The organism is Mucisphaera sp., assembly GCF_965279675.1.
Taxonomy (GTDB): Bacteria; Planctomycetota; Phycisphaerae; order Phycisphaerales; family Phycisphaeraceae; genus Mucisphaera.
The window spans coordinates 284,200-514,308 of record NZ_CBDIIJ010000002.1; the positions used below are offsets into that span (position 1 = coordinate 284,200).

A 230,109-nucleotide genomic window follows, 5' to 3' on the forward strand; every position below is an offset into this window, starting at 1 on the left:
AGGTCTTTTTGAGAAAAAATGTCAAACGGGGCAATCTAGGGCTTGCTTAACATGCCCAGACCCACTAGATTTGCGAATGCAAGTTCAGGTTTGACTAATTTATCAATTCAGCTTTCTCCCCTCCGCCCCGTTGCTGCTTTTGCGGCGACGGGGTTTTTCGTTGCGATGAGGGCGGTTTGGGAGAGTGAAAAGTCTGGTGAACAGGCTCTGGATTCGGGCTTAGCTGTTTAGCGGCTCGAGTCGGATCCAGACTTTGCGGTTTCGGGGGCCGTCGAACTCGCAGAACCAGATGCCCTGCCAGGTGCCGAGGCAGAGGCGGCCGTCTTCGACGAGGACGCGGGTGCTGGTGCCCATCATGGAGGCTTTGACGTGGGAGGCCGAGTTGCCTTCGGCGTGTCGGTAGAAGGGCTGGGACCAGGGGACCATCTGGTCGAGTTGTTTGAGGAAGTCGTGGACGACGTCGGGGTCGGCGTTTTCGTTGATGGTGATGCCGGCGGTGGTGTGGGGGACGTAGACGGTGACGGCACCGTTCTGGAGGCCGGCCTGGGTCACGACGTCCTGCACGTCGCGGGTGAGTTCGACCATGGCGTCGCGTTGCTGGGTTTTGACGTTGAGGGTGATCATGCCCGGAGGTTAGCGGGGGTGGCTGTTTACTGTCCGGCGCCGGGTCGATCGATGGCGATTTTCATCATGGTGGGGAGGAGGTAGTTGGCGCCGCGGTAGGTGAAGACCTGGCCGGAGACGATGAAGCTGATCTCGTTGCCGCGTTCGGCGAGGTAGTCTTCCATGTCTTCACGGAGCGCGCAGGGCTGGACGATCATGGGGAGCGTGGGGTTGTCGGCAGCCTGGGCTTCGAAGACGAAGAGCAGGTGGGCTGCGTCGCTGGAGCGGCGTAGGTGGCCGCGTCGTCCGATGATGAAGGAGCCGTCGCGCATGAGGGGCGGTGCGGCTTCGCCGGGGGCGAGGCCGAGGACGGATCGATCGATATCGACGGCGGTGAGTGGCATGGCGACGGGGCTGGCGTTTTCGTTGTCGTTGCGGCCGGTGGGTGCGATGCGGGGTGAGGCTTCGCGGCGCTCGAGCATGCGTTCGACAACGGTGCTGGCGGGCACGGAGTCGGACTGGGCGTTGGCGGGTTGGGGGTCGGTCTGGGCGACGCCCGTTGCGACGGCTAAGCCGGCGGCGAGGAGGATGGCGGCGAATGACCCGCGGATCCATCGTGGCATGGTGTGGTTTGTTCTTGATCTCATCGCGAGGTTCCTGTGGAGGTGGTCTTCCGTGACGGTCTCTTATTCTACGGTGACACTCTTGGCGAGATTTCGGGGTTTATCGACGTCGTGGCCGCGTAGGACGGCGGCGTGGTAGGCGATGAGTTGGAGGGGGATGACGGTGACGAGCGGCTGGAGGGGCTCGGGGACGTCGGGGACTTCGACGACGAAGTCGGCGTATTTGTGGATGTTGTGATCGCCCTGGCTTGCGACGGCGAGGATGCGGCCGCCTCGGGCGCGGACTTCTTCGATGTTGGAGACGACCTTGTCGTACTGGGAGCCACGGGTGGCGATGAAGACGACGGGCATGCCTTCATCGATGAGGGCGATGGGTCCGTGTTTCATTTCGGCGGCGGGCATGCCTTCGGCGTGGATGTAGGAGATTTCCTTGAGTTTGAGGGCGCCTTCGAGGGCGACGGGGTAGTTGAAGCCGCGGCCGAGGAAGAGCCAGTTGTCGCGGTCGACGACCTTCTCGACGATGGTCCTGATGGCGTCGGCCTGCTGGGTGATGGCGGCGATGTGGTCGGGGATCTGTTCGAGGGCTTCGAGGTAGTGGGCGACATCGGCTTCGGAGAGGTAGCGTCGTCGGCCGAGGTAGAGGCTGATGAGGCTGAGGACGGCGACCTGCCCGAGGAAGGCTTTGGTGGAGGCGACGCCTATTTCGGGACCGACGTGGAGGTAGACGCCTGCGTCGGTTTCGCGGCTGATGGTGGAGCCGACGGCGTTGACGACGCCGATGGCGGTGGCTCCGCGGTCGCGGGCTTCGCGGAGGGCGGCGAGGGTGTCGGCGGTTTCGCCTGACTGGCTGATGGGGATGACGATGGAGCCTTCTTCGATGATGGGGTTTCGGTAGCGGAACTCGGAGGCGTACTGGGCTCGGGCGGGGATTTTGGCGAGGGATTCCATGAGGTATTCGCCGATGAGTCCGGCGTTGTGGGCGGTTCCCTGTCCGACGAGCATGACGCGATGGGCGGCGACGAGGGTTCGTGCGTGGTCGGCGAGGCCGCCTAGGACGACGCGGCCTTCGCGGTGGTCGATGCGTCCGCGGAGGCAGGTGCGTAGGGTTTCGGGTTGCTCCATGATCTCTTTGATCATGTAGTGGGGGTAGGGTCCGAGTTCGATCTGTTCGAGGTCCATCTCGAGCTCGGTGACCTTGGCGGAGACGGGGACGTTGTCGATGGTGGTGGTGCGGAAGTCGACGGCCCAGGGTCCGAAGGCGGGGTCCTGTTTGTCGTTGGGTCCGGCGCAGAGGCGGACGACCTGGTAGTCGTCGAGGGTGACGACCTGGGTGGTGTGGGCGACGATGGCGGAGGCGTCGGAGGCGAGGACGTAGCTGCGATCGGCGACGCCAACGATGAGGGGTGAGCCTTTGCGTGCGCCGACGAGGGTGTGAGGTTCGGCGGAGCAGATGACGGCGATGGCGTAGGCTCCGGTGACTTCGCGGAGGGCGGACTGGACGGCCTGTTCGAGGTTGTCTTCGTAGACCTCGGCGATGAGTTTGGCGAGGACTTCGGTGTCGGTCTGGCTGGTGAAGGTGTGGCCTTTGCCTTCGAGGTAGGTGCGGAGGGTTCGGTAGTTTTCGATGATACCGTTGTGGACGACGGCGATGGTGTGGCCGTCGGCGGTCTGTCCGGTGTGGGGGTGGGCGTTGGGTTCGATGGGTTCGCCGTGGGTGGCCCAGCGGGTGTGTGCGATGCCGATGGTGCCGTGGAGGCCGCCAGCTTTTTCGAGTGCGTCTTCGAGGACGGCGACGCGGCCGACGCTGCGGACGACGTTGATGCCATCGGAGGTGCCGATGGCGAGTCCGGCGGAGTCGTAGCCGCGGTATTCGAGTCGTTTGAGGCCTTCAACGAGCAGGGACGAGGCTTGCTGAGAGCCTACGTAGGCAACGATTCCACACATCGACAGCTCCTGGTACAGACGGCTTGCAGACACCTGTCTTATCGGTGACTGCGGGGCGTGGCTGGCGTTGGGGTGGGGTTTGTTGCCAGCGGGAAGCGCGTAGGGAGCTGTACGTTGTGCGGGTTGTGCGGGATCGTCGGATTAGGGGAATCGGACTCCGTGCTCAGGAGGGTGAGCGGAAGCGTTCGGTGGAGACGGGGACCTGCCGGGGGCCGGGCTTTTCGGGGAAGACGACGGCGGTGAGCATCATTTCGCCGTAGCGCTGCCAGAGCTCGTCGTCGGAGAGGTCGGTGTCGGACTTATAGAATTCCATGGTGATGGTTGGGATCTGGCGGTCGACGCCCAGCCAGGAGCCGAGGGATCCGGGTCGGCTGCCGAGTTTCTTGACGGGGAGCCCCGAGGTTTCGGCGAGGGCTTCGGCAAGGGGGAGGGTGGTTTCTTCGGGTCCGTCGTAGTCGACGCATTCGAGGGGCTGGTGGAGGGTGATGACGCGGGCGGGTCGAGGGAGGGACTGGAAGAGGTTGTAGAGGGCGCGGCTTTCGGGTTCGGAGAGGGGTCGGCGGCCGTGGCGGTCGCGTTCGGTGGTGTGGTTGCGTGCGGGGAAGTTTCGGTTGAGGTCGATGTCGCGGTTGTTGAAGCGTCGGTTGAGGGCGAGTCCATCGGGGTTGGCGTTGCCGACGATGACGACGCGTCGTCCTTCGAGGAGTTCGGGGTTGGCTTTGAGGACGGCGCCGAGCTGGCGGACGAGGGGGACGCCGGCGGGTTCGTTGCCGTGGATGCCGGCGACGAAGACGATGAGCTCTTCGCCGTCGCCGAGTTCGTGGCACTCGATGCCGCGGCCGTCGAGTGAGCGTCCGATGATGGTGTAGCGTTCGAAGACGCCTTGGGGTTCTTCGGGGTCGATGAGGGGGACGGTGTTGCAGCCGGTGGTGAGCAGGGTGGCGAGGATGAGGAGGGCGAACAGGTAGGGCATGGTAGACCTCGGTTGGAACGACTCAACTTAGAGGGGCGCACGCCTCCTCGGCGGTGGTATTGTCGATCTGGTTCTCGGCTTCTGCAACCACGCCTGGTCCGTCGGTGTCGTAGAAGCGGTCGAGGACGGCGTGCCAGTCGGCGAGGGAGCTGACGGCGATGAAGCTTTGTTTGATGGCGTCGGCCTCGGGGTGGTGTCGGGAGAACTTGATGCCGAACTTGCGCATCATTTTTGAGGCGGGGATTTCGCCATGGAGTTCGAGGCTGAGCTTGAAGTGGCGGAGGAGAACGGCGCGCTGCTCGTGGATGGTGGGAGGTCGGTTGGCTTCTTCGGGGTCGTTGTTCATAAGGGCTCTGGCCTGTCGGAAGAGCCAGGGGTTGCCGATGCATCCGCGGGCGACGCTGACCCAGTCGACGGCGGTGGCTTCGATCATGCGAAAGATGTCTCTGGCGTTCCAGATATCGCCTGACCCGCCTAGGGAGAAGGTGCCGAGTCGGTTGGCGGGTTTGGGGTAGCGTTTGGTGAGGTCGGCGAGGAAGGCCCAGTTGGCGGGTCCGAGGTATTTCTGTTCGACGGTGCGGCCGTGGACGGTGGCCCCGGCATAGTCGTTCTCGATGGCGGCTTCGTAGATTTTGTAGAAGCGTTCGGCGGATCCGGGTTCATCGTCGGATCCGCGGCGTAGTTTGACGGTGATGGGGGTGGTGTCGGGGGTGGCCTGGCGGACGGCTTTGAGGATGTCGATGGCGGTGTCGGTGTCGGAGAGGAGGTGTCCGCCTCGGGCTTTCTTTTTGATCTTTTTGACGGGGCATGCGAGATTCACGTCTATGGCGTCGTAGCCGAGGTCGACGAGGATCTTCGCTCCCTGGGCGATATCCTGTGGGTGCGAGCCCATGAGCTGCCCGGTGATGGGGTGGTCGTCGTCGCGGAGTTCGGCGGCTTTGAGTCCTCGTCCTCCTGTGATGAGGAAGTGATCGAGCATGGCCTCGGTCACGCAGTGGGGGCAGCCGTGTTCGCGTGCGACGATGCGCATGGCGGCGTCTGAGTAGCCTGCCAGGCCGGCTTGGTAGAAGGGTGCATCGATCTGGAGTCCGCTGAGGCGCATCATGGATATGGATTATAGACCGACGTGTGTGACCGCCCTTCCGCGTGCCAGAAGGCGATGGGTGCCTGATTCTGCTGGCGTGGGGATGCTGTTGGTGCTGGCTCTGGTTCTGGTGGGCTGTCGTGGCGCGGGGGACCTGTTGGCGGAGACGCAGGCTCGGGATGTGGCGACGCTGGCTTATCCCGAGGAGGCGCAGGTGGGTCCCGATCTGCCGGTGCACGTGGTGCGGGACGGGCGTCAGATCGAGGTGATCAATCTGTCGTCACGGTCCTATCGCCGGGTCGAGCTGTGGCTGAATCAGGCGTATGCGCGGCCGGTGGATCGGCTGGAGATCGGGAAGAACTGGCTGTCGCTGCGTCGTTTTGTGAATGACTTTGGGGAGACGTACCCGACGGGGACGCTGCTGTCGCCTGACAAGAACGAGCCGGTGGTGCTTGCGGAGTTGTATGACCCATCGACGCGGGTGAAGCATCGGCTGGTGGTTCGTCCGAGCGGTGATGAGCGGGAGACGGGTTCGCTGCAGACGAGTGTGCCTTGATGACGCGAGGTGGCGGGGTTGGTTATGGTTGGGTTTGTGGGCTGCATGGACCGTGTGTGGTTGATGCGGCGTGAGGATCGACAAGGACTGTCCAACACCGGTTGATAGCAGGAGTCTGGCGTGCCATTCATTGATGACAAGACTGCGTTGTATCGCTTTTACAAGAAGCATCTGTGCAAGGCTCGTGGGACGGGGATCTCGCTGGATGTTTCGCGGATGGCGTTTCCTGCGACGCTTTGGACGGATATGTCGGCTGAGATGCGCGGGGCTTATGAGGCGATGGATCGTTTGGAGGCGGGAGCGATCGCGAATCCGGATGAGGATCGGATGGTGGGGCATTACTGGTTGAGGGCCCCGCATCTGGCGCCGGAGCAGGCGCTCTCGGATGCGATTCAGACGACGATCAACGATGTGATTGCGTTTGCGGAGGCGGTGCATCAGAAGGAGCTGGTGCCGGCGACGTATGGGCGGTTTACGGATGTGCTGGTGATCGGGATTGGCGGGTCGGCGCTGGGCCCACAGCTGGTGGCGGATGCGCTGGCGGGTCGGCGGAACAAGCTGAACCCGCATTTTCTGGATAACACGGATCCGGATGGGATCGAGCGGGTGTTGATGGGTTTGAAGTCGAAGCTGAAGTCGACGCTGGCGGTGGTGATTTCAAAATCGGGTGGGACGCCTGAGACGCGGAACGGGATGCTGCTGGCGAAGGCTGCTTATGAGGCTCAGGGGTTGGACTTTGCGCCGCATGCGGTGGCGATCACGGGCGAGGGGTCGAAGCTGGATCAGGTAGCGGTGAAGGAGGGGTGGCTCAAGCGTTTCCCGATGTGGGACTGGGTAGGCGGCCGGACGAGCCTGATGTCGGCGGTGGGGTTGGTGCCGATGGCGCTGCAGGGGATCAACATCCGTCAGTTTCTTGAGGGTGCTGCTGCGATGGATGGGGTGACGCGGGTGCATGACACGGCGAAGAACCCGGCGGCGCGGCTGGCGCTGATGTGGCATTTTGCGACGGGCGGGAAGGGTGAGCGTCAGATGGTGATGCTGCCCTACAAGGATCGGCTGGTGCTGATGTCGAAGTATCTGCAGCAGCTGGTGATGGAGTCGCTGGGCAAGGCGGAGACGCTGGATGGCGAGCCGACGAAGCAGGGGATTACAGTGCTGGGGAACAAGGGTTCGACGGACCAGCATGCGTATGTGCAGCAGCTGCGTGACGGGCTGGATGATTTCTTCGCGACGTTCATTCTGGTGATGCAGGATTATGCGACGCCTGGCAAGCGTGAGTCGCTGGAGGTGGAGCCGGGGATCACGGCGGGCGATTATTTGCGTGGTTTTTATATGGGTACGCGTACGGCGTTGTATGAGTCGGGTCGTCCGTCGATGACGATCGTGATGGACAAGCTGGATGCGAAGTCGGTGGGTGCGCTGATTGCCTTGTATGAGCGGGCGGTGGGTTTTTACGCGACGCTGGTGAACATCAATGCGTATCACCAGCCTGGCGTGGAGGCTGGTAAGAAGGCGGCGGGTGTGGTGCTGGACCTGCAGAAGGCGGCGGTGGATCACCTGAAGCGGTCGGGTGGTGAGGGGATGAGCGTGGAGGCGCTGGCGGAGGCGATCGGGCAGCCGGATGCGATCGAGGATCTGAGTCTGATTCTGGATCATCTGGCGGCGAACAAGCGGCAGGTGAAGCGTGTGCGGACGAGCACGTATGCAGCGCTAACGTGATTTTGATGGATGCAATCCTCAGCGGAGTGTGTGATGCCTGGTTACATGGCTTTGGCGTTGTTGGTGGTGGTGATGGTGGTTTCGACGCCTGTGTTGTTGGCGGAGGAGCGGGCGGCTGGGGAGGGCATGACGATCAGGGTGCTGCGGCATGAGGTTTGGAGTGACCGGCCGCCGGCGGGTGTGGAGGCGCATGGGATCCGTCGGAATCTGGCGATCGGTGACACGGTTGATTTTGAAGGGTTGAGTCTGTCGGTGCTCGATACGGCGGCGGTGGGCGAGGCGATGGAGGAGGGGCAGGAAGAAGCGGAGGGGGCGGCGGATGTGGATCGGGTGAAGCTGCTGCTTGAGGATGCGGCGGGGAAGGCGATCGTGACGGCAGCGGAGGGTCAGGCGATGGTACGGGGCGAGCTGCGGATCGCGGTCGTGGCGATCTACACGCAGGAGGGTGAGTTGGGTCGGGGGCTCACGGTGATTGAGGTTGCGACGGTGGATTCGCTGCCTGCGTATCTACGTGATTCGGCGGACGCGGGTGGAGCGGAGCAGCGGCTTCGGATTCGTCATGCGATTGATCGGTTGACGCTTCACCACAGCGCAACGGCTCATGGTCCTGAGGATGATCTGGGGAGGAAGCTGGCGGCGATGCAGAGCTGGGGGGCGTCGCAGCGGAACTGGTGGGATGTGCCGTATCACTACATCGTGGATCTGGACGGGACGGTGTATCAGGGGCGTGACGATCGTTACCTTGGGGATACGAACACGCGTTACGACACGGCGGGTCACTTCCTGATTAATTGTTATGGCAACTACAACGATCAGACGCCTAATGAGGTGCAGGTGGAGACGATCGCGCGGCTGATGGCGTGGGCGGTGGCCGAGTATGAGATCGAGCCGATCGAGATTTTTGGGCATCGTGATCTGGCGAGCACGTCTTGTCCGGGCGACCATCTGCAGGCGCTGATTGAGGATGGGACGCTTGAGCGGCGGGTTCGGGAGATTTTGGAAGAGGGGGTGCCTCGGCTGGTTTGGGTGGAGGGGGAGTGAGGGGTTGGGTTATTCTGTGGTGAGTTGCCCTCGTAGCTCAGCTGGATAGAGCAGCGCTTTCCTAAAGCGCAGGTCAGAGGTTCGAATCCTCTCGGGGGCATTGGTTTACTGATTATTTCGGGGAATGGGAGCGGCAGGATTCGAACCCGCGACCGAGCGATTATGAGTCGCCTGCTCTAACCACTGAGCTACGCTCCCGGCGGAGGCAGTATAGTCGAGGGGAACCCTGTTACGGAGTTGTGCGATGGCTCGATGGCTGCTTGGGCTGGTGGTGCTGGTGCTGGCGGGTTGTGGTCCGACGACGGTGGTGGTGGGGATTGGGCCTGGGGATCGGTCGCTGACGGAGACGGTGGTGGTGGATGAGTCGGCGCGGCGGGTGAAGGTGGCGATGATCGATGTGACGGGGGTGATCGTGAATGCTCGGCGGGATGGGCTGCTGCAGCAGGGAAGCAATCCAGTGGCGGAGTTGCATGAACAGCTGGCGCGGGCGGCGACGGATGATCGGGTGAAGGGGGTGGTGCTGCGGATCAATTCGCCTGGCGGGTCGGTCACGGCGAGTCGGATGATGCATGACGAGGTGCGGCTGTTCCGGGAGCGGACGGGCAAGCCGGTGGTGGTGGTGATGATGGATGTGGCGGCGAGCGGGGGGTATTACGTGGCGTGTGCGGCGGATCGGATTGTGGCATATCCGTCGACGATCACGGGGAGTATCGGGGTGATCATGCAGACGGTGAGTTTGAAGCCGGCGCTGGATCGGTGGGGGATTACAGCGACGACGATTCGGAGTGGGGAAATCAAGGGGGCGGGTTCGCCTTTGGATACGTTGACGGCGGAGCAGCGTGAGGTTTTTGAGGGGATGATCGAGGCGTTCCACGAGCAGTTTGTGGCGGCGGTGGATGCGGGGCGGGCTGGGTTGGATCGAGAGACGATCAACAGGCTGGCGGATGGGCGGGTGTACACGGGGGGTCAGGCGGCGGAGCTGGGGCTGGTGGATGAGACGGGGGATTTGTATCTGGCTTTTGAGCGAGCGAAGGGTTTGGCGGGGGTCGAGTCAGCGGATCTGGTGCTTTATCACCGGCCGTTGGATTATGTGGCGGCGCCTTATGCGGGGGCGTCGGAGGCGTCGGGTGGTGGTGGGACGACGGTGAATCTGTTGTCGGTGGATCTGGGTGAGTCGATGGGTGGGGTGGGAGCGCCGGTGATGTTTGGTTATCTGTGGTCGGTGGATGGTTTTGAGTGATCGACGGCGAAGAGTGAGCCGTTGTCGCTGATCATGACGAGTCGTTCATCGGGTTGGGGTTCGACGTTGAGGCAGCCGGTGAAGTCGCCGAAGGCGGGGAGGATGAGGCGGGTTCGTCGGAGCCAGAAGCAGGCACTGCGGATGCGAGTTCGGCCACGGCCGTAGAGGCTGGCGGCGGGGTGGAGGTGTCCGGCGAGTGCGGGGTGGGGTGAGGGGTCGGCGGGGTCGTGGAGTGCGGCGATGCCGGGGAGGATCTCGGTGCCGGCGGGGATGGGGTTGAGGTTGAGGGTGGTGGGGATGCCGCCTGCGGAGCGGTCGTGGTTGCCAGCGACGACGTTGACGGGGAGGGGGTTTTGCTGATGCCAGTGGCGATAGGCTTGGATGAGTTCGTCGGTGACGCCGGTGCGGGTGTGGAGGAGGTCGCCGAGGATGGTGAGGGTTTGGGGTTGGTGGGTGGTGATGAGTTGGGTGAGTCGGGCGAGGGTTGATTGGGTGGTTCCGGCGGGGACGGCGATGCCTGCGGCGCGGAAGCCGGCGGCCTTGCCGAGGTGGAGGTCGGCGACGAAGAGGTGCTGGGATTCGAGGTGGAGGAGGGCGCGGTCGCCCAGGAAGCGCCAGCGGTGGTTGGCCCAGTCGAGGTCGAGGGTGGTTGTTGCGGTTGTGTGGGTGAGGGTCACTTCCTTGATTTTCGTTGAGATCGGGGCTTGTTGCCAGTGGCGGTTTGGCGGCTGTGGCGGTCTTCCATGTCCTGGACGATGCGGGCCATTTTGTCGGTCCAGCTTTCGGTGGAGACGTGGGTTTCGCGGATGCGGTCGGCGAAGAGGGGGAAGGCGAGGGGCGAGAGGGAGTCGGTGGGTTGGATGATGATTTGCTGGTTGCTGATGCCGCTGAGGGTTTGGGTGATGCGGGTTTGTTCGAGTTCCTGTTCGAGGACTTCGCGGTGGGCCTGGTGGAGGAGGTGGTGGTCGGGGTCGAACTGCTCGAAGACGTCGAAGAAGAGTTCGGAGGAGGCCTGGAGGTGGCGGGTGGGTTTGCGCTGGCCGGGGTAGCCCTGCTGGATGAGACCTGCGATCTGGGCGATCTGACGGAAACGTCGGCGGGCGAGTTTGGTGGCGTGGACGCAGGCGATGAGGTCTTCGTCGAGGTTGTTTGTGCTCAGGACTTCAGACCAATCATCGGTGGTGAGGTTGATGGGGTCGGGGGCGAGGAGTTCGAGGCCGTAGTCGTTGGCCATGGCGGTGATGGAGAGGGGCTGGCGTTTGCTGAGTCGGTGGGCGAGGAGGCTGGAGAGGCCTTCGTGGGCGAGGCGGCCGGCAAAGGCGAAGAGGAAGACATGGTGGCCGAGTCGGGTCTGTGCGGTTTCGATCAGGAGTTGGTTCGGCTTTGGAATGATGGAGAGTTGTTGTTGGAGGTTGAGGATGTCGCGGAGGGCCTTGGTTTCGGGGTCGTGGTAGATGCCCTGGCGGGCTTCGTCGAGGAGTTGGCGAACGACTTCGGCGAGTTGGGTGGAAAGGGGTGAGCGGCCGCCTTGCCAGCGGGGGATGGCTCGGCTGGGTCGGGTGGCTTTGCGGACGAGTGCGGTGGTGCCGTCGAGTCGGACAAGTTCGAGGACGCGGCCGCTGAAGATGAAGCGTTGTCCGCGTTCGAGTTTGGCGATGAAGGATTCTTCGATGGTGCCGAGTCGTTTGCCGGAGACGAAGCGGACTTCGATGGCGGTGTCGGCGGTGATGGTGCCGATGCCGAGGCGGTGGGTGCGGGCGAGTTTTTGCTCGCGAACGGTGTAGCGGCCGTCTTTCTCGATGACGCGGGCGAACTCGGGGTAGGCGCGGAGGGTCTGGCCGCCTCGGACGACGAAGTCGAGGACCCAGGACCACTGGGCGTCGGTGATGTTGGCGAAGGTGTGGGTGTTGCGTACCTGTTGGAGGGCTTCGTCAGAAGTGAAGCCGGGTCCGGTGGCGAGGGTGACGAGGTGTTGGGCGAGGACGTCGAGGGCCATGCCGGGTGGTGGGCGGTTTTCGATCATGCCTTGTTTGACGGCTCGGCGGGCGGCGGCGAATTCGATGAGTTCGAAGGCGTGGGTGGGGACGCCTGTGACGCGGCTGGGTGCTCCGGGTCGGTGACCGCTGCGGCCGGCGCGTTGGATGAGTCGTGCGACGCCTTTGGGTGAGCCGACCTGGAAGACGCGGTCGACGGGCGAGAAGTCGACACCCAGGTCGAGGCTGGAGGTGCAGACGACGCAGCGGAGTGAGCCTTCGCGGAGGCGTTGTTCGACTTCTTCGCGGACGTCGCGGTCGATGCTGCCGTGGTGCATGGCGACCTCGCCGGTCCAATCGGGTCTGGCGTTGATGATGGCCTGGAACCAGGCTTCGGTCTGGGAGCGGGTGTTGGTGAAGATGAGCGAGGTGGAGCCGTCGGTGAGTTGGTTGGTGACGTCGTCGACGAGGCGGGGTCCGAGGTGGCCGGACCAAGGGAAGCGTTCGATGGCTTCGGGGATCAGGCAGTCGACGGCGATCTGTTTCTGTTTGCGCCCGCGGATGAGCTGGCCGTCGTGGCTGGGGCCGACGAGGGACTGCATGGCCTGGTCGAGGTTGGCGAGCGTGGCGGAGAGTCCCCAGATGCGGAGATTGGGGTTGTGGGCCTGGAGGTAGCTGAGGCAGAGCTGGGTTTGGATGCCTCGTTTTGAGGCGATGAGTTCGTGCCATTCGTCGACGATGACGGCGCGGACGCTTCGGAGTTGCTCGGCGGTGTCGGCGAAGCTGAGGAGGAGGCTGAGGCTTTCGGGGGTGGTGACGAGGGCGGTGGGGAGGCGTTTTCGTTGTTTGGCTTTGAGGTTGGAGGACGTGTCGCTGGTTCTTTTTTCGACAGTCCAGTTGAGACCGAGGTCGTGGATGGGCTCGGCGAGGGCGTCGGTGGTGTCGTTGGCGAGGGCGCGGAGGGGTGTGATCCAGAGGGCGCGGACGGTGTCGGCCATGTTTCGCTTTTTGGCGGTGGGTGGTTCGACGGGGCCGGTGCGGTCGGCTTCGGCGAGGGCTTCGATGAGTGGGCCGAACCAGACGGCGTAGGTTTTGCCGGTGCCGGTGGGTGCGTGGACGAGGCCGGACTGGCCTTGCTCGTAGGCTTTCCAGACCTGCTTCTGATAAGGGGCGGGTTGCCAGCCGCGTAAGGTGAACCAGTCGCGGGCTTTGGCGTGGGCGCGTTTCCAGGCGGCCTTGGTGGGCGGGGCTGGCGGGTTGTTGGTTTCAGGAGCTGCTTTGGGCATCGAGCAGTTTCTTGAGGGTGGCGAGGCGGTCGGCGTCTTCGGGCTGTTTATCGGTGCGCCAGCGGAGCATGCGCGGGAAGCGCAGGGCGACGCCGGAGCGGTGGCGGGCGGAGGCCTGGATGCCTTCGAAGGCGATCTCGAAGACGTGTTGGGGGTTGACGCGGTGGATGGGTCCGCGGCGGTCGAGGGTGTTCTTGCGGACCCAGCGGCTGACCTTGTCGATCTCTTCGTTGGTGAGTCCGGAGTAGGCCTTGGTGACGGGGACGAGTTCGTTGTTGTCGTCCCAGACGGCGAAGGTGTAGTCGCTGAAGACGCCGGCGCGTTCGCCGTGCCCGCGTTGGGCGTAGATCATGACGGCGTCGACGGTGTGGGGGGCGACTTTCCATTTCCACCAGAGGCCGGTTTTGCGGCCGGTGCCATAGGGCGAGTCGAGGCGTTTGAGCATGAGGCCTTCGACGGCGCGGTCGCGGGATTGTTCGCGGAGGGTGGTGAGGTCGGACCAGTCGGTGAAGGGGATGGTGGGTGAGAGTGTGAGGAGTGAGGGGTTGATATTGTCGTCGTTGATGATGGCTTCGAGCTTTGTTCGTCGTTCGGTGAGAGGCTGTGGCCGGAGATCCTGGCCTTCGTGTTCGAGGAGGTCGTAGGCGCGGAAGACGACGGGGATTTCGGGGCCGAAGAGGGTGGGTCGGACGTCGATGCGGTTGAGGCGTTTCTGGAGGGCGTTGAAGGATTGGGGTTTGTGGTTGTCGTGATCCCATGCGAGGATTTCGCCGTCGAGGACGGTGCCGTCGGGGAGTTGTCGGGCGGCGTCGGCGAGTTCAGGGAAGGCTTGTTGGATAGCTGCGTCGCCTCGCGACCAGAGGCCGACCTGGTTTTGGCGGTGGATGAGTTGTCCGCGGATGCCGTCCCATTTCCATTCGGCCTGGAAGTCGGCGGGGTCACCGAGGGTTTCGGGAGTGCCTTCGTGCGGGGTAGCGAGGCAGAAGGGATAGGGGCGGAGGGCGTCGAGTTGGGTGTCGCCTTCGACGATCCTGCGGTAGGTCTCGGGGGTGGGGTCCCAGTGGCCGGTGAGTCGGTAGGCGATGTCTTCGGGTTGGGCGTTGACGGCGGCGGCGAAGCCGCGGATGACGAGTCGTTCGGCGACGCCGACGCGGAGGGCGCCGCTAAGGAGTTTGTGGAAGACGAAGCGCTGCCAGGGGTCGAGCCGGTCCCAGGCCGCATTCAGGAGCTTGCGTTTCTGTTGGTCATAGCTGATGGGCAGGGGCAGGAGCAAGTCTTCGACCAGTTCGTGGAGGCTGGGCGGGTCGGTGTCGTTCGGTGTGTGGGGCAGGAGGAGGGAGATGGTTTCGCTGAGGTCGCCGACCATTTGCCGGCACTGGCTGACGAGCCAGGGTGGGTACCCGCTTCGTGTGGCGGCTTCGTCCTGGAGGAGTTTGTAGGGCAGGGCGCGTTTGATGCGGCGGCCGGTGAGGAAGTGGAGGGCCCAGATGGCGTCTTCGGGGGGTACTTCGGTGAAGTAGGCTTCAAGCGCGGCGAGTTTCTCGCTGGTGCGGGTGGTGCGGTCGAGCTGCTGGTAGAGGTGGGCGAAGCGCTTCATGTGAGGCTGCCCTGCGGATCGGTTTCGGCTTCGTCGGTGGTGGCTTCATCGGCGCCTTCGCCGACGTAGCTTGTGTCGATGGAGTAGGCGTCGAGGCCTTCGACTTCGATGAGGTAGCGTTGGAGGGCTTCGGTTGCGCCGTGGGTGAGGCCGATGCGTTTGGCGCCGGTTTCCTTAAAGGTCCGGATGAGGGCGGGCCAGTCGGCGTGGTCGGAGAGGACGAAGCCGCGGTCGAGGGCTTCGCGGCGTCGGCGGCCACGGACGCGCATCCATCCGGAGGCGGAGGCTGCAGAGACGGGAGCCAGTTGCTTGGGCCAGGGGGTGCCGAGGGCGGAGGGCGGAGCAATGACGAGGGCCTGGCCTTTGAGCTGTTTGGCGTTGGTGCGGTCGACCTTGACCCATTCGGGGAGGTGGATGCCGGCGTCGCGGTAGACCTGGCAGAGGGGAGCGATGGCGCCGTGGAGGCCGATGGGGCCGATGGTTGCATCGATCGAGGCGAGGAGGCGTTGGGCTTTGCCGAGGGAGTAGGCGGTGAGGATGGCGGTGCGGTTGTTGGTTTGGCAGTGCCGCCACCAGTCGTTGATGTCGTTGATGACCTCGGCGGGGTCGGGCCATTGGTAGATGGGGAGGCCGAAGGTGCACTCGGAGATGAGGACGTCGCAGGGGACGACTTCGAAGGGGTCGCAGGTGGGGTCGGGGGCGCGTTTGTAGTCGCCTGTGACGACCCAGACCTGGCCTTCGTGCTCGACGCGGACCTGTGCGGAGCCCAGGAGGTGGCCGGCGGGGTGGAGGGAGACCTGCATGCCGTTGAGGGTGAAGGTTTCGCCGTAGGGGACCTCTCGGAGGTTGATGTCTTTGCCGAGGCGGTGGCGGAGGATGGGTGCGGATTGGGGGGTGGCGATGTAGAGGGAGGAACCGCGTCGGGCGTGGTCGCTGTGGCCGTGGGTGATGACGGCGTTTTTGACGGGTCGCCAGGGATCGATGTGGAACCCCCCCACCCCTCCTGCCCCCAGCCCTCCCCGCGCCCCCCCTGCCGCACAGGCGAGGCCATTGGCATCGCGTTGGATCAGGTTCTGGGTGGGGTTGGTGGGCACAAGGGGATGCTAGCGGGGAGACGTTGGCGGGGGTTGTGGTTACAAAATGCGGATGAATCAGACGAGCATCAACGGAACTGGGACGGGTTTGCTGCACGCGCGGGCGCTTTCCCGGCTGGCACCTGACAATCTGCTGGATCAGTCGGGGTTGGATGGGTGGTCGTTTTCGGAGGGGCCGGTGTGGGCGCATTTCGATCGGCGGTCGGATCAGACCCGGCGGTGGCTGGCGGAGAGGAGCGGGCTGGATGCGACGGTGCTTGATGCGATGCTGGCCGAGGACACGCGGCCTCGGTTGCTGACGCGGGGTGAGGGGGCGGTGGTGATTCTGCGGGGCGTGAATCTGAATCCGGGTGCGGAGCCGGACGACATGATTTCGCTTCGGATGTGGGTGGATGGGGATCGGCTGATCAGCATGCGTTTTCCGAAGTTGGCGGCGGTGAACGATGTCAAGAACCAGGTGGATGAGCGTCGGGTGCCGACGACGCCTGGGCGTTTGCTGGCGGAGCTGGCTTTGGCGTTGGCGGATCGGATGGCGCCGGTGATCGGGAACATCCGGGAGTTGCTGGATGATTTTGAAGATCGGGCGCTGGATGGGGATGTGGACTCGGTGCAGTCGGAGCTGGGGCCGATACGGCGGCAGATCATCACGATTCGGCGGTATCTGGCCCCGCAGCACGAGGTGCTGTATCGGTCGGCGGAGCTGGATGCGCGGTGGCTTGGTGATGAAGCGCGGGTGATGCTGAATGAGGCGGCGGATCGGACGCGTCGGTTTACGGAGGATCTGGATGCGCTGCGGGATCGGGCGGTGTTTATTCAGGAGGAGCTGATGGCTCGGCAGTCGCAGCAGATGAACAAGACGATGTATCTGTTGTCGATGGTGGCGACGGTGTTTTTGCCGCTTGGGTTTGTGACGGGTTTGTTGGGCATCAATGTGGCGGGGATGCCCGGGACGGACTGGTCGCTGGCTTTCTGGGTGGTAGTGGGGTTGCTGGTGGTGCTGACAGGGGTGGAGTTGTGGCTGATTCGGCGGTGGGGGTTGCTGAATTCGGGGCGGGGGTCGTCGTGAGTCAGGTTCTTTTGTTGCGGTGGAGGGTGGGGTCGATGGCGGCGGTCATGGCGGCGGTGTCGAGGGGGTGATCGGGGCGGAGCGGCTGGAGGAAGTCGGCGATCTGTCGGGCGGGTGTGTCCGGGTTGGTCAGGAGGTCGGTGTGGTGGACTTCCAGGAGGGACATCTCCGGGCGTGCGGCGATGGCGGCGAGAGTTTTGTCGAGTTGGGACTGGTAGACGGTTTTGAGGCGGTCGGGTTGGAGGGCGGCGCCGGTCTTGCCGGAGCGTTCGAGCATTTTGGCCTGGGAGGCGAGGACTTCGTCGAGGTCGCGGTGGATGAAGACGATGCGGTAGTGGTGGTTGGTTGGGAGGGCTTCGAGGAGGAGGTGGATGACCTTGACGACGCGGCCGGGGGCATTGCTTAGCCAGGTGCGGTCGGCGTTGGGGGAACGGAGGGCCTTGACGGCTTCGAGTTCGTAATAGCCGCGGGGGTTGTCCTCGTCCTGGGTGCGTTGGTTGTCGGTGAGGGGTGGGATGCCGGCGGCGGCGATCATCTGCATGAGCATGGAGGTGCCGGAGCGGGGGAGGCCGGAGACGATGGCTATGTCGTTGGATAAGTCGGTCATGTGTGGGTTATCGGCTGAATTGGCGGGTGGGGCGAGATGGGCTGTTGGCTGTTGTCAGGGGCCGACGAAGCGGTAATCGCCTTTGTTTTCATCGGCGATAATTCTGAGGATGGTTTCGCCGGATCGGTTTCGGAAGGCGAGGGTGTTGATGTGGACGCGTCGGTTGGGGTTGAGGCGGGTGATGGTGTCGGTGACGGCGACGTTGAAGCTGCCATCGGAGAGGAGCCAGATGGTGTCGGGGCGGAGTTGGGTGAGTGCGAGCCGGAGTGCGTCGGTGGGGTCGGTGCCGCCTCCGGTGCTGACCTCGCGGATCCAGCGGATGTAGCGCTCGACGTTCTGGGGTGTGGCGCGGACGGGTGCTCTGGCGGGCATGGGTTCGGCGTCGTTGTCGTAGAAGATGACGTAGAAGGTTTCGTGGGGGCGGAGTGATCGGAGGGTGCGGATGAGTTCGAAGCGGGCGTCTTCGAAGGCTTCGCCGGCCATGCTGCCTGACTTGTCGATGAGGAAGACGAAGCGCGAGCCGTGGCCGGGCTGGTCGAAGAAGCTGGTGAGGCCGTCGCTTGGTTCTGAGCCGGCTGATGCCTGTCCCTGGGGGCCCGAAGGTGTCGTTGTTTGGCTTGGGGGGGTGGTTGTCGTGGTGATGGGTGTGGGGTCTGGAAGGACGGCGTTGAGGTCGGTGGCGAAGCCGATCTCCTGCGAGGCGTTTGCCTGTTGGGCTGGGATGGGTTCGGTTGTGGGCGTGTTGGTGTCGGGGCTGGTTGCAGGGGTTTCCTGATGAAGCGACTGGGTGGCGACGTTGGGTGGTTGCGCGTTGGTGTCGTCGCCGGCTGTTTGGTTGGCGGTGGCTTGCGGGCCGTCGCCGGGTTGCTGTGTGGTGGCTGCCTGGTTGCCTGTTTGTGTGCTGTCGCCCAGGCCTGCGCCGCGGCCGTCCTGGCCGTTGCCGGGTGCGGAGGATGTTTGAAGTGGCAGCCAGAAGAGCAGTGAGGCGCAGGCGATCAGGAAGAGGATGAGGGCGAGAGCAGGCGGTTTCCAGTGATCGCTTCGGACGTGTGGACCGGGCCTGCTGGTGGGGTTGTGGGGTGGGTCGGTGTTATCGGCTTCCGACGAATCGGCGTTCAAATGCTTGACTGAGGCATCTGCTTCCGTCATCTTACCGATAGCTTAACGTGGTTAAACAGTCGTGCCACGTTGCCCCCTCCCATGACGAACGGGCACATGCTCCGGAGCGTCCATGGCGACCGAGCCTCTTCAAGTTGATGTTTCTGGGTCGGGTAACGACAAGACCTGGCAGGATTTGTCTCCGCCGGAACTGACGCAGACACAGCTGTTTGACTACACGGAACCGCTTCGTCGGGATGAGTTGATCGTGCAGTCGGCCGAGTGGGATGGTCGGACGATTCGGCGGACGGTCTGCCCGCACTGCTGGGCGCGGATACATCTGGGTGATCTACTGTGGGTGGCGGCACATCCGAGTCTTCGGGGCGATCCTGTGGCGGGTGAGGATGTGATGCGTCGTTTTCTGCCGAGCCAGTACGACGTGCATGGCAACGCGATCGATGCGCGTGGTTCGGTGTGTCATGATCTGGCGTGCCCGGCTTGTCGGCTGCTGATTCCGCGGGCACTCTTACAGTCGCGGCAGTTGTATTTTTCGCTGGTGGGTGTGCCAGCGAGCGGGAAGACGTATCTGACGGCGGCGATGACCTGGCGTCTGCGTTCGCTGCTGCCGGATCGTTTTGGTTGGGGGTATCAGGATGTGGATCCGGTGGGTAATGCCTCGCTGATCGAGAATGAGCAGACGCTGTTTCTGCGATCGCGGCCGGATGACCCGATCAGTCTGGACAAGACCGAGATGCAGGGAGCGCATTACGACTTTGTGCGCTTTGGGCAGCATCAGGTGAGTCTGGCGCGTCCGTTCCAGTTTCTGCTGACGGCCCCGAAGGGGCATCGGAAGGCTGATGGTTCTTCGTCGGGCGAGAACTATGGCCACGTGCTCAATTTCTACGACAACGCGGGCGAGCATTTCATCCCGGGGAACGATACGACGTTGACGCCCGGCACTCAGCACGTGGCGCATGCCAATGTGCTGATGTTTCTCTTCGATCCGATGCAGGATGCTCGTTGTCGCGCGGTGATGAAGAAGGCGAGTCGCGATCCTCAGTTGGGTGAGGGTTTTGCGCATGAGGTGCGTCAGGACACGATTCTCAATGAGATGGCGCGGCGGGTGAGGCGTTACAGCCATCTGAGTGAGTCGCAGCGGCTTGAGCAGCCTTTGATGATTCTGGTGAGCAAGGCGGATGCCTGGCGGGAGTTGGCGGGTGTTGCATGGGGTGATGCGGATGAGCCTGTGTTTCGGGAGGGTGACGGCTCGTGGGCGGTCGACACGAGGCTGATCGATCGGGCGTCGCAGAAGACCCGTGCGTGGATGAAGTCGGTCGTGCCAGAGTTTGTATCGCTGGCGGAATCGATGCATCGGCATGTGGTTTATGTGCCTGTCTCGGCACTGGGTGGTCCGCCGGAGTCGGTTGGTCAGGAGGCCCGGCTGATGATTCGTCCGACGCAGATCGCGCCGAAGTGGGTGACGGCGCCGGTGCTGTATTCGCTGGCCAAGTGGTCGCGGCAGATGCTTCCCGGGGATCCGGATCAGGCGGCACCGGGTGAGAGAGAGCGTGGCTGATGGCGTGGGAGCTGGTCTATACCTCGGCTCCTCGCGGGCTCAGCTCGGGCTCGACCGGGTTCTGCACGGTTGCTCACAGCCAGGGTCTGCCGGTGTCGCTGCAGTCGAGGCTTGAGGCGCTAAGTGGATATCGGCCGGCCGGCGGGCTGGCGGCGACGGAGGCGGGCTCGCCTGTGCGCTTCAGCCATGTGCTGCTGAATCATGCGGGGCAGACGCTGTCGGTGCTGTCTCGGGTGGCGTCTTCGGGTGTGGATCACAGTGGGCGCGTGAATAAGCTTGCCGATCATCGGGTGGTGCTGCCGGGCGAGCGTGCGGACGCGGGGCCGGCGTGGATGGCTGGTCGGTCGGGGTTCTTTCGCGAGGCGTGGACGGGTTCGCCGAGGCTGCTGGAGAAGGAGATCGCGGTTGCTTCGGGAAAGGAGGAGCCTGGTGTCTGCTCGGCCTGGGCTGAGGCGACGGGGGATGCGGGTTGGGCGGGTTTTCTGGTGGATCGTTTCCTGATCGATCCCGCGCAGGCGATCTATGTGGTGCATGACCCGGCGAGGCATGACCCGCTGCGGCTGATTCGGGAGGCGATCCGTTTGCTGCCGGCCTCGCGGCGGTGGGACGTGACGTTTTCGACGTATCACACGGATCCGCTGGCCGATCATCACGTGGCCTGGCGTTTCGTGGTGGCGGGTACGGCGGCGGCGAAGTCGGCCTTGATGTCGAGAGACTCGGCGCACTGCCTGGACCTGACGGCGTCGCTGGGTGTACCGGCGGAGAGTGCTTATGTGCTTGCGGCGCAGCGGGGGGAGGCGGTGCGGGTGTCGAGCGTCGAAGCGGCAACGACGGCGAGAGCTGTTGGTGATGAGGCTGAGGCTACGCCCGTGATTGCTGAGCGGGCTGTGCGTGGGGAGGATCGGTTGGAAGCCCGGGCGGTGGGTGTGGCGGGTTCGGCTTCGAGGGTTATCGGGGAAGATCTGCGTCCGGCGGAAGCGGGTGTGGATGGGCGTGTGGTGGGTGCCTTTCATCTGGGTGTGGTGGTGAGTGTGATCGTCCTTGGTGGCTGGCTGCTGATGACTGACCGTGGCGAGCTGGTTGTCGCTGAGGGTGAATCGTCTGCGGATGAGCGATCAGAGGTTGCGCTGCTTGAGGATCGGCTGGCTGCTTCGCAGACGCGGGTGGTGGAGCTTGAGGCTCGGCTTGCAGAGGTGGAAGAGGCGGCCCGCAGTGGTGAGGCTGCGCTATCGAGCGGTGCGGCGTCGATGCCCGTCGATCCGGTTACTCGGGTTGAAGCAAGTGTTGAGGGCGAGAGGGATTCGCCAGCGTCGGTAGCTGCGATGGTGTCCGACGACCTGGTTGCTGCTGAGGCACTCGAGCTGGTGGTTGATCTTCCGGCTGTTGAGACGGTGTCGACGGGTTCGGCTGGTATCGGGACGGGTTCGCGGGTGTTGGCCCGGTCGGTTTGGCTTTGGCGACCCGGGTCGCTGTTGTCGGATGAGGCGCGGCTGTCCGTGCGAGCGGCGTGGGAGATGTCTGGGTCTGATCTGTTCTGGCAGGTGGAGGGTCGTCGGGCTGAGCTGGTCTGTCGTTCTCGCGATTCACTCGGTCTGCCGGTCGAGGTGCGTTTGGGTCGGGTTGATCTCACGGTGGAAGGGGTCATGTGGTCGTGGCTGGATGCGGACTTGCCTGAGGCGTGGGCGCTATCGCAGGACCTGTTGTGGTGGCATGCAGCGGTCTCGCTTATCGAGGTTGTTGATGACACTCGTGGTCGGATGGCGTCGATGTGTGGGGTTCGTCCGGCTGAGGTCACGGGGCTGATTCATCGAGGTGGCGTGGGTGTGCCGTGGGGTGGATCGGGGGTGTCTGCCTCGTTGCGGACGGTGTGGCTGCCGGCTTCCTGGCGGGAAGCGTTGGCGGATGGGGATCGAGCCCTGGTGTATCAGGGACCGGAGGGTTCGCGGCTGCGGCTTGGGGTTTCGATGAGCGCTTCGTTGGTGGATGTCCAGGCGCGTTGGGAGGTGCAGGCTCTTGAGCTTGAGCGCGAGCGTGCGGAGGCGCGGAGACGGGCGGATGGCCTTGCCGAATGGCTGAAGGCGAGGAGGGGTTTGGAGGCGAAGTTGGATCGGGTGGTTGCGGTGCTTCCGAAGCGGGAGGATGGTTCGATTGATGAGGGTAAGCGTCAAGCCTTCGCGCATCTTCAAGACTTCGCGGCGTTTGATCGGGTGGTGGACGAGATGGCGGTCCACGAGGAGCAGCTGATTGGCGTAGCGGTGGATGAGGTGGGGTTGACGGTGACAGATCTTGAGATGCGTGTGGCTGCGATCGATCGTCAACTGGAGGAGATGCGGGTGTTTCCGGGCGTGCGTGTGGCGGTGGTTGCGGCGAGAAGTGGTGTGGCCGTGCAAGAGATACGGTGGGTTGTTGAGGAGACCCCGTGATGAGGTTGTTTGGAGCTTCGGGCCGATGGTGTTTGGCGAGTCTCGCCGGGCTGATCTGGCTGGCGGCGACGGGCTTGTCGGTGCGGGCTCAGGATGATGCGCTGGATGATTTCGAGGCGCGTTATCTGGAGGCGGTGAAGCGTATCGAGGCTCAGTTGATTCAGGCGGGGCAGCAGATCGAGGCGGAGCAGCAGGCGTTGCTGGACAAGCTCGGGAAGACGCATGACGAGTTACAGGCTGAGCGGGAGCGTGCCGATCGCCTGGCGTCACGGCTTCGGGCGTTGTCGGGTGAGGCATCTGTGGCGGTGGATGTCGCGGAGCCGGTATCGATGGAAGCGGTGGTGGGTGATGATGAGCTGCGGTTTCTGGATCATCCGGAGCGCGAGGTGGATGCATTGGGGATGATTAGGGCGAACAAGCAGGTGATCGGGACGGTGCCGGCAGGGACCGAGTCGATGGTGCTGATTTGGCCGGATGGGCTGGAGGCCGGGGAAGGCCTGCTCAGGCCCGATGTGCGGAACGAGGGCGGCCGGGGCCATCTGGAGATTCGGCGGCCGATGGGTTCGCCTCTTTTGCTGGCGCAGTGGTGGGTGGAGGGCACGGATTTTGTTTGGTCGTGGCGGGCTCACTCGCCGATTCAGTCGGCGGAGGCGCTGGCGTATCTGGATCGATTGCTGCCACGTTCGCGATTTGAGGCGCGGCGGGCGGGGATCACGCTGGCCGGGTACCAGTTCCGACCGGTGGAATTAGACATGGATTCTGCGGATGGTGCGTCGGCTGCGGGGGTGGTGTTGCGGCCGGGCCTTGGGCCGATCAGGCTCGGTGCGGAGCCGGCGGGGTATGGCTGGCTGTTGGTTTCGGAGGATGCGACGCACATCGAGTGGGTGTCGCTGGAGCGGTCCTGGCAGGTGACTTTGGGGCGGGATGGTCGGTCGGTGCGGGTGCGGGAGAGTTCGGGCATTGAGCGACGGATTCAGGAGCTCGAACGGCAGAAGGATCGCTGGCAGCGGGACGCTGCGAATGGTGGCGGGACTGGCGGCATGGCCAACCGGGTGCGGGCGGAGATCGAGCGCATCGACGAGCAACTGCAACGGCTCGAGGCGGTGAGAGATCGTTTGTCCGAGAATAGGATGGGAGAAGCGGCGATACCAGTGGTGCGGCTGATGAGCCAGGATGAGAAGACCGTTCTGGGTCGATTGCCCCTTGCAGAGGGGACGCCTTAAGCATGGAGGAAACGCGGCGACTGGCACAGCGTATTGATGAGCTTCTTGAGCGTGAGGGGTTGCCTGATCTCGAGGAGGCGGCGGCGCTGGCCTCGCAGTATCAGCAGCAGTCGCTTCAGGCTCAGAAGCGGTTGACGCGTTGCCAGTTTCTGCTGTCGGCGAATCTCAGGACCGAGGCGGTTCAGGAGGCGGATGCTGAGCCGGGTCTGCTCTTGCTGATACGTGCGCTGGAGCTGCGTGACTTTTCGGGCTGGCTGGCGTTCTGCGAGCAGCACGATCTGCCTCGGCCGTGCGTATTCAGAGACGATGTGATTTCGGAGATCAACCGGGCTTACGCGGCGGAGCAGCGGGTCTCGCCATTGCTGCGCGAGTATCGTTTTTTGTGTGCCGTGCGCGCGCCACTGACGGCCCGGATTGCTGCGCTTCGGGCGCTGGATCAGCACGACAGCGATCATCCGGGCTGGTCGAAGTCGCTGGTGGATCTGGAGAAGCACCGGCTGGCTGAGATCGTCGATGGTTTTGCATCCATGCGTGATGACCCTGAGACGGTTGAGGCGGTGCACCGGGAGTTGGCGGATGAGCGTCGGAAGGTGCCGGCTCCGCAGCACTTGCTGGCGTCGGTGGCTGAAGCGCTCAGAGCGAACCGGGTCAGACAGGTTCATGAGTGGCTGGAAGCGATGCTGCCTGAGCTTGGTGAGGCTTACAGCGCTATGGACTACGAAGCGTGTCTGGGGCTTTTGAGTCCCTGGCAGCAGTCACTGACCGCGGTTGGGCATGGTCTGGCGGATCTGCCTGAGCCCCTGCGAGAGGCCGTCGGGCCGGTGTCTGCGTGGGTTGAAGCTGAGGCGTCGCGGCGGGCTGTTGAAGCTGCGCACAGAGAGGCCTGCCAGTCGCTAGCTCGTGCGATCGAGGCCGATGGCGGTGTGGCGGAGCTGCATCAGGCGATGCTGGCGGTGGAGCGTTTCGAGCTGCCGTTGCCGGATTCTCTGGGGAACGATGCGCGGGCGGAGTTGGCCAGGCGGGTGGGTCTGCAGCAACGTCAGAAGCGGATGTGGCAGCGGTCGGCGGCGCTGGTGGCTGTGGGGATCGTGGTGGTTATTGGCTGGGTGATTGTTCGCGAGCAGACCGAGCGTGAGGTTGAGCGCCGGCTTGATGCGATTGAGCGTGCGGTGCTGGCGAATGAGCCGGAGGAGGCGCGGGCACAGTGGGAGGCTTTTGCGGCTGGGTACGGCAGGCATCTGGATTCGCTGCGGGCCGGTGAGGTTCGCGTGCGGTTGGATGAGGCACTGGAGGCGGAGCGTGAGCGGGCGGAGGCTTTTGTTCGTGAAGCCGATCTGCTTGAGGGATCGCCTGATGATTCTCTGACGTCGGAGCGGCTGGAGGCCTTATCGAGCCTTGCGCGCCTGGCAGAGGAGCGGGCGCGTTACGAGCAGCTTCGTGGTCGGTTTGAGGCTCATCGGCTGCGGGTGGAGCAGGCGAATGATGCGCGGACGCTTCGTGAGGCGTCGGCGTTGCGGGCAGAGCTCGAAGCGGCTGGCGGTCTTGATCGGGAGGCGTCAGCGGAGCGGGTCTTCGAGGTGGCGGAGGGTGCACTGGATCAACTGGATGCGTGGCAACTTCGTCCGGGATTGACGGTCACGACGGAGCGGGTGCTTGGTTCGCTGCGTGTGGATGCGATGAGGCTTCGTGATCTGTCTCAAGCGGTTCTGGATGCGAGCGCGCTTGAGCGGGAGCGGGCTTCGATGGAGGCGGGTTTGGCGCGGTACACGTATCGGCCGGCGGTGTTGGCGGGTCAGCTGACCCGGTATGCCGCGACCTTCCCCGATTCACCGTTGAGCCCTGGCTTCACCGAGGCGGCGATGGAGGCAGAGGGCTGGTCGGCGGTGGAGGCCTGGCTGGTGCTCAGGCGGCAGTGGCAGGGTGGGAGTGATCCGGGATCGTTGCAGATGGTGGCGGAGCGCATCCGGGAGATTGTTGCTTACTTGGAGGCTTATCCGAGTTCCCCGATGCGTGCCGATCTGGAGGCGTATCGCGGGTACTGGGGGGCAGCGGTGCTGGCGATGTCGGAGGATGGGCCCTGGCTGGGTCAGTTGCCGGCGCTGCTGCGGGCTCCGGTGTTTCGGGACCTCAACATGGTGGAGACCCGAGAGGGCAAGCGGTTTTACGTGGTGGGCGATGGTGGACGGCGGGATGATTCGGCGGGTACGCGGATCAATGTGATTCTGTCGCCTGACACGACCCAGACCACGGCGAAGGCGTTTGCGCCGGGCGTGCTGGGGCCTGTCGTCACGGCCCCGCAGTCTGAGCTTGCGTCCGAGCTGTTGCTGCTGGTTTCAAGGCTTGATCTGGGTCGGTGGCATACCTTCCCGGTGTCGGTGATCGAGACGGTGCTTGATGCGGATCATGTTGATCCGGTGCTGCGTGGCGTGCTGATCGAGGTGCTGCTGAACAATCTCGAAGACGGGACGGGGCGTTTGCATCCGTTTCTTGCCGAGCTTCGTGACCGGATCGCGATTCAGGGTGATCACGCGGGCAACTGGCTCAATCCGGACAACGTGGCGGCGCAGACCAGTCGGCGGTTTATGGAGAAGGTTTTTGAGGAGCCGCGGGACGTTGATCGATGGAAGGCCGAAATGGATGCTGAGCGGGTGCTGCTGCATCGGCGCATCAGCCCGGATGTGGCTCATCGAGCGGTGCTGATGAGGGATGAGACGGCGGCGCCTACGGCGCTGATGACCCTCGTGCCTGCTTCTGGCCCGTTCGACGTCTGGGCGGTGGTTGCGGAAACGGAGACGGGTCGGGGATCGCGATTGACGAGGGTGGGTCGTTTCGAGGATCAGCGGCTGGAGCTGAGGGCTTCCATGGCGTCGCGGCTGCCGGTTGGATCGATGTTGTGGCTGACCCGGCCGGCTGCGGTGGCCGATGAGCGGTTAACAGATCGGCGTGGTTCGGCGTCTGCGCCCTCGGTTCGCGTCGGCGGAGGGGGTTCATGACGGGCGGATCGCTGGCTCAGCAGGGTCGGGATGTTGCATCGGATTCGACCGACGGGGTTGGGGGCTGGTGGGTTCGGCTTGGGGTGGATGAGCAGGGGCCGATGTCGGCCACCCGGGTGCGGCAGCGGCTGGAAGCCGGTTTGTATTCGCGTTGGCACGAGGTGTCGCGAGATCGGCGGACGTGGCGGTCGATCCGGGAGATCATGCAGGCGGCTGAAGAGGTCGATGCGGGTACCGCGGGACCGACCAGGCATCCGAAGGCGGGTGGGGTTGCCTCTGGGGATGCGGCCTGGCTGGTTCTGCTCGGGGAGGCGGTCACGGACGATGCAGCGGGGGTGGATGCGGAGCGTGAGACGAAGCTGCGGGTGGCTCAGGCTTCTTTTGGCGGGTTGTTGTTTGGGCTCGGGCTGTTGCCGGTGGCGGTTGTCGGGGGAGACGCTGTGAGCTGGTGGGGGTGGCGGGATGAAGCTGGTGACTGGGGGGTGGCGTGGCTGCTTGGCATCTGGACGGTGCTGGGGGTGACTTCGTTCGGGCTCGCGATGGTTCTTCGGCTTCGGTGGCTCTCGAAGGATGCCGCTTTGTGGGGTCTGTCGGGACTCGTCTGGTGCTCGGGATGGCTGGGGGTGTTTGGCGGGATCGGGCTGGCGGTGGTTGGACCCGTCTGGCTCCTAGGGGTGGCGATGCTGTTTGTTCGGTTACGAATGACGCGAACAGAGCATGTATCGGTGCGGCCGCTGGCCGTCGTGATCCTGCTGTTGTGGGTTGCCAGCCTGCTGACGGGTTATGGAGCGGTGTGGGTGGTTGCAGCCAGCGATCCGGTGCGGGCGGGCGGTGAGTTGGTGAGGTGTGTTATTTTTGCCTCGGGGATGACGGGGCTGGCGTGTCTGGTTTGCTGGCAGCACTATCTGCTGAAGCTGTCGGCGTTGGCCGGGCAGGATGACCAAGCAACCCCTTCGACTGAGACCACTACGGAGTCATCACTTTGAGTTCATCGCCGATGCAGGAATCGAAGGATGTCTCCCGTTCGCTGACACCCGGCGGTGAGCCTTTGGTGTTAAGAGATGAACGACCCAGGCTGCATTGGCGGAGCCGTGATCTTGAGTTCCGTCTGGGGCTGCCTGGTGGGAAGAATACCTCGGTGGCATCGGGTGTCTGGCTGGTTGCGGCGATGGCCGTGACGGTGGCTTTTTACCTCGTGCTCTCGGCCCTTCCTGATTCGTGGTGGGTGGACCTGTTCACGCAGCGGGGTCCGGTGCCTTACGCGATCGTGGTCTTCACGGTCTGGTCGCTGCTGATGCTGCTGGTGAAGTTGCACAAGGTTCGTCATCAGGCTGAATCGCTGGGTGAGCTGGACATCGTGCCGTCGGATCCTGATTTTGTGCTGTCTCCCGGCACGGTATCGCGTGTGATGGATCGTCTGCATGCGCGGTGCGTAGACCCGGGTCATTTCATTCTCTTTCGTCGCCTAGAGTTTGCGTTGTCGAACCTCCGCAACATCGGCCGGGTGAGTGATGTCGATGAGGTGCTGAACTCGAGTGCCGATGCCGATGCGGATGCGGCGGAGTCGAGCTACACGCTGCTGCGTGGGCTGGTTTGGGCGATTCCTGTGCTGGGCTTTATCGGCACGGTTCAGGGGCTGTCGGCCTCTCTCGGTTCGTTCGGGGCCGTGTTTCAGGATGCGAGTACGTTCGAGCAGCTCAAGCCGGCGCTTCAGGAGGTCACGGCGGGTCTGGCCACGGCGTTCGATACGACCCTGTTGGGGCTGCTGGCGGCGTTGGGTGTTCAGATGCTGCTGACTGCGGTGCGCAAGCGTGAGGATGACCTGCTGGATGCGTTTAGTGATTACTGCCGGAAGCACGTTGTTAGTCGGCTGCGGCTCAGCCCTTTTGAGGCCGGTCAGTGAGACATCGTCGGCGTCGATCTCGCGGGGGGCCGTTTTCGCTGTTTGCCTTCCAGGACATCATCGCGGCGGTGACCGGTGTCATGATCATCACGACGTTGCTGCTGGCTCTTGATCTGGTCACAAGGACGGTCGGGGCGGAGCCAACGGTCGCTGAGCTGGAGAGCACCTACGACGCGACCGAGGCGCAACGGCTCCAGCAAGTACGGGACGAGCTGCGCAGCGAATTGGCGTTGCTGCTTGAGCGAGAGACAGCGGCAGTGCAACCAGCGTCGACGATCGAAGCGCTGATGGAGCGGTTAAAGCGGGCGCAGGCGGAGCGGTATGAGATCATGGCGGCCCAGCAGGTGCAGGATCGCGCCGCTACGGATCTGCGCCGGCGAGTGCGTGACGTGGAGGCTCGGTCGCAGCGGCTGTCCGAGGCCTTGGCTGAGTTGGAAACACAGCGGGAGCAGGCGGCGGTACGCCAGCCGATCACACGGCTGGTTGGGGATTCGCCAAATCAGCGAACGTGGTGGGTCCGTCTGACGGAGGGTCCGACGTTGGTTGGCGAGGTCACCACGACTGTATCGGACACCCCTGCTGAGGCTTCGTCTGGTGTTGTAGAGCTAGGTCGGTCGACCGATGAGATTCTGGCGTGGGTCGGTGATAGGCAGGCGGGCAGCGATGCCCTGGTGCTGGTGGTGGAGCCGGGTGGCGTCAGACGGTTTCATGCGTTGCGGGCCGAGCTGGAGGCCAGGGGCTTTGACGTGGGCTGGAACCTGGCGCTGTCGGATGAGAGTGGGGGTCGGCCATGAGGAGGCGGCGAGCGGCGCAGCATGCCAGTGACGCGCTGGAGTTGTTTCTGGATGCGATCAGCAATGTGTTTGGCGGGATTGTGCTGATTGCGCTGACCGTCATCATACTGCTGCAGTTTTCGTCGGTGGAGCCGACTGAGCTTTCGTCTGCCGGTTCTCAAACTACGAGCCAGTTGACTGAGGAGATCCAGAGTCTGGAAGTGTTGTTGGTTCAGATGGAGCCGCGTGATTCTCTGATCCACAGGCAGTATGCGTTGCTGCTGACCGAAGTGGAGCTGGCGGAGGTTGAGCTTACCGAGTTGCAGCGTTCACTCGAACGGAGGCAGGCGGCGGTGCGCGAGGCGAGGGCTGATCTGGATTCGGCTGAGGCGCGGATGTCGCAACTGGCTCAACAGCTTCAGGAGGCTGAAGAACGTGAAAAGACCATTGATCCTGTGGAGCCGGATCGGCGGCGGGTGGGACGGTTCCGGCCCACGGATAAGCGTGAGATTCCGATCATGCTCAGAGCCGGTCGTATGGTGGAGGTGCTGGCCTTGCCTGGTGGCGGCGGGCAGCCGGTGGCCAATACCCGGGACCTTGAGATCGACGCTGTAGCCAATCGTGCCAGCCCGAAGCGCGGTGCAGGGCTGCTGATCGGCCAAGGGGATTCAGCGGATCGGCGCTTGGTCCAGTGGCTGGCTGGCCGTGACCCGTCGCGGGAGTATCTGTCGGTGGCCGTGTGGCCAGATGCTTTCCCCGAGGCCATCCGGATGCGTGGTCATGCGATGGATATGGGCTTCGAGTTCAGCTTCACGCCGATCGAGGAGGGGCAGGGGGTGCCGTTCCGTGCACGGTCCGGGGTGCAGTGAGCAGTGAACAGACGAGGGGGCAGACTGACTATTCTGGTTCCGGCACTTGACCGTCGCTGGCGCGAGGTCAGCGTTGGTGCTCCGGGCTGTGGAAGCCTGCCTGGCAGCCGGCATCCCAGGCGTCGGGCAGGTTGCCGTGAGCGGGGATGCCGCCGGCATCTTTGATCATGCGTGCCAGGTGCAGGCAGTTCCAGACGAGGAAAGTGGTATTGCGGTTGGTGAAGTCGTTCTCGGGTCCGCCTGAGCCGGGGTCCATGTAGGAAGGCCCGGGGCCGGCTTCGCCCATCCAGCCGGCGTCGGCCTGGGGCGGAACGGTGTAGCCGATGTGCGAGAGGGAGAAGAGGATGTTCATGGCGCAGTGCTTGACGCCATCCTCGTTGCCGGTGATCAGGCAGGCACCGACCTTGCCGTAGTCGCGGTATTGGCCCTTGTCGTTGAACTGATGGGTATAGCCGTACATGCGTTCGAGGGTGCTTGAGCAGACCGAGCTCTTCTCGCCAAGCCAGACGCTGGTGCCGATGATGAGGATGTCGCAGGCGTCGATTTCTTTCTGGATCTGTGGCCAGTCGTCACGATCCCATTCATCGGTTTGGGACATGTCGAGCCCAAGGCCGGCGGGGATGACGTAGTCGACCGGTCTGATGATCTTGGTCTGGTTGACGCCTGCCCGCTGGAAGATCCCCTCTGCGACCTTGATCAGCCCTTCGGTGTGGGACATAATCGGGTTGCGGCTAAGCGTACAGTTTAGGAACAGGACGCTGAGATCGTCGTATTTCGCGGGCGGCAGGCTGCACGCCTGCTCGGTGATTTTCTGTAGTTGATCGCTCATGGGGGCTTTCTGGTTCTGGTGTGTTCGCTAAGCGGGCTTGCACGATGGCTTGGCTGGATCAGCCACGGTCGTAGTAGAAGCGTTCGTGGACGATCTTGCCGTCCTTCCACTGCGCGACGACCACCTGCTCGACGTGGATTTCGTTGCCGTTGACGTCGATCCAGTCCATCACGTTCTCGTAAATCGAGAAGTCGTCGCCGACCGCGACACGATCCGCAGTGAAGTTCTTGAATTCCTTGACGGAATCCACGAACTTCTGTTCCCGCTCGATGTTGGCCTGCAGGCCGATCGTTTTGCCATAGGCGGGCTCTTCCATCACGGTGTCGTCGGCGTAGAACTCGGGCATTGCCTCCATGATCCTGCCATTGCGGACGTAATCGAGCAGTTCGTTGATGCGGACGTTGTTTGGCATGGTGGTTTATCCTGGGTTGATGGTTGCGGTGGCGACTGTTGCGACAAACAAGCTACCCAAGAGTTTAGGTCGGGGTGCGCAAGAAACCTGCCAAGAGCAACCAAGTCGCGTTACACGCGCTCTGGCAGGATGGTTGGAATTGGACGACACATGGAGACGCTTTAAGACGACTGAAGCTTGACATCTTGCGCAGAGATCAACACCGAACGAGTGGTAACGTCCTGATGATGAATAACACGCGTGGGGTGGTAAGGCAGGCCGTGGCTTGCCAAAGAAGTCTTGCTTCTTGAGGCGGACGTGTCGTTTGCAGGTGTCGTGTTGCATTCGAAATGGAGCCGGGGGGATTCGAACCCCCGTGCTATTGAAGAAATCCCAGTGTTTTTCGATGATTTTGATGAGCGCGCAGCGCCATGCGCACCTCACGACGCAGAACTGCAGCAGCTTGTTGAGGTCTGGCATGATCTGCCGCTCGAACTTAAGGCTGCGGTCAGAGCGATTGTTCAAAATTGGCGTCAGGGCAACATGTGAGAGTAACGATGACGGAGTTTCTTGACCAGTACGCAACACGTCGAGGACAGTATCTCCATCCCGTCATACGCCATGTCTAACTAGTCACGCGGGGTGATGGTCTACGTGACTGGCTGGCGAAGGTGGGTGAAGACCCTGTTCATCGAGCCAGGCAGCCCTTGAGAGAACGGCTACGTCGAGAGCTTCAACGGCAACCTGAGGGATGAGCTGCTGACCCGGCAGCGATTCGACACGTTCAATGTAGCGAGGGTGCTCATCGAGCGTCGGCGGGTTCACTACAACACAATCCGGCCTCATTCGTCGCTGGGCTATCGGGTACCCGCACCCGAATCCATCACTAGAGAGCCGGGCTCCGCTACACTCCGCCCGCCTCTGCAAACGCGCCTCGGTCTACAGTAGCCTGTGGGCTGGTTCGTAGGGCAAGGTCAATTTCTTCTTCCCAAGCTGAATGTCGCCGGTTCGACTCCGGTCACCCGCTTTCAAAAGTCTCCATAAATCAAGCGCTTACGAGGCTCGCCTGAATCAAGCACTACATCGAAAGGGCGACAGAAAGCCATTTGTAGTGCAGATTCGCCCAAAATGTAGTGCGGGCGAATGGGCGGTTCGAGCGACCTCGATGCCAGCAACGGTCTGAAATCATGCCTGTTCGCGGCACGGCAGCCGGCCAATATCTTTATCCAGCAACTGGCAGCAACCCGCACTATCCTGTTTGAATGGCTGCAACCTCTCGGCGGCATTCTGGACCACCACCAGGCCCCCCACAGGTCATGACTATCGACGACCTCGCGTCCTACCTCCAGGTCGCGAAGTCGACGCTCTACAAGCTCGCCCAGGAGGGCAAGGTTCCCGGCCAAAAGGTTGGGAAGCACTGGAGGTTCAGCAAGGTTGCGATTGACGGCTGGCTCCGTGAAACGCCTCGAGGCGGTGGTGAAGCATGACTCACAGTGGCATCGCCAATCGGGACCACATACTAAGTGCGGAGATACCCAGCGTCGGTGATCTCGTCATGGTGAGAACGCGTCGCTGGCTCGTTGATGAGGTCATTCAAGCTGGACCAGCAAACGCTGCCCCGATTGTTCGCATGGCATGCGCCGACGACGATGCACAGGGGCAGCTGCTAGATGTCCTGTGGACACACGAGCCTGACCGCTGTGTAGTCCGAGATGAAGGCTGGGCGGACCTGGCTTCAAAGCGATTTGATTCACCCCAACTCTTCGGCTCTTTCCTTCGCACTCTCCGGTGGGGCTGTGTCACCGCTACCGAACCCAGTATCTTCCAATCGCCGTTCCGCGCAGGCATCAAAATCGATGCTTATCAGATGGAGCCTCTTCGCAAAGCACTCCGTCTTCCCCGAGTCAGCCTGTTCATCGCGGACGATACTGGTTTGGGAAAAACGATTGAGGCTGGCTTGATTGCCCGCGAACTCCTGCTTCGCAAAAAAGCGAAGACAATCGTTGTGTCTGCACCGAGCTCCGTTCTCGAACAATGGAAGGCCGAACTCGAAGAACGGTTTGGGCTCGTCTTCGAGATTCTTGATAGGTCATACCTGAACCGGGTGAGGCAAGACCGTGGATTCGGAGTGAATCCGTGGCGAACACACAGTCGCTTTCTCATCTCGCACAGCTTGCTCATCGACCCGCTCTACACCGATCCAATGCGAGAGTGGCTTGGCAGCCTTCTCTCAGGAAGCCTCCTAATCCTTGACGAAGCGCACCATGCGGCACCGTCCAGCGGTGGGCGATACGGAATCGAGTCAAAGTTCACCCGGGCCGTCCGTGACCTCTGCGGTCGCTTCGAACACCGCCTCTTTCTGTCTGCAACTCCGCACAATGGGCACTCGAACAGCTTCTCGACGCTCCTCGAGCTTCTCGACCCGTACCGGTTTACGCGCGGCGTGAAAGTTCGAAAGACTGCACTCGACGAGGTAATGGTCCGCCGCCTGAAGGAAGACATCCGTGAGATTCAAGGCGGGTTTCCCAAGCGCACGGTGACACCCGTGGTCATAGACAGCCTTCCAGACGACGCGCCGGAGCTTCAGCTTTCAACTCTTCTGAACCAGTACCGCGAGCTTCGTGAACTGCGTTTCGCCAATTCAAGCAAGCGAGCACGAGCATCTGCTGGTCTTCTGGTGATTGGCCTGCAGCAGCGATTGCTCTCATCGATTGAGGCATTTGCGAGAAGTCTCAAGGTCCACAAAGTGACCGTTCAGCGACATTGGGACAGGGATGCTGGACATGGCGCTTTGGCCGCGATTTCTTCCGCCGATCTGAATCTCCTGACATCTTCGCCAGGATCGGATGAAGAATCTTCAGAGTGGAATGACGATGATCTCGAGAAGCAAGACTCCGCGGCTGTAGAGGCGGCGACGAGCGCCGCAGAATCTGACGCTTCTCACAGTGCTGAGGCTAAGAGCATATGGGCTCGGGAGCAGGAGCTGCTCGAGGCCATGCAGCGCATCGCTGACCGCGCGAGAGACAAGCCAGATGCCAAAGTCGAGGCATTGCTCGACTGGATTCGCCAGTCGATGTGTCCACGCCTCGCACCGTTTGGCCAGAAGCAGCCACAGCCAACCCCGGTCTGGAACGACCGCCGAGTACTCGTGTTCACCGAGAACCGCGATGGAACAAAGAGATACTTGCGATCGATTCTCGAGCACGCGATCGAAGGCACCGATCGGGCAGATGAGCGGATCGAAGTCATCGATGGGCTGACGAGCTCGAGGCGTCGCCGGGAGATTCAGAAGAGGTTCAATCGTCACCCTTCCATTGACCCGCTTCGCATTCTCATCGCGACAGATGCTGCTCGCGAAGGTCTCAACTTCCAGGCACATTGCACAGATCTGTTTCACTTCGATCTTCCATGGAACCCAGGGCGCATCGAACAGCGGAATGGTCGTATTGACCGAAAGCTTCAGCCGGCCGATGAGGTCCGCTGCCACTATTTCTCACTTCCGCAGCGAGCAGAAGATCACGTGCTGGACGTCCTTGTCCGCAAGACAGAGACGATCAAGCGCGAGTTGGGAAGCCTGTCGAAGGTGATCGATGAGGACGTCGAACGTAGGCTTCTAAAGTCTGGCATCAGGCACAGTGATGCCAAGAGATTGGCCCGCGAGATCGAAGCGGCCGACCTCGACGCAGAACGCAAGCAGACTGCTGCAGAGGAGCTTGAGACGCAACGCGAGCATCGCGAGAAACTCAAGGCTCAGATTGAGCACTGCCAGACCCTGTTGGAGAATTCGCGGAACTGGGTCGGATTCGAAGCTGGCCCGTTCCGAGATGCCCTCTCATGCTCGCTTGAACTCTTGGGCACCTCGCCGCTTGCCGAGACAGCGGACTCAGAAGGTCGCAAGGTATGGTCATTCCCTCCACTCGACCGACGAGCCGAGACGGATGCCAGCTGGGCCGCAACCCTCGACACCCTTCGTGCTCCACGTAAGACCGGCCAGAAACTCGCTGAGTGGCGACGAGAAGCACCGATTCGCCCGGTCGTCTTCGAGGATGTTGGTGTCATCACCGAGGACACTGTGCACCTGCATCTCGAGCAACGCGTTGTCCAGCGATTACTCGCTCGATTCCGAACCCAGGGCTTCGTCTACAACGACCTTTCGCGAGCCTGCCTCACCCAAGTGCGCGACTCCATCCCTCGCGTCTTGCTACTGGGACGTCTCTCGTTGTATGGGACAGCGGCAGAGCGACTGCACGAGGAAATTGTGCCGATCGCCGCACGCTGGATCGAACCATCTCGTCGAACCGGGCCGCTCTCGGCGTACGCGACCGATGCGGAGAGCAAGACTATCCAGTTGCTCGAAGACGCCCTCTTGCCAGAGAACGCAACGCAGCCCACGACAACGATCGAGAACCGACTGCTCGAATCGGCCCAACAGGACATCGATGATCTTCTTCCCCAACTGGAGCCCCGCGCTGGCGAGATCGCGCAGCGAGCGATCGAGCAGCTGGGAGTACGCGGCGAGAAAGAGGCGAAGAGCCTGAAGGAGACTCTTGAGCAGCAGCGCAAACGAGTCGTTGCCGAGCTGGCGAAGAGCGACAAGGACTTCGGCCAGATGTCGCTGGGCTTCAACGAGGAGGAACGGCGGCAGCTCGAATCAGACGTCAAGGCGTGGCGGCTTCGGCTCGAACAGTTCGATCGCGACCTGCAGACCGAGCCGGATCGCATCCGGGAGTTCTACGAGGTGAAGGCTCAGCGGGTGGAGCCTGTTGGCCTTGTCTATCTCTGGCCGGAGAGCAACTGATGGCCAAAAAGGTGGACCCCGCCATCAGAGCTCACCTTGAGTGGCTTGGCTTCGTCCAGCCGACGGGCTTGGTCGTCTCTGCACCGGCGATGGTCCGTGCGGGTGCGATCCTCGAGCGGAACGACATCGAGGGGCAGCGACTGCTCCGCGAGGCCGTCGAACAGCGTGTATTCGATGTCAGCACGGATCCCGAGCCCTGGCTTCCCGACTTCGAGTCATTCGCCAAGCATGTTCTCGGCTGGAGCTTTTCGGCCAAGGGCTATGCCGGGACATCGGAGTCTCCGATCCCGGAGGAACTCGAGGTTGCGCTCCCGGAGTATCACGAAACGCTCCGGCCGGACTTCGCTGTTCGAGAGCTCGAGCCCCAAGAGGGCGCAGCGCCGTGGCAGCTGTTCGTGCAGACGCTCGAGCCCGGAGAGGACCTCGACCGGGCCAAGCGGGGCAAGGGCGGCCTCGAGGTCTCCGCGCACGGTCGCATGGAGCGACTGCTCCGTCGCACAGGTGTGAGCGCCGGCCTGCTCTTCAACGGCAAGGTTCTGCGGCTTGTGTCAGCCCCCCGCGGCGAAAGCTCCGGCTGGCTCGATTTCCGCGTTGCGGACATGGTGCAGACTTCGGGGCGTTCCATCTGTACCGCTCTCCGATTGCTCCTCAACCAGCGCCGGCTGCTCGCACTTCCCAAGAACCAGCGGCTCGCAGCGCTTCTCGATGACAGCCGCAAGTTCCAGAACGAGGTCTCGGAGAAACTCGCCGAGCAGGTCCTGCAGGCCCTCTACGAGTTCATCCGCGGCTTCCAGGCCGCTCACGACGCATCGAACGGGGAGTTGCTCCGTGAAGTGCTCGATGACGACCCCGACAAGGTCTACCACGCGCTCACCACGGTGCTGCTCCGCCTTGTGTTCCTGCTCTATGCCGAGGAACGCGAGATGCTGCCGGACGACACCATCTTCCTCCGCAGCTATTCCATCGGCGGGCTCTACGAACGACTCCGCGACGATGCGGCCCTCTACCCCGACACGATGGACCAGCGGTATGGGGCCTGGGCTCAGCTCATCGCATTGACCCGGATGCTTCACGACGGGGCGAAGTGGGACGGAGCTGCGATCCCCGCCCGTCGCGGCCATCTCTTCGACCCCGATCGCTTCCCGTTCCTCGAGGGGCGCTCCGGGCCGCGGGAGGACGGCGAGCGGCTCGAGATCCCGCTCGTTCCCGACGGCACCGTCTACCGGGCGCTCGAGAAGCTGCTTGTGCTTGATGGCGAGCGGATCTCGTACCGCGCGCTCGATGTCGAACAGATCGGGTCGGTCTACGAGACAATGATGGGCTTCCGCCTCGAGACAGCTCAGGGTAGGTCGATCGCGGTGAAGGCCCAGAAGAAGCACGGCGCACCGACCACGGTCAACCTCGAGGCCCTGCTCGAGGTCGCGCCCAAAGACCGGTCAAAGTGGATCAAGAATCAGGCCGACCGCAAGCTCACGCCGAAGGTCACGAAAGTAGTCAAGGAAGCAGTCACGCTCGATGAGCTGCACCTCGCTCTCGATTCCGTGCTCGACAAGGCGGCGACGCCCGACCTCGTTCCTCCTGGGGCGATGGTGCTGCAGCCGTCCGATGCCCGCCGGCGGTCGGGCTCGCACTACACGCCGCGGTCGCTGACCGAGCCGATCGTCCGCAAGACCTTTGAGCCCATCCTCAAGCGGCTCGCGGACGAAGCCAGCGAGAATGGAATCACGCCCGAGCAGATCCTCGAGCTCAAGGTGTGCGACCCGGCGATGGGGTCCGGGGCGTTCCTGGTCGAGGCGTGTCGGCAGCTCGCGGACGAGCTCGTCGAGGCGTGGCGGCGGCACGACTCGATGCCGACCATCCCGCCCGACGAAGACGAGCTGCTCTACGCCCGGCGGGTCATCGCTCAGCGGTGCCTCTACGGCGTGGATAAGAATCCGATGGCGGCCGACCTCGCCAAGCTCTCGATCTGGCTCACTACGCTCGCCAAGGACCACGCGTTTACGTTCCTCGACCACGCGTTCCGGGTCGGCGATTCGCTCGTCGGGTTGTCCAAGAAACAGATCGCCTCGTTCACCTGGGAGCCGGGCGGGGGAAAGCAAAAGCAGATCTGGGCCCAGCTCATCGAGCCGCGGATCGAGGCGGCGCTTGCGGCCCGCCGGGAGATTCTCGACGCAGGTGACTTCAAGTCGCCCGAGGCCAAGAAGCAGAAGCTCGCGGTCGCAGACGAACGACTAGATCTGGTGCGTTTTTTTGGCGACCTACTCATCTCTGCTTTCTTCGCAGGTAACAAGGCCGGACAGCGCAAGGAAACACGAAAGGAGCACCTGGAGGCCCTTATGGCCTACCTGGGCGACAGCTCGACATTGGGAATGAGGCTCTTGGCGCATGAGCGAGGCAGTCGTCCGCAGAAGCCAGTTGATGCGCTCAGAGCCGATCCGAACAGAATGGAACCCTTCCACTGGCACATCGAATTCCCGGAGGTCATGGAACGGCCAGACCCTGGGTTTGATGCATTCGTAGGCAATCCACCATGGGGAGCCGACTTCACTCGGATTGAGAAGGACTGGCTGTCCTCAGCGTTCAACTATCTCCGGGACTTTGAGTCCGCTTTGGCATTTATCGAGCAAACGCATCGCCTTGTGTCTCGTGATGGGAGCGTTGGGCTTCTATTGCCGGATTCATTCTTGCTTAATGACTCGTCGATTCCGATTCGGAGAATGCTAGCGGAGGGCGCATACGTATACGCGATAGTCAATCTCTCCAGTTACCAGATTTTCGTTGGGGCGACCGTCCGGCAGTCAATGTTATTCTTCTCTAACTCTATTGCGCCTACGAATGCATGTTTTGTGTTCGATACCACTCCGGGGCTGCAAGGCGCAGCAGTATCCCGCTTCGACGTGAGTCTGCTTCGGGAGCAGGATTCATGGAGTTCATTCGATGATTCGGAAACCCGCGAGCAGTCAAGTAGCGTAGCCTTGGGAACCTTCTTTGACGTTAAGCAAGGCTACATTCCCTACCGCCGCACGTCGCTTGAAAAGAGACTGGGAGCCCAAGAAGCCGACGCAATCGTCTCGTCTCGCGCATGGCATTCTCGTACCAAGGAATCAGATGAGTACGTTCGTGAACTTCAGGGCAAAGACGTTGGTCGCGGAGAAGTGTCGTGGTCCGGCCAGTGGGTTAAGTACGGCCCATGGGTTGGGACATTTGTTGACCTTGAGTGGTTCACAGGCCCGCGACTGCTAGTGCGAGAGATCGTCGGCAAGCCGCCGGGCCTTATCATCGCTAGCAAGTGCAGCGACAAGTTCGTGCACAACCCAAGCATTTTGGTTGTTAGGCCAAAGCCCGGATACGAAATCTACCTGGACCTTGTAGAGATGTACCTGAATAGCAGCAGTGCAACGACGGAGCTTCTCAGATCATCCACCAAAGCGAACAAAGAGGTGTTCCCAAAGATTCTCGTCAAAGATTTGCGAAACATAGGATGCATTGATTTGAATCTGATAGATCGTGAGATTGCCGAGACAGCTACCAAAATGAAACCGGCAGCGTATGTCAATGGTGCCATCTCATCTGATGCCGATGAGTTTATCGCTCGTTGCCTGCAGGGTGCCGGGGCAAAGGCATAAGGAGGCACCATGGACACGAGTACCACACGAGCGGCTCCATCTAGTGTAGAAGCACGCGAGTTTCTGATCGAAGCCCTCGAACTCGACCTTGTCGGCCCACGGCCCGGACATGACCTCGATGCCGAGCGGCTCCCTGGCTGGGTGCGCCCATCGAACTGGTACCTCTGCGGCTTCCTGATCCCGACCGGCACCCCACCCGAGAAGGCAAGCGATCCGGACGAGGAAGACGACTTTGCAGAGGTGCCCGGGCAGGCCGGGTTGTTCGAGGAAAGCGACGAAGAACGCAAGGCTGCGAAGAAGGCGTACTTCCCGTCGTCGATGGGCCTGAGCTTCCTCACAGCGAAGTCTGCCCAGCAGATCGCAGTGCGCGCCCGGTGGGGCGACTACACGCAAGGTGAGTACGAGGATGACGAAGGCAAAAAGGTGAACACCTGGGATCGTAAAGCCCGTGACGAGACGGTGTTGCTCACGCTCGCCTCGGGCGGCGGCCCGATCACTCGCGATGTGCCGAATTCCAACGGCTTACAGGTCTACGCGGTCGTCCGAGATGTCGCCTCGAAGGATCTCGGCGAGATGATCCCCGCTGGTACACGGTCGGTGTCGGTGTTCCTGGTCAATCGGCGGACGCCACACCCTGACCAGCCCGACTTGGCGTATGCGTTCCAGGCGGAGATCGAGGTGGCCTGCGAGCAGCCGTTTGTACCGAGACCCGATCTGCGTGGATTGCAGGCGACGGAATGGGACGAGATGGTCGCGGACCTCCACTTCTCTGATGCGCCCGAGTACGCGGCGGGGCACGGTCTGTCCGCCGAGTGGGATGTTGTTGACGGTCAGTGCCGCGTGATGCGGACGGCTTGGATGCCGACCGCGGAAGTCGAGAAGACCGAGACGGCGAAGATCGACGGTGTTGAGTTGTCGATGGATGTACTTGGCTCGCTTCCCGACGGAAAAGCCACCCGTACAGCGCTCCTGCCGTTGGTTGAGTACTATCGCTCGTGGATTGAGCTGCAGCGTAAGCGGATTGGCGACCTCAAGGGTTCGCGACGTGAGACCGCCGATGAACTGCTCCGCCTCGCGGGCATCGCGGCAGACCGCATCGAGCGGGGTGTCAAGGCACTCGCGGATGATGCTGATGCCCTTGACGCGTTCCGCATGAGCAATCGGGCGGTTTCTCGAGCACTCAAGAAACGACTCGAGATCGAATCGCCGCAATGGCGGGCATTCCAGCTTGCCTTCGTTCTGCTTAATCTACCCGGGCTGGTCGATCCCGAGGATGTGCATAGAGAGACGGTGGACCTACTCTTCTTCCCGACGGGTGGCGGCAAAACCGAGGCATATCTTGGCCTCGCCGCATTTGCCATGGTGCTCCGCCGGCTGCGGCACCCCGAGGAACAGGGGCGAGCCGGGGCTGGTGTCAGCGTGATGATGCGCTACACACTCCGCCTGCTCACACTTGACCAACTCGGTCGTGCTGCTGGACTGGTTTGTGCGCTCGAGCTGGAGCGAACCGAGCAGGTGGACCGCTATGGCGAGTGGCCCTTCGAGATCGGGTTGTGGGTCGGAAAGGCGGCGACGCCGAATATCCTTGGACGGAAAGGCGACAAGAGATCAGATTCGGCTCGATCCAAGGTCCGGCAGTTCAAGAACGACCCCAAGTACAAACCGTCACCGATTCCGCTTGAGTCGTGTCCTTGGTGCGGCCAGCACTTTGAACCAGATTCGTTCGCATTGCTGCCGAATGATGATCGTCCAAGCGAACTGCGTGTCGTTTGCACGAACTTTGAATGCGACTTCACCAGAGACCGCCCGCTCCCGATTGTTGCGATCGACCAGACGATTTACCGAAGACTGCCGGCGTTCCTGATCGCGACCGTCGACAAGTTTGCCTCGTTGCCTTGGACGGGCCCTTCAGGGATGATTCTCGGTGGTGCTGACCGCTTCGATGCAAGTGGGTTCTACGGCCCTGCTGAGCCGGGGCAAGGTACTCGACTACCGGTCCAGCTCCAAGGTCCGGATCTCATCATCCAGGACGAGTTGCATCTGATCTCTGGACCGCTGGGCTCCATGGCAGGTCTCTATGAGTCGGTAATAGAAACACTCTGTGTTCGATCAGTTAACGGTGCGCAAGTCAGACCAAAAATCGTTGCCTCGACAGCCACCGCCCGGCGGGCTCAAGACCAGATCCAAGCACTCTTTGCTCGTCCGATCACCCAGATCTTCCCGCCGCCTGGTCCTGACCGCCGTGACTCATGCTTCGCACGGATCGTGCCCTCGTCACAGACACCGGCGCGACGGTATGTCGGCATCGCGGCGCAGGGCCGTAACCCAAAGGTCATCATGCGGCGATCTTTGCTTGCCTTGATGGGAGCGGCCGAGCGGATGTACCGCGAGTGTGGTGGTCATAAGAACGAGCACAATCCGGTCGACCCATACATGACGATTCTGGGCTACTTCAATAGTCTTCGTGAGCTGGGCGGCGCTCGCCGAATTCTCGAGGAAGAGGTACAGAACACACTGAAGGCAATCGGTACGAAGCGGCGACTTGGGGAGACGCGCGGCCTATTTCAGGACCGCAAGACCTTCTCAGAGGTGGTAGAGCTCACATCGCGAGTCCCTACCAACAAGGTCGCAGAAGCACGCAGCCGACTCGAGTCCGGCTACCACGACATCAAACGTCGCATCGATTGCGCCATTGCGACAAACATGATCTCTGTTGGTCTTGACATCCCGCGACTCGGCACCATGGTCGTGCTGGGTCAGCCTAAGACACACTCTGAGTACATCCAGGCCACTAGCCGTGTTGGTCGTGATGACACACGTCCGGGTGTGGTGCTCACGCTCCTGAACATTCACAAGCCGCGTGACCGGTCCCACTATGAGCGATTCCGTCACTACCACGAGACGTTCTACCGCTCAGTAGAAGTCGCGAGCGTCACGCCTTTTTCTGCTCGCGCGATCGATCGCGGGCTTGCTGCAGTACTCGTCGCCCTCACCCGCCACATCGATACACAGATGACCCCTGCACGTGGTGTGGAACAACTGGCTCAGTTGCGAGCAACGATCGAGCCAACCATTCTTCAAGTACTCCGAGCACGTGTTGCAGCACAGCCGTTCGACGACGAAGACGAACGTCTTGCATGCGAACGTTCGATCCAGAATCGAGTTGGGGACCTCCTTGATTCATGGATCAAAGTCGTCACCGATTACGCCGCGTCTGGGATCGACGTGCAGTACCAGAAGTACGAGCTCGATAACCCTAAGCCACTGCTCCGGGAGATACTCGACACCGAGTTCGAGTCGGAGCATCATGAGAAGTTCCGTGCCAATCGCTCGCTCCGAGATGTCGAGCCGGAGGTCAATCTGTACCTGAAGAATCTCGTTGGCATCACCGCTGGGGGTGACCAGTGAGCCATAAAGCACACGGGCAGGTTCGCCAGGGGCAGGTGATCACGACCTGGGGTCCGGGTGCGCTGATCGACTTGCCGCAGGACGCCGCCATCATCGCCGGACTAGATACTTGGCCCAAGACAAGCGAGTTGTTGGAAATCAATGAGCCGCGTCTGGTTGCCAAACTTGAGCGGCTCACCGGCATGACGGCGGTGAGGCTCTTCGCGCCTCCCAGCGACCCACAAGATCCGCGGGAACCTGCACGTGGCATTGGGGCGTGGCGATTCCCCGAGTGGTTCGTTGTTCAGATGGACGATGAGGATCAAGACCGAGTCCGATCGCGACGACTCGTCCCTCGCAAAGCCCTTGATGATCGAGGTCGCTTCGACGGCCGCGGCGTCATTCCCACCCGCTTTGTTCGGGCGTGCCCGAACGGACATGTCGATGATCTTGATTGGTGGTTCTTCGTCCATGGCCCTGGGGACGACTGTCGCCGCCAACTGTGGCTCGATGAGCGCGGCACCAGTGGTGATCTCGCAGAGCTTGTTGTCCGGTGCGAATGTGGGAAGAGCCGCAACTTGTACGAGGCGGCCCAGATCGAGCTCAACGCTCTAGGGACATGCCGCGGGGCTCGACCGTGGCTTGGGCGAAACGCGAACGAAGACTGCAAGCTTCCAAGTCGTCTTCTCGTCCGCACCGCATCGAATGCGTACTTCCCGCAAGTACTGAGCGTGTTGTCGATACCGGACGAACGGCGAAAGGTCGATGTCGCCGTCGATGCGCATTGGGAAGATCTACAGATCGTGGATTCGGCAGATGTGCTGAAGATCATGAAACGCAAGCCGGACGTCGCGAAGGATCTGGACCTCTTCTCAGACGGCGACGTGCTCGATGCAATCGAGCGGAAGAAGTCATCGGGCACCGAGGACAAGCCTGTGAAACAAGTGGAGGTCGAGGCACTGCTCGCTGCTCCCGAAGGCTACGGGGATGATGTGCCGATCGATCCAAATTTCCATGCGAGACGTCTCCCTGACGCGGCATGGAGGTCGTCATCTCTCACGGATGGGCTCCAGTCAGTCATTCAAGTGCACCGTCTCCGAGAGGTGCTCGCGCTATCAGGCTTTACGAGGTTCGAGGCGATTACTCCGGATATCCACGGCGACTACGACTCGGATGTTGTCCGGGCCGAGTTGGCGTTGGAGCCCTCGTGGTTCCCGGCTGTTGAAAACCGTGGCGAGGGAGTCTTTATCCAGCTAAGGGCTGAGGCGATTTCGACTTGGATGGCACGTGATGCAGTCAAGTCGCGATTGGCGGTCCTGTCGGGTGGGCACGACCGTTGGGCCGAGGGGCGCAAGACGGCGCGGCCGTTTCCCGGTGGTCCATACCTGCTGCTGCATACGCTGTCGCATCTCTTGATTCAGTCCATATCGCTTCGGTGTGGATACCCTGCCAGCTCACTCCGTGAGCGCATCTTCGTGGAGCCACAGGGCGCAGGGATTCTCCTCTACACGGCAAGCGCGGATTCAGCTGGCACGCTCGGTGGACTCGTGCAGCAAGCGCGTCACCTTGAGTCGCATCTTCGGCAGGCTCTTCGGATCGGAGCGCTCTGCTCCAACGATCCCATTTGTGCTCAGCATTCCCCGAGCGAGAGCATGGAGGGCCGATGGCTTCATGGTGCCTCATGCCACGGGTGCTGCTTGATTGCTGAGACTTCATGTGAAATGCGAAACGACTACCTGGATCGATCCCTTGTCGTTGACACACTGTCCGATTCCGGTGCGTCGTTCTTTGGGGCACAGCCGTGAACCATGCTGCTGTCCTACAGATACCCCCGCATATCCGCGAGAGGCTCATTAAAGCCCTTGAGACCGGTCTTGCGCCGTACCCGTGCACTGCCGTTGGGCTACGTTCAGCTCTCGGTAACGCGGAAGTTCTGCCGGCGTCCATTCAAGCCATTAACGCCGTTGCCCGCTATGGAGTCGATGCATCCTGTGCGGCGGCATGGCTCAGGTCCGTAAGTGCCGCATCATCAGCCAGTGCAAGCCCTGATCTTGTCTGGTCAGGCCCAGAGGTTCCGGGTGTACACGCTCGCGATACACGGAGGGTGTACGAGGAACTGCAAGGCACCTTTAAGACGGCATTATGGCTTAGCACCTATGCGTTTTTTGATGGTCCGAAGGCATTTGAGTTGCTTGCCCGTCGGTTGGATGAAGACCCGTCGCTTGACGTGTGGCTTCTGCTGAACATTCAGCGGCCGAAGGGGGATACGTCAATGGCGTCAGATGTCGTCCGTCGTTTCACCGATACGTTCTGGACGCACGATTGGCCCGGAGTGACTCGGCCCCGGGTGTACTTCGACCCACGGTCGCTTGAGCTGAATACCACGCGCGGTGTTCTGCACGCCAAGGCAGTCGTCGCGGATGACGAGGTCGTCTTTATCACCTCTGCAAATATGACCGAGGCGGCCTTCGACCGAAACTTCGAGCTGGGTGTTCTGTCGCGGGACAGGGCCTTGGCAGCCTCGGTCGCACGACACTTCCAGGCTCTCATTGATCAAGGCCTGCTATCACCGCTTCCGCAGCACTGACCCTTTGGATGCGCACAACAAGGTTCCCGAAGAGCGCGAATCGCGTGACGGCCTGCGTCATCGTCGGCAGCCGCGAGGTTCGACCGCGACCTCGTTCTCACCATCCATACGAATAGACCACCCTTCGATCCTGACGCACAACGAAGGGCATGAGAAGCGGCAGCAAAGATGAACTTTCCCCCTGAACCGAGTCCGGAGGTTGTGGGAGACTTCCCGCGATCTGGACGTCATCAGGAAGGGCACCATTTCGGTCTTCAGCGGCCCGGCCCCGGACATCGAGATCCTAGAGACCGAGGACGCCGAGATCGAGACCGTCTCCGGCTGGGTGACCCGCCAGATCGAGTCGGGCCTGCCGGCCGAGGAGATTGGCGTCTTCGTCGGATCATCAGCCCAGCTGCCTCGGGCCCACGCGGCCATCAAGACGGCCGGGATCGATGCTTGTGATCTCGATGGCCAGAAGGACCTTGAGCCGGGCCACATCGCCGTGAGCACCATGCACTTGGCCAAGGGCCTCGAGTTCCGGGCCGTGGCCGTCATGGCCTGTGACGATGAAGTCATCCCCCTGCAGGAGCGGATCGAGGCCGTCGCCGACGAGGCGGACTTGGAGGAGGTCTACAACACCGAGCGGCACCTCCTCTACGTCGCGTGCACCCGAGCGAGGGATCATCTGCTCATTACGGGGATCGACCCGGCGTTGGACTTCCTCGCCGACCTCACCGTGACAAGTTCTTGAACCGCTATGGTGAGCGGATATCCTTTGGTCATGGCCGAACAGAACCCAACCCGACGCCCCGGCCGCCCGTCGTCGTACTCCAAGACGCTGGCGGCGAAGATCTGCGCGCGGCTTGCGGAGGGAGAATCCCTCCGATCGATCTGCCGGTCCCCCGACATGCCCTCCCGCCCAACTGTCATGGCCTGGCTGGATAAGCACCCGGAGTTTTTTGACCGGTACGCGCGAGCTCGTGATATTGGCTACGAGCTCCTCGCCGACGAGATCCTGGACATCGCGGACGACGGCCGCAACGACTGGGTCGAGCGTCACGACCCTGAGAACCCGGGCTACAAGACCAACCGCGAGCACATCGCTCGCAGCAGACTGCGGATCGACACGCGCAAGTGGGTACTGGCGCGAATGCTGCCGAAGAAGTTTGGGGAGCGACAGAAGTCAGAGCCGGGCGGGCAAGTGACGTTTAACGTGGTCACGGGGATTGAACGAGCACCGAACGATGAACCATGATCTCGTGCGTAGTAAAGAGCAGATTTGATCCTGATCGAGCCCATGCATAGGCCCTAGCTTGTTGAATCAATCGCTGGCATTTCGACTCGTTGAACGACTTGAAGAAGCCATCAGGATGATTCAGGAATCCTCTACTGTGCTGAGAGTCGATTGCCAATCTGTGGCACATGTTCTGTACGCGAATGAAGAAGTAAAGCAGTCAGTTCGATGGGATAGAATTGAGCATTTATCGCATAAGTTACAGTTCAAGCCGCCATTGACAGAACTTAGGGGTATATCTAAATCGGGAATTCGTGCCGACGGCAGGGATTACTCGTTCATCGAAGAACATCGTATTTTCAACTATCCAGAAGGTTCAATGGGCCCACTGTTGAACTATCGTGACGACTATGACCCTGGTGAAATAGCGACGGCAGTTTGTGAAGTTCTGGGTGCATGGGTCGCTTACCTTAACGCGGAACTGGAATCTGTTACCCCAGTAACTAGTCTTGATAAGCAGCAGGAGCGCAACAGCTCCCAGGTGGAGCAATCCCCTGTCGCACCCCAAGAGCAATCTTCGAGCAAAGATAAAGTTGGTGTGAAAAAGTCTTGGACCGAAGTGCAGAAACAGCTAGTTGAGATGCACGATTCAGGGATCCCGTATTCAGACACAAGGACGTTAGCCAAGAAAATCGGCTGTTCTGTGTCGACAATCAACAAGGCAATAAAACCCTCCGAAGGCAGCCTAGCCAAGCTTGATGAGCCAGGAAAGCACTACGCGACTAAAGCCTCTATCACCCTTAGAGCTTGGCGAGCCAAGAAGGTGATTCCCACGAACAAGCCCTCTGTAATGGGTCTTAATGAGGCGATCGAGGATCAACTCAAGCAGACTCGAGAGACGGATCCAAGCACGGAGCTCGCATCAGTAGAGTCTGAGGCCAAGATACGGGAGTACATAGCGACACTCTCCGATGAGAAAAAGAAATGGCTTCAGAGTTTACCCCTCGATGAGCAACGAGAAGCCATTCGGCTGATGCTTGAGGATCCGGATAAAGGTTTCAAGGTTCTGAAGCGGAGACCCTAGACAGCAGTATTCGATGAGTGAAATGCTTCACTCCAGTGATGTAGACAGTTGGCCAGTTGAAGATTCGTCAGGGGGTCGCCTAGTCTTCGAGTCGGGTCTGGGGGTCTGTTCGCGATCATAGTGTGGTTGTTCGCGATCCAAAAAACCCTTCTCAGCAGCTGAAAACCGATATTTCGGGCTGTTCGCACGAACAACACGTCTTCCAGTACACGGGCAATGTCGCCCCGAAGGAGACCGTGTTATGTCGAACTGCAAAGAACCAAGCCGCTGTGTGCCGGCTTCCATTCCAAGACTCCTGACCTACCGCCAAGCCGGCGAGGTTCTGGGCGTCACCGAACGTACCGTCTGGGCCTTGGTCAACCGTCGCGTTATCCCCTCTGTCAGAATCGGCTACTCGGTCAGGATTGATCCGGCAGATCTCGAGTCGTATATCCAGCAATCAAAGAGGGGTTGCCAGACGCAGGAAAGTGAGGGTGTCCGATGAGTGACTGGCACCCCGTAACTGAGAACAACCCTTGTCCGGTCTGCGGCAAATCACACTGGTGTGCATTCACACCCGACGCGAAACGTCTGAGGTGCATGCGCGGTGGGGCTACCCCGGCGGATATGAAATACCTCAAGGAGGACCGTGATGGCGGACATCTCTACACGTTCAAGGACGATGACACGAGTTCACATTTCAAGCCACGGTCTAGGTCTAACCCCGCCCCGAAAGTCGATGTGCGAGCCCTTGCTAAGGAGATGGAGAACCTCAGGGGTCAAATGACCTCGGAGCTTCTCACTAGTCTCGCTGCCTCTACAGGCCTACCCGAAGAATCCTGGCGGCCACTTCGTGTCGGCTGGGCTACTCGATCAGATCTCAACAGACTTCATGTGGCAGGAAGTGGTAGCTGGCGCGAGTCCAACCCAGAAGGTGCCTTCGCCATCGCCGAGTCTGACGGCAAGGGGCGAATCATCGGCATCAGCTTCAGGACTTTGGACGGTCTCAAAGGCTCTGCAAAGGGCTCCCAACGTGGCCTGGTGGTACCCGATTCATCGGGTACGGGGCCCACGCTCGTGGTCGAGGGGGCCTCGGACGTGGCGGCATGTAACTCGATGGGCCTGCGAGCCGTGGGGCGGCCCAGCAACTCAGCCGGGGCCGCCTTCCTCGACGATTATCTCGAGGGCGAGGAGATCCTGGTCGTCGGGGAGAACGACCGCAAAGCCGACGGATCCTGGCCCGGGAGGGAAGGGGCGAAAACCATCGCCTCCAAGCTAGCGGGCCTATGGGGTAAGCAGGTGTCTTGGTCGTTGCCACCAGACGGGGCCAAGGACATCAGGGCGTACTACCAGCAGCACGTCGTTTTAGGGTCCACGGACCCACGTCTGGTGGGGCGCGAGCTCCTGAGACAGCTCAAGGCGAGTAAACAAGGCGTGAAGCCAAAGAAGCCTGCAGCTGACCCCGAGGATCTCGTGTCGCTGGCCATGGAGCTCTATGACTTTGGCAAGACCGAAACCGGTGAGGTGTTTGCAGTTTCGAAGGATGGTCCAAGGCTTGCGCAACTCTTCCGCCGAAGCAGCGGCTCCTTCAAGGCTGACCTAGCCCTTGCATACAAGGTCAAGAACAGCAAGACCTGTGGGTCCGACATGTTTGAATCGGCCTTAAGGGTGCTCGAGGGCCTGGCGATGAAGGTGACTGCAGTCCCTGTCGCGATCCGCGTGGGCTCGATGTCTCCGGCGGCTTCGGACATGTCGGACGTTTCGGACATGTCGGACGATCAACTTGGGCTGGAACCGGGGGTGTGTGTGCTGGATCTGGGTAGAGACGACGGCCAAGTGGTGGTCATCGACCCGCAAGGCTGGGAGCTAAGACGTGAATCGTCCCTCCTGTTCCAGAGAACTGCTCTCACGAGCGAATTGCCATTACCTCAGCAGGATGTTGACTCATCGAGGCTGCTTGAGTTCAAGCAGATCCTCAATGTGACTGAGAAGGACTGGCCGCTTGTCGTGGGATGGATGGTCGCGAGCCTGTTACCCGACATCCCGCACCCGATTCTGATGCTGGGTGGTGAGCAGGGGACCGGCAAGTCGACGGCGGCACGACTCGTAGCCGGCCTGATCGACCCCTCTTCGGCACCGCTCCGATCCGAGCCTCGGAATCCTGAAGAGCTGGCCGTCTCGGCCTCGAACTCCTGGATTGTCTGTCTCGACAACCTGTCCAGGATATGCCCATGGCTCTCCGACGCCCTGTGCAAGGCTGTTACGGGCGACGGGCACGTTCGACGCAAGCTCTACACCGACGGAGAGCCCGCGGTGATGGCCTATCGCCGGTGCATCATGCTCACCAGCATCGACCCGGGCAGTCTCCGGGGTGACCTGGGTGAGCGTCTGCTGATGGTAGAACTCGAGCGGATCCACTCCGACGCCCGGAAAACCGAGTCCCGGTTGAACCGCCAGTATCAGCGACTCCGGCCGGTTCTGCTCGGGGCCCTGCTAACCGCCGTATCCAGAATCTTGGCAGCCTTGCCACAGGTCAGCCTCGACGAACACCCGCGGATGGCTGATTTTGCTCAGGTTCTGGCGGCGCTAGATCAGGCGTGCCCTGAACTCACCGGGGGCCAAGCCTACGAGAGCTTTATGAAGCAACGGGGACGGATCTCTCAAGAAGTGGTCGAGGCGGATCCAGTAGCCAGTGCTCTAGTGGCCTGTGTTCAAGAGAAGGGTGAGTTCCGCGGTTCAGCTAGTGAACTGCTGGAGCTGCTGACGCCCGACAACCCGCTACGGGGATGGCCGGGCACACCCCAGGCCATGGGGCAGCGGCTCAAGCGGATCGCACCCGACTTGCGTGAACTCAGCCTTGAAGTCTCTCAGGACAAGGAATCGGATAGCCACAGGAAGCGACTTTGGATTGTCCGCTACATGGGCGATGCAAATGTCCGAAACGTCCGATCGTCCGGCGCGTCTGAGGACGGTCAGTCCAAGCCCGAGGATCAGACGGATGATCCGGTCGCCCCAGAACCTCGTTCTTCGGACACGGGCGGGAAGGAGTACCGGTTATGACAGCTGCGCTTCTGCGAGATCTCCGGGCCGAAGGGGTTCAACTCAAGCTTGTCGATGACGTAGATCCGACCATCCGGGTCTTGGATCCCCGCGAGGTACTGACCCACGAACGCCTCGTCATGCTCAGTCGACATAAACCACAGCTCGTGAGTTACTTACAACGCGACCGCGACCGTCGTGAAGCGGCTGGGCTGATCCGTCTCGCGCGCCATCATGGCTTCAATCTAGGCGTTGCGATGCGGGACGCTTGGCACGAGCGGCTGGCGATCTGCACCGTCGATGGACTCATGAGCGAGGCCCAGGCAGCTGAGGTAGCTCTGGCCGAGCTATGGTCCTTGATGCAAACTAACCCCCTGCCCCAACCGGGATATGAGGAGCGATGAATCATGGCAAGTATCTCGTCCCGCAAGAACGGCAGCCGCTTCATCACGTTCTTCAATGGTCAGCGGCAGCGAAAGACAATCACACTGGGCACGATCTCGAAGCGGTCGGCAGAGTCCATCAAGGTGCGGGTGGAAGACTTGGCCTCGGCACTTGCAAGCCACCACGCACCGAAAGATGACACCGTGCGCTGGCTGAGCGAGATCGACGACAAGCTCCACGACAAGCTCGCGAAGGTCGGCCTGACTCCTGCTCGAGTCTCCACCAGTCTCTCATGTTGGCTCGATCAGTATGTCAGTGAAAAGGAGGACGATCTAAAACCCGAGAGCATCCGCAAGCTCAGACAGACTCAGGTCAAGCTCAAGGCCTATTTCGATGATGAGATTGAGCTAAGAAAAATCACCCCACAGCAGGCAATCGAATGGCGACGCTTCCTCAAGCAGCTTGGCCTGAGCGACGCCGCTATAAAGACCCACTGCGGCAACGCCAAGTCGATGCTGGCCGAGGCGGTCCGTCGCAAGCTGATCGTGGAGAATCCTATGCTGGGTTTGAAGTCTGGCCCCACACCCAGCAAGTACACCCGCTACATCACCCCCGAAGAAATCGATCTCGTCATAGAGGCTTGTCCCGACTCCGAGTGGCGCTTGCTGTTCGGCCTTGCCCGACTGGCGGGGCTCCGGATTCCCAGCGAATCCCACTTGCTGACGTGGGCCGATGTGGATTTTGAGCGTTCGAGGTTGACAGTGAGGAGCCCGAAGACGGAGCACCACGCTGGCCACGAACAGCGGATCGTCCCGATTACACCAAAACTTATGGAGTTGATCAGCGATCGCTACGAGAGCTGCCCGGAGGGCGAGCAGCGACTCGTCACCATCAGCGGCAAAGGGGCACTCATCCGCAAGGTCAGACCCATCTGGAAGCGGGCTGGTGTCAAGGGCTGGGAGCGGCTCTGGCAGACGCTGCGTCAATCATGCGAGAAGGAGTGGGCAATGACCTTTCCGCAGTTTGCAGTCAGCAAGTGGATCGGCCACAGCATCACAGTGAGCGGTCGACACTACGCCAACGACGTGCCTGACGAGCTATTTGCTCTGGCCGCTGACCATCACCCCCCTGCCAGCCGCGCGCAGCGCCAGGCGCAGCAGAACATGTCGGCAAGGGCGGGAAATGCCCAGAAACAGAAAAAGCCCGCCGAGGGAGTCGACGGGCTTAGTTCCGGTGTTTGCAGGGATTTGCAGGATATTTCTACAAGTCCTTGTCCCACAAGTAGATGGAGCCGGGGGGATTCGAACCCCCGTGCCGAGACAGTCAGCGAGCAGCTTCTACGCGTGTAGTCGTTTGTTTGGGTCTCAACCCCTTGTCGGCAAGCGACAGCCTACGCGGGGTCCAGCCTCTGAGTGTTTAACCCGCGTGCCCTGAGGCCTGACACGCGAAGCGATCCAGCTAGTCATTCACCCTAAACCTGCCACTGGCGAGCGGGCATCAGGATGTGCTGCTTATTAGGCAGCGAGGCGGGCCGGCGCGAAGCCGATCCGACCAGCGATGTTATCGTTGGCATTTAAGTGTTTGTACGTGGTTTAACGAGGCCAACGTACACCTCGACGCGCCACCACAAGCCTTCCCTGTCCGGTCGATACCGGTCGGCCCCAATTTTCAAAGATCAACACTAACTCTATCGGTTAGGCGGGTCACGGTCAAGAGCGTGATAGGTGTTTGTTTGTATCTCTTTCAGATCGTCGGATTCGTGAAGAACCTCTCAGAGCCGTCGCCTAGGGTTTGGGTATGGACATCAAGCAACAGAACTATGAGGACGGGTCTGTTCCGCAGATCGAGAGTGAGACGCTGGGCATCCATGACAAGGACCCGAGGCCGCAGGCCGGAGCGCCGGCCTGGCTGGCGGCGGCAACGGTTGGGGGCGTCTTTCTCGTGTCGGCATTCCTGGTGGCGGCTTTTGTCTTTCTCTTCGGGCTTGGGGCGGGCTGAGGCGAGCCAAGACTTTAGGTTGAAGAAAATCGATGGCATAAAAGAACCCGCCGGACGGCGGGTCTTTGGGTTTTATCTTGTGGTTTGATTCAATCAGCCTCGGCGACGCAGGGCGACAAGCCCCAAAAGCGTCAGGCCAGCGAGGGCCGAGGTGGGCGTCGGTGCGTAGCTGGGGTTGGGGGGGGCTGCGACGCCATCGGTGACTACCACGTCATCGATGAGGAAATTGAGTCGCGGTGCTTCGGTCGGATTTGGCACATACTGAGCCGTCAGGAGCACCCGGTCAAAGGCCATGTCCGAGACGAAGCCCCAGAAAGATTCGCTGGCTGAAGGTGCGATGACGCCAACGACCTGCGTGGCGTTCATCAGCACGGCGACACCAAGGTCGGCGGTGCCACCACTGGCGGTCCAGTCGGCACCGAAGCCGTAGGTGTCATCAGCGAGAACGATGAGGGTCTGCAGGGTGCCTTCGCCATCGAAGGTGGGCAAGGTGTCCTGGAAAGTTGAGACTCGGTCACTGACCGAGATGTCGCCCGAGCCGTCATCAACGAAGCTTAGACCGGAGTAATTCGACTGGTAGCTGGCGATCACCGAGGAGGTAAATGCGGTCACATCGTCGGCCACGGAAGCGGCGTCGAAAGTTTCGGTCTCGACGGCCAGTCCCATCCCGCTGACGGCGGCCAGCCAGCCGGCTTCGTCATTGCTGTACTGGGTGATGGATGCGGCCTGCGCGTTAGCGCAGAACATCATCGCGACTCCCAGACTTCCTACTCTCGAGCAACTCATCTCACGCTCCCTAAACGCTTTACGCGTTTTCACCACCTATGCTAGCATCGACGCAGGTCGTGCCTTATCGAGATTATGACACACGGATCACGGCGGTACAACTGTCACGGCCGTTTTTTCCGCAAAATTTACCCCGTCTTAACGGTCACCCTGAAACAATACAGGGCCGCTTTCGCAACCCTGTATCTTGCCTAGATTATCTAAATACCCATCTATCAGACGCTTGCGGCTTCCGGCTTGAGGGTCTTGCCAACGGCTTTGAGGTCTTCGCAGGCTTCCTTGACACGCTCGGCCATGGCGACTTCGCCGGCCTTCAGGTAGCTGCGAGGGTCGTAGTACTTCTTGTTGCCGACTTCGCCATCAATCTTCAGCACCGCGTCGTAGTTTTTCATCATGTGATCGGCGACCGCACGGGTGAAGGCGTACTGGCAGTCGGTGTCGACATTCATCTTGACGACGCCGTAGTCGAGGGTCTCGTGGATCTCGCTCTTGGCCGATCCCGAGCCGCCGTGGAAGACGAGCCAGAACTTGGCGTCGGCACCGAATTTGGCCTTGATAGCGTCCTGACCCTGTTTGAGGATGTCGGGGCGGAGCTTCACGGCTCCGGGCTTGTAGGCCCCGTGGACGTTGCCGAAGGTGGCGGCGAACATGTACTTGCCATCGACCTGGCCCATCTTTTCGTAGACGTAGACCATGTCTTCGGGGGTGGTGTAGAGCTTGTCGGCGGGGGTGTCTTCGCTGCCTGAGGCACCGTCTTCTTCGCCGCCGACGACGCCGGCTTCGACCTCGATGATCTGACCGATCTTGGCCATGCGCTCGAAGATGGGCACGGAGAGCGCCATGTTTTCTTCGAGGGGCAGGCCCGAGGCGTCGAGCATGTGGCTGGAGTAGAGCGGGAGTTTGCCTTCGGCGACCCGCTTTTCGCTTTCCTCGATCAGCGGGATGAGAAAATCATCGACGTTCTTGGGCGGGCAATGGTCGGTGTGGATGGCGACGTTGATGTCGAGTTTTTCAGCGGCCCGGTGGATGTGCTCGGCGATGGAGATGGCACCGAGCACCATGTCGCCGATGGCGGTACCGGAGGCAAACTTGCCGCCACCGGTTGAGACCTGAAGAATGCCGTCGCTGTTGAGATCGGCGAAGGCTCGGAGGGCCGCGTTGGCGGTGATTTCGCTGGTGACATTGATCGCCGGATAGGCGAAGTGGTTGTCGTAGGCGTTCTCGAGCATCTTGCAGTAAGTCGCATAATCAGCCACGGGCATGGTGGTGTCTCCTCAAGAGCAAAAAGGGCTTTGGGTTGAAGGCGTTACCTGCCAGAGGCGGTATCGCCGACGATCAAAGGATCGTCAAGTCCTATACTATCAGAATCGGCCCGTTTTGGCAAAGTCCTTAGAGGGAGCCGGCGAGTCACCTTGGGTTCGGCTTCAGATTAAGGTGTCGTCATGGCTGTGACTCCTCCCCGATCGACGCTCAAGGTCCCGCGTGGCTACCGGTTCGCTGGGGTGACCGCCGGCATCAAACCCTCTGGCAAGCCGGACTTATCGCTGATCGTCTCGGATCGGCCGGCGACGGCGGCGGGGGTGCTGACCAGGAACCGGTTCTGCGGGGCACCCGTTACGGTTACGAAACGCCACCTCAAAGACGCTCGGGCGCGAGCGATCGTCGTGAACTCGGGCATCTCGAACGTGGCCAACGGCGACCGGGGGCTTAAGGACGCCAAGGCGATGACGCAGCAGGTGGCGGATCGTCTGGAAGTCCCCGCCAGCGAGGTGCTGGTGGCTTCGACCGGCGTGATCGGCCATCCGCTGCCGATGGACAAGATCGAGGCGGGGATCGACGAGGCTCATCGACAGCTGCGGAGCGGGCCGGCGGCGATCAAGCGTGCGGCGGAGGGCATCCTGACGACGGACACCCGGATCAAGACCGCGGCGGCCGAGGGCGTCGCCGAGAAACGGGCGCTCGGGATGACGCTCGACAGCGACCGGTTCACGCTGCTGGGGATCGTCAAGGGATCGGCCATGGTGGCGCCGAACATGGCCACGATGCTCGGTTTTCTGATGACCGATGCGGCCATCGACGCCAGGCTGATCAAACCGCTGCTTGCCGAGGCCGTGGATCAGACCTTCAATCGCATCAGCGTCGATACCGATACCTCGACCTCGGACATGGTGCTGCTGCTGGCCAACGGCGCTTCGGGGATGGACCGGATCCGATCGAAGGCGAGCCCGGGCTATCAGGCATTTCGAGAGGCGCTGCTGAAGGTGTGCCGGTCGCTCTGCCATCAGCTGCTCTGGGATGCCGAAGGCGTCACGCGCGTTTTTCACGCCGTCGTCGAAGGCGCCAAAACAACTAAAGAAGCCGATGCCATCGGCCAGGCGATCGTGAACTCGCCACTTGTGAAAGCAGCGGTGCATGGCGGGGACGCCAACTGGGGCCGGCTGGTCATGGCCGTCGGCAAGAGCGGTGCGGCCATCAAGCCCGCGGACGTCTCTCTGGCGATCGCCGGGGGCAAGACGCCGATCCAACTGCTTGCCAAGGGGCAGCCCGTGTCGCAGTCGGCGGCCTCGCAGCAGAAGATCGACAGGCTGATGACGCAGGGCGAGGTCACGTTTCATGTCAGCCTCGATCGCGGCAAAGCCTCGGCGACATGGTCGGGCACAGACCTTTCCGCCGAATACGTCCGGCTGAACGCCGACTACACCACATGAGCGTGAGCGAGCGACCGGCCTATCGCATCGGGGTGGATACGGGTGGCACCTTCACCGACCTGGTGCTGGTGGATCGTGAGGACGTGCTCATCGCGAGCCACAAGCGGCTGTCGACGCCGGACGATCCCGCGGAGGCGGTTCTTGCCGGTATCGAATCGCTGCTGTCTGAGGCCGGCATCGTTGATGAACCCGACGTTGTGCATGGCTCGACGGTCGCGACCAATGCGCTGCTGGAAGGGAAGACGGCTCGTTCGGTGCTTATCACCACCGCTGGGTTTGAAGATGTGCTGTTGATCGCGCGGCAGCATCGGCCGGACATCTATGCGTTGGTTCCCGAGAAGAAGAAGCCGCTGATTGATCGAGAGATGACCATCGGTGTACGGCAGCGGACCGCTGAGGATGGTCGCGTGGTCGAGCCACTCGGCGAGTTGCAGCCGACGCTGAATTGGATCAAAGCCCAACAGCCCGAAGCGATCGCGGTCTGCCTGCTCCATAGCTATGCCAACCCGGAGGATGAGAAGCGGCTGGGCGAGGCGATCCGTGAGCGCTTCCCGGATGTTCCGCTCACGCTTTCACACGCGTTGCTGCCGGAGATGCGTGAGTACGAGCGAACCGCGACGTGCGCCATCAACGCGGCAGTGGCCCCGAAGATGCGAACCTATCTCGGTAGGTTGGCTGCCAAGCTCGGTCCTCGACGATTGAGCATCATGGCCTCGCACGCCGGGACGCTTTCGGTCGGCGAAGTCTGCGAGCAACCGGTGCGGACGATTCTCTCCGGTCCGGCAGGCGGGGCACTCGGGGCCATTGAGGTCGCACGATCACTCGGCTACCGGGACATCATCACCTTCGACATGGGCGGAACCAGCACCGACGTTGCTCTGCTGCGTGAACGACCGAAGCTGACCACCGAGGGGATGGCGGCCGACCTGCCGGTCCGGCTGCCGATGGTTGACCTGCACACGGTCGGCGCCGGAGGCGGGTCGATCGCCTGGATGGATCAAGGCGGAGCCCTGCGTGTCGGCCCGCAATCCTGCGGGGCCAGTCCGGGGCCAGCGTGCTACGGGCAGCAGTCTGGCGACCTTGTGCCGACCGTGACCGATGCCCACGCCGTGCTCGGCAACCTCCCCCCGGACACCCGGCTGGCCGGATCGATGCCGCTGAACCTCGACGCCGCTGAGTCGGCGATCGCCAGTCTAGCCGACAAGCTAAAGCTCAGCGTCAGGCAAACAGCCGACGGCATCCTTGCTGTTGCAGAGGCCACCATGGCCCGTGCCATCCGGAAGGTGTCTCTGGAGCAAGGACACGACCCGGCAGAGCACGCGCTCGTGACGTTTGGCGGAGCCGGTGGATTGCATGCCTGCCGACTCGCCGAAGAACTGGGTATCCATACGATCATCGTCCCGGCGCATGCCGGACTGCTGTCGGCGGTGGGCATGCTGACGGCCCCGCGCAGCCTGACGTTCTCCCGATCGGTAATGCGACTGCTTGGAACAGAGCAACTCGTAACAGCACGTCATACCAGTGCCTGGCGGACCTCGCTGTTTCCAGAGGCTTTCGCTTTGCTCGATCGTCAAGCCGCCAGCTGGTTCGAGCAGCACGAGATCGCCCATGCGGATCGACAGACCCGCTGCCTGGCCGATCTTCGGTATCAGGGACAGTCTTTTGAGATCTTTGTCGAGTTGGCCTCCGACGACCCCATCCTGTCCTTTCAGCGCGAGCACGAACGGCTGTATGGCTATTGCCCGAGCGACGCCGCTATCGAAGTGGTCACGCTCCGATACGAGGTGGCTTCGGCGTCTCATCGGGTGAGGTTCCGGGATCAAGGCCGGGCCCGGGAAGTCCTCGGGCCCGACATCATCCGAGACATCGCTTCAACCCTGGTGGTCCGCAACGGCTGGCGGGCCTGCCTCACCGAGCAGGGACACGCCATCCTCCGGCCCGCTGGAGGCAAGCCGTGACACAGGCCTTCACGCCTATCGATATCGAGCTGTACAAACACCTGCTGACCGCGATCGCGGAGGAGATGGGCATCCGTCTGATGCGCTCGGCCTACTCGCCGAACATCAAGGAACGACGCGATCACTCCTGCGCGTTGTTCGACGCCTCGGGCAGGCTGATGGCTCAGGCCGCTCACATCCCGGTCCATCTCGGTTCGGCGGCCGTGTCGGTCGCGGCCGTGATGGAAGCCTTCGACCCGGCTTCGATGGTCGATGGCCAGATGTTCATCCTGAATGACCCGTATGCCGGCGGAACGCACCTGCCCGATGTCACGGCCGTTGCGCCCGTGATACTTGAAGAGGGCCAGCGGCCTGCTTTTTACGTGGCCAATCGCGCACACCATGCTGATGTGGGCGGCAGCCGGCCGGGGTCCTTGTCCCTCATCGCAACGATTGAAGAAGAAGGCGTCCGCTTCGGACCCATGCCATTCGATAAAGCCTTCATCGAATGGTTCGCGAATCAGACCCGCACGCCCGGCGAGCGATGCGGGGACCTGTTCGCCCAGGCCGCAGCGCTGCGACTCGGTGTCCAGCGGATGAAGGACTTGTGTACGAAACGGGGCTCCAGCCGGATGAGTGAGGCGGGGGATGCGTTGATCGCCTACAGCCAGCGAATGATGCAAGCGGTCATCCGTGACCTGCCCGATGGCTGCTATCGGTTCGAAGATGCACTGGACAATGACCCGCTCAAGGACCCGAACCGACCGGTCTGGATCCGTGTGGCGCTCGAGATCGAAGGCGACCATGCCAGGATCGATTTCTCCGAGAGTGACGACCAGATGCAGGGTCCGCTAAACGCGGTACGCGCCATCACCCTGGCTGCGACGCAGTACTGCTTCCGTTGTCTGGGGCCGGCGGACCTCCCCGACAACGCAGGCGTCCTGAACGCGCTCGAGGTGATCACCCGACCCGGTTCCGTCGTCGAAGCGCGCTACCCCGCAGCGGTCGCAGCGGGCAACGTGGAAACTTCACAGCGGATTGTGGACGTGCTCTTCGGAGCTTTGGCACAGGCCGCGCCCGATCGTGTGCCCGCAGCGTCAGCTGGTTCGATGACCAACCTGACGCTGGGGGGGATGGACCCCCGACATGCCGATCAGAAACCCTTCGCCTACTACGAGACCATCGCCGGCGGGGCCGGTGCCGGGCCTGCGTCGCCGGGCGCCTCGTGCATTCAGATCCACATGACCAACACCCTGAACACCCCGACCGAAGCCCTCGAGCACGCCTATCCCCTCCGGGTCCGCTCGGTGAGCGTGCGGCCAGATTCGGGCGGAACGGGGCTGCATCGGGGCGGCGACGGCATGGTTCGGGTCTACGAAGCGCTGGTCCCGACGGAGGTCACGCTGATCGCCGAACGTCATCAGCGCCCGCCTTACGGGCTTTGTGGCGGCGAACCGGGTGCGTGCGGTCGAGCCAGCCTGATCCATCTCGATGGCCGGCGCGAGACACTCTCGGGCAAGGTCGAAAGAACCCTCAACCCTGGCGAGCAACTGGTCATCGAGACGCCGGGCGGCGGAGGGTGGGGGCAGACTGACCCGCCCGCTGACGCTCGTTAAGCTGTCTGGATGGCTCCGTAGCCCAATTGGCAGAGGCAATCGACTTAAAATCGATCCAGTGCGGGTTCGAGTCCCGCCGGAGCTATTGACCACAAACCGCCTATCTTCACCAGATCCGAGAATCGGCGTAAATCTTTGGACCAGAACAAGTTTGAAAGACCATAATTCCTTGACAGCCAGCCTTCGGCCTTTATCTTATGTAAGAGTGAAGTCCGGGAAGGCTTGCTGAATCGCGTGCCTGTCTGAGTTTCGTGTAAGCGGAGATTGGTAGAACCTAAACGAGAGAGATTGACCCTGATCGATGTGCCCCTGTCGGGCCTCGACCTACTTGCCTGAACCCTGTTTCTGTCCTTATTCCACCCCCCTGAAGGAGGCTTGAGAAGATGAATACCCGTACCCTTTTGACCGCTGTCACCCTGGTTGCCGCTGGCACCACCGTCGCGAGCGCCGTGAACTTCAAGGAGATCGGCCGCCTGGACGTGACCGCCCTGCAGGACGCCTCCGGCCGCCCGATCGCCCAGCCGCTGTCGGTTGGCTTCTCCGGCGGCATCCTCTACGTCGGTGAATTCGGCGCTGGCGGCCAGGTCGTCCGGATCGACGATCCCCTCGGCTCTGCCACCGTCGCCAACGTCTTCGGCACCCCCGCCATCCATGCCCGCGGCGTGGATAGCCTCGATGCCAATTTTGAGTACGTCGCCTCGGTCTCTGGTTTCGACATCAACGCTGCCACCGATGACCTCCTCGAGGTCCACACCATTGGCGGGGTTCAGACCCTCAGCGTGATCACCGACGCCCCGCTGGCCACTCCCGCCAACTACGGTGCCGATGGCCGTGGTTTCTCTGGTGTCGCCCTCGATCCCGGCTTCAACGGCCAGGGCCCGGCTGCCGTCTCCTCCGTCGTCTTCGCTCAGCGTCAGCGGATTGCCAACGATGTCAACGGTGGAGCTCTGCTCTCCGGCGATCCCGGCACCGCTGAGTACCGCAACGAAGTCGCCACCACCGGCGGCGTCGATGTGGCCTACAACGACCAGACCGGCGACCACTACCTGCTCACCATCGAAGGCATCTCCAAGATGACCCGTGACGGTGCCCAGTCGTTCGTGCAGTACCCCAACCCGCCGTTCCCCACGCAGGGCTGGTACACCCAGGCCTCGCTCGGTCTGACCTACTTCGGCAACGCCGACTTCAACCAGGATCAGAACCTTGAGTTCGTGAACGCGGCAAAGTCCGGTGGCGGCCTCCCCACCGACCTGCTGCTGGTCAACAACCCGCGTAACGCGGCGACGGCCAGCCCGGCCCTCGTCGACATCGTGGAAGCCTTCGACGCCAACGCCCCGCTCGGCTCGGGTGACAACCCCGCCAGCGACTCGGCCAACGACGTCGCCATCAACTGGATGGCTCCGGACGGCTCGCCGTTCGTCCAGGCCGCTCAGACCTTCGTCGACTTCGGCGTGAATCCGTTCGACGCCATCGTCTACGACTTCGCTTACGACATCGAGACCCGCGTCCTCGCCGTGTCCGACCTCGGTTCGGGTCACGTCTACTTCTTCGCGGTGCCCGAGCCGGCTTCGGCCGCCCTCCTGGGCCTCGGCGGTCTCGCCGCCCTGCGTCGTCGTCAGGCCTGAGCCTGAGCCTCGATTCAGACCCTACGCAGCGCCCGGCTTCACCGCCGGGCGTTGTTTTTTGGCTGGCCGATCGCCGGTCCGGGTGTAGGCTTGAGTAACCGTTGAGAGGAAGCTGTTGTGCACCTATTCCGAGGCATCCTGATCGGCTCGACCGCGGCGATGGCCCTCGCCGCCGCGAGCGCACCTGCCCGAGCCACCGGCTTCACCGACGCCACCTTCTCAACCGGCATCTTCTATCTCCAGCGCAACGTCCTGGCATTCCCGGACACCGGCGACGAGATCCGCCGTCAGACCGGCGGAGCCGCGGCTGGTGATGTCAACGGCGACGGCTTCCCGGATGTCGTGGTCTCCCGCTATGGCGACACCCCCCTGCTCTATCTCAACGACCAGGACGGCACCTTCACCCAGGCCACCAGCCTCGCCTTCGATGTATCTGCATTGCCAGCAACCCTCAACGGTCTCGGCTTTGGGGATGTCGATCACGATGGCGATCTCGACCTCTACGCCACGGCCACTGAGGACACCCGGTACTACCTGTTTATCAACGACGGCACCGGCAGCTTTACCGAGCAGGCGCTGCCACGTGGAGCCGCCGTCAGCAAGCCCGATACCCACTACGGCACGTCGGTCGCTTTTGGTGACTACGACCGCGACGGCTGGCTCGACCTGCACACCGGCGAGTGGCGTTGGGGCTATCTGAATACCACCAACGCCGACCACAACGCCCGGCTGCTGCGTAACACCGGCGGCGGCTTCTTCGAGGACACCACCGCCGCCGCAGGCGTCGAGCACGCACCGAACACGCCCCAGGCCACGCTATGGGCCTCGCGCTTCTCCGACCTCGATGGCGACCACTGGCCCGACCTCGTCGAAGCCAACGACTTCCTGACCAGCAAGACCTACTGGAACAACGCCGACGGTACCTTCCTCGACGGCACCAACGCCGCCGGCTTCAACCAGGGCTTTTCCGAGATGGGCATGACCGTCGGCGACTACGACAGCGACGGCGATCTCGATGTCTACATCACCAACATCGACTCGGGCGGCACCGTCGGCTCTGGCAACATGCTCTACCGCAACGACGGCAACCGGCAGTTCACCGAAGTCAGCAAGACCGCGGGCGTCAACGCCGGCGGCTGGGGATGGGGCACCGCCTTCCTCGATCACGATCACGACGGCGACCTCGACCTCATTGCCACCAACGGACAGTCCGGCCGCCCCATCGATCGGACCCAGTTCTTCGACAACGATGGCGACGGCACCTTCACCGAGATCGGCGTCTCCATCGGCGTCGATGACGACGGCTCCGGCAAGGGGCTTCTCACCTTCGACTACGACCGCGACGGCGACCTCGACGTCCTCATCGTCAACAACGCCGGCGCGCCGACGGTCTACCGCAACGACGCCGACAGCGACCCGACCGCCGGCAGCTACCTCCAACTCGATCTGCGGGGCGTCATCTCCAACACCTATGGCGTCGGTGCCTGGGTCACGGTCACTCCCGACCTAAGTGATCCCACCACCTCCTACCTCCGCGAGATGGATGGCGGGAGCAACTTCCTAGCCCAGTCCGAGATACTGGTGCACTTCGGCCTCGGCGACGCGGAAACAGTGGACCGTATCGAGATCCGCTGGCCGAGTGGGCTGACGCAGACCCTCGACAACGTCGCGACGAATCAACGACTCACTGTTGATGAGGCCTGGCTGATTGGCGACGTCAATCTCGACGGCCTGCTGGACGCATCGGACATAGACGAGCTCGCCGCGGCGATCAACACGGGAGCGATCGACCTCCGCTACGGCATGGTCGACGGAAGCCCGCTGATTGAAGCCGCGGATCTAGACCACCTCATCACCGCCCTGCTCAGCACACAACGCGGCGACGCCAATCTTGATCAGCGCGTGGACCTCATCGATCTCTCCGCGCTCGCCGCGAGCTTTGGTCAGTCAGGAGGTTGGTCGCACGGCGACTTCAACACCGACGGCACCGTCGATCTGATCGATCTTTCTCTGCTCGCGGCCAACTTCGGCTTCGACGGCAACACCGCGATTCCTGAGCCAGCGGGGATAACGCTGATAGCCCTAGGTGCTTTAGCGGTACGCCGTCGACGGACCCACTAAGCCATAGAAAAAGCCCCGAACCGAAGTCCGGGGCCTCGTCATTCTTAAGATGGAAGTCCTTAGTCCTTGTCGAGGTCGACGGGGTCGAGCCAGGGCATCATGGCCCGCAGTTCCTTGCCGACCTTTTCGACGGCGTGGCCCTTGTTGTCTTCCCGCTGCTTCTTGAACCAGGGGAAGCCCTTGGCGTAGTCCTCGCGGAAGGCCTTGGCGAACCCGCCGTCCTGGATGTGCTTGAGGGCCGCGGCCATGCGCTGCTTGGTCTCGTCGTCGCAGATCTTCGGTCCGGTGTAGTAGTCGCCGAACTCAGCGGTGTTCGAGATGGAGTACCGCATGTAGTCGAGACCGCCACGCTTGATGAGGTTGATGATCAGCTCGAGCTCGTGGCAGACCTCGAAGTAGGCCAACTCGGGCGGGTAGCCGGCTTCGGTCAGGACCTCGAAACCCTTCTTGATGGACTCGGACAGGCCACCACAGAGGACGACCTGCTCGCCGAAGAGGTCGGTCTCGCACTCGTCCTTGAAGGTGGTGACGAGGATGCCGCCCTTGCCACCGCCGACGCCGATGGCCCAGGCCATCGCCGTGTCGCGGGCCTTGCCGGAGGCATCCTGATGGATGGCCATGAGGGCCGGGACGCCGCCGCCCTTCTCGAACTCCCAGCGGACGGTGTGGCCGGGGCCCTTGGGGGCCACCATGACCACATCGACATCCTCGGGCGGGGTGATCGTCTTGAAGTGCACGTTGAAGCCGTGGGTGAAGCCGAGGGTCATGCCCGGCGTCAGGTTCGGGGCGATCGACTTCTCGTAGACATCCGGCTGCACCTCATCGGGCAGGGTCAGGATGACCACGTCGGCGGCCTTGACGGCCTCATCGACGGGCAGCGGATCGAACCCATGCTCCGCAGCGAGCTTGCCGTTGGCCGAGTCTTTGCGGTTGGCGACGATGACCTTCAGCCCGGAATCCCGGAGGTTCTGAGCGTGGGCGTGGCCCTGCGAGCCGTAGCCGAGCACCGCGATCGTCTTGCCCTTCAGGCCGTCAAGCGACCCATCCTTGTCGTAAAGCGTTTCGATCGCCATCGCGATCTCCCTGATCAAAAGAGGTGAATGTCTGGACCGAGCCCACGCTCGGCGATTCGAGCCACGCAAGGTAGCCGGAGGGGGGTGGGGGGTCAAAGAGTAGTAGTGTTAAGCAAGACCAGTGATGACAATGCGCAGATTTAGAACAACAGATAGGCCGCTAACGAAAGCACGAGGTGCAGCAGAATGACGCTCGCTAGGATCATCTCTGCACAGGCAAAACAAACAGCTGGCAGATAGATGAACAGGTATCGCGATGTATCTCTGCCCGCCTCAACTCCAACACCCACAAACTGAAGAGGTGCTCTGTAGGGTTGCAGATACCTCTGCATAAAGAAACCGTGGTGTAGGGACACACCGATCCAGAGTAATGTTGTCGCAACTGTAAAAACAGAAATCAATTCGCTTCGTGACTCGGACCAGAATGCGGTATGAAGGCTGACCATGGTAAACAGGTAGATAACCAAGGCGACGACTGGTAACCAAGCCAGTAAAAACATGACTTGGTGTCCGAAAGCCTTGGGCTGACGGTACACGGCTAGTTCATGACCCAGCACCGCACTCTTGTCATACGCCCGCCCACACTCCGGACACACCCCGACCTCCGGCGACCCATCCAACGAATACCGACACCCCGCGCACTGTGCTCCAGATAGCGCCTGCTCACTCATCCCTCCATATTACTTGGCGTCCCCCACGCAGAAGACCCCCGGCCACACAACTTGGCCGGGGGTCTTGAACAAGGAAGGAAAGAGAGCAATCAGGGGGTTCAGATCAGCCGGCGACGCCGAAGCAGGCCCAGACCGAGCAGGCCCGCCACCGCCGCGCTGGCCGGCTCGGGAACGATGGTGATACGAGCGATCAGATCATCCGGGCCGAACGAACTGCCGACGGTGTAGAGCGGGTTGGACGTGCCAATGAATGAGTCGAGGTGGGCCGGGATGGTGGGGTCGTCGAAGATGTTGAACACCGCCACGTCGGTCACAGTACCGGCCGTACCGACCTGGCCGGCAACGAACGCCGGACCATCCAGGGCGTCGTTCGCTTCGGTCCCGGCATCATTCACGTCCCGACCGAAGAGCAGGATCTCCACCGGCCCGTTGAAGTTGCCGAAGGCATCGAACAGCTCGATCGCGAACGGGTTGCCGTTGGCAACAAACAGGTCATTGCTGGGGATGACCATCGAGGCGTAGCTGAAATACCGATTCACCGTCGCGTCGCCGACGCTGAACGTCGCGCTGCCCGTGTCGCCGGGCGTGAACACGGGTGGCGTGGTCGACGGGCTGGTGATGGTTAGGTCTACCCCGCCGGCGAGGCCCGCAGCACTCGTACCGAACGCGGCAGAGATCGGCCCGGTATCGCCAACTTCGGCCAGCTCTTCCGTGCCCGGGAATCCGGCGAGGGTCGCCCCGCCGTCGTAGCTGTCGAACCCGCCGTTGTGGACGCCGACCCAGAACGGCGTGAAGGCGAACCCGTCCGTAGGCTGGAGGTTCTCAATGGTGACGGTGATGTCCTGGGCCGTGGCGGTGGTCGCTGAAACCACCAGAACCGAACCAACTGCGAGACTTCCGATCGTGCGATGCATCATCTGTGACTCCTCCAAGAGAGTGCAGGCGCGGAGATAGCAGTGACCGCCGAGCGCCGCGCCGCACGACAGCCAGGTCCCAAACCGAATCAGGCATCAGCCGGAACAACCGGCGAATCAGTTCACATCAAGCCTTCTAACCCCAGGGCGCCAGCACCCGCCAGATCGCCCGGGAGACATCATCCGAGTACCCCACCGCAGGACCTTTCAGAAGCCCTTCATTGATCAGCCTCGGCACGTTCAAAAGCATCCCTGATACGGTCGCGACGGCCAGATCAGGATCGAGCCCCCGACAGTCACCGGCACGCACGCCCTCCATCAGCAACTCCCGGAGCATCCGGCTCTGAGCCGTATAGACCTCGCCGAGTGAGTCGGCATAGCGATCGGGCATCAGCAGCACATAGGTAAACGCATCCCGGTTGCCGTCGTAGTAGGCGTAAGTGAGATCGACCCATTGGTAGATCTTCCGCTCCAGCGGGGCGTCACTGGTCAGCAGGTCGGCCTTCTCGCGGATCATCTCCTGGACGATGCGGGTGTAGATCTCTCGCCAGAGGTCGTCCTTACTCTTGAAATGCCGGTAGAGCGCGGCCTCGGTGACGCCGGCCTCACGCGTGATCGACCGGACTGAGGCTCCACGCATTCCCTCCGTGCGGGCGATCTTCAGAGCGGCCACCCGGAGCGCCTCCTTGGTGCTCGCGGGCTGCTCGTCGTCGCTTCCACGATGTAAACGATCGTTGACCATGCGGGGTTAACGGTCGTTGACACCGGTGTATTCCCCTGGTTTCCGAAAAAAATGAATCAAGCAATGATCGGGACACGCAAGGCTGACATCGCCGGGCGACAGCGTCATCCTCCCCAATCCACCGCCACCCAAGATCGTGCCGCACCAGGGGCCCCCAGAGGCTCGTCTGAAGGACCATCAGAATGCGCCTGGAAGGACTCGAACCCTCAACCCTCGGTTCCGAAGACCGATGCTCTATCCAATTGAGCTACAGACGCGTTCACGCCAGTCTATCTCTATCAGTCACCGGTCGCTAGATCCGCGTGTCGTCACGCCTGCTCCGGGTCCAGATAACCCGCCGAAGAACCCCGCCGACCGGCTCCCCGCAGACCCGATCACCGGAAAAATCGTCACCGCTGGCCCAACTGGCTTAAGTCGGCCAGTTCCCCCGTCGATGTCGCTCAGGACCGCCGGTAGATCCGGCACAAGCCCGAGGACCGACCATGCCCGCAAACACCCTCCAGCCCCAAGCCTCGATGCTCGAGCCCGCCGTGCCCTTCGGCCGCCTCGAAACACCCGGCTACGGCTACGAGGTGACCAAGCGATGCATCGATATCTTCGCAGCCGGCCTGGGACTGCTGCTGCTAAGCCCCTTGCTCCTCGCCGTCGCGCTCTGGATCAAGGCCATCGATCGGGGACCCGTGCTCTACTGGCAGTGGCGCGTCGGCCGCAACGGCTGGCTCTTCCGGCTCTGGAAGTTCCGCACCATGACCCTCGACGCCGAAGACGCCGGCGCGAGGCTCGCCACCACCGGCGACCAGCGCATCCTCCCCGGCTGCCGCTGGATGCGCAAGAGCCACATCGACGAACTGCCCCAGCTCTGGAACATCCTGACCGGCCAGATGAGCCTGGTCGGACCCCGACCCGAACGGCCCGAAATCATCGAGGAACTCCGCGAAGAGGTGCCCCGGATCGAGTGGCGACTTACCGGACCTCCGGGATTAACGGGACTTGCGCAAGTCCGAAACGGTTACAGCAACGATCTGAGGGGCATGCGACGGAAGCTCGCCCTCGACCTCCGCTACCTCCGACGGCGTTCCATCGCCGCCGATGTCCGCATCCTTCTGCAAACCGTGCCCCGATGCTGGGACCCCACCGCCTGTTGAGGTGTCACAAGCGATCCGAACCATGAAAACGACCACCAAACAAAAACTCGCCATCGCCCTCGCGGCCGTCGCCACCCTCGGCGTCACCGGCTGCCAGCCCGAGCACACCGACTACAGCGCCTTCGTTCGGGTCCCGCGACCGACCGTGACCGCCACCGAATACCGGATGGCACCCCCCGATTCGATCGCGATCAGCTCCAAGCGGGTCCGCGAGATCAACGGCCTGAACCAGACCATCCGCCCGGACGGCATGATCACCGTCCCGCTGCTCGGTGAGGTCTACGCCGCCGGCAAAACCCCCCTCGAACTCGGGGCCGAACTCGAACAGCTCGCCCAGCAGTACTACGAAGACGCCGACGCCTCCGTCCGCGTCACCTCCTTCGCCTCCAAAAAGATCTTCGTCTTCGGCGAAGTCGCCGTCGCCGGACCCTACGCCTACGACGGCGCCAACACCATCTTCGAGACACTTGCCCGCGCTCAGCCGAGCCGGCTGTCCAACCCCAGCAAGATCCAAGTCCTGCGTCCCAACGCCGACGGCACCCTCCGCAGAGCCATGACCATCGACTTCAACAAGATGGTCCAGGAAGGCGACACGACCCTCGACGCCGTGCTCGAAGAGAACGACGTCATCTACGTACCCCCCAACACACTCGCCTCGATCGGCCTGAGCCTGCAGCAGCTGCTGCTGCCTCTGACCCCGGCCGCCTCCGTCGTCAACGGACCGGCCAATATCGAATCAGCTGCAGGACGCTACGGCGGCGACTCGACGAACTCCAGCAACTAAAGCCACAAAGGCTTGAGGATTCCGCGATGACACAGAGTCAAGATCAACAGACCGCCCTCTTCGAGTTGTGGTCCATCGTCTGGCGATACCGGTGGCGCTTCGTCCTGCCGTGCTTCGCCGTCATGGTCGCCGTGCTCATCATCAGCCTCACGCTGCCCCGGAAGTACCGGTCCGAAGCCATCTTCGAGACCCGCACCGACATGGTCCTCAAGGAGATGACCTCACGCGGTGCCAGCGGCGCCTTCCAGGTCCCCCGCAACTCCGTCACCGAAGAACTCACCGGCGAAGTCGCCATCGACCGGCTCATCCGCGAGATCGAACCCGAGCTCCGCGAGATGGGCGTCATCCAGACCAGCTTCGACCGCCAGCAGCTACGGCTCGACCTGCTCCGCAAGGTCACCGTCCGCTGGGACCTGGCCAGCGCCCAGGTCGACCGCATCCGGGTCTCTTACACCGGCCCGAACCCCGCCGTGACACGACTCGTCGTCAACAACCTCGTCGAGCAGTACATCGCCGCCACCCGTGCGCAGATGGACGCCAGGCTCAACGAGTCCGCCGACTTCTTCCGCAACGAACTCGCCAGCAGCCGGCAGACCATCGAAGAAATCGAGAACCGGATGCTGCGCTTCGAGATCGAGAACGCCGTCCTCCTACCCGACAACCCGCTGAACATCCAGAACCAGCTCATCGAGAACCGCCAGGAACTCGAAGAACTCGTCGCCAAGCGGGAAGCCATCGTCGCCAGGCTCTCGACGCTCCGCGACGGCATCGAGCAGCAGCCAACGACCGTGCAGTCACTCGTGATGGGCGCGAACCCGGCCCGCGACGAACTCAACGCCAAACGACGCGAACTCAACCGGCAGCTCGACACCTACCTCAACGTCTACAAGATGCGTGAGCAGCACCCCGACGTGCAATCGATCAGCCAGCAGATCAGCACCGTCGAAGCCCGCATCGCCGAGATCGAGGCCGAAGTCGTGACGGCCAAGAACATCATCCCCAACCCCAAGCGAACCGAGATGGAACTGAGCCTTGCCCGCAGCGAAGGCGAACTCAACGCCCTCGACGACGAGATCAGCTCGATCAAGGCCAGCCTGGAAACCCTGGGCGCCAGCTCCGCAGGCATGTTCCCGGTCAGAAGCGAATACCGAAAACTCCAACGGGAGCTCACCGAAGCCCGCGGCAGCCTGCAGTTCTGGGAAACCAACCTCCGCCGGATCGAGCTGGCACTCACCGCCGAAAACGGCAACCGTGGCGTCCAGTTCGCCTTCGTCAAGCGCGCCGGAGCCGCCTGGCGGCCCGTCTCACCCGACCTCACCCAGGTCCTGCTTGCCTGCGGTCTGCTCGGCGTCATTGCCGGTTCCCTCGGCGTCTTCTTCGCCCACCGCATGGAAGCCACCTACTACGACGGCAACGCGCTTGCCAACGACCTGGGACTGCCCCTGATCGGGTCCGTGAGCGAAGTCATCACCCACGACCAGCGGCGCAGCCGCCGGCTACGCAGGCTGATCCTCTACCCGACCAACGCCGTCGTGATGGCCACCGTGCTCGTCGGCGTCGGCGCACTGCTCTACCTCGACCTCGAACGACCACACGTCTTCGCCGTGCAGGACACCGAGGCCATCGAATCCAACGACGCAGAAGCGGCACCCGCCGCACTGCCAGAACCCCGTAACCAGGGCGAGTAAGGCCATGTACGAAGAATTCTTCCAGTTCAAGCAGCTGCCCTTCGAGAACACGCCCGACCCGCGGTTCTTCTACGACAGCGAACAGCACCGCGAAGCCCTCGCCGCGATCGAGTACACGATCCGTCTCCGAAAGGGCATCGTGCTCGTCACCGGTGACATCGGCTCCGGCAAGACCACCGTCGGACGCAAGATGCTCGCCCGCTGCGGCGACCAGGCCACGATCGCTCAGGTCGTTCACGCCCACACCGATCGTGCCGACCTTATCGCCCACGTGCTCAGAGCTATTGGCGTCACCCCGCCCGCCGGCGCCGAACACGCCAGACTGTTGGAGATCCTCCACGAAGTCCTCATCGAGCACGCCCAACGGCGTCGACCGGTTGTGCTCTTCGTCGACGAAGCCCAGAACCTCACCGATGAGGCCCTCGAAGAACTCCGGCTCATCAGCAACTTCGACACCAACACCGTCAAGCTGCTGCAGCTCGTACTCGTCGGCCAGCCGGAGCTCCGCCAGCGCATCGCCCAGCCGCGTATGCTCGCGCTCCGCCAGCGGATCGTCCTGGCCAAGCAGCTCAAGCCCATGAGCCGCGTCGACACCGCCGCCTATATCGAACACCGCCTCCAGGCCGCCAGCATCGATCCCGAACGGGTCATCCCCGAGTTCGATGCCGGAGCCAAGGACGCCATCTTCCAGTTCTCCCGGGGAACACCGCGGCTCATCAACGTAGTGAGCGATAACACGCTGCTGATGAGTTTCGTCAGGGAAAGCACCCGGGTGACGGCCGATACCGTTGAGGCCGTGATTGATGACATGCTGCCAAGCTTCGGTGAACCAGTCGTGCGACCGGTGAGCCCACGCAGCGAATGGACCGCACCGAGAGTAGGGACGCGATCGTGGGATACATCTTTGACGCTCTAAACAGGTCCGACGACCAGCACGAGCCAAACCCGGACGCGACCAACCGCAAGCCGGATCAGGCCTGGTCAACGCCTTACACCAAAGCTCCAAAGGCCACCGAGCCCGTCGAGCAGACTGCTGCGCCAACGCCATTCGGCGGGACCGGCCCGTTTGCCAGCATCCTCGAGGACCCCGAACTCACCGACGGCCTCGATGGACAGACTCAGGCCGCGCAACCGATCAGCGACCCAAACCCGGAAGAGCCTCCGGCCGCCTACAACACGCTCCAGGACATGGAGGACGCCCAGTACGGCCCACTCGGGAGCATCGGCACTCAGGACAATCGTCAGGCCAATCAGTTCGACGACCGGGTGGTCGTCGCCACCAACCCCAGCGCCAAAGCCTCCGAGGAATACCGGCTGATCCGTACCTCCATGCTCGCTCGCTGGGAACAGCGGCGCAACCTCATCCACACCATCACCAGCGCGACACCCAAAGAAGGCAAGACGATCTCCACGATCAACCTCGGCCTCAGCTTTGCCGAACTGCACGAGCGCAACACCATCGTCGTCGAGGCCGACCTCCGCCTGCCCTCCTTCGAGGACATGCTCCGACTCGGCGCGACCACCGGGCTCCTCGCCTATCTCCGTGGCGAAGCCCAACTCGATCAGGCCATCGCCCGGGTGCCGGGCACCCGCCTCTCCGTCATGACCGCAGGCGGACGAGCCGGACGCGAAGCCGTCGGCCTCATCGGCTCCCAGCGGATGAAGCACCTGCTCGTCACCCTCCGCCAACGCTACGACCACGTCATCATCGACACCCCGCCGGTTCTCGATCTCGCCGACGCCGGGATCCTTGGCGGGCTCTCCGATGAGGTCCTCCTCGTTGCTCGGATGCGGCACACCCCACGCCCGCTCATCGAGCAGGCCACCCGCGTGCTGAAGAGCTACCAGACGCCCATCGGCGGCGTGATCGCGACAGACCAGGAAGAGATCGGTCAGAGCTACAGCTACGCCTACAGCTATCGATACCGCTACCGGTATACCGAACAGCTCCGCGAAGCAGCCTGAGTCATCGACCCACCAACCAATGCCAGGAAACAGGCCGATGGCTCCATCGTCCCCAAAAGCAAGCTCCGCGAACATGCCGGCACGTTTCGGCGAATCAGCTCCACGGCCACGCCTGCTGATCCTCACCGACACCCTGCCCGACCCGCGCGGCCAGGCCAGCCAGCACCGGCTGAGCCTTCTGCTCCAGGAACTGGCACCCGACCGCGACCTCTACCTCACCGTGCTCGCCAGTCAGCGACTGCATCTCAAGGCCTGGCGGAGGGCCCAGGCCTGCTGCACCGCGCTAACCGTCGAGCCCCCCGAGGCCGCCCGCAGACTCGACCTGCCGATCTCCCGAACCGTCGACCGCTGGCAGAAGGACGGAGCCTTCACAACAGTCATCGCCTTCGGAAGCTCCGTCTGGCCCGCCTTACGCTGGTTTAGGCAGACGCTCACCGTCTGCGACCTGGCCACCGACACCCAGACCTGCTTCGACCAAGGCGGCAGACTTCTCGACCGAGCCAAACGCGGCAAACACTTCCGAAACGCCTGCGCCACAGCGGAACGAAGCCAGGTCACCGTCGTCGGAACCAGAGCCCACGCGCAGCCCTACCTGACCCGGGCAGGACGCACCATCATCATCCCCAATGAGCACATGGCCAGACTCCCCGAATTCCTGGACCAGATGGACCCGACGCGCGATCAGACCTCACAGCAGGTCGTCACCAGCCGACGGACCACCCCGAATCTCGCTCAGGCCGCCTGAAGCGAACCCCCCTCCTACTGGCAACCGCCGACCACCGCATCTAGCATGCAGGCGTGGCAGCCAACAGCAAAGAACACCTCTCGTTTCGCCGCTCCGCCGTGCTCTCCGGGGTCATGGTGTTGCTGTTCCTCGGCACGCTCGGCGTCGCCTCGCTCGTCACGCCCGACGAGCCCAGTGACCCCTTCGCCGGCTTCGATGCTCAAAGGCCCACGGCTCGCCCACAACAATCGACGCGCGTCGTGCCCTGGGTCAATCTCGCCGGCATGAGCTTCGCCCTCCCGCCGAGCTGGTCCATCGAAAACCAGGAAACCGACTCCGGCTGGGACGAACTCACCACCCAATCCATCACCCTCCAGGACCCCACACGACCCACCCGTCGACTCAGGATCGGAACCCTCGAAAACCTGCCCGAAGGCACCACCACGGAGGAGGTCTACCTCCAGATCCTTGGCGAGCACCGTAGCCGCTTCGAACCACTCGAAACCAACCTCCAGCCATTCCACCGCCGCACCCACTCTGGCGCCATCCTCCTCGGCACCGTCGATGTCGAGATCCAGACCGATGAAGCCCAGCCGGGCACGCCGGCACGCAGCGTCGTCGCCATGGCGGTCATGAGCATCAACAACGACGGCCGAACCTTCTGGATCGTCTGGGTCTCCGACCTCGTGCCCTTCAGCGACGCCGGCAACCAACTCGCGGCCGAGAGCTTCCGACTCGTCAGCATCATCGGCCCCGGCGCCCGCCCCACCGAGTCCGTCAGCACGGAGCCCAACGCCCCGTGAAGCGATCGCTCACCACGATCCTCATCATCGGTCTGATGATCGGCCTCTTCGGCGTTCCCCGGCTGCACGCCGAGACCTGGTCGGAGCCGATGTTCGGCCTGTCGATCGACACTCCGCCCGGCCTCCGCATCGTCGAACAAACCACCGATGGCGCCCTGCTGAAAATCGTTGGCGAAGACTCGGCTGTCGCCAGCCTCCACATCGAACAGCAATCTCTCGACTGGTCCCTCCCCGACATCCGCGAGCGCGCTCTCGCACAACTCGGGTTCGGGGCCAGCCAGCCGCTGCTCCTCGACGAGTCACCCCACCGCACCGAAATCGCCGGCCACCGTGCCCACTGGTGGAAGATGCGCGTCACCTCCGAGACCCGAGGCGAGTTCTACCTGGCCCAGGCCTTCATCATGCTCTCGCCCAGACGCTACGCAGTCATCCAGTCCGAAGCCGACTGGGCCGACGCCGAGGCCGCCGCCGCCCTCTTCGATACCACCATCGCAGGCCTGTCGGTCAAGGACCAGAATGAACTCGGCGAAGAACACCTCCGCCGACTCCGCGCAGGCGACGACTGGCTCAAAGCCATCCTCCCCGCCATGACCCGCGCCGGGCAAAGAACCCAGAACCACTGGTTCCTCATCGAAGCCGACGGCGAGGTCATCGGCTACGAACGCCACACCCAGACCATCAACGAGGACTTCGGCACACAGGGCCTCAGCGTCGAACGCATGCGCCGAGTCTTCTCCAACCAGGGCACCCAGGACGCCCTCATCCGCGCCTTCGCCTCCGCCGACGGCACCATCGAAGTCTGGGAAGCACGCACCACGTTCCGCCAGCCAGGGACCCTGCAAACACAAACGCAAAGCTCGGCCGTCACCGCCGTCCGCAGCGGCGACAGCCTCATCATCACCCGCGAAGAACCCACCAGCACCTCCCAGACCGAGCACGCCATCCCGGAACTCGGCTACCTCCCGATGGCCCACCAACTCGCCCTCGGCCCCGGCTGGCTCGACGCCCTTGGCCGCCCCATCGCCTTCTATCACTACTACGCCCCCACCGCCTCGATGAGCTTTGCCCTCGCCGAAGCAGCCGCCACCAGCGACGGCTGGACCGTCACGCTCTACCCGGCACCCCGTCGAGCCGCCCAGGCCCTCATCTATGACCACGACGGCCAGCTCCTAGAACACCGAACGCCAGACGGCAGGATCCTCAGGCGCGTCACCCCCGAACAACTCCGACAGAAAGTCCAACACCTCGAACCCAACGGAATCAACCGTGACCGCTGAAATCCAGCTCCCCTCCCGCCCCGACCACCGCCTGCTCGTCACCGGACCCGAAGAGCGCAACCTCAAGCTGCTCCGCGAAGCCCTCGGCGTCACCCTCGTCGCACGCTCGCACACCATCCGCGTGACCGGCGAACCCGACAATGTCCGTCGGGCCGCCGCCGCGCTCCGCGAACTCACCGACCGCGCCGCCGATGGCCAAACCATGGAACGCCAGGCCCTGCTCGAACGCATCGCCTGGGCACCACCCACCGATGCCCTGTCAGACGACAGTCCCACCTTCGCCACCGACCACCTCGACGTCTACCTCGGCCACAAGTCCGTCCGAGGCATCACCGAAGGCCAGCGGCGCTACCTCAAAACCATGAGCGAGCACGACCTCACCATCTGCACCGGACCCGCAGGCACCGGCAAGACCTACCTCGCCGTCGCCGCCGCCGTCGCCATGCTCAAAAGAGGCCTCGTCCGCAAACTCGTCCTCGCCAGACCCGCCGTCGAAGCCGGCGAAAAACTCGGCTTCCTCCCCGGAACCATGCAGGACAAGGTCAACCCCTACCTCCGACCCCTCCTCGACGCCCTTCAGGACATGATGGCCTTCGAACAGGTTCAGCGGTTCATCGCCAACGACCTCATCGAAGTCATCCCCCTCGCCTTCATGCGCGGCCGCACCCTCAACCACGCCTGGATCATCCTCGACGAGGCCCAGAACACCACCCGCGGCCAGATGCTCATGTTCCTCACCCGGCTCGGCCACGGCTCCAAGATGGTCATCACCGGCGACACCTCCCAGATCGACCTCGACAACCCCCGCGATTCCGGCCTCGTCGATGCCGCCTACCGGCTCCGCAGAACCCCTGGGGTCGGCCTCACCACCCTGGAACCGCAGGACATCGTGCGCCACGGCCTCGTTCAGCGTATTATCGCCGCTTATGACCCCAACAAAAAGCAAACAAAGCACCCCCTCGATCTTTCCGCCGATGTACCCCAAGACGACCCCGGCAAGCAGAGTCCGGTAAACTGATCACCCGAGGAGAGGCTCAGCCGCAACCCCCCAGGACCCAGAGCCGCCAACAGGCCGGACCGCCTACAGCCAACCATGGCCAAGCAGACCTCACCCCGACGAAGAGAAGTCCGCAAAAGCGTCGCACGCGAGCGCCATCCCCCCGTCCAGGCCTTCCAGAACACCGAGATCGTGACCACGGTCTTCTTCGCCATAGCCCTCGGCTTCATCAGCGGACTCATCGCCCTCTCGGCCCAGCAGCAGATCGGCCTCTACCCCGGCGCCCGCACCACCGAGCCCGTCATCGCCCGCGTCGAGTTCCAGGTCCTCAACCAGCAGGGCACCGAGCGCCGCCGGCAGAACGCCGCCGCCGCCGCCCCCAACGTCTACCAGCCCGACCTCGACTGGCTCGAGCAGCTCCGCGAAGAGCTCGCCGGCTTCCCCTCCATCGTTGATCCCGAGCAGACCGACACCCCACGACCCTACGAAATCACCGATGAAGGCCTCGAACGCCTCGCCGAGTACGCCTCCCGACCCAACGGCCAGCAGCAGTGGGAAGACCGCATCGATGCTTTTCTCTCCCGCATCTACAACCGACCCATCGTCTCCGCCGAACGCTACGAACTCGAACAGGAAAACCAGGGCCGACTGACCCTGATACACCCCAACCCGTCCAACGGCACCCCCGACGAGATCCGCGGGTACTACTACGACCTCCTCTCCGTCGAGCAGACCGAGCAGATCCAGGCCGCCATCCTCAGCGCCGCCCGCGACCTCGACCCCGCCCTCCGACGACCGGTCACGGCCCTGGTCCTCCAGCGACTCCGACCCAACTACCTCTACGACGAGCCCGCCACGGCCGAAGGCCGCCAGACCGCCCGCCTCGCCGCCAGCCCCCAGATCGACGCCTACGCCGCCCAGCAGGTCCTCGTGCCCAGCGGGTCGATCCTCAGCACGCAGGACGTCACCCTCCTCAGAGAAGAACGCCGCCAATACCACGCCATGCTGCCGACCTGGGCCACCTGGCTCCAACCCGCAGGCGTCATCGGCATCGCCGGCTTCATTGCCATCTGCCTCTGGTTCTACGTCTACACCTTCAAGCCGCAGATCCGCAGAAACCCGACCCGTGGCCTCGGCCTCGTCTCGCTCATGCTCTTCTGCCAGGCCATCCCCGCCCTCTCCGTCCAGCTCAATGCCGGCTCCAACACCATCCTGATCGCCACCACCTTCGGCACCGTGCTCTGCGCGATCATCCTCTCGCTCGTCTACGGCCAGCGCTTCGCCCTCGCCGCCACCATCGTCCAGACCGCCCTCATCGGCCTGAGCCTCAAACTCTCCCTCGCCGAAGCCGCCGCCCTGCTTGCCGCCGCCGGCACCGCCATCGCCCTGCTCCGCGAAGTCCGCCAACGCTCCACCATCCTCCGCGCCGGGATCTACGGCGGGCTCGCCATGGCCGCCATGACCACCCTCGTCGGGCTTGCACAGAACGACCTCGCGCTCCCCAACGCCCTCAACCGCATCGGCCTCGCCGCACTCTGGGGCGGGCTCGCCGTCACCGCCGCGGGCATGGTCGTCCAGAGCCTCCTGCCCCAGGTCGAACACCTCTTCCGCGTTACCACCGCGATGACGCTCAAAGAGCTCAACGACGCCTCGCACCCCCTGCTCCAACGCCTCGCCCACGAAGCCCCCGGCACCTTCCAGCACTCGCTGCGCATCGCCGACATGGCCGAAGCCGCCGCCGACGCCATCGGAGCCGATGGCCTGCTCTGCCGCGTCGGTGCGATGTACCACGACATCGGCAAGGTCCACAAACCCCAGTACTTCATCGAGAACCAGGGCGACGGCCCCAACCGACACGACAAGCTCTCGCCCGCCATGTCCCTGCTCATCATCGTCGGCCACGTCAAAGACGGCATCGAGATGGCTCGCGAATACCGCCTGCCCACGCAGATCCGCCAGTTCATCGAATCCCACCACGGCACCACCCTCGTCGAGTACTTCTTCCACGCCGCCAAGAAGAAGTCCGAAGCCTCGGGCAACACCACCTCCGAATTCGAGTTCCGCTACCCCGGCCCCAAACCGCAGACCAAAGAAGCCGCCATCATGCTCATCTGCGACGGCATCGAAGGCGCCGCCAGAGCCCTCCCCGACCCCACCCCCATCCGGCTCGAACAGATCGTCCACACCATGGCGTCCAAGCGCCTCAACGACGGCCAGTTCGACGAGTGCTCCCTCACCCTCCAGGACCTCTCCGCCATCGAGAAGTCCATCACCAAAACCCTCCAGGCCATGTACCACGGCCGCATCAAGTACCCCGAAAAACAGGGTCAGCAACCCGCCTCGCCCAAGCTCACGACGGGCAAGGTGGCACGGGCTTAATACCGATCAAAAAGCAATTCATCATCCTCTGGTCACCAGCCACGCAAACAGTATCACCAGCCCAAGACCTATGACTTGATACCACCCTGGGAAAGCTGACAGTCCGGTTGTAACGCCACTCATAGATGACCTCCTTCCGCAAGATACATAAAAACACCCCGCCATCACTGACGGGGTGCTCTCATAATCAGTAGTTAACTCAGCCTCAGGCCTCGGCCGCCTCAGCGGCTTCAGCGGTTTCCCCCTCAGCCTTCACGCCCTCACCCTCCTGAGCCGATTCCGCCGCCTCGACCTCTTCGTCCAGGTCCAGCGGGCGGTCCGACACGATGTGAAGCCGGATCTCCGTCTTCAGGTCCTTGTTCAGCCAGACCGGGATGTCGTAGCTGTCAATCCGCTTGACCTGACTGCCGATCCGGATGTGGCGGTCTTCCACCGCGAAGCCCGCTTCACGCAGAGCCTCGGCGATCTCGTGCTGCGAGACCCCGCCAAAGAGCACACCCTGGTCGTTCGCCGCACGCTCAAGCGTCAACTCGTAACCCGTGATCTTCTCGATCAGCGCTTCCTGCTCGCCACGGATCCGATCCTGCTCCACCTTCGCCTGCGCCCGCTTCTCGGCCAACGCAGCAATCTTTTCCTCGGTCGGCGGCTCGGCAAACCCACGCGGCAGCAGATAATTCCGGGCATAACCCGGCTTCACCTTCACCACATCACCCACCAAACCAAGGTTGTCAACGGTCTCAAGTAGCAGCAACTGGATCTGCTTCATGGTGTCCTCCTGCCACGATCTCGCGGCCAGTAAGAGTTAGGCGTCGGCCGTCACAACATCGACCGGCACACCAGCAAGCGCGGGCCACAGCAGCCCACATCAAAATGTTCAATCAGAACGGAATGTCGTCCTCGGGAATCGGCTCGTGGCCGCGACCGCCGCTGTCGTTGCTGTAAGAGTCGCTCCGCGACCCCGCATGCTCACGCTGCGAACGCCCGCCACCCTCGTAGCCACCGCCGCCGCCACCGCCGCCATCACGCGGGCCGACGAATTCAAACGTATCGATCACCACCTTCAGCTTCGAGCGCTTGTTGCCCTGCTTGTCTTCCCATGCCTCCCAACGCAGCTTGCCCTCGATCATGATCGGCCGACCCTTGGCGAAGAACTTGCCGATGTTCTCGGCCGTCCGACCAAACGCCGTGCAGTCCACGAAGTTCGCCCGATCCAGCAACTCGCCGGTCTGGCTGTTCTTGTATCGCTCGTTGACCGCCAGACGGATCTCACAAACCGGCGTGTTGCTGGGCAGCATCCGCATCTCGGGGTCCCGAGTCAGGTTGCCCATCAGAATCACTCGGTTAAAGCTCGGCATTGCGGCCTCCCAGTCTCTGTGGATCACGACTCGCGACCCTCAGCGACGTGCTGATTTAGTCTTCTTTGGTCTCGCCGGCCGCTTCGTCGGAAGCCGCCGCTTCGGGCTCGGCCACCGCCGTCGCCGCTTCTTCGCTCTCAGCCGCAGCCACGGGCTTCGCCTGAACCGCCAGCGACTCCGCAGAACTACGCGGGGCCTCTTCACGACGATCACGCAGCTTGGCTTCGGTCTCCGCCGCCCCCTCGGCTTCCTTGATCGCCAGCTCGATCTCGGTCTCACCCATGTAATCCGCCTTGAGCACCATCTGACGGAGGATCAACTCCGACAGCTTGCAGTCACGCTCAAGACCCTGCAGGTTACGAGGCGGCGCCTTGAAGATCGCCAGGAAAAACGTCCCACGCTTCTGACCGTTGATCGAGTACGCCAGACGACGCTCTTCCCACTTCCGCAGAACGACAATCTCGGCCTCGGCACGGTCCAGCAGACCGCGGAGATGTTCCACCACCCCGCCAAAATCGCTGGCCACCGCTCCCTGCTCGGCAAGGAACATCCCCTCATACAAAACCTTGGACGTATCAGACATCGATCGAGCTCCTGATCTGCCGCGTCCCGGTCACTCTGGCGGAGTCCATCCAGAGCTGGGTCCAGTGCCGGGCCGCGTGGCGAATCGAAGAAGATAACCGATCCCCCAGCTTCCATCAAAAAGCCGGCCCAGGCCCACCCAGACAACCCGAGAACGCGATTCAGGCCCCAGCCGGACGCTCCAGCTGCAGTGCCTGCTCATCCGCGTGATAGCTCGACCGCACCAGCGGCCCGCTCTCGACGTGCCGCAGCCCCCGCTCCCTGCCATAAGCAGCGAAAGCCGCGAACTGCTCAGGCGTCACCCACCTCGCAATCGGCAGATGATCCCGCGTCGGCTGCAGATACTGCCCGATCGTCAGGATATCGCACGTCTCATGCACCCCCGGATACCGAGCCGCCGGATACCGCTTCGCAGCAGCCCGTGGCTCAGCCGACACCGCCCGAACCGGCTCGCGCTGCCACGACTCGTCATAAGGCAACGCCCGCCAGGGATCAGGAATCGCCATCGGATCCACTTCCTCACCAACCCCCCCATCCATCGCCCCCACACCCGGCACCGCCACCCGCTCCGCCACGTCCTCGATCAGCTGGTGAACCTCCTCGTCCTCCTCACCGATCCCCACCATGATCCCCGTCTTGACCGTCAGCCCCTGCTCCTTGCCCCGACGAAGCACCTCCAGCGACTGCTCATACTTCGCCTGCGGACGCACCGCCGGATACAACCGCGGCACCGTCTCCAGGTTGTGATTCAGGATCTCCGGCCGCTCATCCAGCACCAGCTGCAACGCATCCCAGTCCCCGCAAAAGTCAGGAATCAACACCTCCACCTGCGTCCCGGGCGACTGCCGACGGATCTCCCGGATCGTCGCCGCCCAGATCGCCGCCCCACCATCCGGCAGCTCATCCCGGTTCACCGACGTAATCACGATGTGCTTCAGCCGCAGAATCGCCGCCATCTCACCCACACGCCGCGGCTCATCCGCGTCGTACTCGGGCGGGCGCCCGGTCTTGATATGACAGAACCCACACGACCGTGTGCACACATCTCCCAGAATCATCAGCGTCGCCGTCCCCCGAGCCCAGCACTCGCCCATGTTCGGACACTTGGCCGACTCACAGACCGTATGCAACGCGTGCTCATCCACCAGCGACTTCACCCGCTGATACCCCGCCCCACCCGGCATCGGTGCCCGCAGCCACGAAGGCTTCTTACGACGCACATAATCCGCAGGGTCCGGAGCCTGACTGAGTATTTGATCAGAAAGATTGATCCGCATACCAACAGTCTAGACGAGCAGGCCCGCACAAACACAACGAGCTCCATCGCATTCACCCGAATTCAGACACACGAATAGCACGTAGCCCCGGGCAGAAATGGCACAGAACCCGAAGGCTTCGATCAGGCTGGCGTCACATCCACAAACCGTGAAACCGAAGCCAGGTCACGCAGCACATCCACGGTCGCCAGAACCGTGCCCTGCTCACCCGGCAGACAACGCACGTGCTGCTTCTTGGGAATCCGAGCAACCCAAATCCGCCCGCCACGATTCGTGTCACGGTTGTGCCGATCACGGGCCCGACGCTGCCGTTTCACATGCTCAGCGTTCGCCGCATCCTTGTTCAGCACGCGAACCAGCGTCTTGCGAGCCGCCTCGTTCGTCGGCTGCATCTTGATTTTCACCACCACCTGGGTGCCGGGGGCAATCGCATCGGACATCATCAATTCCTCGGGTACGCGGTTCGCTGTGTCGAGTCACATAAGGTCCCAAATGACAGAAAGAAAGTCAAACCCGAGGAATGTATCACGTTACACCAGGCGGCTTTGAAGTCATAACTAACGCATTGTAAACAATATAAGGGAGAATACTTATGGTCTTTCATCACAGACTAACTGAACCGCCGATATGATCCACACCAGCCAGCGGCATCCCCCGACTGGAAACCAAGTTGGCACTGTAATGAAGAAAATCATCGTCTTTGGCGCTGGTGGCCATGGCCGCATGGTCGCAGAAACGGCTCAGCTGCGCTGGCCGGAAACCGATATCGCCTACTACGATCAGAATCTCTCCGGCACCGCCATCGACGGACGCCGCATCCAGCCCTGCGACGAAATCGACCCCGATGTCCCCATCGCCCTAGGCATAGGCGACAACCAGGCACGGACCAGAATCCGCAACTACGTTATCAGCAAGGGTTTCGACCTCCTGCTCGTCTCCCACCCCAACTGCCTCATCAGCCCCTCCGCCGAATTCGGCCCCGGCTGTTTCTTCGGACCCAACGCCATCGTCCACACCCACGCCAGGCTCGGAGCCGCCGTCGTCATCAACTCCGGAGCCATCGTCGAGCACGAGTGCACCCTCGCCGACACGGTCCACATCGCACCGGGCGCTGTTCTGGCCGGGAGTGTCACCGTAGGCGAACAAACGCTCATCGGCGTCGGTGCCCGCGTCCTCCCCGGCATCACCATCGGCAGCCATGCCACCATCGCCGCAGGGGCCGTCGTCACCGAAGACATCCCCGATCACGCCACCGCCATCGGTGTCCCGGCACAAATCCGGCAACCCGCCGACGAGTGAACTACGCCACCCCCTCCGCCGCCTCCAACAACACCACCACATGGCACCCGATTGCGCGACCCTCGCCGATGGCGTCCACCCGCTCGTGCGTCTTCGCCTTCAGATTCACATCCTCCACCGCAGCACCCAGCAACCCCGCCAGATTCCGACGCATCGCCGCCTTGTGAGGCGACAGCTTCGGCCGCTGCAGCACCACCGCCACATCCAGATTCACGATCACGTACCCCGCCTCGCGCATCCGCTTCGCCGCCTCCTCCACGAACACCCGCGAATCCGCCCCCTTCCACCGCGGGTGATCGTCCGGAAACAACTGCCCGATGTCCTCCTGCCCCAGTGCCCCCAACACCGCATCCGTCACCGCGTGATACACCACATCTCCATCCGAGTGCGCCGCACACCCCCGATCATGCACCAGCCGCTCACCCCCCACCACCAATGGCAGACCCTCCTCCAAACGATGAAGGTCAAAGCCGTATCCAACGCGGTTCCTCTTTTTGTTTCTCAAACTCTCGCTCTTTCCCGTTGTACGCCTCGCGTATCCCGAAACACCCGAACCAAAGCTGCACCGCGAATCACCCAGACTGTTTAGCCCAGAAGACGCAGACAACTATCATTGCACACTCACTTAAGGCCGTACTCCTTCAGCTTGCGGTACAGCGTTCGCTCACCGATACCAAGCGCCTTCGCCGCCTGCTCCCGGTTCCCCGCCGTCACCCGCAGCGCCTCCCGGATCGCACGCTTCTCGATCTGATCCAGGCTCATCGCGTTCGGGTCCTCCGCAAACATCCCATCCTCGTTCGCCGCCGGCCGGATCTCGCTCGGCAGGTGTCGCGGCTCGATCCGATCCCCCTCCGTGATCACCAGCATGTTCTGCACCACATTGATGAGCTGCCGCACGTTGCCCGGCCACGCATAGCCCGACAGCGCCAGCTGCACATCCTCTGCCACCTCCGGCACCGACCGTTCGTACTCCCTTGCGAAACGCTCCACAAAGTGACGCACCAGCACCGGAATATCCTCCCGCCGCTCACGCAGCGCCGGCAGTGTCACCTCCGCCCCCTTGATCCGGAAATACAGGTCCTCCCGAAACTCCCCCTTGCTCACCAGCTCAGCCAGGTCCCGGTTCGTCGCCGACACCAGCCGCACGTCGACATGTTTTGTCTCGTTGGAGCCCAAACGAACCACCTCGCCCGACTCCAGCACCCGCAGCAGCTTCGCCTGCATCGCCAGCGGCATGTCCCCCACCTCATCCAGAAACAGCGTCCCGCCATCCGCGTACTCAAAACGGCCCTGCCGCTCCTTGTCCGCACCGGTAAACGCCCCCCGCACGTGACCGAACAGCTCATCCTCCAGGATCGACTCGCTCAGCCCCGCGCAGTTAAGCGGGACAAACGGCTTCCGTGCCCGCTTCGAGTTGTTGTGCACCGCCTGCGCCACCAACTCCTTCCCCGTCCCGCTCTCACCCAGAATCAGCACCGGGATCGTCGTCGGCGCCACCTGCCGCAAACGCGTGATCACCCCCCGTATCCCCGACGAATCCCCCACGATCCCCTCAAAGCCATACTTCTCGTCCAGCCGCTGCTGGAGGTCCGTGTTCTGCGCCCGCAAAAACACCGTACGCAGCGCGTTCGTGCAGAGCGTCCGGAACACATCCAGATCCAGCGGCTTCTCGATGAAATCAAACGCCCCACCACGGATCGCCTTCTTCGCCGTCGGCACATCCCCGTGCGCCGTCACCATCACCGTCTCCGCGTGCGGCTGACTCATCCGCGCCGCCTCCAGCACCCGCATCCCGTCATCCTCCGCATCCATCACCAGATCGGTCACGATCAGATCGAACTGCCCGTGCTTCAGCTCCTCCTCCGCCGCCGCCCGATCGTGTACCAGCGTGCACACATGGCCCAGCCGCCGCAGCGCCTCGGCCATCACCTCCGCGTGATCCTCCTCGTCATCCACCAACAGCACCTGCGCCGTCGGGACCTCGTAATCGCTCGTTTCTGCCATTTCGGCATCTTAGCGATCCACCCTACCTCCATGTCGAACCTACGATATCGCAACCCATGCCAATACCCCCCTCCCCCCCTTACCACCTCGGCTGCGTCAGCTATCTCAACGCCATCCCACTCATCGCCGGGCTCCAGGAAAAACACCCCGACCTGCTCCGCATCAGCTTCGACGTCCCCGCCAGACTCGCCGACGACCTCCTCGCCGGCCGCTACGACCTCGCCCTCTGCCCGGTCGCCGACTACATCCACCACCCCAACCAACTCCGGCTCGTTTCCGAAGCAGGCGGGATCGCCTGCCACGGCCCCACCCTCACCGTCAAGGTCTTCGCCCGCAAGCCCTTCACCGACTGCCGCACCGTCGCCGCCGACACCGACTCCCACACCTCCGTCAACCTCCTCCGCCTGCTCTGGCCCCACCACAGCCAGCACCCGCTCGCACTCATCCCGACCAACTTCAACCAGACACCCGCCGACACCCTCCACACCGACGCCGCCCTGCTCATAGGCGACAAAGTCATCACCGCCCCGCCACCCACCGACACCTACCCCCACACCCTCGACCTCGGCCAGGCCTGGCGGGACCGGACCAGCCTCCCCTTCGTCTTCGCCACCTGGATGGCCCGCCCCACCACCAACCTCGCCGACCTCCCCCAGCACATGGCCGCCCAACTCGCCTACAACCTCACTCGACTCCCCGCCCTCGCCGCCCAGGCCGCCACCGACAAACACTGGCCCCCCGACCTCGCCCTCCAGTACATGCGCGACATCCTCCACTACCCGGTCGGCCCCGACGACCTCACCGCCATCGAACGCTTCCAGAAAGACCTACACCAGATTCAGCCGGCAACCCATATCAACCATTGAAAACCCACCATCGCACGACGATAATGACCTGTACATTCGAACGTACAGGAGGCCACATGGTCCGTTCCACCGACATCACCAGCTTTACCGAATACCGCAACCGGCTCCGCGAGCACCACGATCACATCCGCGAAACCGGCCGCCCCCTCTTTGTCACCAACAAGGGCGAAACCGAAGCCGTCGTCCTCACGCCCCAGGTCTTCGACGAACTGCTCGACCTCGTCGACCTCTCAGGCGTCCTCAAGGCCATCGACCAGGGCGAAACCGACCTCACAAAAGGCCGCTCACAGAACGCCCTGGACGCCATCAAAGCGATGGCCTCTGACAACGGCTTGGACATCAAGCCTTGATCTATCGCGTCGAGATCACCCATAGCGCCCTCAGCGCTATCCAAACACGCATCGACTTCTACCGCTCCGAGAAGGTCTCGGAGATCACCCTCAGCCAATGGATGCAAGGCCTCTTCGATCGCATCAGCAGCCTTCAGAACGTCCCCGAAGCCTATCCCGTCGCCGAGAAAGTCTCACAACACAAAGCCCAGACCATCCGACGCATGAACCACCGCGAACTCGCCATCTACGACCGAGTCAAAACCGATCAGCACCTGGTCGAAATCCTCGCCATCAGGAATGGTCGCCAGCGACCAGGCCCCATCTAACCCCATGCCCCGCCGCCTCAGCCAGACCTTCCGCTGCTCGCCCCTGCAGGATCTGCTCGGCCAGCTCCTCCGCGCCCCCGCCACCCGCCGGTCCGAACAGATCCTCCGCCTCGAAAAACTCCACGACACCCTCGACCCCGCCCGCACCTACCCGCTCGACTTCCTCGCCTTCCAGATCACCGGCTACCGCCCCGAAGCCTCCGAACCCACGCTGCTCATCGGCGAAGCCGCCCAGCCCGACCTCCGGCTCATGATCGACGCCCTCTCCCACATCACCCCCGACCCGCCAGCCGCGACCGCCGAGCAAACCGCCAACCACCTCCGCCCCAGCGCCCTCGCCAAACGCTGGCAGATCAGCACCAAAACCCTCGACCGCTACCGACGCCTGGGCCTCCGCTGGCGCTGGCAGGCCAACCCCGATGGCCAGCCCCGACTCATCTACCCACGCCAGGCGATCGAGCACTTCGAACAACACCACGCCGACCGGCTCGCCCGCGCCGCCGGCTACGCCCAGTGGACCCGCGCCCAACGCGATGCCGCCCTCGACCGCGCCAGACAAATCGCCGCCCGCTGCCGCCAGCCCACCAGCCTCACCCCCAACCGGCTGGCCCAGCACCTCGCCCGCAGAACCGGCATCCCCTCCGAAACCCTCCGCCGCGCCCTGCTCCGCGCCGGCATCCCCAACAACCACCGCTCCTCCCGCCTCACCGATCGCGACCGCGCTATCATCGCCCGCGCCCACCGCCGAAAGATCGACGCCGGCAGGATCGCCAGGCGCTTCGGCCGCAGCCGCGCCTCCATCTACCGCATCCTCCAGACCGCCAAAGTCCAGCAGCTCCGCGACCTCCCGATCCTCCACGCCCCCTCCGCCAAACCGCTAAGCGACCAGGCCCTCAAGCAGCCCGACCCCAAGCCCGCCGACCAGGCGCTCGGCACACCCCTCACCCACCTGCCCCATGCACTCAAGCCCCCCTTCTCACACCCCGCCGCCACCAGTACCAGCGAGCAGGCCTGCCTCACCCACGCCCACCGCCTCCGGGCCACCGCCGATGCCCGACGCCAGCAACTCGACCCCGCCCGACCCAAAACCGCCGACATCAAGGAGATCCACAAACTCCTCCACCGGGCCGACCGCTGCCTCGCCCTCGTCGCCAGAGCCCAGCCCGCCCGGCTGCTCGCCAACGTCCGCAGGCAGCTCGCGGTCGATGACAACACACCCGTCCGCGAAGCCTCCCGCGGGCTCCTCGACTCACTCACCCACGGACTCGACGAACTCGAAGAAGCCCTCGCCCAGTACGACCCCTTCCAACCTGTCCCCTTCGATCGCTACCTCCAGCTCCGTTGGCAGCGGCGCCTCGCCCAACCCGCCACCGGCCGCGCCCGCCGACGCACCGACCCCGAGACCCAGACCGAAGACATCCTCGCCCGCTGCCGCGCCCTGAACATCATGGACTAATCCGAGAGACCCGGAAGGCCACAACGTCGGCTACTCCCCCGCGTACTCCGCCGAACTCGTGCACGTCTCCCGCACCCGCACCCGCTCCAACTCCGCCAGGTCCGGCTTCACCCGGTCGTAAACCCACTTCGCCAGCATCTCCGCCGTCGGGTTCTCCAACCCCTCAATCTCATTGAGCAGCCGGTGATCCAGCGCCTCCTTGATCGGCTCCAGCACCGCCTTGACCTCTCCGAAATCCCGCAGATACCCCTTCGCCGGATCGACCTCCCCCGAAATCACCACCTCCACCTTGAACGAGTGCCCGTGCAGCCGCCGACACTTGTGCCCCTCCGGAAACGTGGGCAGCCAGTGCGCCGACTCGAAATCAATCACCTTGGTCAGACTGATACGCATCCGAGCAACCTACTAAATCTCAACGAACGACGACGCGGAATCACGCCCAGCAAGTACGCAGCGGCAGTTGGCGAATGAAGCGGGCCATGCGAAAGAGCTGGTGCGGGGGTGCGGGGGTGCGAGGGGGGGGCTAGACGCCCCGGGCCATTGGGTCCCAGATCAGCTTGTGAAGCTGCGTCTGGAAACGCACAGGCAGATGATCCTCCAGAATCCACACCGCCAGATCGGCGACCGCCAGCCCCGGACAACCCAGAATCTCCAGCCCCGGCTTCATCTCCGCGACGGCACTCATCAGGATCGCGTTCACCCGGTCGGCCAGCCCGTGCTCACGGATCATCTCTCGCGCCCATTCGTAGTCCTCCCGCGAGGTCAGCACAAACTTGATCTCGTCCCGCTCGGTCAGAAGCGGCAGGTTCTCCCACAGATTCCGATCCACCTCGCCCGAGCCGGGCGTCTTCAGGTCCACAATCCGGATCACCCGCGGGTCGATCCCCGCCAGCGAACAGGCTCCCGACGTCTCGACCAGCACCGTCTTGCCCATGTCCGCCAGCCGGGTCATCAGCGTCCTGGCGTGCGGCTGCAGAAGCGGCTCGCCGCCGGTCAGTTCCACCAGGTCCCAGGGGCCATTCACGACCCTGTCCGCCTGCTCGATGATCTCATCCAGCGTCATCCGCTGGCCCTCGTGGAAGGCGTATTCCGTGTCGCAGTACGTGCAGCGGAGGTGGCAGCCGGTCAATCGGATGAACAGACAGGGCAGCCCGGCCCGGGTCGACTCGCCTTGGATCGACCAGAAAATCTCGTTCACCCGGAGGCTGGGCAGCTTGGCGTCGACCCCTGCACTCATCGTCGGGCCTCCGTGGCAGAAGCCTCGTTAAAGACCCCGATCAAACCCTCGGATCCGACCGCTAAACTCATTTCTTTAATGGTTTTAGATAGCACTGGATGCCTGAGATCGGGGGCGAGCTCGGCAAGGGGGCTCAAAACAAAAGAACGCTCGTGGAGCCGGGGGTGGGGAACCGTAAGCTCCTGCGAATCCATCACTTGCTCGCCATAAAAAAGCAGGTCGACATCAAGCGTGCGCGAATCCCACTTAACCGGGGAGAAAGCGGGCCGTTTTCGCTCGGTTTCGAGCCGTTTGGCTTCAAAAAGCACCGTTTTCGGCGACAGGTTTGTGCGCACGGCGAGCACCTGATTCAGGTACGGCCCCTGCCCGGGAGCACCGATCGGCGCGGTCTCGTAGACCCGGCTCCGGCCGACCACCACGGTCTCGGGCCACCGCTCAATGCCCTCCCGGGCCGCGCGGAGGTGGGCCACGCGGTCGCCAAGGTTGGAACCCAGGGCAAGATAGGCAAGCTCAGGCAACGATCGATCACTCCAAGGGCTGATGGCGATCAAAAAGCAGGGTCGGGGTGCAGAAAGGAATGGTACGCCTTGGTCGGGCATTGGCCTAGTATGATCGCACCTGTGAGCCAGACCATGACCCAGCCCGAGAACGCTCAGACAACCGCGACCTTCGACCTCGCGGCGGAGAACCCGCGCGTGGAGGCGATGTCGGCCGAGCAGATCGTGGCCTGGGCCGGCGAGCGCTTCGGCGACGGGCTGATCCTCAGTTCGAGCTTCGGGGCGCAGTCGGCGGTGATGCTGCACCTGGTAACCCGGGTGCTGCCGGACATCCCGGTGGTCTGGATCGACACGGGCTATCTGTTCCCGGAGACGTACACATTCGCGCAGGAGCTGACGGATCGGCTGAAGCTGAACCTGAAGGTCTACGGCCCGGCGATGACGCCGGCCCGGTTCGAGGCGCTGCACGGCAAGACCTGGGAGCAGGGCGTCGAGGGACTGGATGCCTATCACAAGGTCTTCAAAGTCGAGCCAATGCAGCGGGCGCTGCGAGAGCTGGGCGCGACGGCCTGGTTCGCCGGTCTGCGGGCGGAGCAGTCGGACACGCGGAAGTCGCTGGCGACGCTTGGCGAGCAGGATGGGATCATCAAGGTGCACCCGATTCTCCGGTGGACCACCAAGCAGGTGCACGACTACCTGACGGACCACGATCTGCCCTATCACCCGTTGTACGAGAAGGGTTACGCCTCGATCGGCGACGTGCACTCGACGCGGCCGATCACGGCGGGCGAAGACGAACGCGCGGGCCGGTTCGGCGGCCTCAAGCAGGAATGCGGGATTCACATACCCGAGAGCGCGGAAGAAGCGGCGTCTCGGGATGCATCGGGGTTGTAGTCACTCTCTTGAATTCGTGACCGCTTACCCAAGTGTGATAGGTGAGACTTTTTGTGCGATCTGCTCTCGGTTTCAGGCTTTTAGGGTCGTAAGCTTGCCGCTGCTGGGGGTCGTCGGGCTGGGAGCCTCGGCAGGTTTGGTCGTGAATAGGTTGTGCGTGGTCATCAGGTCGAGCGCGTGGTGCGGTGGCGTCGCAATCATGAAGGAGAGGATGATGGCTGTGGCGACTGTCTCCAGGTTGATGGTGGTGGTGTGAAGAAGGAGATGGCAAGCGGGGATGGCGAGCAAGGCAGGAATCAGCCAGGGCAGTGACGCGAGGTGGAGTTGCCAGAAGGAGATTCCGAGTTCTTCACTGAGCCGTTTGGTGTGTCGGAGGCTGTGGATGGCGAAGAAGTAGACAGCGATGGTGAAGAGCGGCGGCGCGGTGAGTCCGAGGATGAGCACGAGCGCGTGCTCTGTGATTTCATGATTTCGTGCACTGCGGCTAACTGTTTGTCTGAAGGACATGATCGTCAGGCTGAGCGCGGCCGGGATCAGGATGACCAACGCGATCAGGCTGATTATGGACTCGGATAGGGGAGCTTGTGAGCCTGCGATGATCGCGAAGGGTCGGGTGGCTTGTCCTGGGTTGGCTACGCAGACAGAGGCGACGAGGACGAGACCGCGTGCGAGCGCGTAGCTGTGCATCCCGATCGCTGGCCGGGCACTCTGTGTTCCGCGGTGGTGAGCGTCTTCGAAACCAAAGTGCCAGGCGGTGAGGACTAGAAACAGGACTGCAGCCAGCCACGGGGCTGCGAGTACACCCGCGAGGCAGCAGGCCATGGCGAAGGTGTAAAAGGCGGTTACTTGTGACAGGCTGCGGATGGCCCCGCGGCGCTTGAGTTGTTTGAGAAGGGGCCAATCCATCGCGCCGTGAGGCATGCCGAGAAGTGGAAGCGAGAGGATTAACAGCCAGTACGCGGTGGCCTGGGCCAGTGTCGGGCTGAGCCATGCGGCCGGGATCGCCATCAGCAAAATGAGTTGGGTGGTACGCGGGCTGGTCATCGAAGACCCCAGCCCGCTTTTGAGCGGGCTGGGGCTGAGTCGTGGTCTGTGGGATCAGGCTTCCTGGTTGGTGTTCCTGGCTTCAGCCAAGACTTTGATGCCCTGGTAGCAGACGAGGCCGAAGAAGACCTTGTTGATGACGTCGGCGACGTTGTAGAGGATTTCGCGGTAGGACTCGCCAGAGTCACCTGAGAGAGCCATTAAGAAGCCGATAGGGTAGATCGACCAGCCGACAAGGATAAACAGTCTCAGCGTTTTGAGGCTGTCCTGGATCGAAGGCGGGGCAGACTGCATGGCGGTGTTGACCTGGGTGTAGAGGACGAAAACGATGTAGGCCCAGGCGAGGCAGGAGAGGATGTAGAAGGCCCACCAGTTGGTTCCACCAATCGGACTTTCCTCGGCGATCCATGCGAGGATCAGCATGGCCAGGGAGGCGAGAGACAGGTTGACAAAGAGGCCTCTTGCCTTTTTGCCGAGATTCAGCAGGAGCGGGAACTCCATCAGCAGCAGCGGGACTGTGATGAGCCAGTCGATGTAGCGGTAGGCCGTGGGGAAGGCGGCGATGGTCGCACCGGCGATGCGTTGGCCGTTCTCGTCGTAGAGGCTGGCAACGCCTTCGGCATAAATTCCGGACATGCGAAGATAGTGATAGCAGGCGACGCCGCAGATGATCGAGGCAACGGTCATGACGTTTTGATATTCGAGAGGTACGGCGTTGCGTTGCATGAAGAAATAGGCGGCTCCGGCACCCATGGCGACGGTTCCAACCCAGAAGAGATACATCGTGATGCCTTCGATGCTCATCCCGGCTGAGAGGGCCCTCATCGTTGTAGACATGTCGGCTATTACAATTGCGTCCATAGAGCGTGCTCCTAATGAAATGCTCGTGTGATTGGAGAGACAGGAATAGAGTTGAGACATAATGAGATTAGGGGCGTCGCGATGATGAGTCAGGAAAGTTACCTAGCCTGTAGCGGCTATTGACTGGTTCTGCTTCGCGTTCTAGCAAGTGCGTTTTGGAGGCGGGTCCGGGCTTCGGTGAGTTGGTCGTCGCTGAGAGCGGGGGTGCCGGTGGCGGGGATGGTTTCGTGTTCGGGGCGGAGGGGGACCCAGGAGCGGCAGCCGCGGTATTCGGGGTGGTTCTCGACCCCCCCCACCGGGGCGGGCAAGCGCACCACGCGGAGGAGGACAGCGTAGACGGGGCGGTCGGGTTTGTAGTCGAAGCGCATGTCGATCATCGACTGGGACCAGGGGAGGAGGTCGCGGAGGGGATCGAGCTGGGCGCGGTCGGGGACGTGAAGGATGGCGGCGGCTTCGGCCCAGGCGTGGAGGGTGATTTCGTTGGGTTCGGGCATGGGAGTGGCGTCGACGAGGGGGCGGAGGTCGTCGCGGAGGCCTTGGGGTTTCTGGTGCTCGTAGGCGGGGTAGAGGAGGAACTGGGGGTGTTCGAGTTCGAAGACGCCTGGGCCGGCGGGCTCGTGGATCCCGCCTTTGCGGAGGGTGAGGCAGACGTGGCCCTGGGCGAGGAGGGTGGTGATGGCGGACCAGTCTTTGAGGGCGGTGGTGAGCATGGGGGGAGCTATTATGACCTGCGGGGAGATTTAAGTGCGCTGTTAGCGTCAAAGAGCACTGTAACCATGTCCTACAACTGGCAGACTGAGATAACTGATTTCTGGGTTTGGTTCGCAAGTGAAGAGGCGCTCTTGCGTCAGGCGAGTGAACTTCCTGAGGTAGTCCATCTCATCAGTGATCGCGTAGATCAACTTGGTGATTTTGATTGGGAGATCGGTCCAGATTCGGATCGTACTGAGTGCTTATTTTTTGCACTTTCTCCTGGAAGATGTCGAGAGAAACTGTCGGTGACTCGACGTATTGTCGAACTTGCGCCCGATGTCGATGGTTGGATTTTTCGTCACGCAAAACCCAGAAAAGCATGGTTTCAGCGGTTCACTTTGCCAGATTCAGAAGGTGTCACACATGTTCTTGATGGATCAACTGCTACCTATGCATTGGTTAGATTTGGAGAGGATGACTATGACGTCTACCTGTCATCTGACTGCTTCGAAGTTCTTCCTGTAGAGCTACGTCAAGATGCTGCTGAGCTTTTTGGTGGAAGGCGAGATCGGTGAAGAATTGATGATCCTAATGATCAAGAATGTAGTTGTTGGTTTTGATCATGACGATGAACTGAGAAAAAAGACCACTCGTATTCAGCACTTACGAGATCATCTCGAACAGTCTAATTCGGGTGTCTAACACAGTCTGGTGAATCATCTGTGTGCTAGAAATAGATACCGTGTATTTGTGATCGGCACGGCTTTTTCACCTCTGGCGGAAGAAAACGTGGCACCCGGATCAGGCTTGTGAGGTGCTTGGTTCTGTGGGCAGCGAGCTGCCCACAGCCACTGGGGGTTGTTGGTGGTCGGGGCCCGGGCCGACACGGCCCGGCTCACCGGGTTGCGTTTGAGGGCGGGTATGGGTTGATTTTTCTTGCAGTTTGCCTGCTGGTGGTGGCCACGGCCGCGTTGCGGCCGGGCTCAGTGTCGGGGTTTGTTGGTGGTCGGTGCCCCGGAACTTCCGTTCCGGGCTCGTTGGAGGGACCTCGGCCGCGTCGCGGCCGGGCTCAATGTTGGGCTTGTTGCGTCGTGGTCGGCCTAATTACATCTGTTCGACGGTTTGGATGCCGAGGAGGTTGAGGGTGATTTTGAGGGTGTTGGCGGTGTGGGCGCAGAGGGCGAGGCGGGCGGCTTTGGTGGGTTCGTCGTGGGCCTTGAGGACGGGGCAGTGTTCGAAGAAGCGGTGGAAGTTGGCGGCGAGTTCGTAGGCGTAGGTGCAGAGGCGATGGGGTTCGAGGGCTTTGAGGGCGCCGTCGAAGGTGTCGGGGAAGCGGAGGAGGTGGAGGGCCAGATTCTTCTCGTCGGGCTCGGTGAGTTGGAAGGGGGCGTTGGTGACGGCGGCGGGGTCGAGGTCGGCTTTGCGGAAGATGGACTGGATGCGGACGTAGGAGTAGATGAGGTAGGGGGCGGTGTTGCCTTCGAGGGCGAGCATGCGGTCCCAGTCGAAGACGTAGTCTTTGATGCGGTCGTTGGAGAGGTCGGCGTATTTGAGGGCGGCGATGCCGACGACTTCGGCGATGTGCTGGCGCTGGTCTTCGGTGAGGTCGGGGTTTTTGGTGGCGACGGCGTCGTGGGCGCGTTGCTGGGCTTCGTCGATGAGGTTGATGAGCTTGATGGTGTCGCCTGAGCGGGACTTGAAGGGTTTGCGGTCGGGGCCGAGGACGGTGCCGAAGGCGACGTGGTCAAGGCTGACGTGGTCGGGGAGGAAGCCGGCCTGTTTGAGGGCCTGGAAGACCATCGCGAAGTGGGGTGCCTGGCGTGAGTCGGTGACGTAGATGGCCTGGGTGATGCCCAGTTGTTCGATGCGGTAGAGGGCGGCGGCGAGGTCGGTGGTGGCGTAGAGGTACCCGCCGTCGGACTTGCGGACGATCATGGGGAGGGGGTTGTCATCGCGGTCGGTGAAGCCTTCGGGGTAGATGACGGTGGCGCCCTGGGATTCGGCGAGGTGGCCGGCCTGGTCGAAGCGTTCGAGGGTATGGGCGAGCTGGTCGTTGTAGAAGGATTCGGGGCGGATGTCGTCTTCGGTGAGGAGGACGTTCATGCGGCTGTAGACGGCGGCGAAGTAGGACTTGGAGAGGTCAATGAGTTGCTGCCAGCGGGCAAGGGTGTCGGGATCGCCTGACTGGAGGGCGACGACGCGTTGGCGGGATCGTTCGGCGAAGTCGGGCTCGGCGTCGAAGCGGGCTTTGGCCTGTTTGTAGAACTGGTCCAGCTCTGCGACCTCCCCCCCCGCATTCGGAGACGACTGCGCTGCTTGCGATTCATGGTCCAGTAGGTTTTCGATCAACATGCCGAACTGGGTGCCCCAGTCGCCGAGGTGGTTCTGGCGGATGGTTTGTCGTCCGGCGAAATCGAGCATGCGGGCGAGGGCGTCGCCTATGACGGTGGAGCGGAGGTGGCCGACGTGCATCTCTTTGGCGACGTTGGGGGCGGAGTAGTCGACGACGACGGGGTCGGCGGGGAGGACCGTGATGCCGAGGCGGGGGTCGGTGCGTTGCTCGGCGAGCTGGTCGGCGAGGAAGTCGGGTTTGAGGGTGATGTTGATGAAGCCGGGGCCGGCGATGTCGAGTTTGTCGGCCCAGGGGGCGTCGAGTTGTTCGAGGATCTGCTCGGCGGCTTTACGGGGTGGCTGACCGATTTTTTTTCCGAGGGCCATGGCGAGATTGGCCTGGAGGTCGCCAAATTTGGGGTTGGAGGAGGGTTTGAGGATGGGATCGGTGTTGGCGTGTTCGGGTCCGAAGGCGCTTGAGGTGGCCTGCTGGAAGGCGGCGGTGAGGGTGTTGGTGAGGGTCATGGCGAGAGGATAGCGGTTGGTGGCGGGTTTGCGGAGGGGGTGTGAGATTGTCGGAGGTGTAAGTCTGGCAGGGACTTAAATCGGATGGCGTGGGGTGGAATGATTCGGTTGGGGCATAAAAAAGGCCGGGCGGGACAACGCTTGCGCGTCGGCATCCGCCCGGCTGCGGGGGGGGCTGACTTGTGTGCTAGCAGTATAGCACAACTTGAGGGGTTTGGGTCAAGTGGCCTCGGCCTGGAGTTCGCCGGAGCGGTGCTGGAGCTGTGCCTTGAGTCGGGCGAGGATGGAGGAGTGCATCTGGGAGACGCGGGATTCGGAGAGATCGAGGGTCATGCCGATTTCCTTCATGGTCATCTCTTCGTAGTAGTAGAGGATGATGATGAGGCGTTCGGCGCGGGAGAGACCTTTGGTGATGAGGTTCTTGAGGTCTCGTTTCTGGACCATCTGGAAGGGGTTGACCTGGCGGCCGTCTTCGAGGACGTCGATCTCGCGGACGTCTTTGTTGGAGTCGGTCTCGAAGTATTTGCGTGAGAGGGAGACGACGGAGGTGGCACCGGCGTCGCGTTCGATTTTGTCGTATTCCTCCTCGTTGACGCCCAGGCGTTCGCGGATTTCTGACCGGGTGGCGGGTCGGCCGAATTCCTTCTGGATCTGGTTGGTGACTTTCTGGACCTGGCTGGTTCGTGAGCGGACGAGTCTGGGGACCCAGTCCATGGAGCGTAGTTCGTCGAGGATGGCGCCGCGGATGCGGGTGGCACAGTAGGTCTCGAACTTGACGCCCCGGTTGAGGTCGAAGAGGTCGATGGCGTCCATGAGTCCGAAAACACCGACGGACATGAGGTCTTCGATATCGACTTCGTCGGGGAGTTTGGCGTGGATGCGTTCGGCGTTGTACTTGACGAGGTGGAGATAGGCTTCGATGAGCTGGTTGCGGAGGTCTTCGTTGGGCTCGGACTTGTATTCGAGCCAGACTTCTCGGATCTGCTCGTCGTGGGCTGCCCTTGCCGAAGCAGTTGCCTTCTTTTTCACTGCTGTTTTCGAGGCGTTTTTCGTTGCTGGCATCGGTCTGCTCCTTGACCTGTTTCGCCCCATCCCATTCCGTTGGGGGGAGGAGGGCTACTGCTGCTTATGCGGCCGGTGATGTGTTAGATGTGACTTCTTCACTGGCGTCCTGGGAATTGATATCGACATCGTCGGGGATAGGAAACGTGGATTCGTGCTGTGTGAGATATTCCCGGACCCCGACCATAGAGATGGCCCCACAGATACGCCCGACGACCCAGCAGGCCATCATGACGAGGAGTGATCGGATGATGATGGAGGCGTGATCGTTTCCGGCAAGTAGCCCAACTAGGGCGGTTGCGGAAAACCCTATTAAGCCGAAACAAGCTGCCATGATTCGGGCTGGCATTGGCCTTCGTCCTTGAAAAATCAGCCTTCATCCATGAGGGCTATGCCAAGAATACCAACTTAGGCCGTTTGGGCAAGCTGAAATAAACGTTCAAATCGACTATTTCGCTTGTTGTTCGTTTAAGTGCTAGCCCACCAGCGCGAAAACCGGCTGAAGAAGCCCTGTTCGGGGAGGGTTGCGCCGAAGCGATCGAGGCGATGGGCCAGTTGATCCACACAGATCGAGGGTCCGCTCTGGGGTCGTTCGAGCGTGAAGGGGGTGCGGCGCATGACTGAGAGGGCGACTTTGGGGTCGTAGAGGAGGTGTCCTGCGAAACTGGGGGCGACGCCGACGAACTTGCGTGAGACTTCGCTGATGCGGCCGTAGACCTTTTCGGCTTCGGCCTGCGAGCGGACCATGTTGACGACGAGTCGGAGGGCGGGGTCGTGGCTTTCGCGGTGGAGTGTTTTGACGAGGGCGTAGGCGTCGGTGATGGCGGTGGGTTCGGGGGTGGTGACGACGAGGACCTGGTCGGAGGCGATGGCGAAGCTGAGGACGTTGGGGCTGACGCCGGCACCGAGATCGATGAGGAGGAGATCGGCCTCGGACTCGATGGCCTGGAGTTGGGCGATCATGCGTTGTCGCTGGGCTTCGCCGAGGTTGGCCATGGAAGCGAGTCCGGAGGCTCCGGGGATGAGCTGGAAACCGCCTGGGGCTTCGACGAGGACATCGGCGAGTTCGCAGCGTCCGGCGACGACGTGGGCGAGGGTGGGGCCCGGGGGGACCTGGCAGAGGACATCGGCGTTGGCGGTGCCGAGGTCGGCGTCGAGGAGGACGACGCGTCGGCCGAGTCTTGAGAGGGCGACGGCGAGGTTGACGGAGAGGGTGGTTTTACCGACGCCGCCTTTGCCTGAGGCGATCGCGATGGCCCGGGTTAGCCCTGGCTGGGGCGTTGGTTCGCCTGCAAGGCTCACCATCTGCCTGAGTGCTTCGGCCTGGTCGGTCAGCATCCTGGTGGTTTATCCCTCTGGGTTAAGCATGAGGTCGGCCAGGCGTTCGGCTGATCCGTGCTCAATATCGTGTGGGACTTCCTGTCCCGTCGTGATGTAGCTCAGACGTTTTTGGGTGATCGTCAGAACATTCATCAGTGAGCCGAAGCATATCGCTTCGTCGATCTTTGTAAAGATGAGATGTGTGGGATTTAACGGGGAAAAGCGTTCATGGGTGTCGAGCATGGAGCGTTCGGTGGCGGTGGAAGCGAGAACGAGGTGGATTTCGTGGGGATTGGCGTGTTGGATGAACTGTTTGAGTTCGCTGATGCGTTGGGCGTCCTTGGGTGACCGTCCGGCGGTGTCGATGAGGATGGTGTCGGCGTCTTTGTGTTTGGCGATGGTTTCGGCCATCTGCTCGGGCCGCTGGATGACTTCGAGCTGGAGGTTGAGTATTTCGGCGTAGGTTCGGAGCTGGTCGACGGCGGCGATGCGGTAGGTGTCGATCGTGATGAGGACGACTTTGCGTTGTTTTTCGAGGGTGAGCTGGGTGGCGAGCTTGGCGAGGGTGGTGGTTTTCCCTACGCCCGTCGGGCCGATGAGGGCGATGATGTGGGTGCCGGTGGTTGTGGGCGCGGGTTCCGGGGCGACGGGCAGGAGGCTGGAGAGGGCCTTGCGGAGGCTGTGGGTGCAGGCGGTGTCGCAGTCGGGGTTGGTGGTGGCTTCGCGGGCCTGGGCGATGGCCTTGGCGGCGAGTTCTTCGGCGACTTCCTGCTGGATGAGTTGGAGGTAGCGTTCGGCGAGGCTGGTGGGGAGGTTGTCGGGGGTGGCCGGCGTTTGTCTGCTGACGAGTTTGGCGAGGACGGCTTTGACCTCGCGCATCTCGCGGGAGAGGTGTGAGGGCTCGGGTGGGAGGGGGATGACCTGCGGCTGGGGTAGTGGCGCGGGGGGAGGCGGGGTGGATTTGGCGAGGTCGTCTTTGACGGCCTGGTAGGCGTGCTTGATGAGTTCGGCGGTGGAGCCGTTGGGCGGCCATTGTTCGTGGCTGGCGGCTACGGGCTGCGGGATTGTGGCTGGTTGTGGTTTGCGTGCGGGCGGTCTGGCTGGGCGGGCGGCTCTGGTGGGTTGCGGGCGTCGGGCTTTGTTTTGTTTGGCTCTGGCTCTGGCGACGTCGCGGCCGTCGGCGGCGGTGACCTCGACGAGGGTCCCGCCCAGCCAGCCGAGAATGCCTTTTCGTCGGGCGTGTCGGGTGTGGAGGACGACGGCATCGGGGCCGATCTCGGCGTGGACGAGCGCGAGAGCCTGTTTGAGTGTTGGAGCCTGGAGGGTTTTGAGTTTCATCCGGCGATGGGTTCTGGTTCGGGGTTGAGGTTATTGGTTTGTCGCTGCGCGGGCTCGGTGAGGCTGACGAGTCCGAGTGATTCGACCTCGACGCCTTTGGAGACCTCGTTGTAGCCGAGGATGGCTGCGTTGGGCACGTGAGGTTCGATGAGCTTGCGGACCTGTGCGCGGACCTGGGGCGAGGCGAGGACAACGGGCTGGCGGCCGAGCTGCACGAGGTTTTCGAGTTCAGTGACGATGGCGCCGGCGATGCGGTTGGCGACCGCCGGGGGCATGGCCATGGAGGTGCCTTCTGCGGAGCGTTCGATGAAGCCGTTGATCTGGTCTTCGAGGGCGGGGTCGAGTGAGATGCAGTAGAGCTTGGTGACGGTTTGGGGGGTGGCGTTGAAGTCGGCGTCGGCGGGGAGGGTTTCGAGTTCCTGGACGGCGTACTGGTGGCAGATGGTTCTGCGGAGGGCGTTGCGTGCGTATTCGGTGAGGACGTCGAGGTCTTTGGTGCGTGTGGCGAGGTCGCCAAGGGTTTCGGTGATGGTTTCGAGGTCGCGGACGGGCACGCGTTCGGCGAGGAGGTTCTGGAGGACCTTCTGGAGTTCGCCTGGCTTGACGAGGGGCTGTTCGCCGCCGAGGACTTCTTCGGTGAGTTTGGGGGCGCGTTCTTTGAGTTGGGCGATGAGGTTGTTGGTTTCTTCGCGGGTGAGTAGTTCGGCGGCGTGGTTCTTGATGAGTTCGGTGATGTGGGTGGCGAGCACGGAGGTGGCGTCGACAACGGTGTAGTTGAGGGCTTCGGCGCGTTGCTTGACGCCTGCGTCGACCCATTGTGCTTCGAGTCCGAAGGCGGGCTCGCGGGTGGGGGTGCCGGGGAGTTTTTCGGTGGCGAGACCGTTGTCCATGGCCATGAACTGTCCGGGGAAGACCTGTCCGTTGGCGATGGTGTTGCCGCGGATCTTGACGCGGTAGTCGTTGGGCTGGAGCTGCATGTTGTCGCGGATGCGGACGGGGGGCATAACGATGCCCATTTCGGTGGCGAGTTGTTTGCGGATGGCGGTGATGCGATCGAGGAGGTCCCCGCCTTGGGAGGCGTCGACGAGTCGGACGAGTCCATAGCCGACTTCGAGCTCGAGCATGTCGATCTGGATGGCCTGCTCGATGGCGGGGGTTTCGGTTTTGGTTTTGGGTTGTGCGGCCTGCTGCTCTGCTTGCTGCTGTACTTTTTTGTTGGTTCTGCCGACGAGGAAGGCGACGAGGGTGAAGGTGGCGGCGAGCGAGAGGAGCGGGAGCATGGGCAGGCCGGTGAGGGCCATGAGTGCGAGGAAGCCTGCGGTGATGGCGAGGGCGGGGACGCGGTTGGTGAGTTGCTGGCGGAGGTCGGTGCCGAGGTCTCTGCGTCCTGAGGATCGGGTGACGATGAGGCCGGCGGCGATGGCGATGACGAAGGCGGGAAGCTGGGAGACGATACCGTCGCCGATGGTGAGTCGGGTGTAGACGTCGATGGATTCGGCGATGGTCCAGCCTTTGATGGCGACGCCGATGGTGAACCCGCCGACGATGTTGATGACGGTGATGATGATGCCGGCGATGGCGTCGCCTCGGACGAACTTGGCGGCACCGTCCATGGCTCCGTAGAAGTCGGCTTCCTGAGCGATGTTTTCGCGACGGTCACGGGCCTGTTGCTCGGTGATGAGTCCGGCGTTGAGGTCGGCGTCGATGGCCATCTGCTTGCCGGGCATGGCGTCGAGGGTGAAGCGGGCGGCGACTTCGGAGATGCGTGTGGAGCCCTTGGTGATGACGACGAACTGCACGATGACGAGGATGACGAAGAGGATGGTGCCGACAACGGGTGAGGCGCCGGCGACGAATTCGGCGAAGGCCTCGATGACGCGGCCGGCGGCGCCGGTGGCTTCTTCGGCGGAGGTGGCGTCGCTGCCGAGGATCATCCGGGTGGTGCCGATGTTGAGGACGAGCCGGAGGAGCGTGGTGCCGAGAAGGAGTGAGGGGAAGACGGAGAAGTCGAGGGGTCGTTCGACGAAGATCGTCGTCATCAGGATGAGTGATGCGAGGGCGAGGTTGGCGGCGAGGAGGAGGTCCATGACCGCGGTGGGCAGCGGAACGACGATCACCGCGAGCATGGAGATGAAGGCGATGGGGACGATGAGTCCCTGGTAGGCCTGCAGCTTCTGGACCCATGCGGGTAGCGCGAGTTGTGCGGTTGGTGCGTTCGCCATCCTTGGCTCTTTGCGTGCGAGCGCCTCCTGCGCTCGGGTTATGAGACCTTACTGGGTCATCGGCGGATCGGGGTGGAAGGTTTGATTTTGCGCGGTTGAGGCGCAGCGATGTGCATAGGGTGTGCATAATTTGCGCGTTTGGGTGGGGTCTTTGTGTTGCAAGGTTTTTCCGGCTTCGGTCCTCCTTCGGCGGATAAACAGCGAAAGCGTGGCACCCGATCAGCGTCGAGTGCGTATGAGCCAAGCCGTGTCGACACGGCCCGGCTCACCAGGTGTTTTGGGGCTCTGTGGGTGGTCGGGTTACTTAGGCGGATTTGCGGTCGGCGAGTCGGTAGACGTAGGCGAGGATTTCGGCGACGGCGGCGTAGTGTTCGGCGGGGACTTCCTGGCCGGGATCGACGTCGCGGTAGAGGGCACGTGCGAGTTCTTTGCGTTCGACGATGGGGACGGCGTGGAGGGCGGCGAGTTGTCGGATGCGCATGGCGAGGTAGTCGGCGCCTTTGGCGAGGACCTTGGGGGCTTTCATGGTTTCGGGGTCGTATCGGAGGGCGACGGCGTAGTGGGTGGGGTTGGTGACGATGACGTCGGCGCCGGGGACGGCCTGGGAAACGCGTTGCATGGCGAGTTGGCGGGCGATGCGAGATCGGCGTTGTTTGGTGAGGGGGTCGCCGTCCATGTTGCGCATTTCTTCCTTGACTTCCTGCTTGGACATCTTGAGTTCTTCCTCGTTTTGCCACTTCTGGTAGCTGTAATCGAGGATGCCGAGAACGATGAGCATGATGGCGAGTTTGAGGGCGAGGAGGAAGACCATTTCGGAGGCGGCGAAGAAGGCCTGTGCGGTTTCGAGTTCGGCGAGGTGGCGGATTTTCTCGAGGTCGAGATAGACGAGGATCCCGCCGAGGCCGAGGAGTGCGACCACTTTGGCGAGGCTCTGGACGAGGCGCATCCAGGCGCGGAGGTTGACCATCTGCTGCGCGCCTTTGATGAGGTTGAACTTGCTGAACTTGGGCTGCATGGGTTTGAAGGTGAGGAGGAGTCCGACCTGGTAGAGGGTGGCGAGGAGTCCGATGAAGGCCATGAGAACCATGAAGGGGGCGATGAGCCAGAAGAGAACGTAGGAGGCGTCGTGGAGCATGGCCACGAGGTCGGTGGGTTGGGCGGGGTTGGGTGCGAAGGCGTTGCGGAGTCCGCGTTCGACGTTGATTTTGAGGGCGCCGAAGATCTGGAGCCCCATGAAGTAGAGGATGGTGACGCCGATGAGGAGTGCGATGGCGGCGGTGAGGTCGGCGCTTTTGGCGATGTTGCCGTCCTGGCGGGCTTTTTCGCGTTTTTTTGGCGTTGCCGGTTCGGTTTTTTCGGCGGCGCTCTCGGCCATGGGATCGAGTCCTGGGTTGTCTTAGGGCGTGATGACTTGGTCGGGCTGGAAGGCGATGAGGCTCATGATCATCTTGAGCATGTCTTTCATGGTGTCCTGGTAGACGGCGGCGATGGTGCTGGTGATAAGAACGATGAAGGCGAGGCCGACGACGATACGGAGGGCGAAGCCGATGCTGAGGATGTTCATCTGGGGGACGGTTCGGGCGACGAAGCCCATGGCGATGGTTTCGAGGAAGATGAGAGCGAGGAGGGGTGCGGCGACGCGAATGGTCATTTCGGTGATGAGGGTGACGCCTGCGACGGCGAGTTCGAAGATGGCCTGGAAGCCGGTGAAACCGCCGGGCGGGAAGTTATCGAAGCTTGCAATGAGGGTGGAGATGAGGATGAGGTGTCCGCCCATCAGCAGGAAGAGAGCGAGGGCGAGGACGAAGAGGAATTCGCCGAGGACGCCTGACTGTTCTCCGAGTTCGGGGTTAAGGACCTGTGCGAGGCCGAGGCCCATCTGCTGGTCCATGGTGTGTCCGGCCATCTGGACGCCTATGAGCGGGAGGCTGGCGCACCATCCGATGACGAAGCCGATGAGGAGTTCGACGGCCATGAGCGGGAGGAGTGTCCAGAGGATGAGGCCGTGCTCGAAGAGGGGCGCGAGGAAGCCGCTGGCGTCGCGGGTGGGCTCGAGGAGCATGGGGTAGATGGCGAGTGAGAGGCTGAAGGCGAAGAGCACGCGGATGAAGCGCGGGATGGCGTTGGAGCCGAACATGGGCGCGAAGAGGAAGAGCCCCGTCATGCGTGAGAGCACGAGGAGGAAGGCGGGTGTGTGGGGGAGCAGCCAGGAGAGGTCGACCATCTAGCGTTGGGGTTTCTGGTGTTTCAGCCCTGACCGGAGAACATGCGGGCGGAGAACTCCATGAGCTTGATGGCCATCCAGGGGACGGTGAAGATCGTGACGGCGCCCATGGCGAGGATTTTGGGGACGAAGGTGAGGGTTTGTTCCTGAATCTGTGTCATGGCCTGGAGGATGCTGATGGAGAGGCCGACGACGAGGGCGATGATCAGCACGGGTAGGCTGACGAGGAGGGTGAGCATGAGTGCTTCGCGGACGGTGTCGATGGCGAAGTCGGGTGTCATGGGTTATCTCCGGGTTAGAGGAAACCTGAGAGGTTGTAGCTGTTGAGCAGGCTGCCGGCGACGAGCATCCAGCCGTCGACCATGACGAACAGGAGCAGCTTGAACGGGAGTGAGATCAGGACGGGCGGGAGCATGAGCATGCCCATCGAGATGAGGACCGATGAAACGACCATGTCGATGATGAGGAACGGTAGGTAGAGGCGAAAGCCGATGAGGAAGGCGACCTTGAGTTCGGAGAGCATGAAGGCGGGGATGAGGGAGAGGGTGTCGACATCGGCGCGGGTGAGGGAGCTGGGGTCGGAGGTATCGACGCCTCGGTAGTTGAGGACCATGTAGACGTGGGACCAGTTGTCGGCGTGTTCGATCTGGTCGAACATGAACTGGCGGACGGGGGCTTTTCCGCGTTCCCAGGCCTGCCATTGGTCGATTTCGCCGAGCTGGTAGGGGACGACGGCGTCGGTCCAGATGCGTTCGAACACGGGGGCCATGATCATCAGGGTGAAGAAGAGGGCGAGCCCGGTGATGACCTGTGATGGCGGGAGTTGCTGGGTGCCGAGTGCCTGGCGGAGGAGGGCGAAGACGACGACGGCGCGCGTGAAGCTGGTGCACATGACCAGGAAGGAGGGCGCGAGTGAGATGAGGGTGAGGAGGAGGATGATGGAGAGGGAGGCGGAGAGGTCGCCTCGGGGTGCATCATCGGAGGGGTCGGAGGGGTTGAGAGGGATCGCGCGGCTGGCGTTGTCGAGGAGGGAGAGGGGGTTGAACTCCTCGATGCCGGGTGGTGTGTCTGATTGTTCCTGTGCAACGGCCGTGAGGGGTGTCAGGGCGAACAGGATCAGCAGGAGAGACAGGAGCCGTGGCCAGTGTTTTGTGTTCATCCGACCCACCCCCCTGCCCCCCCCGCTACGGCGGCGACTTTCGGCTTCGTTCTGTTGGCCTTCGTGGATGAAGCGAGTTGGCTGTTTGTGTTGGCGGCTGTGTTGCGGATGCGGCTGAGGAGTTGGGAGAGGTCTTCGCGGGCGCGGTCGACGGGTTCGGTGGTGGCCGTCAGGTCTTCGGGTTCGTTCTCGAGTTGGCGGAGGACGTCGCTGAAGCCGGAGGCGGCTGTGGTGGAAGTGCGGCCGAGGATGGCGGCGACTTCCTCGGGTTGGGTGATTTCGGAGAGACAGCTGAGGGCCTGTCCGGTGTCGGAGCAGACGAGGACGCGTTGGCCGACGCGTAGGAGGAGGATCTGGCTGCGGGGTGCGACGGTGGTTCTTGAGAGGACTTCGACGTCGGCGGTGGGTCGTGCGGTGACGGCCTGGTGGCCGGAGAGTTTCTGGTAGAGCCAGCGGGCGGCGAAGATGAGGGCGATGACAACGCCCAGGGCGGCGGCGGTTTCGAGGAGCCACCAGTAGGAGGTTTGGTCGGAGCTGGCGGGGAGGGTTTGGGTTTCGGCGTTGTTCTGGGGGGCGCCGAGTGGCTGGAGGTCGTCGCGGAGGGAGGCGGTGGGTGGGAGGAGGGTGCGTTCGTCGTCGATGGTTACTTGCGGGCTTTGGGCATTGGTGGTGTGTCGTGGCTCGGGCTCGGTCATGTCGAGCGCGAGGGCGGTGAGGCGGTCGGCGGAGGCGGTGTTGATGAGGAAGCAGGCGAGGAAGGCGAAGGCGTAGAGACAGGCACGGCCCTGTAGGGGTCTGGCACCCGGGGATAGCGTTTGGGTTTTGCGTGCGCGATGGTGGCGCATTTGGTGGTCCTCCGTGACCATTTTTGTCCGTCGGCTCCGCCGGCGGTTTGGCGTTTTGGTTGTCGGCACCCCGGGCTTGCGCCTGGGGCTCGTTGCGATTGATTAGGTGGTGGCGGTTTCGGGTTGTTCCTGTTGCTGGGCTTCGAGGGCGGCTTCCTGGGCTTCCTCGGCGAGGTTGGCGACGATTTCGCTGATGCGGATGCAGAAGTTGTCGTTGAGGACGAGAACTTCGCCTCGGGCGACGAGTCTGCCGTTGACGTAGACATCGACGGGGTCACCGGCGAGTTTGTCGAGTTCGACGACGGAGCCTTCGGCGAGTCGGAGGACGTCTTCGACGAGCATCTCCGTGCGTCCGAGTTCGATGGAGCACTCGAGGTCGACATCGCCGAGCATTTCTATGGCGTGGCCGGTGGCGGGGTCGATGGGTTCTTCGACGTAGGGTTGGCCTTCGGTATCGACGAGGTTTTTGAGTTCTTCGACGGAGGCCTGGGCGTCGGCGAGTGCGTCCTGCACGTCGTTGACGGGTGGGTCGTTCTGAGGCGGGTTTGTTTCAGCCATGGCGTCCTTGCCCTGGTTGGGTGTTTGGGATTGAGAGCTTAACCGTCGGAGCGGAATTGGGTGGCTTTGGGTATGAGGACCTGATCGATGTAGGACTTTCCGGTTTCCTCGTCGCGGCCGAACTGCTCGTCGAGGGCGGCGTGGATCTGTCGTCGGAGTGTGGAGAGGTCGGGTTCGAGGAGGAAGGAGGGTTCGGCTCGTCGGAAGATGGTGGCCATGGCGTTGCTGATCTGGGCTCGGAAGGTGTCGATGCGTTGCTCGACGATGGCCTGGTGACGGGCTTTGACGACGACGTAGACCTCGGTGTCGTAGAGGTAGGCGCGTCCGGTGCGTGTGTTCTGGAACTTTTCGGCGACGACGAGGACTTCGGCGGGCATCTCGGCGAGGGCGGCTTCATCGGCGGCGCGGATATCGGCTTCGACGGTTTCGGGTCCGCCAGCGAACATGAAGATGCCGACGATGACAACGGCCTCGATGATGACGACGGCGGCCACGGCGATGATGGTCTTCATCGGGAGCTTTTTTGGCTGCTCGGCTGCGTTGTCGTTTTCTTCGGGCATGTCTGGACCTGTTGAACGGTGTTTCCTCGGGTTACGGGCCTGCTACGGCCTCTGGCTGTAAGTAGTCATCGACAATTGAGGCGCTGACGATGACTTCGGCCCGTCGATTGGATTGCTGGGATTCGAGGGTGTAGGCGCGTTGGATGACGGGTTCGAGGTCGGCGACGCCTGTGAGGCGGAATCGGTCGGCTCGGAGGCCGACATCGGTGTCTGTGAGATAATCGAAGACGGACTTTGCTCTGGCGAAAGAGAGCTGCCAGAGGTCGGGGTAGTCGGAGTGGCCGGCCATGAGTTCGAGTTGGGCGGCGTGTCCGCGGATCATGATGATGTTGTTGAATCCGCGGACCTGTTCGATGACGGGCTGGAGTTGCTGTTTGGCCTGGTCGGTGAGTTCGGCGGAACCGGGTTCAAAGATGAGTCGTCCGCCGACGGCGTAGAGTTCGCCTTCGCGGATGGTTCTGACTTCGGGGTTTTTGCCTTCGATGGAGGGGTCTTCGATGTCGGCTTTGGACTGGACGGGGGTGGGGTTGAGTTCGACTTCTTCGAGTTTCTGGATGAGTGAGAGTTCGGGGTCGTCGTCGGTGGGCAGTTTTCCGCCGCCGCCTTTCATGCCGAAGGCTTTCTTGATTTCCTCGACGACGGCCTGGAACTCGTCTTCGCGTTTGATTTCGGAGAAGGAGACGATGAGGACGAAGAAGCAGAGGAGGAGGGTGACCATGTCGCCATAGGTCACCATCCATTCGGGTGCACCGGCGGGTCCCTTTTTTTGGCGCTTCTTGGGCATCTCGGTGGTCCGTGGGTGCGGGGTCGCGGTTTAGGCGGCCTTTTCTTCCTCGTCGTCGGTCATCTTTCGGAGGTGTGGTGGGAGAGCGGTTTTTAGTTTCTGCTCGACGATTCTGGGGTTATCGCCTGACTGGATGGCCATGACGCCTTTGACAATGATGGTCTTGTAGAGGACTTCCTCGCTGGACCTGGTGGCGAGTCGGTCGGCCATGGGGAGCGCGGCGGCGTTGGCGATGATGGATCCGTAGAGGGTGGTGAGCAGGGCGACGGCGAGGCCGGCGCCGATGGAGGCGGGGTCGGAGAGGTCGTTGAGCATGGCGACGAGGCCGATGAGGGTGCCGATCATGCCCATGGCGGGGGCGTATTTGCCGACGGCGTCGAACATGGCCTTGCTGGACTCGTGTCGGTCCATGAGGCTTTCGAGTTCGCTGTCCATGATCTGTTCGATGAGTTCGGGGTCGGTGCCGTCGACGGCCATCTGGATGCCGCGGACGATGAAGGGGTCGTTGACTTCCTTGATGGAGTTTTCGAGGCTGAGGATGCCGTCGCGTCGGGCGATTTCGGCGAAGGCGACCATCTGATCGATGAGTTCATCGATGGGGAGGGATTTGTAGAAGACGGCTTTCTTGATGGCGGGGACGATGCGTTTGAGCTGTCCTGCGGGGGAGACAAAGAAGAGGATGGTGCAGGAGGCCCCGATGACGAGGACGACAGAGGGGATGTCGACGTAGGTGATGAGCTGCCCGCCGAGGACGAGCGTCCAGAAGATGAGGAGCCATGTCCCGATGACTCCGAATACGATTCCCAGGTCCATGGCACATCCTCAGCGCTACGCGTTCGCAGTCGGTGTTATCGGCGGTCGGCGGTTTGGGGGTTGAGTTGTTGTGGTTTGGATTGTGTCAGGATGGCGGGAGGAGTCTTCGGAGGCTTCGGCCGTACTCGATGGCGAGTTCGACGACGCGTTCCATGGATTCTTTGACGATGAGGTGGTCGCCATTGATGAGTTTGATGGTGGTGTCGGGTTTGGCCTCGACGGTTCGGATGAGCTCGGCGTTGACGATGATGGGCTGGTCGTTGAGTCTGGTGACCTTGATCATGGGCTAGCTCGTCTCGTTGTCGTGTCGCGAGGCGTGTGATTATCGGACAATGGTGAGGAGTTCGTCGATGAGCTGGTTGGAGGTGGTGATGACCCGTGAGTTGGCGCTGAAGCCGGTGGATGCGGCGATAATGTTGATGAATTCCTCGGTGAGTTCGACGTTGGAGAGTTCGAGCTGTCGTCCGAGGACCTGGCCGGAGCCGCCTGAACCGGGTGCGACGATGGTGGGGATGCCGGAGTTGTTGGAGGCTCGGAAGAGGTTGCCGCCTAGCTCTTCGAGGCCTTCGTTGTTGGAGAACATGGCGAGGGGGACGCGGCCGAGGGTTCGTAGGAGACCGTTGGAGAAGACGCCATCGATAGTGCCATCGGAGGAGACCTGGAAGTCTTCGAGGGTTCCGAGGGAGAAGCCATCCTGGCTGGTGGCGGAGATCTCGGAGCCGATGCCTTCATTGAAGAAAGCGGAGGTGGCGCCGAAGGGATCGGTCCAGTCGAGTTCGATCTGGAGGGGTGTGCCAGCGCCGGTGTTGTCGCGGTCGATGGTGATGGTGGAGTTGTTGGCTCCGATGTAGCGTCCCTGCGTGTCGAACTGGAGGGTGCCGTTGCCGACGCGTCGGTCGAGGCTGGTGTCGTCTTCGGATTCGGCGAAGAATCGCCAGGTGGTCCCTGCGTTGTCCTTGTTTTCGAGGACGATGTTGAGGTTGACGGTGACGGGTGTGCCGAGGCTGTCGTAGACAACGAAGGTGGTTTGGGCGGACTCGCCGATGGCGGGGTTGTTGATGTTGTCGGTGGTGAAGTTGATGGGCGAGACTGGGCTGAGCGAGCCCTGATTGACGATGATGTTGTCGAGCTGGAGGTCGATAGCGTTGCCGACGCCGAGGTTGGCATCGATGCGGATTTCGCCTGCGGCGGTGATAGCGAGGGCTCCGCCTGGGAGGGTGGTGTCGATGCCTAGGACGTCTTCGAAGAAGTCGAGGAGGTCCTGGACGGTGGTGCCGGAGTCGTCGGCGGTGGTGACGCCTGCGGGTGCGACTTCGAAGGTTTTAGCTCCGATGAGGACGCCGCCTTTGCGTGCGCCTTCGAAGGTGATGATGTCGCCTGGGGTGAAGATGGGTGCGCCGCTTGAGGCGGTGTGGACCTGGTCGAGGGTGGTGGCGGCGGTGATCGGTGTGCCGAGCGTGTCGGAGAAGAGGGCTTCGGAGGTGGTGAGTGAGCCTGCGGAAGCGACGTCGCCGCCGGCGTTGAGGTTTCCGGCGAACTTCACGCTGTCGGTTTCCTGGGCGATGGTGAGTTTGCCGATGGGGATGTTGATGTTGGAGAGGAGGCCTTCGACGATCTGGAACTGGTTGTCGACGGGGTAGCCCTGGACGCGTCCGCCTGTGGTGGTGACGAGGTTGAAGTCGCGGTCGAGGGTGAAGTTGCCGGCTCGGGTGTAGAGCTGCTGGCCTTCCTGTTCGACGACGAAGAAGCCGTTGCCCTGGATGGCCATGTCGGTGGCGACACCCGTGGGTTGGAGGGCTCCGGAGTTGAAGTCTCGGGTGATGGCACCGACGCGGACGCCGAGGCCGATCTGCGCGGGGTTGGAGCCGCCTCGTGCGTTGTTGGGTGAGGTGCCGTTTTTGATGGTGTCGAGGATCTGGGTCTCGAACTGGAGGCGAGAGCGTTTGAAGGCGGTGGTGTTGACGTTGGCGATGTTGTTACCGACGACGTCGAGCATCTGTGAGGAGCCGTTCATGCCCGAGAGTCCGGTGAACAGCGAGTGTGTCAGTGGCATAACAAAACCTCTCTAAGTGAGCGTTGGCCCGCTTGGCGTTTAGCGTTGTCCGTTGTTCTGGTCCTGTGGCTTCAGATCGTGTCCGAGTGGTTTGGCGGCCTCCATGAGCTGCCTGACGGAGGCGTTCTCGGTGTTGGCGAGTGCGCCCAGCAGGTTCTGGGCGGGTGTTTTCTGGGTGGCTGCTTCGGCGTCGGGCTGCTGGGCCTGGGTGGCTTCGGCGAGGAGGTCGTCGAAGGGTCGTGACTCGAAGGTGGAGCTGCTGGTTGGCGCAGGGGAAGCGGGTGACTGTACGGGTCGTACGGCTGGTTCGAGGAGTCGGAGCAGGTTGTCGCTGGCGTTGGTGGTCACGCTGGTTTCCTGCGGGTTTTAGCCGTAGCGGGTCACGAGAGTTGCCGGGACTTCCTTGGTGGCCCCGCCTCCGACATCGACCTTGAGCATGAGCCCGCCTTCCTGGAGCAGGACGGCGTCGACGGTGCCGGAGAAGTCGTTGCCCTCGGCGTCGGTGCCGCCGACGCGTTGGCCGACGAGCGCGGCGCCGTTGAGGGCTACGAGGTCGAGGAGCAGTGATGGGATGAGGGCTTCATCGATGCCGCCCGGGTCCTGGATGCCCTGGAGTCGGTCGTCGGGGATTTCCTGGCCGGTATCGAGGGTGAAGATGGACTTGCCGTCGCGGTTGGTGACGGAGGCGACGCGGCCGGTGACGACCTGGCCGTCGTTGGCGACGCCGGTGACGGTCTTGCCGATCAGCGAGGTGGCTGAGGCGAAGCTGTTTTGCGTCACCAGTGCCTCGAGGCTGTCCTGGAGTTCGTTCTGAGACTCGATGTTCTGGAGTCCTGAGAGCTGGTCGATGATGGCGGCGGAGTCGTTGGGCTCGAAGGGGTCCTGGTTGGCGAGTTCTTCGACCATGATGCGGACGAAGTCCTGGCTGGAGAGTTCAGCGAATCGGTTCTGAGAGGTTGTTGAGGCGGCTGAGATGCCGCCTAGGCTGGCTGCTGACATGTTGGGCTCCTATCGCCGTGTGTTGGCGGCGGTGGGCTCGGGTTGTTTGTTGAAGAGTTGGTTGAAGTCGTTGGCCGGGTTTTGATCCCGCTGAGGATCACGTTGACGGGATGAGTTGTTTTGCTGCTGGGAGGGGTCTCTGGGATCGCGTTGGTTGAGCGGGTCGTCGGAGGTTTGTGAGGTGTTGGACGAGCCGTTCATGGCTTGGACGGAGAGGCGATCGACCGAGAGGCCCTGGGATTCGAGGCCGGCGCGGAGCCGGGCGATGTCCTGGCTGAGGGTTTGGCGTCCGGCGTCGGTTTCGGCGTGGAAGGTGGCGGAGACGGTGGTTCCGCGGAGTTCCATCTGGATGCGGACGGTGCCGAGTTCGGGTGGGGTGAGTCTCAGGGTGACGGCACCCCCCTGCTGCTGGACGGCGGAGCGGAGGGCGCGGTTGAGGCGTGCGCCGTTGATGGTGTCGGGCTCGGCTCCGAGTCTTGGCTGGTTGGGGGCTTCGGGTTGGCGGGCGGGTTGGGCGTCTGTGAGTTTGCGGAGGAGTTGGTCGGCTTCCTGGCCGGCGGGTTTGGTGGAGGGGTTGGCTTCGGCGGTGGTGGCGGGTTTGAAGGCGTTGTTGTCGCGGTCGTTGGCGGCGGTTTTGAACTGACCTTCGTTGGATTCGGTGTCGGTGCTGGTTTCGGACTGGTTTTGGTCGCTGGTTGCGGCGGCGTTCAGTGATTGTGTGGTGGGCTGGGTGGCCGTCTGGTCGTTGACTGCCTGTGGTGAGGTGGTGGCCTGGGTCCTGGGTGTGGGCTGCTGGGTGCTCGCCTGTATAGGTTTTGGTGTGTTGTCCTGCAGGGCGGTTTGTGCTGTGGACTGGGCGTTGGCAGCCGTCGGGGCGTTCTGCTGGGTTTGGGTTTGTGTAGCTTGGGTATCTGCCTGATTGGCTGTCTGGCGGGTTTCTACGGCTTCGGTCTGGTCGGGAGAGGCGGGTTGTGCCTGAGCCTGTAGATCTTTGGGGGTTGTGGGTTGTTCCTGGGTTGCGGGCTGGCTGGTGGTCTCGGTGGATGTGTCTTCCGCCGATGGTTGTTCTTCGTTGGTGGATTCGGCTTTGGTTTCTGCTGTTTGGGGCCTGGTGTCGGCAGGTTCTTTGGGGTCGGGCTTCTTGCGCTGGGGCGTGTTTTGATCGAGGGTGAATTTTTCGCGTTCGGGAGGATTGCTGGCGGAGCGCGCGGGTGGCGTGGCTCGTTCGGTCGCGGCGGGCGGTAACAGGGTGGTGATGGCTGACATGATTTAGAGGTTGTTCCCGGCGAGTGGGTTGGCGTTGGTGAGGGAGGGGTCATTGACGCCACGGTCGCGGAGGCGGCGGATGATGTCGGTGAGTTGGGGGATGTCGGCGGGTTCCTTGAACTCACGGAGTACGGCGCCGGCCTTGCGGGGTTGCATGGCGGCGAGGATATCGATGGCTTCTTCGAGGCGGTTTTCGCGGGTCATCTGATCGACGACGGATTTGGCCTGTCGGGCCTGGATGGCCTCGAACATGGCGACGGCCTGCTGGAAGTCGGCTTCTTCGGTGGTGTTGCGTTGCTCGTTTTTGTAGCGGTCGAAGGCCTCGCGTTCGGCGGCGAGTTTGGATTGTTCGCGAGCGAGGAGGCTCTTGAGGCGGTTGATCTGGCCGCGGAGGTCGGCGGTTTCGGATTGCAGGCGTTCGAGGCGGTGCATGGAGAGTTCGTCGGCTTGCTGCTGGGAGGCTAGTCGCTGGCTGAGTGAGACGGGGCCCTGAGCGACGGCTTCGAGTCGGGCGGCATCGGCGGCGAGTTGGCGATTCTCCTCGGCGATGCGTTCGGCTTCGGCGAGGGCGGCCTGCTCTTCGGGGATGGTCGGTGTGAAGAGGTCGACGAGGCGGTTGAGGCGGTCTTCGTTGATGCGGTCGGTGGCGTAGAGCCAGCCAACGCCGGCACCGGCGGCGGTGAGGTGGATGAGCAGCAGCAGGACGAATCCGAACCAGAGTGATCTCATAGCTGGTGGCCCTCGCGTGCGGGGTGGGAGAGGTTGGCGAGGGTGGTCTGGAGGGCGGCTTCTTCGAGGAGGTTGTTTTCGCGGCGTCGCTCTGTGTGTTTCCAGTCGGCGAGGTCGCGGTCGTGGAGGAGCTCCATGGCTTTGCGTTTGCGGGCGGCTTCGGCGAGTTGTCGTCGCGCGGTTTCGATGTGGGGTTCGAGGGCGGCGAGTTTGTTGACGATGCCCTGGCCGGAGAGGAGCGTGTGGCTGTTGTGGCGGCCGAACTGGGTGACGGCGTTGAGGTCGATCTTTCCGGTCAGGCTGTCGCGGAGTTGTCGCTTGCCGGTGGTGATTCTGTTTTGTGTCTGGAGGAGTTGGTCGCGGAGTTGTTGCTGGTTGGCGAGGATGTTGGCGAGATTCCGCTGGGCGCGCTGCTCTACTCGGCGGCGCTCATCTAGCAGTGACTGGTAGCGGAATTGGAATCGTGCCATGGTTGATCTGGTTTGGGGTTAGCGTCGGATGGGTGGGTTGGGGGTGACGCCTGGGCGTTGCTTGCGGAGGCGGGCCTGTTCGATGAGTTTGGCGAGGGCGATGATCTGGGCCTGTGTCTGACGGAAGTCGCTGAGGCCGCGGGATTCCTGCTGGCCCTGCTGGAGGAGGGCATCGATGTTGGGTTTGAGTTCGATGGCGAGGTCGAAGTCGGGGTTGTTACCGGCGGTGTAGGCACCGATGGTGAGGAGGTCTTCGACCTGCTCATAAGCGGCGAGGAGCTTGACGACTTCGCGACGGGCGGATTCGTGTTCTTTGGTGACGATGTCGGTGGCGACACGGCTGATGGACTTGAGGACGTCGATGGCGGGGTAGTGGGCACGTTCGGCGAGTTTCCGGGAGAGGATGAGGTGTCCGTCGAGGACGCCACGGCAGGCTTCGGAGACGGGGTCGTCGAGTTCGTCGCCTTCGATGAGGACGGAGTAGATGCCGGTGATGGAGCCTGCGGGCGAGCGGCCGGAGCGTTCGAGGAGCTTGGGGAGGTTGGCGAAGACGGAGGGCGGGAAACCCTTGGTGGCGGGCGGTTCGCCGGCGGCGAGTCCGATCTGGCGGAGTGCCTGGCAGTAGCGGGTGACGGAGTCCATGATGAGGAGGACGTCGTTGTGGTCGGCGCGGAACCATTCGGCGATGGCGGTGGCGGTTTCGGCGGCGCGGACGCGTAGGGGTGGCGGCTCGTCGCCGGTTGCAACGACGACGACGGATCGTGCGAGGCCGTCGGGGCCGAGGACGGCTTCGACGTAGTCCTTGACTTCGCGGCCGCGTTCGCCGACGAGTGCGATGACGGAGACCTCGGCGGCGGTGTTGCGGGCCATGGTGCCGAGGAGGGTGGATTTGCCGAGTCCGGGTGGGGCGAAGACGCCGATGCGTTGTCCTCGGCCGAGGGGGAGCATGGCATCGACGGCGCGGACGCCGGTGGCGATAGGGTGTTCGATGCGTGGGCGGGACATGGCCTGATCGGGCTGGCGGCGGAGGGGCCAGGTGGCGGAGGCTTCGATGGGTCCCTGGCCGTCGATGGGTTCGCCAAGGGCGTTGATGACACGACCGAGGAGGGCGTGTCCGACGCGGACGGTGGGTCGGTGCTGGACGGCGATGGCGTGGTCGCCGGCGCGGATCCCGCTGGCTTCGGCGAGGGGCATGGCGAGGGCGGTGGATCGTTCGAAACCGATGATCTCGGCGGGGATGGGTCGGCTGGAGAGGGTTCGGGGCTGTATGGAGACGAGGGTGCCGATGGGGGCGGCGATGTCTTCGATGCGCAGGGTCAGGCCGCGCAATTCTGACACCGTGCCGCGCAATTCCAGCGGGCTGGCTTCTTCTACGAGCTTGAATTGCTCAGCGAGTAGCGTCATCGCCTGATCTCCCTGCGAATGGCGTGCCTGTCGGGCGGATGGCCGTGTTGGTTATGCGTTGGGGTTGGGATCGTCGTCGCTGGGTTGAGCGGTGGTGTCCATTTCGGCAGGCTCGGACTGGGGCTCAAGCGACTCGGGGGGAGCTTCGTCGTGGAGCGGTGGCAGGATGGCTTCGACCATGCGCTGGACCTGGGTGTCGATGGTGGCGTCGACCTGTCCCTGCCCGAAGCGGGCGATGCACCCGCCTGGCGTGATCTGGTCGTCGTCGACGAGCTCGACCTGTTTGAGGTGAGAGAATCGCTGCAGGAGCTCGGGGAGGGCTTTTTCGAGGATGGGGCGGTCGTCGGGGTTGATGCGGACGGAGACTTTGAGGGGTCGGAGGATATGGCCGAGGGCCTCGGCGAGTTGGTCGACGATGATCTCGCGATCGACTTCGATGACGCGGTGGACGAGTCTTTCGGCGAATCGGAGAGCGAAGCCCATGAGGCCTTCGCGGGCTTCGGTGGTGAGGCGGTCGAATTCGGTTTCCCAGCGGGTGCTGAGGTCGAGCCAGGCTTCCTGGATGTGGGCGAGCTGTTCGCTGGCTGCGTCGAAGGCTTCCTGGCGTCCCTGTTTGAGTCCCTGGGCGTGTCCTTTTTCGAGTCCGTCCTGGTAGCCGGCTTCGACGCCCTGTTCTTCGGCGCCGCGCTGGAGGTCGGCGGCCTGGAGTTCGGCCTGTCGGATGATCTGTGCGGCTTTGGCTTCGGCGGCCTGTCGGAGCCGTGCGGCCTGGGCTCCGATGTCGCCGAAGTCGAGGACGATGGCCTCTTTGATGGCGGGAGCGGATTGTGTTTTTCTGACCACTGGCATCGGGTTGATCCTGGACGGCCTGGGGCCGGTGGTTGGGGTTTAGACGATGAGGTCTTTGTCTCCGCCTCGGCCGGAGATGATGATTTCGCCGGCGTCCTCGAGTCTGCGGACGATGTCGACGATGCGCTGCTGGGCGGTTTCGACATCGGTGATACGGACGGGGCCCATGTATTCCATGTCTTCCTTGATGAGAGCGGCGGCGCGGGCGGACATGTTGCCGAAGATCTTCTCCTTGAGTCCGTCGCTGCCGGTGCGGAGGGCGAGGGCGAGTTCGTCGTTGTCGACTTCCTTGAGGACGGCTTGGATACCTTTGTCGTCGACGTGGAGGATGTCTTCGAAGACGAACATGAGTCGTCGGATTTCTTCGACGAGGTCGGGGTCTTCGGCTTCGAGGCCTTCCATGATGCCCTTCTCGGTGGTGCGGTCTACGAGGTTGAGCATCTCAGCGACGGTGTCGACGCCGCCGATCTTGGCGAAGGACTGGTTAAGTAGGTTAGCAAGCCGCGCTTCGAGTCCGGCTTCGACCTCGGAGATGACTTCTGGGTTGGTCTGCTCCATGTTGGCGACGCGTTTGACGACTTCGATCTGCTTGGCGGTGGGCAGGCCGGCGAGGATTTCGGAGGCTTTGTTGTAGTGGAGGTGGGAGACGATCAGGGCGATGGTCTGGGGGTGTTCGTCCTGGATGAAGGTGAGGAGGTTCTGGGATTCGGCTTTCTGGAGGAAGGCGAAGGGGGTCTTTCGGACCTGCTGGCTGATCTGCTGGATGATGCGGTTGGCTTCGGCGGGGTCGAGCGATTTGAGGAGGAGGTTGCGGGCGTAATCGAGTCCGCCCTCGCGGGCCCAGGTGTTGGCGACGGCGATGTCGTAGAACTCTTTGAGGACGGCGTCGCGGATTTTCCCGGGGATATCGAGCATGCTGGCCAGTTCGCGCGTGACTTCCTCGACGCCTTTGGGCGAGAGCTGGCTAAGCAGGATGCTGGAGGCTTCCTCATCGAGCGCGAGGAGGAGGATGGCGGCTTTTTTGAAGCCGTCGAGTTCCTCGATGCTGGTGATGGGAGCCTGCTGTTGTAGGGGCATGTGTGATTGGTGTTCTTAAGGTTGGTTACTCGTCGGTCTGGACCCACTTACCGATGAGGTGTCCGGCTTCGGTGGGGTTGGCCTTGATCATTTCAGAGATCTGCTGGGCGATGCGTCGGCTGTTGAGTTCTTCTTCGTCGAGTTCGACGCCTGAGAGCGTGTCTTCGACTTCGTCGACCTCGCCGACGAGTTCGTCGTCGTCGGGCAGTGACGGCGGGACGCCGGCGAGTTCTTCGACGGAGGGCAGCTTTTCGGGCTGGGTGGCCTTGCGAACCATCATGAGCATCATCAGGAGGGCGGCGCCGGAGAGGCCGACGATGCCGATGGGGCCTGCCCATTGCGCGGCGGTGGAGGCGAGGGTGAGGCCGGTGTCGGCGGTGTTGAACTGGTCAGTCGGGATGAGGGTGGCGTCGGGGACCCAGGTGACGTTGAGGAGCGGGGGCTGGGTTGCTTCGATGAGCGGCCGGACCTGCTCTTCGATGCGTGTGAGGTGTTCGTCGATGAGGCCCTGGATGGCTTCGGGCGCCGGGACGGTGGCTTGCTCGCCTTCAGCGGGCGGGTTTTGGCTGCGGTGGAGGTTGACGAAGTAGCCGTAGGGAACACCTATGGCGACGTTGACCTGTTCGACTTCGTAGCCGGTGAGTTGTTCGTCGAGGGTTTGGAGGAGGGGTTTGTCGCCGAACTCAGATCGTTGGAAGTTCCGGCTGGTTTCAGTGCCGGTACTCGCGCCGCCATCGATATCGAGTCCGACGTTGGAGCGTGGTCCGGGCTCGCCTGCGTTGGCGACATTGCGGGTGTTTTCCTCTTGGGTTTCCTGGACGCGGAGGGGCTCGGTGGTGTCGTACTGCTGCTGGAGGCGTCGACCGCGGTGGACGTTGGAGGTTTCGACGCTGACCTCGACGATGACGCCTGAGATGTAGCGGAGGGTTCGTTCGATTTTCTGGCGGAAGTCCCTGGTGTGTACCTGGCGGATTTCGAGGGCGTCGGTAGCGAGAGCTTCGTCATCGGCGGGGACGCGCCAGCGTTTGAGGTTGTTGCCATCGACGACGACGACGGATTCTGGGTCGAGTTCGGCGAGGGTTCCGGAGACGAAGCCGGCGATGGCTCCGACGATCTCTTTGTTGACGGCTCGTCCTGCCTGCATCCAGACGGTGACGGCGGCGGAGGGTTCGTCGAAGGTCTGGTCGAATCCACGGCGGTCGGGGACGGAGATCACGACGGAGGCGCGCTGGACGCCGGCCATCTTGCCGATGATGTTGGAGGCGACGCGTTGCCTAGCGATGTTGAAGGCTCGTTCGCCTTGTTTATCGGTGACCCAAGGCGACTGTTCGGCGATGAGCTGGTCGAAGGCGGCGGAGGCATCGTCTGAGGTGAGGTCGTTCTCGATGATGACGGCCATAGCGCGGTCGACGTCGGCTTTGGGGACGAGGACCTGATCGCCTTCGACTTCGGCGTTGATGCCGGCTGCCCGGAGGGAGCGGAAGACGGATTCGGTTTGTCCGGGTGCGAAGTCGAGGGCGTACTGTTCGGGGGCGCTGGCGACGATGACGAGCATGCCGCTGACGAGCAGACCGAGGGTCAGCACGGTGGCGATGAGCCATTTCTGGCTGGCAGTCATGCCTTCGGATTGCGCGCGGATCTGTAGCCAGTATTGCTTGATGAAATCCACGTTCGGGCCTCCATGCCTCGGGCCCTTTCCCGGCCCTTCTGATCGATGCCCTCCTGGCATCGATGGTTGCTACTCGTCGCCGGGGCTCCGCCTCGACGGTGTTGTGTCTGGGTCAGACTCGGATCTGTTTCACTTCCTCGTAGGCGTCCATCATCTTGTTACGGACCTGGAGCAGGAGTTGGAAGGCGATGTCTGCCTGGTTCTTGGCCATGGCGACGCCGTCGATGTCGTCACGTCTTCCGGCGGCGAGGTCTTCGATGGCCATCTCGGCGTCTTTCTGGAGCCGGTTGACCTGTTCGATTTCCTTCATGAGCGCGTCGCGGAAGCTGCTGCCTCGTTCGGTGGACGCAGACGTTGATCGCTGGGCCGCGGGGTTGGCGGCGTTGGGTGCATTCTGGATGAGTCCGAGTGGGTCGGTCATGGCTGTCGTGGTTTACGCCTGGGATTGTTTCAGGCGAGGAGTTTAAGGGTGTTACGCATCATGGTTTTGGTGGCTTCGGCGGCGGTGATGTTGGCTTCGTAAGCGCGGCTGGCTTCGAGGGCGTTCACCTGCTCGATGGACGAGTTGATGTTTGGGTAGTAGACGTAGCCTTCGGAGTCGGCGTTGGGGTGGTTTGGCTGGTGTCTAGCTCGGAAGGGCGCATCGTCGAGGAGGATCTCGCGGACGTGGACGCCTTTGTTGGAGCCGGTGGACGGGTCGCCGGGCGCGAAGACGGCGATGCGTCGTCGGTAGGGGTCGTACTCGCCTTGGGCGTTGTAAATGGAGGAGGAGTTGGCGATGTTGGCGGAGATGACCTCGAGGCGCGTTCGCTGAGCGACGAGTGCGGAGGCCGAGATGTTCAGTGAACCAAACATGGATCAAGCTCCGGGTTACGGTCGTTCGCGGATGGCGGAACGGAGGAGGTCGAACTGGCCCTTAAGAAAGTCGATGGTGGCGTTGTGGGCGAGGGTGTTCTCGGCGAGGGCCTGCATGGTTCGCTCGAGGTCGCGGTTGTTCTGGTCGTGGTAGAGGATGCCTTCGTTGGCCTGAGCTGTGTCGAAGGACATCCTGCCGTCGCGCTCGGAGATCTGGCGTGTGGGCGTGAGGCGGAGGTCTCCATCGAGGGGTCTTCTTGAGCGGCGGCGCTGGTCGATGGCCTGGCCGAGTTGCTGCTGGAATAGTTCGGGGTTGAGATCGCCTGGCTTGAAGTAGGGGGTCGAAAGGTTGGCGATGTTGTTGGTGAGGACTTTGTGTCGTTGCGCGGTGAAGGTGGCCATCCGCTGCAGGGCGGGTAGCGCTCCGTGGTCGAGGACACCTTGGATCATGGTTTTCATGGCCATGGGGTGTTTTTCTGCAACTGGCGTGCCCTTTTGATTGGCCTGTGAAACTCGGGGGTTGAAGACCGATTTCAGCGTATGACGCGCAAAGGTTGCGCCCTGGTGGGCGTTTGTTGCGCGTTGACTATCAGGCGGTTTGGGCGATGAGCCGCTGCTCCTTCCACTTCTTGAGTTTGAGTCCGAGGGTGCGTACGCCGATGCCGAGGGCCTTGGCGGTTTTCTGTCGGTTGCCGCCGAAGTAGCCGAGTGCCTGGACGATCTGCTCGCGCTCGACTTCTTCGAGTGAGCGGACGGGGCCGATCGAAGGGGGTGCGGTGACGCGGCCTGGCGTGACGACGAGCGGGGGCGTTTCGTGATTTGCGGCGTGTTCGGTTTGTGCGGGCAAGGGTGAGGCTAGTGGGGCCGATGGGCCGGGCGTGGTGAGCCAGGGTTCGATGAGGTCTGCTTTGATGAGCCCGCCTCGGGTGAGGACGGAGGCTCTTTCGCAGATGTTCTGGAGCTCGCGGACATTGCCGGGCCAGGGGTAGGCGCGGAGGAGTTTGAGGGCGGCGGCGTCGAGTTTTTTGGGTTCGCGGCCTTCGCGGAGGGCGACCTGCGAGAGGAAGTGTTCGGCGAGGAGAGGGATGTCGGCCTCACGGAGCCTTAGGGAGGGGAGTTCGATGGGTAGGACGTTGAGCCGGTAGTAGAGGTCCTGGCGGAAGTGGCCGGAAGCGACGGCGAAGCGGAGGTCGCGGTTGGTGGTAGCGAGCACGCGGACATCGACGGTGAGGGTGGTGCTTGAGCCGACGCGCTCGAACTGGCCTTCCTGGAGGACGCGGAGGAGCTTGGCCTGTAGGGTCGGGCTGATTTCGGAGATTTCGTCGAGGAGGATGGTTCCGCCATCGGCGAGTTCGAAGCGGCCTTTGCGGAGCTGGTCGGCACCGGTGAAGGCGCCTTTTTCGTGTCCGAAGAGTTCGCTTTCGAGGAGGCTGGTGGAGAGTGCGGCGCAGTTGACGCAGAGCATGACGCGATCGCGTCGCGGGCTGTGGGCGTGGACGGTTCGGGCGACGACTTCCTTGCCGGTGCCGGATTCACCGCAGATGAGGACGGTGCCGTTGGAGTTGGCGACCTGATGGATCTGCTGGGCGAGACGCCTCATCTCGGGGGATTTGCCGACGAGTGAGGGGGCGACGTCGGCGCGGGAAGCGTTGTCGGAGCGGAGGGCTTCGTTTTCGCTGACGAGCTGGCGGTGTTCGACGGCTCGGCGGACGACCATGACGAGTTGATCGCCTTCGAAGGGCTTCTGGATGAAGTCGAAGGCTCCGTCCTGCATGGCAGCGACGGCGTCGGCGACGGTGCCGTAGGCGGTCATCAGGACGACGGGGAGGGACGGGTCGATGCGGCGGAGTTCGCCGAGGAGAGCGAGTCCGTCCATCTCGGGCATCTTGAGGTCGGTGACGACGGCACTGGGGCGGTGTTTGGAGGCCTGCTGGATGGCGGCCTGGCCGTCTGCTGCGGTGACGACGGTGTAGCCAGCGCGTTGGAGGGTGGCGGCGACGGAGTCGCGCATGATTTGTTTGTCATCAACAACGAGGATTTTCTGGGCGCTCATGCTGCCTCCGCTTTCAGGCCGTTGGAGGCGTTGCTGGGTCTCGGGAGGGTGCAGGTGAAGACGGCTCCGTTGTCGGAGTGGACGGCGATGGAGCCGTTGTGGGCATCGATGATGCGGTGGACGATGGCGAGGCCGAGGCCGGTGCCGGTGTGTCGGGTGGTGAAGAAGGGGTTGAAGATGCGGTCGATCAGTTCGCGGTCGATACCCGGGCCGGTGTCGCGGATGACGATGCGGTCGTCGCCTGCGATCGTGCGGGTTTTGATGAGGAGGTGGCGCTCGCCTTCTGATTTGGCCATGGCCTCGGTGGCGTTGCGGACGAGGTTGAGGATGGCCTGGTGGAGGAGGCCGGGGTCGGCGTGGACCTGGCCGTCGCAGGGCTGGTCGCAGTCGATGGTGACCTGGACGTTGGCGGCTTCGATCTCTGGGCGGTGGGCGTTGATGGCCTGATCGAAGAGGGTTCGGATATCGACCCAGTCTTTGCGGGGCTGCATGTCCCTGGCGAAGTGGAGGACGTCGTAGACGATGCCATCGAGGCCGCGGACGGCTTCGGCGATTTTGGTGAGGTGGTTGGCGACGTTGTCGGTGCGTTCGGCGGTGTTTTCGGCTTTGAGGTCTTCGAGGGCCATCTGGGCGTAGAGGGCGATGCCGCCTAGGGGGTTTCGGATTTCGTGGGCGATGCCGGCGGCGATCTCACCGAGGGCGGAGAGGCGTCGGCTTCGCTGAAGCTGGGCGTTGGTGCTGACGAGTTCTTTGCGGAGGCGGGTGACTTCGGATTCGAGCCTGGCGTGTGAGAGCGCGACTTTGTCGGTGACTTCGTTGTAGGCGCGGATGATGTCGGCGAGTTCGTCGGGTCTGACGGCGGGCGGGCTGCCGTTGCTGGTTTCGAGGATGGCTTGTTGGTGCATGCGTTATCCCTGCCTGTCGGTGAAACGGCTTGACGGTGGAAGGGTGGATGAGGGTGGCTGTGCGGCGGCTGCGCCCTGGTAAGCGCGTGCTGCCTGGCTGGCGATGCCTGAGCGGCCGAGTTTGGCGGTGACTTTGCCGCGTGCCTGCTGGAGGCTGTCGCCATCGGCGCGGTCGCGTGCCATGATGTCGCGCATCAGGTTGTCGGTTTCATCGAGGAGGGCGCGGAGTTCGTCGCGATGGGGCTGGCTGAGTTTCGCGCGGACGTCGTCCCATGCGGCCCGGTAGGGTCGGATGGCCTCGGCGATGGTTTTGAGCTGGTCGAGGAGCGTCTGCCTGCGGGTGAGCAGGCTGAGGAGCTTGGGAGTCTCTCCCGACTCGATGAGATCGTGCTGCTGGGTGGCGAGCTGCCCCAAGGTTTTGTAGAGGTCACGCTGACGAACCACAAGATCCAGTAGTTGTTGTGGATCAAGGGCTTCTGATTGTGCTGTTGTGGTGGTCATCCTTGACCGCTTTCGTTGGTTATCGGGCATCCATGCCTACGTGGGTTGTCGGTTGCGCGGGGTTGTTGTCTGAAGATTTCGTGGGCAGGTCTTGCGCTCGGCGAGCGATCGCGCACAATTTGCGCCTCGGTCATTTTGTATGCATGAATTGAATTGGTCAGCGGGCGGCGGAGGCCTGGTCGCCAAGGAGTTCGAGTTCGGAGGTCCAGCGGAGCCAGTCTTCCCAGTGCTCGCGTGTCATCGGGAGGGTTGGGTCGTCGAAGGCATCATCGGGCATGCGTTCGAGTTGCCAGCGTGCCTGGTCATTGGCGACGCGGGCTTCCTGGAACTGGCCGAGTTCGCAGCGGGCGTTGAAGATCTGGACGAGAGCGACGAGAGAGGCGGGGTGGTTTTCCCAGCGACGGGCGGCTTCGCCATAGAGCGCGATGGCGGTTTCGTACTGGCGGCGGTCGAAGGCGGCGTCGGCCTGGTAGAAGTAGGCGTTGCGGAGGTAGAGGCGTTCGGTGGGTGAGAGGACCTGGTCGATGCGTGACTCGAGGTCTTCGATGACCATGTTGTAGAGGTTCTGAGCGCGTTCGAGTCTTCGGTTGCGTTCGGCCTGCTGGGCGACGCGGGTGCGCTGGGTGGTGGGCCCGTCGGCGGTGGCCTCGAGGGCGGCGACGGACTTGCGGTAGGCGTCGGCGAGGAGGTATCGGAGTCTTGCGCCTTCGAGGTCCTGTCCGTAGCGTTCGACGGCGGCTTCGAGTCGTTCGATGGCGTCGGTGAAGTAGCGGGGTTCGTCGCTGCCGAGGCGGTAGTAGAGGCTGCCGAGTTCGATGAGTGCTTCGCGGTACTGCTCGCTTTCGGGCGTGATGGCGTCGTGGTCTTCGAGGACGGAGGTGAGGGTTCGGAGGGCGGCGTCGTTGTTGCCGATGGCGGTGTAGGCGCGGGCGAGGGGGACGAGGACGCCAAAGGTCTGGAACCCGGTGGGGTGCTGCTCGGAGAGCTCGATGAACTGGGCGATGGCGGCTTCGTACTCGTTGGCGGCCATGAGCGAGCGGCCGAGTCGGGCCATGGCCTGGTGTCGGCGGGCGTCCTCCTGGCGGGTTTCGACGAACTCGACGTAGACGGAGATGGCGTCGTCCCAGAGCTGGGCCTGATCGAAGCAGACGCCTGCTCGCCAGAGGCTGAGGCCGTGGGCTTCGTTGTCCATAATGGTGACGAGGCCGGCGTGGCGGAGGTAGTTGGCTCCGGCGTCGGCGAAGTGCTGGGCGGCTTTCTGGTTGGCGAGGCGGACGGCGTCGGGTGTCGGCCCGGCACCGGGTGCGGTGGCGTAGGGATCGAGGGAGTCGGCGTAGTCGCGTTGCTGCTGGGCTATGCGTTCGTGGGTAACGGCGAGGTCGAGGACGACGGGCGCGGGGAGGTCCTGGCCGTAGAGCGGGAGGAGGATCATGAGGAAGTCGAGCACACGATCGAAGTCTTCGATATCTGAGAGGTAATCGACGTGGGTGCGGACGACGTCGGCGAGCTGGGCTCTTCGGGGGTCGTCGGGGCGGCCGCGTTCGACGAGCCATGCGACGGCCTGGGTCAGGGTTTCGAGGGATTCGGGGTAGGCACCCTGGCGGGCATCGACATCGCCTTTGCCGATGAGGGCGTCGATGTAGAGGGGTTCGGAGGGGAACCGCTGGATGACGGTTTCGAAGGAGGCCATGGCCTGCTGGAGGCCGTCGACATCGGGATCAAGGAGCGCGATTTCGCCAAGCCGGAGGTAGATTTCGGCGTTGAGCGGATCGCTGTCGGAGAGTCGTTGTTGGGCAAAACGGTAGAGCTGGTCGGCTCGTTCGAACTCGGGTGGCGATTTGCTCTGGTAGGCGCGGGCGAGCTTGACGATGATGGGGGGGAGGTCGTCGTTGCCGCCTGAGGCGACGAGACGTTGGTGGTGTCGGAGGAGGAAGTCGACGGCGGCGGAGGCGTCGCCGGTTTCGAGCAGGAGTTCGGCTTCGACGCTGGTGATCCAGATTTCCTGGGCGCGTCTGGCGGCGGGGTCGAGTTCGGTTCTGGTTTCTTCGCGATAGCGGTTGATCAGGGCGATCATGGCGTCTTCGCGGCGGCCGGTTTCGCTGGCGAGCCTGATCTCGATGAGTTGGCGTAGTTGTCGGAGGCGTTGTTCGGCGGCGGCCTCCTGCATGCGATCGACGGTGGCGAGGGCTTCGGTTTCGCGGCCGAGTCGGCCGTAGGCCTCTGCGAGTCTTCGTTTGGTGGCGTTGTTGAGTGGGAGGCCGAGTTGTTCGGCCTCGCGGTAGTGGCCGATGATATTGCGGAGGGTCTGGCGGGCCTGCTCGGTGTCGATCTGGACGGGTGATCGCAGTTCGAGGTCCTGGTAGAGCAGGTGTCCGAGGAGGAGTTCGAGGCGTGCTCGCTGGGGCGTGGTGGCTATCTCGCGTTGAGCCTGGACGTTGGCGAGGGTCTGTTCGGCGTCGTCGAGGTTTTCGGCGACGAGGAAGTCGCGAGCGGAGTCCAGAGCGCCGTCGAGGTCGTGGACGACGGGCTGTGGGAGTGAGAGGTAGACGCCCAGGGCGAGCATGCCCATGCCGAGGAGGAGTGCGGGGAGTTGCCAGATGGTGGCCCAGCTGCCTTCGGGAACTGCGGTCGCTTGCTCTTCGGTGGCGGTACTCCCCTGCTCGGGTTCGGACGGAGCGGCTTCTTCCTGCGGCTCATCGATGAAATCGGATTGGTCGTCGTAGTCGGGCATGTTGGCGTGGCCTGATCGCGCACCGGGGGCGTTGCGGGTCACTGAGGGTTATCGGTCTTTCATGGGGACGGCTTGAGGAAGGGTGATGGGCGTTTCGAGCTGGTGCCTGGTCAGGAGGCGGCTGATTTGGCTCGCCGCTGGAGTTCTGCGTCGATGAAGCCCTGTAGGCGGCCGTCGAGCACCTGCTGGGGGTTGGGCTCTTCGTAGCTGGTGCGGTGGTCTTTAACGCGGTTGTCGTAGAAGACGTAGCTGCGGATCTGGGTGCCCCAGCCCATGTCGAGTGAGCCGCCGGTGGCCTTGTCGAGTTCGGCCTGGCGTTTTTCCTCGGCGAGGATTTCGAGCTTGCCGCGGAGGATGGAGAGAGCCTGCTTCTTGTTCTGCTCGAGTTTGCGCTCGGCGGAGGTGACGATCATGATGCCGGTGGGTTTGTGAACGAGGCGTACGGCGGTGGCGAGTTTGTTGACGTTCTGGCCGCCCGGTCCGGATGAGCGTGCGAAGGGGGTGATTTCGAGGTCGTTCTCGGGGATTTCGACGCCACCGGTGTCGGGGAACTCGGGGATGATGTCGACGGCGGCGAAGCTCGTCTGGCGCTTGCCCTGGGCGTTGAAGGGGGAGACGCGGGCGAGGCGGTGGGTCCCGCGTTCGGCGGAGAGGTAGCCGTAGGCAAGCGGTCCTTTGATGTAGAGGGTGACATCTTTGAGGCCGGCTTCTTCGCCATGGGTCTTACCGACTTCGGAGACGTCCCAGCCCTGCTGCTCGGCGTAGTAGAGGTACATGCGCATGAGCATCTCGGTCCAGTCCTGGGCTTCGGTGCCGCCTTCGCGGGCGTAGATGCTGAGGTAGCAGTTTCGGGCGTCATGCTTGCCTGAGAGAAGGGAGGTGAGTTCGAGCTTATCGAGCCTCTGGGTCATGGGATCGATCTGGGCGTCGACTTCATCGCGGGTGTCTGCGTCGTCTTCGTCGGCGGCCATGTCCCAGAGGAGGGCGAGTTCTTCGATATCGTGATTGGCTTTGTTGAGAGGTTCGATCTGTGCTTTGATGGTTTTGAGTTCGGTGACGACTTCGTTGGCCTTGTCGGGCTTGTCCCAGAAGTCGGTGGCGTTCATGAGTTGTTCGAGTTCGGCGAGGCGTGTGGTTTTGGCGTCGGCGTTGAGAGAGTCTCTGACGGCGGCGATGCGTTCGCGGAAGGTCTGGATGATGCCGGGGATGTTGTCGTGCTGCACGTCGTTGTCGTCCTAGGCGTTGACGGCGGCGATGGCGTCGCAGAGCCGGTCCACGTTGTTTTCTGTGATGCCGGCGACGTTGATGCGTCCTGAGCCGACGATGTAGATGGCGTGTTCTGAGCGTAGCTTCTCGACCTGTTCTTTGTTGAGGCCGGAGAAGGAGAACATGCCCTTTTGGTGTGTGAGGAAGTCGTTGCCCTGCGGGGATAGCTGGACCTTGCGGTCGCTGAGGCCATGACTGAGGCGTTGGCGCATCTGGTGGATGCGGTCGCGCATGGCGGCGAGTTCGCGTTCCCACTGGCTGCGGAGTCCGGTATCGGAAAGGATGGTGCTGACGATGGCGGCGCCGTGGCCTGGGGGGTTGGAGTACATCCTGCGGACGACGGTCTTGATCTGAGAGAGGACGGCTTTCACGGCCTTCTCGCTGGCGGCGACGACGGTGAGGGCGCCGACGCGTTCGTTGTAGAGACCGAAGTTCTTGGAGTAGCTGGTGCAGATCAGGATTTCGGGGTTGTGCTCGGCGAGCGTGTGCAGACCGTTGGTGTCCTGCTGGAGGCCTTCGCCGAAACCCTGGTAGGCGAAGTCGAGGATGGGCAGGAGTTTCTTGTCGGCGAGTTTTTTAGCAATGGCCTTCCACTGATCGGGCGTGGGGTCGACCCCTGTCGGGTTGTGGCAGCAGCCGTGGAGGAGGACGGCGTCGCCGGGCCTGGCCTGATCGATGGCATCGAGCATGGCGTCGAGGTCGAGCCTTTGGGCGGTGGGGTCGTAGTAGGGGTAGGTCTGGAGGTGAAGGCGAGCGGCTTCGAAGATGGGGGTGTGGTTGGGCCAGGTGGGGGCGCTGAGCCAGAGGTTGGCTTCTGGATGGTGGGCGCGGAGGTATTCGCCGGCGACGCGGAGTGCGCCGGTGCCGCCTGGGGTGTGGAGGGAGGCGGCGCGGCGATCGGTGAGGATGGGCCCGGCTTCCGGGAAGAGGAGTCGTTTGACGGCGGCTGCGTAGGCGGGTGAGCCGTCGATGGGGAGGTAGGACTTTGTCTGCTCGGTTTCGAGGAGGGCCTTCTCGGCGGCTTTGACGGAGGCGAGGATGGGGGTTTTGCCGGAGGCGTCCTGGAAGACGCCTACGCCCAGGTTGATTTTGTGGGGGTTTGTGTCTGCCTTGTAGGCGTCGGTCAGACCGAGGATGGGGTCGGGTGGGGCAGGCTGGATGTTTTCGAACATCGTGAGGCTCCGGGGTCCTGCCTCTGCTTTTTCAGTGGCGGGATTGGCGTGTGCTGGGCCTCGTATCGTAGCGATGGATGGTTGCTCGTGGTGGGGGTGGCGTCAGGAGGAATTGAGGCGTTTGAGCAGGTCGTACCTCGAGTGGACGCCGTGCTTTAGGTAGATGTTCTTGATGTGGACGTGAACGGTGTGGGTTGAGCGTTCGAGGATCTCGGCAATTTCTTTCTGGGTGCGGTTTTCGAGCAGGTGGGTGAGGACGACTTTCTCGGTCGGGCTGAGTTTGGCTATGGCTTTGGGGGTCTTCTTCGCTGCAGCCGGGAGGGCTCGGGGCACCTGCTTCTTGAGTCTTTCGGGGAGGCTTCTGAGGAGGAGTTCGAGTTCGACGAGTTGATCGGGTTGGAACTTCTCGGATTCGGCCCAGCGGGTGTAGGCGAGGATGAGTGAACCGTGGACGGATGGTATGTCGCAGGCGACGAGATCGGTGAGTTCTCGATAGGCGTTCAGTCTTTTGACCGCGGAAACGCATTGCCGCCTGGATAGCAAGGGCAGGTCTAGGACGTGGTAGACCCTGCCGGGTTCGAGGTTTGCCTGCTGGAGTTGGAGCGGGAGGGAGGCTTCATCGGTGTGCCATTGGTCCAGGTTAAGGGTGCTTGCCTGTCTGGGAGAGAGGCCGGTCGTGAGGCATCGTCGCCCCTCGGTCAGCGCGTTAGCGGGCGTGTAGGCGTAGGCCATTTCGGCTTGGAGGACCTGCCTGGTGATTTCCATGGTGTGGAGGAGGTGGGCTTCGAACTCGGAATCGAGTCGGCTTTGCATTGACGCATCCATGAGGGTCCTCTCTGGCCCGGGGTTGGATTCTGATGTGTCACACTGGCAGATCGCTCTGCAATGACCACCGAAACAAATGGGGTGAAAGGTTTATGGCCGTCGCGTCTAAGACGCGGACGGGTGTTGGGGCGGGAAGGGAGCTTGGCATGGTGGGTCACCCCTTTGCCGATGCTTAACCTTTGTGGGGAAACTATCGTTTGCTCAAACGGTTTCGTCGATGGGTGTTTCTTCCCAATTGGTTAACTCGCAGCGGGCGGTGTAGTCCTTGTGTTGTGCCTAATGACGGGGATGTTTGGGATGTTCATTCATGGATTGAGGGTGTGTAAGCATCTTCAGGGCTGAACCAGGCCCTCGCGGATGGCCCAGTGTGAGAGGTCGATGCGGTTGGCGCTGTTGGTTTTTTCCATGGCCGAGGCGATCTGCTTTTCGACGGTTTTGGGTGAGCGGAAGACGGCGCTGGCAATCTCGGTGCTGGTGAGTCCCTGCGCGACGAGTCTGGTGACGGTGTCGAGCAGGGAGGTGATGCCTTCGGCGACGAGTTTGTGGTCGTCGACGACCAGGATGGGGATGGTTTTCGGCACAACGTCGACTCTCCGAGGGTAGCCTGTCACCATCATAGATCGCGTGAAGGAAAAACCATTGAGTTTTTCGCCCAAATTAACAGGCGAATCCTGGGATACAGGCTGGCAAGTGGCTGGTGGGCTTAGCAGGCTGTGGCGGGTGGCCTCGTGTCTGGGCATCTCAGCGGTTTATACGTTGGTAGCGCAAGGTTTCCTGCTGCCGGCTGCGTTAACCGTGCTGCTGATTGCGGTGATTGCGGCGGACAGGAATCGTGCTTACCTACGTGAGATCGAGACGGAGCGTCGGATGAGGCGTCTGGATCGGGTTGAGGCGTTGGGAACGATGGCGGCGGGGATCGGACATGATTTTGGCAATCTGGTTCTGGCGATCCGGGCTTATCACTCCTCGCTGCGGAAGCTGGTTCCGGGTGGTGATGAGCGGATTCAGAAGGCGTTGACCGGTCTGGGGGATGCGACGACGAGCACGCAGACGCTGATCGAGTCGTTGATGACGTTTGCGCGTCAGGACCCCGTGGAGGCTGAGGCGGTGTCGGAGGTGGTGGACCTGGGGGAGGTGGTCCGTGAAGGATGCGAGGTGATGGAGCCGCTGCTCGGGAAGCGGTGTACGCTGCGGTTGCAGCTGTCGGAGGAAGCTTTGGAGGTGCGGGCGGGGCGTGATGATCTGTTGCGGGTGCTGAACAATCTGCTGATCAATGCGCGGGATGCGTTGTCGGATGATGGGGCGATCGAGGTTTCTGCGTATCGCGTTTGTGGCGAGGTGTGGTTGATGGTTCGTGATGAGGGAGTAGGGATGCCGGGAGCGACGCAGCGTCGTGTGTTCGACCCGTTTTTCACGACCAGACAGCGTGGGAAGGGGACGGGGCTGGGGCTCTCGGTGGTGTTTGGTCTGGTTCAGGAGATGGATGGGCGGGTGGAGGTGAGTTCGACCGAGGGAGTGGGGACCTCGATGGTGGTGGTGCTTCCGTGGGCTGGCGTTGATGCAGACACCGAAAGTGGGAGATGAATCGGTTTCGGTGCAAGAAAAGGCTGGGTGGATCGACCGCCAGACGTTAGGGTAAGGGGTATCACATGAGAGGATTGCGTCATGGCTGAGCAAATACGTGTGCGGTGGGGGTTTACGCTGATTGAGTTGCTGGTGGTGATTTCGATCATTGCGGTGCTGATGGGGATGCTGCTGCCGGCCCTGGGTAGCGCGAGGGACTCGGCCAAGGCGATCACCTGCATGAGTGATATGCGTCAGTTGGCGGTGATGGTGAACGTGTTTGCGGTGGACTACCGGGACAAGCTGCCTGCCAACCGGGTGGTGACGGGTTCGGGCGAGCACGTGACCTGGCGTCACTGGATGGTACGTTTGGGATACGCGAGCACGGAGGACGCTTGGGAGTGTCCGATGCCCGCGCCGCTGGGGGCGTTTAATGAGATCGGAAATAGTGATGGTGTGCCGAATGCGGACATTCCGGTCACGACCTGCGTCAATGATGTGACGGCGAACTACGGCTACAACGGCACGGCGTTCTGGGGCACCAAGTCATCGAGTCCGGGGACGGACAAATCGATCTCGCAGATCGAGCGACCGTCGCACCTGATCATGCTTTTAGAGACACAGATGCGGTTTCCGGATTTGGGTATCTGGATGCATGACTACCGCGCGAACGAGAACGGTGAGCGTGATTTTGAAGGGGACGTCGGGCCGTTCGGGTATTGGCACGGCGGTCAGGGCAACTGGATGCGGGTGGATGGCTCGGGTTTTCGGATGAATTTCAGGGACACGCTGCTTGATGATTGCATGTGGCACAACGGTCAGAATCGTGTTCCGCTTGAGGACCCAGATGGCGATGGTGAAGACAAGTCGGTGCCTCGGATTCACGAGCACCCGGACTACATTCCAAATCTGGCTGCGAGCTATTCGGGCGACTGGGCTTTGTAGATCGTAGATGCGTTCAGACTCGGATGAGGTTGGACTCGGTGATAAGGATTCTGACCGGGTGGTCGTGGGTCTCCTCGGGGAGGGTGTCTGTGACCTGGGTCTGGAAGGCGAGGCCGATGGGGAGGGTGTCGGGGTGCTGCTGGAGGAAGCGGTCGTAGAAGCCGCCGCCTCGGCCTAGTCGGTGCCCTTGCGGGGTGAAGGCGAGTCCGGGGACGAGGGTGAGGTCGGGGGTGGTTTCGAGGGGGATGCGGGTCTGGGGTGCGGGTATGTCGTAGCGGTCGGGGTAGAGGTCTTCGAGGTCATTGAGGAGGTGGGGCACCATCTCTTCGCCGACGACGACGGGGACGGCGACGGTTTTGCCGCGTTCGAGGAGCTGATCGAGGAGTTTGTGGGTAGCGACTTCCTCGTGGACAGAGACGTAGGCGAAGATGGTGTCGGCCTCGGCGATTTCGGGGAGGTCAAGCAGGCGTTTTCGGATGGCGGCGGAGGCGTCGATCCTGGCGAGTGGGTCGAGGGCCTGGAGGCGGTCTCGGGCTTGCTCACGGGCCTTGGCTTTGGAGGCTGGCGGGGTCATGGTGCTCAAGAAGGTAGCCCCTTGTGTCTTTTCGGGTGGTGCGGGTCGCTCGGAATGTGCCGATCAGGTGATCGGGCTAATCGACCTGGCCATGGTGCTCAACGGTGGGGTCGAGCTTGAGGTACCTGCTTAGGAGGTGCCTGACGAGGTAGATGATGGGGGTATCGAGTGCGGCGATGACGAACTTGAAGACATAGCCCGTGGCGATGAATAGCCAGAGTTGGGGCCAGATGGATTGTGCGTCATCGATGGGTAAGGCGCGTGCGACAAAATGGGTGATTGTGATCACGGCGAAGGTATCGACGAACTGGGAAACCATAGTCGAGGCGTTGTTACGGAGCCAGAGATGTCGGCCTTTGGTGAGTCGTTTCCAGAAGTGGAAGAGATAGACATCGACGAACTGGGCGGCCATGTAGGCGATCATGGAGGCTAGGACGGCACCGTAGGTGAGGGCGGTGAGGTGGAAGAGTGTCCAGCCACCAGGGTCGCTGAAGGACTGGGTGTCGGCGTTCCATTCGGGTGGCGGCGGGTAGCCTGTGGCGGGATCGACGGTCGTAAAACCGGGGAGGGTAGTGCCGAGTCCGAGAATGACCAGGACCCAGACGTTCAGAATGAGGCCGACGAGGACCACGGCGTTGGCGCGTGCGCGGCCGTAGAACTCGCTGATGAGATCGGTGCAGAGGAACGTGAGGGGATAGGGTAGGACGCCGGCTGCGACAGCGAAGGTGTAGGTACCTAGGGTGCCCCATGCGAAGCCGGCTTCGGGGGTGTAGGAGGCGAGGACGATAAACCGGGTAATCCCGAGAAGGTTGAGCATGGTGAGCGTGCCGAGGAAGAGACCTGCGAGGAGCAGGAAAGTTCTTTCGCGGCGTTCACGTAGCCTGGGATCGATCGGTTCCAGGGTGGTTATCGTGCAGGTGGTTTTGGCGGCGGTCATGGGCGGATGATAGGTGAGGAGGTTTGGGATGTTGCTTTGGGTTGCGGTGTGCGGGATTTCCTGAATGTTTCGTGGCTAAAGGGAGAGTGAGGCTATACTGTGTGATCTGCGGTGGGCGGCCGTTGGGCCCTCGGCGTTTGAGGCCCTTTGCTCTTAGCTGAAACAGGTGTGTGTATGCCAACAACCGATCTAGCTTCGCTGGCGCGAACGTCGAGGTACAGCCTCGAAGCGTTTGTGTTTGTGCAGCGAGGTTTGGACTACACCGTGCGTCGTCACCACGGTGACGCTGAGCAGGACGAGACACTCATCGACCCCACGGAGTCGACACGTCATGTCACGGGTCGGCAGCTTTGTCTGGGGTTGCGGGATTTTGCAATCCGTGAATACGGCTTGATGGCGAAGACGGTGCTGCGTCAGTGGGGGGTGACGGGCACTGAGGATTTCGGGCGGATTGTTTTTGAGATGGTTGAATCCGGGAACATGCACAAGACCGATGAGGATTCGATCGAGGACTTTGTCGAGGTGTATCGCTTCAATGAGGCGTTCGCTCCGACGCTTGAGCTCTCGGGGTCGGCGACTCGGGACTGAGCATCGCTAGCCGGGCGGGTTGTCGTTATCGTTTGGGGATGAGTCGAGACTCCGATGGTCGTGACATCTGGCGTGATCCGTGGGTTGGATTGCTGGTGGCGTTGCTGGCGCTGGCTGCGTTGATTGCGCTGCTTTCGGGGCCTGTGGGTTGGTTGTTTGCGGCCTTGCAGCCGGTGTTGGTGCCGGTGGTGCTGGCACTGGCGCTGGCTTATGTTCTGAATCCGGCGGTTTCTTGGGTGGATCGGCGGACGAGCGTGTCGCGGATGCTAATCGTGCTGGGGCTCCTGGGGGTGGTGGCGGTCCTGAGCATCTCGGCGGTGTTGTATGCGACGCCGGTGGTGCTGAAGCAGGCGGCCGATCTGCTGGGCGCGTTGCCAAGCTATGCGGAGCGTGTGGTGGGCTGGGTGGCCGAGCGTCTGAATACAGATGCGGCCTCGCTGGAGCAGCGGGTGGTGACCGGGGTGCGGGAGGCGATCGACTCGCTGAAGACGGGTGTGAGTGAGGGGGGCGAGGATGGGGTAATCGATGTTGGGGCGGTTATCTGGGGCTTGTTGCAGACAGCGGGCGTGGGGTTTGAAGTGATCGGGACGACGATCGGTCTGCTGAGTTATCTGATTGTGGCGGCGGGTGTGTGTTTGTTCAGCCTTTTTGTGTTTTTGTGGCGTTTTGATCAGGTTCTGGCGGTGGTTCCGCCGCTGGTGCCCGCGTCGTCGCGTGATCGTTTTCTGGGCTTGATGCACAAGATGGACAAGGCGGTGGCGGCGGTGATCCGCGGGCGGCTCTTGCAGTCGCTGATCTATGGCTCGGTGTTGTCGCTCGGCTGGGCGTTGTCGGGCGTGCCTTACTGGTTGCTGCTGGGCGTTGCGGGTGGGATTCTGAATCTGGTGCCGTTTCTGGGGGCGGTGGTGTGGCCGATCGCGTTGCTGCTGGCGATGGCGGATGGCGGGAGCGCGGAGGGCTGGTGGATCGGGGCGTTGGTCTGGCCGACGCTGGTGTACCTGCTGGCTGTGTTTATTGACAGCTGGCTGGTGGAGCCGTGGGTGCAGGGTTCGGCGACGAATCTGGGGCCGCTGACGATCATGCTGGTGGTGCTGGTGGGGGCTTCGTTAGGCGGGGTGGTGGGGATGCTGATTGCGATCCCGGTGGCGGCGTGCGTGCGGGTGCTGCTGACGGAAGAGGTGCTGCCGAGGCTGGAGTCGTGGGCGGCTTCGCAGTAGTTGGACTTCGGAACACTTCGGATCTATTGAAAAGACCGGACCCTGAGGGTCCGGTCTTTTGGTTTAGGTTTGATGTGGAGGGGATCAGTCGTGGTTGTGACCTGCGTGATCGGCGTGATCATGATCGTGGCCGGCGTGGTCGTGTTCGCTGTGGTCATGGCTCGAATGGCCGTGGCCTGTGTGGTCGTGGTCGTGACCGCTGTGGTCGTGCCCTGCGTGATCGTGGGCGGGGGTGAGGTTGAGTTCAGTATCGGCGGGGAGTTCGGTGATGCGGGTGATGACGTAGGCCACGGGGTTCCAGGAGACTGAGAAGTCGACTTCGACGGGGTCGCCTGGCTCGACGCCTTCGAGCGGGAGATCGGCGGGGACCGGGAAGGGCATGGTCATGGTGGCCATGCCGACGGCCTCCCCTGCTTTGTTCTTGAAGTCGGGGATGGCCTCGTGGGCGATCTGCATGTTGGCGTTGCCGGGTGTCGGGAGGGCGACGACCTGCCCACGGACGGTGTAGGTGTCGACCCGGTCGGTGACGGCGGGGGCCTCGGGAGCGGGTGCGTCTGTGGATTCGCCACAGCCGGGCAGGAAGCTGATGGCGACGAGGAGGGAGGCGGTGGCGAGCAGGCGGCTGGTCATGGAAGTCTCCGGGGAGTGTTGATGGATGTGTGGGAAGCGTAGCCGGGCGGATATGCGGCGTCGCGGGCTGTGGAAACCGTGTGAATTGGTGACGGATACGCAGTTCTGAGGGCGTCAGGGTCTCATAAGGTGAATGTTCAGAAACAGTAAAGTGTGTTCTGAGGGATTGGGACAGATTTTAGGCGGATCACGCGGCTGGCTGGCTTGACAGGCGATTTCCTCGGGCTACAGTATGCGGCTCGCCACGCGGCAGGCAGCAGTCGGCAGCGGAGCGGGTTACAGCCTTCCCCGGAAGTTTGTAACGGCCTTTGGGCCAGGTCTTTGGCAAGTGAACAGTCGGATACGTCGCGAGGATGCGCCTTGCCGGTACGGGTGTGACATTCGTATCGAGTGAGGAACCAAATGGCCGTTGACCCTCCAAGGTTGTGCGGTTGGTTCGCATCCTTGTCATGTGATTCAGGTGGGCTTGCCCATCTGAAAAGCAGGACGTGAGCCATCAATTCCAAAAATCCATGAAATCAGATTAGCCTCTGATCATGGCGCGGATTGGACTTCGGTCTGGTTCGTGTGACCGGCTCGATGCACTTTGCTTCGGCGGAGTGTGATCGGGTGCCGGATCAAGTTCGAAGACTTACGGCGAGCTTGCTCGTCGGTCAACGATAACTCAATTGAAGAGTTTGATCCTGGCTCAGATTGAACGCTGGCGGCATGGCTAAAACATGCAAGTCGAACGATTAAAGCCCTTCGGGGTGCATAAAGTGGCGAAAGGGCGAGTAATGCGTATCTAACGTACCCCCAGGCGAGGGATAGCTCGGAGAAATCCGGGGTAATACCTCATAATCCCAACGAATCGTATGTTTTGTTGGGCAAAGGCTTGCCACCTGGGGCTCGGGATACGTCCTATCAGCTTGTTGGTGAGGTAAGAGCTCACCAAGGCTAAGACGGGTAGCGGGTGTGAGAGCATGACCCGCCGCATCGGGACTGAGACACTGCCCGGACTCCTACGGGAGGCTGCAGTAACGAATATTCCGCAATGCGCGAAAGCGTGACGGAGCAATGCCGCGTGCAGGATGAATCCCCTCGGGGTGTAAACTGCTGTCAGGGGTTAGGAAATTTGACCAGCCCCAGAGGAAGAACCGGCTAACTCTGTGCCAGCAGCCGCGGTAATACAGAGGGTTCGAGCGTTAATCGGAATCACTGGGCTTAAAGCGTGCGTAGGCGGCTCTGCAAGTATCTTGTGAAAGCCCACGGCTCAACCGTGGAATTGCTCGGTAGACTGCAGAGCTTGAGCCCGACAGAGGTCGTCGGAACTCTAGGTGGAGCGGTGAAATGCGTAGATATCTAGGGGAACGCCAAAGGTGAAGACAGGCGACTGGGTCGGAGCTGACGCTGAGGCACGAAAGCGTGGGTAGCGAACGGGATTAGATACCCCGGTAGTCCACGCCCTAAACGATGTGTACTAGATCGAGGAGGTTTTGACGCCATCTCGGTCGCAGCTAAAGCGTTAAGTACACCGCCTGGGGAGTACGGTCGCAAGGCTAAAACTCAAAGGAATTGACGGGGGCTCACACAAGCGGTGGAGCATGTGGCTTAATTCGAAGCAACGCGAAGAACCTTATCCTGGGCTTGACATGTATGGATTAGCTTGCCGAAAGGTGAGTGACGCGGTTTCCGTGGAACATACACAGGTGCTGCATGGCTGTCGTCAGCTCGTGCTGTGAAGTGTCGGGTTAAGTCCCTTAACGAGCGAAACCCCTGCCGTTAGTTGCCAGCGAGTAAAGTCGGGGACTCTAACGGGACCGCCGGTGTCAAACCGGAGGAAGGTGGGGATGACGTCAAGTCCTCATGGCCTTTATGCCCAGGGCTGCACACGTGCTACAATGGTATGTACAGAGCGACGCGATACCGTAAGGTGGAGCAAATCGCAGAAAGCATACCCCAGTTCGGATTGTGGTCTGCAACTCGACCACATGAAGGTGGAATCGCTAGTAATCGCGTATCAGCAATGACGCGGTGAATAAGTTCCTGAGCCTTGTACACACCGCCCGTCACGTCATGGAAGCCGGGAGCACCCGAAGTCGCGGAGATTCATCCGTGCCTACGGTGAGTTCGGTGACTGGGACGAAGTCGTAACAAGGTAGCCGTAGGGGAACCTGCGGCTGGATCACCTCCTTTCTAAGGGATTGACTTAGAACGTGGTGTTGGACTCGTTGGAGCGAGTCCGGCAAGCCGGTTTGCCGGCGGCAGAGAGATCTGCCCACGACCGTCAACGTTACCTCGCCTGTTCTGGTTTTGGCCAGAAGAGATAGCAGCAGGGCGACCTGTTGCGAAGAGCATCCGACTGTTCGCTTGCCAGTGACCTGGCATTGGATCATCAGATCTACGGAACCCACCTGTTGAGGTGGGTTTTTTTGTGCCTGCTGAACCCCATATAAAGAACCGCCCTGCTGGAGGGCGGTTCGTGGGTGCTATAGCGATGAAAAAAACGTCGGTTATAAGGTTGGATAGGTGCCTGAACGGGCGTTCTGGCGGGTGGCGTGGTCGCGTTTTTTGTTGATGGCTCTGCGGACGGTTCGTTTCATGCGTTCGGCGGCCTGGTCCACGGCCTGGTAGACGTCGGTGTCGGTCTGTTCGACGATGACGAGTCCACAGCCCATGACGTCGACCTGCATCTGGCAGTGCATATCGCTGCCGCCTCGGGGGCCGTTCTTGTCGGACAGGCGGACGCGGACGCGGCTGACCCGGCGGCTAAAGCGTTCAAGTGCTGCTGAGATGCGGTCGCGGGCGTGCTGTACGAGGGTCTCGCTACGGTCGATGTTGAGCGCATGGACATCTACATTCATTTGTGGGCCTCGCTTAGGGGGTTTAAGAAACTGACATGATGAAACGGACAGAGACGCAGGCTGTCGGTAGCAGTATCGCATGTCCCCGGTTTACGTCCAAGCATTTCTTCGGGATCGATAACCCGCAGACGGACCTTCTCAGGGCTGCGTCGATGGCTGGGTTAGAGGCTCTCGAACGCGCGGAACGCGGTTAGCACCACGGTATGGCCGTGGACGAGGGCTCTGCCGCCAACGGGGCCGATTTCTCCAGCTGCGAAGCAGCCGACGAGTGGGGGCTCCTCCAGGGCGGCGTAGGCGAGTTGTGCATCGACATCGGGCTGGTCGTACAGATTGATGCCACGCCCGGTGCAGGTGAACATCAGCCCCCCTGCTGCCGGGCCGTAGAGTCTTTGCGTTTCGAGGAGGAGATCGAAGTCGTCGGAGGCGGCTTTCTGGTCGCGGACGTGGAACTGGACGGTCTGGCCGACCGTGACCTGGGGATCGCCGACGGCGACGTAACCGGCGTCCTGATCGACGCCTACGAGTCCACGGATGACGAAATCGCCGGGCCCGAAGCGCTTCTTGTATTCGTTGACAACCCTTCCGATGAGCAGCCCATTGCCTTCGACGAGCTGCTGGTCATCGGGTTCGAGTTCGCCGACCATGCCCTTGATGGCGTCGAGGGCGTTCTGGCCGCCTAGTTCCTGGACGATGTGGCGTTTGGATTTGGTGATGATGTAGGGCTTGCCAACGGGACGGCAGCCCTGGCTGACGGTGGTTTTGGCGGCGACGTGACCGCTTAGGATGCAGCCGATGGCTCCCTCGTTGAGGACCTGATCGTCTATGAGGAGGCGGTTTTTTCGGGGTCTGCGTGCGCCGCTGGCGAGTCCGCCAACGACTTCGGCGGGGCTGATGAGTTTCTGGAGTGCGGGCAGTGTCTTGATGAGGGGGGTGCTGAAGGGGTCGGCCATCAGCAGGGATAGCTGCTGTGAGCCGTCGATTTCGAGATTGAGTTCTTCGGCGAGGACTTCGGGATCGCCTTGGTCGTCGCCCCAGCCGATTTGCTGGAAGCTGAAGGGCTGCAGCCGGCAGCCGGGCAGGTTGGCGGCGAGGACCGTGATGGCGGGTTCTTCTTCGATTTCCTGGGCACCGAAGACCACGCCACAGACGGACATTCCCAAGAGGCTTTGAGGTTCCAGTGCGTCTCGGATCCGGTCCCGGATGGTGTCGATCTGGGCGACGTGGTGCTGGGTGAAGAAGATGACGAGGAGGTGGACCTCGGGGAGTTCGGCGGCGGCGATCTGATCGATCAGCTCGATCCCGGCGCGCTGAGGATCACTGGCTCGTGTGAGCGCAGATGCAAACCGAGGCTCGGGGGCGTTGGGCTGGTTCATCGAATCAGCCCAGATGATAGCGTCAAAAACGTCCAAGTCGTCCACCTAAACAGGCCTCAGGTCCTGTTAAGGCGGCTGGATAACCTATCCAGGTGGTTCACATCGGCTTTTTATCGATCGTGGCGTCGTAGACGGAGAGGAGTTTCTGCTTGTCGAAGATCATTTCTTGGCGAGAGAGGCCGACGATGTCGTAGGTCTGGGTGAGTTCGATGGCGTCGACAGGGCAGGCTTCTTCGCACATGCCGCAGTAGATGCAGCGGAGCTCGTCGATCTCGAACTTGATGGGGTATTTCTCGCGGTCGTCCCAGGGGGATTCTTCGCCGACGATGTGGATGCAGTTGGCTGGGCAGGCGGTGGCGCACATGAAGCAGGCGACACAGCGGACGCGTCCCTGTTCATCGCGGTTGAGACGGTGGACACCCCGGAAGTTTGGGACGTGGAGCCCCCCTTCTTCGACGGGCAGGTCTTCACGGCGTTCTTCGGGGTACTGCATGGCGCGGTTGGACTTGCCGCCGCCGACGGAGCCGAAGAAGTGTCGCAGGGTGGTGCCGAGGCCTTTGAAGACTTCCGGAAGGTAGAAGCCCTCTGCAGCGCTCAGTGGCGGCAGGTCGACGTTGATGATGTCCTTTTCGGCGATGGGCATCGTGGGCTCCGGTGGGTGTCGGGGAAAAGTCAGATTGTTCGCGTTGTGAAGGGCCGGGTCAAGCCGTAGGTCTGGCCTGCCGTTCGGGGATGGGGTCAGTCTCTGGACCAGAATTTCGGCCAGACAAGGACGAGCAGGGCGAAGAGTTCCAGTCGGCCGAGGGCCATCAGGGCGCTGAGGACGAGGAGGGATGGGTCTGAGAACCAGCCGTAGTTGTCGGTGGGGCCAACAGCGTGGAAACCGGGGCCAACGTTGGCGAGGGTCGAGACGGCGGCGGAGGCGGCGGTGAGCATGTCGCAGGGGCTACCCTCGGGTTCCAGGACCATCAGGAGGCTGGCACCGACCCCCAGGAAGGTGATGAACAGGAGGCAGTAGATGAGAGCGCCGAGCTTCATGTCGGCATCGACGACGGTGGAGCCCATGCGGAGGGGGCGGACGACGGCGGGTCGGTAGGCTCGTTCGATGGCTTCGCCGATGATCTTGATGACGATCCAGACGCGGATGACCTTAAGCCCCCCTGCCGTGGAGCCGGCGCAGCCGCCGATGAGAAACATGGCGAAGAGGAGGGTTTTGGAGGCGATGGGCCAGAGTTCGAAGTCGGCGGTACAGAAGCCGGTGCCGGTCTGAAGGGCAACAGCCTGGAAGCCTCCGTAGCGGAGGGACTGTCCGAGGGTGGCGTCGACGATGTGTCCTGCGGTGGTGACGATGGAGCCGCCGTAGAGTTCGAAGGTTATGACCAGGGTCGCGATGAGTTTGAGGGCGAGGTAGAAGCGGAGTTCGACATCGGTCCAGAGAATGGACCATCGGCGTTGGATGAGCAGGTAGAAGATGGCGAAGTTCACGCCGGCCAGGAGCATGAAGAGGATGGTCCAGAGGTCGAGGGCGACGGAGTCGTAATGGCCGATGGAGGCATCACGGGTGGAGAGGCCGCCGGTGGACATGACTGAGAGGGCGTGGCAGAGGCTGTCGAACCAGGAGATGACGCCTGTTGATTTGAAGGCGAAGAGGGCGAAGGCGGTGACGCCGAGGTAGAGGATCCAGAGGGTTCTGGCGGTTTCCCGGATTCGTGGGCGGACGCCTTGCTGTTGGGGTCCTGGGGCTTCGGCGAAGAAGAGTTTGCGGCCGCCTGAGCCGAGGTTGGGCAGGACGGCGACGAAGAGAACGACGATGCCGAGACCGCCCAGCCAGTGGGTGATCGCGCGCCAGAGCAGAAGGGAAGCAGGCAGGGCCTGGATCTCGCTCAGGACGGTAGCGCCGGTGGTGGTAAGGCCGGACATGGCCTCGAAGTAGGCGGCGGCGGGTGAGCTGAAGACGTGATCGGTATCGATCCCGCCGAACTGGACCCATGCGTAGAAGGGGATGCCGGCGAGGATAGCCCCGAGCAGCCAGCTGAGTGCGGTGAGGAGCATGGCGTCTCGGCGGCCGAAGTTCTCGATGGAGAGGCCGCGGCCAAGGGCGTAGGCGGTGGCGGAGATCAGCCCGCCGATGGCCATGGTGGTGGCGATGGCGAGGAGTGCGGCGCGATTGCCGGTGCCGCCTGTGATCAGCGGATAGATCTCCATGAGCAGCGGGAAGATCATGCTCGCGGTGAGGATCATCAGGACGAGGCCGAGTTGCCGGACGACAGCGAGGAGGTTCATGCGGTGTGCTCTGGATCGGCTAGCGTTTCCATGGGCTGCCGGCTGGTCTGATTAGCCGAGGAAAATGCCTCTGAGTTCTTTTTCTTTGGGCGTTGGTGTGATGACGACGGCGGTATCGCCGGCTTTGAGCTCGTCGGAGGCGCCGGGAACGAAGACACGATCATCGCGCTGGATCGCGGCGACGATGCTGCCTGATGGGAGTTTGAGTTGGCTCAGGGGTCTGTCGAGCACCTTGCGCGAGCGTGTGGAGACGTGGATTTCGAAGACCGAGGCGACGTCTCCTGCGATCTGGGCGAGCGGTCTCATGGGGCTGGTGTCGATGAGGCGTAGGATTTCCTCGACGGCGTTGCCGCGGGGTGAGAAGGCGCGGTCGATGCCGACGTGGCGCAGTAGGTGGAGATAGATCGGACGCTGCTGAACGGCGATGGCGGATTTGACGCCTAGTGATTTGGCCTGGGCTGCGGCGAGGATGTTGTTCTCGTCGTCATCGGTGACGGCGACGAAGGCATCGGCGAGATCGACGCGTTCTTCCTTCAGGGCGTCGGAGCGGATGGGGTCGTCGTTGAGGACGGTGACCCAGTCGAGCTTTTCGGCGAGTTCTTCGGCGCGCTGGCGGTCGGGCTCGAAGAGGCGGACGGAGAAGCGTCGGTTGCGGAGTTCGCGACAGATCCAGACGGCCTGGGTGGACCCGCCCATGATGATGATGGATCGGCGTGAGCCGGCGGAGGTGTCGAAGAGTTTGCGTGTCTGCGTGAGGCCTTCGGACTCGCCGATGAGCGTGATGATGTCGGAGGGGAGAATGGTGCTGGTGCCGGTGGGTAGGAAGGTGTCGCCTTTGCGTTCGATGCTGACGATACGAGCGGGGGTGGTGATTTTGAGGTCGCGGAGGGTGGTATTGGCGGCTTTGGCGTCTTTATCGACGACGATGGACTGCATCTCGATTTCGCCACGGGCGAAGCGTTCGACGGCGACGGCTCCAGGTGAGCGGAGGACAGCGGCGATAGCCTGGGCGGTGGCGTGCTCGGGGCAGACGAGATGGTTGATGCCGAGGTGTCTGGCGTAGTCGAGGCCTTTTTTCTCGAAGTAGGGCGAGTGATGGACGCGGGCGATGCAGCGTTTGACGCCTACGGCCTTGGCGATGGAGCTGGAGAGGAGGTTGATCTCATCGATGTTGGTGGCGGCGATAAAAAGGTCGGCGGTGGCGACGCCGGCTTCGGCGAGGGTGTCGGCGCGGGTGCCGCTGCCGATGAGCATGCGGGTGTCGAGAGCGTCTTCGAGCTCGTCGAGGACGTCGGCGGACTGATCGATCAGCGTAACCGAGTGTTTACGGGCGGTAAGGACTTCGGCGGCATATCTGCCGACCTCGCCTCCGCCGCATATGACGATGTTCATCGGCCGGTGCTCCGATCGGTCATTTTCATGTCTGCAAGTTTACTTGGGGTTGTGGCGAGCATCGAACGCGCAGGTGCTTAGGATGGTTCATCGGGCGGGCGGGGGTGAAGACAGGAGTTCGCTGTGCAGATCGTGATGGTGAAGTCGTTTGGCGGGGTTGAGAACCTTGAGGTAGAGGAGCGGCCAACGCCTGCGCCGGGGGCGGGTGAGGTGTTGGTGCGGGTGACGTCGATCGGGATGAATCATGCGGAGCTGATGGGGCGTCGTGGGGAGTACCGGCTTTCGACGGGTGACCCACCTTTTACGCCGGGGCTGGAAGCGGGTGGTGTGATCGATGCGGTGGGCGTGGGGGTTTCGGAGGATCGTGTAGGCGAGCGGGTGGTCATCGGACCGGGTGCGCCGCGGATCGGGGATGGTGGCTATGGCGGGACGTACCGGAGCCATTATGTGGTGGATGCGGCTCAGGCTCTCAAGGCGCCGGATGTTTTGAGTGACGAGCAACTGGGAGCCGTCTGGCTGCCTTACCTGACGGCGTGGGGGTGCCTGATCTGGAAACAGGGGCTGCAAGCGGGGCAGGTGGTGGGGTTGCCTGCGGCGTCGAGTTCGGTGGCGCTGGCGGCGGCACAGGTGGTGAGACAGTCGGGGGCGGTGCCGATCGGCTTCACGCGGAGTGAGGGCAAGGCGGAGCAGGTCCGGTCGCTGGAAACGGCGGTGTACGAGCATGTGATCGTGACGAACGATGAGAAGGGTGAGATGCGGCCCTGGCATCGCGATCTCAAAGGTCTCACGAACGGGCGGGGTGTCGACGTATTTTTTGATCCGGTGGCGTCGGGTGATTATCTGAATACTGAGATCCGATCCCTGGCGAATGACGGCTGTATTTGGGTCTACGGGCTGCTGGGGACAACGGGGGCGGTGGATGTGACGCCTCTGATTCGCAAGCGTGCGGCGATCCGTGGTTGGGGGCTGACGGAGTTGGTCGCGGCGGGTGAATCGGCCTGGCGGGAGGGGTGTGAGGCGGTGCTTTCGGGTTTTGCATCGGGGGTCTACCTGCAGCACATCGCACGGGTTTTTGGGCTGAGTGAGGTGCGTGAGGCTCATACGTATATGGAACGCGGGGAGCATCTGGGCAAGCTGGTCCTGGTGCCGGATGGTGGGGAATGATGGGTTGGTCTGAGATTCAACGGGCAATCAAGCAGGAGCGGCGATGACGACTTCGACAAGGACAAGCACTGAGATGGTTTACAGGCGGTTTGGGCAGACTGGATTGCCGATGCCGGTGTTCTCGACAGGCGGGATGCGGTATCAGGATGGTTGGAAAGACAAGCCGCTGGACGAGATTCCAGCTGAGATTCAGGAGAACCTGAACAACACGATTCGGCGCGGATGGGAGCTTGGGATCACGCACATCGAGACGGCGAGGGGTTACGGTCCGAGCGAACGTCAGTTGGGTGTGGTGCTGCCTGAGTTGGATCGTGAGAAGCTGATCCTGCAGACAAAGATCGGGCCGACGGAAGAGGGGGATGAGTTTCTGGTGCACTTTGAAGAGTCGCTGGAGCGGTTGGGGGTGGATTATGTGGATCTGCTGTCACTACATGGCATCAATGACAGCAAGGACATCGTGAAGTCGCTGAAGGCGGGTGGGTGCCTGCAGGCGGCGAGGAAGCTGCAGAGCGAGGGGAAGGTGAAGTGGGTCGGTTTCTCGACGCACGGGTATACCGATGTGATATGCCGAGCGATCGATACGGATTGCTACGGCGGCTTCGATTACGTGAACCTGCACTGGTATTACATCTTCCAGCACAACTGGGCGGCTGTTGAAGCAGCAAGAGCGAGGGACATGGGGGTGTTCATCATCAGTCCCTCGGATAAGGGCGGGAAGCTGTATGACCCGCCTGACAAGCTGCGTGAGCTGTGTGAGCCGTTGGACCCGATGGTGTTCAATGATCTTTTCTGCCTGTCGCACTCGGAGGTGCACACGCTGAGCCTGGGTGCGGCTCGGCCGAGCGATTACGACAAGCACATGGAGACGCTGGCTCTGTTGGATCGGGCGGATGAGTTGCTGCCGCCGATTGTGAAGCGTCTGGAAGATGCGATGGCGGAGACGGTGGGCGTGCGGCGGCCGGATGCCTGGACGAAGCTGGTGCCCGACGACCGGACGTCGCCTAGCGGGCTGAATCTGCCGATTCTTTTGTGGCTGCGGAATCTGGCGGTGGGTTGGGACCTGATCGAGTACGGCAAGATGCGTTTCAACCTGTTTGGCAGCGGTGGGGCCTGGTTCCCGGGGTATCGGCCGGCCGAGGCGCTGCCGACGATCAAGGACGAGGAATTGATTGAGGCGTGTTCAGGCTGTCCGGTGGCGGCGGCGGTACCGGAGATGCTGCGTGAGGCCCTGCAACTGATGGGCGGGGAGAAGGTGAAGCGTGAGAGTGCCTCGTAGGAGGCTCGGGGCGGGGTCGCTGGCCGGGCTGGCGGGGGGTGGCTATTCTCGTGCCGGCGGCTGATGGCCGCTGGTCTTTAAGGAGTTTGCTTTGTCCGTTCCGTTGATCGATCTGGGCCGTCAGCACGAGCCCCTGGCCGACGAGATTCGTGAGATTTTCGATCGGATTGTGCGTACCAGTTCCTTCATCCTTGGCGAGGAGGTGGACCGGTTCGAGGAGCAGTTGGCGGCCTACGCGGGGACCAAGTTCGCCATTGGTGTGACTTCGGGCACTGATGCGTTGTTGATGGCGCTGATGGCTCTGGATATTGGGCCGGGCGATGAGGTGATTACGTCACCTTTCACGTTCTTCTCGACGGCGGGCGCGATCAGCCGGGTGGGGGCGAAACCGGTGTTCGTGGACATCAATCCGCGGACTTACAACCTGCGGTGGGAGTTGATCGAGGGGGCGATCACCGAGAAGACCAAGGCGATCATGCCGGTGCACCTGTTTGGGCTTTCGGCGCAGATGGACAAGATCATGGAGATCGCGAAGCGTCACGATCTGAAAGTGATCGAGGATGCGGCGCAGGCGTTGGGTGCGAAGTTTGATGATCGGATGGTCGGGTCGATCGGGGATATCGGCTGTTACAGCTTCTACCCGACCAAGAACCTCGCGGCGATGGGTGATGCGGGTGCGCTGGTGACCAATGACGGCGAACTGGCCTGCCGTCTGCGCCGGCTGCGTGTGCACGGCATGGATGATGTGGATCATTTTTCGGAAGTGGGCGGGAACTTCCGGCTGGATTCACTCAAAGCGGCGATTCTGGCGTTTAAGTTGCCCCTACTCGACGGCTATGCCCGGCGTCGGCGGGCGCATGCGGATCGGTATGGGCAGCAGTTGGAGTCGCTGCCGATTGGGACGCCTTTTGAGGCGGAGACGCGGTACCACGTCTACAACCAGTACACCATCCGGGTGCATGGTGGCGCGCGGGAACCGCTTCGGCATCATCTGACGGCTTGCGGGATCGGGAATCGGATTTACTACAGCCGTCCGCTTCACCTGCAGCCGTGCTACGCTGATCTGGGTCAGGGTGAGGGGAGTTTGCCTGCGGCCGAGGAAGCGGCCCAGGAAGTTCTGAGCCTGCCTGTGTTCCCCGAGCTGACGCACGACGAGCAGCAGCAGGTGATCGACGCGATCCGTGATTTCTGCCGAGCGGAATGATTCGGGGCGTCCGGAGCGACAGGGCATGAGCGAATCAAGGTCCGAACCCGTGTCGGCCGGTCTGAAGGAGGCGTCGAGTGCGCCCTGGATGGGACCGCCGACGGAGGTGGTTGGTGTCACACGGACGGAGGGTGGGCATCGGATTCGCCGGCCGGGTGGAGAGCCTCTGGTACGTCTGGTGAATGTCTCGAAGCGTTTCGGGTCTCAGCATGTGCTGCGAAATCTGTCGCTGGACATTCTTGAGGGCCAGTCGACGGTGATCATCGGTCCGTCGGGGACGGGCAAGAGCGTGCTGATCAAACACATTGTGGGGTTGCTGACGCCGGATGAGGGCGAGGTGTATTACCGCGGGGAGCGTGTGGATCAACTCGATGCGGCGGAGTTGGTGGAGGTTCGTAAGAAGATCGGATTTCTGTTTCAGATGGCCGCGTTGTTCGACTCGCTGAATGTGGGAGACAACGTTGCGTTTCCGCTGGTTGAGCACACGGATCTGGATAAAGCCGAGCGAGACGAGCGGGTGGACCGTGTGCTGCGGATGGTGGGCCTGTCGGGCTTGCAATCGCAGATGCCCTCCGAGTTGTCGGGTGGTCAGAAAAAGCGGGTGTCGCTGGCGCGGTCGATCGTGTTGGAGCCGGAGATGGTGCTTTACGACGAGCCGACGACGGGTCTGGACCCGATTCGGTCTGACCTGATCAATGAGTTGATTGTCGGGCTGTCGACGCGGCTGGGGATCACGTCGGTGGTGGTCACACATGATATGAACAGTGCCTGCAAGATCGCGGATCGGATGCTGCTGATCTATGACGGGAGCATTATTCACGATGGGCCGCCTGAGTCGTTCTGGAAGTCGGATAATGAGTTGGTGAAACGGTTTGTGCACGGCCAGGCGGATGCCGTCGATCTGGCGCTGATCCAGGAAGGTCTGGATGACACCGAGGAAGATGAGCGGGAGCGATCTGTGTCACGTGATGTGGCATCGGGGATCTGAGAAGATGTGTTACGGGTTGAACGGTCGAGAGGTTGGATATGTCTGAAGCAACGAATCAACGTGACCTGGCTGTGGGCCTGACGGCGGGCGCGGGGCTCATTGGCCTCGTGGCCCTGCTCATGCTGTTCGGGTACGTGCCGGGGTTTTTCGAGTCGGGGTACCAGTACCGGGTTTACGTGGATGAAGCGGCCGGGCTGTATGAAGACAGCCGTGTGACCATCTCCGGGCTGGATGTCGGGAAAGTGACGGACGTGCATTTCCGGGATGCGTTCGGCTCGGGTGTCGAGGCGATCATTCTGATCTCGGAGAAGCTGCCGCGTGGCGTGGAGGCGGAGGTGAAGGCGACGTCGCTGCTGGGTGGCGGGTCGGTGATCAATTTCACGTATGAACCGACGCCGGACGAACCGACGGTGTTTCTGCCGTTTGATGGCTCGGAGATCATTGACGCACGGATCGCCAGTCCGACGGATGCCCTTGCGGGGTTGCTGGACGAGCCGATGGCTCGTTTCGACGCCATCAGTGATGACCTGACAAGGGTGCTGAATGAGTGGGCGGACTTGGGTGAGAATCTGAATCTGCTGGTGGAACCGCGCGATGCGGCGGATGTGGAGGCGGGGCTGTCGACCAGCAATCTGGCGACGGTGCTGCAACGGACAGAATCGAGTCTGATGGAGGCCGAGCAGACACTGGCTGCGTTCCGGGAGTTGGTAGATGACGAGGTCTTCCGAGAAGACCTGAAGCAGACGGCGAGCAATGCTCGAACGCTGACGGAGCGGGCGGAGACAACGATTCAGAGTCTGGAGGAGACGGTCAGCGGGACGATCGAGAGCCTCGAACGCCGGTTGGTGGCCGTGGCGGATGATCTGTCGGGCACGATCGCGACGGCATCCGAGTTGCTCAGCCGGGTGAATGAGGGTGGCGGAACGGTCGGGAAGATGCTCAATGACCCGGCTCTGTATGACAACCTCAACGATGCCGCGGAGCGGCTGAAGGCGGTGATGCTCGAGGTGCGGCTGCTGGTTGAGAAGATCCAGGCCGAGGGCGTGCTGTCGTCGCTTTGAGGATTCCATGAGGGCGGGGGTCGTCGTAAATCTCTAAGATCGCGGCATGCGATACGTGATCATCATTCCTGATGGGGCGGCGGATATGCCGCTGGAGGACCTGGACGGCAAGACGCCTTTTGAGGCAGCGGCGATCCCGAATATGGACAGGCTGGCGGCGAGCGGCCGTCTGGGGACGGCGGTGACGACGCCTAGCGGGATGCCCTGCGGGTCGGACACGTGTTCGATGTGTTTGCTTGGGTATGACCCGGCGAAGTATCACACGGGCCGGGCCCCGCTGGAGGCGGCGGCGCTGGGCATCGCGTTGTCGGATACCGACTGGATCTTCCGGGTGAATCTGGTGACGGTGGTTGAGGGGCTGATGCAGGATCACTCGGCGGGGGCGATCCGTTCGGATGAAGGACGGCAGTTGCTGGAGGCCATCGAAGCGGCGGCGGCGATCGAGGGCATGACGTTTCATCCGGGCGTGAGCTACCGGAACATCATGGTGGATCGGTCGGGGTCACGGGACTGGAGCAAGCTGGTGACGGTCCCGCCTCATGATGTGCCGGGCGAGCCGATCCGCAAGCATCTGCCCAAAGGCGCGAAGGATGCCGAGCTTCTGCAGGACCTCATTGCGACAAGCGAGATCGTGTTTGCTGAGCACGATGTGAATCTGACCCGGCAGGAGATGGGTGAGGCGGCGGCAACACATGTGTGGCCGTGGGGGCAGGGCTTGAAACCGCAGCTACCCCCCTTCTCTGAGGTGTATGGCCGACGTGGGGCGATGATCACGGCGGTTGATTTGCTGGCTGGGATATCAGAGTTGATCGGCTGGGACAGGCTGGATGTGCCGGGGCAGACGAGCTACCACGACAACGACTACGAGGCGGCGGGCAGGCACGGGATCGCAGCACTCAATGACTACGACGTGGTCTGTGTGCATATCGAGGCGCCGGATGAGGCGTCGCACGCCGGGGATGCGGCGACGAAGGTGGCGGCGATCGAGGCGATCGACAAGCATGTGGTGGGGCCGATTCACGAATCGCTGGAAGCCCGTGGTGAGAACTGGCGGATGCTGATCATGCCGGATCACTACACGAGCGTGGAGACGCGGAAGCACGACCCGACGCCTGTGCCGTTTCTGATCGCCGGGCACAAGATGAACGGAATCGTGGAGCGGCCGTTTACGGAAGAAGCGGCGAACGGTGCGGACCTGAAGATCGCGCACGGACATGAGTTGATGGAGTTCTTCTTGGATTCGGGGATGAGGTAGGACGTGGCTATCAGGCAATGCAGACTGTCTGTACGTCGCCTCATCGGTATTGCATTGACCCTAACGTTTTGCCTTCTGGCGTATCGTTGCTCGTTCTCGTCGGCTCGCCATGCCCTGCCATGGTCCGCAGGCGATGTAAGAGATCACCACATAGATATGTTCGTCGACCACATGTACATCATGCGAGCGGCCATACCAGCAGATGACTATGACTCTTACATCTCACGACTGGGTTTACATGAAGATCCCAACAGTGATTACGTTGTAGACTTCGAGGTCAATGATGCGCCAGCATGGTGGAATCCTCCAGAACCATCTGGGAACAGCAGTCTGCGTTTTGCCATTGAAGAAGATCAGATTGCAGCAACGGTCTACCAAAAGCCGTCTGTCTACTACCTTTGGTCAACCAGATAGCTAGATCGCATGGACGTGACCATGCCATTCGAGTTGGATGTGGTCGTCGGCGAGGCGTTTTTGGTAGTCGGAGAGGAGGGTGCGGGAGGCGTGGACCTTGTGGGGTTCGGTTGTTCGTTCGAGGCAGAAGCTGGCGAGGAGGCCGGCGGACTCGCCGATGTTCCATTCGACCGGGTGGAGGCGGAAGGCGCCGTTCGAGATGTGGGTGGTGCCGATGTTTTTGCAGGCGGGGAGCAGGTTGCGGAGGCGGACGGGGATGAGGGCGCCGAGAGGTATCTGGAAGGGGTAGGCGGCGAGGTCGAGGCAGTGATCGCCTTCGGTCGTGATGTGGAGGTCGATGCGGTAGGCGCCGACGCCAACGGAATCGTGGACGGGGAGGGGTCGATTTCGGAGGACGTTTTCGGAGCCGGGGTCGCCCCAGCCGGGGTTTTCGCCGCAGCGTTGGAGGACGCCAATGTCGCCTTCGGTCACGGTTTTGAGGGCTTTGATCCGGCGGGCTTCGCGGATGTAGACGGCGAGGGCGAGGCCGTCGTCGGTGCCCATGATGTCGGGTCGGGGGTAGAGGCGGGGGATGCCTCGGCGGTCGTTGGCAAAGTCTTCGGCTTCGGTCTGGAGCCAGTAAACGAGGCAGCGCGTGAGTTCCTTGGCTTCGTCGAGGCGCTGCCGGCGGGTTTCTGAGGGGACGTCGATGATAGACCCGCCGGTGTAGTCGTTCATGATCCAGTTGACGAGGGTGACGTCGTCGAGGTGGTCGGGGTTGCGCCAGCGGGAGGCGTCGATGACCTTGCGGTAGTCGAAGTAGGGGATGCCGCCGACCTGCTTGCGGCCTTTGTGTTCGGGCCGGAGGTAGGAGACGCGGGACTCGGCGGGCTTGTCGCCTAGCGGTTCACGCCAGGAGAGCTGGGGCCCGGGCCAGGGCGGGGTGACATCGGGACGAAACGACCTCCAGTGGTCGTAGTGCTCGGGCTTGTCGATGGTGTGATTGGCGGCGGGGTCGCGGTCGTAGCCAAGGGCGACGACCCAGGTGCAGGCCTGCTCGTTGAGGGGCTGGGCTTCGGGCTTGGCGTGCATCTCGCCGGTGTCTCGCTGGGCTTCGCAGCCGGTGACGTATTCGACGCCGGCGAGGGGCAGGAGATCGCCCAGTTCGGAGGCATCGAGGACGAATCGGGGGTGGATGGTGATTTCGGTGTCGAGTCGTCGGCGGTAGACGGTGACTGAGCGGACCTGATCGTTCTCGACATCGACGGCGCGGGGGAAGGTGTTGCGCCAGATGCGCAGGCGGGCCGAGGATTCGTAGGGCATGAGCATCCCGCGCAGGGCCGTGACGGCGGCACGGGGCTCGCAGCAGAGCCGGGAGACGAAGCCGGAACCGGGGTTGAGCTCGGGGTCGAGCATGGCGTCCTGGTTGAGCGGGTAGTGCCTGCGGTAGAGCGAGCGGATGGCCTCGCGGAGGGTGCGGTAGCGGCCGGTGCAGCCCTGAGACTCGATCCAGGGGTGCTCATCGGGCGGGACGGCCTGGGCGGTGAGCTGCCCGCCGGTCCAGACGGTGGGCTCGGTGAGGATGACGGAGTGGCCGGCTTCGCAGGCGGCGAGGGCGGCGGCGCAGCCGCCTAGGCCGGCGCCGACGATGAGGATGTCGCAGGAGGTTTCAGGCATGGGGGAGAGGTTAGCGGAAGGGGATATACAAGCAAGAATGAAGCGATGGAACTACGAGATGTCTAGATTTAGCGGATTATTTACAGGTTTGAAGAGTCCGGCAAAGAACCAGTATGTGTAACGAAGATACCAAAATCGTTTTGTTCGGATAAAACTCAATTCCTCCTGCACTGATTCATTAATCACTTTAATAATATCTACTGGTGGGTCAGTCGGCATGACTTCTTTTACCTGCGAGATATGTTCAAGTGCATTCATGTGGTTACTATGCAGCTGATCCAAGCCACTTCCAGGAAATTGTTGATGGTGATAACTTGGCGGCTTTGGGTTTGATTGCCTATTGCGAAGTGAAGTAGTTACGAGAGAAGAATCATCATCAAATTTAGAGAACAGATCTGCACCCAGGTTTTCAGGCACTGAGTTGGGACCACTATTACGCCCCGGCATGAAATAAAACACTAAAGATGTTTGATACTCCATGCTACTATATATCACGAGCCTGAAAGCTAGAATACCTACATTAATCTCAGCACAATCTACAAATTTGTACATGCCTTCTGACATACTAGATTCATTAATTAGGCTATCAGCAGACTTCTTGAGACTATTGGCGTCGCTACCCTCAATAGGTTTTAATTTTATGATGAGCATGAGCAGGTGCATCAAAACACCGCTCAAGCAGCCGGCTAGATACGTAACTACTAGCCATACAGATACCCAGAAAAACATAGATAACTCTCTGTTCTAAATTATCGTCGCCAAGCGTCCGACGTGTTTGCGGGGATCACGGCTCCGTCTTCATCGAGAACGCGTAAATCCGGGCTGACGGCTCGGAGTTCGGCGAGGAGGCGGTCGCCGAGGCGGGTGTCGAGATGGACGCGGTCGCCTTCGTAGCGGCGGTCGAGGATGGTGGCTTTGGTTTCGAGGATGGAGAGGGCGCGGCCGTCGGTGACGGGGAGGTCTAGGGTGGTGGTGGACTGGCGGCCTCGGACGGCGGCGCGGAGGCGTTCGATGACAGGCTCCATGCCTTCGCCGGTGCGGGCGGAGATGGCCATCGCATCGGGGTGGGCGGCCTGCTGGATCAGGAGTTCGGCGTTGTGGCTGAGCTTGTCGATCTTGTTGAGCAGGAGGATGCGCTCGGAGTGGGTGGCTCCGATGGCGTCGAGGACTTCCATGACGGTGTCGTGCTGTTCGTTGGCGCGGGGGTCGGCGGCATCGAGCACGACGAGGAGGATGTCGGCGTGGATGGCTTCTTCGAGGGTCGCGCGGAAGGAGGCGACGAGGTGGTGGGGCAGGTCGCGGACGAAGCCGACGGTGTCGGAGAGCATGACCTGGTCGCCGTCGCCTAAGTCCCATCGGCGGGTGCGGGTGGAGAGGGTGGCGAAGAGTTTGTCGTCGGCGTAGGCCCCGCCTTCGGTGACGGTGTTGAAGAGGGTGGACTTGCCGGCGTTGGTGTAGCCGACGAGGCCGACGGTGAAGTGGTCGAGCTTGCGGGCGGCGACCTGCCGCTGCTTGCGGGCGTGGACCTCGGCGATCTCGCGGCGGAGCTGGGATTTTTTGCGTTGGACGATCCGGCGGTCGATTTCGAGCTGCTGCTCGCCTGGCCCGCGGGTGCCGATGCCTGCGGGGGCCCCGCCTGCGATGCGTTCGAGGTGGGTCCACATGGCGCGGAGGCGGGGGTAGGTGTATTCGAGCTGGGCGAGTTCGACCTGGATCCGGGCCTCGAGGGTCTGAGCCCGGGTGGCGAAGATGTCGAGGATGAGCTCGGAGCGGTCGAGGACCTTGCGTTCGGTGGCCTTCTCTATCTTGCCGATCTGGGAGGGCGAGAGGTCGTTCTCGAAGAGGATGACCTGGGCGCCGTGGGCGTCGGCCATCTGCTTGAGCTCTTCGACCTTGCCCTTGCCCATGAAGGTGGCTGGATCGGGCTTGAGGCGTTTCTGGAGCAGTTCATCGACAACGACGGCCCCGGCAGTCTGGGCTAGTGAGCGCAATTCATCCAGCGGGTCGTGGGGATTGACCTGCATCCCGGGCAGCAGACAGCCGGCAAGGATGGCTTTCTCCGAATCGACGGCGAGTTGTTCGCGTTTGAGGTCCTGCATGGTTACAAGCTGGGCGAATAGGGTTCGCCCCGGGCGGCCTTTGGTGTTATCTTACTGGGCTCGACGGGCTGAACCAAGGGACGGCAGGCGTCCCTCCTCTGATCGTCAATTCCACCCCTGACCCGGCCCGTCCGGATGTAAACGGGAGCAGTGATATGTCACGAGTCTGCCACTTTACCGGCAAGCGTACCACCCGAGGCAACAAGTACACCCTGCGTGGTAAGGCCAAGTACCTCGGCGGCGTGGGCACGAAGGTCACTGGCAAGACCAAGCGGACCTTCAAGCCGAACATCCAGAAGGTGACCGCGATCATCGATGGTGTGCCCCAGAAGGTGAAGGTCTCGACCAAGGCGATCAAGTCCGGCCTGGTCGTGAAGCCTGTGAAGCGGAAGTACGCTTACAAGCACCAAGCGGCCTAAACCCCTAATCCCCCCCCTGCCACCCCGACTGCCCTGACCTCTGGTTTGCATCGGCGCAGTCGTTCTCGTCTGGTAGGTCGCTGGCGGCTTCGACTTTTTGACCCTCACGGATGACGGCCGGTTCACGGATGGGTTGCACTTCCTCGGAGGGGAGTCGCGACGGATACCGGATGCTGGATGCCCCACACAGGCGATGACGACAAACAGCGGGTACTCGACGCGAGCGACATTGTTGGTGTCGTGGGGGAGCAACTAGCGCTCAAACCGAAGGGGCGCGAGTTTGTCGGGCTCTGTCCGTTTCACGACGACCGGAACCCGTCGATGTGCGTGGTGCCTGAGAAGCAGATTTTTCACTGCTTTGTCTGCGGGGCGGGCGGGGACGTTTTCAGCTTTGTGATGCGTTATCACCGACTCAGTTTTCCCGAGGCGCTCAAGCATCTGGCAGAACGGGCGGGTATCGAACTGACCGGCCGGCGTCAGCAACGTAACGACGGACAGAAAGCTCTGCGGCAACGGATCGCCGAGGCTAACGACCTGGCGCTGAGGTTCTTCCGGAGTCGATTGCGTGATGAGCAGACCGGGGCCGAAGCGAGGGCTTACCTGGCCGGGCGTGGGATCAGTCACGAGATGATCGAGCGGTTCGAGATGGGCTATGCACCGGACGACTGGGACGTGATGTCGAAGGCCGTGGCGGCCAAGGGTCTCGATCGTGAGGCGTTCGTGGCTGCGGGATTGATCGCGAAGCGTGATCGAGGTGAGGGTTACTTCGACCGGCTGCGTCACCGGTTGGTGTTTCCGATCGGTGATGCCCTCGGGCGGCCGGTGGCGTTTGGCGGGCGGCGTCTGCGGGAAGAAGACAATCCGAAGTACTGGAACAGCCCGGAGACGGAGCTTTTTCACAAGAGTTCGACGTTGTTCGGGCTGCATCTGGCCAAGCGGGCGATCATCGGGACCAAAACCGCAGTGATTGTGGAGGGTTACACGGATGTGATCGCGGCCCACCAGGCCGAGCGGGAGAACGTGGTGGCGACGCTTGGCACGGCCCTGACGGCCGAGCACGTCAAGGGGCTGCGGCGGTTCGCCGAGCGGATCGTGCTGGTTTTCGATGGGGACGAAGCGGGTCGGCGGGCCGCGGATCGGGCGGTAGAAGCGTTCTTAACGGAGGAAGTGGATACAGCGGTGGCGATTCTGCCTGGGGGCCAGGATCCGGCGGACCTGCTGAGCACGACGGAGGGGGTCGAAATCTGGGATCGACTGGTGGCTGAGGCGCCGGATGCTCTGGATTTCGGGCTGGCTCGGATGGCGGAGGATCTGTCGGGAGCCTCGACAATCACGGGCAGGCAGCGGCTGGCGGAGGCTTACGCTGAGAAATTGGTGAAACTGGGTCTTGATCGAGCGACCGGGACACGGCGGTCGCTGATCGTCAACCGGGTGGCTCAGTTGCTCAGGATGGACCTGCCGAGCACGGAAGCGTTGCTCAAGCAGGCACGCATCAAGCTGCTGAATAGCCAGAAAGGGCCTGCTGGGCCATCTTCGGCTGGAGAATTTGGGGTAAACCCTCAGTCTTATGGTCTTGAGGAACAGGGTAACCCAGAGAAATTGCGATCGTTTGCACAGGATGATGCTAAAAGAGTGGACGGCGCGCCTGTAGGGCGTAAACTTTCTCTAGCCCTAGCGGCCGAGCGACAGGTCATAGCTTGCCTGATTCGCCACAACCAACTGTTCACCAAGACCTTAGACCAAGGCTGGGCGATCGACGAATCGCTGATGCCCGGTGATCTTGTCGGTCCTGTGAACGCGAGGCTCTACGGCCGGGTGTACCGGCAGTTGAGCAGTGGCGAGGCGGTGAGCCTTGATCGATTGCTTGGCGGGGCTGCTGAGGCCGAGGAGTACGAGTTGGCAGGCTTGCTGGCTCAGCTCGGCCGAGAAACCGGGGATCTGGGTCTGGATGACCCGGAAGCGGCGGAGCGTGTGCTCGGAGCCGCGATCAGGTCCTGGCGTACGGCGGTTTCAGATCGCCTGCCGGGGATGGAGGAGGAGAGTTCGAATGCTGATCAGAACCTGCGTGACGCTCTGGAACGGCTGCGAGCCGGTGCCGGGCCGAGTCGGATCAGCGGTCATCGTGGCGTCCCCGACCGCACCTGAGGTTGGGAAGTTTGTCCCGCGATGACTGGAACTCACGGGGAGGGGGCTGGCAAGAGCCGGTTGCCACGGACGACTGAACAAGGACGATTGAACAAGGACACTGAACAACGATGCTGAACCCGCATTTACATCCCGCAGTGACAGAGCTCATGGCGTGCGGCCGTGAGCGTGGTTTTGTCACCTTTGATCAGCTCAACGCCCTGCTACCCGATGAGTACGTCGACCAGAACAAACTGGCTGATTTGCTTCAGCGGATGCGTCAGGACGGTCTGCGGCTGATTGATGAGGCGCAGATCCCTGCGAGCTTCCGTGGGACGCCCGGGCTGGTGGCCCCACCTCAGGATGCACCGGGACCTGCGGGCATTGACATGATGCCTCAGGAAGAAGAAGCACCCGTCGCGACAGCGACCGAGGGCCCGGCACCGGCCAGTTCGGAGTCTGGCGAAGCATCGGAGCAGGTCGAGGAGCTCGACGAGAACACCAAGGCTGAGCTCGAAAAAGCCCTGAGTGAAGCTGGCGGCAAGCGTATTGACGATCCGGTGCGGATGTACCTCACGCAGATGGGCGAGATCAGCCTGCTGACGCGAGACGAGGAGATCCGGCTGGCCAAGAAGATCGAGACGACGCGGATGATCTTCCGGCGTCTGGTGCTCGAGAACGACTACTCGGTCGCGCAATCCGTTGAAGTGCTTGAGATGGTGGATGCCGGCGATCTGCCATTTGATCGCACCATGAAGATCTCGACGGCGGAAGACGACGCCAAGGGCAAGATCGCTGCGCGGATTCCCTTCAATCTCAAGACGATCAAGCGTCTGCTGGACCTGAACCGGCAGGACTGGGAAGAGCTCGAGAAACCTGGACGTAAGAGCAAGACCGAGGTGCTCCGTCTGAACGCTCAGATCGAGACTCGGCGGATGAAGATGGCCCGGCTGATTGAAGAGCTGTCGCTTCGTACCTCGAAGATCCAGCCCCTGCTCAAGAAGCTGACCTCGATCTCGAACAAGATGAACCACCTGGTTCGGACGCTCGCGGATTCCGAGAAGCATCCCGACCGCTACGACCCCGAGGACGTCATGGTGATGACCGAGGAACTCGCGGGCCTGCGGTCGCTGGTGCTGGAAGACCCGGAGGAGTTGGCGGCTCGCGTCACCGAGATCCGCTGTGTCTTCGACGAATACGAGCAGGCCAAGCGCGATCTCTCAGGCGGCAACCTCCGCCTGGTGGTCTCGATCGCCAAGAAATACCGCAACCGCGGGCTGTCGTTCCTGGACATCATCCAGGAGGGCAACACCGGTCTGATGCGTGCGGTCGACAAGTACGAATACAAGCGTGGCTACAAGTTCTCGACGTACGCGACGTGGTGGATTCGTCAGGCGATCACCCGTGCGATCGCCGATCATGCCCGGACGATCCGTATCCCGGTGCACATGATCGAGACGATGAGCAAGCTGCGGAACATCGCCAAGAATCTGCTTCAGGAACTCAAGCGTGAGCCGACCGTGGAGGAGATCGCCGAGGCGGCGAAGATGCCGATCGCGGAAGCCCGCCGGGTGATGAAGATCAGCCGGCACCCGATCAGCCTCGACCGGCCCGTTGGCGAGAGCGAGGATTCCTACTTCGGCGACTTTATCGAGGACGAGCACGCGGCGAACCCGTCGGAGACCGCGACCAGCGACATGCTGCGTGGTCGGATCGAGCAGGTGCTCAAGACGCTGACCTACCGGGAGCGAGAGATCATCAAGCTCCGGTACGGTATTGGTGACGGTTACACCTACACGCTTGAGGAGGTGGGTCGGATCTTCAAGGTCACCCGCGAGCGTGTACGCCAGGTCGAAGCCAAGGCGATCCGCAAGCTCCAGCACCCGGTTCGGAGCAGGAAGCTTGTCGGCTTTCTCTCGGGCACCGAGGATGATCTACTCGAGTAGTTCGCTGGGCAGGCACCTGCCTATTGACATCGCAAAGAAACAGGAAGCCACGACGCAAGCCGTGGCTTCCTGTTTATCCGATGCTTCTGTGATCGGCTTCAGGCGGCGAGGCGGTAGCTTGCGCTGGGTTCGGGGGCTCCGGCAGACGCGATGACCTGCTCGCGGAAGGCCGCATCGGTGATCCACCAGGGCTGTCGGCGGACTTCGTCCCAGAGATAGCGGCCTGCGCTGGCCGGATCGAGTTCTGCGAGCGCCATGGCGTAGATTCTCGATCGTTCGTCGCAGCTCTTCCAGACGCCATAGCGTTCCCGGGGATCGACCTCGTCGAGGAAACGCCTTGCGACGGCGACACGTTCCTGCCCCTTGCGAACCGACCGCATGATCGAGCTCATCTCATTGATACGAATCGCGGCGATGGCCCTCGTAAGGATCTGTGGCTCGTGCCCCTGCGCGAGCAGGCGGGCACAGAGGTCGTAGCACCAGGCGAAACGCAGCTTGGGGTCGGCCGGGCCGGCCTCCTCCAGAAGCGATCGTCGATAGAAGGCGGCTCCACGGGCGGGCTCGCCCTGAACGTGCCGGAGGAACGGGGCCAGACTCAGCTGCCGGATCGGGGCCAGGGGCTCTGCGAGTTGTCCGGTTTCATCCAGTGCGACGGCCTGGCCCACCAGCCAGTCGGGGCCGTCGCGGTCAGACATCCTGCGGGCAACGTCTCCTAGGACCTGGGGCATGAGCAGCGCATCGGCGTCCAGGAATCCGACAATAGAACCGGTCGCGACCTCGAGTGCGCGGTTGATGGCTTCTGCCGGACCGGTGTCGGTGTGGGCGTCGAACCAGTTGATGTGAGCTTCGTAGCGGTCAAGGATGTCGAGCGTCTGGTCCCGGGACCCGCCATCGACGACCAGCAGTTCGGTCTCAGCGTAGCCTTGGTCGAGGACCGAGCAGAGGGTGCTTTCGAGCGTATCGCCCGCATGGAAGCAGGGGATAATAAGCGTAACCCTGGGCCTGCCCGACTGGCTGAGCTTGCGTGCGGGGTTGAGTGCCTGACGGCGACGGGCTTTGGGTTTGTGCTGTTCCATGCTGGTAGAGGCATCGGCTAGTCGCTGGTCATCCGGCAAGGGGTGAGACTTACCGGGCGTAGCCGGAAACTGATTCCGCTCAGGCGGCCTGTGGCTGCCCATGCCAAAGCTGATGGCGTACCTGCTGGGACAAGAGCCACCAGGGATGTCTGATGACCTGAGACCAGGGACGGTGGCCGATTTGAGCGAGCGTCGCTGCGCGGTGCTGGTAGGCGGTTCTTCGGTACACCGACCAGCGGTCACGGATAGGCAGATTGCGTGCGTAAGCTCGCTCGACGAGCACGTGCTCGTGGATGAAGCCCTCTGGCTGAGCGCAGGTCTTGCTCGTTTCGTGCATGCGGTAAGTGGCGATGGGCTGATCGATGACATCTGGTTTGAGGCCGGCCGACAACAGTCTGAGCCACCACTCGAAGTCCATGCAGTAGTGGAGGCGTTCATCGAGGAAGCCCAGCTGCTCGTGCAGGTTGCGATTCCACCAGACGCCTGGCTGCGGGAAGCAGAATGGCTGACTGGCTGAGCGCAGCAGCGTGGATGCAAGAGTGATAGCTTGCGTTCGCTTTTCGAGCTTGAGGACTGCGCCGTCGGCGTCGATGTGCTGTACCCATCCGCCGAACCACTGTGTGCTGGGGTGCGTCTTGATGTGGCTGGCGACTGTACTCAAAGCATTACGTAAGAGCGTGTCGTCCGAGCACAACCAGGTCACATAGTCACCGCTTGCCAGCTTCAGGCCTTTGTTGATCGCCTGAGTCTGACCATCGTCTTCCTCGCAAACAAGAACGTCGATGGCCGATCGATACTGCGCAAGTACGTCTGAGGTCTTATCCGTGGATTTACCGTCAATGACAATAAGTTCGAGATCCGGGTATCGCTGATCCAGGATGCTGTCCAGCGTCATGGGCAGGTAAGCACACTGGTTAAAACTGGGGACCACGATGCTGAGGCGAGGCAGGGACATGCGTACTCCTAAGCGGCTTGTTCCAGGGGAGTACGTGTTTTCAGATCATCTTCACGCAGCACAGGCAGGGACTGGACTTCGAGGGCTTCCGAGGGTGACGTGCGTCCCTGATAGGTCAGCACCAGCCATTCGCTGGCGAGGGTGTAGGCAAAATAGATACCCGAAAGCAGAAAACCCCTGGCTCCCAGACGCCAGCCGTCGAAGTCACGGAGGCTTCGATAGAGTTCGATGAAAGGTCGGGACAGGGCACGACGCCAGGTAAACTTCAGGCCGTTGCCTGCCAGCGCCCTGGCCTCGGTATGGGCGTAGCGGGTGAGGTGTCGTCTCAGCAGCTCCGCGTAGCTGTTCGACCAGTAATGGCGCATGTGATTATCGCCGTCCCACGGGATACGGACTTCGCGTTGGCCCTCATCCAGCCGTGTCAGCCGATTGGCCCACGGGAGGATCCGACATCGCTGGCGATGAACCAGACGCTGCTTGTAGGTCAATGTGCCCCAGACGGTGCCATCGAGTCGCTGGTGTTTGAAGTAGAAACGCATCGGCAGCGAGATTGCACCAAGATCGGTCTCGGCGTTGAGCGTGCATCGCATCTGCGTGACAAGGCCGGGCGGGATGGCTTCATCCGGATCAACCAACAAGATCCAGTCGTGCCTGGCGATGGCTGCGGCCGCGGCACGTGTGGGTTCAGCAATCGGTGCAGGGTCGACGTGAAAGAGCCGGTCGGCATGAGCACGCGCCAGCTCGAGTGACCCATCGGTCGAGCCCATATCGATCACAATCAACTCGTCTGCCCAGGAGAGTGAGGGCAGGCACTTCTCAAGATGGGCCCGTTCATTGCGGGCGATCACAATCGCGCTGACTGGTGTAGGCGTCTGAGTCATGGGCTTCTCAGGCTGCAAGTCGGAGACGCTGTACGACCTTGTGCTTGATCCGACGGTGCCAGGGCATCCACTGCTGTCGCACCCACTCGAGGTGCTTCAGCAAGCCCTCTGGCGGATCGGTGTCGTGGGATACATCCAGCCCGCGGAAGGGTAGATGCTTGAGATTCCGTGCACGCCATGCCGAGGTATGCACCTGAGGCTGGTAGTTGACAGAATGCTCTGCCGTTGATGGGTGCCAGGGATGGTAAAGCCTGATCTCGGGGTGCCAGCTGACCGGGATACCCAGAACCTTGAGACGGGTGTAGACGTCCAGGCAGTTGGCGTGGAAGCCTGTGGCGAAGATTGGGTGCTGGTCGTAACCGTTGATCTGCTCGATCCACGTCTTGCGGATCGACAGGCAGGCTCCGTGATTGGATGGGTTGGTGATGCTGGTCACGCGCTTGAGGTGGTTGATATCCACCTCGTCCCGATGATCTTCCTTCGCTTCGTTGTAGCGGTAGCAATAGAGTGCGAGTCGCGGCTGATCCCGGTGTGCTTCGAGAATCTGCGAGAGGAAGCACGGCTCGGTGATCACATCGGCATCGATGATGACCAGGATGTCGCCTCGAGCTTCGGTGATGCCGCGGTTGAAGCAGTAGGAAGCGTGGTAGGTACCCGACCGGCCGAGGGTGATGGCTCGAAAGTTGGGTTGATGATCCAGGCGACCTTGAAGGTCGTCGTGGATCTGGCTGCCATGCTCGACCCAGATCAGCTCGTAGTCTTCACGCGGCAGGTCTTGATTCGCGAGGTAATCGATCGACTCGAACCTCTCTCGGAACCCGCCGTCGACCATGATGATGGAGATCGTCGGTCGGCTGGATAATGGCTTGTTTGGCTGGCTCATGCGCTTTGTTACTCCGACCGGTCATGGGGTCGCCGGAGGATGTCATCGGGTGTTCGCCGGATGGCGGAGCAGCGCCAGGCATGGTCGTTCTTATGGGTCTGACCATGAGACGTCGGGCCTTGCGTGCCAGGCGTAGACCGCCGTCTTTGAGTGCACCCAGCCACCCCTTTTCTCGGACGCGGTTGAGCCAGATAAGTCGTTCGAACTCAACAGAGCGACGCTCTGCGGGGGGAACCCGGATTAGTTCATCGAGTGAATGTGTGGCTAGTAGCTGCGTGCGAGATGGCTGGCAGCGGTCCAGAATGGTCTCAAGCTCGACACGGCTGTACCCAAGGGCGTTGAGTGTTTCTTCGCCAAGTTGATCGAGGTAATCCGAAGCGCAACGCCAGAGCTGTGGGTCCGTCAGCGACTCGGCCCACCGATCGATGTGATGTGCATCAGGGCGTTGCTTCTTATGGGCGTGGGTGGGATCACCCAGCGTCCATTGCGGCTGGGGCGACTGGTTGTAGCGAAGCAGCCTATCGTCCCAAGGCAGGTTTAGGGTGCCTAGTAGCGATGAGAGCTCTGTCTGCGGGTGACGAACCAGCGATTCGTAGTGGATGACGTGATCGACAAGCCTCGAATCTCTGATTGAGTTGGCCAGAAGGTCGGGTGCCAGTTGCAGATCATCTGCGGAGTCGTACAGGTGAAACCAGCGTTGGCCGATCCAGGTGTTGCAGATGGAGGTTAGGACAGCCAGCGGATTGCGAACAAGAACCACGATTCTGGCTTGCGGGAAGAGTTCGCGAAGCTCGGGGAGGATGTAGTAGTACCTCGGCGTTTTATCGAGACAACAGCTGGCATGCTGCTCCAGGCACCATGTCCTGTAGTGCTGCAGCAGACTCTGCCTTGACCCTTCGAGGAAAGCCTCGCGGCTGTTCGGCAATGCCTCGAAAGCAAGCTTGAAGGTGCCTTCATTGAAACGAGCCTGCCAGAGGTCGGGGCGTAACGGCAGGACCGCGTGCAACGCCAGCCAGGGCTCACCCGCGGTAGCAATGCCTGGATGAGCCCCGAGCATCCGCTGCAACAGCGTCGAACCGGCTCTTGGCTGTGAAACCAGGAAGGTCAGACCCCGTCCCTCATGATCCGGCAGCTGGCTGGACATGGCTTATGCCGCCCTTCTGTAAAGGGCCTTGAGGCCGTAGCTCACGGCGTTTTTCAGATCTAGGCTTCGCAACGACCGATGGGCGGCTCTGCTCGCGAAAATCTGTTCGAGCTGATCGAAGCACCTCGTGGCGGCAAGTCGGTCGGCTGCCTCAAGCCGGTCGATCAGATCCTGATGCTTGCGTCTGATGTGTGTCACAGCGGCGAGATGTTTACGAGGGTCTTGGCGTGAGACACCGCCGGGGTGCAGCCTGTATTCGGAGCCCAACTCTGGACAGTAATGGAACGCGGCACCCGCAGCAGCGAGCCGGATCCGGAGTTCCCAGTCCTCGTAGAGATTGATGTTGGCGTCGTATCCGGCGACTTCGTGGAAGAGGTGCCTGGGCAGGAGTTCATTGCGGAAGACCATCCCACGCGGGAAAGCACGGGCAAGCAACACTGGCAGCACGTTTCCCGTGGGCACATCATCGCCAGCCGCCCAACGATTGAGGATATTCCCGGAGGGATCGATGGTCTGAAAGTTAGAGAAGAGAATGGCTTGCTTCGGTAGCGAGATTGCCACCGCGATTTCATTCTCGATACGCGCTGGCAGCATCCTGTCGTCACCATCGAGGTAGGTCATCCAATGCCCTGTGCAGAGTGAGGCTGCGTGAGACTTGGTCGCTGAGACACCCCGATTAGTAGCGTGAAAGGCATAGTCGATCCTGCCCGGATACCGGATCGCGTAAGACCGGATGAGTTCCTGAGACCCGTCCGAAGAGGCATCATCGACGATCACGATCTGATCGACCGGTCGGGTCTGAGCAAGCACGGAATCGACCGCCTCGATCAGGTAGTCCCTGTGGTTATAGGACGTGATGAAGACACTCACCGAATCGTGCATCGAAGGGTCCTTGGGTCGATCGATGCTTCGGTTATCGACACGGCTTGTCAGGCGGCCATACGTTGGCCGGCAGACTGTGTAATCGGACGCGTCTCGAAAGCCGGCATCTCTCGCCTGGTCTGACTGAGGTGGCTCGCCGTGTTGACTAACAGGTCATCGATCATCCGAACGATCTCATCCACCGAGACGGAGGCCGGAACCGCCCGGCAGCGGTAGAGCTCTCGTCTGGGGTCGGTGTCGTGAAGCAGGAGGTCCTGCCCGAGATTCGGCCAGCGTGTTCTTGGCATCAGGTCGATCACCGCGCCCGCGTGAGCCGATGGCAGCAGCATGTTCGACCCGTGGACACCCACAACCACGTGACTCCTGGCGTAGCGCTGGCACCAGGCTTTCTCGGTGGCTTCATCGATCGTTCTGGTGCGCAGGTCCTGTATCGGGCCTGACCGGGGTGCAGGGTCACCCAAACCGACCAACGCAAAATCGAGATGTGGATAGCGCTTGTGAAGTCGTTGCGCGAGCGTTTTCACAGCCAGTCGTTGAGCCTTCGTGGCCGTTGGCATGCCAGCTTGATCAAGCCCAAGTATCGCCTTGAGTTTCTGACGCCATCGTCCTGCAGGCAGCGGTTCGGGCCAAACGCGATCATCCCTCCAGATGAAGGTGACCACGGGCCGTTCTGTCGCGTTCTGCCAGCCCGTGGGATCGAAAGGACGCACGCCGGTGAAGCGATCGATGCTGACATCCTGTGGAGCGGGGTGCGGCGTGCTCAGGCTGAGTCGGACCTCCTTGAAGTCCGAAAGCCGCTGGTGAATCCAGCGATCGAGTCCATCCGACCAGCGTGTTCCCGAGGCCAGCGGCCAATCGACCGACCAGACCTCGGCAACCCCGTCAGGCACCAGCCAGCGCAGTTCCCCGGGGATCATCAGGATGATGTCATGGGATGGCGACTCATCCAGCTCGCGCTGGACACTAAGCAGCTTGAGCAGGCCGTGACCGTAGAGCCGGTCGAGGGTGTTGACCAGCAGTGGTCGCCTGATGGGTCTGAAGGACTCGACCGTGATCTGAGGGCAAGTATCTTCACGCGACCTGAATCCATCAGCCAGCCAGTCGGCGAACCACGGTGCCTCATCGCGTCCAAACACCTCACCCGTTGAAGCCTGAAGGGTCATCGGCGTCAGCAGCCCGTTGCCTGCGAGCAGATCGAGGTAATACTCGGCAGCGCACGTGGGGCAGCGCATGCTGGCGAGATTGCGCATGCCTGTGATCGCCCAATCCGTCTGTACCAGTTTCGTGCCATCCGAAGGGCAGCGTGTCTCCCGTCTGAAGGCAGGGAGAAGCGATGTCACGCGGCGGCTCGCTCAGATCGACGACTGCGGAACATGCCCATCAGCCGCTTGGGCAGAGAGCTGCTTCGAGCTGCTTGAGCTTTAGACTGCTGTGCCTGCCATGCGTGGGTGCTGGCCTCCTGGCAGTAACGAGCAACCAGTGATTGAGCCCGGCGTGGCACGGATATGATCACGTCTTCATGAATCACGATGTAGGGATCGGCAGCGGTTCGGAGGGCATCGATCACTCGGTCGATCGAAGGCCAGCTTTCGATCCGATGTGGTTGCTGTGGCGGCGAGAGGAACAGCCGGGCATCGTCGATCAGGATGAAGTGGTCTCTGAGATCGCTGCGGAGGATGGCGAGTTCTTCCAGCAGCGGGCACTCGTCCTCCGCGGCTTCACCAAAGGTGATACCACCCGACCAGTGCGCATCGAGCCAGAAGATGCCAGGTCCCTTGAGTTCTTTGAGCACCCGCGGCAGGCAGGTGCGTGTGTCGCCAAGGTGCCAGGAGATGCCCTGATCCGGGAAACGCTGCTTCGCGGCCTCGTGCAACGACGACTGGGCTTCGATCGTGTGCACATCGGCAAACTGGCTGGCGGCCCAGCTCGCGGTCTGACCGAGATAAGTGCCGGTTTCAATGAAGTGCTGGACTTTATAAGCCTGCTTGAGTTGCAGGATCAGATCCCTTGGCGGGCCCATCTGTGTTGTACCCATGACAACAACTCCTAGACATCTTCTCGACAAAAGTGGAAGCAGCCCACGCAGTTCGCCTCGGGTTGCTGCTCAACAAAATCATTACCCACGATGTAGCGCACTTCCTTAAGCGTGAAAGGCTCGAATCGCTTCAGAAAACCCTCGGTGGTAAAGGCTCTGTGAGCATTGAAGTAGGTGCGTTCGCGTTTCTCGATCGGGACGGAGACGTAGACGTTCCCGCCAGGTGCGATGACGCGCTTGATCTCTGCGATCGACTTCTCCGATCCATCCGGGTCGAGGTCGTCGCCGTAGCGTCCAAGACCGATATGCTCGATGACACAGATCGACGACAGCGAGTGCACCGAGGCGTCGGCCATCGGCAGATTCAGGATGCTGCCTTCGCGGAAATTCAGCCCGGGCAGCGTGACGGGCAGCGGACGGATGTCGACCATCGTCACCGGCACGATCTGACTCAGAAAGCCATTGAACCGGTGACTCGATCCGATGTCGATATGCTCAGCGGGCTTGTCTTTGGCGATCAGGCCGAAGGCCCAGGTGTCCTGGTAGAAATACACGGGCTCGACCGGCGTGGTCGACGTGGCGTCCTCCACGCAGGGATAGAGCGTGTAGGCATTGGGCTTGCGCCCAGCAGGAGCCAGCTTGCGGTAAGCCTGATACTGGCCCCAGAAGGCCTGCCACTGCTTGAGCGTGCCCGGAATCGTGCTGATATCACGGCCGATCCGGCGGGCCTGCCGCTGCACCATCCATCGTGTTTCTTTGATCATCACCGGGGCCCCGCGACCATCATGGAGAACTGGGCGGTCTTGGCCGACTCACCGCCGGGGAACACCGGGTCGTTGTTCACGAGGTTGCCGAGCTGATAGCCGCAATCATCGAGCAGCGAAATGAACTCATCGGGGGTGTTGCCCATGTCGAAGGTGGTCTGCCCGAACTCGAACAGGATCACCCCAATGCGCTTTTCCTGCATAAGCCCGCGAGCCCCACGCAGCGCCTGCAACTCGGCTCCCTCGATATCGATCTTCAGCAGGTCGATCCGCTGGATGTCGTGCTCCTCGCAGAAGCGATCCAGTGTCGTCACCGGCACCTCCTCGATCGACTGCGGGCGGACGTTGATGCCGTAGTCTTCGAGCGGACGGTTCGCGAGGGTGTTCCAGGTGTCGTGTTCTTCGTCGTAGACGTTCAGCTTGGCCTGACCGACGGTCTCGCCGATGGCCATGTGGTGAAGCTGAACGGGCGGGCCGTCGAAGCGTTGCCTGAGTCGCTGGTAGGTGGCCGCACAGGGCTCGAAGGCGTGGACGTAGCCCCCGGTTCCTACCAGTTTGGCGAATCGTCTCGTGACTTCGCCCCGGTTTGCTCCGACGTCAAACGCCGTCATACAGGGCTTGAGGAACGCCTTGTAGAACGCGAACTCAGCGGCTTCTACCTCTTCGGGCGTTGCACAGTCCAGCTGCGCCGGGCGTGAGACAGGACGGAATCGATCGATCAGGGACTGGATCATCAGGCCGCACTCCGTGAGGCTTGGAAAGCAGGTTCAACCGACCAACTCGCATCGATCAGCAGCGAACCATGACTCGCTGGCGGCAACTCGGTGGTCGTGTAGAAGGCACCCGGGATCACGGTGAGCGTGTAGGCCCGGGGCAGGAAATCGATGTAGGGCTGGTCCGAACCCTCGGCGCTCACACTGACCGCCAGCTGATAGCTGCCAGCAGCCAGCGGGAGCCTCGGCAAACGGCACACAAAGCTCCCATGCGCTGACAGGTCTGTGAAACAGGCATCATCGAGACGGCTGTGGTGCAGAAAGACCGGGATATCCGAACCGGTCCGCGCACCGATGCCGACCACCACCGGGCCGGGCAGCGGACGATCGTCGGGCCGCTGGTACTCGATGACGAGTTCGATGTCCTGCCCGCAGCGGGCCGTATCGATCGTGTGCCCGTCGAGGTCACGCAGGCTGATCCGGGTCACGCGCACCTCGCCCGACCCCTCGCGATTCTCGTCATCGATGGTCCCGATGCCCGACTGCTCCATCGAGCGGAGGTACTCGCCAACCGCCTCATGGGGCGCGCCGTCGAACACGGTCTGACCCTCCCGCAGCACGATCGCGCGGTCGCAGAGGTTCTCGATGGCGGCCATGTTGTGGCTGATGAAGAGGATGGTCCGACCAGAAGCCGCGACATCGGACATCTTCCCCAGGCAGCGCTTCTGAAACGCCGCGTCGCCGACGGCGAGCACCTCGTCGACCAGCAGAATCTCCGGCTCCAGGTGAGCTGCGACGGCGAAAGCCAGCCGCACGGTCATCCCGGATGAGTAGCGCTTGACCGGGGTTTCGAGGAAACGCTCGACGCCAGAAAAATCCACAATCTCATCGAACCGGCGCGCGATCTCCTTCCGGCTCATGCCGAGGATCGCGCCGTTGAGGTAGATGTTCTCTCGACCCGTCAGCTCCGGGTGGAAGCCGGTACCGACTTCTAGGAGCGAACCGACACGGCCAGCGAGCCGAGCCTGCCCGGAGGTGGGCTCGGTGATCTGCGCGAGCAGCTTCAGGAGCGTCGACTTGCCGGCGCCGTTCCGGCCGATGACGCCAAGACACTCACCTGGCTGGACCTCGAAGCTCACGTCCTTCAGTGCCCAGAAGTCGGCGCGCTTCTGCTTCTGCCCCGAGCCGCTCAGCGCGTCACGTAGCGTCTGATCGAACGCCTGCATCGCGCCGAGGCGGTAGCGCTTCGAGAGGTGGCTGGCTTCGATGGCGGGTCGGGTCACGGTTTGAAGTCTCTCTGGAGCGGAGCGTCAGATCACGTCGGCGAACCGGCGTTCGGTGCGGACAAACATGGCCGCCCCGATCACGACCAGCAGCAGGCCAATCGCAATCGGCATCAGCAGGGTCATGGGGTCAAGCGAGCCACCGAGGATCGCTGCACGGAACGCTTCGATGACGCCTGTCATCGGGTTCAGATTCAGGTAGCCCCGGTAGACCTCGGGGATGATCGTCGGGGGATAGATCACCGGGGTGACGAAGAACCAGGTCTGGAGCAGGAATGGCAGCAGGTGCCGGATATCTCTGAACCAGACTGTCATCGCCGCCAACCCCAGACCAACGCCGACGGCCGAGAGCACGGCCCCCAGCAAAGCCAGCGGGAGGGCAACCAGGCTCCAGGAAAAGGCCACACCCAGCGTGACCATCAGGCCAAAGAGCACCACGAGGGCAATCGCCAGATCGACCAGCGGGACCGCCGCTGCGGAAACCGGCAGCAGGATCCGCGGGAAGTAGACCTTGGTGAGGATGTGCCGGTTGGCGATCAGGCTGTTGGTGGCGGAGGTGACCGTGGAAGTGAACAGCGTCCACGGCAGGAGGCCGGCGAACAGGAAGACCGGGTAGGCCGCACCGCCAACCTTGTCTTCGAGGCCCATGGCCTTCCCGAAGAACAGGTGGAGCACGACCATGCTGACCAGCGGCTGGATCACGGCCCAGGCGACGCCGAGCACGGTCTGCCGGTAGCGAACGCTGAAATCCCGCTTGGCGAGCACCCAGGCGAGCTCACGGAACCGCCAGAGGGTCGCCGGAGACAGCCCCCGCAACGCCTGCCCGGGGGCAATCACCGTATCATGCCCCTTCAGGCCCGAAGCGAGAGCGGGGTCTGTGGATGGAGACAGGCTGGACACGCAGCACCTTCCGATCGCCAATGCGGCCCGCGAGCACACCGCTCACGGAGACATCCGGGCTATCGATCGGAAGCGGAGGATGAGGTGAGAGGACGGGTGGTTGGGGGGCAGTGTCCGATAGTGGACCATCCAGATCTACATGAACGACGATCACTCTTGAAACTGCGAGAAATTCTCTTTGTAACCAGCCGCTCCATCGAACAGTACGGCGTTAATCCCTGAATCACCGGCCTGACCCGTGGTGCTGTGTGGGCGGATCTGGTCGTCAGGATCGCGTGTGGTGTTCTGTATGGTCGCGGCGGCCGAGAGGCTCACCGAGCCAGGTTGCGCTGCCAGAAGCGCGAAATTGTCCTGCATCCACTGGAGTGCCTGTCCTGCTTCCTGCTGGTTCTCGAAAGCTATATCTTCGTAGGGGGTGTAACCAACATCACGGCGTAAAACATCATCTGGGAACGTCGCAATACTCGGTCCACGTGAATTCAAAAACTGATACGTATTTCCGTTCTCGATCATGTCGTCACGCTGGGCAGGACATTCCCATAGATCGCCCGATCCCGGGGCGTAATTGCCGTAGCCCAAAGCCTCACCCAAACCCATGTTCTCTGGCCCTTGACCCGCATAGGTCTCGGCAGGGTTGTTAGCCACATCGAAACCGGGAGCCACACGATAAGGCGAGAAGCCAGCCCAGCCTCTTGCATTAGGCCACTGACTCGCGTTGGCGGCGTTCCAAAGACCACCGCATGGGAAGAAACCGTCGTAATCGGCCGCATAAGTGGCAGAGCCCAGATACAGCTGGCGCAAATTCGATGCACATGAAATCTGATAAGCCGATTGCCTTGCACGACCTAGGGCAGGCAGCAGAATGCCTATGAGCAGTGCAATGATCGAAATGACAACCAGAAGCTCTATGAGCGTAAAGGCCCGAAAACAGGGGTTGGCCTGAATCGGCTGATTCTGCATGGGAATATGTTGCCGCTGTATGAACATGGATTTAACTTTCCATAAGATACGGCGAAAATGCCTGTTGTCACCTATTGAGGTCGCTTTATCCCCCAAATTGCTCGGGAGAAACTGATGCCGCAAAGCTCCTATAGCCCCCAGAGGACCGTTTTTACCAGCCTTCTAATGGCTGCGATGGCTTCACCAGCACTGGCTGTCACGCCAACGGTCCTCCTCCAGACGGGTGATCCCTATCTCAGCGGCACCTCCATCGAACGTATCTCCACGCTTGTGGGTACGCCCGACGGTGGCTATCTCACCCGGATCAAGGCCGATATTTTCAGTTTCACCTTCTTCAGCAACGTTGAGGTGGAGTCTTATTACGGCTCTTTTGGTGGTGCGCCAGCTGGAATCCTCAGAACCGAAGACAACGTCATAGCAACCGTGGACAACGGGGGCCGTGGTTCGTTTGTGCACCTCGATATCGGGTCGGCTGCCATCAATGAGCTCGGTCAGATCGCCTACACCACGAGAGTGGCGGGAGCACCCCAAGCCAGTTCCCTCTTCACCGACACCTCGATGTGGCTGGATGACCGGCTGCTGATCCTCGAAGGTGATGCGCTGGACAGCTCGCTCGGCCTGCCCGGATACGTCTGGGAGGGCGCAGCACCGGCCGGGGTGGCACCCGATGGCACCGTCATCTTCAGCGGCAGCTACACCAACGACGGCGGAACCACCATCGGCCAGGGCATCTTCTCGGTCGGTCCGGATGGCACGGGCTGGCAAACCTTCTTCAAGACCGGGGACACGCTAGGCGTCAGCGGCAGCGTGGTGCCCCTCGCCGAAGACAACGATCGTTTTGTCAGCGACCTCTCGAACCGAACCGCCTCACCCGACGGCTCTCTTGTTCTGAGCATGGTCGATGTCGAAGAGGGCACCACTTCTCCCATCTTCGTCGATGAGCTCACCATCAACGGCGTCGCCCAGACCTGGGCCGGTAGCAGCAGCGTCATCCGAGGGTTTGACCCCATCCCGGCCTCGGCCGGTGGGCTGCCGGGCGAGTTCATCGGAACCGCCAGCCTTTTCGTCGGCGGCTTCGATCAGGTCGATATCAACGATCAGGGCAGCTACATCTTCGGCGGCTTCAGCAATCTCGATAGCGACTTCATCGTGCTCGACGGCGAGATCATCCACCGCGAGGGCGATGTGCTCCCGCGATTCGGTGACGGCGCGAGCAGTGTCACTCTCGGTAGTGACGCCAAGTCTGTCATGCTCAACAGCGACGGGGATTATGTGTTCACGATGGGCACCAACCTCGACGTTCTGGTCGTCAACGGCGAGGTGGTCTTTGCCACCGGCGATGAACTGGCTTCCGAAGGCAGCATCGATGCCATCAACAACGCCATCATCAGCGACCGCAACCAGAACAACGAGGTGATTGTTCGGTTCAGCGGACGAGAGTTCGGCCAGTCCAATCAGACCAGCCAGATCTATGAGCTCGTGCTGCAGCTCGACCCGCTGGGGCTGCTAGGCGACTTTGATGAAAGCGGCATCCTCGACATCGCGGATGTTGACCTGCTCGCAGCAGCCATACTCGCCGGTTCCAGCGACAGCCAGTTCGACCTGGATGGTTCCAGCAGCCTGTCCAACGCCGATTTGGCCTTCTGGATCGTCGACCTCTTCGGATCGGCCCTCGGCGACAGCAACCTGGACGGAGCCGTCGATCTGATCGATCTCTCGGCCCTGGCCAGCAACTTCGGGGGACCTGGCACCTATGGCCAGGGTGATTTCAACGCCGATGGCACCGTCGACCTGATCGATCTATCGACGCTGGCCAGCAATTTCGGCTTCAGCAACAGCATCCCCGAGCCCGCATCGCTGATCCTGCTCGGACTGGGAGGCGTTCTCCTAAGCCGCCGCCAGCAGGCGTGAGTTTTCTGTTTGCGTGTCATCCCCCGGCCCTGCCGATGACAGCCCTGCTGTACGTTGATGCCCTCACCCAACCCCCAACCGTCTAGGAGGTCGTCATGGACAGCGAAGCGAAAACCATCGGTCAGCAACTCGTCAGCCTGTGTCAGCAAGGCAAGTACGCGGAGGCTCTGGATAAGCTTTACGCCGACGACGCCATATCGATCGAAGCCATGTGCATGCAGGAGGGTCAGGACCGCACGACCACAGGCCTGGACAACATCAAGAAAGCCGGCGAGTGGTGGGAAGCCAATCACGAGGTACATGGCGGGGAAGTGATCGGCCCGTTCCCCCACGACGATCGCTTCGCCGTGCTCATGAAGATCGACGTCACGCCCAAGGTCGGCCCCATGGCCAACCAGAGAATGATGATGGAAGAAATCTGCCTCTACACCGTCAAGGACGGCAAGATCGTCAAGAGTGAGTTCTTCTACAGCGAGTGAGAACAGAGAGAAGCGTCAGCCCGAGAAGCCCCGCCGTACCGGGTTCCGGCACGGTGCTCATATCCAGATAGACCAGCACGCGGTGCGTGTTGTTGGTCTCGTCGGTTTCTTCGACGTAGTTCGAAGGGTCGACCACCACTTCGAGCCAGTAGGTGCCTGTTGCCAGGCCGGTTACGTCGATCCACTGCGTCGGGATCGACTTGTGATACAGGTCCAGCCAGCCCACTGAAACGCCAAGGACCTGGGCATCGACGCTGTTGTAGCGGCGCTTGGTCGGCGCGCCGGGCAGCGACAGATTCCAGGGTGCCGAATCAACCAGAGCGTGGCTGGTCTTGAGGTTGGTCGCCACGACATCGCCCACCCCGCCGTTGTCGCCACCAGGGATGGCTTCTCGAAGGTTGTACTCGGCCAGGCCCACGAGAAAGAGATGACCGAAGGGGGGATCGGCATCCGGAAAGACACCCAGCACGCGTGACTCAATCGAGCCATCTTCCTGATGAATCCGCTGATAGACCGTTTGGTTGAGATCACCATCCGTCACTTCGCTGACTTCGAACGGGCCATCGCCCAGATTCGGGATGGCGGCCGAGAACCGATAGATCACCCGCCCCGGGATCACCTCGAGGTCAAACTCGCCGTCGTACATGTACCCGAGCGAGCGGTCAGAAACCGCGGTCAGGTCCGGCAGCAAGGGCCCTGCCCCCGCCGACACGGACAGGCTGGCTACCAGCCCCAAGCAGGTGATAAGTAGACGCCAACGTGCCAAGCTTCTTCTCCTCGAGGAACGACCAAGCCTATCCAGTATGCCACAACAAGCTGGCCGGGCGAGAAAAACGAGACCGGCCATTCGTAGCCACCAATCACGACCCGTAGTGAGTCGCAAGAGGGGTCTGGTTAGGGCATCCGGGGTATCTGGGAATGCCCGCATCTGCGGGTATGTTGTGGACATCCTTTAATTACTCCCTCCCGACGAGGAGCAACCATGCCCACCAGCAACTGTCCGGATCTCAAGACCTTCATGGAAGGCCTGATCAAGCGCAACCCTCACGAGACGGAGTTTCACCAGGCCGTCCGCGAGGTTGCTGAGAGCCTGGTGCCCTACGTTCTCGACCACGCGAAGTACCGCGAGGCGCAGATCCTCGAACGCATGACCGAACCCGATCGGATCGTCATCTTCCGTGTGACCTGGGAAGACGACGAGGGACACATCCGTGCCAACCGAGCCTGGCGGGTGCAGTTCAACAACGCCATCGGCCCCTACAAGGGTGGGCTGCGGTTTCACCCCAGTGTGACGCTCAGCGTCCTCAAATTTCTTGGCTTCGAACAGACCTTCAAGAACAGCCTGACCGGTCTACCGATGGGTGGAGCCAAGGGCGGTTCCAACTTCAACCCCAAGGGTAAAAGCGATAACGAGGTGATGCGATTCTGCCAGTCGATGATGATCGAACTTCACCGACACATCGGCGAAGACACCGATGTGCCCGCGGGGGACATAGGCGTCGGCTCGCGCGAGATCAGCTATCTCTTTGGCCAGTACAAACGGCTCGAGAACCGATTCACCGGCATCCTGACCGGCAAGGGTCTCGCCTTCGGTGGCAGCCTCGTGCGCACGGAAGCCACCGGTTATGGCTGCGTCTACTTCTGCCAGAACATGCTCGAACAGGCAGGCGACGGGCTCAAAGACAAAACCGTCGCGATCTCAGGATCTGGCAACGTCGCTATCTATGCCGCAGAGAAAGCCATGCAACTCGGTGCCAAGGTGCTGACGCTCTCCGATTCGGGCGGGTTCATCCACGACCCGGATGGTATCGATGAAGACAAGCTCTCCTTCATCAAAGATCTCAAGGAAGTCCGCCGAGGCCGCATCAGCGAATACCCGGACAAGTACAAGAAAGCGACGTTTACCGCCGACGCCCGCCCCTGGTCGGTCACTGCGGACATCGCCATGCCCTGTGCCACCCAGAACGAGATCAGCCCGGATGAGGCCAGGACACTCATCAAGAATGGCGTACAGGCTGTGAGCGAAGGCGCGAACATGCCCACCGAATACGACGGCGTGCACGCCTTCCTCGAAGCCGATGTTCTCTTCGGCCCTGCGAAGGCCGCCAATGCAGGGGGCGTCGCGGTTTCAGGTCTTGAGCAAAGCCAGAACGCTCTGCGATTGTCCTGGAGCCGTGAGGAGATCGACTCTCGCCTGCAAACCATCATGAAGGATATACACAAGAAGTGCGTAGACTACGGCGACAAGAAAGATGGGCCCGTGAACTACGTCAAAGGCGCGAATATTGCCGGCTTCGAGAAAGTCGCCGAGGCCATGCTGGCCTACGGTGCCGTGTGATGATTCTTTCACACCAGACTTCTAGATTAGGAAAGTCATGAAAGCATCTGACCTGTTCATCAAAGCCCTCGAAGCGGAGGGTGTTACGCACATCTTCGGCATACCGGGAGAGGAAAATCTGGACTTTCTGGATTCACTCTCGCGATCGAAAATCGAGCTCGTCCTGACACGCCACGAACAGGCAGCCGGCTTCATGGCCACCACCTACGGTCGGCTGACCGGCAGAGCCGGCGTCTGTCTCTCGACACTCGGACCGGGTGCCACCAACTTCGTGACCGCAGCGGCTTATGCCCAGCTCGGCGGCATGCCCATGGTGATGATCACGGGCCAGAAACCGGTAAAAACCAGCAAGCAGGGCCAGTTCCAGATCGTCGACATTGTCGACATGATGCGCCCGTTGACCAAGTACACCCGCCAGCTTGTCAGCGCCGCCAACATCCCCTCCAGAGTCCGTGAGGCCTTCCGACTAGCTCAGGAAGAGAAGCCGGGTGCAGCTCACATCGAGTTACCCGAGGACATCGCCGCCGAAGAGACCGATGAACCCACCATCCCAGCCAGCCTCGTGCGCCGCCCAGTCGCCGAAGACAAAGCCATCGCCGCCGCACTGGACCTGATCGAGATGGCGAAGTCGCCCCTACTGTTGATCGGTGCCGGTGCCAACCGAAAGCTCACCTGTCGGATGCTCCGGAAAATGGTGGACAAACTGCAGATCCCGTTCGTCACCACGCAGATGGGCAAAGGTGTGGTCGATGAACGCAGCCCGCTCTTCCTCGGCAACGCCACCCTCTCAGCAGGCGACTTCGTCCACCGCGCTCTGGACGCCGCCGACCTGATCATCAATGTCGGCCACGATGTCGTCGAGAAGCCCCCCTTCTTTATGCACGCAGATGGCGTCAAGGTCATCCATATCAACTTCAGTTCCGCAGCGGTCGACCCGGTCTACTTCCCGCAGGTGGAGGTGGTCGGCGACATCGCCAACAGCATCTGGCAGCTGACCGAGAAAGTAGAACCACAGAATCACTGGGACTTCGACCGATTCATGACCGTCAGAGAAGCCGGCGAGAAACACGTCCAGGAAGGAACCACCGACAGCCGCTTCCCGATCTACCCCCAAAGGCTCGTGGCGGATGTCCGCGCCGTGATGCCCTCGGATGGCATCATCGCGCTGGATAACGGCATCTACAAGATCTGGTTCTCACGCAACTACAAAGCCCACCAGCCCAACACCGTCCTGCTCGACAACGCGCTCGCCACCATGGGTGCCGGCCTGCCATCGGCCATGGCCGCCAGACTCGTCTATCCCGACCGCAAGGTTATGGCCATCTGTGGCGACGGCGGCTTCATGATGAACTCTCAGGAATTGGAAACCGCGGTGCGCCTGAAGATGCAGCTCGTCATCCTGCTCCTGCGAGACAACGCCTACGGCATGATTAAGTGGAAGCAGTCCAACATGGGCTTGGCCAGTTACGGACTCGACTACGACAACCCCGACTTCGTGAAGTACGCCGAAAGCTACGGAGCCAGGGGCTATCGCGTCGAGAACGCAGACCAGCTCAAGCCTCTCATGGAGCGTTGCCATAGTGAACCGGGCGTTCATCTGATCGACGCCCAGGTCGATTACGCCGACAACGATCGGATCCTCAATCACGAAATTAAAGAACGAAGTGCAGCCATCTAACGCCGAGGCTGCGCTGCAAGACTGGTAACAGAGAGAAGCAGCCCGATGCTAAAGCCAACCTATCCCTACTACCTGGCCAACAAACCAGAGAGCCCCAACACGGACCTCGAGGTCACCGACAAGTACAACGGCGATGTCGCAACGCGTGTCGCACTGGCCGATGCCGCGACCATCGACCGCGGGATCGCAGAGGCCGTAAGCGCCTCTGAACCGATGGCAAATCTTGCGCCTTACGAGCGCCAGGCCATTCTCAATCACTGCGTCGATCGCTTCTCCCAGCGTAGTGACGAATTGGCGCAAGCCCTCTGCATCGAAGCCGGTAAACCGATCAAGGACTCAAAGGGCGAGGTCTACCGTCTGATCGATACCTTCCGCATCGCCGCAGAAGAATCCGTCAGGCTCAACGGTGAGGTCCAGGAACTCCAGATCTCCGCCCGCGCTCGTGGCTACACCGGCATGTGGCGAAGAGTACCGATCGGCCCCTGCTCATTCATCTCACCCTTCAACTTCCCGCTCAACCTCGCCGCTCACAAAGTCGCCCCCGCCATTGCCGCAGGGTGCCCGTTCGTCCTCAAGCCCGCCAGCCGGACACCGATCGGGGCGCTGATCATTGGCGAGGTTCTCGCCGAAACCGATCTGCCCGAAGGCGCCTTCTCGATTCTCCCCTGCCACCGCGACGGAGCCGACCTGTTCACAACCGATGAACGCCTCAAGCTCCTGAGCTTCACAGGCTCGCCCGATGTCGGCTGGGCCCTCAAAGCCAAAGCGGGCAAGAAGAAAGTCGTGCTGGAACTCGGCGGAAACGCGGCCTGTATCGTCGATGAAGATGCCGACCTCGATGACGCCGTGACACGCATCGTCTTCGGCGCCTTCTATCAGTCCGGTCAGAGTTGCATCGGCGTCCAGCGCATCCTGATCCATGACACTGTCTACGAAACACTGAAGGCCAAACTCATCGAGAAGACAAAAGATCTGGTCGCTGGTGATCCCAAGGACGAGAACACCTTCATCGGCCCCATGATCTCAGAGAAGGAAGCCGAACGGCTCAAGGGGTGGATCGATACCGCAGTTCAGCAAGGGGCCAGGCTCCTCTGCGGCGGCGAACGTGAGGGCGCGATGCTCAAGGCAACTTTGCTGGAAGATGCCCCCCGACAGGCCGAGGTCTGTGCGGAAGAAGCGTTCGGCCCCGTCGCCGTACTCAGCCGCTACAAGGATTTCGATGAAGCTCTTCGTATCGTCAACGACAGCAAGTTCGGGCTGCAGGCGGGCATCTTCACCCGTGATATCTACAAGGCCCAGAAAGCCTGGCAGCAGTTGGACGTCGGCGGGGTCATCATCGGCGACGTGCCTTCCTGGCGCGTCGACAACATGCCTTACGGCGGGGTCAAAGACAGCGGCCTCGGCCGCGAAGGTATCCGCTTTGCCATCGAGGACATGACCGAGATCCGCAACCTCGTCATCCGCAACCCAAAGGCCTGAAGAACCGCACCACGATAGAATCTTGCGATGACGGAACCAGAAAGCAGCCCAACCCTGATCGGCTGGCGAGAGCGTATCGCCCTGCCCCAGTGGGGAATCCGCAGCCTCCGCGCCAAGATAGATACCGGTGCGCGCACCAGCGCGATCGACGTTCCCGAGATCATCGAACTACCCGACGGCCGTGTGCGCTTCAAGGTCGTTGTCAGCCACGACCCGACCCGCAAAGTACGTTGGGTCGAATCCGAGGTCGCTCGCACCAGCATCATCAAGCCCAGCAGTGGCGAACGTCAGGAACGCCTCGTCTGCAGAACCCCAATGGTTCTGGCAGGCATCGAACGCGAGATCGAAATCAGCCTGGTCTGCCGAAAGGGCATGCTCTGCAGGATGCTCGTCGGCCGTACGGCTCTGGAAGGCCTGTTTGCCGTCGATCCAGCCGCGCGTTATCTCCACAACCCCGCGAAGAAAGCCTGATCCATGAAACTCGGCATCCTCTCCATGTCGCTGCGTGCCTATAGCACGCGCCGACTCAAACAAGCAGCCCTCGATCGCGGTCACAAGGTCCGTGTACTCAACACACTCCGCTTTGCTATCGACCTCCAGCATGGCGAGCCGGACCTCTACTTCCGCTCCAAGGCGCTGGGTGATTACGACGCAATCCTGCCACGCATCGGCGCTTCGATCACTTACTTTGGCACCGCTGTTGTTCGACAGTTTGAACAGATGGACGTCTACACCCCGAACACCGCCAACGGTATCACCAACTCGCGCGACAAACTACGCTCGCTCCAGATCCTCAGCCGTCACGATGTCGGAATCCCGCACACCACCTTCGTCCGTGACCGCTCCGATGTGCTGCCCGCCATCGAGCGTATCGGCGGAGCACCCGTCGTGATCAAAATCCTCGAAGGCACACAGGGAATAGGCGTCATTCTCGCCGAAACCACCAAAGTCGCAGAAGCCATCATCGAAACAATGCAAAGCGCCAGGCAGAACGTGCTGATCCAGAGTTTTGTCAGCGAGAGCAAGGGCAAGGATATTCGGGCCTTTGTCGTGGGCGACCGTGTTGTGGCAGCGATGCGACGCGTGGCCCAAGGCGACGAATTTCGCAGCAATGTCCACCGAGGCGGCAAGGCAGAGCCCGTCAAGCTCGAACCCGAGTACGAAGCCACCGCCGTCCGCGCCGCTCAGATCATGGGCCTGAAGATCGCCGGCGTCGATATGCTCGAAACCAACCAGGGCCCTCAGGTCATGGAGGTGAACTCGTCGCCCGGGCTCGAAGGTATCGAGTCCGCCACCGGTTTGGACGTAGCCGGTGCCGTGATCGATTTCATCGCCGCACAGGTCTCCTTCCCCGAACTCGATGTGCGCCAACGGCTCACTATCTCCAGCGCCTATGGCGTCGCCGATCTGCTCATCCCCGAAGGGTCGCCCATGGTCGGACAGACCATCGATGAGTCAGGACTCCGAGACAAAGACATCGTCGTGCTCAACCTGCACAGAGGAACGAGCATCATCTCGAACCCTAGAAGTTCCCGAGAACTCGAAGCCGGCGACCGTTTGCTCTGCTACGGCAAGCTGGAAGCCATGCGCGATCTCGTCCCCGAACGCCGTAAACGTCGACGCAGAGTAAAAATCCAGAAACTCGACCCACAGGTGATCGAAGAGATGGCCCAGAACCCATGAATCAGACCAGCGAGACTACATGGGGCGATGGCAAAGTAGGCCCTGGCGAGAAAGCCACCGTCTCACTCACCATCTCGGAAAGCTACTCCGGAGCCGATGTCAAGATTCCGATGGTCGTCTGGCGGGGCAAACACGACGGCCCAACAGTCTTCATCACCGCAGCGGTACACGGCGATGAGATCAACGGCACCGGCACCATCCGCAACCTCCTACGCGATGCCCCGTTTGAACTCCGGGCAGGCACTCTGATCCTGGTCCCCGTCGTCAATATGTTCGGATTCGAGAGGCACTCTCGTTATCTGCCCGACCGACGCGACCTCAACCGCTCCTTCCCGGGCAGCACCGACGGCAGCCTCGCCAGCAGACTGGCTCACGCCTTCTTTCACCAGGTCGTCAAGCGCTGCGACTACGGCATCGACCTCCACACCGCCGCCGTCCGTCGAACCAACTTCCCCAACGTCCGGGCCAATATGACCGACTCAAAGCTCGCCGCCTTCGCTAGAGCCTTCGGAGCGGAACTGATCGTCAGCGGCCAAGGCCCGGAGGGCTCGTTGCGACACGCCGCCTGCACGTCCGGCATCCCGACGCTCATTCTGGAAGCGGGTGAAGTCTGGAAAGTCGAACCCAGCGTTCTCACCTACGGCCTCAACGGTATCACCAACTGCCTTGCCTTTCTCAACATGATCGATCAACCCCTCCGTCAACCGCCCTACCGCATCGAGACAGATGCCACCAAGTGGGTCCGCGCCAAACGCGGAGGCTTCCTGGAATTTCACGTGGCCCCGGGAGACATCGTGAACGAAGGCGACCCGCTGGCAACCAACACCAGCCTCACCGGCGAAGAGCACAGCCAGATCACCGCACCAAGATCCGGCGTCGTGCTTGGTATGACCACCATCCCATCGGTCTCACCCGGCGATCCCGTCTACCACCTGGCCTTCCCAAGGCAGGGACAACTTAAGCGCGTCGAGAGGATCATTGAAGGACTGAGTGAAACGAGCCTGCACAGCCAGATCCGCGAGGACTTGGCGTCAGGTCTCGCCGTCACGCCAGGCCAGAACGAAGGGCATAAATGACCGAAGGAAAACCTGCTTTGAGGATTCTAAGCCGCAAATGCTTTGATAATTTGAAAGAACAATACTAAAGTCGTTATGCCTGCCAAACACCTCATCAGCCTGAGGTAGTTGATATTCACACCATGACACAACCTCCCAAGTCAATGCTGTCCACACAATCACAGGATGCCGCAACCCAGAACGTTTTCAGAGATTACAAGCCTGCAACCGGATGCTTCGACGAACTCTTCGACACCGAAGCGCCACGTTCAGAGACAGGCGACGTCTGCCAACTCCTTGAGCAACTGGGAAAGAGCGAACTTTGTGAACGCCAGAGCCTCATCAATCTCATGATGATGCGCAGCGGCGTGACCTTCTCCGTCTACAGCGATGGAGCAGGACAGGAGAAGATCTTCCCCTTCGACGCCATCCCACGCGTCATCTCAGCCACCGACTGGCAGAAGATCGAGAAGGGACTGCTGCAACGCGTCGAAGCCCTGAACCAGTTTCTGGCAGACATCTATAGCGATCAGAAGTGCATCGAAGAAGGCATCATTCCTAGGCAGGCCATCGAACAATGCCCCGCTTACCTGCCCCAGGCGATGAACCTGACACCGCCGGGCGAAACACGCGTGCACATCGCCGGTATCGACCTGATTCGCGACGACCAGGGCGACTTCCGAGTGCTCGAAGACAATCTGCGCACACCCTCCGGCGTCTCCTACGTGCTCGAGAACCGCGAACTCATGAAGCGTGCGCTGCCACGTGTCTTCGCCGCCTCCAGGGTGCGCGCTGTCAGCGATTACCCGCAAAGACTCAGAGACGCCATGCGGGAAGTGGCACCAAATGGCGTCGCCGAGCCAACCAAGGTTGTCCTCACACCCGGTCCTTTTAATTCCGCCTACTTCGAACACAGCTACCTCGCACGGCAGATGGGGATCGAACTGGTCGAGAACTCCGACCTGTTCGTTCAGGACGACCGTGTCTACATGCACACCACACACGGACCGCAGCAGGTGCACGTCATCTACAAGCGTGTCGATGACGACTTCCTCGACCCCCTCGTCTTCCGATCCGAAAGCCTCTTGGGCGTGCCCGGCCTCTATCAGGCCTACGCCAGGGGCAATGTCACGCTCATCAATGCCATCGGCAACGGCGTCGCTGACGACAAGGGTATCTATCCCTACATCCCGAGACTCATCAAGTTCTATCTCGGCCAGGACGCCCTGATCGATCAGGTCGAAACACTGATCTGCGCCGAAGAGAAAAACTACAAACACGTGCTGGAGAATCTCGACAAGTTTGTCGTCAAGAAGGTCGACGGCTCAGGCGGCTACGGCATGCTGATGGGTCCGATGGCGAGTAACAAAGAACGCGAAGCATTCGCCGCAGTTCTCAGCGAAACACCAGAACGCTACATCGCTCAACCCCTGCTGCAGCTATCAGCCTGCCCAACGCTCATCGGCGACCAGGTAGAACCCAGACGGGTTGACTTAAGACCCTTCGTGATCACAGGAAAATCAAGCTGGGTCTTGCCCGGCGGCCTGACCCGCGTTGCCCTCCAGAAAGGCTCATTCGTCGTCAATTCCAGCCAGGGCGGCGGCTCCAAGGACACTTGGGTCCTTCAGGGAGATCCGGCATGATCGCCCGCGTCGCAGAAAGCTGCTACTGGCTCTACCGCTACGTGGAGCGCGTCGAGAGCATCTCCAGACTCCTCAGAGTGAACCGGAGCTTCGCCCTTGATGCCGGCATGCCCAACATCGAGCGCTATCGACCACTCATCATCGTGGCCGGAGAAGAGGCCAACTTCGACACCCTGCTCGGACCCGAAGCCGCCGAAAGCGGCCACCGCGTTCACCACTTCTTGGTCTGGGACGAGGCCTGCCCGGTATCGATCCTGTCGTCCATGCGCCAGGCACGCGAGAACGCAAGAACCATCCGCGAAGTCATCAGCGTCGATATGTGGGAATCGCTCAACGGCTTCTGGCACTGGCTACGCCAAGGCGAAGGCAGACAAAGATACGCCTCAAACGCCGATGATTTTTACCGCTGGGTCCGCGACTGGCCGCACGAATTTTATGGCATCGCACTCAGCACCCTCTATCGGGATGAAGCCTTCGACTACATGCAACTCGGACTGCACCTCGAAAGAGCCGGGCAGACCGCCAGGCTGATGGACGTCAAGCACCACATGCTCTCGCCAACCGCCGACTCCCCCACCCAGCGTCCACTCGAGGCAGCCGTCTCTCTCGAACTCCTGCACGGCTGCTCCGCCTACGAGGCCTACCGACGCCATAGCAGCAAGCTCTCAGGAACAGGCGTCCTCGACTTTCTCCTACTCGAACCCGCTTTCCCCCGATCCGTCGTCCACAACCTGGAACGAGCCTGGACCATTCTTCATCGCCTCAAAGGATTCGGCGCTTCGCAGGAAGCCGAGCCCAACCCATTCCGTTTGATCGAAGACCTCAGAGACCACGTCATCGCGCAGCGCGGTGTCAGCCTGGACCGCGACAGACTGCATACCGAATTGACCAACATCGTCAACGGTATCGCAGCCATCGGCAGCGCGATCGAAGCCCGCTACTTCGCCAGAGTCACACCCGACCACGATCTCCCGGCCAGGACTTAGATTGTCTTCGTCGCGACCAAACCTACCCAATGCTTGAGCTTTCGTTCGACACGACCTCTTCGCCGGGATACCCCCTCCAACCCTTCCGCAGCCCCGGCACCTCCGCAGCCAGCCACAGCATCATCTCGTCGATGCAGGGCAGGCTAGGTTGCAACTCTGGCACGATCTACGCCAGAGGTGGCGGCACAAAGCTCAGCGTCAACGTCCTGGTCGCAGCCCCAACTTCCGATTCACCACTTTCGCAGTTCCGGGAATCCCGCCATCCAGTCGATTGACGCAACCTCGCGCACGCGCTAGGGTGGTATCTAAAGATAATCCGATTGGAATACCCCCTATGGCTTCACGCAAGCTCATTGTAAATTACATCCTCTGCTCGTCTTACGACGACGACGGCTACCCACGCCGTTACTGGCGGGGCATCTTCCCCTCCAACACCCTCGGCTGCCTCAGAACCCTCACCGAGTCTCTCAAAGGCTCAGTATTGATCGACCCCGACCTCGAGCTCGAAGTCCGAACCTACGACGACACCATCGACCGCATCCCCTTCAAGGCCATCGCTCGCGAGGCCGACGCCAACACCACCGTCCTCGTCGGCCTGGCCGGCGTACAGACAGGCCAGTTCGTCCGAGCAACCAACCTCGCCGAGCGCTTCCGTGCACAGAACATCCCGGTACTGGTCGGCGGCTTCCACGTCAGCGGGTCACTCGCCATGCTTCCCGAGACCCCGCCCGAGTTGCAATACCTCATCGACCTCGGCGTCTCACTCATCCGGGGCGAAGCCGAAACACCCGAGGCCCTCGCAGGGATCTTCCGAGACGCCCTGAGCAACCAACTAAAGCCCATCTACACCATGCCCGCAACGCCACACCTGGCTGAAGCACCCCTGCCCGACCTCACAGACACCTATCGCAAACGCTTCTTCTCCGGCCGGCTCGCGCCTCTCGACACCAGCCGCGGCTGCCCGTTCAACTGCTCCTTCTGCACCGTCATCAACGTCCTCGGCCACAAAATGCGCCACCGCAAGACCGAGCGAATCCTCGAAACCGTCCGAAAGGGCTACGACCAGGGCGTCCGCACCTACTTCTTCGTCGACGACAACATGGCACGCAGCCCGATCTGGGAGGAAGTCTTCGACGGCCTCATCGAGATGCGCCAGCAGGGACGCGATATCGGATTCCTGATGCAGGTCGATACCCTAGCCTACAAGATCCCCAACTTCGTCGATAAAGCCCGCGACGCAGGCTGCTCCTCCGTCTTCATCGGCATGGAAAGCATCGACCCCGTCAACCTCAAGGCCGTCGGCAAACGCCAGAACCGCACCGATGACTATCGAAGAATGACCGACACCTGGCGGCAGGCCGGCATCATCATCCACGTCGGCTACATCACCGGGATGCCCAACGACACGCCCGAATCCATCGGTCACGCCGTGCAGACCCTCACCGAAGAAGTCGGTATCGATCTTGCCTCCTTCTTCAAGCTCACCCCCCTGCCGGGCTCCGTCGACCACCGCGAACTGGTCCAGCTGCGCACCCCACTCGACGCCGACCTCAACAACTACGACAGCCTCCACACGGCACGCAAGCACGAACGCATGACCGGTGAACAGTGGGACAGCGCCTACGACGATGCCTGGGCCAGCTTCTACAGCATCGAGAACATCACACGCATCCTGCTCCGCGCCCCGAAGCGAGCCTATTGGAGCCTCTTCTGGATGCTCGTCTGGTATCGACACGCCATGCTCAGCCGCGAACACCCGATGTTCAGCGGGTACGGCCGCTTCAAATCCCGCACCGAACGCAGGCCCGGCATGCCCATCGAAAGCCGACTCCGCTTCATGGGCAGACGCATCGCCGACACCTGCCGAGGCGTCCGCAGATCCATCCGGCTCTACCTCGAGTTCCAGGAGGTCTGGATGCTCACACGCAAGCGGAACGATCCCGCTCGCCGCACCGCCGCCGACCTGCGCTACCGGCTGGCCCAGGCCTCCAGACAGTTCACGAACGCCACCGACCCCGTCCTCAGCACCCTGCGCCAGAGTGTCAGCGACCTGCAGGCACTCGGAGGCCGCCTCTCTGGCCGTCAACGCCGCCACGCCCTCCAACTTGCCAGGCAACTCCGCGCCTGGCGCTTGGCACTCGCCCACCTTCCCGAAGACGCAGCACAATTCCGCGAACGAGCCGTCCTGACCTACGAGAAACTGGTCTGCAAAGACCTCGCTCGCAGACAAAAACTAACCCGGCAGTGGCGACAACTCTCCAGAGAGATCCGCACCGGACTGCCCAGTCTCCGCCGCCTCGCATGGACACCCTTCGCCCTGATCCTGGAGATCCCGATGAGCATCCGCTTCGCGATCGCCTTCATCCGCAAGCCCCCGGTGCCCGGCGTGTAAAAACCGATTCGGTCCGCTAGGCTGTCGGCCCCCTGCTGGAGAGACCGACTTGTCACACCCCAAAGACCTCGCGGCCAAAGCAAGCGCTGCCTTCAGAAACACCTTCGCAGCCGCTCCCGCCGTGATCGCAGCCGCGCCCGGCCGCGTCAACCTCATCGGCGAGCACACAGACTACAACGACGGCTTCGTCCTCCCGATGGCGATCGGTCGCCACACCTGCATCGTCGCTAATCCGAACAGCTCGAACACCGCCGTCATCCATGCCGACGGCTTTCCGGGCATAGCAACCATCGACCTCGACCAGCCCATCACCCCAGGCGAACCCAGCTGGTCCAACTACGTCCGAGGCGTTCTTTCGCTCATGATCGAACGCGCCATCGACATACCCGGGTTCGACGCCATCATCACCTCCAACGTCCCCACCGGAGCAGGCCTCTCCTCCTCGGCCGCTCTCGAGGTCGCCACCGCCACCCTCGTCGAAGCACTGACCAACCACCCGATCGATCCCGTCGAAAAGGCCCTGCTCTGCCAGCAGGCCGAACACACCTTCGCCGGCATGCCCTGCGGAATCATGGACCAGTTCATCAGCACGATGGGCCAGGCCGACCACGCGCTGCTCATCGATTGCCGCTCCCATACCACCCGCCAGGTCAAACTCGACGACCCCGACCTCGCCGTGCTCATCATCGACTCCAAAGCCAAGCACGCCCTCGTCGATGGCGAGTACGCCCAGCGACGACAGGCCTGCGAGCAGGCAGCCAAGGCACTAAACGTGGACGCCCTCCGCGACGCCACCATGAACGACCTCGATCAGGCCAAAAACCGACTCGACGAGACCACCTTCCGACGCGCCCGCCACGTCATCACCGAGAATCAGCGAACACGCGCTGCCGCCGACCTCGCCGACAAGAACGACTGGGCCAGCTTCGGCCAGCTCATGCTCCAGAGCCACGCCTCCATGCGAGATGACTTCGAGATCACAACCCCCGAACTCGACCGCCTCGTCGAATTGGCCACAGCCTGCGGCCCAGAACACGTCCACGGCTCACGCATGACAGGCGGCGGCTTCGGCGGCGCGACGGTCAGCCTCGTCAAAGCCGACACCGCCACCGAAACCGCTCAACGAATCACCGATCAGTACCTTGCTGAAACCGGCATCCAGACCAAAGGCTTCATCACCCAGCCGTCCGACGGCGGACAGATCCTCCACTAGCCTTACTCACCGCCAGCAACAAACACCGGCAGGTTCGCCGTCGCCGCCCCGCCCCGCCCGTCTTGCACCGCGACGTGCAGCCGATACTTCCCCGTCCGCTCCGGAAGCACCAGCACCGCCCCATCAAGCCCCTGCTCGACGATCGCTCCGGAAACCACACCCGGACGGTCACGAGCATCCCCGCCCGTGAAATACTGGTCATCCTCGTGCTTGAACAGCCAGGTCGCCCGCAGCCGATCGCCATCGGGATCCGAGACACGCAACGCAAACGACAGCCGCTCACCAGGCAGGCCCTCCGCCCCGTCCACGGCCTCCAGAGGCTCGATCACCGGACAGAGATTCGCGGGCTCACGGCCCGACCACAACCGCGTCATCGTGTCCACCGTGGCCACCTTGCTGCCATCGTCCAGCCACATCCCGAACCATGTGTGCGTCGCCTCCTGCTTGTGTCCCCACAAAAACGCAAACGAGCCCAGCCCCAGCTCCCTGTCGGCATCAAGAGCCCTGTAAGACCGCTCATAGATCGCCGCCTTCTGCGTGCTCGTCGGCTCCAGGACCATCTCATGCTCATCCGATAGCACCTCCCACGGGCCCAGCGGGCCAAACTCCGTCACAACATAAGGCAGCACACCCCCCGCCTCGCGATAACGCTCAGGCAACGAATGCGCCCCGCCGTAACTGTTGACCCCGATCACATCAATACTCGGGCACAGCCGACGAACCGCACTGAGCTTCTTCTCGTTGATCTCCGCAAACACCGTCATCACCGGATGATCCCCATCCAACCGATGGATCAGCGCCGCCGCCGCCTCGATGTGCGACCACATCGCCGCATCGTGCTCACCCTCCCCATGCTCCATCTCGTTGCCCAGCCCCCACATCAGCAGCGCAGGGTGATCCTTGTACCGCTCCACCGCCCCCCGAACCATCGCCAGCTGCTCCGCCACCGAATCGATATCCGAGTAATCAAAGCCATGCCGCGGATGCCCCAGCCAGAGCCCGAGCACCACCTTCACCCCGGCACGATGAGCCGCATCCAACTCCGCTCGGGTCCCCTCGTGAATGCCCCAGGTCCGTAGCGTGTTCCCACCCGCCGCCGCCAGCGCCTCCACCGAATGGTTTCCACCCGCTCCTAAGATCCGATACGGCTCACCATCCACCAGCAACCGAAACCCAGCTCCCTGCTCAACCAGCGAGACCTTCGAAGCCACTGCGACCTCAGCCGCCAGCCCGCACACCCCAAACCAGCACACAGCAACCAGCCAGACAAATCGCGACATAGATCAGCATCCTTATCCTGGAGAACACACACCGGCTGAGCCTAAAACAAAACGCCAGGCAGGGGTCTAACCCGCCCTGGCGTCGAGGTTCACAGCAGCCCGAAGGCCGCATGAGGGGAGGTATCAAGATCCGGGAGGGGCATCAGGACGCACATTCTTCTTGAGAATCGTCCCGCGTGACTGAGCCGAGGCATGGCCATCGCCATAGAGAACATTCACGCTACCACTATCACTACCCGCTTCAGAACCGCCACCATGACGCCATCTCAGATTAGAAATCAAACTCTGATTTGAGCCGTCTTGGTTAGCGCCCTCATCGATCACATCTTCATTATCAAGGTCGCTTCGATCGTAATAATTCGCGACGTTCCGAACATTGCCGCCGTCAAGCTGGTCGAGACCTGCATACACAGAACCCGGTTGGATGAGTCCACCAAAAGCCTCTACCTCGAGCTGGCCTGCATCAGCTGTCACCAGAGTCTCAGTCGGACGACGCATGTTGATGGTCTTGTAAGGCAGAGTCTGCTGAAGTGACTTGATCTGCGTACCACTACCATTGGTCCGGCCACGAGCGTCATAGTGAAGTTTGCCGCTGTAGGTATGCATCACGAGCAGGTTCGCGCCGTAATGGAGTCTTCCACCATCGATGGCGGCACTGGCACAGGTGTAAGCAGTCTGGCTGTCTTCACTGAGGTCAGTTGTTGAATAATCTTCCTGACCGCCTGCAATGTACTCGTTGATCTCTAGACCCCAGTCAGTGCCGTCAGCACCGCCATAAAAGGCCGGAGGATACTCATCTTTATTGTCTTGCGCCCAGCCCCAGATACCAATGCCGATCTGACGCTTGTTCGAAAGGCAGGACATCCCTCGCGCCGTATTACGCGCCGCTCCCAGCGCCGGCAGCAGGATGCCGATCAGCAGCGCGATGATCGAAATCACCACGAGCAACTCAATCAGCGTGAAAGCCTTCTTCTGTCGTTTCATATCCATGTCTCCGTGATCAAGGGCTCGAAGCATCCAATCACCAGGTTCATAAAGTCACTTACCGACGACGGCCAAGCGACAAGGCCGCCAAACCAAGCAAGGCCGCACTAGCCGGCTCAGGAATGGCAGGCGAGCCACCGAAGTTGGTCGCCAGCGTAGAAAGGTCGATGAGATCAACCGTCGAATCGCCGTTGAAGTTCCCACCCGCCCAGCCAACGCTCGCACCAAAATTCGTCGCTAGCGCGGACAGGTCAATCAGATCCACCGCGCCATCCAGGTTCGCGTCCGCCGGGATCGTGCCGAACTCGCTCAACCAGGTCGGGACATCGGCCTCCTGCCCGTTCGCGTAAAGAAAATCGATGTCGTCCGCGTTTACCAGGCTGTCGCCGTTGGCATCCAGATCGAAGCCAGCTTCCACCAGAATCAGCTCGTTTGCGTCCACCCAGACCGAACCAACCTCGGCAAGAAAACCGCCGTCGAAGTTGTTCTGGGTCTGCACGAACACATGCACCAGCTCGACGGCAAACGTGTTCGCGGGAGCCGTCGCCGTAAACACCGATTCCACCCAGGTATCCACCGGCGTCGACGGAATACGACCGTCGATGATCTCGCTCGTCGCACTGCTTCCTTCAATCAGATTGAAGCCGCTGTCGAAGAAGTTGATCACCGAAAGAGCCACGTTCTGAGTGCCAACGACCGTGTCCTGAGAAGGCGTGAGCATCCGCACAGTCGCCTCAAAAGTCTGGCCATCGAAGGTCTCGCCAACCTGAGTCTCAGTCACGCGCTGAATCAGAACGCTGTCACCACCCGAGAAGAACGAGCCAAACATCTTGGCCGCCGTGTCGTCGCCGTCAAAGGCAGCGAACTCAAAGTTCGGAAACTCAACGCTAGGCGACGAATTGGGGAATGCGTTACTGAACGCCTGCCAACCACCCACAAAATTACTGTCAGGCACACCCAGCGCCGGACCGGGATCCGGTGCGAAGCTGCCGTCAATCAGCAGATTCTGAGCCTCGGCCTGACTCGTCAGGCACAAAGCGGCGGTCATCAATGAAGCAGTCATCATGCAGGCTTGGGGTCTCATGGTCATGTCCTCCTGGGTGCCGAGTAACTCGGCGGGTTGATCTGGGTTTCACAAAACAAACAAACCGAAAGGTCCGTGGCCCCGCGAAGGACCACGCACCGGAGAAGGTGTCTCAAATCAAGCCACGCGACGACGAAGCGCCGCCAGCCCACCAAGAGCCAGCAGAGCAGCCGAAGCCGGCTCAGGAACCACATCAAACGAAGCGTTATCCAGGACCACCTGGATGTTCGCGTCACTGCCATCGTTATCGAAGCTCTGAACCGCGAAAACGATGCCGGCCTGCGTCGCGCCGGCGGGAGCCGTCGCCTGGAAGCTGTACTGCTCATAGCTGCCGGTCAGGCTGTCGAGAACCATGTTGACTCGGCTGATCTCGGCACCACCAGCATCGAGCCACTCGATGCGGTACTCAGCCACGTTCCCGGCATTGCTCACCTCGAGCGCCCAGACCGAGAGCTCGTACAACTCGCCAGCGACCACGCCACCAGCACGCTGAACGTGGCCGGTGAACGAGTTGTGACCATTGGTGATCGGACCAGCCGCAGCATTCTGATTGCCGGAAATACGCAGGAACAGCGCCTGATTGCCAGCAAAAGCCGGAGCACCCAGCTCATTGGAAGCAGCGAGGATCGTGCCCGCAGGACCGCCAAAGAAACCGTTCCAGTTCGTGATATCCGCGAAATCAAAGCCCAGGGGATCCTCAAAACCCGCGTTGTTGAGCAGGTTGGCCGAGGCACCCATCGGAACCATCCCGATAGCCGCAAGAGCCGTTGCCAGACAGGTTGATGCAAAGAAGTTCTTCATGATCAATTCCTCCCAAGAGTTGGGCCTCTACGTTTGGCCCTTTAGACAAGAAACAGAAACAGCGAGATACACCTCGCCTGTGAAAACTAAACCGACTGCGGGGCAGGACCCGTTGAACCATTCACCTCGAACCAGGCACGAATCGGCGTACGCTCAGGACGCCTCTCCGGATTCGGCTCGTTCAGCACCGACGCGAGAACCTCAACAGCCTCACGACCCAGACGCGTGGCGTTCTGGCACACAGCGCTCATCACCGGGTACATCGAGTAACGAAGATCCGAATCGTCGAAACCAACCATCGAAAGATGCTCAGGAACCTCAAGACCGATCGACCGACACTCGTTCATCGCACCAATGCACGAAATCGGGTCGGTCAGGACCAAAGCTGTCGGACGATCCGTCATCGTCATGATCCGACGGATCATCTGAGCCCCGCTGTCCCGCCAAGCCGGCGCCGTCAGGATCAACCGGTCATCATCCTGAAGACCCGCAGCCCGCAACGCATCGCGATAACCCGCCTCACGGTCTTGGTGGTCAGTGTCATCGACAAGGTTCCGAGCCAGCGCGATCCGCCGATGGCCCAGCTCGATCAGGTGCTCCACCGCCTCACGCGTCGCATCCCGCGACGGGCAGTCCACAGAAATGAGCGGGCTGTTCTCGAAACGATCACCCACCACCACCGCGGGAAAACCCTCGCTCGCGATCTGCTCGCAGGTTTCACGGGTCGACGACGTCGTCCGCAGGATCACGCCCTGGACGCCCTTACGCATCAGCATCTGGCTGTAAGACTCCTGAGCCCGCTTCCCCCGAGACGGATGAAGCATGACCAGATCCAACTCGTGCTGCTCAAGCGTCTCAAAAACCCCCTGCAGCACCGAGGCGTCGAAAGGCGAATCAACAAAGGCCTTGTCGGTGTACATGAACGCAATATTACCGGTCGACCGGCGGCCCACCGTCGGCACGTAACGGGATTCGTTCGCAACCACCATCACCCTTTGCCGTGCTTCGTCACTCACCCGAGGATGATTGTTCAGCACGCGCGAAACCGTCGCCGTGGAGACACCCGCCAACTTCGCGATTTCTCGAACTGAGGCCATCATCAACTCTCGGGGGTGAAGAGAAACGAATGCTTATGAAACAAGTCTGTAACTGATACAACGAAAAGATACACGGGCTGTCGCCCGTGTCAATCAGTAATAGACAGTATTTTCGCTTTGTCCAGGTCCTTCCCAGGAACACTGCCATGTAACGATTTGTTACATGAAGGGGCAGATCCCCCTAAACAGCTTTACATCGAAGACAAACCGGATCAGGCCACCTTCCGATCCGATCGTCCCTACACAACAAAAAATTCGCCTAGACCTCCCGAGCCGCCCAAAGCAAGCCGCGCCGCAGAATCTCACGAGCCTCGGGCACCGCCAGGTCTGCGTTCACATGCCCCAGCGAACTGTAAAACACCCGACCCGCGCCATACCGCTTCGTCCAAACAACCGGCATCTCAACGCCGTCAATCCATTCGTCATACGCCCCGTTGAAGGTCGTCATCGCCAGAACCTCCACCGCTGGATCCACGTGCATGTAGTACTGCTCCGAATGCATCGCGAAATCAGGCACACCCCGGGTGATCTCGTGGTCCTTCGCCTTCACCTGCACGGTGTAGTCGATGATGTTGCCCGGATGCACCACCCACTGGCCCCCCACCATGTACTGGTACTCCGTGTCCTTCCGAAACGAATCAGCCATCCCCCCATGAAATCCCCCCAGCCCCACGCCGCTCCTGATGGCATCCCGCAAACCCTGGCTCTGCTCAGGCGAGATCTCCTCCATCGTCCAGATCGGCACCACCAGGCTGTAACCCTTCATCCGATCCACATCTTCATACACACCAAGATCATGGACGATCGCCACCTCAAACCCCTCCGCTCGGAGCAGCCCCGCCACCGTCTCAGCACACTGATCGGGCTCATGTCCCTCCCACCCGCCCCAGTTGATCAAAGCCTTACGCGTCGCCATCAAACACACTCCCGGCTGCTCACAGCCCAATCGTTCTAAAGCTCACCCACGACCAGATCCGCAGAAAGCGGCTCAGGCCTCGACACACGACTCGCAATCATCACCGGGCCCTCCTGCTCCGCCGCTCGATGAAGCCCCAGCAGCACCTCAAGCACATGCATCGCCAGCGACCCCGACGCACGGTGCTCACGACCCTTCAAAATCGCGTCCGCCATATCCGCCACCCCAATGCTCCGGTAGTTCTCCGAATACACGTGCTTCAGCGGCAGCAGTTCCGGTCCGTCCCCGCCACGCTTCGCCAGATGAATCTCGCCACCAAACATATTGGGGTCCGGCACACGCAGCGATCCCTCCGTCCCGAACACCTCGATGGGCGGGTGCTGTGCCGAAATCACATCGAAACTCATCACGATCGTAACCACCGCCCCTTGTTCAAACCGCAGCGTCCCCGCCACGTGCGTGTCCACCTCGACCGGCAGCTTCTTACCCATCAAGGCTTCACTCGTGCACGTCCGCTCTCCCGACCGGTGAGCCATCGCCCGCACTTCCGCCACCGGACCCAGCATGTTCACCAACGCCGTCACGTAGTAAGGCCCCATATCCATCACCGGGCCACCCCCCTGCAGAAAATAGAACCCGGGGTTCGGATGCCAGCTCTCGGGCCCCGAAGAAAGCATCATCGCCGTGCCTGCAATCGGCTGACCGATCGCTCCGTCATCCACCAGCGTCCGACAACCCTGCTGACCCGCACCCAAAAACGTGTCCGGCGCACACCCCACACGCAGCCCCTTCGATGCCGCCAAGGACACCACCTGCTGCGCATCCTCCAGATTCAGCGCGAAGGGCTTCTCGCAATACACATGCTTACCCGCCTCCAGAGCCTGCAGATTCACAGGTGCGTGACCCTGGGGCGGGGTCAGGTTCAAAACAATGTCGATCTCATCGCTGCCCAGCAGCTGGTCGACCGACATCGCTGCGATCCCATGCTCCTTCGCCCGCTCCTGAGCCAGCGACGTATTCAGATCAGAACACGCCACAATCCGCATCGACGAAAACGTCTCCGCATGATTGAGATACGCCCCGGAAATATTCCCCGCCCCGATCAATCCAACCTTTAACGGTCCCTGCTGAGTCATGGTCCACAAACCCTTCGTTATCCGCGCAACACGCCCGGCTCGCCAAAGCAGCAAGCACCCGGCATCACTCAGAAATGCCCCCTCTAGCACAGCCAGAGTCTAACGCACCCGAGCCCGTCTCACACTCTCACCACGACCCTCGGAATCCCACCCAACCGGTCGTCGCGTAGCCAACCAGGCACAGCCAATCTCTCAAACCTTGCTTGGCATCCACTCCACGCCCGACTCCAAGCGTCGAAATAAAACAGCCATCCGATTGACGCCACCGGGCGAAGAGACCACGCCGCGGCAACCAGGGCCCCGATACATCGCATATAAGGACCAACAGAATTACGCCGAACCCGAACACTCCGGACAAAGCCCATGAAGAAACAACTCATGCGACGCCAGCCGGAAACCATCTGGCAGCTTCGCACTTAACTCAATCCGCTCAGCATCCACGCAGTAGGTCCGTGAGCAGGATTCACACTTGAAGTGCGCATGAGCATCCGACCGCTTCCATTCATATCGCGTTGGCTCACCGGGCAGGTCAATAGGCGACAGCACGCCCAAGTCCTCGAAATGGTGAATCGCCCGATACACCGTCGCCTGACCCAGATTCGGCACCTCCTCCGCCGCCGCATCCAGAATCTCCTGCACCGCCATCGGCCGCGCCGCATCCTCCAGCACACGACGGATCGTGTCCCGCTGCTGCGTCCGACGCCCACCACCGGCCGACACCCCTGACGAACGCTCACGCTTGCCATCACTCATAACTGTGATTCTAGCCGCTCCGCTGCATCACCTGAATCCAACCCAACTAAACTCGGTTCCATGGTCGCCCCCCTACCAACCCTCGCCAAGGAAGACTACGCCCCGCCCCGCGATCCCAACGCCGAATACCTCTGCCCCAAATGCCGCTACAGCCTCAAGGGCCTGCCTGAACATGGCGACTGCCCCGAATGCGGCTCCCCCTACCACCTCGACGCACTCCAACCCATCCCGGACCTCCCGCCGCCCGGCACCACCGCCGCCCGCATGGCCCTGCCCCTCACGCTCATCGCCATCGGCCTGATTGTCGGCTCCATCCGCTACCTCGACCCCATCAACCTCCGCCCCTTCACCTGGTTCGCCGTAGCCATCCTCTTCGCCGCCTGGCTCGCCGCCCTCATCGCCACCCCCCTCATCTTCATCCACCATCGCAAATGCGGCGGAACACTCGCAGACCTCCACCCCCTCACCATCCCACTCGCCCTGCTCAACGGGCTGATACTCGCCACACCGCCAACCTACCTGCTCTACAGCTACCTGACCTGAAACAAAAAAAGGGAGACGCCGGAAGGCGCCTCCCTACCCCTCACTTCTCTGTTGGCTTCAAGTTCAGCGACGACGAAGCAGGCCCATGCCCAGCAGACCCAGCAGGCCCACCGAAGCCGGCTCCGGCACCGTCAGCGTGATCGAGAACGGATCGGAAGGCGTCAGCCCGCCCGAAAGATCGACAATCCGGAACGAACCGGTCGTCGAACCCACCAGACCCGTATCCGTCGTCTCAAGAATGTACAGCGGGTGGAAATCGAACTCCGGCGCACCAAACACAAACTGCTCGCCAGCCTCATCGATCAGACCAATGCCCTGAAGGAAGAGGGCGAAATCATCGTTGATCGACACGATTTCGAGAGCGAGATTTGCGGTATCCGCAACGGGGACCAACCCAAACTCCGCCAGTTCTTCGGCTTCCTCAGCATCAGGGGCCTCAAAAGCCAGGTCCTGAACCTCGTCAAACGGGATGTTCCGGAAGCCAGTCAGACCCGTAAACGGAATCGGCGCCTCGAAGGTGTCGATCGGGATGATCGCCCCGCCATCCACGGGCTCGGTCGCTTCAAAACCGATACCAAGCTGCCCGCTGCCCAGAGCACCGATCAGCACGTGCGGCCCCTTGTCTTCTTCGCCAGCCATCACCTCAGTTGTCATGCCCTGCACGAAGCACAACACACCGGCAGCAGCCAACATACGCAGATTACTATTGGTCATCTTGTTTCTTCCTCTATCCTTTGGGTGTGGGGATCCTGGATGGCTTTGCTGACACCAGCAAGCTCATGCATCCTTGACTGAGAATGTAGTCTCATTATCATGTAGAGTCAAGTGTGGTCCAATAATCGCTATCGCTTCAGAGCCAAAGCCTTCACCCTCATCGAACTCTTGGTGGTGATCAGCATCATTGCGCTGCTCATCGGCATCCTCCTGCCCGCCCTCGGCAGCGCCCGTGACACCGCACGAGCCGCCGCCTGCCTCTCCAACCAGCGACAGATGGGCATCGCCGTCTACGCCTACAGCCTGGACTACGAAGGCCTCATGCCCTCCTCCGGACTGAATCACGGCAGCGACGCCCTCGACGAGCAAGGCTCCTGGTTCTTCACCCTCGCCGACTACGCCGATGGCGAACTCATCGGCCGCTGCCCCTCTGACAACAGCATCTACTGGGACGAGCCCTCACCCACGGTCAACCGCCTGCGCAGGGTCAGCTACGCCCTGAACAACCTCATCACGGGAAATGTCTTCAACTTCGAGCGCTACCAGAACCTCAATCAAATCCCAAACCCCACTGAAACGATCTATGCCGCCGAATTGACCGAAGAGGACCCCGGGTTTGCCGTCGCCGACCACTTCCACCCCGAAAACTGGGTCACCATCCCCCTTCCTTTCCTGGATGCGCAGGTCGCCATCCAACTCGCCCCCGAACGACACGCCGGAAAAGCCAACTACCTCTTCCTCGACGGCCACGCCAAGCAACACGCCTTCGAAGAGACCTTCGTACCCGGCCCCTTCGAGCCTACCACCAACCTCTACGACCCGCGATAAAACCCGGGACATACAGGACCGGAGAAAAAGATGCACCGCACCCTCGCTCTCGCCGCAACCAGCCTGCTCATCACCACCGCTGCCCAAGCCAACGTTCCTGGCGGTCCAGGCGACCTCAGTCCACATATCGACATCGGCGTCTTCCCCTCCGGACAACTCGCGGTGACCTTCGACGAAATCGACATCGACGAAGCCATCGTCATCAAAACCTTCACCACCTTCCTCCCAGAAGGCGGCTCTGGTTTCATCAACCTGCCCTTCACCCGGGATCAGGACATCGCCTTCCGAACCGCCTCACCCGCCAGCGCCGACGCCGGCGGGTTCCAGACCTTCGCACAATTCGGAATCGCTCACCCGCAGATCGCTTTCGAAGCCGTGACCCTCGACCCCCTCTTCGAAGCCTTCGCCTTCGGCCAGGACCTCCTCGACCAGCCCGGCGACCAACTCGTGCTCAACACCCCCGGCAACGGCCTCGACTTCCACCCCACCTACATCCTCCGCACCAACACCCAGGACTTCGTCGGCCGCGTCGAAGGCACCTTCCGCTTCATGCCCCTCACCGCCACCGACTTCCTCAGCCCTAGCAGCCCCTTCAACATCACCTTCGTCGTCGGCGGCGACTACGACGACGACAGCCGACTCACCACCGCCGACATCGACGCCCTCAGCAACGCTGCCGCCCAACCCTTCGATCCCGACTTCGACCTCAACAACGACCTCGCCGTCAACGCCGATGACACCCTCTTCTGGCTCAACAACCTCTTCCTGAGCTCCCCAGGCGACGCCAACCTCGACCGCCAGGTCGACCTCATCGACCTATCCATCCTCGCCACCAACTTCGGCCAATCCGATACCACCTGGTCACAGGCCGATTTCAACGCCGACCAGACCACCGACCTCATCGATCTCTCCATTCTGGCCACAAACTTCGGGTTTTCCGCCTCTCCCAGCCAGATTCCCGAGCCCGCCGCTCTGACAGCAGGTATTCTGGCCTTGAGCCTGATCCGCCGACGAGGCTGATCATCCGCCAGAGAGACCGATCGAGGAGAAAAACGTGAACACCCTCAGCACCAAACTGACGGCGGCACTCGCCTGCGCCTTCATCGCCGCACCCTCCGCCTCAGCCATCAACATCGTCCTCGATTACACCTACGACACCAGCGACTTCTTCGGAGCAGGCAACCCCGACGGCCCCACCGCCGGCAATCAGGCACGCGCCGCCCTCGAAGCCGCCGCCGACTATCTCTCCACCGTCTTCACCGATACCTTCGACCCCATCCAGACACCCGACCCCTTCTTCAGCGGAACCTTCAACGGCCAGGTCACCTGGAACTGGGAAGCCCGCTTCACCCACCCCGCCACCGGCGCAAGCTTCTCCCTCGACAACCTCACCATCACACAGGACGAATACCGCATCTTCGCCGGTGCCCGATCCATCGGCGGAACCACCCTCGGCGTCGGCGGCTCAGGAGGCTTCGGACTCAGCTCCAACCCCTCAGGCGGCTTCACCTCTGCAGAAATCACCCAGCTCAACCAGATCACTGACGACTTCTTCACCAGCGTCCAGACACGAGGCGAAACCACAGGCTTCGGCCGCTGGGGTGGCTCCATCAGCTTCGACAGCGACAGCTCCACCACCTGGTCCTACGACCACACCTCTCCCACCCAGTCCGGAACCTCCGACTTCTACTCCGTCGCCCTCCACGAACTCGCCCACGCCCTCGGCTTCGGCAACAACGACTGGGAAAACCTCGTCATCGGCGGGGCCTTCACCGGCTCGGCCTCCGCCGCCATCTTCGGCGGCAACGTCCCCACCTCACCCGACCAGTCCCACTGGATCGCCGACACGCAGGACACCCTCTACGGCTCCATCTTCGCCCAGGAAGCCTCGATGGACCCCAACATCACCCAGGGCACGCGCAAACTCATCACCGGCCTCGATGTCGCTGGCCTCCAGGACATCGGCTGGGAACCCAGCACCGACGGCTTCGACTTCGACAACGACACCAACCTCGACCCCGAAGACCTCGACCTCCTCATCGCCGCCATCCACACCGGCTCACCCTCCCTCGACTTCGACATCGATGGCAGCAACACCGTCGACACCGCCGACCTCAACCACTGGGTCGAACGCATCTACGGCACCGTCGCCGCCGACGCCAACCTCGATGGCGTCATCGATCTCATCGACCTCTCCGCCCTCGCCTCAGGCTTTGGCACCACCAACCCCGGTTGGACCGGTGGCGATTTCAACGGCGACAACAACACCGACCTCATCGACCTCTCCACCCTCGCCTCCGCCTTCGGCACCAACCTCACCATCCCCGAACCCGCCTCAACCTCTCTCACCCTGCTCGCGCTGGCAGCCATCCATCGCCGCCGCTAACCTCACTGCTAACACAAAACGCGCAGGTCGTTCGCGCAAGGAGACTGCCATGCTCGAAACCATCATCGGCCTCGTCGTCCTCGTCGCCTGGATCATCGCACTCGTCGACATCATCAAATCAGGCATGGACAGCACCAAGAAAATCATCTGGGCGCTCGTCGTCATCATCCTCCCCCTCATCGGCACCATCCTCTGGTTCATCATCGGCAAGAAGTAAACCGCCCGCAGAACACGCTACGAATCCAATCGCATTCTTTTCTGGGTGCCACGCCTTTGTTCGCCGCAGGCAGATAAGTTGTGTCCCGCAGCCTCACCCCACCCGCAGACTCACCAGCTGATACGGACGGACCTCAAACACACACGGATGCGTCGTCGACTCCGTCACCGGCGTCCCCGCCAGATCCGTCAGATGCCACGGCCGACCTCCCAGATCCACCTGCACCCACCCCCGACGCCCCAGCGTCTCGTGTAGCCGTAGCGTCAACCCGCCACCCGGCTCCGGCTTCACCCACGACGGCACCACCGACGACAACCCCTCGATCTCCCCAATCACCGGATCGGTCGCCGTCCCCCGATAAGCCAAAGGCTCCGTGAACAGCCTCTCCGCCAACGCAGCCGGCTGATCCTCCAGGAGCAAATCCGCCGAATACCGCCCGAACGCCAGCCGAAACACATGACGCCCCTGATCCGACAAAGGCGGTTCAGGACGACCCTCCACCTCATCCAACGGCCCCGTCTTCGGCATCCACGCCCCACGCACCAGACTCGCATGCAGCAACCCCTCTCGCGCACCAAACCCGTAAGTCCGCTCGCTGATCACCATCAACCCGTCGCTCTCCGTGTCATCACTCACACAGACCCACCGGCTCGCCGGATTTTCATACATCGTCTCGTGCGCCAACGGCCCCGCCGACTGCCCCCGTAGCGCACTCCCAAAAGGCGCACCGTACCGGGCCTGCTTCCCGACATAGTCCGTCGGAAACAGCAGCTTCAGCAGCTTCTGCCGTTCCCGCCAATCCACCTCCACCTCCAGATGCAACACAGGATGCACAGGATCGAGCCGGTAGCTCATCGTCAGCGTGCTGGCCTCTCCCAGCGACCGCGTGAACCGCACCGCCGGCCGCAGCTCATCCGATTCATCCACCTCCACTTTCGCCTTGGACGCCACACGCTCGCCAAGCGACAACGCCCGTCGATCGACATCCCACGCATCAAACATCGCCGGATGATCCGCAAACAACCACGGCTCCGCCGCCGGACCCGACAGCGCCACCGACGCGCCATCCACAACCAGCGACGACACACAACCACGCGCATCAAACCGCACATCCACCCGCTCACTCACCAGCCGCTTCTTCGTCGCCCGAACGTCCGAAGCCACCACCGCCTCAAGCGACGACACCTCCAGACCCGCCAGAGCCGGCAGCATCCGCATCGCCCCGTTGACCGGCACCGTCACCGGCTGCGGCAGCGGATTAAACAAACACGCCTTACCCTTGCCCTTGAGCTTCTTCTCAGCCAAACCGATCGCCCGGTCACCAATCCCCGCCAGCTCAGGCAGCGCCTCCTCATAAACCTCCGGCACCGAACTACCCGGCAGATAGTCATGGAACTGCGCAAACACCACTCGCTGCCACAGCTCCGGATCAATCGGACCCTCACCCCCCACCGCGTGAGCCGCCTCCAGAACCTGGAGCGAACGCTCCGCCCGACGGTACAACCGCTTCAACTCCGCCTGCGTTGTCTGCACCCCCCGATGAAACTCCAGATAGATCTCACCGCGCCACGACGGCAGTTCCTCCGATACCTCCGCCATCCGATCGAAGAACCCCTCGATACCCCCCCATTCCACAGCTGGGAGACCACGCAGGTCCGACATCCGCCGCACACGCTCAGCCATCGCCTCGGTCGGTCCACCACCACCATCCCCGTAACCCGTCGGCACCAGCATCTCACCATGCACCGCCGCCTGACGATGCTGCTCCGCCAACCGCGAAATCTCCGCCGGCTTCGCCTCCATGTTGTAGTGATTCCAGATCACATGCCCCAGCACCTCGCTGCCATCCTGCCCCTTCCACTTGAAGCTGGTATGCGGGAACCGCTGGGCATTAGACCAGTGCAGCTTCGTCGTGAAGAAATAGGGCACCCCAAAGCCCTTGAGAATCTGCGGGATACACCCCGAATACCCAAACACGTCCGGCAGCCACAGCACCTTGCTGTCGACCCCTCGAAGTTCTCGGAACCCCCGCTGCCCCAACGCCACCGAACGAACCAGCGCCTCCCCACACGCCAGCTGCGTGTCAGACTCCACATACATCGCCCCCGTCGCCTCCCATCGCCCCGCCGCGATGTCACGCTTCGCCCGATCCAGCAAGCCCGGCGCACGCTTTCCGACCGCCTGGTAACTTGCCGGCTGCGAGTAGCCAAAACGAAACTCCGGGTAACGCTCCAGCAGACTCAGCACATTCGAGAACGTGTGAATCGCCTTGAAATCACCCACCCGCTCCGGCCACAGCCACACCAGATCAATGTGCGCATGCCCCGTCAAAACCGCCTTCAGCTTCTCGCTGCCACCCCGAACCCCCCTGTACACCTCCGCTAACGCTCGCCGCATCGCCTTAACCCCGCCCCGATCCAGCGCATCCACCGCACGACTCAAACCCTCAACCAGACACCGATACTCAGGCGTCACCCGATGCAGCTCCGGCCGATACCCCACCGCGTCATACTTCCGAACCCCCTCCGGATAATCAGGAATCACCGCCATATCCATGAGTTGAAACAGCACATCAAAGTCGTGGAACGCCCCCCACGCCTCATCATCACGTACCACCAGCGAAGCCCCCTCAAACCGACTGCCCTGCACGTCCATCGCCGTCTGATCACCAGGCACCCACACGCCCGTACGGCAGCAAGCCGACTCAATCACCCACGACTTCACCCCCCGACGAAGCGGCGCATACTGATGCCCGGGATCAAACCCGTATACCGGCTCCCCATCCGCATAAAGCGTCGCCTCCGCCTGATCCCGCCACGCCAGATACACCCCCTCCCCAGCCGGAAGCTTCGGCAGCTTCAACCGCCACCAGCACTGGTCAAACGTCTTCCCCCAGTGAAACGGAGCCCGCTTGACCGGCTTGAACGCCAGCTTCTTTCCCTCCGCATAAGGCACATGGGCCTTCGTCGGCTTCGACTGCGAAACCTCAACCACATCCGGCAGCGATCGCCAGATCAGCCCCTCCACACGCTCACGAGAACGAGACAGACGCGGAAGATCAAACTGCGGAAAAGGGTTGGCTTCTAGCATCGCCGGAGCTTACCCCAGCAATCACACCGCGTGAGCCCGACCAACGCCAACACCGCGCAAAATGTCACAATCCCGCTCAGACCCACACGCTCATGAACAGCGCATCCTCGCTCGTCTTGCCGACGAGCTTGCCGATCGACGTCGTCACAAACTTGACCTCGTAGTCAGGATTCTCATCCAGCCACTGATTCACCTGCTCATCAATGTGCTCGATCGCGTCCAGACGCAGCTTGGTCACGAACGTCTTCACGTGGCAGGCCCCCGTTCCCGTCTTAAGCGGGGCCCGCTTCCAGACCACCTGCTTGGACTCACGCTCCGCAAACGAAGAAATCTTCTTCGGGGCCGTCGTGTCGTCCATCGCTGAGACCTCGATCGGCTCCAGACTCATCGCCTCCTCTTCCTCTTCTTCATGAGGAATCGGAATCGCATTCTCCAGCAGTTCATTGTCATCAATCGGCTTGCCAGACATTCGTCAGCTCCCAGACCAGAAACCAGACCGAAACAGAAACAGACACGACACTCCCATGATACCCCTCCATGCCCCCGAATCAAGAGCTATCCAGCCCGTACAAACCAAAATCGCCACCGCCCACCACCCAGCCCACGCAGACTGAGCGAGCCCGGAAACCGACCATCCACAAAATCAAGCTCCACCCGATCCCCGCACCAAAGCCGCACCCGCACCTGCCCCCGATCCAGAGCCCGCACCGACCCCCGCCCGCTCGCCGTCAGACCCGTCCGCCGCAGATACACCCGCCGATGAAGCGGGGCCTCCACACCCACCAAGGAACGACCAGCCCAACCCTCCGGCCGCACCCCCACCCTCACCGTCCACAACACCCTCGCATCAACGTCTCGCGCCCCCGGATCCCTAACCAGCACAGGGTGCTCCACCATCACATCCACATGAGGTGACCCAGGCATCGCGTGCGCCAGAATCGCATAACCAAGCCGCTGCATCTCCCCATCAATCGCACCATCGCTGGCCGCCGTCAAGACCAACCGGTAATCTCAGGCACACCCAAAGACCGATCTCACTCCCCGAGGGCCTTTAGCCCAGCCACGGAGAACACCAACATGACACGCACCCTCCCCAAGCTCAGCACCCTGCGCAACCTGAGCCTCGCCGCCCTCCTCGCCCTGACACCCACCCTTCCCGGCTGTGTCACCTCCACGATGCTCCGGGAGAAAGGCCAGGCCGCCCAGGCCCGAGGCGACCACGAAGCCGCCATCGACTTCTACCTCGAAGGCCTCCAAAAAAACCCCGCCGATCACCGCGCGAGGTTCCACCTCGGCGAAGCCTACCTCGCCACCAACCAGCCCCTCGAAGCCCAGCTCCAGTTCGAGCGCGTCTACGCAGCCCGCCCCAACGACGAACTGCTCACCCCCCGCGTCCTCGACCGACTCGCCGAAGCCATCTACCAGCAGGACCGCCCCCTCGACCTCTTCCAGATGCTCGAGGAAACCGCCGAGGCCCGCGGCACCTCCCGCGCTTACCTCCGCCAGGCCGACTACCTCGTCAAAATCGGCGACCACGACCAGGCCGCCATCGCCTATAAAATCGCCGCCCGCTTCGCCGAACCCGGCGACCCCACCCCCTACCTCAAAGCCGCCGCCTTCTACGAGTCCATCGGCGACCCCGCCAACACCGCCCTCAACCTCCGCTACGCCATCTACGTCGACCCCGACAACCCCACCATCAACCCCTGGTTCCGCAAACTCGGCATCGTCCCCGGACCCACCCTACCCCTCGCACCCCCCGACCTCACCGCACCGACACCCTGACCAACCCCCTCCGGGTGTCACGCCCCTAGAGCTTCTCCGCCGCCAACGAAGCCAACTCCGAACGCTCCGTCCGCGCCAGCGTCACATGACCCACCAGCGCCTCACCCTTGAGACGCTCAACCATGAACGACAACCCGTTCGAGGAGGAATCCAGATACGGGTTGTCGATCTGCGCCACATCACCCGTCAGCACGATCTTCGTCCCCTCACCCACCCGCGAAACAATCGTCTTCACCTCATGAGGCGTCAGGTTCTGAGCCTCATCAATAATCATGAACTGATGCGGGATCGAACGACCCCGAATATACGTTAGTGGCTCCAACACCAGCTGCCCCGTCGACATCAGATACTCCACCCGCTGCTCCGGCTGCTTGCTCTCCGCATGCTGAGAGCCCGCCCCTCGCGTCGAAATCAGATACTGCAGGTTGTCGAAAATCGGCTGCATCCACGCCGATAACTTCTCATCCTTGTCCCCAGGCAGATAACCGATATCCCGACCCATCGGCATGATCGGCCGCGCCACCAGCAGCTTGTCGTACCGCTGCTCCGCAAACACCTTGGTCATCCCCGCCGCCAGCGCAAGCAACGTCTTGCCCGTCCCCGCCGTACCCAACAACGTAATCAGCTTCACCTCGTCATCCAGCAGCAGGTCCAGCGCCATCGTCTGCTGAACATTACGCGCCATGATCCCCGCCACCGGCTTCCGCGGGCCATGCACCGGAATCAGATGATCCGTATCAGCCAAACGCCGTGCCAATCCCGTGTGCGAATCATCCACCACATTCTTCAGCACCAGAAACTGGTTCGCGTAAAGATCCAGACCGCCCTCATCATCACCCACAGCTTCAGACAAGCCCCCTTCGACCTCGTCGCCGCCTTGCATCGGCTCGATCGCCTCAATCTCCAGCTGTTTCTCCTCATACAGCTGATCAATCAGCTCGCCCGCCACGTCCAGCGACATGTACCCCGGATACAGATGATCGATATCAACCTTCTGCGCCTCGAAATCCTCGGTCGCGATCCCCAGCGCGTCACTCTTGAGCCGGACATTGATGTCCTTCGTAATCAGAATCGTACGCAGACCCCGCTCGGTCAGCCCCCACGCCACCCCGATGATCCGATTGTCCGGAGCGTTCTCCACCAACGCCTTCGGCCGCACATCCTCCGCAAACTCGATCCGGATCGTCCCACCCTTGTCATTCCACGCCACCCCATCAGCCAGCCGCCCCTTCTGCCGCAGCTTATCCAGCTGCCGGATCACCTCACGGGCCGACCGCCCCACATCGTCATTGCCCTTCTTGAACTTATCCAGCTCCTCCAGCACCGCAAAAGGCACCACCACGTGGTTGTCATCAAACATGTAGAGCGCATTGGAGTTGTGCAGCAACACATTCGTGTCCAGCACAAAATGCTTGATATCCGTATCCATCTCCACACCGGACAACTGCTTGATGAGCTGTGTCACTTAGACCTCCGTGACGCTGCGAACCGCTGACAAACAGTTTACCCCGAACCCCTCCGCCGCATCCCCCACCCACAGACTCATGATCAGTTCATCCACATACTGCTCGCCATCCCGAAGGATCGCCCGCCGCTTCCGACCATCAACCTCGAACCCCACACTCCGATACAGCCGCTGAGCCGGCTCGTTGTCCGCATACACCCCAAGCTCAACCACCGTCAGCTCCGGATGACGACCCGCCCAGTCGATCAGCGTCTGCATCAGATACCGCCCCAACCCTACGCCACGCCAGGCCTCTCGAATCGCGATCCCCAGCCCCGTCGCATGCCGCCGCCGCATAAAACCGTTGCCCTGCAACCCGGCGCAGGACACGATCTCACCCTCTGCCTCCACCACCAGATTCACGCCACAAGGATCATCCAGATGCGACTGCACCCACGCACGCTCACCCTCCACGCTGAACAACGCGTCCTCTGGCGACATCAGGATGTACCGCGTCTCTCGCCGCACCCCATCCACATACGACAACAAACCCTCAGCATCATCGAGTTCCGCCGAACGCACCGCCACCTCCCGCCCATCCCTGAGCGTGAACCTGCCAGGCCGATCAAACCTCATGGCGACGCCACCCTCTCCCCCGAACCACTCGACGTCCGAATCCGATTGATCGCCGCCAGATACGCCAGCGTCGCCGCCTCAACCGTATCTGTCGATAAGCCGCGACCGCGAGCCTTCTGCCCGTGATGATTCACACGCACCTGCACCTCACCCTGCGCATCCTTGCCTTTCGTGATCGATCGCGTCGAAAAATCCTCAAGCGACACACGCACGCCCGTGATCGACTGAATCGCAGAGTAGATCGCATCCACCGGACCATCCCCAACAGCCGCCTCGGTCCGCTCCTCACCCGTCGCATCAGCAAGCGTCACCGTCGCCGTCGGCATCGCCCCAGTCCCCGCGATCACCTGAAACTGCTTCAGCGTCCAAAGCGACCGCCCCGTCTCCATCATCTGATCCACAATCGCCTCAATATCCTCGTCATAAACCTCCTTCTTCTTGTCCGCCAGGTCCTTGAACCTGTCATACACCTTCTGCACCATCGCGTCGTCGATGGTGTAACCCAACTGCGTCAACCGATCTGCCAACGCATGACGCCCCGAATGCTTACCCAGCACCAGCTTGCTCTCAGGCACACCAATATCTCGCGGGTCCATGATCTCATACGTCTCGCGATGCTTGAGCACCCCATCCTGATGGATACCCGACTCGTGCGCGAACGCATTCTCACCGATGACCGCCTTGTTCCGCTGAACCAGCAAACCCGTCAGACTCGAAACCATCCGGCTCGTCGGATAGATCCGCTTCGTATCGATCCGCGTCGTATACCCCCCAAACACATCCCGACGCGTCCGAAGCGCCATCACCAACTCCTCCAGCGCCGCGTTCCCGGCGCGCTCACCGATCCCGTTGATCGTGCACTCCACCTGACGAGCCCCACCCGCCACCGCCGCCAGCGAGTTCGCCACCGCCAAACCCAGATCGTTATGACAATGACACGACAGGTAAATCCCACGCTCATCGATCGCAGGAATCTGCCGCCGCAACTCACTGAAAATCGCCCCATACTCCTCAGGAACCGCATAGCCCACCGTGTCCGGAATGTTCACCGTCGTCGCCCCCGCTTCAATCACCGCCGACGTGATATCCACCAGATAACCCATCTCCGTCCGGCTGCCATCCTCAGGCGAAAACTCTACATCCGCCACATGCCCACGCGCACGCTCTACCGAAGCCACCGACAGCTTCACAATCTCATCAAACGCCTTCCGCAGCTTGTGCTCGCGATGGATCTTCGAGGTCGCGCAGAACACATGAATCCGCGGCTTCGCCGCACCCTTGAGCGCCTCACCCGCCCGATCGATGTCCCGCTCCACACAACGCGACAACCCGCACACAATCGACCCGGAAACCTCCTGACCGATCGCACGCGCCGCTTCAAAATCCCCCTGACTCGTGATCGGAAAACCCGCCTCGATCACATCCACACCCAACCGCTCCAACTGTCGAGCGATCTCCAGCTTCTCGTGATGATTCAGGCTCGCCCCAGGCGACTGCTCCCCATCCCGAAGCGTCGTATCGAACACACGTATCGCCGTCGCTTCCCGCTTGCTCTCATCAGCCGCTTCACTCGCCATCACAAGACTCCTTACACCGCCGCCATCGACGAAAAACCGGTCACCTAAAGAAAAACCCCCGTCCGGCCGCTGCCAGACAGGGGTCAAAGTCAATCCTTGTGGATGAACGAACCCTATCCGGCACGGCCGCTGCCCGTAAGCAGCGCGGCAAGGTTGAGTAGGCCAGAAATCGGGGCAACTGTCGCGTTCATCGTGCTGTAAGACTACCCTCCGCCCAAGCCTTGTCAATCACCAGACCGATAGAGAAACAATTCTCGACCCCAGCAGGCCCCACGAACTCCATGACCACCCCCAACCTCCCCCAACTCCCCAGCGACGGCCCCATCCTCATCACAGGGGCCGCCGGCTTCATCGGCTCCCACCTCACCGACCGACTCCTCGCCGATGGCCATCAGGTCCTCGGCCTCGACAATTTCAACACCTTCTACGACCCCGCCATCAAACGAGCCAACCTCACCCCCGCCCTCAGCCAACCCAACTTCACCCTCCTCGAAGCCGATATCCGCGACCGCGAAACCACCCTCAGCCTCTTCGCCGAACACCAGCCCGCCGCCGTCATCCACCTCGCCGCCATGGCCGGCGTCCGCCCCTCCATCGAATCCCCGGCCCTCTACTCGGCCGTCAACGTCGACGGCACCGTCAACCTCCTCGACGCCGCCACTGCCCTCCCACAGAAACCACGCTTCGTCTTCGCCTCCTCCTCCTCCGTCTACGGCAACAACAAGAAAGTCCCCTTCGCCGAATCCGACCCCGTCGACCGACCCATCAGCCCATACGCAGCCACCAAACGCGCCTGCGAAATCATCGCCCACACCTACGCCCACCTCCACCAACTGCCCATCGTTGGCCTCCGCTTCTTCACCGTCTTCGGACCCCGCCAACGACCCGACCTCGCCATCGCTAAGTTCCTCCGCCTCGTCGCCAACGACCAGCCCATCCCCGTCTTTGGCGACGGCTCCACCTCCCGCGATTACACCTACATCGATGACATCATCGCCGGCGTCATCGCCGCCACCCGCTACTGCGGATCCAACACCCACCGCAACCAAACCGCCAACGACACCCCCGACACCGCACCCTGCTTCGACCTCTTCAACCTGGGCGGGTCCGACCCCGTCACCCTCACCCAGATGATCGAAGCCATCGCCCAAGCCACCGGCAAAACCCCCACCCTCAACCGACAACCCATGCAGCCCGGCGACGTCGAAAGAACCTTCGCCGACCTCACCAAATCTAAAGCCAAACTCGGCTACACATCTAATAGTGATTTAGCCAAACACATAGCCAAGCAATATGGATCAGCCAATTAGTTCCTGCATCTCAAGCCGGTAGATAATTGAGTTACAAAATCTTCTTCTCTTGAAGATAGCCGACATACCACTCGTAAATAGAGTCTTCTGTACAGTTCTTCTGGGCAAACGCCAATGATCGCTCGCCATAAAGATCAGCCTTTTCTCTATTTTCCCATAAATCTTCGATAGCTTCAGCCATTGCCTGGGGAGAACCCGATTCCGTAATCACGCCGGTTTCGCCATCTACCAGGTAATCATCCACCCCGACAGAAGCAGTGCAAACCGTGGTCTTACAAAAATACATCGCCGCCACTAGGGTGACATGCCCGCATGGAACCCGCGAATGCTTTAAGGCAAGCGTCATAAAACGCGAATATTTCAATATATTCATGGCCTCGCCGCGGGGTATATTGAAGCGAACCGTCACGTTCTCTGGCACATCTATGCCATTTAAGTTATACGGCCGAACCACCCAAACAAACTTAATACCCGGAAGCCGACGCGCTGCCTCGGCTAGCAGGGCATAATCCCTGGCATTCTCTCCCAACGCACAGACATAATCGCCAGAAATAACCGGTTGCGACTCAGGAACAGATGCCGGCGGCTGAACACCCCAGTGCTTAAAAGTAAAACGCTCCGGTGGCAAATCATACTCGCGACTGTAAAGATCCACCTCCATCCGAGAGTAAGTCACAAAACGATCGATCCTCGCAAAAGCGCGACGCATCATCTTCGCACGAAAACCCGTCGGCAACGCCGGAAAGTTGAAGGACATGGCTAAATGTGGCCCTTGATACCCAAAACGATGCGCCCAATACTCCGCCGCAAACGTCACGCGAGGATCATGTGAAACCAGCAGCGCCGCAGATGCTCGGCCAGCTCTAGCGCCCGCCTCATACCCCCCTCGAATGCGAGATAGCATCGGACGCTTGATCAAACGCTCGATGGCATTGCGGGGATCACAGGTGTACTGCACCTGCCGAAGGCGTTCACCCAGCCGAAAATCAAAATAACCCGTCTTCTCACCCGCTTTGCCGCTGCGGGACAGGTTCACAATCAAAGGTGCCGCCAAAGCCTACTCCTTCCAGCTGCCGCAACGAAAACTACGGGCTGAGTCGTATGCTAGATTACTTTTTCCCACTGAGATTCCAAAACGGAGCCCACAATGACCCCCGCCAACGGCCAGCCCATCACCCTCACCAACGGCACCCTCAACGTCCCCGACAACCCCATCATCCCCTTCATCGAAGGCGACGGCACCGGACCCGACATCTGGCGGGCCTCCCAGCTCGTCATCGATAGCGCCGTCGAAAAGGCCTACAACGGCTCCAAAAAGATCGCCTGGCTCGAGGTCCTCGCCGGCGAAAAAGCCCACAACCAGACCGGCAACTGGCTCCCCGACGAAACCCTCGACGCCTTCCGCACCTATCTCGTCGGCATCAAAGGCCCCCTGACAACCCCAACCGGGGGGGGCATCCGCTCCCTCAACGTCGCCCTCCGCCAGATCCTCGACCTCTACGTCTGCCTCCGACCCGTCCGCTGGTTCGAAGGCGTCCCCTCACCCGTCAAGCGCCCCGACCTCACCGACATGGTCATCTTCCGCGAGAACTCCGAAGACATCTACGCCGGCATCGAGTTCGAAGCCGGCACCCCCGAAAACGCCAAGCTCCTCGCCTGGCTCGAAGCCGAATACCCCGAACGCTTCGACAAGATCCGCTTCGGCTCCGCCGCCAAGGTCACCGAATTCGAAAAACTCGTCGGCATGGACAACATGTACGAGACCAAGCCCACCGTCGGCATCGGTCTCAAGCCCGTCAGCCAGCCCGGCACCGACCGCCTCGTCTACTCAGCCATCGAATACGCCATCAAGCAGGGCCGCGACTCCGTCACCCTCGTCCACAAAGGCAACATCATGAAGTTCACCGAGGGCAGCTTCATGCACTGGGGCTACCAGCTCGCCGCCTCCTGCTTCAACGCCGAACCCCTCGACGGCGGGCCCTGGCACATCATCAAAAAGGGCACCAGGTTCCCCGACTTCATCACCAAAGACCTCGGCATGGACACCGCCCCCCACGACATCATCATCAAAGACGTCATCGCCGACGCCATGCTCCAGCAGATCCTCACCCGACCCGCCGAATACTCCGTCGTCGCCACCATGAACCTCAACGGCGACTACATCTCCGACGCCCTCGCCGCCTGCGTCGGCGGCATCGGCATCGCCCCAGGCGGCAACATCAACTACCTCACCGGACACGCCATCTTCGAAGCCACCCACGGAACCGCACCCAAATACGCCAACCAGGACAAGGTCAACCCAGGATCCGTCATCCTCTCAGGCGAAATGATGCTCCGACACCTCGGCTGGAACGAAGCCGCCGACCTCATCATCAAAGGCATGAACGCCGCCATCTCCGCCAAAACCGTCACCTACGACTTCGAACGCTTAATGGATGGCGCAAAACTGCTAAGGTGCTCGGAGTTCGGAGAAGCTGTGGCAAGTCATATGGGTTAAGTGATGAAGCAGGACTACAGGCTAGGAACAATCCGAAAGCGAAGCGATCTTCGATCGATTTGGCCAAATGAAGCATCCTCCTTTACTCCTTGGTTAAGTCAAAGACTTGAGCAGCTATCAGAAGCACTAGGCCTTGATTTAGAACTCGAAGGTACCGAACAGCCTGTAGGCAACTTTTCTGTAGATATTCTTGCTAGAGATCTAAGCCGGAACCGCACCGTCGTAATTGAAAATCAACTTGAGGCTAGTGATCATATTCACCTTGGCCAACTATTGACATATGCATCTGGACTTGATGCAGAAACAGTAATCTGGATTGTTAAACAACTAAGACCAGAGCATCGACAAGCTTTAGACTGGCTTAACCAGCACACCGACGATGATTTAGAATTTTTCGCTGTAAGTATTGAACTCCTCCAGATTGATGATTCTCTTTTAGCTCCACACTTTAAGTTGGAGGTTACTCCGAACGAGTGGAGAAAATCCGCGATTAGGAGCAAATCATCAGCATCATCTTCAGATAAGTCAGAATCATACAGGCTCTTCTTCCAAGAACTCATCGATGTGCTCAGGGAACAGCATAAATTTACAAATGCCAGAAGGGGCCAAGCTCAGAATTTTTATAATTTTGCTAGTGGCTTTTCGGGTATTAACTACTCGGCTTCATTTAATCGCGGAGGTATGGTTCGAGCAGAGCTTTATATATCAACCCCAAGCGCAGATAAGAATACTGATATCTTCGAAAGCTTGATGTTAGATGAAGACGCAATCAACGAAGAGTTTGGAAGCAATCTAACTTGGGATGCTATAGATGGCCGCAAAGCCTGTAGAGTCTATATATCTCATACAGGCGATATTGATGTTGAAGATGAAAAAAGACAGTCACTCATCGATTTTTTTGTGGAGAATCTGATGCGGTTGAAATTGGTTTTCGAACACCGTCTTCAAAATGTAGTTTAACTACACTGTTCTAAGCATAGCTTTTTTCAACTCATGCACCTCTCCCTAGCCCAAATCGCCCCCGTCCTCCTCAACCGCTCCGCCACCACCGCCAAAGCCGCCGCCTACGCCCGCCAGGCCTCCGAACACGGCAGCCAGCTCGTCGCCTTCGGCGAAACCCTCATACCCGGCTACCCCGTCTGGCTCGAACACACCGACGCCGCCCGCTTCGATTCCGACACCCAAAAACAACTCTTCGCCCTCTACCTCGACCAGGCCGTCGAAATCCACCCCGCACCCCCCGAACAAACCCTCGCCCGCAACCCCCACCTCGCCCCCCTGCTCACCGTCGTCGCCGAAACCGCCATCACCATCGTCCTGGGCGTCGCCGAACGCGTCGCCGAACGCAGACAACCCACCCCCTAAGCCGCCCCCAACCCTGCCAACACCACCCACCATCAACCCAAAACCGCGAACCAACCCTACCCCCAGACTGCTTAACCGGTTAAACTCTCCCCGCATCACCGACACCCACAAGGATCACACCCATGATTCACGGCCACAACATCCTCAAAACCCTCCTCGCCCTCTGCCTCCTCCTAGTCACCACAAGCATCGCTCCCGCCGCTACACCCGTCTCCATCGCCGACCAGTTCGACCGCGCCACCTCTCAGGCCAACCACCTCCTCGTCGTCCACTACCACCGCCACGACGAGGACTACACCGGCTGGAACCTCTGGGCATGGGCCGAAGACCAGCCGGGCGAAGCCCTCAACTTCACTGGCGAAACCTCCTTTGGACCCTACCTCACCATCCCCGTCGATGACCCCGACACCCGCATCGGCTTCATCCTCCGAAAAAACAACTGGGAAGCCCGCGACGTAGGCCGCGACCGCTTCGTTACCCTGTCCCCCAACCAATACGTCACGGAAATCTGGCTCGTATCAGGCGACACCATGATCTACACCTCACCCACCCGCGTCGACCTCTCCACCAAGCTCGTCGCTGCCTTCCTCGACGACGAAGACCGAATCCGCATCGCCGCCACCGGCCAGCTCACCCCACGCCAGCGAACCGCCATCCGCATCACCAACGACAACGACCCAGACCAGGCCAACGACACACCCACCGTCTACTCCGTCTCCCGCGTCGCCCGAGCCCAGTCCGACACCACCGCCCGCATCGTCTACGACCTGCACCTCACCCGACGCATCCAACCCGAAGACGTCGGCCGCCTCCAACTCACCATCCCCGGCTTCGACCCCCGACCCATCTACGCCCGCGACGTCCTCGACGCCCCCGCCTACACCCCCCTCGACGCCGAACTCGGCCACCGCCACACCCCCGATCAGACCACCTTCCGCGTCTGGTCCCCGGTCTCCACCTCCGCCGAACTCCTCATCTACAACAAGCTCTTCGACGCCGAGCCCGCCCAGGCCCTCCCGATGCAGCACACCGAAAAGGGCATCTGGGAGATCACCGTGCCAGGCGACCACCACGGCACCGCCTACCAGTACCGCTTCCGCTCCTACGGCCAGACCCGCACCGCCGCCGACATCAACACCTACGCAGCCACCTACGACTCCGACCGCTCCGTCGTCATCGACCTCACCAAAACCAACCCCGAAGGCTGGGGCACCGTCCCCACACCCCCGCGCCCCAACCAGACCGACGAAATCATCTACGAGATCCACGTCCGCGATTACACCATCGCCGACCCCACCGTCCCCGAAAACCTGAGAGGCACCTACCTCGGCCTCATCCACGAAAACCCCGCCACACCCACAACACCCTCCACCGGTATTAACCACCTCCTGGACCTTGGCGTCACCGCCATCCACCTCCTCCCCATCCACGACTTCTCCGCCGCCATCGGCGAGTACAACTGGGGATACTGGACCGCCCTCTTCAATCTCCCCGAAGCCAACTACGCCACCGACCCCAAAGACCCCTTCGCCGCACCCACCGAACTCAAGCAGGCCATCCAGGAACTCCACCGCAACGGCATCCGCGTCATCCTCGACGTCGTCTACAACCACACCTCCTCCAGCTTCGAGTTCTCACACTTCCACCAGACCGTCCCCAACTACTACTTCCGAACCACCGACGACGGCCTCCTCATGAACGACGCCGGCGTCGGCAACTCCATCGCCGACGAACGACTCATGGTCCGCAAGTACATCGTCGACTCACTCATCTTCTGGACCAACGAATACCGCATCGACGGCTACCGCTTCGACCTGCTCGGAACCCACTACCCCGCCACCGTCGAAGCCATCTGCGAAGCCCTCCTCCAGATCCGACCCGATATCACCCTCTACGGCGAACCCTGGACAGGCGGCGGCGTCACACACTTCCCCAAAGGCGCCCAACGCGGACTCGCCATGGCCGTCTTCAACGACCACTTCCGAAACGCCATCCGAGGCGACCTCGACGGAACCACCAAAGGCTTCGGCAACGGCCCGGGCGGCAACATCGCCGCCATCCGCAACGGCATCGCCGGAGCCATCGACGACTTCGCCGACGAACCCACCGAAACCATCAACTACGTCTCCGCCCACGACAACCTCACCCTCTGGGACAAACTCGTCCACACCCTCCCCGAAGCCACCGACGCCGAAAAACGCGCCATGCAGAAGCTCGCCCTCGGCATGGTCCTCACCTCCCAAGGCGTCACCTTCCTCCACGGCGGTTCCGACTTCGCACGCACCAAAAACGGCAACCACAACTCCTACAACGCCGGCGACGAAGTCAACAAGTTCGACTGGCCCCGCAAAATCGAATACCAGGACGTCTACGACTACACCCGCAACCTCATCGCCATCCGCAAAGCCCACCCCGCCCTCCGCATCCCCGACGCCCAGACCATCCGCGAACACGTCCGCTTCCTCCAACTCGAAAACCTCGTCGCCGTCGAAATCGATGGCGACGCCCTCAACGACCCCTGGTCCCGAATCCTCATCGCCTACAACGGCGAACCCGACCCCCACACCCTCCCCCTCCCCGAAGGCACCTGGTCCGTCGCCGTCAACGAGCAACAAGCCTCCCCCAACCAACCCCTCGCCGCCGCCACCAACGAACGAACCCTCCCCGCCTACTCCATGGTCCTGCTCTATCAGCATTGAGCCAAGGCCACGAAGTAACTCAACACACGCTAGGCAGCCCGCAACAGGGCTGCCTTTTTTGATGCCGGCTCAACGAAGAAACCTAAAACGCAAACTACGATACGGATGAATCTTGAACGATTAGCCAGAGAGCACCCCATGTTCAAAACCTACGCCATCCCCGCCCAGGACCAACCCTTCGAACCCTTCGAATACGACCCCGGCGACCTCCAGCCCGGACACGTCGAGATCGACATCACCGCCTGTGGCGTCTGCCACTCCGACCTCTCCATGGCCGACAACGACTGGGGCATGACTGACTACCCCTTCGTCGGCGGGCACGAAGTTGTCGGCAAGATCACCGCCATTGCCGACGACGTCCCCCACCTCAAAACCGGACAGACCGTCGGACTCGGATGGTTCTCCAAATCCTGCCTCCACTGTAACCAGTGCATGGCCGGCGACCACAACCTCTGCGCCTCCGCCGAACAAACCATCGTCGGCCGCCACGGCGGCTTCGCCGACAAAGTCCGCTCCCACTGGTCATGGGCCACCCCCCTACCCGACGGACTCGACCCCCTCAAAGCAGGACCCCTCTTCTGCGGCGGCATCACCGTCTACAACCCCATCGAGCAGTTCGGCGTCCAGCCCACCGACCGCGTCGGCGTCATCGGCATCGGCGGACTCGGACACATGGCCCTCCAGTTCCTCAGCAAATGGGGCTGCGAAGTCACCGCCTTCACCTCCTCCGAATCCAAAGCCGATGAAGCCCGACAACTCGGCGCCCACCACATCATCAACTCCCGCAACCCCGACGAACTCAAGAAGATCGAAGGCTCCCTCAACTTCATCATCTCCACCGTCAACGTCGAACTCGCCTGGACCAGCTACCTCATGGCCCTTGCACCCAAAGGCCGCATCCACACCGTCGGCGCCGCACCCGACATCACCCTCCCCGTCTTCCCCATGCTCGTCGGCCAGAAGTCCCTCAGCGCCTCACCCCTCGGCAGCCCCGCCACCACCCGACGCATGCTCGACTTCGCCGCACGACACAACATCGCCCCCATCACCGAAACCTTCCCCATGAAGGACATCAACGAAGCCTTCGACAAACTCCGCAACGGCTCCCCCCGCTACCGAATCGTCCTAACCAACTAAACCAGCCAGCGCGCGCTTACCCAACTTATAAACTACCCCGGAAAAGCCGCATAAGGGTTGCCCCGCAACACTCCCGTGCTATCCCTTTACATCCACCGCTCATCAAGAGCGACCGCTGTGAATCTGTTTACTCTGGAGAAGAGAGAGAACCATGCGCTGCCACACGCTTCTAGCCGCCTCCCTGGCCACATTCCCACTCGCCGCCACCAGCCACGCTGGCATGATCGCCGCCAACTTCGACCCCAACAACGTCGACGTGCAGAGCATGCCCACCATCCAGCCCAACAACACTTTCTTCGTCGGTGCCCACGAAGACTCCATCGGCACCGCCACCACCAAGCCCATCTGGACCACCACCATCTTCTTCTCACCCGATGACGATGACACCATGGGCCGCGTCTCCATCGCCCTCCGCGCCCGCCAAGCCCGCGATGTGCGCCTCGAACTCCTCGACACCAACGGCAGCTTCAACCCCAACGCCTTCATCGCACCCGATGCCGCCAACGTCTTCACCTTCCTCGGCAAGTCCGTCATCCCCGCCGCCGAAGTGACCACCGGCAAGACGATCCTCGACTTCGACTTCGATCCCATCGCCCTCGACGCCGATACCGTCTACGCCCTCAAACTCTCCGTCGATGCCGTCGGCGGACCCTGGTCAGCCGGCTCCTTCGACTGGCTGGGCGTCGTCGGCACCAACGCCATCCCCTACCTACTCGATCAGGCCCACCACGTCCCCGCCAACGCAGTCGTCCCCGACGGCACCTACGGCGCACCTAACTTCGGCGTCTACTCGGGCGGAACGCTCTCGCTAGGCAGCTTCGGCACAGGACCCTCCTTCGCCGTCCAGACACCCGTCCCCGAACCCGCCAGCGTCGCGCTCATCGCCCTCGGCACAGCCCTCCTCGCCCGACGCACCAAGTAACACAACAACCACAAACAAAAAGAGCACCGACCCAACCGGTCGGTGCTCTTTTTGTTTCTACCGGGAAGAATCCACCCCCTACCACATCCAACCCACCGGCTCCCACGCATACCCCGAGCCCTCAGCCCGCACATGCCCCACACCCGGGAACGGCAAGTGCGACCCCGCCACCATCAGACGCTCCGCCGCCGCACGATCCAGCGCCCGGCGACGCATCTTCGCCGCCATCACCGGATCAGCATCAAACGCCACATGCCAGTCCGGATGCGCCATCTGAATCTTCGCGTTGTGAATCGCATCCGCGATGAAGTAAAGCGTCTCTCCCCCCGAATCCACCATCACCCCGATATGCCCAGCCGTATGACCCGGAAGCGCCACACTGCTCACCGAACCCGTGATCCCATTCCCAGGCTCAATCAGCCGCAGCCGATCACCAGCCGACGCCAACGCCTTTCTCGCCATATCCACGAAAAACCCGTGCATCCCTGCTGGAATCGGAGAACCGCTTAAATCCGCATCGCCCTCCCAGAACTCAGCCTCCGCCCGCGTCACCACGTACTCCGCATTCGGAAACACACCCCCACCCGCACCCCCCACAATCCCGCCACAGTGGTCCACATGCAGATGCGTGAACACCACCGTCGTCACATCCTCAGGACGCACACCAAAGTGCGTCAGATGCCGAACCAGCTTGCCCGTCGTATCCCCAAAATTCCCGCCCGCCCCCGTATCGATCAGCACCACCTCATCCGCCGACTTCACCACCAACCCATTCACATGACAGACCATCCCCTCCGGATCCCCAAACCGCCGCCGTGCTTCAGCCGCCACCTCATCACTCAGTGCATTCACCGCAAACGTCGCCGCCGGTGCCACAAAGTTCCCATCCCCCAGCAAACCCACCTCCAGATCCCCCACGCCAAACCGGTAATACCCCGCGCCCTGCGGCAAACCGATCGGCTCCTCCACCACCGCATCGACTGCGCCCTCCGTCACCGCATCAACCACCTCTTCCGCTGGAGCCAACTCCGCCGCCTGTCCCATCGCCCGCCGCGAAGCCACCAAACCCGCCAGACTCACCGCCCCCAGACCAAACAACTCACGCCGCGAAACCAAAGCACTTTTAACACGATCAACCATCTTAAAACTCCTTCGCATAGCCCCGCAAACCGTTCACCCGGTGGTACGCTCCGCGTAGTTTCCCATGAATCCAGGAGGCCTGCCATGCGTATCGGAATCCCCAAGGAAATAAAACCCCAGGAAAACCGCGTCTCCACCGTCCCCATGACCGTCGCCGAACTCGTCCGCCGAGGACACGAAGTCGTCGTCGAACACAACGCCGGAGCCGGCTGCGGCTTCTTCGACGAAGACTACCAACAGGCCGGCGCCACCATCCTCCCCGATGCCGATGCCGTCTTCCACCACGCCCACATGATCATCAAGGTCAAAGAGCCCCAACCCCCCGAGCTCCAACGACTCCGCCCCGACCACATCCTCTTCACCTACCTCCACCTCGCCGCCGACAAAAAACTCACCGAGTCACTCATCGCCACCGGCTGCACCGCCATCGCCTACGAAACCGTCGCCGTCAACGGCAAACTCCCGATGCTCGAGCCCATGTCCGAGGTCGCCGGACGCATGTCCGCCATCTACGGCGCAGCCATGCTCGCCAAACACCACACCGGATCAGGTGTCCTGCTCCCCGGCGTCCCAGGCGTACCCGCCGGCAAAGTCATGGTCATAGGCGGCGGAACCGCAGGACTCAACGCCGCCAAAATCGCACTCGGACTCGGAGCCGAAGTCACCATCCTCGACGTCAACACCGAAAGACTCCGCTACCTCGACATCGCCCTCCCCAAAGTCCGAACCCTCTACTCCACCCCCGAACACATCGCCGAACTCCTCCCCGACACCGACCTCGTCATCGGCGCCGTCCTCGTCCCCGGTGCCGCCGCCCCCAAACTCATCCGACGACACCACCTCAAACTCATGAAACCCGGCTCCGTCGTCGTCGATATCGCCGTCGACCAGGGCGGCTGCTGCGAAACCACCAGACCCACCACCCACCAGGACCCCGTCTACCTCGAAGAAGGCATCGTCCACTACTGTGTCGCCAACATGCCCGGCGCCTACGCCAGAACCTCCACCGAAGCCCTCTCCAACGCCACCCGGCCCTGGACCCTCCTACTCGCCGACAAAGGCGTCGCCGCCGCCTGCGAACAACGACACGAACTCTGGGACGGCATCAACACCACCCAGGGAAAACTCACCTGCACCCCTGTCGCCGAAGCCCACGGCCTAACGGCCTCCAACCCCCAAACCCTCTTGAACTGACACAGCTCTGAGTCATGTAAACCGCGAAATCCCACGGAATACGCTTCAGAAAACCAAGGTTCTACGGATACGATATCCCTCAACAACAAGAAACCTCCCCACCGGAGCCACTCCATGACCCGCCCCCTCGCCCTCCTCTGCTCCCTCGCCCTTATCCTCCTCACCGCCCTCCCCGCCGCCGCCCAGGAAGCCAACCACCCGCTCCTCGGCCGCCAGGCACCCCCCTTCACCCTCCCCAACATGGATGGCGAACCCCTCCGACTCAACCAACTCAAAGGCGAGATCGTTGTCCTCGACTTCTGGGCCACTTGGTGCCCACCCTGCGTCGCCGCCATGCCCGAACTCCAGAAACTCCACGAACGCTACGCCGACCAAGGCGTCCGCATCATCGGCGTCAACCTCGGCGAAGACCGCGCCACCGCCCAACGATTCATCGATCAGAAAAACCTCACCTTCGACTTCGTCCTCGATGAACGACGCCGAACCAGCCGACCCTACCGCATCTCCGGCATCCCCCAAACCGTCTTCATCGATCGCGAAGGCATCGTCCAGGCCGTCCACGTCGGCTTCGGACCCAACAGCCCCGCCAAGTACGCCCGCGAGATCGACGCCCTCCTCGCCGGACAGTCACTCGTCCAGCCCAATCAGCCCGAGCCCACCAACGCAGCCAAAGCCCGCACCCAGATCCTCGAACCCGTCAACACCGACAAACTCGTCAAAACCGCCACCATCTACGACGGCCAGGCCTCCTGGTTCGAAGCCCCCCTCCCGGGCACATGGTTCGAACACCCCAGCGCCGGAAAAATCCTCGCCCTCTTTGGCGACAACAACGAACTCGTTCTCGTCGGCCAAACACCCGAAGGCACCCGCGTCAGCAACCTCCCCCTCGAACTGCCCATCGACGCCAACCCCACCGACTTCGCCATCACCGGACACAACCAGAGCATCGCCGTCGCCGCAGTTACCGCAGAAACCGACCTCGACGGCAGCCTCCTCCGCATGCAACTCATCGCCTTCAACAACCGCCCAAGCCCCGCCTGGTCAGCCGACCTCGCGCCCGCCGGCAAGAACATGCCCGTCTTTACCGTCCGCTTCGCCGAACTCGCCAACGACGACACCCTCCACGTCGCCTTCCTCGCCGACTACGAAGACGCTCGACGCTCAGGCGAGCTCGCCCGACACACACCCGAAGTCGACGCCGCCGTCGCCGACAACAACTCCACCCGACTCCTCTCCATCTTCAACTTCGAAACCGGCGAAATCGTCTACCGCGGATGGATCCCGGGCCCAACCCATGGCGGCGGCTTCTACATCCTCCCCGCCAACGACAACACCCAACCCGATTCACTCCTCATCGCCACCGATGAAGGCTTCTCCACCTTCAACCTCGCCACACCCCAAACCGCCGAAGCCACCCCATAGCCCACTCGCGAGGCGACCGGGCCCCACCAACAAAACACGCGCCAGAAACAAACCCCAGTGAGCCGGGCCGTGTCGGCCCGGGTACCCCATAAATCCGGGTGCCACGCCCCTTCCAGGCCGTGATCCGGCCACCAACAACACCCCCGCCCCCGCCCTATGCTTAACCTTCCCAAGGAGACACCATGGACACCTTCGAAGCCATCTACCAACGCCGCGCCGTCAAGCACTTCGACCCCAACCACGACATGACCGACGCCGAAGAACTCAAGCTCTTCGAAGCCGCCATCCAAAGCCCCACCTCCTTCAACATCCAGAATTGGCGCTTCATCGTCGTCCGCGACCCCGAACTCCGACTCAAAATCCGAGAGGCCTCCTGGGGACAGGCCCAGGTCTCCGAAGCCTCCATCCTCGTCATCGTCGCCGCCGACCTCCACGCCTGGGATCACGACCCCGAGCGATACTGGAAGAACGCACCCAAAGAAGCCCAGGACATCCTCGTCCCCATGATCAAACCCTTCTACAAAGACAACCCTCAACTCCAACGCGACGAAGCCATGCGCTCAGCTGGTATCGCCGCCACCACCCTCATGCTCGCCGCCAAAGCCATCGGCTACGACTCCTGCCCCATGATCGGCTTCGACCCCGACAAAGTCGCCAAGCTCATCAACCTCCCCGACAACCACGTCATCGGAATGCTCCTGCCCATCGGCAAAGCCACCAAACCCGCCTGGCCCAAGCCCGGACAACTCCCCCTCGACGAAGTCGTCATCCGCAACCACTTCTAAACACCAGCAACCTTGATCCGCTTTTTTCATTGGGTTCTTTACCTAAGAACCCATCCCTATCTGCTCGCGCTAGCCCGGCCTCAAACTGCGCTTACGCACTTATCCACAAACCGATCGAGAGGTCCAGCCGAACAATCGTTCGCAGGATCCGCACACACTCCGCGTAAAACAGTTTCAACCAGCCGGCACGAAGACACCGGCGTCAAACCCCGTCGACGGGAGAGGGGCACCCCGCCGAACAAAGCTATCTCATGCCCCGACAGAGAAGGAGACGCACCATGCAACGCAACACCACAACCCTCATCGCAGCACTCGCACTCGGCACCACCGCACTAACCACCCTCGCGACCACCCCCTACACCCCCGTCGTCATCCCGCCCAACGCCGCACCCGGCATCGGCGCTGGGGTCATCACCCCCAACCTCGTCTTCGGCAAGGAATACTCCTCCGATATCGACACCAACACCCTCGGCGCAGGAGGGCTCGCCGACCCCGAACAGATCATCGCCTGGGACGGCATAGGCGGCACCGCCGATGGCCTCGACTACACCGCCTCACGAGGACCCAATTTCCCACGTGAACAACAAGTCGACGCCACCGCCAATCACAACGACGCCCTCTTCCGCCAACTCTACAACTCAGCCGACCGGACCTTCCCCGATCGCGCCCACCTCATCTTCTCCATCGACGATACCGTCGCCCGCTACGTCCCAGCCGCAGGCGGACCGCCCCTGGGCATCCTCGAACAACCCTCAACCGTCCCCCTGATCCCAGCCTCCGGCCCCGTGCTGCTCTCCAACGGCAACACCATCGGCGGCTCAGGCGACATCTCCGTCGAGGAAGCCGGCGCCTTCGCCCCGCCCAGCACCCAGCGACTCTGGACGCCCGCGCCCACCGTCAACAACATGCCCGCGCCCAAAGACGTCGACGCCGTCGAAGTCTGGGGACCCGAACCCGCCGTCACCGGAGATGCCGACAAATACTCGCTCGACGTCGATATCACCACCGGCAACGTCTCCGTCTGGAGCTACAACCAGGGAACCAACACCTCAACCCCCTACATCAATCACAACCTGATCGTCAACGCCGTCCAGTCACTGCTCGGCCCCGTCCCCAGCACCGCCTCCGCCAGCAACACCCCTAACTTCCCAGGCGTCGAAGCCATCAACCTCGACGCCCTCATGGTCCGCGACATCGTCGGCGACATCGACACCTTCGATCGCACCGAAGACACCAACGCCAACATCGACGCGATCATCTTCTCCATCCGCCAGATCGTCGACCCCTTCGACCCCGACGGCTTCTACGCCACCGGCTCGGAACTCTTCGTCCTCGACGGCACCGGCTTCGCCACCTACCTCGAGCACGGCGGCCACACCTGGGACCACAACTACGCCCTCAACAACCTCCAGATCATCGGCGTACCCGATGACGGCCTCGCCTACATCGACATCAACGCCATCGAGGCCATCGGCGAAATCGTCATCCCCGAACCCGCCTCAGCCGCACTCCTCGGCCTCGGAGCCCTCATGCTCCGCCGCCGAAAGGCAACCGCCTGACGCATAACCCGCACACATAACCCATAACGCAGCCGGCTCGCCACCTAGGCGAGCCGGCTTTCATACATCCAGAGTCAATACCAATGAGATCTAAGCCTTGAACCGCCCCACCAGCCCGTTCAGACCCGTCGCCTGATGCGTCAGGTCATCCAGTGCCGAATTCACCTGCACACTGCTCGACTCAAACTCCCGCAAAGTCGCCGTCATCCGCGTCACATCCTCCGCCAGCCGATTCGAACCATCCACGATCTGCGCCAGCATCTGCGCGGCCTCACCACTCTTCTGAGCATTCAGCTCCGCCGCCTCCCGCGAAGCCCGCATCCGATCCACCGACCGATCCGTATCAGCCTTGATCGACTGCACCAGCTGCTCAATCTCATCCGTCGCCGTCGCCGTCCGATCCGCCAGCTTCCGAACCTCATCCGCCACCACCGCAAACCCACGACCATGCTCACCCGCACGCGCCGCCTCAATCGCCGCATTGAGCGCCAACAGATTCGTCTGCTCCGCAATCTCCTGAATCACCTGCGTCACCCCAATAATCTGAGCACTCCGCTCACTCAGCTGCCCCACACTCTCTGAGCCCTCCCTCACCCGATCATTGATCTGATCGATCCCCTCAATCGTCTCCGACACCACCTCACCACCCTTCGACGCCGTATCCCGAGCCTGCCGGGCCTCCTCGCTCAAACGCTCCGCACGCTCCAGCAACTCACCCACACCACGCGTCAACTCCTCGGTACTCGCAGAAATCTCCGTCGTCGCCGCCGCCGTCGAATCCGACGAACCGCGAACCTCCTGAATCACCGATCGAAGCGTCTTCACAAACCCGCCGACACCACCAGCTAGCTTCGCCGTCGCCGGATCGTCGAGCCGATCATTCACCTCATACGCTAGGTCCTGTTCCCGTTCCACGTACTCAAGGTCCTTCAGCACCGAGGCCACCGAACGACGGGTCCGATCCTCCTTCACCTCCAATTCCAACTCACGCTCCGCAATCACCTTCATCTCCGTCCGCTGAATCGCAATCCCATAAAGCAACACCCCCACCTCAATCACCACCCACACCGCATGCTCAATCCAAAGCAGCGTGCTCGCCGTCGGATCCCCATAAATCGACCCCGGCCAGAACATCCCCCGCAAAAAGTGATCCCCCGCCACCACCAGCGTGATCGCCAGCAGCACAAACGGGTCACGATAGATACTCAAAATCGCCAGCGACACAAACACATGGAAGTGCCACTCGATCCGACCACCCCCCAGATGAATCAGCAGCGCCCCCGCCAACCCCTGACACACCCCCACCAGCAACGCCGTCCGAAAAGACCGACTCCGCCACCGAGCCAACGCAGCCACCGGCAGACAGATCAGCCCACCCAAACCCAGCGCCGCCCACACATGCACATGCGTTTCCGACTGCGCCCCAATCCACGTCGCCGGCGAAATCACCAACGCCACCGCGATCATCACAAACCACTGCGCCAGCAGCAGCCAGGAGAACAACCGATTGCTCCGCTCCCGCTGATCCACCAGCGCCCCCGCCACCCGCTCAGGAACCGACCGGAAACCATCAGCCACATCAACACCCACAGTGCTCATCAAAAACACTCCTGTAAAACGTGATCAGTCAACCCCACCCACGCCCGACGACCCCGGACATAGCGGGCACCCATAAACCTCAGCCGACGCCCCAACCTCCGTCACCTCCGCAGTCCCATCCCCGGCCCCCGCCATCAACAACCGCAGCGACCGCTTCCCCCCGCTCGGACCCACATGCCCCCGCCAAGGCGTCACCCCACCACTAAAAACCAACGCCCCCGCCCCGTCATAAACCAACACATGCCCGCTCGTCAGCGCCCCAAACCGCCGAGCGATCTCGGCCCCCTCATCAAACACAACCTCCGCCCCATCCACCCCAAGCGCATCACGCACCAGACCGGTACCCCGCCACCCCGGATCACCCTCCCCCAGATCAACCACCACAATCACCAGCGCCCCAGCCCCCTCCTCACCCCAAACCTCCTTCACCGTCGCCAGCGTCGCCACCGAACAAGGACAGTGCGGATGCAGAAACACCAGCGTCCGCAACCCCCCATCATCCAACCCCTCAACCACCCCCACCGGCCAAACCCCGGGCACCACCCCCACATCCCCCGCCTCCGACATGTAACCATTCAACGCAGCCCAACCCGTAGCCACTAGAAGCAGCCAAACCATCCCACCTGCCACCCATAACGACGAACCCGACATCCTCAATCTCTCCTGCAGCAAGCCGTTGCCACAGAATCAATCGTCAGCCCTACGCACTAAATTCAGACCGCTACAATCAAACCGTTCAACACCCCAAACCCAGCGTCCGAGAATCACACTTCAGGCTACCCCCTCACTCCACCCGAAAACTGAACCGATCCACATGCACGTGCCCGTACAGATCCGTGTGACGCACCTCCACCACATGCGTCCCCGCCGGCAAGCCCGCAGGCAGTTCGGTCTTCCACAAATGCCAGCTCACCCTCGCCCCAGGCGACGCCCGCCCTCCCCGAAACCGATCCGGCCGCTCGTTCTCCCGCTTCGATAAAGCCTCGTACATCGGATCCGGCTCCGCCGAGTAATCCATCACCCACCAGCCGATAGGCGTCGCCTCAATCCCAGCCCCAGCCAGCACCCGCGCCTCCACACGATCGCCCTCCGCACCATTG

At 61.9% G+C, this 230,109-nt stretch carries 204 protein-coding genes, 4 tRNA genes, 1 rRNA gene, 1 other RNA gene and 3 pseudogenes (1 of these 213 only partly in view); 97 read left to right on the top strand and 116 right to left on the bottom strand.

What is annotated here, in order from left to right; translation table 11 throughout:
- Positions 1–219 precede the first annotated feature (219 nt).
- The 5 genes from ACQZAB_RS01240 to ACQZAB_RS01260 form a co-directional block, all read right to left on the bottom strand.
- Positions 220–624, bottom strand: a complete 405-nt coding sequence (locus ACQZAB_RS01240) for a secondary thiamine-phosphate synthase enzyme YjbQ (RefSeq protein ID WP_428386390.1) — start codon at positions 622–624, stop codon at positions 220–222.
- 26 nt (positions 625–650) lie between these two features.
- Positions 651–1,226, bottom strand: coding sequence for a hypothetical protein (locus ACQZAB_RS01245; RefSeq protein ID WP_428386392.1), 576 nt, complete (start codon positions 1,224–1,226; stop codon positions 651–653).
- A gap of 63 nt (positions 1,227–1,289) precedes the next feature.
- Positions 1,290–3,170, bottom strand: a complete 1,881-nt coding sequence (glmS, locus tag ACQZAB_RS01250) for a glutamine--fructose-6-phosphate transaminase (isomerizing) (protein WP_428386394.1) — start codon at positions 3,168–3,170, stop codon at positions 1,290–1,292.
- 163 nt (positions 3,171–3,333) lie between these two features.
- The gene (locus ACQZAB_RS01255) at positions 3,334–4,143 is read right to left on the bottom strand and encodes a DUF2817 domain-containing protein (protein ID WP_428386395.1); all 810 of its coding nucleotides are present in this window, start codon (positions 4,141–4,143) and stop codon (positions 3,334–3,336) included.
- 22 nt (positions 4,144–4,165) lie between these two features.
- The gene (locus tag ACQZAB_RS01260) at positions 4,166–5,248 is read right to left on the bottom strand and encodes a tRNA dihydrouridine synthase (protein ID WP_428386396.1); all 1,083 of its coding nucleotides are present in this window, start codon (positions 5,246–5,248) and stop codon (positions 4,166–4,168) included.
- Between the two features lie 58 nt (positions 5,249–5,306).
- On the opposite strand from ACQZAB_RS01260, the gene ACQZAB_RS01265 reads away from it, so the two are divergent.
- The 4 genes from ACQZAB_RS01265 to ACQZAB_RS01280 all read left to right on the top strand — a co-directional run bounded on the left by ACQZAB_RS01265 (position 5,307) and on the right by ACQZAB_RS01280 (position 8,643).
- Positions 5,307–5,783, top strand: coding sequence for a hypothetical protein (locus ACQZAB_RS01265; RefSeq protein WP_428386397.1), 477 nt, complete (start codon positions 5,307–5,309; stop codon positions 5,781–5,783).
- A 120-nt stretch (positions 5,784–5,903) separates the two neighbouring features.
- Positions 5,904–7,502: a glucose-6-phosphate isomerase gene (locus tag ACQZAB_RS01270; RefSeq protein WP_428386399.1), complete on the top strand. Its 1,599-nt coding sequence runs from the start codon at positions 5,904–5,906 to the stop codon at positions 7,500–7,502.
- A 33-nt stretch (positions 7,503–7,535) separates the two neighbouring features.
- Entirely contained in the window at positions 7,536–8,543 is a 1,008-nt protein-coding gene (locus ACQZAB_RS01275; RefSeq protein ID WP_428386401.1) for a peptidoglycan recognition protein family protein, read from the top strand.
- A gap of 26 nt (positions 8,544–8,569) precedes the next feature.
- Positions 8,570–8,643 (top strand) — tRNA-Arg (locus ACQZAB_RS01280).
- A 25-nt stretch (positions 8,644–8,668) separates the two neighbouring features.
- Here ACQZAB_RS01280 and ACQZAB_RS01285 read toward each other — a convergent pair.
- Positions 8,669–8,741 (bottom strand) — tRNA-Ile (locus ACQZAB_RS01285).
- A 46-nt stretch (positions 8,742–8,787) separates the two neighbouring features.
- Between ACQZAB_RS01285 and sppA the strand changes: the two genes are divergently transcribed.
- Positions 8,788–9,783: a signal peptide peptidase SppA gene (gene sppA, locus ACQZAB_RS01290; protein WP_428386403.1), complete on the top strand. Its 996-nt coding sequence runs from the start codon at positions 8,788–8,790 to the stop codon at positions 9,781–9,783.
- Here the strand turns inward: sppA and pdeM are convergent.
- From pdeM to ACQZAB_RS01310, 4 genes are read right to left on the bottom strand one after another with little or no spacing between them, the layout of a single operon-like run.
- Positions 9,753–10,460, bottom strand: a complete 708-nt coding sequence (gene pdeM / locus ACQZAB_RS01295; protein ID WP_428386405.1) for a ligase-associated DNA damage response endonuclease PdeM — start codon at positions 10,458–10,460, stop codon at positions 9,753–9,755. The genes sppA and pdeM overlap by 31 nt on opposite strands.
- Positions 10,457–13,042 (bottom strand): ligase-associated DNA damage response DEXH box helicase, encoded by a 2,586-nt coding sequence (locus tag ACQZAB_RS01300; protein ID WP_428386406.1) that lies wholly within the window; start codon positions 13,040–13,042, stop codon positions 10,457–10,459. The genes pdeM and ACQZAB_RS01300 overlap by 4 nt, the downstream gene beginning before the upstream one ends.
- Positions 13,023–14,639 carry an ATP-dependent DNA ligase gene (locus ACQZAB_RS01305; protein WP_428386408.1) on the bottom strand — a complete coding sequence of 539 codons (1,617 nt, stop codon included), beginning with the start codon at positions 14,637–14,639 and terminating at the stop codon, positions 13,023–13,025. The genes ACQZAB_RS01300 and ACQZAB_RS01305 overlap by 20 nt, the downstream gene beginning before the upstream one ends.
- A complete protein-coding gene (locus ACQZAB_RS01310) occupies positions 14,636–15,652 on the bottom strand; it encodes a ligase-associated DNA damage response exonuclease (protein WP_428390120.1) in 1,017 nt (338 codons plus the stop codon). The genes ACQZAB_RS01305 and ACQZAB_RS01310 overlap by 4 nt, the downstream gene beginning before the upstream one ends.
- 133 nt (positions 15,653–15,785) lie before the next feature.
- On the opposite strand from ACQZAB_RS01310, the gene ACQZAB_RS01315 reads away from it, so the two are divergent.
- Positions 15,786–16,799, top strand: coding sequence for a CorA family divalent cation transporter (locus tag ACQZAB_RS01315; RefSeq protein WP_428386409.1), 1,014 nt, complete (start codon positions 15,786–15,788; stop codon positions 16,797–16,799).
- A 1-nt stretch (position 16,800) separates the two neighbouring features.
- Here the strand turns inward: ACQZAB_RS01315 and ACQZAB_RS01320 are convergent, their stop codons facing one another.
- Together ACQZAB_RS01320 and ACQZAB_RS01325 are read right to left on the bottom strand one after the other, a co-directional pair.
- Complete coding sequence (locus ACQZAB_RS01320; protein WP_428386410.1) at positions 16,801–17,406, bottom strand: sulfotransferase; 606 nt, start codon at positions 17,404–17,406, stop codon at positions 16,801–16,803.
- A gap of 54 nt (positions 17,407–17,460) precedes the next feature.
- On the bottom strand, positions 17,461–18,555 hold the full coding sequence (locus tag ACQZAB_RS01325) for a VWA domain-containing protein (protein WP_428386411.1): 1,095 nt from the start codon (positions 18,553–18,555) through the stop codon (positions 17,461–17,463).
- A gap of 82 nt (positions 18,556–18,637) precedes the next feature.
- Between ACQZAB_RS01325 and ACQZAB_RS01330 the strand changes: the two genes are divergently transcribed.
- The 8 genes from ACQZAB_RS01330 to ACQZAB_RS01365 are packed head-to-tail and all read left to right on the top strand — an operon-like array spanning position 18,638 to position 30,264.
- A complete protein-coding gene (locus ACQZAB_RS01330) occupies positions 18,638–20,080 on the top strand; it encodes a hypothetical protein (protein WP_428386412.1) in 1,443 nt (480 codons plus the stop codon).
- Positions 20,080–22,503, top strand: a complete 2,424-nt coding sequence (locus ACQZAB_RS01335) for a hypothetical protein (protein ID WP_428386414.1) — start codon at positions 20,080–20,082, stop codon at positions 22,501–22,503. The genes ACQZAB_RS01330 and ACQZAB_RS01335 overlap by 1 nt, the downstream gene beginning before the upstream one ends.
- Complete coding sequence (locus tag ACQZAB_RS01340; RefSeq protein ID WP_428386416.1) at positions 22,503–23,726, top strand: hypothetical protein; 1,224 nt, start codon at positions 22,503–22,505, stop codon at positions 23,724–23,726. The genes ACQZAB_RS01335 and ACQZAB_RS01340 overlap by 1 nt, the downstream gene beginning before the upstream one ends.
- A 2-nt stretch (positions 23,727–23,728) precedes the next feature.
- The gene (locus tag ACQZAB_RS01345) at positions 23,729–26,719 is read left to right on the top strand and encodes a hypothetical protein (RefSeq protein WP_428386417.1); all 2,991 of its coding nucleotides are present in this window, start codon (positions 23,729–23,731) and stop codon (positions 26,717–26,719) included.
- Positions 26,716–27,705 carry a hypothetical protein gene (locus ACQZAB_RS01350; protein ID WP_428386419.1) on the top strand — a complete coding sequence of 330 codons (990 nt, stop codon included), beginning with the start codon at positions 26,716–26,718 and terminating at the stop codon, positions 27,703–27,705. The genes ACQZAB_RS01345 and ACQZAB_RS01350 overlap by 4 nt, the downstream gene beginning before the upstream one ends.
- A complete protein-coding gene (locus ACQZAB_RS01355) occupies positions 27,702–28,622 on the top strand; it encodes a MotA/TolQ/ExbB proton channel family protein (RefSeq protein WP_428386421.1) in 921 nt (306 codons plus the stop codon). Before ACQZAB_RS01350 ends, ACQZAB_RS01355 begins: the two co-directional genes overlap by 4 nt.
- On the top strand, positions 28,619–29,416 hold the full coding sequence (locus ACQZAB_RS01360; RefSeq protein WP_428386422.1) for a hypothetical protein: 798 nt from the start codon (positions 28,619–28,621) through the stop codon (positions 29,414–29,416). Before ACQZAB_RS01355 ends, ACQZAB_RS01360 begins: the two co-directional genes overlap by 4 nt.
- Positions 29,417–29,457: 41 nt before the next feature.
- On the top strand, positions 29,458–30,264 hold the full coding sequence (locus tag ACQZAB_RS01365; protein WP_428386424.1) for a hypothetical protein: 807 nt from the start codon (positions 29,458–29,460) through the stop codon (positions 30,262–30,264).
- Between the two features lie 67 nt (positions 30,265–30,331).
- On the opposite strand, the gene ACQZAB_RS01370 is transcribed toward ACQZAB_RS01365, so the two are convergent.
- Together ACQZAB_RS01370 and ACQZAB_RS01375 are read right to left on the bottom strand one after the other, a co-directional pair.
- Positions 30,332–31,093, bottom strand: coding sequence for a flavodoxin family protein (locus tag ACQZAB_RS01370; RefSeq protein WP_428386426.1), 762 nt, complete (start codon positions 31,091–31,093; stop codon positions 30,332–30,334).
- 58 nt (positions 31,094–31,151) lie between these two features.
- Positions 31,152–31,505 carry an ester cyclase gene (locus ACQZAB_RS01375; protein ID WP_428386427.1) on the bottom strand — a complete coding sequence of 118 codons (354 nt, stop codon included), beginning with the start codon at positions 31,503–31,505 and terminating at the stop codon, positions 31,152–31,154.
- A gap of 297 nt (positions 31,506–31,802) precedes the next feature.
- Here ACQZAB_RS01375 and ACQZAB_RS01380 point away from each other — a divergent pair, with 297 nt between their 5' ends.
- From ACQZAB_RS01380 to ACQZAB_RS01455, 16 genes and pseudogenes are all read left to right on the top strand, one after another.
- The gene (locus ACQZAB_RS01380) at positions 31,803–32,033 is read left to right on the top strand and encodes a hypothetical protein (protein ID WP_428386428.1); all 231 of its coding nucleotides are present in this window, start codon (positions 31,803–31,805) and stop codon (positions 32,031–32,033) included.
- 101 nt (positions 32,034–32,134) lie between these two features.
- A pseudogene (locus ACQZAB_RS01385) lies at positions 32,135–32,432 on the top strand (integrase core domain-containing protein); the annotation flags it as partial.
- Between the two features lie 195 nt (positions 32,433–32,627).
- Positions 32,628–32,804: a hypothetical protein gene (locus tag ACQZAB_RS01390; protein WP_428386429.1), complete on the top strand. Its 177-nt coding sequence runs from the start codon at positions 32,628–32,630 to the stop codon at positions 32,802–32,804.
- Positions 32,801–32,971: a helix-turn-helix domain-containing protein gene (locus tag ACQZAB_RS01395; RefSeq protein ID WP_428386431.1), complete on the top strand. Its 171-nt coding sequence runs from the start codon at positions 32,801–32,803 to the stop codon at positions 32,969–32,971. The genes ACQZAB_RS01390 and ACQZAB_RS01395 overlap by 4 nt, the downstream gene beginning before the upstream one ends.
- Complete coding sequence (gene drmD / locus ACQZAB_RS01400) at positions 32,968–36,282, top strand: DISARM system SNF2-like helicase DrmD (RefSeq protein WP_428386433.1); 3,315 nt, start codon at positions 32,968–32,970, stop codon at positions 36,280–36,282. The genes ACQZAB_RS01395 and drmD overlap by 4 nt, the downstream gene beginning before the upstream one ends.
- Positions 36,282–39,908 (top strand): Eco57I restriction-modification methylase domain-containing protein, encoded by a 3,627-nt coding sequence (locus ACQZAB_RS01405; RefSeq protein WP_428386435.1) that lies wholly within the window; start codon positions 36,282–36,284, stop codon positions 39,906–39,908. Before drmD ends, ACQZAB_RS01405 begins: the two co-directional genes overlap by 1 nt.
- A gap of 9 nt (positions 39,909–39,917) precedes the next feature.
- Positions 39,918–43,316, top strand: coding sequence for a DISARM system helicase DrmA (gene drmA, locus ACQZAB_RS01410; protein WP_428386436.1), 3,399 nt, complete (start codon positions 39,918–39,920; stop codon positions 43,314–43,316).
- Positions 43,313–45,100, top strand: coding sequence for a DrmB family protein (gene drmB / locus ACQZAB_RS01415; protein ID WP_428386438.1), 1,788 nt, complete (start codon positions 43,313–43,315; stop codon positions 45,098–45,100). Before drmA ends, drmB begins: the two co-directional genes overlap by 4 nt.
- Complete coding sequence (gene drmC, locus ACQZAB_RS01420) at positions 45,097–45,882, top strand: DISARM system phospholipase D-like protein DrmC (RefSeq protein ID WP_428386440.1); 786 nt, start codon at positions 45,097–45,099, stop codon at positions 45,880–45,882. The genes drmB and drmC overlap by 4 nt, the downstream gene beginning before the upstream one ends.
- Positions 45,883–46,114: 232 nt before the next feature.
- A pseudogene (locus ACQZAB_RS01425) lies at positions 46,115–46,615 on the top strand (3'-5' exonuclease); the annotation flags it as partial.
- A gap of 30 nt (positions 46,616–46,645) precedes the next feature.
- Positions 46,646–47,119 (top strand): DNA packaging protein, encoded by a 474-nt coding sequence (locus ACQZAB_RS01430; protein ID WP_428386442.1) that lies wholly within the window; start codon positions 46,646–46,648, stop codon positions 47,117–47,119.
- A gap of 115 nt (positions 47,120–47,234) precedes the next feature.
- Complete coding sequence (locus ACQZAB_RS01435; RefSeq protein WP_428386444.1) at positions 47,235–48,182, top strand: hypothetical protein; 948 nt, start codon at positions 47,235–47,237, stop codon at positions 48,180–48,182.
- A 241-nt stretch (positions 48,183–48,423) separates the two neighbouring features.
- Positions 48,424–48,666: a helix-turn-helix domain-containing protein gene (locus ACQZAB_RS01440; protein ID WP_428386446.1), complete on the top strand. Its 243-nt coding sequence runs from the start codon at positions 48,424–48,426 to the stop codon at positions 48,664–48,666.
- Positions 48,667–48,788: 122 nt separating this feature from the next.
- A complete protein-coding gene (locus ACQZAB_RS01445; protein ID WP_428386447.1) occupies positions 48,789–51,221 on the top strand; it encodes a hypothetical protein in 2,433 nt (810 codons plus the stop codon).
- Complete coding sequence (locus ACQZAB_RS01450) at positions 51,218–51,604, top strand: hypothetical protein (protein WP_428386449.1); 387 nt, start codon at positions 51,218–51,220, stop codon at positions 51,602–51,604. Before ACQZAB_RS01445 ends, ACQZAB_RS01450 begins: the two co-directional genes overlap by 4 nt.
- A 3-nt stretch (positions 51,605–51,607) precedes the next feature.
- Positions 51,608–52,624: pseudogene (locus ACQZAB_RS01455) on the top strand (tyrosine-type recombinase/integrase); the annotation flags it as partial.
- A gap of 243 nt (positions 52,625–52,867) precedes the next feature.
- On the opposite strand, the gene ssrA reads toward ACQZAB_RS01455, so the two are convergent.
- Positions 52,868–53,247, bottom strand: a transfer-messenger RNA (tmRNA) gene (ssrA, locus tag ACQZAB_RS01460).
- Between the two features lie 134 nt (positions 53,248–53,381).
- On the opposite strand from ssrA, the gene ACQZAB_RS01465 reads away from it, so the two are divergent.
- On the top strand, positions 53,382–53,582 hold the full coding sequence (locus ACQZAB_RS01465) for a hypothetical protein (protein WP_428386451.1): 201 nt from the start codon (positions 53,382–53,384) through the stop codon (positions 53,580–53,582).
- 93 nt (positions 53,583–53,675) lie between these two features.
- On the opposite strand, the gene ACQZAB_RS01470 is transcribed toward ACQZAB_RS01465, so the two are convergent.
- Complete coding sequence (locus tag ACQZAB_RS01470; RefSeq protein ID WP_428386453.1) at positions 53,676–54,368, bottom strand: hypothetical protein; 693 nt, start codon at positions 54,366–54,368, stop codon at positions 53,676–53,678.
- A gap of 215 nt (positions 54,369–54,583) precedes the next feature.
- Positions 54,584–55,630: a class II fructose-bisphosphate aldolase gene (fbaA, locus tag ACQZAB_RS01475; protein ID WP_428386454.1), complete on the bottom strand. Its 1,047-nt coding sequence runs from the start codon at positions 55,628–55,630 to the stop codon at positions 54,584–54,586.
- Between the two features lie 180 nt (positions 55,631–55,810).
- On the opposite strand from fbaA, the gene argJ reads away from it, so the two are divergent.
- The 6 genes from argJ to ACQZAB_RS01505 all read left to right on the top strand — a co-directional run bounded on the left by argJ (position 55,811) and on the right by ACQZAB_RS01505 (position 64,375).
- The gene (gene argJ, locus ACQZAB_RS01480) at positions 55,811–57,076 is read left to right on the top strand and encodes a bifunctional glutamate N-acetyltransferase/amino-acid acetyltransferase ArgJ (RefSeq protein WP_428386456.1); all 1,266 of its coding nucleotides are present in this window, start codon (positions 55,811–55,813) and stop codon (positions 57,074–57,076) included.
- Positions 57,077–57,078: 2 nt separating this feature from the next.
- Positions 57,079–59,034 carry a hydantoinase/oxoprolinase family protein gene (locus ACQZAB_RS01485; protein WP_428386458.1) on the top strand — a complete coding sequence of 652 codons (1,956 nt, stop codon included), beginning with the start codon at positions 57,079–57,081 and terminating at the stop codon, positions 59,032–59,034.
- On the top strand, positions 59,031–60,629 hold the full coding sequence (locus ACQZAB_RS01490) for a hydantoinase B/oxoprolinase family protein (protein ID WP_428386460.1): 1,599 nt from the start codon (positions 59,031–59,033) through the stop codon (positions 60,627–60,629). The genes ACQZAB_RS01485 and ACQZAB_RS01490 overlap by 4 nt, the downstream gene beginning before the upstream one ends.
- Before the next feature lie 11 nt (positions 60,630–60,640).
- Positions 60,641–60,714: transfer RNA gene (locus tag ACQZAB_RS01495), tRNA-Leu, on the top strand.
- A gap of 298 nt (positions 60,715–61,012) precedes the next feature.
- A complete protein-coding gene (locus tag ACQZAB_RS01500; RefSeq protein ID WP_428386462.1) occupies positions 61,013–62,254 on the top strand; it encodes a PEP-CTERM sorting domain-containing protein in 1,242 nt (413 codons plus the stop codon).
- A 117-nt stretch (positions 62,255–62,371) separates the two neighbouring features.
- Complete coding sequence (locus tag ACQZAB_RS01505) at positions 62,372–64,375, top strand: FG-GAP-like repeat-containing protein (protein WP_428386463.1); 2,004 nt, start codon at positions 62,372–62,374, stop codon at positions 64,373–64,375.
- 59 nt (positions 64,376–64,434) lie between these two features.
- Here ACQZAB_RS01505 and ilvC read toward each other — a convergent pair whose 3' ends face one another.
- The 5 genes from ilvC to ACQZAB_RS01530 all read right to left on the bottom strand — a co-directional run bounded on the left by ilvC (position 64,435) and on the right by ACQZAB_RS01530 (position 68,032).
- Complete coding sequence (ilvC, locus tag ACQZAB_RS01510) at positions 64,435–65,448, bottom strand: ketol-acid reductoisomerase (protein WP_428386465.1); 1,014 nt, start codon at positions 65,446–65,448, stop codon at positions 64,435–64,437.
- Positions 65,449–65,588: 140 nt separating this feature from the next.
- Positions 65,589–66,119, bottom strand: a complete 531-nt coding sequence (locus tag ACQZAB_RS01515) for a hypothetical protein (protein ID WP_428386466.1) — start codon at positions 66,117–66,119, stop codon at positions 65,589–65,591.
- Positions 66,120–66,217: 98 nt separating this feature from the next.
- Positions 66,218–67,036: a spondin domain-containing protein gene (locus tag ACQZAB_RS01520; protein WP_428386467.1), complete on the bottom strand. Its 819-nt coding sequence runs from the start codon at positions 67,034–67,036 to the stop codon at positions 66,218–66,220.
- A gap of 133 nt (positions 67,037–67,169) precedes the next feature.
- Positions 67,170–67,706, bottom strand: a complete 537-nt coding sequence (locus ACQZAB_RS01525; RefSeq protein WP_428386468.1) for a TetR/AcrR family transcriptional regulator — start codon at positions 67,704–67,706, stop codon at positions 67,170–67,172.
- Between the two features lie 252 nt (positions 67,707–67,958).
- Positions 67,959–68,032: transfer RNA gene (locus ACQZAB_RS01530), tRNA-Arg, on the bottom strand.
- A gap of 225 nt (positions 68,033–68,257) precedes the next feature.
- Here ACQZAB_RS01530 and ACQZAB_RS01535 point away from each other — a divergent pair.
- From ACQZAB_RS01535 to ACQZAB_RS01580, 10 genes are all read left to right on the top strand, one after another.
- Positions 68,258–68,920: a sugar transferase gene (locus tag ACQZAB_RS01535; RefSeq protein ID WP_428386469.1), complete on the top strand. Its 663-nt coding sequence runs from the start codon at positions 68,258–68,260 to the stop codon at positions 68,918–68,920.
- Positions 68,921–68,942: 22 nt separating this feature from the next.
- Positions 68,943–69,704 carry a polysaccharide biosynthesis/export family protein gene (locus ACQZAB_RS01540; RefSeq protein ID WP_428386470.1) on the top strand — a complete coding sequence of 254 codons (762 nt, stop codon included), beginning with the start codon at positions 68,943–68,945 and terminating at the stop codon, positions 69,702–69,704.
- Between the two features lie 26 nt (positions 69,705–69,730).
- A complete protein-coding gene (locus ACQZAB_RS01545) occupies positions 69,731–71,392 on the top strand; it encodes a GumC family protein (RefSeq protein ID WP_428386471.1) in 1,662 nt (553 codons plus the stop codon).
- A gap of 4 nt (positions 71,393–71,396) precedes the next feature.
- The gene (locus ACQZAB_RS01550; protein ID WP_428386472.1) at positions 71,397–72,308 is read left to right on the top strand and encodes an ExeA family protein; all 912 of its coding nucleotides are present in this window, start codon (positions 71,397–71,399) and stop codon (positions 72,306–72,308) included.
- Positions 72,284–73,357: a CpsD/CapB family tyrosine-protein kinase gene (locus ACQZAB_RS01555; protein ID WP_428386474.1), complete on the top strand. Its 1,074-nt coding sequence runs from the start codon at positions 72,284–72,286 to the stop codon at positions 73,355–73,357. The genes ACQZAB_RS01550 and ACQZAB_RS01555 overlap by 25 nt, the downstream gene beginning before the upstream one ends.
- 73 nt (positions 73,358–73,430) lie before the next feature.
- On the top strand, positions 73,431–74,102 hold the full coding sequence (locus ACQZAB_RS01560) for a hypothetical protein (protein WP_428386476.1): 672 nt from the start codon (positions 73,431–73,433) through the stop codon (positions 74,100–74,102).
- A gap of 53 nt (positions 74,103–74,155) precedes the next feature.
- The gene (locus tag ACQZAB_RS01565) at positions 74,156–74,884 is read left to right on the top strand and encodes a hypothetical protein (RefSeq protein WP_428386478.1); all 729 of its coding nucleotides are present in this window, start codon (positions 74,156–74,158) and stop codon (positions 74,882–74,884) included.
- Entirely contained in the window at positions 74,881–76,161 is a 1,281-nt protein-coding gene (locus tag ACQZAB_RS01570) for a hypothetical protein (protein ID WP_428386480.1), read from the top strand. Before ACQZAB_RS01565 ends, ACQZAB_RS01570 begins: the two co-directional genes overlap by 4 nt.
- Positions 76,151–77,179 carry a PhoH family protein gene (locus ACQZAB_RS01575; protein ID WP_428386481.1) on the top strand — a complete coding sequence of 343 codons (1,029 nt, stop codon included), beginning with the start codon at positions 76,151–76,153 and terminating at the stop codon, positions 77,177–77,179. Before ACQZAB_RS01570 ends, ACQZAB_RS01575 begins: the two co-directional genes overlap by 11 nt.
- A gap of 75 nt (positions 77,180–77,254) precedes the next feature.
- Positions 77,255–79,537, top strand: coding sequence for an HD family phosphohydrolase (locus tag ACQZAB_RS01580; protein WP_428386483.1), 2,283 nt, complete (start codon positions 77,255–77,257; stop codon positions 79,535–79,537).
- Positions 79,538–79,742: 205 nt separating this feature from the next.
- Here the strand turns inward: ACQZAB_RS01580 and rplI are convergent, their stop codons facing one another.
- From rplI to ACQZAB_RS01605, 5 genes are all read right to left on the bottom strand, one after another.
- Positions 79,743–80,303 (bottom strand): 50S ribosomal protein L9, encoded by a 561-nt coding sequence (rplI, locus tag ACQZAB_RS01585; RefSeq protein WP_428386485.1) that lies wholly within the window; start codon positions 80,301–80,303, stop codon positions 79,743–79,745.
- Between the two features lie 112 nt (positions 80,304–80,415).
- Complete coding sequence (locus tag ACQZAB_RS01590; RefSeq protein ID WP_428386487.1) at positions 80,416–80,892, bottom strand: single-stranded DNA-binding protein; 477 nt, start codon at positions 80,890–80,892, stop codon at positions 80,416–80,418.
- Between the two features lie 55 nt (positions 80,893–80,947).
- Positions 80,948–81,475 carry a 30S ribosomal protein S6 gene (gene rpsF, locus ACQZAB_RS01595; protein WP_428386489.1) on the bottom strand — a complete coding sequence of 176 codons (528 nt, stop codon included), beginning with the start codon at positions 81,473–81,475 and terminating at the stop codon, positions 80,948–80,950.
- Between the two features lie 160 nt (positions 81,476–81,635).
- On the bottom strand, positions 81,636–82,751 hold the full coding sequence (locus tag ACQZAB_RS01600; protein WP_428386491.1) for a lipoyl synthase: 1,116 nt from the start codon (positions 82,749–82,751) through the stop codon (positions 81,636–81,638).
- A gap of 122 nt (positions 82,752–82,873) precedes the next feature.
- The gene (locus ACQZAB_RS01605; RefSeq protein WP_428386492.1) at positions 82,874–83,191 is read right to left on the bottom strand and encodes a hypothetical protein; all 318 of its coding nucleotides are present in this window, start codon (positions 83,189–83,191) and stop codon (positions 82,874–82,876) included.
- Between the two features lie 283 nt (positions 83,192–83,474).
- On the opposite strand from ACQZAB_RS01605, the gene ACQZAB_RS01610 reads away from it, so the two are divergent.
- A complete protein-coding gene (locus tag ACQZAB_RS01610) occupies positions 83,475–84,050 on the top strand; it encodes an acetyltransferase (RefSeq protein WP_428386494.1) in 576 nt (191 codons plus the stop codon).
- A 1-nt stretch (position 84,051) separates the two neighbouring features.
- On the opposite strand, the gene ispF is transcribed toward ACQZAB_RS01610, so the two are convergent.
- Both ispF and ACQZAB_RS01620 read right to left on the bottom strand, forming a co-directional pair.
- On the bottom strand, positions 84,052–84,555 hold the full coding sequence (gene ispF, locus ACQZAB_RS01615) for a 2-C-methyl-D-erythritol 2,4-cyclodiphosphate synthase (protein WP_428386495.1): 504 nt from the start codon (positions 84,553–84,555) through the stop codon (positions 84,052–84,054).
- A 116-nt stretch (positions 84,556–84,671) separates the two neighbouring features.
- Positions 84,672–86,054, bottom strand: coding sequence for a sigma-54-dependent transcriptional regulator (locus tag ACQZAB_RS01620; RefSeq protein WP_428386496.1), 1,383 nt, complete (start codon positions 86,052–86,054; stop codon positions 84,672–84,674).
- Positions 86,055–86,110: 56 nt separating this feature from the next.
- Here ACQZAB_RS01620 and ACQZAB_RS01625 point away from each other — a divergent pair, with 56 nt between their 5' ends.
- The 4 genes from ACQZAB_RS01625 to ACQZAB_RS01640 are packed head-to-tail and all read left to right on the top strand — an operon-like array spanning position 86,111 to position 89,034.
- Positions 86,111–86,920, top strand: a complete 810-nt coding sequence (locus ACQZAB_RS01625; RefSeq protein WP_428386498.1) for a menaquinone biosynthetic enzyme MqnA/MqnD family protein — start codon at positions 86,111–86,113, stop codon at positions 86,918–86,920.
- 56 nt (positions 86,921–86,976) lie between these two features.
- Entirely contained in the window at positions 86,977–87,270 is a 294-nt protein-coding gene (locus ACQZAB_RS01630) for a type II toxin-antitoxin system Phd/YefM family antitoxin (RefSeq protein WP_428386499.1), read from the top strand.
- Positions 87,267–87,578: a hypothetical protein gene (locus ACQZAB_RS01635; protein WP_428386501.1), complete on the top strand. Its 312-nt coding sequence runs from the start codon at positions 87,267–87,269 to the stop codon at positions 87,576–87,578. The genes ACQZAB_RS01630 and ACQZAB_RS01635 overlap by 4 nt, the downstream gene beginning before the upstream one ends.
- 4 nt (positions 87,579–87,582) lie before the next feature.
- On the top strand, positions 87,583–89,034 hold the full coding sequence (locus ACQZAB_RS01640) for a hypothetical protein (protein ID WP_428386502.1): 1,452 nt from the start codon (positions 87,583–87,585) through the stop codon (positions 89,032–89,034).
- Between the two features lie 30 nt (positions 89,035–89,064).
- Here ACQZAB_RS01640 and queD read toward each other — a convergent pair whose 3' ends face one another.
- The 3 genes from queD to folK all read right to left on the bottom strand — a co-directional run bounded on the left by queD (position 89,065) and on the right by folK (position 90,822).
- On the bottom strand, positions 89,065–89,427 hold the full coding sequence (queD, locus tag ACQZAB_RS01645; protein ID WP_428386503.1) for a 6-carboxytetrahydropterin synthase QueD: 363 nt from the start codon (positions 89,425–89,427) through the stop codon (positions 89,065–89,067).
- A gap of 130 nt (positions 89,428–89,557) precedes the next feature.
- Positions 89,558–90,271, bottom strand: coding sequence for a radical SAM protein (locus tag ACQZAB_RS01650; RefSeq protein ID WP_428386505.1), 714 nt, complete (start codon positions 90,269–90,271; stop codon positions 89,558–89,560).
- Positions 90,268–90,822 carry a 2-amino-4-hydroxy-6-hydroxymethyldihydropteridine diphosphokinase gene (gene folK / locus ACQZAB_RS01655; protein ID WP_428386506.1) on the bottom strand — a complete coding sequence of 185 codons (555 nt, stop codon included), beginning with the start codon at positions 90,820–90,822 and terminating at the stop codon, positions 90,268–90,270. The genes ACQZAB_RS01650 and folK overlap by 4 nt, the downstream gene beginning before the upstream one ends.
- A 69-nt stretch (positions 90,823–90,891) precedes the next feature.
- Here folK and ACQZAB_RS01660 point away from each other — a divergent pair, with 69 nt between their 5' ends.
- A complete protein-coding gene (locus ACQZAB_RS01660) occupies positions 90,892–91,662 on the top strand; it encodes a phosphoadenylyl-sulfate reductase (protein WP_428386507.1) in 771 nt (256 codons plus the stop codon).
- A 72-nt stretch (positions 91,663–91,734) separates the two neighbouring features.
- Here the strand turns inward: ACQZAB_RS01660 and ACQZAB_RS01665 are convergent, their stop codons facing one another.
- From ACQZAB_RS01665 to ACQZAB_RS01675, 3 genes are all read right to left on the bottom strand, one after another.
- On the bottom strand, positions 91,735–92,706 hold the full coding sequence (locus ACQZAB_RS01665; protein WP_428386509.1) for a Brp/Blh family beta-carotene 15,15'-dioxygenase: 972 nt from the start codon (positions 92,704–92,706) through the stop codon (positions 91,735–91,737).
- 54 nt (positions 92,707–92,760) lie between these two features.
- Positions 92,761–93,543 (bottom strand): bacteriorhodopsin, encoded by a 783-nt coding sequence (locus tag ACQZAB_RS01670; RefSeq protein ID WP_428386511.1) that lies wholly within the window; start codon positions 93,541–93,543, stop codon positions 92,761–92,763.
- Between the two features lie 140 nt (positions 93,544–93,683).
- Positions 93,684–94,277, bottom strand: a complete 594-nt coding sequence (locus tag ACQZAB_RS01675) for a DUF1802 family protein (RefSeq protein ID WP_428386513.1) — start codon at positions 94,275–94,277, stop codon at positions 93,684–93,686.
- 66 nt (positions 94,278–94,343) lie between these two features.
- Between ACQZAB_RS01675 and ACQZAB_RS01680 the strand changes: the two genes are divergently transcribed.
- Entirely contained in the window at positions 94,344–94,835 is a 492-nt protein-coding gene (locus ACQZAB_RS01680) for a hypothetical protein (protein WP_428386515.1), read from the top strand.
- A 529-nt stretch (positions 94,836–95,364) separates the two neighbouring features.
- On the opposite strand, the gene argS is transcribed toward ACQZAB_RS01680, so the two are convergent.
- The 36 genes from argS to ACQZAB_RS01860 form a co-directional block, all read right to left on the bottom strand.
- Positions 95,365–97,116, bottom strand: coding sequence for an arginine--tRNA ligase (gene argS, locus ACQZAB_RS01685; RefSeq protein WP_428386517.1), 1,752 nt, complete (start codon positions 97,114–97,116; stop codon positions 95,365–95,367).
- Positions 97,117–97,335: 219 nt separating this feature from the next.
- Entirely contained in the window at positions 97,336–98,178 is an 843-nt protein-coding gene (locus tag ACQZAB_RS01690; RefSeq protein ID WP_428386518.1) for a FliA/WhiG family RNA polymerase sigma factor, read from the bottom strand.
- Positions 98,179–98,646: 468 nt separating this feature from the next.
- Positions 98,647–99,516 (bottom strand): MinD/ParA family protein, encoded by an 870-nt coding sequence (locus ACQZAB_RS01695; RefSeq protein ID WP_428386520.1) that lies wholly within the window; start codon positions 99,514–99,516, stop codon positions 98,647–98,649.
- 9 nt (positions 99,517–99,525) lie between these two features.
- Complete coding sequence (flhF, locus tag ACQZAB_RS01700; protein ID WP_428386521.1) at positions 99,526–100,836, bottom strand: flagellar biosynthesis protein FlhF; 1,311 nt, start codon at positions 100,834–100,836, stop codon at positions 99,526–99,528.
- A complete protein-coding gene (gene flhA / locus ACQZAB_RS01705) occupies positions 100,833–103,058 on the bottom strand; it encodes a flagellar biosynthesis protein FlhA (RefSeq protein ID WP_428386523.1) in 2,226 nt (741 codons plus the stop codon). Before flhA ends, flhF begins: the two co-directional genes overlap by 4 nt.
- 304 nt (positions 103,059–103,362) lie before the next feature.
- On the bottom strand, positions 103,363–104,433 hold the full coding sequence (gene flhB, locus ACQZAB_RS01710) for a flagellar biosynthesis protein FlhB (protein WP_428386525.1): 1,071 nt from the start codon (positions 104,431–104,433) through the stop codon (positions 103,363–103,365).
- Positions 104,434–104,454: 21 nt separating this feature from the next.
- The gene (locus ACQZAB_RS01715; protein WP_428386527.1) at positions 104,455–105,282 is read right to left on the bottom strand and encodes a flagellar biosynthetic protein FliR; all 828 of its coding nucleotides are present in this window, start codon (positions 105,280–105,282) and stop codon (positions 104,455–104,457) included.
- 23 nt (positions 105,283–105,305) lie between these two features.
- Positions 105,306–105,563 carry a flagellar biosynthesis protein FliQ gene (gene fliQ, locus ACQZAB_RS01720; RefSeq protein WP_428386528.1) on the bottom strand — a complete coding sequence of 86 codons (258 nt, stop codon included), beginning with the start codon at positions 105,561–105,563 and terminating at the stop codon, positions 105,306–105,308.
- A gap of 14 nt (positions 105,564–105,577) precedes the next feature.
- Positions 105,578–106,441: a flagellar type III secretion system pore protein FliP gene (gene fliP / locus ACQZAB_RS01725; RefSeq protein ID WP_428386530.1), complete on the bottom strand. Its 864-nt coding sequence runs from the start codon at positions 106,439–106,441 to the stop codon at positions 105,578–105,580.
- Complete coding sequence (locus tag ACQZAB_RS01730) at positions 106,438–107,286, bottom strand: FliO/MopB family protein (RefSeq protein WP_428386531.1); 849 nt, start codon at positions 107,284–107,286, stop codon at positions 106,438–106,440. Before ACQZAB_RS01730 ends, fliP begins: the two co-directional genes overlap by 4 nt.
- Before the next feature lie 102 nt (positions 107,287–107,388).
- Positions 107,389–107,844 (bottom strand): flagellar motor switch protein FliN, encoded by a 456-nt coding sequence (gene fliN, locus ACQZAB_RS01735; protein WP_428386533.1) that lies wholly within the window; start codon positions 107,842–107,844, stop codon positions 107,389–107,391.
- 38 nt (positions 107,845–107,882) lie between these two features.
- Positions 107,883–108,404, bottom strand: a complete 522-nt coding sequence (locus ACQZAB_RS01740; RefSeq protein WP_428386535.1) for a hypothetical protein — start codon at positions 108,402–108,404, stop codon at positions 107,883–107,885.
- Between the two features lie 31 nt (positions 108,405–108,435).
- Positions 108,436–109,188, bottom strand: a complete 753-nt coding sequence (locus ACQZAB_RS01745) for an OmpA/MotB family protein (RefSeq protein ID WP_428386537.1) — start codon at positions 109,186–109,188, stop codon at positions 108,436–108,438.
- Between the two features lie 30 nt (positions 109,189–109,218).
- A complete protein-coding gene (locus ACQZAB_RS01750) occupies positions 109,219–110,001 on the bottom strand; it encodes a motility protein A (RefSeq protein ID WP_428386539.1) in 783 nt (260 codons plus the stop codon).
- Between the two features lie 85 nt (positions 110,002–110,086).
- Entirely contained in the window at positions 110,087–110,284 is a 198-nt protein-coding gene (locus tag ACQZAB_RS01755; protein WP_428386541.1) for a flagellar FlbD family protein, read from the bottom strand.
- A 39-nt stretch (positions 110,285–110,323) separates the two neighbouring features.
- Positions 110,324–112,054 (bottom strand): flagellar hook protein FlgE, encoded by a 1,731-nt coding sequence (locus ACQZAB_RS01760; protein ID WP_428386543.1) that lies wholly within the window; start codon positions 112,052–112,054, stop codon positions 110,324–110,326.
- A 39-nt stretch (positions 112,055–112,093) separates the two neighbouring features.
- Positions 112,094–112,402, bottom strand: coding sequence for a hypothetical protein (locus ACQZAB_RS01765; protein WP_428386545.1), 309 nt, complete (start codon positions 112,400–112,402; stop codon positions 112,094–112,096).
- 18 nt (positions 112,403–112,420) lie between these two features.
- On the bottom strand, positions 112,421–113,053 hold the full coding sequence (locus ACQZAB_RS01770) for a flagellar hook assembly protein FlgD (protein WP_428386547.1): 633 nt from the start codon (positions 113,051–113,053) through the stop codon (positions 112,421–112,423).
- 9 nt (positions 113,054–113,062) lie between these two features.
- Entirely contained in the window at positions 113,063–114,319 is a 1,257-nt protein-coding gene (locus tag ACQZAB_RS01775; RefSeq protein WP_428386548.1) for a flagellar hook-length control protein FliK, read from the bottom strand.
- Between the two features lie 3 nt (positions 114,320–114,322).
- Complete coding sequence (locus ACQZAB_RS01780) at positions 114,323–115,048, bottom strand: hypothetical protein (RefSeq protein ID WP_428386550.1); 726 nt, start codon at positions 115,046–115,048, stop codon at positions 114,323–114,325.
- On the bottom strand, positions 115,045–115,518 hold the full coding sequence (locus ACQZAB_RS01785) for a flagellar FliJ family protein (RefSeq protein ID WP_428386552.1): 474 nt from the start codon (positions 115,516–115,518) through the stop codon (positions 115,045–115,047). The genes ACQZAB_RS01780 and ACQZAB_RS01785 overlap by 4 nt, the downstream gene beginning before the upstream one ends.
- A gap of 18 nt (positions 115,519–115,536) precedes the next feature.
- Positions 115,537–116,922 carry a FliI/YscN family ATPase gene (locus tag ACQZAB_RS01790; protein ID WP_428386554.1) on the bottom strand — a complete coding sequence of 462 codons (1,386 nt, stop codon included), beginning with the start codon at positions 116,920–116,922 and terminating at the stop codon, positions 115,537–115,539.
- 51 nt (positions 116,923–116,973) lie between these two features.
- Entirely contained in the window at positions 116,974–117,771 is a 798-nt protein-coding gene (locus ACQZAB_RS01795; protein WP_428386555.1) for a FliH/SctL family protein, read from the bottom strand.
- Between the two features lie 39 nt (positions 117,772–117,810).
- On the bottom strand, positions 117,811–118,848 hold the full coding sequence (fliG, locus tag ACQZAB_RS01800; RefSeq protein WP_428386557.1) for a flagellar motor switch protein FliG: 1,038 nt from the start codon (positions 118,846–118,848) through the stop codon (positions 117,811–117,813).
- A gap of 25 nt (positions 118,849–118,873) precedes the next feature.
- Entirely contained in the window at positions 118,874–120,517 is a 1,644-nt protein-coding gene (locus tag ACQZAB_RS01805) for a hypothetical protein (RefSeq protein WP_428386558.1), read from the bottom strand.
- Positions 120,518–120,629: 112 nt separating this feature from the next.
- Positions 120,630–120,938, bottom strand: a complete 309-nt coding sequence (gene fliE, locus ACQZAB_RS01810) for a flagellar hook-basal body complex protein FliE (RefSeq protein ID WP_428386560.1) — start codon at positions 120,936–120,938, stop codon at positions 120,630–120,632.
- 29 nt (positions 120,939–120,967) lie between these two features.
- Complete coding sequence (gene flgC / locus ACQZAB_RS01815) at positions 120,968–121,372, bottom strand: flagellar basal body rod protein FlgC (protein WP_428386562.1); 405 nt, start codon at positions 121,370–121,372, stop codon at positions 120,968–120,970.
- 15 nt (positions 121,373–121,387) lie between these two features.
- The gene (flgB, locus tag ACQZAB_RS01820; protein WP_428386563.1) at positions 121,388–121,837 is read right to left on the bottom strand and encodes a flagellar basal body rod protein FlgB; all 450 of its coding nucleotides are present in this window, start codon (positions 121,835–121,837) and stop codon (positions 121,388–121,390) included.
- A 124-nt stretch (positions 121,838–121,961) separates the two neighbouring features.
- Entirely contained in the window at positions 121,962–123,425 is a 1,464-nt protein-coding gene (locus tag ACQZAB_RS01825; RefSeq protein WP_428386565.1) for a sigma-54-dependent transcriptional regulator, read from the bottom strand.
- Positions 123,422–124,330, bottom strand: a complete 909-nt coding sequence (locus tag ACQZAB_RS01830) for a sensor histidine kinase (protein ID WP_428386567.1) — start codon at positions 124,328–124,330, stop codon at positions 123,422–123,424. The genes ACQZAB_RS01825 and ACQZAB_RS01830 overlap by 4 nt, the downstream gene beginning before the upstream one ends.
- Positions 124,331–124,333: 3 nt before the next feature.
- Positions 124,334–124,831 carry a flagellar export chaperone FlgN gene (gene flgN / locus ACQZAB_RS01835; RefSeq protein ID WP_428386569.1) on the bottom strand — a complete coding sequence of 166 codons (498 nt, stop codon included), beginning with the start codon at positions 124,829–124,831 and terminating at the stop codon, positions 124,334–124,336.
- Positions 124,832–124,988: 157 nt separating this feature from the next.
- Positions 124,989–127,604 carry a tetratricopeptide repeat protein gene (locus ACQZAB_RS01840; RefSeq protein WP_428386571.1) on the bottom strand — a complete coding sequence of 872 codons (2,616 nt, stop codon included), beginning with the start codon at positions 127,602–127,604 and terminating at the stop codon, positions 124,989–124,991.
- Between the two features lie 68 nt (positions 127,605–127,672).
- Entirely contained in the window at positions 127,673–128,770 is a 1,098-nt protein-coding gene (prfB, locus tag ACQZAB_RS01845) for a peptide chain release factor 2 (protein ID WP_428390121.1), read from the bottom strand.
- Positions 128,771–128,797: 27 nt separating this feature from the next.
- A complete protein-coding gene (locus ACQZAB_RS01850) occupies positions 128,798–130,000 on the bottom strand; it encodes an aromatic amino acid transaminase (RefSeq protein WP_428386573.1) in 1,203 nt (400 codons plus the stop codon).
- 102 nt (positions 130,001–130,102) lie between these two features.
- Positions 130,103–130,813 (bottom strand): helix-turn-helix transcriptional regulator, encoded by a 711-nt coding sequence (locus tag ACQZAB_RS01855; protein ID WP_428386575.1) that lies wholly within the window; start codon positions 130,811–130,813, stop codon positions 130,103–130,105.
- A gap of 344 nt (positions 130,814–131,157) precedes the next feature.
- Complete coding sequence (locus tag ACQZAB_RS01860; RefSeq protein ID WP_428386577.1) at positions 131,158–131,406, bottom strand: response regulator transcription factor; 249 nt, start codon at positions 131,404–131,406, stop codon at positions 131,158–131,160.
- Positions 131,407–131,581: 175 nt separating this feature from the next.
- On the opposite strand from ACQZAB_RS01860, the gene ACQZAB_RS01865 reads away from it, so the two are divergent.
- Both ACQZAB_RS01865 and ACQZAB_RS01870 read left to right on the top strand, forming a co-directional pair.
- Positions 131,582–132,409, top strand: coding sequence for a sensor histidine kinase (locus ACQZAB_RS01865; protein WP_428386579.1), 828 nt, complete (start codon positions 131,582–131,584; stop codon positions 132,407–132,409).
- Between the two features lie 81 nt (positions 132,410–132,490).
- The gene (locus ACQZAB_RS01870) at positions 132,491–133,333 is read left to right on the top strand and encodes a type II secretion system protein (RefSeq protein ID WP_428386581.1); all 843 of its coding nucleotides are present in this window, start codon (positions 132,491–132,493) and stop codon (positions 133,331–133,333) included.
- Between the two features lie 13 nt (positions 133,334–133,346).
- On the opposite strand, the gene ACQZAB_RS01875 is transcribed toward ACQZAB_RS01870, so the two are convergent.
- Both ACQZAB_RS01875 and ACQZAB_RS01880 read right to left on the bottom strand, forming a co-directional pair.
- A complete protein-coding gene (locus ACQZAB_RS01875; protein WP_428390122.1) occupies positions 133,347–133,907 on the bottom strand; it encodes a 5-formyltetrahydrofolate cyclo-ligase in 561 nt (186 codons plus the stop codon).
- A 76-nt stretch (positions 133,908–133,983) separates the two neighbouring features.
- Positions 133,984–134,844 (bottom strand): queuosine precursor transporter, encoded by an 861-nt coding sequence (locus ACQZAB_RS01880; protein ID WP_428386583.1) that lies wholly within the window; start codon positions 134,842–134,844, stop codon positions 133,984–133,986.
- A 174-nt stretch (positions 134,845–135,018) separates the two neighbouring features.
- On the opposite strand from ACQZAB_RS01880, the gene ACQZAB_RS01885 reads away from it, so the two are divergent.
- Entirely contained in the window at positions 135,019–135,432 is a 414-nt protein-coding gene (locus ACQZAB_RS01885; RefSeq protein WP_428386585.1) for a Minf_1886 family protein, read from the top strand.
- A 38-nt stretch (positions 135,433–135,470) separates the two neighbouring features.
- On the top strand, positions 135,471–136,649 hold the full coding sequence (locus tag ACQZAB_RS01890; RefSeq protein WP_428386587.1) for an AI-2E family transporter: 1,179 nt from the start codon (positions 135,471–135,473) through the stop codon (positions 136,647–136,649).
- Positions 136,650–136,733: 84 nt separating this feature from the next.
- Here the strand turns inward: ACQZAB_RS01890 and ACQZAB_RS01895 are convergent, their stop codons facing one another.
- Entirely contained in the window at positions 136,734–137,279 is a 546-nt protein-coding gene (locus ACQZAB_RS01895) for a copper-binding protein (protein ID WP_428386589.1), read from the bottom strand.
- A gap of 665 nt (positions 137,280–137,944) precedes the next feature.
- Here ACQZAB_RS01895 and ACQZAB_RS01900 point away from each other — a divergent pair.
- A 16S ribosomal RNA gene (locus ACQZAB_RS01900) occupies positions 137,945–139,454 on the top strand.
- A gap of 317 nt (positions 139,455–139,771) precedes the next feature.
- Here ACQZAB_RS01900 and ACQZAB_RS01905 read toward each other — a convergent pair.
- The 5 genes from ACQZAB_RS01905 to trkA form a co-directional block, all read right to left on the bottom strand.
- Entirely contained in the window at positions 139,772–140,122 is a 351-nt protein-coding gene (locus ACQZAB_RS01905) for an HPF/RaiA family ribosome-associated protein (protein ID WP_428386591.1), read from the bottom strand.
- A 161-nt stretch (positions 140,123–140,283) separates the two neighbouring features.
- Entirely contained in the window at positions 140,284–141,495 is a 1,212-nt protein-coding gene (locus tag ACQZAB_RS01910; RefSeq protein ID WP_428386593.1) for an FIST signal transduction protein, read from the bottom strand.
- Positions 141,496–141,592: 97 nt separating this feature from the next.
- On the bottom strand, positions 141,593–142,138 hold the full coding sequence (locus ACQZAB_RS01915; protein WP_428386595.1) for a NuoI/complex I 23 kDa subunit family protein: 546 nt from the start codon (positions 142,136–142,138) through the stop codon (positions 141,593–141,595).
- A 95-nt stretch (positions 142,139–142,233) separates the two neighbouring features.
- Positions 142,234–143,778 carry a TrkH family potassium uptake protein gene (locus ACQZAB_RS01920; protein ID WP_428386597.1) on the bottom strand — a complete coding sequence of 515 codons (1,545 nt, stop codon included), beginning with the start codon at positions 143,776–143,778 and terminating at the stop codon, positions 142,234–142,236.
- A gap of 51 nt (positions 143,779–143,829) precedes the next feature.
- Positions 143,830–145,170: a Trk system potassium transporter TrkA gene (gene trkA, locus ACQZAB_RS01925; RefSeq protein ID WP_428386598.1), complete on the bottom strand. Its 1,341-nt coding sequence runs from the start codon at positions 145,168–145,170 to the stop codon at positions 143,830–143,832.
- A gap of 123 nt (positions 145,171–145,293) precedes the next feature.
- Here trkA and ACQZAB_RS01930 point away from each other — a divergent pair, with 123 nt between their 5' ends.
- The 6 genes from ACQZAB_RS01930 to ACQZAB_RS01955 all read left to right on the top strand — a co-directional run bounded on the left by ACQZAB_RS01930 (position 145,294) and on the right by ACQZAB_RS01955 (position 152,118).
- On the top strand, positions 145,294–146,334 hold the full coding sequence (locus tag ACQZAB_RS01930) for a zinc-binding dehydrogenase (RefSeq protein WP_428386600.1): 1,041 nt from the start codon (positions 145,294–145,296) through the stop codon (positions 146,332–146,334).
- Between the two features lie 73 nt (positions 146,335–146,407).
- Positions 146,408–147,610, top strand: a complete 1,203-nt coding sequence (locus tag ACQZAB_RS01935; protein ID WP_428390123.1) for an aldo/keto reductase — start codon at positions 146,408–146,410, stop codon at positions 147,608–147,610.
- Between the two features lie 91 nt (positions 147,611–147,701).
- Entirely contained in the window at positions 147,702–148,814 is a 1,113-nt protein-coding gene (locus tag ACQZAB_RS01940) for a DegT/DnrJ/EryC1/StrS family aminotransferase (protein ID WP_428386602.1), read from the top strand.
- 25 nt (positions 148,815–148,839) lie between these two features.
- Entirely contained in the window at positions 148,840–149,802 is a 963-nt protein-coding gene (locus ACQZAB_RS01945) for an ABC transporter ATP-binding protein (RefSeq protein ID WP_428386603.1), read from the top strand.
- Between the two features lie 38 nt (positions 149,803–149,840).
- The gene (locus tag ACQZAB_RS01950; protein WP_428386605.1) at positions 149,841–150,863 is read left to right on the top strand and encodes an MlaD family protein; all 1,023 of its coding nucleotides are present in this window, start codon (positions 149,841–149,843) and stop codon (positions 150,861–150,863) included.
- A 46-nt stretch (positions 150,864–150,909) separates the two neighbouring features.
- Positions 150,910–152,118, top strand: a complete 1,209-nt coding sequence (locus tag ACQZAB_RS01955) for a cofactor-independent phosphoglycerate mutase (protein WP_428386607.1) — start codon at positions 150,910–150,912, stop codon at positions 152,116–152,118.
- Between the two features lie 414 nt (positions 152,119–152,532).
- On the opposite strand, the gene ACQZAB_RS01960 is transcribed toward ACQZAB_RS01955, so the two are convergent.
- The 3 genes from ACQZAB_RS01960 to hflX all read right to left on the bottom strand — a co-directional run bounded on the left by ACQZAB_RS01960 (position 152,533) and on the right by hflX (position 156,287).
- A complete protein-coding gene (locus ACQZAB_RS01960) occupies positions 152,533–154,188 on the bottom strand; it encodes an FAD-dependent oxidoreductase (RefSeq protein ID WP_428386609.1) in 1,656 nt (551 codons plus the stop codon).
- Between the two features lie 51 nt (positions 154,189–154,239).
- Positions 154,240–154,851: a hypothetical protein gene (locus ACQZAB_RS01965; protein WP_428386611.1), complete on the bottom strand. Its 612-nt coding sequence runs from the start codon at positions 154,849–154,851 to the stop codon at positions 154,240–154,242.
- An 86-nt stretch (positions 154,852–154,937) separates the two neighbouring features.
- Complete coding sequence (gene hflX, locus ACQZAB_RS01970; protein WP_428386612.1) at positions 154,938–156,287, bottom strand: GTPase HflX; 1,350 nt, start codon at positions 156,285–156,287, stop codon at positions 154,938–154,940.
- A gap of 155 nt (positions 156,288–156,442) precedes the next feature.
- On the opposite strand from hflX, the gene rpmB reads away from it, so the two are divergent.
- The 3 genes from rpmB to rpoD all read left to right on the top strand — a co-directional run bounded on the left by rpmB (position 156,443) and on the right by rpoD (position 160,776).
- Positions 156,443–156,706 carry a 50S ribosomal protein L28 gene (gene rpmB / locus ACQZAB_RS01975; RefSeq protein WP_428386614.1) on the top strand — a complete coding sequence of 88 codons (264 nt, stop codon included), beginning with the start codon at positions 156,443–156,445 and terminating at the stop codon, positions 156,704–156,706.
- A 177-nt stretch (positions 156,707–156,883) separates the two neighbouring features.
- Positions 156,884–158,851, top strand: a complete 1,968-nt coding sequence (dnaG, locus tag ACQZAB_RS01980; protein WP_428386616.1) for a DNA primase — start codon at positions 156,884–156,886, stop codon at positions 158,849–158,851.
- A 110-nt stretch (positions 158,852–158,961) separates the two neighbouring features.
- The gene (gene rpoD, locus ACQZAB_RS01985) at positions 158,962–160,776 is read left to right on the top strand and encodes an RNA polymerase sigma factor RpoD (protein WP_428386618.1); all 1,815 of its coding nucleotides are present in this window, start codon (positions 158,962–158,964) and stop codon (positions 160,774–160,776) included.
- Positions 160,777–160,874: 98 nt separating this feature from the next.
- On the opposite strand, the gene ACQZAB_RS01990 is transcribed toward rpoD, so the two are convergent.
- The 13 genes from ACQZAB_RS01990 to ACQZAB_RS02050 form a co-directional block, all read right to left on the bottom strand.
- Positions 160,875–161,852, bottom strand: a complete 978-nt coding sequence (locus ACQZAB_RS01990) for a glycosyltransferase (protein ID WP_428386620.1) — start codon at positions 161,850–161,852, stop codon at positions 160,875–160,877.
- Positions 161,853–161,931: 79 nt separating this feature from the next.
- Entirely contained in the window at positions 161,932–162,807 is an 876-nt protein-coding gene (locus tag ACQZAB_RS01995; protein ID WP_428386622.1) for a glycosyltransferase family 2 protein, read from the bottom strand.
- An 8-nt stretch (positions 162,808–162,815) separates the two neighbouring features.
- Entirely contained in the window at positions 162,816–163,688 is an 873-nt protein-coding gene (locus ACQZAB_RS02000; protein WP_428386624.1) for a glycosyltransferase, read from the bottom strand.
- A gap of 7 nt (positions 163,689–163,695) precedes the next feature.
- Positions 163,696–164,520: a glycosyltransferase gene (locus tag ACQZAB_RS02005; protein WP_428386626.1), complete on the bottom strand. Its 825-nt coding sequence runs from the start codon at positions 164,518–164,520 to the stop codon at positions 163,696–163,698.
- The gene (locus ACQZAB_RS02010; protein WP_428386628.1) at positions 164,450–165,715 is read right to left on the bottom strand and encodes a sulfotransferase family protein; all 1,266 of its coding nucleotides are present in this window, start codon (positions 165,713–165,715) and stop codon (positions 164,450–164,452) included. Before ACQZAB_RS02010 ends, ACQZAB_RS02005 begins: the two co-directional genes overlap by 71 nt.
- Before the next feature lie 3 nt (positions 165,716–165,718).
- A complete protein-coding gene (locus ACQZAB_RS02015) occupies positions 165,719–166,597 on the bottom strand; it encodes a glycosyltransferase family 2 protein (RefSeq protein ID WP_428386630.1) in 879 nt (292 codons plus the stop codon).
- 47 nt (positions 166,598–166,644) lie between these two features.
- A complete protein-coding gene (locus ACQZAB_RS02020) occupies positions 166,645–167,847 on the bottom strand; it encodes a hypothetical protein (protein ID WP_428386632.1) in 1,203 nt (400 codons plus the stop codon).
- Between the two features lie 86 nt (positions 167,848–167,933).
- On the bottom strand, positions 167,934–168,632 hold the full coding sequence (locus ACQZAB_RS02025) for a hypothetical protein (RefSeq protein WP_428386634.1): 699 nt from the start codon (positions 168,630–168,632) through the stop codon (positions 167,934–167,936).
- Positions 168,633–168,643: 11 nt separating this feature from the next.
- Positions 168,644–169,396 (bottom strand): DUF268 domain-containing protein, encoded by a 753-nt coding sequence (locus ACQZAB_RS02030; protein ID WP_428386636.1) that lies wholly within the window; start codon positions 169,394–169,396, stop codon positions 168,644–168,646.
- Positions 169,396–170,130, bottom strand: a complete 735-nt coding sequence (locus ACQZAB_RS02035; RefSeq protein WP_428386638.1) for an FkbM family methyltransferase — start codon at positions 170,128–170,130, stop codon at positions 169,396–169,398. Before ACQZAB_RS02035 ends, ACQZAB_RS02030 begins: the two co-directional genes overlap by 1 nt.
- Positions 170,130–171,392, bottom strand: a complete 1,263-nt coding sequence (locus ACQZAB_RS02040; protein WP_428386640.1) for an ABC transporter ATP-binding protein — start codon at positions 171,390–171,392, stop codon at positions 170,130–170,132. The genes ACQZAB_RS02035 and ACQZAB_RS02040 overlap by 1 nt, the downstream gene beginning before the upstream one ends.
- A 27-nt stretch (positions 171,393–171,419) precedes the next feature.
- Positions 171,420–172,292: an ABC transporter permease gene (locus tag ACQZAB_RS02045; protein WP_428386641.1), complete on the bottom strand. Its 873-nt coding sequence runs from the start codon at positions 172,290–172,292 to the stop codon at positions 171,420–171,422.
- Between the two features lie 150 nt (positions 172,293–172,442).
- Entirely contained in the window at positions 172,443–173,252 is an 810-nt protein-coding gene (locus ACQZAB_RS02050) for a type II secretion system protein (RefSeq protein WP_428386643.1), read from the bottom strand.
- A 174-nt stretch (positions 173,253–173,426) separates the two neighbouring features.
- Between ACQZAB_RS02050 and ACQZAB_RS02055 the strand changes: the two genes are divergently transcribed.
- Together ACQZAB_RS02055 and ACQZAB_RS02060 are read left to right on the top strand one after the other, a co-directional pair.
- On the top strand, positions 173,427–175,163 hold the full coding sequence (locus ACQZAB_RS02055) for a PEP-CTERM sorting domain-containing protein (protein WP_428386645.1): 1,737 nt from the start codon (positions 173,427–173,429) through the stop codon (positions 175,161–175,163).
- Between the two features lie 95 nt (positions 175,164–175,258).
- Positions 175,259–175,642: a SnoaL-like domain-containing protein gene (locus tag ACQZAB_RS02060; RefSeq protein ID WP_428386647.1), complete on the top strand. Its 384-nt coding sequence runs from the start codon at positions 175,259–175,261 to the stop codon at positions 175,640–175,642.
- On the opposite strand, the gene ACQZAB_RS02065 is transcribed toward ACQZAB_RS02060, so the two are convergent.
- Positions 175,614–176,408 carry a lysyl oxidase family protein gene (locus ACQZAB_RS02065; RefSeq protein ID WP_428386649.1) on the bottom strand — a complete coding sequence of 265 codons (795 nt, stop codon included), beginning with the start codon at positions 176,406–176,408 and terminating at the stop codon, positions 175,614–175,616. The genes ACQZAB_RS02060 and ACQZAB_RS02065 overlap by 29 nt on opposite strands.
- Positions 176,409–176,624: 216 nt before the next feature.
- Between ACQZAB_RS02065 and gdhA the strand changes: the two genes are divergently transcribed.
- The 10 genes from gdhA (at position 176,625) to galK (ending at position 190,109) form a co-directional block, all read left to right on the top strand.
- Complete coding sequence (gene gdhA / locus ACQZAB_RS02070) at positions 176,625–177,980, top strand: NADP-specific glutamate dehydrogenase (RefSeq protein ID WP_428386651.1); 1,356 nt, start codon at positions 176,625–176,627, stop codon at positions 177,978–177,980.
- Positions 177,981–178,017: 37 nt separating this feature from the next.
- On the top strand, positions 178,018–179,658 hold the full coding sequence (locus tag ACQZAB_RS02075) for an acetolactate synthase large subunit (protein ID WP_428386652.1): 1,641 nt from the start codon (positions 178,018–178,020) through the stop codon (positions 179,656–179,658).
- Positions 179,659–179,703: 45 nt separating this feature from the next.
- Positions 179,704–181,137 carry an aldehyde dehydrogenase family protein gene (locus tag ACQZAB_RS02080; RefSeq protein WP_428386654.1) on the top strand — a complete coding sequence of 478 codons (1,434 nt, stop codon included), beginning with the start codon at positions 179,704–179,706 and terminating at the stop codon, positions 181,135–181,137.
- 27 nt (positions 181,138–181,164) lie between these two features.
- The gene (locus ACQZAB_RS02085; protein WP_428386656.1) at positions 181,165–181,608 is read left to right on the top strand and encodes an ATP-dependent zinc protease family protein; all 444 of its coding nucleotides are present in this window, start codon (positions 181,165–181,167) and stop codon (positions 181,606–181,608) included.
- Between the two features lie 3 nt (positions 181,609–181,611).
- Complete coding sequence (locus ACQZAB_RS02090; RefSeq protein WP_428386658.1) at positions 181,612–182,820, top strand: RimK family alpha-L-glutamate ligase; 1,209 nt, start codon at positions 181,612–181,614, stop codon at positions 182,818–182,820.
- Positions 182,817–183,896: a succinylglutamate desuccinylase/aspartoacylase family protein gene (locus tag ACQZAB_RS02095; RefSeq protein ID WP_428386660.1), complete on the top strand. Its 1,080-nt coding sequence runs from the start codon at positions 182,817–182,819 to the stop codon at positions 183,894–183,896. The genes ACQZAB_RS02090 and ACQZAB_RS02095 overlap by 4 nt, the downstream gene beginning before the upstream one ends.
- Positions 183,897–184,039: 143 nt before the next feature.
- Entirely contained in the window at positions 184,040–185,518 is a 1,479-nt protein-coding gene (locus ACQZAB_RS02100) for a circularly permuted type 2 ATP-grasp protein (protein ID WP_428390124.1), read from the top strand.
- The gene (locus ACQZAB_RS02105) at positions 185,515–186,504 is read left to right on the top strand and encodes an alpha-E domain-containing protein (protein WP_428386662.1); all 990 of its coding nucleotides are present in this window, start codon (positions 185,515–185,517) and stop codon (positions 186,502–186,504) included. Before ACQZAB_RS02100 ends, ACQZAB_RS02105 begins: the two co-directional genes overlap by 4 nt.
- Before the next feature lie 334 nt (positions 186,505–186,838).
- A complete protein-coding gene (locus ACQZAB_RS02110) occupies positions 186,839–188,896 on the top strand; it encodes a radical SAM protein (protein WP_428386664.1) in 2,058 nt (685 codons plus the stop codon).
- A 49-nt stretch (positions 188,897–188,945) separates the two neighbouring features.
- Positions 188,946–190,109, top strand: coding sequence for a galactokinase (gene galK / locus ACQZAB_RS02115; RefSeq protein WP_428386666.1), 1,164 nt, complete (start codon positions 188,946–188,948; stop codon positions 190,107–190,109).
- A 2-nt stretch (positions 190,110–190,111) separates the two neighbouring features.
- On the opposite strand, the gene ACQZAB_RS02120 is transcribed toward galK, so the two are convergent.
- From ACQZAB_RS02120 to ACQZAB_RS02155, 8 genes are all read right to left on the bottom strand, one after another.
- The gene (locus ACQZAB_RS02120) at positions 190,112–191,389 is read right to left on the bottom strand and encodes a glycoside hydrolase family 2 TIM barrel-domain containing protein (RefSeq protein ID WP_428386668.1); all 1,278 of its coding nucleotides are present in this window, start codon (positions 191,387–191,389) and stop codon (positions 190,112–190,114) included.
- Positions 191,390–191,512: 123 nt separating this feature from the next.
- Positions 191,513–192,373 carry a type II secretion system protein gene (locus ACQZAB_RS02125; RefSeq protein WP_428386669.1) on the bottom strand — a complete coding sequence of 287 codons (861 nt, stop codon included), beginning with the start codon at positions 192,371–192,373 and terminating at the stop codon, positions 191,513–191,515.
- 58 nt (positions 192,374–192,431) lie between these two features.
- Complete coding sequence (locus tag ACQZAB_RS02130) at positions 192,432–193,457, bottom strand: hypothetical protein (protein ID WP_428386671.1); 1,026 nt, start codon at positions 193,455–193,457, stop codon at positions 192,432–192,434.
- Between the two features lie 117 nt (positions 193,458–193,574).
- A complete protein-coding gene (locus ACQZAB_RS02135) occupies positions 193,575–194,258 on the bottom strand; it encodes a PEP-CTERM sorting domain-containing protein (RefSeq protein WP_428386673.1) in 684 nt (227 codons plus the stop codon).
- 86 nt (positions 194,259–194,344) lie between these two features.
- The gene (locus ACQZAB_RS02140; RefSeq protein WP_428386675.1) at positions 194,345–195,355 is read right to left on the bottom strand and encodes a LacI family DNA-binding transcriptional regulator; all 1,011 of its coding nucleotides are present in this window, start codon (positions 195,353–195,355) and stop codon (positions 194,345–194,347) included.
- 259 nt (positions 195,356–195,614) lie between these two features.
- Entirely contained in the window at positions 195,615–196,271 is a 657-nt protein-coding gene (locus ACQZAB_RS02145; RefSeq protein WP_428386676.1) for a ThuA domain-containing protein, read from the bottom strand.
- A gap of 35 nt (positions 196,272–196,306) precedes the next feature.
- Entirely contained in the window at positions 196,307–197,407 is a 1,101-nt protein-coding gene (locus tag ACQZAB_RS02150; protein ID WP_428386678.1) for a Gfo/Idh/MocA family protein, read from the bottom strand.
- 330 nt (positions 197,408–197,737) lie between these two features.
- A complete protein-coding gene (locus tag ACQZAB_RS02155) occupies positions 197,738–198,160 on the bottom strand; it encodes a Fur family transcriptional regulator (RefSeq protein WP_428386680.1) in 423 nt (140 codons plus the stop codon).
- Between the two features lie 60 nt (positions 198,161–198,220).
- Here ACQZAB_RS02155 and ACQZAB_RS02160 point away from each other — a divergent pair, with 60 nt between their 5' ends.
- A complete protein-coding gene (locus ACQZAB_RS02160) occupies positions 198,221–198,703 on the top strand; it encodes a hypothetical protein (protein ID WP_428386682.1) in 483 nt (160 codons plus the stop codon).
- A 63-nt stretch (positions 198,704–198,766) separates the two neighbouring features.
- Here the strand turns inward: ACQZAB_RS02160 and ACQZAB_RS02165 are convergent, their stop codons facing one another.
- Entirely contained in the window at positions 198,767–199,417 is a 651-nt protein-coding gene (locus ACQZAB_RS02165; RefSeq protein WP_428386683.1) for a PEP-CTERM sorting domain-containing protein, read from the bottom strand.
- Between the two features lie 111 nt (positions 199,418–199,528).
- On the opposite strand from ACQZAB_RS02165, the gene ACQZAB_RS02170 reads away from it, so the two are divergent.
- Genes ACQZAB_RS02170 through ACQZAB_RS02185 form a run of 4 tightly spaced genes read left to right on the top strand, consistent with a single transcriptional unit; the run spans position 199,529 to position 202,848 of the window.
- A complete protein-coding gene (locus ACQZAB_RS02170; protein WP_428386684.1) occupies positions 199,529–200,245 on the top strand; it encodes a prepilin-type N-terminal cleavage/methylation domain-containing protein in 717 nt (238 codons plus the stop codon).
- Positions 200,246–200,275: 30 nt separating this feature from the next.
- Complete coding sequence (locus ACQZAB_RS02175) at positions 200,276–201,265, top strand: dockerin type I domain-containing protein (protein WP_428386685.1); 990 nt, start codon at positions 200,276–200,278, stop codon at positions 201,263–201,265.
- Positions 201,266–201,299: 34 nt separating this feature from the next.
- Positions 201,300–202,631: a hypothetical protein gene (locus ACQZAB_RS02180; RefSeq protein WP_428386686.1), complete on the top strand. Its 1,332-nt coding sequence runs from the start codon at positions 201,300–201,302 to the stop codon at positions 202,629–202,631.
- 49 nt (positions 202,632–202,680) lie between these two features.
- Positions 202,681–202,848: a PLD nuclease N-terminal domain-containing protein gene (locus tag ACQZAB_RS02185; RefSeq protein ID WP_428386687.1), complete on the top strand. Its 168-nt coding sequence runs from the start codon at positions 202,681–202,683 to the stop codon at positions 202,846–202,848.
- A gap of 93 nt (positions 202,849–202,941) precedes the next feature.
- On the opposite strand, the gene ACQZAB_RS02190 is transcribed toward ACQZAB_RS02185, so the two are convergent.
- The 3 genes from ACQZAB_RS02190 to ACQZAB_RS02200 all read right to left on the bottom strand — a co-directional run bounded on the left by ACQZAB_RS02190 (position 202,942) and on the right by ACQZAB_RS02200 (position 206,934).
- Positions 202,942–205,938 carry an alpha-mannosidase gene (locus ACQZAB_RS02190; RefSeq protein ID WP_428386689.1) on the bottom strand — a complete coding sequence of 999 codons (2,997 nt, stop codon included), beginning with the start codon at positions 205,936–205,938 and terminating at the stop codon, positions 202,942–202,944.
- A gap of 76 nt (positions 205,939–206,014) precedes the next feature.
- Entirely contained in the window at positions 206,015–206,407 is a 393-nt protein-coding gene (locus tag ACQZAB_RS02195; RefSeq protein WP_428386691.1) for a hypothetical protein, read from the bottom strand.
- A gap of 86 nt (positions 206,408–206,493) precedes the next feature.
- Positions 206,494–206,934, bottom strand: coding sequence for a hypothetical protein (locus ACQZAB_RS02200; protein WP_428386693.1), 441 nt, complete (start codon positions 206,932–206,934; stop codon positions 206,494–206,496).
- 81 nt (positions 206,935–207,015) lie between these two features.
- Between ACQZAB_RS02200 and ACQZAB_RS02205 the strand changes: the two genes are divergently transcribed.
- Positions 207,016–207,723: a tetratricopeptide repeat protein gene (locus ACQZAB_RS02205; protein ID WP_428386695.1), complete on the top strand. Its 708-nt coding sequence runs from the start codon at positions 207,016–207,018 to the stop codon at positions 207,721–207,723.
- Positions 207,724–207,748: 25 nt separating this feature from the next.
- Here the strand turns inward: ACQZAB_RS02205 and ACQZAB_RS02210 are convergent, their stop codons facing one another.
- The 3 genes from ACQZAB_RS02210 to ACQZAB_RS02220 are packed head-to-tail and all read right to left on the bottom strand — an operon-like array spanning position 207,749 to position 211,380.
- Complete coding sequence (locus ACQZAB_RS02210; RefSeq protein ID WP_428386697.1) at positions 207,749–209,188, bottom strand: PhoH family protein; 1,440 nt, start codon at positions 209,186–209,188, stop codon at positions 207,749–207,751.
- Complete coding sequence (locus tag ACQZAB_RS02215) at positions 209,189–209,803, bottom strand: GNAT family N-acetyltransferase (protein ID WP_428386699.1); 615 nt, start codon at positions 209,801–209,803, stop codon at positions 209,189–209,191.
- Positions 209,800–211,380: a 2-isopropylmalate synthase gene (locus ACQZAB_RS02220; protein ID WP_428386701.1), complete on the bottom strand. Its 1,581-nt coding sequence runs from the start codon at positions 211,378–211,380 to the stop codon at positions 209,800–209,802. Before ACQZAB_RS02220 ends, ACQZAB_RS02215 begins: the two co-directional genes overlap by 4 nt.
- 281 nt (positions 211,381–211,661) lie before the next feature.
- Between ACQZAB_RS02220 and ACQZAB_RS02225 the strand changes: the two genes are divergently transcribed.
- Positions 211,662–212,690, top strand: coding sequence for a GDP-mannose 4,6-dehydratase (locus ACQZAB_RS02225; protein ID WP_428386703.1), 1,029 nt, complete (start codon positions 211,662–211,664; stop codon positions 212,688–212,690).
- Positions 212,691–212,721: 31 nt separating this feature from the next.
- Here the strand turns inward: ACQZAB_RS02225 and ACQZAB_RS02230 are convergent, their stop codons facing one another.
- On the bottom strand, positions 212,722–213,744 hold the full coding sequence (locus tag ACQZAB_RS02230; protein ID WP_428386705.1) for a glycosyltransferase: 1,023 nt from the start codon (positions 213,742–213,744) through the stop codon (positions 212,722–212,724).
- Between the two features lie 93 nt (positions 213,745–213,837).
- Between ACQZAB_RS02230 and icd the strand changes: the two genes are divergently transcribed.
- The 6 genes from icd to ACQZAB_RS02260 all read left to right on the top strand — a co-directional run bounded on the left by icd (position 213,838) and on the right by ACQZAB_RS02260 (position 221,310).
- The gene (gene icd, locus ACQZAB_RS02235; protein WP_428386707.1) at positions 213,838–215,187 is read left to right on the top strand and encodes an NADP-dependent isocitrate dehydrogenase; all 1,350 of its coding nucleotides are present in this window, start codon (positions 213,838–213,840) and stop codon (positions 215,185–215,187) included.
- A 3-nt stretch (positions 215,188–215,190) separates the two neighbouring features.
- Entirely contained in the window at positions 215,191–216,147 is a 957-nt protein-coding gene (locus tag ACQZAB_RS02240; RefSeq protein WP_428386709.1) for a DUF4268 domain-containing protein, read from the top strand.
- A 33-nt stretch (positions 216,148–216,180) separates the two neighbouring features.
- Complete coding sequence (locus ACQZAB_RS02245; protein ID WP_428386711.1) at positions 216,181–216,552, top strand: nitrilase-related carbon-nitrogen hydrolase; 372 nt, start codon at positions 216,181–216,183, stop codon at positions 216,550–216,552.
- 122 nt (positions 216,553–216,674) lie between these two features.
- A complete protein-coding gene (pulA, locus tag ACQZAB_RS02250; protein WP_428386712.1) occupies positions 216,675–219,251 on the top strand; it encodes a type I pullulanase in 2,577 nt (858 codons plus the stop codon).
- 138 nt (positions 219,252–219,389) lie between these two features.
- The gene (ahr, locus tag ACQZAB_RS02255) at positions 219,390–220,388 is read left to right on the top strand and encodes an NADPH-dependent aldehyde reductase Ahr (RefSeq protein WP_428386714.1); all 999 of its coding nucleotides are present in this window, start codon (positions 219,390–219,392) and stop codon (positions 220,386–220,388) included.
- Between the two features lie 151 nt (positions 220,389–220,539).
- Complete coding sequence (locus ACQZAB_RS02260; protein WP_428386715.1) at positions 220,540–221,310, top strand: hypothetical protein; 771 nt, start codon at positions 220,540–220,542, stop codon at positions 221,308–221,310.
- A gap of 78 nt (positions 221,311–221,388) precedes the next feature.
- Here the strand turns inward: ACQZAB_RS02260 and ACQZAB_RS02265 are convergent, their stop codons facing one another.
- Positions 221,389–222,450 (bottom strand): MBL fold metallo-hydrolase, encoded by a 1,062-nt coding sequence (locus tag ACQZAB_RS02265; protein WP_428386716.1) that lies wholly within the window; start codon positions 222,448–222,450, stop codon positions 221,389–221,391.
- Between the two features lie 84 nt (positions 222,451–222,534).
- Here ACQZAB_RS02265 and ald point away from each other — a divergent pair, with 84 nt between their 5' ends.
- From ald to ACQZAB_RS02285, 4 genes are all read left to right on the top strand, one after another.
- The gene (ald, locus tag ACQZAB_RS02270; protein ID WP_428386718.1) at positions 222,535–223,644 is read left to right on the top strand and encodes an alanine dehydrogenase; all 1,110 of its coding nucleotides are present in this window, start codon (positions 222,535–222,537) and stop codon (positions 223,642–223,644) included.
- Between the two features lie 114 nt (positions 223,645–223,758).
- Positions 223,759–225,066 (top strand): TlpA family protein disulfide reductase, encoded by a 1,308-nt coding sequence (locus ACQZAB_RS02275; protein WP_428386719.1) that lies wholly within the window; start codon positions 223,759–223,761, stop codon positions 225,064–225,066.
- A 182-nt stretch (positions 225,067–225,248) separates the two neighbouring features.
- Positions 225,249–225,851 carry a nitroreductase family protein gene (locus ACQZAB_RS02280; protein WP_428386721.1) on the top strand — a complete coding sequence of 201 codons (603 nt, stop codon included), beginning with the start codon at positions 225,249–225,251 and terminating at the stop codon, positions 225,849–225,851.
- Positions 225,852–226,129: 278 nt separating this feature from the next.
- On the top strand, positions 226,130–227,410 hold the full coding sequence (locus ACQZAB_RS02285; protein ID WP_428386723.1) for a PEP-CTERM sorting domain-containing protein: 1,281 nt from the start codon (positions 226,130–226,132) through the stop codon (positions 227,408–227,410).
- Positions 227,411–227,500: 90 nt separating this feature from the next.
- Here ACQZAB_RS02285 and ACQZAB_RS02290 read toward each other — a convergent pair whose 3' ends face one another.
- From ACQZAB_RS02290 to ACQZAB_RS02300, 3 genes are all read right to left on the bottom strand, one after another.
- Positions 227,501–229,009, bottom strand: a complete 1,509-nt coding sequence (locus ACQZAB_RS02290) for a methyl-accepting chemotaxis protein (protein ID WP_428386724.1) — start codon at positions 229,007–229,009, stop codon at positions 227,501–227,503.
- A gap of 24 nt (positions 229,010–229,033) precedes the next feature.
- On the bottom strand, positions 229,034–229,660 hold the full coding sequence (locus ACQZAB_RS02295) for a hypothetical protein (RefSeq protein WP_428386726.1): 627 nt from the start codon (positions 229,658–229,660) through the stop codon (positions 229,034–229,036).
- Positions 229,661–229,793: 133 nt separating this feature from the next.
- Positions 229,794–230,109, bottom strand: the end of a protein-coding gene (locus ACQZAB_RS02300; protein WP_428386728.1) for a calcineurin-like phosphoesterase C-terminal domain-containing protein. Its footprint extends 1,430 nt past the window's final position; only the last 316 of its 1,746 coding nucleotides appear in the window; the start codon falls outside the window, past its right edge — the gene reads right to left on this strand; it ends in the stop codon at positions 229,794–229,796.

Bases quoted from the DNA above. Each gene is read 5' to 3' on its own strand.
- ACQZAB_RS01240 (WP_428386390.1), bottom strand. From the start codon at position 624: ATGATCACCCTCAACGTCAAAACCCAGCAACGCGACGCCATGGTCGAA.
- ACQZAB_RS01245 (WP_428386392.1), bottom strand. From the start codon at position 1,226: ATGCCACGATGGATCCGCGGGTCATTCGCCGCCATCCTCCTCGCCGCC.
- glmS (WP_428386394.1), bottom strand. From the start codon at position 3,170: ATGTGTGGAATCGTTGCCTACGTAGGCTCTCAGCAAGCCTCGTCCCTG.
- ACQZAB_RS01255 (WP_428386395.1), bottom strand. From the start codon at position 4,143: ATGCCCTACCTGTTCGCCCTCCTCATCCTCGCCACCCTGCTCACCACC.
- ACQZAB_RS01260 (WP_428386396.1), bottom strand. From the start codon at position 5,248: ATGATGCGCCTCAGCGGACTCCAGATCGATGCACCCTTCTACCAAGCC.
- ACQZAB_RS01275 (WP_428386401.1), top strand. From the start codon at position 7,536: ATGCCTGGTTACATGGCTTTGGCGTTGTTGGTGGTGGTGATGGTGGTT.
- sppA (WP_428386403.1), top strand. From the start codon at position 8,788: ATGGCTCGATGGCTGCTTGGGCTGGTGGTGCTGGTGCTGGCGGGTTGT.
- ACQZAB_RS01300 (WP_428386406.1), bottom strand. From the start codon at position 13,042: ATGCCCAAAGCAGCTCCTGAAACCAACAACCCGCCAGCCCCGCCCACC.
- ACQZAB_RS01305 (WP_428386408.1), bottom strand. From the start codon at position 14,639: ATGAAGCGCTTCGCCCACCTCTACCAGCAGCTCGACCGCACCACCCGC.
- ACQZAB_RS01315 (WP_428386409.1), top strand. From the start codon at position 15,786: ATGAATCAGACGAGCATCAACGGAACTGGGACGGGTTTGCTGCACGCG.
- ACQZAB_RS01320 (WP_428386410.1), bottom strand. From the start codon at position 17,406: ATGACCGACTTATCCAACGACATAGCCATCGTCTCCGGCCTCCCCCGC.
- ACQZAB_RS01325 (WP_428386411.1), bottom strand. From the start codon at position 18,555: ATGACGGAAGCAGATGCCTCAGTCAAGCATTTGAACGCCGATTCGTCG.
- ACQZAB_RS01330 (WP_428386412.1), top strand. From the start codon at position 18,638: ATGGCGACCGAGCCTCTTCAAGTTGATGTTTCTGGGTCGGGTAACGAC.
- ACQZAB_RS01335 (WP_428386414.1), top strand. From the start codon at position 20,080: ATGGCGTGGGAGCTGGTCTATACCTCGGCTCCTCGCGGGCTCAGCTCG.
- ACQZAB_RS01340 (WP_428386416.1), top strand. From the start codon at position 22,503: ATGAGGTTGTTTGGAGCTTCGGGCCGATGGTGTTTGGCGAGTCTCGCC.
- ACQZAB_RS01345 (WP_428386417.1), top strand. From the start codon at position 23,729: ATGGAGGAAACGCGGCGACTGGCACAGCGTATTGATGAGCTTCTTGAG.
- ACQZAB_RS01350 (WP_428386419.1), top strand. From the start codon at position 26,716: ATGACGGGCGGATCGCTGGCTCAGCAGGGTCGGGATGTTGCATCGGAT.
- ACQZAB_RS01370 (WP_428386426.1), bottom strand. From the start codon at position 31,093: ATGAGCGATCAACTACAGAAAATCACCGAGCAGGCGTGCAGCCTGCCG.
- ACQZAB_RS01375 (WP_428386427.1), bottom strand. From the start codon at position 31,505: ATGCCAAACAACGTCCGCATCAACGAACTGCTCGATTACGTCCGCAAT.
- ACQZAB_RS01390 (WP_428386429.1), top strand. From the start codon at position 32,628: ATGGGCGGTTCGAGCGACCTCGATGCCAGCAACGGTCTGAAATCATGC.
- ACQZAB_RS01395 (WP_428386431.1), top strand. From the start codon at position 32,801: ATGACTATCGACGACCTCGCGTCCTACCTCCAGGTCGCGAAGTCGACG.
- drmD (WP_428386433.1), top strand. From the start codon at position 32,968: ATGACTCACAGTGGCATCGCCAATCGGGACCACATACTAAGTGCGGAG.
- ACQZAB_RS01405 (WP_428386435.1), top strand. From the start codon at position 36,282: ATGGCCAAAAAGGTGGACCCCGCCATCAGAGCTCACCTTGAGTGGCTT.
- drmA (WP_428386436.1), top strand. From the start codon at position 39,918: ATGGACACGAGTACCACACGAGCGGCTCCATCTAGTGTAGAAGCACGC.
- ACQZAB_RS01430 (WP_428386442.1), top strand. From the start codon at position 46,646: ATGGCCGAACAGAACCCAACCCGACGCCCCGGCCGCCCGTCGTCGTAC.
- ACQZAB_RS01435 (WP_428386444.1), top strand. From the start codon at position 47,235: ATGATTCAGGAATCCTCTACTGTGCTGAGAGTCGATTGCCAATCTGTG.
- ACQZAB_RS01440 (WP_428386446.1), top strand. From the start codon at position 48,424: ATGTCGAACTGCAAAGAACCAAGCCGCTGTGTGCCGGCTTCCATTCCA.
- ACQZAB_RS01445 (WP_428386447.1), top strand. From the start codon at position 48,789: ATGAAATACCTCAAGGAGGACCGTGATGGCGGACATCTCTACACGTTC.
- ACQZAB_RS01450 (WP_428386449.1), top strand. From the start codon at position 51,218: ATGACAGCTGCGCTTCTGCGAGATCTCCGGGCCGAAGGGGTTCAACTC.
- ACQZAB_RS01465 (WP_428386451.1), top strand. From the start codon at position 53,382: ATGGACATCAAGCAACAGAACTATGAGGACGGGTCTGTTCCGCAGATC.
- ACQZAB_RS01470 (WP_428386453.1), bottom strand. From the start codon at position 54,368: ATGAGTTGCTCGAGAGTAGGAAGTCTGGGAGTCGCGATGATGTTCTGC.
- fbaA (WP_428386454.1), bottom strand. From the start codon at position 55,630: ATGCCCGTGGCTGATTATGCGACTTACTGCAAGATGCTCGAGAACGCC.
- argJ (WP_428386456.1), top strand. From the start codon at position 55,811: ATGGCTGTGACTCCTCCCCGATCGACGCTCAAGGTCCCGCGTGGCTAC.
- ACQZAB_RS01500 (WP_428386462.1), top strand. From the start codon at position 61,013: ATGAATACCCGTACCCTTTTGACCGCTGTCACCCTGGTTGCCGCTGGC.
- ilvC (WP_428386465.1), bottom strand. From the start codon at position 65,448: ATGGCGATCGAAACGCTTTACGACAAGGATGGGTCGCTTGACGGCCTG.
- ACQZAB_RS01515 (WP_428386466.1), bottom strand. From the start codon at position 66,119: ATGAGTGAGCAGGCGCTATCTGGAGCACAGTGCGCGGGGTGTCGGTAT.
- ACQZAB_RS01520 (WP_428386467.1), bottom strand. From the start codon at position 67,036: ATGATGCATCGCACGATCGGAAGTCTCGCAGTTGGTTCGGTTCTGGTG.
- ACQZAB_RS01535 (WP_428386469.1), top strand. From the start codon at position 68,258: ATGCCCGCAAACACCCTCCAGCCCCAAGCCTCGATGCTCGAGCCCGCC.
- ACQZAB_RS01540 (WP_428386470.1), top strand. From the start codon at position 68,943: ATGAAAACGACCACCAAACAAAAACTCGCCATCGCCCTCGCGGCCGTC.
- ACQZAB_RS01545 (WP_428386471.1), top strand. From the start codon at position 69,731: ATGACACAGAGTCAAGATCAACAGACCGCCCTCTTCGAGTTGTGGTCC.
- ACQZAB_RS01550 (WP_428386472.1), top strand. From the start codon at position 71,397: ATGTACGAAGAATTCTTCCAGTTCAAGCAGCTGCCCTTCGAGAACACG.
- ACQZAB_RS01560 (WP_428386476.1), top strand. From the start codon at position 73,431: ATGCCGGCACGTTTCGGCGAATCAGCTCCACGGCCACGCCTGCTGATC.
- ACQZAB_RS01580 (WP_428386483.1), top strand. From the start codon at position 77,255: ATGGCCAAGCAGACCTCACCCCGACGAAGAGAAGTCCGCAAAAGCGTC.
- rplI (WP_428386485.1), bottom strand. From the start codon at position 80,303: ATGAAGCAGATCCAGTTGCTGCTACTTGAGACCGTTGACAACCTTGGT.
- ACQZAB_RS01590 (WP_428386487.1), bottom strand. From the start codon at position 80,892: ATGCCGAGCTTTAACCGAGTGATTCTGATGGGCAACCTGACTCGGGAC.
- rpsF (WP_428386489.1), bottom strand. From the start codon at position 81,475: ATGTCTGATACGTCCAAGGTTTTGTATGAGGGGATGTTCCTTGCCGAG.
- ACQZAB_RS01600 (WP_428386491.1), bottom strand. From the start codon at position 82,751: ATGCGGATCAATCTTTCTGATCAAATACTCAGTCAGGCTCCGGACCCT.
- ACQZAB_RS01605 (WP_428386492.1), bottom strand. From the start codon at position 83,191: ATGTCCGATGCGATTGCCCCCGGCACCCAGGTGGTGGTGAAAATCAAG.
- ACQZAB_RS01610 (WP_428386494.1), top strand. From the start codon at position 83,475: ATGGTCGCAGAAACGGCTCAGCTGCGCTGGCCGGAAACCGATATCGCC.
- ACQZAB_RS01620 (WP_428386496.1), bottom strand. From the start codon at position 86,054: ATGGCAGAAACGAGCGATTACGAGGTCCCGACGGCGCAGGTGCTGTTG.
- ACQZAB_RS01625 (WP_428386498.1), top strand. From the start codon at position 86,111: ATGCCAATACCCCCCTCCCCCCCTTACCACCTCGGCTGCGTCAGCTAT.
- ACQZAB_RS01630 (WP_428386499.1), top strand. From the start codon at position 86,977: ATGGTCCGTTCCACCGACATCACCAGCTTTACCGAATACCGCAACCGG.
- ACQZAB_RS01640 (WP_428386502.1), top strand. From the start codon at position 87,583: ATGCCCCGCCGCCTCAGCCAGACCTTCCGCTGCTCGCCCCTGCAGGAT.
- queD (WP_428386503.1), bottom strand. From the start codon at position 89,427: ATGCGTATCAGTCTGACCAAGGTGATTGATTTCGAGTCGGCGCACTGG.
- ACQZAB_RS01650 (WP_428386505.1), bottom strand. From the start codon at position 90,271: ATGAGTGCAGGGGTCGACGCCAAGCTGCCCAGCCTCCGGGTGAACGAG.
- ACQZAB_RS01665 (WP_428386509.1), bottom strand. From the start codon at position 92,706: ATGACCAGCCCGCGTACCACCCAACTCATTTTGCTGATGGCGATCCCG.
- ACQZAB_RS01670 (WP_428386511.1), bottom strand. From the start codon at position 93,543: ATGTCTACAACGATGAGGGCCCTCTCAGCCGGGATGAGCATCGAAGGC.
- ACQZAB_RS01675 (WP_428386513.1), bottom strand. From the start codon at position 94,277: ATGCTCACCACCGCCCTCAAAGACTGGTCCGCCATCACCACCCTCCTC.
- ACQZAB_RS01680 (WP_428386515.1), top strand. From the start codon at position 94,344: ATGTCCTACAACTGGCAGACTGAGATAACTGATTTCTGGGTTTGGTTC.
- argS (WP_428386517.1), bottom strand. From the start codon at position 97,116: ATGACCCTCACCAACACCCTCACCGCCGCCTTCCAGCAGGCCACCTCA.
- ACQZAB_RS01690 (WP_428386518.1), bottom strand. From the start codon at position 98,178: ATGCCAGCAACGAAAAACGCCTCGAAAACAGCAGTGAAAAAGAAGGCA.
- ACQZAB_RS01695 (WP_428386520.1), bottom strand. From the start codon at position 99,516: ATGCTGACCGACCAGGCCGAAGCACTCAGGCAGATGGTGAGCCTTGCA.
- flhF (WP_428386521.1), bottom strand. From the start codon at position 100,836: ATGAAACTCAAAACCCTCCAGGCTCCAACACTCAAACAGGCTCTCGCG.
- flhA (WP_428386523.1), bottom strand. From the start codon at position 103,058: ATGGCGAACGCACCAACCGCACAACTCGCGCTACCCGCATGGGTCCAG.
- flhB (WP_428386525.1), bottom strand. From the start codon at position 104,433: ATGGCCGAGAGCGCCGCCGAAAAAACCGAACCGGCAACGCCAAAAAAA.
- ACQZAB_RS01715 (WP_428386527.1), bottom strand. From the start codon at position 105,282: ATGGTCGACCTCTCCTGGCTGCTCCCCCACACACCCGCCTTCCTCCTC.
- fliQ (WP_428386528.1), bottom strand. From the start codon at position 105,563: ATGACACCCGACTTCGCCATCGACACCGTCCGCGAAGCACTCATGCTC.
- fliP (WP_428386530.1), bottom strand. From the start codon at position 106,441: ATGAACACAAAACACTGGCCACGGCTCCTGTCTCTCCTGCTGATCCTG.
- ACQZAB_RS01730 (WP_428386531.1), bottom strand. From the start codon at position 107,286: ATGCGCCACCATCGCGCACGCAAAACCCAAACGCTATCCCCGGGTGCC.
- fliN (WP_428386533.1), bottom strand. From the start codon at position 107,844: ATGGCTGAAACAAACCCGCCTCAGAACGACCCACCCGTCAACGACGTG.
- ACQZAB_RS01740 (WP_428386535.1), bottom strand. From the start codon at position 108,404: ATGCCCGAAGAAAACGACAACGCAGCCGAGCAGCCAAAAAAGCTCCCG.
- ACQZAB_RS01745 (WP_428386537.1), bottom strand. From the start codon at position 109,188: ATGCCCAAGAAGCGCCAAAAAAAGGGACCCGCCGGTGCACCCGAATGG.
- ACQZAB_RS01750 (WP_428386539.1), bottom strand. From the start codon at position 110,001: ATGGACCTGGGAATCGTATTCGGAGTCATCGGGACATGGCTCCTCATC.
- ACQZAB_RS01755 (WP_428386541.1), bottom strand. From the start codon at position 110,284: ATGATCAAGGTCACCAGACTCAACGACCAGCCCATCATCGTCAACGCC.
- ACQZAB_RS01760 (WP_428386543.1), bottom strand. From the start codon at position 112,054: ATGCCACTGACACACTCGCTGTTCACCGGACTCTCGGGCATGAACGGC.
- ACQZAB_RS01770 (WP_428386547.1), bottom strand. From the start codon at position 113,053: ATGTCAGCAGCCAGCCTAGGCGGCATCTCAGCCGCCTCAACAACCTCT.
- ACQZAB_RS01775 (WP_428386548.1), bottom strand. From the start codon at position 114,319: ATGTCAGCCATCACCACCCTGTTACCGCCCGCCGCGACCGAACGAGCC.
- ACQZAB_RS01780 (WP_428386550.1), bottom strand. From the start codon at position 115,048: ATGAGATCACTCTGGTTCGGATTCGTCCTGCTGCTGCTCATCCACCTC.
- ACQZAB_RS01785 (WP_428386552.1), bottom strand. From the start codon at position 115,518: ATGGCACGATTCCAATTCCGCTACCAGTCACTGCTAGATGAGCGCCGC.
- ACQZAB_RS01790 (WP_428386554.1), bottom strand. From the start codon at position 116,922: ATGACGCTACTCGCTGAGCAATTCAAGCTCGTAGAAGAAGCCAGCCCG.
- ACQZAB_RS01795 (WP_428386555.1), bottom strand. From the start codon at position 117,771: ATGCCAGTGGTCAGAAAAACACAATCCGCTCCCGCCATCAAAGAGGCC.
- fliG (WP_428386557.1), bottom strand. From the start codon at position 118,848: ATGCCCCTACAACAGCAGGCTCCCATCACCAGCATCGAGGAACTCGAC.
- fliE (WP_428386560.1), bottom strand. From the start codon at position 120,938: ATGACCGACCCACTCGGACTCATCCAGAATGCACCCAACGCCGCCAAC.
- flgC (WP_428386562.1), bottom strand. From the start codon at position 121,372: ATGTTTGGTTCACTGAACATCTCGGCCTCCGCACTCGTCGCTCAGCGA.
- flgB (WP_428386563.1), bottom strand. From the start codon at position 121,837: ATGGCCATGAAAACCATGATCCAAGGTGTCCTCGACCACGGAGCGCTA.
- ACQZAB_RS01825 (WP_428386565.1), bottom strand. From the start codon at position 123,425: ATGAGCGCCCAGAAAATCCTCGTTGTTGATGACAAACAAATCATGCGC.
- ACQZAB_RS01830 (WP_428386567.1), bottom strand. From the start codon at position 124,330: ATGCACCAACAAGCCATCCTCGAAACCAGCAACGGCAGCCCGCCCGCC.
- flgN (WP_428386569.1), bottom strand. From the start codon at position 124,831: ATGACCACCACAACAGCACAATCAGAAGCCCTTGATCCACAACAACTA.
- ACQZAB_RS01850 (WP_428386573.1), bottom strand. From the start codon at position 130,000: ATGTTCGAAAACATCCAGCCTGCCCCACCCGACCCCATCCTCGGTCTG.
- ACQZAB_RS01855 (WP_428386575.1), bottom strand. From the start codon at position 130,813: ATGCAAAGCCGACTCGATTCCGAGTTCGAAGCCCACCTCCTCCACACC.
- ACQZAB_RS01870 (WP_428386581.1), top strand. From the start codon at position 132,491: ATGGCTGAGCAAATACGTGTGCGGTGGGGGTTTACGCTGATTGAGTTG.
- ACQZAB_RS01875 (WP_428390122.1), bottom strand. From the start codon at position 133,907: ATGACCCCGCCAGCCTCCAAAGCCAAGGCCCGTGAGCAAGCCCGAGAC.
- ACQZAB_RS01880 (WP_428386583.1), bottom strand. From the start codon at position 134,844: ATGACCGCCGCCAAAACCACCTGCACGATAACCACCCTGGAACCGATC.
- ACQZAB_RS01885 (WP_428386585.1), top strand. From the start codon at position 135,019: ATGCCAACAACCGATCTAGCTTCGCTGGCGCGAACGTCGAGGTACAGC.
- ACQZAB_RS01890 (WP_428386587.1), top strand. From the start codon at position 135,471: ATGAGTCGAGACTCCGATGGTCGTGACATCTGGCGTGATCCGTGGGTT.
- ACQZAB_RS01895 (WP_428386589.1), bottom strand. From the start codon at position 137,279: ATGACCAGCCGCCTGCTCGCCACCGCCTCCCTCCTCGTCGCCATCAGC.
- ACQZAB_RS01905 (WP_428386591.1), bottom strand. From the start codon at position 140,122: ATGAATGTAGATGTCCATGCGCTCAACATCGACCGTAGCGAGACCCTC.
- ACQZAB_RS01910 (WP_428386593.1), bottom strand. From the start codon at position 141,495: ATGAACCAGCCCAACGCCCCCGAGCCTCGGTTTGCATCTGCGCTCACA.
- ACQZAB_RS01915 (WP_428386595.1), bottom strand. From the start codon at position 142,138: ATGCCCATCGCCGAAAAGGACATCATCAACGTCGACCTGCCGCCACTG.
- ACQZAB_RS01920 (WP_428386597.1), bottom strand. From the start codon at position 143,778: ATGAACCTCCTCGCTGTCGTCCGGCAACTCGGCCTCGTCCTGATGATC.
- trkA (WP_428386598.1), bottom strand. From the start codon at position 145,170: ATGAACATCGTCATATGCGGCGGAGGCGAGGTCGGCAGATATGCCGCC.
- ACQZAB_RS01935 (WP_428390123.1), top strand. From the start codon at position 146,408: ATGGTTTACAGGCGGTTTGGGCAGACTGGATTGCCGATGCCGGTGTTC.
- ACQZAB_RS01945 (WP_428386603.1), top strand. From the start codon at position 148,840: ATGAGCGAATCAAGGTCCGAACCCGTGTCGGCCGGTCTGAAGGAGGCG.
- ACQZAB_RS01950 (WP_428386605.1), top strand. From the start codon at position 149,841: ATGTCTGAAGCAACGAATCAACGTGACCTGGCTGTGGGCCTGACGGCG.
- ACQZAB_RS01955 (WP_428386607.1), top strand. From the start codon at position 150,910: ATGCGATACGTGATCATCATTCCTGATGGGGCGGCGGATATGCCGCTG.
- ACQZAB_RS01960 (WP_428386609.1), bottom strand. From the start codon at position 154,188: ATGCCTGAAACCTCCTGCGACATCCTCATCGTCGGCGCCGGCCTAGGC.
- ACQZAB_RS01965 (WP_428386611.1), bottom strand. From the start codon at position 154,851: ATGCACCTGCTCATGCTCATCATAAAATTAAAACCTATTGAGGGTAGC.
- hflX (WP_428386612.1), bottom strand. From the start codon at position 156,287: ATGCAGGACCTCAAACGCGAACAACTCGCCGTCGATTCGGAGAAAGCC.
- rpmB (WP_428386614.1), top strand. From the start codon at position 156,443: ATGTCACGAGTCTGCCACTTTACCGGCAAGCGTACCACCCGAGGCAAC.
- dnaG (WP_428386616.1), top strand. From the start codon at position 156,884: ATGCCCCACACAGGCGATGACGACAAACAGCGGGTACTCGACGCGAGC.
- rpoD (WP_428386618.1), top strand. From the start codon at position 158,962: ATGCTGAACCCGCATTTACATCCCGCAGTGACAGAGCTCATGGCGTGC.
- ACQZAB_RS01990 (WP_428386620.1), bottom strand. From the start codon at position 161,852: ATGGAACAGCACAAACCCAAAGCCCGTCGCCGTCAGGCACTCAACCCC.
- ACQZAB_RS01995 (WP_428386622.1), bottom strand. From the start codon at position 162,807: ATGTCCCTGCCTCGCCTCAGCATCGTGGTCCCCAGTTTTAACCAGTGT.
- ACQZAB_RS02000 (WP_428386624.1), bottom strand. From the start codon at position 163,688: ATGACTCAGACGCCTACACCAGTCAGCGCGATTGTGATCGCCCGCAAT.
- ACQZAB_RS02005 (WP_428386626.1), bottom strand. From the start codon at position 164,520: ATGGTCGACGGCGGGTTCCGAGAGAGGTTCGAGTCGATCGATTACCTC.
- ACQZAB_RS02010 (WP_428386628.1), bottom strand. From the start codon at position 165,715: ATGTCCAGCCAGCTGCCGGATCATGAGGGACGGGGTCTGACCTTCCTG.
- ACQZAB_RS02015 (WP_428386630.1), bottom strand. From the start codon at position 166,597: ATGCACGATTCGGTGAGTGTCTTCATCACGTCCTATAACCACAGGGAC.
- ACQZAB_RS02020 (WP_428386632.1), bottom strand. From the start codon at position 167,847: ATGCGCAATCTCGCCAGCATGCGCTGCCCCACGTGCGCTGCCGAGTAT.
- ACQZAB_RS02025 (WP_428386634.1), bottom strand. From the start codon at position 168,632: ATGGGTACAACACAGATGGGCCCGCCAAGGGATCTGATCCTGCAACTC.
- ACQZAB_RS02030 (WP_428386636.1), bottom strand. From the start codon at position 169,396: ATGATCAAAGAAACACGATGGATGGTGCAGCGGCAGGCCCGCCGGATC.
- ACQZAB_RS02035 (WP_428386638.1), bottom strand. From the start codon at position 170,130: ATGATCCAGTCCCTGATCGATCGATTCCGTCCTGTCTCACGCCCGGCG.
- ACQZAB_RS02050 (WP_428386643.1), bottom strand. From the start codon at position 173,252: ATGCAGAATCAGCCGATTCAGGCCAACCCCTGTTTTCGGGCCTTTACG.
- ACQZAB_RS02055 (WP_428386645.1), top strand. From the start codon at position 173,427: ATGGCTTCACCAGCACTGGCTGTCACGCCAACGGTCCTCCTCCAGACG.
- ACQZAB_RS02060 (WP_428386647.1), top strand. From the start codon at position 175,259: ATGGACAGCGAAGCGAAAACCATCGGTCAGCAACTCGTCAGCCTGTGT.
- gdhA (WP_428386651.1), top strand. From the start codon at position 176,625: ATGCCCACCAGCAACTGTCCGGATCTCAAGACCTTCATGGAAGGCCTG.
- ACQZAB_RS02075 (WP_428386652.1), top strand. From the start codon at position 178,018: ATGAAAGCATCTGACCTGTTCATCAAAGCCCTCGAAGCGGAGGGTGTT.
- ACQZAB_RS02080 (WP_428386654.1), top strand. From the start codon at position 179,704: ATGCTAAAGCCAACCTATCCCTACTACCTGGCCAACAAACCAGAGAGC.
- ACQZAB_RS02085 (WP_428386656.1), top strand. From the start codon at position 181,165: ATGACGGAACCAGAAAGCAGCCCAACCCTGATCGGCTGGCGAGAGCGT.
- ACQZAB_RS02090 (WP_428386658.1), top strand. From the start codon at position 181,612: ATGAAACTCGGCATCCTCTCCATGTCGCTGCGTGCCTATAGCACGCGC.
- ACQZAB_RS02095 (WP_428386660.1), top strand. From the start codon at position 182,817: ATGAATCAGACCAGCGAGACTACATGGGGCGATGGCAAAGTAGGCCCT.
- ACQZAB_RS02100 (WP_428390124.1), top strand. From the start codon at position 184,040: ATGCTGTCCACACAATCACAGGATGCCGCAACCCAGAACGTTTTCAGA.
- ACQZAB_RS02105 (WP_428386662.1), top strand. From the start codon at position 185,515: ATGATCGCCCGCGTCGCAGAAAGCTGCTACTGGCTCTACCGCTACGTG.
- ACQZAB_RS02110 (WP_428386664.1), top strand. From the start codon at position 186,839: ATGGCTTCACGCAAGCTCATTGTAAATTACATCCTCTGCTCGTCTTAC.
- ACQZAB_RS02120 (WP_428386668.1), bottom strand. From the start codon at position 191,389: ATGTCGCGATTTGTCTGGCTGGTTGCTGTGTGCTGGTTTGGGGTGTGC.
- ACQZAB_RS02125 (WP_428386669.1), bottom strand. From the start codon at position 192,373: ATGAAACGACAGAAGAAGGCTTTCACGCTGATTGAGTTGCTCGTGGTG.
- ACQZAB_RS02130 (WP_428386671.1), bottom strand. From the start codon at position 193,457: ATGAGACCCCAAGCCTGCATGATGACTGCTTCATTGATGACCGCCGCT.
- ACQZAB_RS02135 (WP_428386673.1), bottom strand. From the start codon at position 194,258: ATGAAGAACTTCTTTGCATCAACCTGTCTGGCAACGGCTCTTGCGGCT.
- ACQZAB_RS02140 (WP_428386675.1), bottom strand. From the start codon at position 195,355: ATGGCCTCAGTTCGAGAAATCGCGAAGTTGGCGGGTGTCTCCACGGCG.
- ACQZAB_RS02145 (WP_428386676.1), bottom strand. From the start codon at position 196,271: ATGGCGACGCGTAAGGCTTTGATCAACTGGGGCGGGTGGGAGGGACAT.
- ACQZAB_RS02150 (WP_428386678.1), bottom strand. From the start codon at position 197,407: ATGACTCAGCAGGGACCGTTAAAGGTTGGATTGATCGGGGCGGGGAAT.
- ACQZAB_RS02155 (WP_428386680.1), bottom strand. From the start codon at position 198,160: ATGAGTGATGGCAAGCGTGAGCGTTCGTCAGGGGTGTCGGCCGGTGGT.
- ACQZAB_RS02160 (WP_428386682.1), top strand. From the start codon at position 198,221: ATGGTCGCCCCCCTACCAACCCTCGCCAAGGAAGACTACGCCCCGCCC.
- ACQZAB_RS02165 (WP_428386683.1), bottom strand. From the start codon at position 199,417: ATGACCAATAGTAATCTGCGTATGTTGGCTGCTGCCGGTGTGTTGTGC.
- ACQZAB_RS02175 (WP_428386685.1), top strand. From the start codon at position 200,276: ATGCACCGCACCCTCGCTCTCGCCGCAACCAGCCTGCTCATCACCACC.
- ACQZAB_RS02185 (WP_428386687.1), top strand. From the start codon at position 202,681: ATGCTCGAAACCATCATCGGCCTCGTCGTCCTCGTCGCCTGGATCATC.
- ACQZAB_RS02190 (WP_428386689.1), bottom strand. From the start codon at position 205,938: ATGCTAGAAGCCAACCCTTTTCCGCAGTTTGATCTTCCGCGTCTGTCT.
- ACQZAB_RS02195 (WP_428386691.1), bottom strand. From the start codon at position 206,407: ATGTCTGGCAAGCCGATTGATGACAATGAACTGCTGGAGAATGCGATT.
- ACQZAB_RS02205 (WP_428386695.1), top strand. From the start codon at position 207,016: ATGACACGCACCCTCCCCAAGCTCAGCACCCTGCGCAACCTGAGCCTC.
- ACQZAB_RS02215 (WP_428386699.1), bottom strand. From the start codon at position 209,803: ATGAGGTTTGATCGGCCTGGCAGGTTCACGCTCAGGGATGGGCGGGAG.
- ACQZAB_RS02220 (WP_428386701.1), bottom strand. From the start codon at position 211,380: ATGGCGAGTGAAGCGGCTGATGAGAGCAAGCGGGAAGCGACGGCGATA.
- ACQZAB_RS02225 (WP_428386703.1), top strand. From the start codon at position 211,662: ATGACCACCCCCAACCTCCCCCAACTCCCCAGCGACGGCCCCATCCTC.
- icd (WP_428386707.1), top strand. From the start codon at position 213,838: ATGACCCCCGCCAACGGCCAGCCCATCACCCTCACCAACGGCACCCTC.
- ACQZAB_RS02240 (WP_428386709.1), top strand. From the start codon at position 215,191: ATGAAGCAGGACTACAGGCTAGGAACAATCCGAAAGCGAAGCGATCTT.
- ACQZAB_RS02245 (WP_428386711.1), top strand. From the start codon at position 216,181: ATGCACCTCTCCCTAGCCCAAATCGCCCCCGTCCTCCTCAACCGCTCC.
- pulA (WP_428386712.1), top strand. From the start codon at position 216,675: ATGATTCACGGCCACAACATCCTCAAAACCCTCCTCGCCCTCTGCCTC.
- ahr (WP_428386714.1), top strand. From the start codon at position 219,390: ATGTTCAAAACCTACGCCATCCCCGCCCAGGACCAACCCTTCGAACCC.
- ACQZAB_RS02260 (WP_428386715.1), top strand. From the start codon at position 220,540: ATGCGCTGCCACACGCTTCTAGCCGCCTCCCTGGCCACATTCCCACTC.
- ACQZAB_RS02265 (WP_428386716.1), bottom strand. From the start codon at position 222,450: ATGGTTGATCGTGTTAAAAGTGCTTTGGTTTCGCGGCGTGAGTTGTTT.
- ald (WP_428386718.1), top strand. From the start codon at position 222,535: ATGCGTATCGGAATCCCCAAGGAAATAAAACCCCAGGAAAACCGCGTC.
- ACQZAB_RS02275 (WP_428386719.1), top strand. From the start codon at position 223,759: ATGACCCGCCCCCTCGCCCTCCTCTGCTCCCTCGCCCTTATCCTCCTC.
- ACQZAB_RS02280 (WP_428386721.1), top strand. From the start codon at position 225,249: ATGGACACCTTCGAAGCCATCTACCAACGCCGCGCCGTCAAGCACTTC.
- ACQZAB_RS02285 (WP_428386723.1), top strand. From the start codon at position 226,130: ATGCAACGCAACACCACAACCCTCATCGCAGCACTCGCACTCGGCACC.
- ACQZAB_RS02290 (WP_428386724.1), bottom strand. From the start codon at position 229,009: ATGAGCACTGTGGGTGTTGATGTGGCTGATGGTTTCCGGTCGGTTCCT.
- ACQZAB_RS02295 (WP_428386726.1), bottom strand. From the start codon at position 229,660: ATGTCGGGTTCGTCGTTATGGGTGGCAGGTGGGATGGTTTGGCTGCTT.